The sequence below is a fragment of the Undibacterium sp. RTI2.2 genome (assembly GCF_035018705.1).
Lineage (GTDB): Bacteria > Pseudomonadota > Gammaproteobacteria > Burkholderiales > Burkholderiaceae_D > Undibacterium.
Genome location: NZ_JASJXN010000001.1, coordinates 57,672 through 252,242, shown reverse-complemented (window position 1 = coordinate 252,242; position 194,571 = coordinate 57,672). Strand labels below are relative to the sequence as shown.

Annotated in this window: 174 protein-coding genes, 4 tRNA genes and 1 pseudogene (1 of these 179 cut by a window edge); 86 read left to right on the top strand and 93 right to left on the bottom strand. The window is 46.2% G+C overall.

Features of this window, described 5'->3' with window-relative positions:
• Positions 1–334: pseudogene (locus QN395_RS01125) on the bottom strand (hypothetical protein); the annotation flags it as partial.
• Positions 335–578: 244 nt separating this feature from the next.
• On the opposite strand from QN395_RS01125, the gene QN395_RS01120 reads away from it, so the two are divergent.
• Positions 579–1,418 (top strand): universal stress protein, encoded by an 840-nt coding sequence (locus QN395_RS01120; RefSeq protein ID WP_322119319.1) that lies wholly within the window; start codon positions 579–581, stop codon positions 1,416–1,418.
• A 696-nt stretch (positions 1,419–2,114) separates the two neighbouring features.
• Here QN395_RS01120 and QN395_RS01115 read toward each other — a convergent pair.
• Entirely contained in the window at positions 2,115–3,086 is a 972-nt protein-coding gene (locus QN395_RS01115) for a hypothetical protein (RefSeq protein ID WP_322119320.1), read from the bottom strand.
• 86 nt (positions 3,087–3,172) lie between these two features.
• Between QN395_RS01115 and QN395_RS01110 the strand changes: the two genes are divergently transcribed.
• From QN395_RS01110 to QN395_RS01055, 12 genes are all read left to right on the top strand, one after another.
• Positions 3,173–3,793: a TetR/AcrR family transcriptional regulator gene (locus QN395_RS01110; protein WP_322119321.1), complete on the top strand. Its 621-nt coding sequence runs from the start codon at positions 3,173–3,175 to the stop codon at positions 3,791–3,793.
• A 343-nt stretch (positions 3,794–4,136) separates the two neighbouring features.
• Positions 4,137–5,567 (top strand): oxygen-independent coproporphyrinogen III oxidase, encoded by a 1,431-nt coding sequence (hemN, locus tag QN395_RS01105; protein ID WP_322119322.1) that lies wholly within the window; start codon positions 4,137–4,139, stop codon positions 5,565–5,567.
• Complete coding sequence (locus QN395_RS01100) at positions 5,564–6,496, top strand: sulfite exporter TauE/SafE family protein (RefSeq protein ID WP_322119323.1); 933 nt, start codon at positions 5,564–5,566, stop codon at positions 6,494–6,496. Before hemN ends, QN395_RS01100 begins: the two co-directional genes overlap by 4 nt.
• Complete coding sequence (locus QN395_RS01095) at positions 6,496–9,141, top strand: heavy metal translocating P-type ATPase (protein WP_322119324.1); 2,646 nt, start codon at positions 6,496–6,498, stop codon at positions 9,139–9,141. Before QN395_RS01100 ends, QN395_RS01095 begins: the two co-directional genes overlap by 1 nt.
• Positions 9,142–9,149: 8 nt before the next feature.
• A complete protein-coding gene (gene ccoS, locus QN395_RS01090; protein WP_322119325.1) occupies positions 9,150–9,365 on the top strand; it encodes a cbb3-type cytochrome oxidase assembly protein CcoS in 216 nt (71 codons plus the stop codon).
• A 650-nt stretch (positions 9,366–10,015) separates the two neighbouring features.
• Complete coding sequence (gene ccoN / locus QN395_RS01085) at positions 10,016–11,443, top strand: cytochrome-c oxidase, cbb3-type subunit I (protein ID WP_322119326.1); 1,428 nt, start codon at positions 10,016–10,018, stop codon at positions 11,441–11,443.
• A gap of 63 nt (positions 11,444–11,506) precedes the next feature.
• The gene (gene ccoO, locus QN395_RS01080) at positions 11,507–12,157 is read left to right on the top strand and encodes a cytochrome-c oxidase, cbb3-type subunit II (protein WP_322119327.1); all 651 of its coding nucleotides are present in this window, start codon (positions 11,507–11,509) and stop codon (positions 12,155–12,157) included.
• A gap of 2 nt (positions 12,158–12,159) precedes the next feature.
• A complete protein-coding gene (locus QN395_RS01075) occupies positions 12,160–12,393 on the top strand; it encodes a cbb3-type cytochrome c oxidase subunit 3 (protein ID WP_322119328.1) in 234 nt (77 codons plus the stop codon).
• Entirely contained in the window at positions 12,386–13,333 is a 948-nt protein-coding gene (ccoP, locus tag QN395_RS01070) for a cytochrome-c oxidase, cbb3-type subunit III (protein WP_322119329.1), read from the top strand. Before QN395_RS01075 ends, ccoP begins: the two co-directional genes overlap by 8 nt.
• A gap of 36 nt (positions 13,334–13,369) precedes the next feature.
• The gene (gene ccoG / locus QN395_RS01065; RefSeq protein ID WP_322119330.1) at positions 13,370–14,797 is read left to right on the top strand and encodes a cytochrome c oxidase accessory protein CcoG; all 1,428 of its coding nucleotides are present in this window, start codon (positions 13,370–13,372) and stop codon (positions 14,795–14,797) included.
• A gap of 9 nt (positions 14,798–14,806) precedes the next feature.
• A complete protein-coding gene (locus QN395_RS01060; protein ID WP_322119331.1) occupies positions 14,807–15,337 on the top strand; it encodes a FixH family protein in 531 nt (176 codons plus the stop codon).
• Positions 15,338–15,399: 62 nt separating this feature from the next.
• Positions 15,400–15,648: a hypothetical protein gene (locus QN395_RS01055; RefSeq protein WP_322119332.1), complete on the top strand. Its 249-nt coding sequence runs from the start codon at positions 15,400–15,402 to the stop codon at positions 15,646–15,648.
• A gap of 125 nt (positions 15,649–15,773) precedes the next feature.
• On the opposite strand, the gene fnr is transcribed toward QN395_RS01055, so the two are convergent.
• From fnr to QN395_RS01020, 7 genes are all read right to left on the bottom strand, one after another.
• Positions 15,774–16,553, bottom strand: coding sequence for a fumarate/nitrate reduction transcriptional regulator Fnr (gene fnr, locus QN395_RS01050; RefSeq protein ID WP_322119333.1), 780 nt, complete (start codon positions 16,551–16,553; stop codon positions 15,774–15,776).
• 260 nt (positions 16,554–16,813) lie between these two features.
• Positions 16,814–17,431 carry an OmpW/AlkL family protein gene (locus QN395_RS01045; RefSeq protein WP_322119334.1) on the bottom strand — a complete coding sequence of 206 codons (618 nt, stop codon included), beginning with the start codon at positions 17,429–17,431 and terminating at the stop codon, positions 16,814–16,816.
• A gap of 335 nt (positions 17,432–17,766) precedes the next feature.
• Positions 17,767–17,840, bottom strand: a tRNA-Arg gene (locus QN395_RS01040).
• A gap of 228 nt (positions 17,841–18,068) precedes the next feature.
• Positions 18,069–19,412 (bottom strand): phosphoglucosamine mutase, encoded by a 1,344-nt coding sequence (gene glmM, locus QN395_RS01035; protein WP_322119335.1) that lies wholly within the window; start codon positions 19,410–19,412, stop codon positions 18,069–18,071.
• Between the two features lie 15 nt (positions 19,413–19,427).
• Positions 19,428–20,270, bottom strand: a complete 843-nt coding sequence (folP, locus tag QN395_RS01030) for a dihydropteroate synthase (RefSeq protein ID WP_322119336.1) — start codon at positions 20,268–20,270, stop codon at positions 19,428–19,430.
• 66 nt (positions 20,271–20,336) lie between these two features.
• The gene (gene ftsH / locus QN395_RS01025) at positions 20,337–22,223 is read right to left on the bottom strand and encodes an ATP-dependent zinc metalloprotease FtsH (protein WP_322119337.1); all 1,887 of its coding nucleotides are present in this window, start codon (positions 22,221–22,223) and stop codon (positions 20,337–20,339) included.
• A 149-nt stretch (positions 22,224–22,372) separates the two neighbouring features.
• The gene (locus QN395_RS01020; RefSeq protein ID WP_322119338.1) at positions 22,373–23,014 is read right to left on the bottom strand and encodes an RlmE family RNA methyltransferase; all 642 of its coding nucleotides are present in this window, start codon (positions 23,012–23,014) and stop codon (positions 22,373–22,375) included.
• A 32-nt stretch (positions 23,015–23,046) separates the two neighbouring features.
• Here QN395_RS01020 and QN395_RS01015 point away from each other — a divergent pair, with 32 nt between their 5' ends.
• Positions 23,047–23,523 (top strand): YhbY family RNA-binding protein, encoded by a 477-nt coding sequence (locus QN395_RS01015; RefSeq protein WP_322119339.1) that lies wholly within the window; start codon positions 23,047–23,049, stop codon positions 23,521–23,523.
• Positions 23,524–23,639: 116 nt separating this feature from the next.
• Here QN395_RS01015 and greA read toward each other — a convergent pair whose 3' ends face one another.
• The 4 genes from greA to QN395_RS00995 all read right to left on the bottom strand — a co-directional run bounded on the left by greA (position 23,640) and on the right by QN395_RS00995 (position 29,348).
• Positions 23,640–24,116 (bottom strand): transcription elongation factor GreA, encoded by a 477-nt coding sequence (gene greA / locus QN395_RS01010; protein WP_322121594.1) that lies wholly within the window; start codon positions 24,114–24,116, stop codon positions 23,640–23,642.
• A 96-nt stretch (positions 24,117–24,212) separates the two neighbouring features.
• A complete protein-coding gene (gene carB, locus QN395_RS01005) occupies positions 24,213–27,431 on the bottom strand; it encodes a carbamoyl-phosphate synthase large subunit (protein ID WP_322119340.1) in 3,219 nt (1,072 codons plus the stop codon).
• Positions 27,432–27,433: 2 nt separating this feature from the next.
• Positions 27,434–28,609, bottom strand: coding sequence for a glutamine-hydrolyzing carbamoyl-phosphate synthase small subunit (gene carA, locus QN395_RS01000; protein ID WP_322119341.1), 1,176 nt, complete (start codon positions 28,607–28,609; stop codon positions 27,434–27,436).
• A gap of 331 nt (positions 28,610–28,940) precedes the next feature.
• On the bottom strand, positions 28,941–29,348 hold the full coding sequence (locus tag QN395_RS00995; protein WP_322119342.1) for a heme-binding protein: 408 nt from the start codon (positions 29,346–29,348) through the stop codon (positions 28,941–28,943).
• 293 nt (positions 29,349–29,641) lie between these two features.
• On the opposite strand from QN395_RS00995, the gene QN395_RS00990 reads away from it, so the two are divergent.
• Entirely contained in the window at positions 29,642–30,190 is a 549-nt protein-coding gene (locus QN395_RS00990; RefSeq protein ID WP_322119343.1) for a C40 family peptidase, read from the top strand.
• A gap of 185 nt (positions 30,191–30,375) precedes the next feature.
• Here QN395_RS00990 and QN395_RS00985 read toward each other — a convergent pair whose 3' ends face one another.
• The 7 genes from QN395_RS00985 to QN395_RS00955 all read right to left on the bottom strand — a co-directional run bounded on the left by QN395_RS00985 (position 30,376) and on the right by QN395_RS00955 (position 37,452).
• Entirely contained in the window at positions 30,376–31,281 is a 906-nt protein-coding gene (locus QN395_RS00985; RefSeq protein ID WP_416200113.1) for a patatin-like phospholipase family protein, read from the bottom strand.
• A 131-nt stretch (positions 31,282–31,412) separates the two neighbouring features.
• Positions 31,413–32,738: a TAXI family TRAP transporter solute-binding subunit gene (locus QN395_RS00980; RefSeq protein ID WP_322119345.1), complete on the bottom strand. Its 1,326-nt coding sequence runs from the start codon at positions 32,736–32,738 to the stop codon at positions 31,413–31,415.
• A 48-nt stretch (positions 32,739–32,786) separates the two neighbouring features.
• Positions 32,787–33,572 (bottom strand): competence/damage-inducible protein A, encoded by a 786-nt coding sequence (locus tag QN395_RS00975; RefSeq protein ID WP_322119346.1) that lies wholly within the window; start codon positions 33,570–33,572, stop codon positions 32,787–32,789.
• A gap of 133 nt (positions 33,573–33,705) precedes the next feature.
• The gene (locus QN395_RS00970; RefSeq protein ID WP_322119347.1) at positions 33,706–34,536 is read right to left on the bottom strand and encodes an EI24 domain-containing protein; all 831 of its coding nucleotides are present in this window, start codon (positions 34,534–34,536) and stop codon (positions 33,706–33,708) included.
• The gene (locus QN395_RS00965) at positions 34,536–35,570 is read right to left on the bottom strand and encodes a sterol desaturase family protein (RefSeq protein ID WP_322119348.1); all 1,035 of its coding nucleotides are present in this window, start codon (positions 35,568–35,570) and stop codon (positions 34,536–34,538) included. Before QN395_RS00965 ends, QN395_RS00970 begins: the two co-directional genes overlap by 1 nt.
• 71 nt (positions 35,571–35,641) lie before the next feature.
• Entirely contained in the window at positions 35,642–36,376 is a 735-nt protein-coding gene (locus QN395_RS00960) for a polysaccharide deacetylase family protein (RefSeq protein ID WP_322121595.1), read from the bottom strand.
• A 101-nt stretch (positions 36,377–36,477) separates the two neighbouring features.
• Positions 36,478–37,452: a YncE family protein gene (locus QN395_RS00955; protein ID WP_322119349.1), complete on the bottom strand. Its 975-nt coding sequence runs from the start codon at positions 37,450–37,452 to the stop codon at positions 36,478–36,480.
• A 362-nt stretch (positions 37,453–37,814) separates the two neighbouring features.
• Here QN395_RS00955 and QN395_RS00950 point away from each other — a divergent pair, with 362 nt between their 5' ends.
• From QN395_RS00950 to QN395_RS00940, 3 genes are all read left to right on the top strand, one after another.
• Positions 37,815–38,171 carry an FKBP-type peptidyl-prolyl cis-trans isomerase gene (locus QN395_RS00950; protein ID WP_322119350.1) on the top strand — a complete coding sequence of 119 codons (357 nt, stop codon included), beginning with the start codon at positions 37,815–37,817 and terminating at the stop codon, positions 38,169–38,171.
• Between the two features lie 653 nt (positions 38,172–38,824).
• The gene (locus QN395_RS00945) at positions 38,825–41,350 is read left to right on the top strand and encodes a M30 family zinc metallopeptidase (protein WP_322119351.1); all 2,526 of its coding nucleotides are present in this window, start codon (positions 38,825–38,827) and stop codon (positions 41,348–41,350) included.
• A 50-nt stretch (positions 41,351–41,400) separates the two neighbouring features.
• Complete coding sequence (locus tag QN395_RS00940; RefSeq protein WP_322119352.1) at positions 41,401–41,790, top strand: hypothetical protein; 390 nt, start codon at positions 41,401–41,403, stop codon at positions 41,788–41,790.
• A 155-nt stretch (positions 41,791–41,945) separates the two neighbouring features.
• Here QN395_RS00940 and orn read toward each other — a convergent pair whose 3' ends face one another.
• Entirely contained in the window at positions 41,946–42,554 is a 609-nt protein-coding gene (gene orn / locus QN395_RS00935; protein ID WP_416200114.1) for an oligoribonuclease, read from the bottom strand.
• A gap of 36 nt (positions 42,555–42,590) precedes the next feature.
• Between orn and QN395_RS00930 the strand changes: the two genes are divergently transcribed.
• Genes QN395_RS00930 through rsgA form a run of 3 tightly spaced genes read left to right on the top strand, consistent with a single transcriptional unit; the run spans position 42,591 to position 45,174 of the window.
• Positions 42,591–43,865, top strand: a complete 1,275-nt coding sequence (locus QN395_RS00930; protein WP_322119353.1) for a M48 family metallopeptidase — start codon at positions 42,591–42,593, stop codon at positions 43,863–43,865.
• A gap of 26 nt (positions 43,866–43,891) precedes the next feature.
• Positions 43,892–44,239 carry a 4a-hydroxytetrahydrobiopterin dehydratase gene (locus QN395_RS00925; RefSeq protein WP_322119354.1) on the top strand — a complete coding sequence of 116 codons (348 nt, stop codon included), beginning with the start codon at positions 43,892–43,894 and terminating at the stop codon, positions 44,237–44,239.
• Complete coding sequence (gene rsgA, locus QN395_RS00920) at positions 44,239–45,174, top strand: ribosome small subunit-dependent GTPase A (RefSeq protein WP_322119355.1); 936 nt, start codon at positions 44,239–44,241, stop codon at positions 45,172–45,174. Before QN395_RS00925 ends, rsgA begins: the two co-directional genes overlap by 1 nt.
• Positions 45,175–45,461: 287 nt before the next feature.
• On the opposite strand, the gene QN395_RS00915 is transcribed toward rsgA, so the two are convergent.
• Both QN395_RS00915 and QN395_RS00910 read right to left on the bottom strand, forming a co-directional pair.
• Positions 45,462–46,871: an MFS transporter gene (locus tag QN395_RS00915; protein ID WP_322119356.1), complete on the bottom strand. Its 1,410-nt coding sequence runs from the start codon at positions 46,869–46,871 to the stop codon at positions 45,462–45,464.
• Positions 46,872–47,136: 265 nt separating this feature from the next.
• On the bottom strand, positions 47,137–47,478 hold the full coding sequence (locus QN395_RS00910; RefSeq protein WP_322119357.1) for a zinc ribbon domain-containing protein YjdM: 342 nt from the start codon (positions 47,476–47,478) through the stop codon (positions 47,137–47,139).
• A gap of 635 nt (positions 47,479–48,113) precedes the next feature.
• Between QN395_RS00910 and QN395_RS00905 the strand changes: the two genes are divergently transcribed.
• The 3 genes from QN395_RS00905 to QN395_RS00895 all read left to right on the top strand — a co-directional run bounded on the left by QN395_RS00905 (position 48,114) and on the right by QN395_RS00895 (position 52,659).
• Positions 48,114–51,497 carry a S41 family peptidase gene (locus QN395_RS00905; RefSeq protein ID WP_322119358.1) on the top strand — a complete coding sequence of 1,128 codons (3,384 nt, stop codon included), beginning with the start codon at positions 48,114–48,116 and terminating at the stop codon, positions 51,495–51,497.
• 395 nt (positions 51,498–51,892) lie between these two features.
• Entirely contained in the window at positions 51,893–52,231 is a 339-nt protein-coding gene (locus QN395_RS00900) for a hypothetical protein (RefSeq protein ID WP_322119359.1), read from the top strand.
• A gap of 122 nt (positions 52,232–52,353) precedes the next feature.
• Positions 52,354–52,659, top strand: coding sequence for a hypothetical protein (locus QN395_RS00895; protein ID WP_322119360.1), 306 nt, complete (start codon positions 52,354–52,356; stop codon positions 52,657–52,659).
• A 520-nt stretch (positions 52,660–53,179) separates the two neighbouring features.
• Here the strand turns inward: QN395_RS00895 and QN395_RS00890 are convergent.
• Entirely contained in the window at positions 53,180–53,626 is a 447-nt protein-coding gene (locus QN395_RS00890) for an Lrp/AsnC family transcriptional regulator (RefSeq protein WP_322119361.1), read from the bottom strand.
• A 164-nt stretch (positions 53,627–53,790) separates the two neighbouring features.
• Here QN395_RS00890 and QN395_RS00885 point away from each other — a divergent pair, with 164 nt between their 5' ends.
• The 16 genes from QN395_RS00885 to QN395_RS00810 all read left to right on the top strand — a co-directional run bounded on the left by QN395_RS00885 (position 53,791) and on the right by QN395_RS00810 (position 68,686).
• Positions 53,791–54,882: a saccharopine dehydrogenase family protein gene (locus QN395_RS00885; protein WP_322119362.1), complete on the top strand. Its 1,092-nt coding sequence runs from the start codon at positions 53,791–53,793 to the stop codon at positions 54,880–54,882.
• A gap of 219 nt (positions 54,883–55,101) precedes the next feature.
• Complete coding sequence (locus QN395_RS00880) at positions 55,102–56,604, top strand: aldehyde dehydrogenase family protein (protein ID WP_323492311.1); 1,503 nt, start codon at positions 55,102–55,104, stop codon at positions 56,602–56,604.
• 345 nt (positions 56,605–56,949) lie between these two features.
• Positions 56,950–57,819, top strand: a complete 870-nt coding sequence (locus QN395_RS00875) for a hypothetical protein (protein WP_323492309.1) — start codon at positions 56,950–56,952, stop codon at positions 57,817–57,819.
• A 41-nt stretch (positions 57,820–57,860) separates the two neighbouring features.
• Entirely contained in the window at positions 57,861–58,163 is a 303-nt protein-coding gene (locus QN395_RS00870) for a helix-hairpin-helix domain-containing protein (protein ID WP_322119364.1), read from the top strand.
• Between the two features lie 14 nt (positions 58,164–58,177).
• Complete coding sequence (locus tag QN395_RS00865) at positions 58,178–59,056, top strand: transporter substrate-binding domain-containing protein (RefSeq protein ID WP_322119365.1); 879 nt, start codon at positions 58,178–58,180, stop codon at positions 59,054–59,056.
• A 126-nt stretch (positions 59,057–59,182) separates the two neighbouring features.
• Complete coding sequence (locus QN395_RS00860; RefSeq protein WP_322119366.1) at positions 59,183–59,404, top strand: VF530 family protein; 222 nt, start codon at positions 59,183–59,185, stop codon at positions 59,402–59,404.
• Positions 59,405–59,663: 259 nt separating this feature from the next.
• A complete protein-coding gene (iscR, locus tag QN395_RS00855; RefSeq protein WP_322119367.1) occupies positions 59,664–60,152 on the top strand; it encodes a Fe-S cluster assembly transcriptional regulator IscR in 489 nt (162 codons plus the stop codon).
• Between the two features lie 88 nt (positions 60,153–60,240).
• On the top strand, positions 60,241–61,494 hold the full coding sequence (locus tag QN395_RS00850; RefSeq protein ID WP_322119368.1) for an IscS subfamily cysteine desulfurase: 1,254 nt from the start codon (positions 60,241–60,243) through the stop codon (positions 61,492–61,494).
• 30 nt (positions 61,495–61,524) lie between these two features.
• A complete protein-coding gene (iscU, locus tag QN395_RS00845) occupies positions 61,525–61,920 on the top strand; it encodes a Fe-S cluster assembly scaffold IscU (RefSeq protein WP_322119369.1) in 396 nt (131 codons plus the stop codon).
• A 39-nt stretch (positions 61,921–61,959) separates the two neighbouring features.
• A complete protein-coding gene (gene iscA, locus QN395_RS00840) occupies positions 61,960–62,283 on the top strand; it encodes an iron-sulfur cluster assembly protein IscA (RefSeq protein WP_322119370.1) in 324 nt (107 codons plus the stop codon).
• 58 nt (positions 62,284–62,341) lie between these two features.
• Positions 62,342–62,845, top strand: a complete 504-nt coding sequence (gene hscB, locus QN395_RS00835; RefSeq protein ID WP_322119371.1) for a Fe-S protein assembly co-chaperone HscB — start codon at positions 62,342–62,344, stop codon at positions 62,843–62,845.
• Between the two features lie 542 nt (positions 62,846–63,387).
• Positions 63,388–65,250 carry a Fe-S protein assembly chaperone HscA gene (gene hscA, locus QN395_RS00830; protein WP_322119372.1) on the top strand — a complete coding sequence of 621 codons (1,863 nt, stop codon included), beginning with the start codon at positions 63,388–63,390 and terminating at the stop codon, positions 65,248–65,250.
• A 109-nt stretch (positions 65,251–65,359) separates the two neighbouring features.
• Positions 65,360–65,698 (top strand): ISC system 2Fe-2S type ferredoxin, encoded by a 339-nt coding sequence (gene fdx, locus QN395_RS00825; RefSeq protein ID WP_322119373.1) that lies wholly within the window; start codon positions 65,360–65,362, stop codon positions 65,696–65,698.
• 28 nt (positions 65,699–65,726) lie between these two features.
• Entirely contained in the window at positions 65,727–65,921 is a 195-nt protein-coding gene (gene iscX, locus QN395_RS00820) for a Fe-S cluster assembly protein IscX (RefSeq protein ID WP_322119374.1), read from the top strand.
• 494 nt (positions 65,922–66,415) lie between these two features.
• Positions 66,416–67,318, top strand: coding sequence for a creatininase family protein (locus QN395_RS00815; RefSeq protein WP_323492671.1), 903 nt, complete (start codon positions 66,416–66,418; stop codon positions 67,316–67,318).
• Between the two features lie 144 nt (positions 67,319–67,462).
• A complete protein-coding gene (locus QN395_RS00810; RefSeq protein ID WP_322121598.1) occupies positions 67,463–68,686 on the top strand; it encodes a YncE family protein in 1,224 nt (407 codons plus the stop codon).
• Positions 68,687–68,866: 180 nt separating this feature from the next.
• Here the strand turns inward: QN395_RS00810 and QN395_RS00805 are convergent, their stop codons facing one another.
• Positions 68,867–68,995, bottom strand: a complete 129-nt coding sequence (locus QN395_RS00805; protein ID WP_322119376.1) for a hypothetical protein — start codon at positions 68,993–68,995, stop codon at positions 68,867–68,869.
• Between the two features lie 51 nt (positions 68,996–69,046).
• Between QN395_RS00805 and QN395_RS00800 the strand changes: the two genes are divergently transcribed.
• The 9 genes from QN395_RS00800 (at position 69,047) to QN395_RS00760 (ending at position 81,013) form a co-directional block, all read left to right on the top strand.
• Positions 69,047–70,657, top strand: a complete 1,611-nt coding sequence (locus tag QN395_RS00800) for a sensor histidine kinase (protein WP_322119377.1) — start codon at positions 69,047–69,049, stop codon at positions 70,655–70,657.
• 236 nt (positions 70,658–70,893) lie between these two features.
• Entirely contained in the window at positions 70,894–71,688 is a 795-nt protein-coding gene (locus tag QN395_RS00795; RefSeq protein WP_322119378.1) for a thymidylate synthase, read from the top strand.
• Between the two features lie 17 nt (positions 71,689–71,705).
• On the top strand, positions 71,706–72,215 hold the full coding sequence (locus QN395_RS00790) for a dihydrofolate reductase (RefSeq protein ID WP_322119379.1): 510 nt from the start codon (positions 71,706–71,708) through the stop codon (positions 72,213–72,215).
• Positions 72,216–72,230: 15 nt separating this feature from the next.
• The gene (locus tag QN395_RS00785) at positions 72,231–72,800 is read left to right on the top strand and encodes a DUF4337 domain-containing protein (protein WP_322119380.1); all 570 of its coding nucleotides are present in this window, start codon (positions 72,231–72,233) and stop codon (positions 72,798–72,800) included.
• Between the two features lie 74 nt (positions 72,801–72,874).
• Entirely contained in the window at positions 72,875–73,669 is a 795-nt protein-coding gene (locus QN395_RS00780) for a MipA/OmpV family protein (RefSeq protein ID WP_322119381.1), read from the top strand.
• Positions 73,670–73,937: 268 nt separating this feature from the next.
• Positions 73,938–76,208 (top strand): arginine/lysine/ornithine decarboxylase, encoded by a 2,271-nt coding sequence (locus QN395_RS00775; RefSeq protein WP_322119382.1) that lies wholly within the window; start codon positions 73,938–73,940, stop codon positions 76,206–76,208.
• A 214-nt stretch (positions 76,209–76,422) separates the two neighbouring features.
• Positions 76,423–77,343, top strand: coding sequence for a flagellar brake protein (locus QN395_RS00770; protein ID WP_322119383.1), 921 nt, complete (start codon positions 76,423–76,425; stop codon positions 77,341–77,343).
• 481 nt (positions 77,344–77,824) lie between these two features.
• Positions 77,825–79,555, top strand: coding sequence for a DUF1800 domain-containing protein (locus QN395_RS00765; protein WP_322119384.1), 1,731 nt, complete (start codon positions 77,825–77,827; stop codon positions 79,553–79,555).
• A gap of 12 nt (positions 79,556–79,567) precedes the next feature.
• A complete protein-coding gene (locus tag QN395_RS00760; protein ID WP_322119385.1) occupies positions 79,568–81,013 on the top strand; it encodes a DUF1501 domain-containing protein in 1,446 nt (481 codons plus the stop codon).
• 263 nt (positions 81,014–81,276) lie between these two features.
• On the opposite strand, the gene dcd is transcribed toward QN395_RS00760, so the two are convergent.
• Complete coding sequence (dcd, locus tag QN395_RS00755; RefSeq protein WP_322119386.1) at positions 81,277–81,843, bottom strand: dCTP deaminase; 567 nt, start codon at positions 81,841–81,843, stop codon at positions 81,277–81,279.
• A gap of 334 nt (positions 81,844–82,177) precedes the next feature.
• Here dcd and QN395_RS00750 point away from each other — a divergent pair, with 334 nt between their 5' ends.
• Both QN395_RS00750 and QN395_RS00745 read left to right on the top strand, forming a co-directional pair.
• Positions 82,178–84,205, top strand: a complete 2,028-nt coding sequence (locus tag QN395_RS00750) for a C13 family peptidase (protein ID WP_322119387.1) — start codon at positions 82,178–82,180, stop codon at positions 84,203–84,205.
• Between the two features lie 103 nt (positions 84,206–84,308).
• Complete coding sequence (locus QN395_RS00745) at positions 84,309–84,962, top strand: DUF4166 domain-containing protein (RefSeq protein WP_322119388.1); 654 nt, start codon at positions 84,309–84,311, stop codon at positions 84,960–84,962.
• Positions 84,963–85,001: 39 nt separating this feature from the next.
• Here QN395_RS00745 and QN395_RS00740 read toward each other — a convergent pair whose 3' ends face one another.
• From QN395_RS00740 to QN395_RS00725, 4 genes are all read right to left on the bottom strand, one after another.
• Positions 85,002–85,592: a DUF2569 domain-containing protein gene (locus tag QN395_RS00740; protein ID WP_322119389.1), complete on the bottom strand. Its 591-nt coding sequence runs from the start codon at positions 85,590–85,592 to the stop codon at positions 85,002–85,004.
• A gap of 148 nt (positions 85,593–85,740) precedes the next feature.
• Positions 85,741–86,769, bottom strand: coding sequence for an XdhC family protein (locus tag QN395_RS00735; protein ID WP_322119390.1), 1,029 nt, complete (start codon positions 86,767–86,769; stop codon positions 85,741–85,743).
• Positions 86,770–86,944: 175 nt separating this feature from the next.
• A complete protein-coding gene (locus QN395_RS00730; protein ID WP_322119391.1) occupies positions 86,945–89,083 on the bottom strand; it encodes a xanthine dehydrogenase family protein molybdopterin-binding subunit in 2,139 nt (712 codons plus the stop codon).
• 10 nt (positions 89,084–89,093) lie between these two features.
• On the bottom strand, positions 89,094–89,561 hold the full coding sequence (locus tag QN395_RS00725; RefSeq protein WP_322119392.1) for a (2Fe-2S)-binding protein: 468 nt from the start codon (positions 89,559–89,561) through the stop codon (positions 89,094–89,096).
• A 550-nt stretch (positions 89,562–90,111) separates the two neighbouring features.
• Here QN395_RS00725 and QN395_RS00720 point away from each other — a divergent pair.
• Positions 90,112–92,193 carry a sigma-54-dependent Fis family transcriptional regulator gene (locus QN395_RS00720; RefSeq protein WP_322119393.1) on the top strand — a complete coding sequence of 694 codons (2,082 nt, stop codon included), beginning with the start codon at positions 90,112–90,114 and terminating at the stop codon, positions 92,191–92,193.
• Between the two features lie 39 nt (positions 92,194–92,232).
• Here the strand turns inward: QN395_RS00720 and QN395_RS00710 are convergent, their stop codons facing one another.
• Complete coding sequence (locus QN395_RS00710; RefSeq protein ID WP_416200115.1) at positions 92,233–93,096, bottom strand: DUF1653 domain-containing protein; 864 nt, start codon at positions 93,094–93,096, stop codon at positions 92,233–92,235.
• A gap of 304 nt (positions 93,097–93,400) precedes the next feature.
• On the opposite strand from QN395_RS00710, the gene QN395_RS00705 reads away from it, so the two are divergent.
• From QN395_RS00705 to QN395_RS00655, 11 genes are all read left to right on the top strand, one after another.
• Positions 93,401–94,678 (top strand): MFS transporter, encoded by a 1,278-nt coding sequence (locus tag QN395_RS00705; RefSeq protein WP_322119394.1) that lies wholly within the window; start codon positions 93,401–93,403, stop codon positions 94,676–94,678.
• A 235-nt stretch (positions 94,679–94,913) separates the two neighbouring features.
• Complete coding sequence (locus QN395_RS00700) at positions 94,914–97,169, top strand: OPT family oligopeptide transporter (protein WP_322119395.1); 2,256 nt, start codon at positions 94,914–94,916, stop codon at positions 97,167–97,169.
• Positions 97,170–97,305: 136 nt separating this feature from the next.
• On the top strand, positions 97,306–97,587 hold the full coding sequence (locus QN395_RS00695) for a hypothetical protein (RefSeq protein ID WP_322119396.1): 282 nt from the start codon (positions 97,306–97,308) through the stop codon (positions 97,585–97,587).
• Positions 97,588–97,694: 107 nt separating this feature from the next.
• On the top strand, positions 97,695–98,423 hold the full coding sequence (gene pcp, locus QN395_RS00690) for a pyroglutamyl-peptidase I (protein WP_322121600.1): 729 nt from the start codon (positions 97,695–97,697) through the stop codon (positions 98,421–98,423).
• Positions 98,424–98,703: 280 nt separating this feature from the next.
• A complete protein-coding gene (locus QN395_RS00685; protein ID WP_322119397.1) occupies positions 98,704–98,982 on the top strand; it encodes a DnaJ domain-containing protein in 279 nt (92 codons plus the stop codon).
• Positions 98,979–99,560: a hypothetical protein gene (locus QN395_RS00680; protein WP_322119398.1), complete on the top strand. Its 582-nt coding sequence runs from the start codon at positions 98,979–98,981 to the stop codon at positions 99,558–99,560. Before QN395_RS00685 ends, QN395_RS00680 begins: the two co-directional genes overlap by 4 nt.
• Positions 99,561–99,565: 5 nt before the next feature.
• Complete coding sequence (locus QN395_RS00675) at positions 99,566–100,333, top strand: hypothetical protein (RefSeq protein ID WP_322119399.1); 768 nt, start codon at positions 99,566–99,568, stop codon at positions 100,331–100,333.
• Between the two features lie 134 nt (positions 100,334–100,467).
• Positions 100,468–101,679 carry a hypothetical protein gene (locus QN395_RS00670; RefSeq protein ID WP_322119400.1) on the top strand — a complete coding sequence of 404 codons (1,212 nt, stop codon included), beginning with the start codon at positions 100,468–100,470 and terminating at the stop codon, positions 101,677–101,679.
• Positions 101,680–102,075: 396 nt separating this feature from the next.
• The gene (locus QN395_RS00665) at positions 102,076–102,441 is read left to right on the top strand and encodes a VOC family protein (protein WP_322119401.1); all 366 of its coding nucleotides are present in this window, start codon (positions 102,076–102,078) and stop codon (positions 102,439–102,441) included.
• 73 nt (positions 102,442–102,514) lie between these two features.
• Positions 102,515–102,898 carry a VOC family protein gene (locus tag QN395_RS00660; RefSeq protein WP_322119402.1) on the top strand — a complete coding sequence of 128 codons (384 nt, stop codon included), beginning with the start codon at positions 102,515–102,517 and terminating at the stop codon, positions 102,896–102,898.
• Between the two features lie 116 nt (positions 102,899–103,014).
• Positions 103,015–103,809, top strand: coding sequence for a hypothetical protein (locus tag QN395_RS00655; protein ID WP_322119403.1), 795 nt, complete (start codon positions 103,015–103,017; stop codon positions 103,807–103,809).
• A gap of 210 nt (positions 103,810–104,019) precedes the next feature.
• Here the strand turns inward: QN395_RS00655 and QN395_RS00650 are convergent, their stop codons facing one another.
• Entirely contained in the window at positions 104,020–104,421 is a 402-nt protein-coding gene (locus QN395_RS00650) for a FlxA-like family protein (RefSeq protein WP_322119404.1), read from the bottom strand.
• Positions 104,422–104,543: 122 nt separating this feature from the next.
• A complete protein-coding gene (gene uvrB, locus QN395_RS00645; RefSeq protein WP_323491888.1) occupies positions 104,544–106,658 on the bottom strand; it encodes an excinuclease ABC subunit UvrB in 2,115 nt (704 codons plus the stop codon).
• A gap of 122 nt (positions 106,659–106,780) precedes the next feature.
• On the opposite strand from uvrB, the gene QN395_RS00640 reads away from it, so the two are divergent.
• Positions 106,781–107,995 (top strand): amino acid aminotransferase, encoded by a 1,215-nt coding sequence (locus tag QN395_RS00640; protein ID WP_322119406.1) that lies wholly within the window; start codon positions 106,781–106,783, stop codon positions 107,993–107,995.
• Between the two features lie 62 nt (positions 107,996–108,057).
• Positions 108,058–108,133 (top strand) — tRNA-Asn (locus QN395_RS00635).
• A 251-nt stretch (positions 108,134–108,384) separates the two neighbouring features.
• Here QN395_RS00635 and QN395_RS00630 read toward each other — a convergent pair.
• The 10 genes from QN395_RS00630 to QN395_RS00585 form a co-directional block, all read right to left on the bottom strand.
• Positions 108,385–109,245, bottom strand: a complete 861-nt coding sequence (locus QN395_RS00630) for a methyltransferase (protein ID WP_322119407.1) — start codon at positions 109,243–109,245, stop codon at positions 108,385–108,387.
• A gap of 445 nt (positions 109,246–109,690) precedes the next feature.
• Positions 109,691–110,065, bottom strand: a complete 375-nt coding sequence (locus tag QN395_RS00625; RefSeq protein WP_322119408.1) for a MerR family transcriptional regulator — start codon at positions 110,063–110,065, stop codon at positions 109,691–109,693.
• 8 nt (positions 110,066–110,073) lie between these two features.
• Complete coding sequence (locus tag QN395_RS00620) at positions 110,074–110,487, bottom strand: integration host factor subunit alpha (RefSeq protein ID WP_322119409.1); 414 nt, start codon at positions 110,485–110,487, stop codon at positions 110,074–110,076.
• A 120-nt stretch (positions 110,488–110,607) separates the two neighbouring features.
• A complete protein-coding gene (gene pheT / locus QN395_RS00615; protein ID WP_322119410.1) occupies positions 110,608–113,034 on the bottom strand; it encodes a phenylalanine--tRNA ligase subunit beta in 2,427 nt (808 codons plus the stop codon).
• 111 nt (positions 113,035–113,145) lie between these two features.
• Complete coding sequence (gene pheS / locus QN395_RS00610) at positions 113,146–114,162, bottom strand: phenylalanine--tRNA ligase subunit alpha (RefSeq protein ID WP_323491887.1); 1,017 nt, start codon at positions 114,160–114,162, stop codon at positions 113,146–113,148.
• 130 nt (positions 114,163–114,292) lie between these two features.
• Complete coding sequence (gene rplT / locus QN395_RS00605; RefSeq protein ID WP_322119412.1) at positions 114,293–114,652, bottom strand: 50S ribosomal protein L20; 360 nt, start codon at positions 114,650–114,652, stop codon at positions 114,293–114,295.
• Between the two features lie 27 nt (positions 114,653–114,679).
• Complete coding sequence (gene rpmI, locus QN395_RS00600) at positions 114,680–114,877, bottom strand: 50S ribosomal protein L35 (RefSeq protein ID WP_322119413.1); 198 nt, start codon at positions 114,875–114,877, stop codon at positions 114,680–114,682.
• Positions 114,878–115,034: 157 nt separating this feature from the next.
• Positions 115,035–115,571 (bottom strand): translation initiation factor IF-3, encoded by a 537-nt coding sequence (gene infC, locus QN395_RS00595; RefSeq protein WP_322119414.1) that lies wholly within the window; start codon positions 115,569–115,571, stop codon positions 115,035–115,037.
• Between the two features lie 43 nt (positions 115,572–115,614).
• A complete protein-coding gene (gene thrS / locus QN395_RS00590; RefSeq protein WP_322119415.1) occupies positions 115,615–117,522 on the bottom strand; it encodes a threonine--tRNA ligase in 1,908 nt (635 codons plus the stop codon).
• A gap of 237 nt (positions 117,523–117,759) precedes the next feature.
• Positions 117,760–117,836, bottom strand: a tRNA-Val gene (locus QN395_RS00585).
• Between the two features lie 195 nt (positions 117,837–118,031).
• On the opposite strand from QN395_RS00585, the gene QN395_RS00580 reads away from it, so the two are divergent.
• The gene (locus QN395_RS00580) at positions 118,032–119,009 is read left to right on the top strand and encodes a cation diffusion facilitator family transporter (RefSeq protein WP_322119416.1); all 978 of its coding nucleotides are present in this window, start codon (positions 118,032–118,034) and stop codon (positions 119,007–119,009) included.
• Positions 119,010–119,135: 126 nt separating this feature from the next.
• On the opposite strand, the gene QN395_RS00575 is transcribed toward QN395_RS00580, so the two are convergent.
• The 3 genes from QN395_RS00575 to QN395_RS00565 all read right to left on the bottom strand — a co-directional run bounded on the left by QN395_RS00575 (position 119,136) and on the right by QN395_RS00565 (position 122,688).
• Positions 119,136–121,391: a bifunctional (p)ppGpp synthetase/guanosine-3',5'-bis(diphosphate) 3'-pyrophosphohydrolase gene (locus tag QN395_RS00575; protein ID WP_322119417.1), complete on the bottom strand. Its 2,256-nt coding sequence runs from the start codon at positions 121,389–121,391 to the stop codon at positions 119,136–119,138.
• A gap of 19 nt (positions 121,392–121,410) precedes the next feature.
• Positions 121,411–121,761: a RidA family protein gene (locus QN395_RS00570; protein WP_322119418.1), complete on the bottom strand. Its 351-nt coding sequence runs from the start codon at positions 121,759–121,761 to the stop codon at positions 121,411–121,413.
• A 63-nt stretch (positions 121,762–121,824) separates the two neighbouring features.
• Positions 121,825–122,688: an alpha/beta hydrolase gene (locus tag QN395_RS00565; RefSeq protein WP_322119419.1), complete on the bottom strand. Its 864-nt coding sequence runs from the start codon at positions 122,686–122,688 to the stop codon at positions 121,825–121,827.
• A 418-nt stretch (positions 122,689–123,106) separates the two neighbouring features.
• Between QN395_RS00565 and QN395_RS00560 the strand changes: the two genes are divergently transcribed.
• Entirely contained in the window at positions 123,107–123,640 is a 534-nt protein-coding gene (locus QN395_RS00560; protein ID WP_323491885.1) for a DUF3617 domain-containing protein, read from the top strand.
• 226 nt (positions 123,641–123,866) lie between these two features.
• Here QN395_RS00560 and QN395_RS00555 read toward each other — a convergent pair whose 3' ends face one another.
• Both QN395_RS00555 and QN395_RS00550 read right to left on the bottom strand, forming a co-directional pair.
• Complete coding sequence (locus QN395_RS00555) at positions 123,867–124,508, bottom strand: CoA transferase subunit B (RefSeq protein ID WP_322119421.1); 642 nt, start codon at positions 124,506–124,508, stop codon at positions 123,867–123,869.
• A gap of 10 nt (positions 124,509–124,518) precedes the next feature.
• On the bottom strand, positions 124,519–125,220 hold the full coding sequence (locus tag QN395_RS00550; RefSeq protein WP_322119422.1) for a CoA transferase subunit A: 702 nt from the start codon (positions 125,218–125,220) through the stop codon (positions 124,519–124,521).
• A 233-nt stretch (positions 125,221–125,453) separates the two neighbouring features.
• On the opposite strand from QN395_RS00550, the gene QN395_RS00545 reads away from it, so the two are divergent.
• Positions 125,454–126,014, top strand: coding sequence for a LuxR C-terminal-related transcriptional regulator (locus QN395_RS00545; protein ID WP_322119423.1), 561 nt, complete (start codon positions 125,454–125,456; stop codon positions 126,012–126,014).
• Between the two features lie 91 nt (positions 126,015–126,105).
• On the opposite strand, the gene QN395_RS00540 is transcribed toward QN395_RS00545, so the two are convergent.
• Positions 126,106–126,582: a thioesterase family protein gene (locus QN395_RS00540; protein ID WP_323491884.1), complete on the bottom strand. Its 477-nt coding sequence runs from the start codon at positions 126,580–126,582 to the stop codon at positions 126,106–126,108.
• Positions 126,579–127,355: an SDR family oxidoreductase gene (locus tag QN395_RS00535; protein ID WP_322119425.1), complete on the bottom strand. Its 777-nt coding sequence runs from the start codon at positions 127,353–127,355 to the stop codon at positions 126,579–126,581. The genes QN395_RS00540 and QN395_RS00535 overlap by 4 nt, the downstream gene beginning before the upstream one ends.
• A gap of 766 nt (positions 127,356–128,121) precedes the next feature.
• Between QN395_RS00535 and QN395_RS00530 the strand changes: the two genes are divergently transcribed.
• Positions 128,122–129,744, top strand: coding sequence for an electron transfer flavoprotein-ubiquinone oxidoreductase (locus tag QN395_RS00530; RefSeq protein WP_416200158.1), 1,623 nt, complete (start codon positions 128,122–128,124; stop codon positions 129,742–129,744).
• A gap of 66 nt (positions 129,745–129,810) precedes the next feature.
• On the opposite strand, the gene QN395_RS00525 is transcribed toward QN395_RS00530, so the two are convergent.
• The 34 genes from QN395_RS00525 to QN395_RS00360 all read right to left on the bottom strand — a co-directional run bounded on the left by QN395_RS00525 (position 129,811) and on the right by QN395_RS00360 (position 164,522).
• Entirely contained in the window at positions 129,811–131,220 is a 1,410-nt protein-coding gene (locus tag QN395_RS00525) for a sensor histidine kinase (protein WP_416200159.1), read from the bottom strand.
• Positions 131,221–131,297: 77 nt separating this feature from the next.
• Positions 131,298–131,978 (bottom strand): response regulator transcription factor, encoded by a 681-nt coding sequence (locus QN395_RS00520; protein ID WP_323491883.1) that lies wholly within the window; start codon positions 131,976–131,978, stop codon positions 131,298–131,300.
• A gap of 575 nt (positions 131,979–132,553) precedes the next feature.
• Positions 132,554–133,126: a hypothetical protein gene (locus QN395_RS00515; protein WP_322119429.1), complete on the bottom strand. Its 573-nt coding sequence runs from the start codon at positions 133,124–133,126 to the stop codon at positions 132,554–132,556.
• 7 nt (positions 133,127–133,133) lie between these two features.
• Positions 133,134–133,844: a hypothetical protein gene (locus QN395_RS00510; RefSeq protein WP_323493088.1), complete on the bottom strand. Its 711-nt coding sequence runs from the start codon at positions 133,842–133,844 to the stop codon at positions 133,134–133,136.
• A gap of 19 nt (positions 133,845–133,863) precedes the next feature.
• Positions 133,864–134,532 (bottom strand): hypothetical protein, encoded by a 669-nt coding sequence (locus QN395_RS00505; RefSeq protein ID WP_322119431.1) that lies wholly within the window; start codon positions 134,530–134,532, stop codon positions 133,864–133,866.
• Between the two features lie 156 nt (positions 134,533–134,688).
• On the bottom strand, positions 134,689–135,696 hold the full coding sequence (dapA, locus tag QN395_RS00500; protein ID WP_323491881.1) for a 4-hydroxy-tetrahydrodipicolinate synthase: 1,008 nt from the start codon (positions 135,694–135,696) through the stop codon (positions 134,689–134,691).
• Positions 135,697–135,794: 98 nt separating this feature from the next.
• Entirely contained in the window at positions 135,795–136,232 is a 438-nt protein-coding gene (locus tag QN395_RS00495) for a hypothetical protein (protein ID WP_322119433.1), read from the bottom strand.
• A 215-nt stretch (positions 136,233–136,447) separates the two neighbouring features.
• Positions 136,448–137,023, bottom strand: coding sequence for an NUDIX hydrolase (locus QN395_RS00490; protein ID WP_322119434.1), 576 nt, complete (start codon positions 137,021–137,023; stop codon positions 136,448–136,450).
• Entirely contained in the window at positions 137,016–137,324 is a 309-nt protein-coding gene (locus QN395_RS00485; RefSeq protein WP_322119435.1) for a DUF2818 family protein, read from the bottom strand. Before QN395_RS00485 ends, QN395_RS00490 begins: the two co-directional genes overlap by 8 nt.
• Positions 137,325–137,345: 21 nt before the next feature.
• Entirely contained in the window at positions 137,346–138,821 is a 1,476-nt protein-coding gene (gene nuoN / locus QN395_RS00480) for an NADH-quinone oxidoreductase subunit NuoN (RefSeq protein ID WP_322119436.1), read from the bottom strand.
• 100 nt (positions 138,822–138,921) lie between these two features.
• On the bottom strand, positions 138,922–140,415 hold the full coding sequence (locus QN395_RS00475; RefSeq protein WP_322119437.1) for an NADH-quinone oxidoreductase subunit M: 1,494 nt from the start codon (positions 140,413–140,415) through the stop codon (positions 138,922–138,924).
• Positions 140,416–140,437: 22 nt separating this feature from the next.
• Positions 140,438–142,504 carry an NADH-quinone oxidoreductase subunit L gene (nuoL, locus tag QN395_RS00470; protein WP_323491880.1) on the bottom strand — a complete coding sequence of 689 codons (2,067 nt, stop codon included), beginning with the start codon at positions 142,502–142,504 and terminating at the stop codon, positions 140,438–140,440.
• Positions 142,505–142,596: 92 nt separating this feature from the next.
• Entirely contained in the window at positions 142,597–142,905 is a 309-nt protein-coding gene (gene nuoK, locus QN395_RS00465; RefSeq protein ID WP_322119439.1) for an NADH-quinone oxidoreductase subunit NuoK, read from the bottom strand.
• The gene (locus tag QN395_RS00460; RefSeq protein WP_322119440.1) at positions 142,902–143,564 is read right to left on the bottom strand and encodes an NADH-quinone oxidoreductase subunit J; all 663 of its coding nucleotides are present in this window, start codon (positions 143,562–143,564) and stop codon (positions 142,902–142,904) included. The genes nuoK and QN395_RS00460 overlap by 4 nt, the downstream gene beginning before the upstream one ends.
• Before the next feature lie 27 nt (positions 143,565–143,591).
• Entirely contained in the window at positions 143,592–144,080 is a 489-nt protein-coding gene (gene nuoI / locus QN395_RS00455) for an NADH-quinone oxidoreductase subunit NuoI (protein WP_322119441.1), read from the bottom strand.
• 13 nt (positions 144,081–144,093) lie between these two features.
• Entirely contained in the window at positions 144,094–145,164 is a 1,071-nt protein-coding gene (nuoH, locus tag QN395_RS00450; protein WP_322119442.1) for an NADH-quinone oxidoreductase subunit NuoH, read from the bottom strand.
• Positions 145,164–147,485: an NADH-quinone oxidoreductase subunit NuoG gene (gene nuoG, locus QN395_RS00445; protein WP_322119443.1), complete on the bottom strand. Its 2,322-nt coding sequence runs from the start codon at positions 147,483–147,485 to the stop codon at positions 145,164–145,166. Before nuoG ends, nuoH begins: the two co-directional genes overlap by 1 nt.
• Positions 147,486–147,517: 32 nt before the next feature.
• The gene (nuoF, locus tag QN395_RS00440; protein WP_322119444.1) at positions 147,518–148,813 is read right to left on the bottom strand and encodes an NADH-quinone oxidoreductase subunit NuoF; all 1,296 of its coding nucleotides are present in this window, start codon (positions 148,811–148,813) and stop codon (positions 147,518–147,520) included.
• Complete coding sequence (gene nuoE / locus QN395_RS00435) at positions 148,813–149,301, bottom strand: NADH-quinone oxidoreductase subunit NuoE (RefSeq protein WP_322121601.1); 489 nt, start codon at positions 149,299–149,301, stop codon at positions 148,813–148,815. The genes nuoF and nuoE overlap by 1 nt, the downstream gene beginning before the upstream one ends.
• Before the next feature lie 40 nt (positions 149,302–149,341).
• The gene (locus tag QN395_RS00430) at positions 149,342–150,595 is read right to left on the bottom strand and encodes an NADH-quinone oxidoreductase subunit D (protein ID WP_322119445.1); all 1,254 of its coding nucleotides are present in this window, start codon (positions 150,593–150,595) and stop codon (positions 149,342–149,344) included.
• Positions 150,595–151,191: an NADH-quinone oxidoreductase subunit C gene (locus tag QN395_RS00425; protein ID WP_322119446.1), complete on the bottom strand. Its 597-nt coding sequence runs from the start codon at positions 151,189–151,191 to the stop codon at positions 150,595–150,597. Before QN395_RS00425 ends, QN395_RS00430 begins: the two co-directional genes overlap by 1 nt.
• A gap of 45 nt (positions 151,192–151,236) precedes the next feature.
• Complete coding sequence (locus QN395_RS00420; protein WP_262835880.1) at positions 151,237–151,713, bottom strand: NuoB/complex I 20 kDa subunit family protein; 477 nt, start codon at positions 151,711–151,713, stop codon at positions 151,237–151,239.
• Between the two features lie 6 nt (positions 151,714–151,719).
• Complete coding sequence (locus tag QN395_RS00415) at positions 151,720–152,079, bottom strand: NADH-quinone oxidoreductase subunit A (RefSeq protein WP_322119447.1); 360 nt, start codon at positions 152,077–152,079, stop codon at positions 151,720–151,722.
• Positions 152,080–152,193: 114 nt separating this feature from the next.
• A tRNA-Leu gene (locus tag QN395_RS00410) sits at positions 152,194–152,278 on the bottom strand.
• An 85-nt stretch (positions 152,279–152,363) separates the two neighbouring features.
• Positions 152,364–152,741, bottom strand: a complete 378-nt coding sequence (secG, locus tag QN395_RS00405) for a preprotein translocase subunit SecG (RefSeq protein ID WP_322119448.1) — start codon at positions 152,739–152,741, stop codon at positions 152,364–152,366.
• A 60-nt stretch (positions 152,742–152,801) separates the two neighbouring features.
• A complete protein-coding gene (gene tpiA, locus QN395_RS00400) occupies positions 152,802–153,551 on the bottom strand; it encodes a triose-phosphate isomerase (RefSeq protein WP_323491879.1) in 750 nt (249 codons plus the stop codon).
• Between the two features lie 381 nt (positions 153,552–153,932).
• On the bottom strand, positions 153,933–154,916 hold the full coding sequence (locus QN395_RS00395) for an NAD(P)H-quinone oxidoreductase (RefSeq protein ID WP_322119450.1): 984 nt from the start codon (positions 154,914–154,916) through the stop codon (positions 153,933–153,935).
• A 124-nt stretch (positions 154,917–155,040) separates the two neighbouring features.
• Positions 155,041–157,161 carry a polyribonucleotide nucleotidyltransferase gene (gene pnp, locus QN395_RS00390; RefSeq protein WP_322119451.1) on the bottom strand — a complete coding sequence of 707 codons (2,121 nt, stop codon included), beginning with the start codon at positions 157,159–157,161 and terminating at the stop codon, positions 155,041–155,043.
• Between the two features lie 228 nt (positions 157,162–157,389).
• Positions 157,390–157,659, bottom strand: a complete 270-nt coding sequence (gene rpsO, locus QN395_RS00385) for a 30S ribosomal protein S15 (RefSeq protein ID WP_322119452.1) — start codon at positions 157,657–157,659, stop codon at positions 157,390–157,392.
• 161 nt (positions 157,660–157,820) lie between these two features.
• Complete coding sequence (locus QN395_RS00380) at positions 157,821–159,359, bottom strand: 2-isopropylmalate synthase (RefSeq protein ID WP_323491878.1); 1,539 nt, start codon at positions 159,357–159,359, stop codon at positions 157,821–157,823.
• A gap of 435 nt (positions 159,360–159,794) precedes the next feature.
• Positions 159,795–160,655, bottom strand: coding sequence for a CDP-diacylglycerol--serine O-phosphatidyltransferase (gene pssA, locus QN395_RS00375; protein ID WP_322119454.1), 861 nt, complete (start codon positions 160,653–160,655; stop codon positions 159,795–159,797).
• Between the two features lie 503 nt (positions 160,656–161,158).
• Positions 161,159–162,175 (bottom strand): ketol-acid reductoisomerase, encoded by a 1,017-nt coding sequence (gene ilvC, locus QN395_RS00370; protein WP_322119455.1) that lies wholly within the window; start codon positions 162,173–162,175, stop codon positions 161,159–161,161.
• 126 nt (positions 162,176–162,301) lie between these two features.
• Positions 162,302–162,793 carry an acetolactate synthase small subunit gene (ilvN, locus tag QN395_RS00365; RefSeq protein ID WP_188565843.1) on the bottom strand — a complete coding sequence of 164 codons (492 nt, stop codon included), beginning with the start codon at positions 162,791–162,793 and terminating at the stop codon, positions 162,302–162,304.
• A gap of 1 nt (position 162,794) precedes the next feature.
• Positions 162,795–164,522, bottom strand: coding sequence for an acetolactate synthase 3 catalytic subunit (locus QN395_RS00360; RefSeq protein ID WP_322119456.1), 1,728 nt, complete (start codon positions 164,520–164,522; stop codon positions 162,795–162,797).
• 559 nt (positions 164,523–165,081) lie between these two features.
• Between QN395_RS00360 and QN395_RS00355 the strand changes: the two genes are divergently transcribed.
• The 6 genes from QN395_RS00355 to QN395_RS00330 all read left to right on the top strand — a co-directional run bounded on the left by QN395_RS00355 (position 165,082) and on the right by QN395_RS00330 (position 168,756).
• Positions 165,082–165,654: an RNA polymerase sigma factor gene (locus QN395_RS00355; protein ID WP_322119457.1), complete on the top strand. Its 573-nt coding sequence runs from the start codon at positions 165,082–165,084 to the stop codon at positions 165,652–165,654.
• A complete protein-coding gene (locus tag QN395_RS00350) occupies positions 165,651–166,067 on the top strand; it encodes a DUF3619 family protein (protein WP_322119458.1) in 417 nt (138 codons plus the stop codon). Before QN395_RS00355 ends, QN395_RS00350 begins: the two co-directional genes overlap by 4 nt.
• Positions 166,068–166,069: 2 nt before the next feature.
• Positions 166,070–166,750, top strand: coding sequence for a DUF3106 domain-containing protein (locus QN395_RS00345; RefSeq protein ID WP_323491877.1), 681 nt, complete (start codon positions 166,070–166,072; stop codon positions 166,748–166,750).
• A 3-nt stretch (positions 166,751–166,753) separates the two neighbouring features.
• Positions 166,754–167,290: an RDD family protein gene (locus QN395_RS00340; RefSeq protein WP_322119460.1), complete on the top strand. Its 537-nt coding sequence runs from the start codon at positions 166,754–166,756 to the stop codon at positions 167,288–167,290.
• Positions 167,291–167,456: 166 nt separating this feature from the next.
• Positions 167,457–168,125 carry a TetR/AcrR family transcriptional regulator gene (locus QN395_RS00335; protein WP_322119461.1) on the top strand — a complete coding sequence of 223 codons (669 nt, stop codon included), beginning with the start codon at positions 167,457–167,459 and terminating at the stop codon, positions 168,123–168,125.
• Positions 168,126–168,174: 49 nt separating this feature from the next.
• Entirely contained in the window at positions 168,175–168,756 is a 582-nt protein-coding gene (locus tag QN395_RS00330) for a TIGR00730 family Rossman fold protein (RefSeq protein ID WP_322121602.1), read from the top strand.
• A 42-nt stretch (positions 168,757–168,798) separates the two neighbouring features.
• Here QN395_RS00330 and QN395_RS00325 read toward each other — a convergent pair whose 3' ends face one another.
• Positions 168,799–171,141, bottom strand: a complete 2,343-nt coding sequence (locus QN395_RS00325) for a heavy metal translocating P-type ATPase (protein WP_323491876.1) — start codon at positions 171,139–171,141, stop codon at positions 168,799–168,801.
• Positions 171,142–171,242: 101 nt separating this feature from the next.
• Between QN395_RS00325 and cadR the strand changes: the two genes are divergently transcribed.
• On the top strand, positions 171,243–171,719 hold the full coding sequence (cadR, locus tag QN395_RS00320) for a Cd(II)/Pb(II)-responsive transcriptional regulator (RefSeq protein WP_322119463.1): 477 nt from the start codon (positions 171,243–171,245) through the stop codon (positions 171,717–171,719).
• A 28-nt stretch (positions 171,720–171,747) separates the two neighbouring features.
• On the opposite strand, the gene QN395_RS00315 is transcribed toward cadR, so the two are convergent.
• From QN395_RS00315 to ilvD, 3 genes are all read right to left on the bottom strand, one after another.
• Positions 171,748–172,551 carry an abortive infection system antitoxin AbiGi family protein gene (locus tag QN395_RS00315; protein WP_322119464.1) on the bottom strand — a complete coding sequence of 268 codons (804 nt, stop codon included), beginning with the start codon at positions 172,549–172,551 and terminating at the stop codon, positions 171,748–171,750.
• Positions 172,552–172,642: 91 nt separating this feature from the next.
• Positions 172,643–173,407 carry a hypothetical protein gene (locus QN395_RS00310; protein ID WP_322119465.1) on the bottom strand — a complete coding sequence of 255 codons (765 nt, stop codon included), beginning with the start codon at positions 173,405–173,407 and terminating at the stop codon, positions 172,643–172,645.
• Positions 173,408–173,620: 213 nt separating this feature from the next.
• Positions 173,621–175,483, bottom strand: coding sequence for a dihydroxy-acid dehydratase (ilvD, locus tag QN395_RS00305; RefSeq protein WP_322119466.1), 1,863 nt, complete (start codon positions 175,481–175,483; stop codon positions 173,621–173,623).
• Positions 175,484–175,752: 269 nt separating this feature from the next.
• Between ilvD and QN395_RS00300 the strand changes: the two genes are divergently transcribed.
• The 4 genes from QN395_RS00300 to QN395_RS00285 all read left to right on the top strand — a co-directional run bounded on the left by QN395_RS00300 (position 175,753) and on the right by QN395_RS00285 (position 179,860).
• Positions 175,753–176,169, top strand: coding sequence for a DUF393 domain-containing protein (locus QN395_RS00300; RefSeq protein WP_322119467.1), 417 nt, complete (start codon positions 175,753–175,755; stop codon positions 176,167–176,169).
• Position 176,170: 1 nt separating this feature from the next.
• Positions 176,171–176,569 (top strand): DUF2237 domain-containing protein, encoded by a 399-nt coding sequence (locus QN395_RS00295; protein ID WP_322119468.1) that lies wholly within the window; start codon positions 176,171–176,173, stop codon positions 176,567–176,569.
• Positions 176,570–176,710: 141 nt separating this feature from the next.
• Positions 176,711–177,613 (top strand): 5'-nucleotidase, encoded by a 903-nt coding sequence (locus QN395_RS00290; protein WP_322119469.1) that lies wholly within the window; start codon positions 176,711–176,713, stop codon positions 177,611–177,613.
• A gap of 672 nt (positions 177,614–178,285) precedes the next feature.
• The gene (locus QN395_RS00285; RefSeq protein ID WP_322119470.1) at positions 178,286–179,860 is read left to right on the top strand and encodes a methyl-accepting chemotaxis protein; all 1,575 of its coding nucleotides are present in this window, start codon (positions 178,286–178,288) and stop codon (positions 179,858–179,860) included.
• Positions 179,861–180,079: 219 nt separating this feature from the next.
• Here the strand turns inward: QN395_RS00285 and QN395_RS00280 are convergent, their stop codons facing one another.
• Positions 180,080–182,392 carry an NADP-dependent malic enzyme gene (locus QN395_RS00280; RefSeq protein WP_322119471.1) on the bottom strand — a complete coding sequence of 771 codons (2,313 nt, stop codon included), beginning with the start codon at positions 182,390–182,392 and terminating at the stop codon, positions 180,080–180,082.
• Between the two features lie 467 nt (positions 182,393–182,859).
• On the opposite strand from QN395_RS00280, the gene QN395_RS00275 reads away from it, so the two are divergent.
• From QN395_RS00275 to QN395_RS00250, 6 genes are all read left to right on the top strand, one after another.
• Complete coding sequence (locus tag QN395_RS00275) at positions 182,860–183,339, top strand: rubrerythrin family protein (protein WP_322119472.1); 480 nt, start codon at positions 182,860–182,862, stop codon at positions 183,337–183,339.
• A 75-nt stretch (positions 183,340–183,414) separates the two neighbouring features.
• The gene (locus tag QN395_RS00270; RefSeq protein ID WP_322119473.1) at positions 183,415–183,579 is read left to right on the top strand and encodes a rubredoxin; all 165 of its coding nucleotides are present in this window, start codon (positions 183,415–183,417) and stop codon (positions 183,577–183,579) included.
• 1 nt (position 183,580) lies between these two features.
• Complete coding sequence (locus tag QN395_RS00265; RefSeq protein WP_322119474.1) at positions 183,581–184,783, top strand: FAD-dependent oxidoreductase; 1,203 nt, start codon at positions 183,581–183,583, stop codon at positions 184,781–184,783.
• 760 nt (positions 184,784–185,543) lie between these two features.
• Complete coding sequence (locus QN395_RS00260) at positions 185,544–185,951, top strand: VOC family protein (RefSeq protein ID WP_322119475.1); 408 nt, start codon at positions 185,544–185,546, stop codon at positions 185,949–185,951.
• A 119-nt stretch (positions 185,952–186,070) separates the two neighbouring features.
• The gene (locus QN395_RS00255) at positions 186,071–187,942 is read left to right on the top strand and encodes a DUF885 domain-containing protein (protein ID WP_322119476.1); all 1,872 of its coding nucleotides are present in this window, start codon (positions 186,071–186,073) and stop codon (positions 187,940–187,942) included.
• A 215-nt stretch (positions 187,943–188,157) separates the two neighbouring features.
• Positions 188,158–189,036 carry an HDOD domain-containing protein gene (locus QN395_RS00250; RefSeq protein WP_322121603.1) on the top strand — a complete coding sequence of 293 codons (879 nt, stop codon included), beginning with the start codon at positions 188,158–188,160 and terminating at the stop codon, positions 189,034–189,036.
• A 209-nt stretch (positions 189,037–189,245) separates the two neighbouring features.
• Here QN395_RS00250 and QN395_RS00245 read toward each other — a convergent pair whose 3' ends face one another.
• The 4 genes from QN395_RS00245 to acnD all read right to left on the bottom strand — a co-directional run.
• Positions 189,246–189,734: a cache domain-containing protein gene (locus QN395_RS00245; RefSeq protein ID WP_322119477.1), complete on the bottom strand. Its 489-nt coding sequence runs from the start codon at positions 189,732–189,734 to the stop codon at positions 189,246–189,248.
• A gap of 138 nt (positions 189,735–189,872) precedes the next feature.
• Positions 189,873–191,825 (bottom strand): propionate--CoA ligase, encoded by a 1,953-nt coding sequence (locus QN395_RS00240; protein ID WP_322121604.1) that lies wholly within the window; start codon positions 191,823–191,825, stop codon positions 189,873–189,875.
• A 48-nt stretch (positions 191,826–191,873) separates the two neighbouring features.
• Positions 191,874–193,064: a 2-methylaconitate cis-trans isomerase PrpF gene (gene prpF / locus QN395_RS00235; RefSeq protein ID WP_322119478.1), complete on the bottom strand. Its 1,191-nt coding sequence runs from the start codon at positions 193,062–193,064 to the stop codon at positions 191,874–191,876.
• Between the two features lie 65 nt (positions 193,065–193,129).
• Positions 193,130–194,571, bottom strand: the 3' portion of a protein-coding gene (gene acnD, locus QN395_RS00230; RefSeq protein WP_322121605.1) for a Fe/S-dependent 2-methylisocitrate dehydratase AcnD. Its footprint extends 1,150 nt past the window's final position; only the last 1,442 of its 2,592 coding nucleotides appear in the window; the start codon falls outside the window, past its right edge; it ends in the stop codon at positions 193,130–193,132.

Below are 194,571 nucleotides of genomic sequence, written 5' to 3'. Positions count from 1 at the left end.
ATGGTGACACACTAGGGTGGAAACTTTTGGACGCTGTTTCCACCCCTAATCTGGTAAGTATTGCACGCTGTTTGACAGCCAGCGTAATTTCCCGGTCCAGTGCAATCAGATTCACAGCATCAATCGCTGCTTTATCACGACATTTACCAGTGTGCTGCATCAGATCAGGATGATGCCTGCGCAAGTCCACACTAGAAATCGTACCCACGCCACCGAGGCTGGCAACAGTCCCTGCCAGCCGGTGCGCCGAGACGCCAATCCCCATGCCACCCTGCACGATTGGCAGCAAGCTTTTCGCTTTGATCTGCAAGCGAGGAAATGCGCTTTGCAACATGAGAATACCCACCAATCTAAAATCAAGATTCCCGCACTGTAGCAAAAGCAATTGCGATTAGATTTGATCTGCATCAAGAATATCGCATCAAAATTTCAGCATTTGATCTGCATCAATATTTCTGTATTTATGACGCCTATCAACCGAGTATCACTGGACTATGCAGTGATTCACTTCTAGGCTGAATAGAAGCTAGCAATCATGCTGGCATTGATGTAAATAGTCGTCATTACGTGAGGAAAATATGAGCTATAAAACTATTCTGGTCCATGTAGATCAATCCAGAAACGCAGCAGAACGTATTCGCATCGCCACCAACATTGCCATACAAGAGAATGCTCACTTAGTCGGTGTCGCGATGACAGGTATCTCACGCTGGATCTACGCCAACAGCTCGCCACTATTCGTCGATCCGGGTATGGTGATTAATCTGGATTTATTACGCGACAACGCCCGCGTAGCGCTGCATGAATTTGAAAGTATCGTAAAGAGTTTAGGATATACATCTTACGAAACACTGGTCGTAGACGACGAAGCCGCCACCGGCATCAATATGCAAGCCCGCTACTGCGACCTGGTAATTATCGGACAAACCGATTTGTCAGCGCCCTCACCCACCGTGATGCCAGACTTCCCTGAATCGGTCTTATTAAATTGCGGCCGCCCCGTGTTAATCGTGCCCTATACCGGTCACTTTAAAACAGTCGGCCAGCGGGCAATCATCGCCTGGGATGCAAGCACACAAGCAGCACGCGCAGTCACCGCCGCAATACCATTATTAAGCCGGGCAAAAATCGCAGAAATCGTCGTCTTTAATCCTGAGCGCGACGGCGCCAGACACGGTGAACAACCAGGTGCCGACATTGCACTCTATGTCGCCAGACACGGCATCAAGGTCAATGTATCCAAGTATGAGGTCCCGACTGACATAGGCAATGCACTGCTGTCACAAGCCGCAGACGCAGGATCAGATTTACTAGTAATGGGAGGCTACGGACATTCACGCTTCCGCGAAATTTTATTGGGCGGCGCGACTAAGACAGTTTTGGCAACGATGACTTTGCCTGTGTTGATGTCGCATTGAGTGGGGTGTTGGGTAACTGGAGTTGGGTAGTTGAATTTTATCTGTATTTGCGCGAACTGCTCAACGTTAAAACGCAGCTAAAGACTTGAAAAGCTCAGCCGACGTTCGATTTTTTACAAAGGATGTGCGGCTGTTGTCTATCCAACTAAATAGCAAAACTAGGCTTCGCTCCGCACCTTCTTGCTGTCTTCCCGGTCAGATGTGATGGAATTTTCCTAAAGTGCAATAAATGTCGCTGGATTCCGGCTTAAACCACGCCGGAATGACGACCTATCTCTTTCGAGCATCAATGTATAAGCATCAACATTTACTCTGAGAATCGCCCATAAATATCATATACTCCCCATCATTTCCAATAAAAACTCCTCATTGCCCAATGATTACATAGACAATAAAAAATACTCGTTACTAGTATAAAAAAGTCAAATATCAATCTCAGACTAAATGAAACATTAACTCCACAAAAATAGCGTCAACGTTCTGCTCCAATATCAGTACCGACATAACTAAATATCGGCCTGATTTTGCATAACTACACACTCAACTATTTTCCGGCAATTTGTTACCTATCCAAAAAAACTGGGATTGCCATTCACTATGTACGATCATCATTTTTTAAACTCTTATCGTGTGTAGTGTTTGCTTGATTTTTTCTAAGCTTTAGCAAACCCAGTAAGTCTATGCTTACGACATCCACTAATTCTTATGGCAAGCCATACAAGCATGGCTGCTGCTGATCATCATTTTTTGATCGCTTTGAACCGCCGTGTCCAGGCGTCTAAATTTCTCGCCATTTTCTTCTGCGTTCTTAATCCGGCTTTCTAGTTCGTCTTTATAAGTCCAGCTTGAATAGGTCTTTGATAAGCGGGCATTGGCATAGACTTGCTGTGCGGTTTGCCAGTTTCCTGCTTTGACTAGCATGTCCCCCATATTCATAAAAAATCCCTCAAAGTTATGGGGCGCAATCCATGAGTTCCAGCAGACGCGTTTATTACCGGTTGTTGTTTCCAGCGCCATATATTTTTTGAATGAGGGGTTATTTCTGTCCACCGTTTCACCAGCGCATAGGTCGGCATTTTTCCATTGCCAATCTAATCCCTCTTTAAATTGAGGCGAGTCAGCAGGCGTCCGGCTCAGTACGTAACCGGCTGTAAATAAATTGAACTCAGGCCATGCATCAATACTGTGGCGTAAGGTGTAATAGCCCTCGCGTATCTCTTTTTCATTTTTATGGATAGATCCTTCTGCCAGCGTCGCGCTTCCTAAAAATCCGAGGAAGCGTGCGTCTTCTGGTTTGAGTGCTACCGCTTCCTCGAAAAATCGGCGGGCAAGTGTAGCGTCATTAATAATGCTTGGGGGAACCTTGTCTAAACGTGAGCGTTCCGATAGCCGCCAGATGTGGAGCCAGCCAATATGGGCGGCCGTGGTTGCATCGGAAGGGTTGTCGATGTACGCAGCGGTCAGCGTGTTTAAGGCACCCTCAATCTCTGCGTAATCTCCGTTATGCAGAATTTTCCAGAATAGCGCGTCGGCGTTTTCAGCAGATGGTAGGCGCTTTATCGAAGCCTGCTTATCCGCAGCGGCACGAATGGCAAGATATTCGCAGCTACACAAGGTCATAGCGCTCACTGCCAATAGACATAGGCTAATCCAAATTTTATTTTTCATCACAATCCCCTCAATGTAGGCAACGACAACATTATTGACATGGAATGTAGGTGGTGTCAACATGCAGCCTTAAAATTAAAAATCCTATGTCTACCGAAAACGCTAAAAGCTATCACCACAAAGATCTGCGCCGCTCCTTAATTGATCAGGCACTTACTACACTGACAGCAGGAGGATCGCAGGCAATCAGCCTGCGGAATCTGGCGCGCGAAATTGGCGTGTCTCATTCAGCACCATTGCGCCATTTTCCGACGAGAGAAGCACTGCTTGCCGAGCTTGCGGTATTTGGATTTGAGCAGCTGACTGAGGCGATGGAGGTAGCTAAAAAAAAGCCCAATAGTAAAAACATGGGCGACGCGTTAAAAAATGTGGGGATTGCCTACGTCCGGTTTGCGATACAACAGCCGCATCTTTTTCGGCTGATGTTTACCGCAGACCGAGTCGATTCAACCCGCTATGAGCAGCTTCGGCAAGCTGGGGATCAATGCAAAGCTGTCATGGTGGATTTGGTTGTGCTCGCGGTTGGCAGCGGCGATCTGGTCGCCTCGTCCACAGAGATGTTAGCGTTATCGTGCTGGGCAATGGTCCATGGTCTAGCGTCGCTGGCGATTGACCAGCAAGTTGATATCAGCAATGAGCAAGCGATTGTGATGGTCACTAGTCAGTTATTACATCATCTGGAAAATGGCATAGCAGCAAAGCTTTAGACGAGCCTTTGCTACGTCCAAAAACCATATACTCCCCATCAATTTTAATAAATATCTCTTATTGTCCAATGATTACCTAGACAATAAAATATACTCATTACCAGTATAAAATTTACACGCCTGTGAATGACAGGTAAAACTGAGCAGCTCAGCCTCACCCACTATTGGTCTGATTTTATCTAACCACACGTCCAAGCATTCCCTGCCAGTCAGATTAACTTACTCCGTTTTGATTTACATCAAAGTGATTCGTAAGCAAGCTGACTAAACTCCATCCATCTTATGCATGCCCGCACGCGTGCACCTACGTACTCACCCGTTTGGAACATGGCAGGAAATCACTATGGCAGCCGGCAACTTAACCATCAGCACAGCACATGGCATCGACTTTGATGCTGACCTTATCCGTAAGATGAAACAATCCGGACCGCGTTATACGTCCTACCCGACTGCCGATCAGTTATCAACCCAGTTCACATCTTGGGACTATCTGCATGCAGTTGCCAGTGTGCGGGTTCAGGGTGCGCGTCCTTTGTCGTTGTATATCCATATTCCTTTCTGTGACACGATTTGCTACTACTGTGCCTGCAATAAAATTGTGACGAAGGACAGGAGCAAGGCTGCCACATATCTGGGTTACTTAAAACAAGAAATTGAAATGCAAGGCAAGCTGTTTAGCGGCATCAATCAGGTGGAACAATTACATTTCGGTGGAGGTACCCCCACCTACCTCAACGATGAGCAGATGGATGATTTGCTGGCGCATATCCGCCGCTGGTTTAAGCTGGCATCAGATGAGGTGGGTGAATACTCAATCGAAGTTGATCCCCGTACGGTGACGCCGCAACGTGTCAGAACTTTACGTAATCAAGGGTTTAATCGCATCAGTCTTGGGGTACAAGATTTTGAGCCTGAAGTGCAAGAAGCCGTCAATCGTATCCAGCCAGAGGAAGAGACAGTCGCCATCATTGATGCGGCGCGGGGTGCGGGTTTCCGCTCGGTCAGCATCGATCTGATTTACGGCTTACCGAAACAAAATGTAGCCAGCATGGAGCGCACTTTGATAAAAGTGATTGCTGCCTCACCAGACCGGATTGCGATTTATAACTACGCTCATTTGCCGCACCTGTTTAAACCGCAACGACGGATCAACGAATCGGATTTACCTAGCGCGGACAGCAAGCTGGACATGCTGCATTTGTGCATTAATCGTTTGACTGCGGCGGGCTATGTGTATATCGGGATGGATCATTTTGCCAAGCCAACCGATGATCTGGCCATCGCGCAGCAACAGGGACGCTTGCATAGAAATTTTCAGGGTTACTCAACCCATGCAGATGCAGACATGATCGCTTGCGGCGTGTCGGCCATCAGTACCATCGGCACGACTTACAGCCAAAATGAAAAGACCTTGGATGCGTATTACGCCAGATTAGATCAGGGTGAATTGCCAATGGCAAAAGGCTTGCGTCTGAATATGGATGACTTAATACGACGGGCTGTGATTCAAAGTCTGATGTGTCATTTTGAAGTCTCATTTAGCTTGATTGAACTGTCTTACCCTATCGTCTTTAGCGATTATTTTGCGGACGAGTTGGCGGAGCTGCAGCAATTTCAGCTAGATGGCCTGATTCAATTTGAGAATGATTGTTTGTGTGTCACCGACAAAGGGCGACTGTTGATCAGAAATATTTGTATGGTCTTTGATCATTATCTGCGCGATAAAAAAAATCATCCTCCGGCAGAAACGATACGTTTTTCTACGACGATATGACAAGCATCAACCTGCTCCCTGTTTTCCTGACCGGACTGATTGGTAGCGTCCATTGTGTTGGCATGTGCGGCGGGATTGTCGGTGCTTTTTCTATGGCATCGAGCAAGTTATCCAAGACGGGTATAAAAAAGCAACGGGTCTTCCCTCTCCGGCTTGTTTCTGCCAACCAGTCTGGCGATCTGAATCGCATGAGCTTAGAGACTAGCGAGGCTACCACAGCAACAGCGGCACACGCCTCGGCATTTGACTACGCCACCCGTGCAATCAGCTACAACAGTGGCAGAATTTCTAGCTATATGCTGGCTGGTGTGATTGCAGGTAGCGTTGGCAGCGGACTGCTGAGTCTGTTTACATTGTCCACCCTGACATCGCTGCAAAATGGTTTTTACTGGATGGCGAACTTCGTCCTGCTGGCAATCGGTTTGTACATGATGGACATCTGGCGCGGGATTAGCAAACTGGAGTTACTAGGCCAATCGGTATGGCGGCGCATCAGCCCTTTGACGCGACGCTTATTACCTTTGGATAGCAACCCTAAAGCTTTTGCAATGGGTGCATTATGGGGTTGGCTGCCGTGTGGCATGGTGTATTCCATCCTATTCACCGCTATGTTGTCCGGATCGGCGTACTCGGGTGCAATGGTGATGCTGGCTTTTGGTCTAGGTACTTTGCCGACGCTGCTATTGATGGCAGCGGTTGGATCAACGTTGGGAGCAAAGCTCGGTATAAAGCTCAAGTCACATTTACAAAATAAAAAATGGCGCTTGTTTGCAGGATCGCTGCTATGTTTATTTGGACTACTAGGATTGTTCCGCGCATTTTCTGTTCACTCCGGTCAGCATGCCTTGTGGCTTGATGCTTTCTGTATTAATCCTCCTGCACCCAACACTACATTCATCCCAATAACTCCACGCAAAGCAGGTCTGTGATGAACACTGTACATGCCAGTCACGATTGTTTTCATTGTGGTGAACCAGTACCTGCGGCAACATATTGGACAGCCACAATTAACGGTCTTAGCCAAGCAATGTGCTGTCCGGGTTGCCAGGCTGTGGCAGAAGCCATCGTTGCCAGCGGCTGCGAGGATTATTATCTGACGCGCAGTGCGTATTCGCTGGCGGCGGACAAGATAGATACTATTGTTCCGGCACAACTGCGTGCTTACGATGTCGGTCAAAATCAGTCTGCTCAAATCACTAGTGACAACTCACTGGCAGATAGAAAAACTACGGCAGAAAATACCAGCATCACGAGCGCTATTTTTTCGATTGAAGGCATACGTTGCGCTGCTTGCGTCTGGCTAATTGAACGGCGCTTGAGTAAGCTGCCGGGTATCCTGAGCGCCGACCTGAATGTCTCCAGCGAAAAATTATCGCTGCGCTGGGATACGTCACTCTGCCAACCGAGCCAGATCATTTCGACCTTACGCGAAATTGGCTATACCGCGCATCCGTTTGAGGCACTCAAACATGGTGAGTTAATTCGTCGCCATAGCAAGCAATTATTCCGTCAGCTATTTATCGCTGGCTTGTCAATGATGCAGGTGATGATGTACACCTTCCCTTTATATTTTTCTCATCCGGGTGAGATAGAAGCAGATCACATCGCTCTGCTACGTTGGGCAAGCCTGCTGTTGACCTTGCCTGCTATCGGCTATTCGGCACAGCCTTTTTTTAAGGGTGCCTGGTTCAATATTAAAACCCGTCAAATGGGTATGGATGTGCCGGTCAGTATAGGATTGCTAGCAGCGTTCTTTGCCAGCGCCGTGGCGACTTATCGTCAGCAAGGAGATGTATATTTTGATTCGGTCACTATGTTCATCTTTCTGCTGTTGTGCAGTCGCTATCTGGAGTTACGTGCTAGACGTAAAGCCTTTGACGGATTAGAAAAACTACAGCATGCATTACCTGTAACAGCGACGCGGCTGCAAGATTATCCGCATCATCACAGTAGCGAACTGGTAGCGGCAAGCGAGCTACATGCTGGCGATATTGTTCTGATACGGCAAGGCGATGTGATCGCGACCGATAGCATAATTATTGAAGGCAGCACGACGATAGACGCCTCGCTATTAAGTGGAGAAAGTAAGCCACTCAGCAAAAATACCAATGACGAACTGCCCGGCGGCGCCATCAATATGGAGCAAACCATCATCGCCAAAGTCAGCCGCTGTGCTGCCGACAGCCATCTTGCCGTCATCATCCGGCTAACGGAAAATGCTAGCGCAACTAAGCCACACATGCTGCTATGGGTAGATAAAATCGCCTCCAGGTTTGTGACCTCTCTGCTGGTTTTTGCCCTATTCGTTTTTTGTATCTGGTACTTGGTTGATCCGGCGCAAGCCTGGCCGGTTACGATTGCAGTATTAATTGCCTCCTGCCCTTGTGCCCTGTCGCTGGCGACACCCACCGCCCTGGCGTCGGCTACTGATCGCCTGTTAAAACAAGGCGTCCTGATTATGCGATCAGCCACATTAGAAACCATGACCCATGTCAGCCATGTTGTATTTGATAAAACAGGTACGCTGACCCAAGGCAAGCCAACAGTGCAATCCACACACACATTTGGCGCAATGACCGGAGATCAATGCCTGCAACTGGCTGCTAGCTTAGAGCAAGCCAGCTCGCACGCGATCGCCCATGCAATCACCCGCGCGCTGCAGGCTGCTGCAATAAAAAATCTGGTCAAGCCTGATGCTAATGCGGCGCTGGACTATGCAATCCATATCGCCGATATCAACTCCAAACCAGGTCAAGGTTTGCAGGCAAGCAAAGACGGTATTACCTACAGAATTGGGAATCAACATTTTATTGAAGACCTGCTCGGCAAAAAATTGATCGATCCCACGCTACCGGAGGTGACATCAGTTTATCTGGCAAATCAGTTTGAATTACTAGCTCGCTTTGATTTGCAAGATACTTTGCGTAATGACGCTTTGGAGACGATCAGACAATTGCAAACGATGGGCAAAAAAATCATCTTGCTGAGCGGCGATGATCAAAATATAGTGGAGTCCATCGCCCGCCAGTCGGGGATTACTGAGGCATATGGCAATCGCCTGCCAGAACAAAAATTGCAATTTATCCAGACACTACAACACGCAGGTGCAGTGGTGGCGATGGTAGGTGATGGCATCAACGATGCTGCCGTGCTCAGTGCAGCAGATATCTCGTTTGCGATGGGTGGCGGAAGCTCGCTGGCGCAAGTCAGCGCAGATGCTGTATTACTATCGGATAAGCTGAGTGCCTTAATTGATACCATCAATCACGCCAAAAAAACTACGGCGATTATCCGGCAAAATTTGGTCTGGGCGAGTATCTATAATTTGATTGTCATACCTGCGGCTGCGTTCGGTTATTTGCCGCCGCTCATCTCTGGCGTGGGCATGACGATTAGTTCGATGGTGGTTGTACTCAATGCCCTGCGTTTGCATCGCTTGCCCAAATCGCGTGAGGCAACGCTAGCATCGAACTTAGAAAAGCTTAACTCAGAAAAACTTAACTTAGAAAAAATGAGTGTAGAAAAAAATCGCCTGATAACGCTGACGACATCAACACCATCGCCTGAAATCTGAAAACTAAAATGGAATCACTTTATTTGCTCATTCCGGTCAGCGTACTCATCGTATTTTTTTCAATTTGGGTATTTGTTAAGATGTCGGACAGTGGTCAGTTTGACGACATGGTTGGTCCTGCTCTGAGAATTTTGCAAGATGATGATAATCCTGAAGTACCAGCGCAGACATTGGCAGAAATACCGACAGAAGCGGTAATCAAGCCATCAGAAAATCCACCTTAAACAGTTGTAAGCTCACCTTCAAATCCTTCTTCAAAGCTATCTTCGGAGCTAAATTCAAAGGCCTCTTCAAACTATTTTTTTAACAGATACGCTCACAAAACTATTCGTCGCATTGACTGTGCCGATGTGGATTCAGATTCAAAACATCCATTACATAAATTTATACTCCTACCATGTATATTCTAGATGTCCATATATTTAATGGACAATTTAGCTATTTTTATATTTTTTAATGGGAGTATATATATTTGCGGGCTACTTTCAGATTAAATGCTAATACTGTTCGAAATCAGTAGAACGTCACTCCGGTATCGTTTTAGCCGGACTCCGGCGACGTTTTTTGCGCGACCTATATGGACAGAAAAACATGGCTAGAAATTAGCGACCTCATTCTGAAATTAACGACACGGGATTCCAGCTAAACCCATGTTGGAATGACATACAAAAGAATTGAGCTTCTAACAAAATACATACCACATCAATCCAGGCAGATTGCTTTTAATGCGATCTTGTTTGCGCCATCAGACTAAATACGCATTAATCTCTACATCAATAGCGACAAGTTGAACCTTACTTGATACACATCAAGGAATCTTTATCAATCGCCACTTATGCTACTTCCATGATCGAAATATCCTGGGAGAATCTGAGTGGACAAAGCACTAAACTATAACTACAAAGTCGTGCAGCAGTTTTCTGTCGCGACTATTGTTTGGGGTGTGGTCGGTATGCTGGTTGGTGCGCTGATTGCCGCTCAGCTGGCATGGCCAGAACTGAATTTTGACATCCCTTGGCTTACCTACGGTCGCTTGCGTCCGCTACATACTAATGCGGTGATTTTTGCCTTTGGCGGTAGCGCATTAATGGCGACCTCGTTTTATGTCGTGCAGCGCACTTGTCAGGTCAGATTATTCTCCGATGGCTTGGCTGCTTTTACTTTCTGGGGCTGGCAGCTGGTGATTGTGCTGGCAGCGATTACGTTACCTTTGGGGATGACTCAAGGTAAAGAATACGCTGAGCTAGAGTGGCCTATCGATCTGTTGCTGGCGGTGGTCTGGGTGTCATATGCAGTGGTATTTTTTGGTACTCTGCTTAAGCGTAAAGTGCCGCATATCTACGTTGCTAACTGGTTCTTCGGTGCGTTTATTCTGACAGTCGCGTTATTACATATTGTGAATAGCGCTGCGATGCCTGTCTCGCTGACCAAATCCTATTCTGCTTATTCCGGCGTACAAGATGCGATGATTGAATGGTGGTACGGCCACAATGCGGTCGGCTTCTTTTTGACGGCGGGCTTCCTGGGAATGATGTACTACTTCATTCCTAAACAGGCGGAGCGTCCTGTGTATTCATATCGTCTTTCTATCGTCCATTTCTGGGCGCTGATCTTCACGTATATGTGGGCGGGTCCGCATCATTTGCATTACACCGCTTTGCCCGATTGGACACAATCGATAGGCATGGTGTTCTCTCTGATACTGCTGGCACCTTCGTGGGGCGGCATGATCAACGGCATCATGACCTTGTCTGGCGCATGGCACAAATTGCGTACCGATCCAATTCTTAAATTTCTGGTGGTATCGCTATCCTTTTACGGTATGTCTACCTTTGAAGGTCCGATGATGTCGATCAAAACGGTCAATGCTTTATCGCATTACACCGACTGGACGATAGGTCATGTGCATTCAGGCGCTTTGGGTTGGGTTGGCTTTATCACGATGGGTTCGATGTATTACATGATCCCTCGCCTCTCTGGAAAAGTAGAAATGTGGAGTAAGTCCTTGATAGAACTCCACTTCTGGGTCGCCACCGTCGGTATCGTTTTATATATCGCTGCTATGTGGATTGCCGGTGTGATGCAAGGCTTGATGTGGCGTGCAGTCAATCCTGACGGCACCTTGACCTACACCTTTGTAGAGAGCGTGAAAGCGACTTATCCATATTACGTAGTGAGATTTAGTGGCGGTTTGTTGTACCTGAGCGGCATGTTGATGATGGCATTTAACGTGTTTATGACGATGCGTGATAGTCAGCCGGTAAATACCCGCATCCCTGTCTTTGCTGGTGCGCATGCTTAGCTTGATTCGCCTTGCTGAATGAACTCAGTCCCAACAGCAAATAACAGTATTGAGGAGTAATCAATGAAGTCCCCTTCTAAGTTGTCATCGAAGTTCTCACCGAAGTTCTCACATGAGTGGATAGAAAAAAATCCATGGTTATTAATCGTACTGATTGTGTTGGTTGTCAGCTTTGGTGGTCTGGTAGAAATCGTACCGCTATTTTTCCAAAAATCGACGACCGAACCAGTCACGGGGCTGAAACCTTATTCGGCACTGCGACTGACCGGCAGGGATATTTATATACGTGAGGGTTGCTACAACTGTCACTCGCAAATGATCCGCCCTTTCCGTGCCGAGACCGAGCGTTACGGACATTATTCGGTCGCTGGCGAGTCTGTCTATGACAGGCCTTTTCAATGGGGATCAAAACGTACTGGTCCTGATCTGGCGCGGGTCGGTGGCAGATATAGCGATGAATGGCATCAAACGCATTTAAACAACCCGCGTGACCTGGTACCAGAATCGAATATGCCTGGCTATCCATGGCTTGCTAAGACCAAACTCGACCCCGCTGATATCGCACCCAAAATGCGTGCTTTAAAACGCTTGGGCGATCCCTACACCGACGACGAGATTCTGCACGCACCGGAGGCCTTAGAAGGAAAAACAGAGCAAGACGCACTGATTGCCTATCTTCAAGAATTGGGCATCTTAATTAAGAGCAGGAGATAAAAATGGAATTCGTCACTTTCTTAACTGACATGCGCAGCATTACGACGGTTGCTTGTTTGCTTGTATTTCTCGGCATTGTGTACTGGTCATATAACGGCAAACAACAAACTGCATTTGATGAGGCCGCAAATCTGCCCTTTGCAGATGAGTTTGCGGATGGGCTTCCAGACACACCTCAAGCACAGTCTGCTAATAGTAACGACAGTACTCACTCAGCGGAGTCTCATCATGGCTGATTTTACAAGTGATTTTTGGGGTGCTTATATTGCTCTGTTGACGGTGCTAAGCATTATTGGTTGCGGAGTATTGCTGTGGACGCAGGCAACAGCAAAAGTCAAAATATCGACCGATGCAAATGGGGAACCAGGCCCTGTTGAAACGACAGGTCATCTATGGGATGAGGATTTGGGCGAGTTAAATAATCCTCTTCCCCGCTGGTGGATGTGGTTGTTTGTATTGACGATTATCTTCGGCGGAATTTATCTCTATCTGTATCCCGGCTTAGGAACTTATGCCGGCAAATTGGGTTGGCAATCAAGCGGGCAATACCAAAAAGAATTGAAAATCGCCGATGCTGAATATGGCCCACTATTTGAAAAATATTTACATCAAGATTTGAAAGCAGTAGCAGCAGATCCACAAGCACATCTGATTGGGGAGCGGCTATTTCTGACCTATTGTGCGCAGTGCCATGGATCGGATGCGCATGGCAATAAAGGCTTTCCTAACCTGACGGATAAAGACTGGCTGTATGGTGGCGCTCCAGACGTCATCAAAACGACCATCATGTATGGACGTAACGGCCAAATGCCGCCGATGGGCGCGGTCGTCGGTACGGATGATGAGGTCAGAAACGTGGCTCACTATGTGTTGAGCTTGTCTGGGTCTACTCATGACCCGATTAAAGCCGCGTTTGGCAAATCTAAATTTACCGCTTGCATTGGTTGCCATAGCGCTGGCGGCATCGGTAATCAAGCCTTAGGTGCACCGGCACTGAACGACAAAATCTGGCTATATGGCGGCAGCCTGGACACGATTATGGAGACGATTAATAAAGGTCGTAAAAATACGATGCCACCGTTTAAAGATTTTTTGGGTGAGGCAAAAGTACAAGTGCTTGCGGCTTATGTCTGGAGTTTATCGAATGAAGCAGAGATAAAAGCTGCACAAAAATGAACTCGCTAATCATCATTCAATGGGACCTTGTGCGCTATGTCTGATATACAGCCGCCCGAAATACGAGATCACGCAGATCCTGTAGAACCTCAATACGCGACCATTAAAATGTACGCGTCAAGAGAGGACATTTATCCGCGCGAAGTAACAGGGTTTTTTGCCAACTGGCGCTGGGCTTGCGTCTGGCTTACCCAACTGGTGTTTTATGGTGTGCCTTGGCTGGCATGGAATGATCGTCAGGCGGTGTTGTTTGATTTGGCCGCAAGGAAGTTCTATTTGTTTGGCATCGTGCTATGGCCACAGGATTTTATTTATCTGACCGCTCTGTTAATTATTTGCGCTTACTCATTATTTTTATTTACGACGGTTGCTGGCCGTCTTTGGTGTGGCTTTGCTTGCCCACAAACGGTTTATACCGAAATTTTTATGTGGGTAGAACGGAAGATTGAAGGTAGCCGCAGCGCCCGTATCAAATTAAGTAAGCAAAATTGGACGCTGGCAAAAGTCAGTAAAAAATGTGCCAAGCATGCGATCTGGCTAGGAATCGCTTTGTGGACAGGTATCAGCTTTGTAGGCTACTTCACGCCAATCAAAACATTGATGCAAGAAATATTATTAGTCACACTGGGACCATGGGAATTATTCTGGGTTTTATTTTATGCGCTGGCAACTTATGGTAATGCGGGGTGGATGCGTGAGCAAGTGTGTAAATACATGTGCCCGTATGCACGCTTCCAAAGTGTGATGTTTGACCAGGACACGTTGATCGTGACCTACGATCAGCAGCGCGGGGAACCGCGTAGCACAAAGACAGCTAAAAATCCTGTGCTTGGATCGTGTATCGATTGCTCAATTTGCGTTCAGGTATGCCCGACCGGTATCGATATCCGGGACGGCCTGCAATACGAATGTATAGGCTGTGCCGCCTGCGTAGACGCCTGCGATACGGTGATGGATAAGATCGGAGCACCAAAGGGCTTGATTCGTTTTTCTACCGCAAATGCGATCAAAAATAATCTGTCAGAACAACAGGTTTTGAAGTCAATCTTCCGCTCAAGAGTCTTGATCTATAGCGCTATCTTGGTCGTCATCGTATCGGTATTAGCGATCAATTTACTAACACGTGTCCCCTTAAAACTAGACGTTATCCGTGACCGCGGCTCTATGGGTAGAGAATTAAATGAAGGCGTGATTGAAAATGTTTATAAGCTACAAATTATGAACACGGCGGAAGCAAATCATATTTATCGCATCAAAGTATCGGGGCTGGACTCAATCCGTTTAGACAGCCCCGACCAAATCGAGCTGCCAGGAGCTACTACAAAAGCGATACCAGTCCGGGTGCATGTAGACCACGATCATGGCAAACAAGGTAGTAACAAAATTTGGTTTCAGCTTGAAGCGATCGATAATCCGGCCTTGCAGGTCAAAGAAAAAGCTGTATTTATTATTCCCCACAATTAGGAGCGTGTGATGTCGACCTCACCTATTTCAGCACCCATCTCTATCAACACTAAGCAAGCACCTTGGTTTAAACAAATCTGGCTTTGGTTCCTGTTAGCGCCACCGATTGTTGCAGTGGTTGCCGGCTCGTATATGGTGTCGATCGCCTTCCGAGAACAAGATGCGATGGTGGTGGATGATTATTATAGAGAAGGCCAGGCAATCAATCAGGACCTGCGGCGTGACAAGGTGGCTGCGGCATTAAAGTTAAACGCATCCATACAATACGATGCTGCGAGCGGGATCATTAAAGGAAAACTCAGTAGCGATCAAAAAATATCAACCGGTATCTTAACGATGAAATTGGTTCACCCTACTCAACCATCTAAAGATCTGGCGATCAAAACACCAGTAGATGAATCCGGTAATTTTTCTTTAGCACTACCGTTATTAGATAAAGCAGCCTGGCAAGTCACGCTAGAAGATCAGCCTAAGCAATGGCGTCTTAGTGGAGTCTGGAACTGGCCCTTACAGCAAGCAATCGTCCTAGATCCGCTTTGATTGAATACGCAAGTAAGCCAACAAACTGGTCGGCAGTTTTTACAATAACAAAGGAGACAAACATGCGACGCGCTATAGCAATATTATGGTCATCTTTTTTGGTTGCGGTTGCTGCCGAAGGTTTGTTCTTTTCTATTTTTGATCCGCATGACCTGGTGTTTTCTGGCGTGCCGATTGAGTTATCCAGACCCGCCATCTATACATTAGGATTTTTTAGCTTCTGGATATGTTGTGCATTATCCAGCGCGCTTACCTGCTATTTGCTAGTGGCTAATTCTGATAGCAGTATTAAGAGCCAACCCTCTTTTTAGTACAAGCCTGCGTTGAGTTGAATAGGAAGACTGACATTTTCTGAAGAAAAATAAAATGAAGCAGATAAAAAAATGCTGGCATCAAGCTCGACTCAAACAATACTTAAACAATACGTAGGTAAGGTCTAAGCACAATGATCAGTACCTGCCGCAATTGATTTTAAGGTAAGTAATTGCAGGAGTTCGATATCGCGCTGATCGACTGAAAGCAGCTCTAACTTTTTAAATTTGCTTAGCAGGCGACTGACGCTTTCTATCGTCAAGCCAAGATAGCCGCCGATTTCTTCGCGTGACATGCGAAGTTGAAAACGTGTTGCCGAATATCCTCGCGCAGCATAGCGCGAGGATAGATTCACCAAAAAAGCAGCAAATTTCTGGTCGGCACGCATGCTACCCAACAGCAACATCACGTTTTGCTCTCGATTAATTTCACGACTCATGATGCGGTGAAAATGGCTCAGTAAGGTTGGTACTTCACCAAATAGATGCTCCAGGCTATTAAACGGTATCTCACACACCTCGCTGTCTTCCAGTGCAATTGCCTCACAATGATGAGCGTTACTACCAATCGCGTCCATCCCTAGCAATTCGCCAGCCATTTGAAAGCCGGTTATATGTTGCTGACCGATAGAGTTTGTTTGAGAGGTTTTAAAATGCCCAACCCGGATCGCGTATAAATTGGTGAACGGTTCACCCATGCGATACAAGGCATCATCCCGCTTGATCCGTCTTCTACGGCCAATGATGCTGTCCAACTTATCCATATCCGCTTCGGCCAATCCCATGGGAAGGCATAATTGATGCAGACTACAGGCGGCACAGTGAATCCGAATATCTTGCAATTTAAGTGGTGGGATCGTTGAGGTGCTTGCTGGCGTAGCCAGATGAGGAAGATGTACGTTCATAAGTTGCAACCCTGAGACTGTAATCAATGAATTGAGTTTAGCGCAAATGCATCGCTAAATTTTATTTAAATTATTGCAATATGAAAGCGGTCTCTGAACTCAAATTACCCTAAGAAGGTGGATGTATATCCTTATTTTTCCAACAGCATGGCATTAATCGATTGTCCTTAATCAGAAATAGGCAATCGAGACTATGCCTCGATTGCCTATCAACCCGGAATTTCTTTTAGAACAGCGCTCCATGTGCCTCTGGAGATTATTTAGAAGCGATAACCTAGCCCAACAGCGATCATCAAAGGGTCGACCTTTACTGCGCTGATTTTGGCACCAGAAATAAATACATCGCTACGTATCTGCACCTTTTTGATATCAGCATTAATTGACCATCGTTTGTCTATCTTGTAATCCACGCCTGCCTGTAACGCTAGACCGACGCTGCTGTTTTCCAAAGAACCTGTGCCGTTAAGCAGATTCACGTCAGAAATTCGAGTGTAATTTATACCAGCACCAAGATAAGGACTAAACTGCGCATCAGGTAAAAAATGATATTGAATCAGCAAAGTCGGAGGTAAATGTTTAAAGCTACCGATATTTGTACCATCGAGATAAACATCATGTTTTTGCGGATAAGTCAGTACTAATTCTGCTGCAATATTTGGACTAAAAAAGTAAGAAATATCCAACTCAGGAATCGTTTTGTCAGAAACCTCTAACCGGTCGGCTGGACCAACTCCACCAATAGGATCTGACTTATTTGCGGTCGACAAATGCTCTGCCCTGACTCGTACCAACCAAGGACTTTCTTGTGCACATGCAGTTGCAGAAAACATGCTTAACAGCGCAGCTGTTACTACCGATAACGCTATAGTCTTTTTCATTTTTACTTCCCCATCAATCGTCGTTTGTCTGGCAAGAAGTTTAATACTGCGACGAGTTATCAGCTTTGATGTAGATCAACCCAGGTGAAACCTACAACTCAAATCTTGAAGTCTGCATGAGTGCAAGCTAACGGGAATGCAATATTTATCTGACGATGGATCTCTGATGGCCACAAAGTAATTTTGCGGTTATTTATTAGATGAATGCAAACACAAAGAAACTTGTATTTATCAAGACTGAGGCAGATGATCAAAAGCTGTTTCTGATCACAGACAAGCCTCAAATTTTTCTTGAGGCTGATGACTTTAGAAAATCTGGGGATGTAGAAAAGAAGTGCGTCGGGAGGGGCTCGAACCCCCGACCCATGCCTTAGAAGGGCATTGCTCTATCCAGCTGAGCTACCGACGCGCGGGAGAAGTATGTGAATTGTTATACAATAACACTTACCATAACAACCAAATATTCTGGTACAGAATACTTGGATTCAATTCAATCAAATTCTTAAGTGCTATTGAATTATTTAGTACTTATATTATTCGCGGTACTGGCCAAATAATATAAAAAACCGAAGGCTGAATAGTACATGGTATCGCTTCTATATTCAATAATGCGACCGATACAATTTCAAATATAAAATTAGGCTGGTGTTATACAGTCAACTAGCCTGCGAGCAAATTTATTGGCCATTTCCAAATCAACCGCTTCTACCATAACGCGGACTAACGGCTCCGTACCTGATGCACGAATCAGCACTCGCCCTTTGTTACCTAACTCTGCTTCTACGCGCTGTTTTTCTAAAACGGCAGCTTCATTTTTCTGCCAGTTAAATCCGGCAGGCACTTTAACATTGAGTAAAACTTGTGGGAATAAGATCAAATGTTCAAAACATTGATCCAGGGTCTTGCCATTGCGACGGAGCGCAGATAAAACTTGCAACGCAGAGACAATACCATCGCCCGTAGTGTGCTTATCCAGGCAGAGTAAATGTCCGGAACCTTCACCACCTAGCATCCAGCCACGCTCTTGCATTTGTTCCAGCACGTATCTGTCGCCCACTTTAGCCCGGACAAAACCAACGCCCAAATCCTGCAATGCCAACTCGACCGCCATATTGGTCATCAAAGTACCAACCACACCCTGAACTGGACCAATTGCAAGACGATCCATCACCATCAAATAAAGTAGTTGGTCGCCATTATAAATTTTACCGTTTCTATCCACCATAACGAGGCGATCAGCATCACCATCCAAAGCGATACCGATATCTGCATGATTCGCTCTGACGGCAATAGCTAACGCATCTGGCGCGGTAGCACCGACCTGGTCATTAATATTAAAACCGTTCGGCTGATTACCGATAGAGATAACTTCAGCACCTAATTCATGAAATACATGCGGAGCGATATCGTAAGCTGCACCATGTGCGCAATCGACTACGATCTTCAAACCGCGTAAATCTAATTCGTTGGGATAAGTACTTTTACAAAATTCGATATAGCGACCATTTGCGTCACGCAGACGATGCGCCTTGCCGAGTAAATCTGAACTAACACAGTCCATCCCATTTTCTAGCTCGGCCTCAATTGCGAGCTCGACTTCATCAGGTAATTTATTGCCCTGCGCAGAAAAAAACTTAATCCCGTTGTCATAATAAGGATTATGTGAGGCAGAAATCACGACACCAGCCGACAAGCGTAAGGCTCTGGTCAAATAAGCTACAGCAGGAGTAGGCATCGGCCCTGAGAGCATCACATCAACTCCAGCTGCAGCAAATCCTGCCTCTAAAGAAGCCTCTAGCATATAGCCAGACACCCGAGTATCTTTACCGATCAAGACAGTAGGCTTACCCTCTCCTTTATGTCCACGTTGCGCTAACACTTTGCCGGCAGCATAACCTAAGCGCATTACAAAATCAGGGGTAATTGGTGCGACGCCAACTTTGCCGCGGATACCGTCGGTACCAAAATATTTTCTCGTCATTTTGATTTTCTTTCTTTAATTTGATAACGCGCGCCACACGGCTAACGCATCGACGGTCTCTGCTACGTCATGCACTCGTAAAATTTTTGCGCCGTTTGCGACGGCTGCGATTGATGCAGCAATACTTGCGGCCAGGCGCTGCTCTACGCTTTTCCCTGTGATTGCTCCCAGCATCGATTTCCGAGATAAACCAGCAAGTATTGGCATACCAAATCTAGCTTGAAACTGATCTATATTTTTCAGCATTGCCACATTATGCTGCAAGGTTTTTCCAAAGCCAAATCCGGGATCAAGGCAAATACGTTGGGGCTCAATTCCAGCATTTAATAAATCGGCCACCATCTTATCTAAGAAATCAGTTACCTGAGTATTTACATCGTCATACTCAGGTTGAAGTTGCATATCTGACGGCGTATTTTGCATATGCATCACACATAAGCCAACATCAGCCTTGGCAACAACGTCGATAGCGCCTGGCGCTCTAAAGCCGTTGATATCGTTGATCATATCAACATCTGCAAGAATGGCTTCTCGCATTACTTGTGTCTTGTAGGTATCGACGGATAAAGGCTTACCACAATCACGCAAAGCATAAATCACTGGCATGACCCGGCTCAACTCCTCATCAAGCGACAAAGGCGTTGCACCTGGCCGAGTGGATTCGCCGCCAATATCAATAATATCTACACCATCTCGTATCATCTGCTCCGCATGTGAGAGCGCCGCATCTAATCCCTGGAATTGCCCTCCATCTGAAAATGAGTCAGGCGTAATGTTGAGTATTCCCATTACTAAAGGACGAAACTGTGACCCCTGTAACGGAAATCGATATCGACCACATTCGAAATAATTATTCATGAATATAAAAAATTAGGGCGAGAATCGCTTCTCACCCTAAATTAAAGTCAAACTATTAATTGATATTTAAGCTGGTGCCGCCGCGTTTGGAGATACGCCACCAGACGTTGTATCTGTCGGCGTCTTACGTGTTGACTGACCTAACTTTGGCGGGCGTGGATCTATGCCGCTCATAATGTCGTTAATCTGATCAGCATCTATCGTTTCCCAATCTAACAAAGCTTTAGTCATTGCTTCAACTTTGTCACGATTCTCTTCGAGCAATTTACGGGACAGGGCATACTGTGTATCCAGAATATTACGAATTTCCGCATCCACTTTTTGCTGTGTCACTTCAGAAATCGTTTTTGACGGACCACCAAAGTAACCTTCGCTCTGACTATCTTCATACACCATCACTCCCATGCTGTCAGACATACCAAAGCGTGTCACCATTGCACGAGCCAACTTCGTTGCACGTGAAAAATCGTTCGATGCACCAGTGGACATTTGACCGACAAAAATTTCTTCAGCAATTCGACCGCCAAACAAAATGGAAATTTCCTCCAGCATTTTATCTTTGTAGCCGCTAATCGGATCATGCTCTGGCAACTGCCATGTCAGACCCAATGCAAACCCACGCGGCATGATTGTTACTTTGTGGACTGGATCTGCCTTCGGCAAAAGTTTAGCGACAACGGCATGGCCAGACTCATGATAAGCAGTGTTACGACGTTCATCTTCACGCATGACCATAGACTTACGCTCAGGTCCCATGAAAATTTTGTCTTTAGCGTCTTCAAAATCCAGCATTTCAACGATGCGTTTATTGCGACGTGCAGCAAATAACGCAGCTTCATTAACAAGATTCGCAAGATCTGCACCTGACATACCTGGAGTACCACGTGCCAAGATATCGGCTTTAACGTCAGTACTGATAGGCACTTTGCGCATGTGCACATTCAAAATTTGCTCACGACCGCGAATATCTGGCAAACCAACAGAGACTTGGCGATCAAAACGACCAGGGCGCAATAAGGCCTTATCAAGGACATCGGCACGATTAGTCGCCGCAATCACAATCACACCAGAATTAGCCTCAAAGCCATCCATCTCAACCAGCATTTGGTTCAATGTCTGCTCACGCTCATCATTACCACCACCCATACCGGCGCCACGATGACGCCCGACAGCATCAATTTCATCAATGAAAATGATACATGGCGCATGTTTCTTGGCGTTTTCAAACATATCGCGGACGCGAGATGCACCAACACCAACAAACATTTCAACAAAATCAGAGCCGGAAATAGTGAAGAATGGTACCTTCGCCTCACCCGCAATCGCACGTGCCAACAAAGTTTTACCTGTACCCGGTGGGCCAACCATTAAGACACCACGTGGAATACGACCACCGAGCTTTTGGAATTTACTTGGATCTCGCAAGAAATCAACAATCTCGCCAACCTCTTCTTTCGCCTCATCACACCCTGCGACATCAGCAAAAGAAACGTTGTTGTTGGTATCGTCCAGCATACGTGCTTTAGATTTACCGAATGAGAATGCACCACCTTTGCCGCCGCCTTGCATCTGACGCATGAAAAACACCCAAACGCCAATTAACAACAGCATCGGGAACCATGAAATAAAGACTTGGGAAAGGAAAGACTGCTCTTCAGGCGGCTTGTTATCAAATTTAATGCCGTTGTTGACCAAATCACCCACAAAACCACGATCAAATATAGTAAGTTGTGATTTGACTTTTTTACCATCCAGCGTAGTCGCTGTAACAGTACGATTGCCATCATCAATCGTTGCATCTTTAATGTGCTTAGCCCTAACCTCATCCAGAAACTCGGAATACGGCATAGAGGCAGTGTTAGCAGACATGCCTTTGTCAAACTGTTTAAATACCATAAACAGCACTAAGGCAATGACTACCCATATCGCCGCTTTTGAAAACATATTATTCACGAGAACTCCTTGGACGTAGAACTACGCCTGTACACAAACAGTAATTTTGCATCATACCCGTATTGGATAGAGCTTGCTAGAGCGCATATGTTGCCATTCTTGGTAATTATCAAGAGCGAATTAACATATAAATCATTACTTTTTACTTTTTAACTATTCTTTAAACCTCTACCGAGTAAGAAAATCTCAGAAGACTTGTCTTTGCTCGCTTTGGGTTTTTTGCTGATGACAGTTTTAAATTGTGTTTTAAACATGATTACAATCGTATTGTAAGCAGGTCCATGAAAACATTTTACTAGCAAAGCACCAGAGGGTTTTAAGTGTGCATTAGAGAATTCAACCGCCAATTCAATAATGTATTCAATGCGCGCCGCATCCACTGTGGAGTTGCCTGATAAATTGGGTGCCATATCTGATAATACAAGATCAAGCTTGCGCCCCAGCAATTTAGCCTCGAGCTGATTCAGCACGTCGGCTTCGCGAAAATCTCCCTGAATGAACTGAACATCTGCAATTGGTTCCATTAGCAGCAAATCTAACGCAAAAATCTCGCCCAATATCCCGCCACCGTCTTTACCGGCTAGTTTATTGCGTACATATTGCGACCAACTACCAGGGGTTGCGCCAAGATCGACGATAATTTGACCTGGCTTGATTAATTTTTCAGCCTCATCGATTTCCTTGAGCTTGTAAACAGCACGCGCACGATAACCTTCCTTTTGTGCCAATTTGACATAAGGATCGTTAATATGATCGTGCACCCAATTTTGATTGAATTTATTTTTTGCCATTCGCGTAAAATACTGCTTTTAAAGGAATTTATATGTTGAAACTCACGCCCGCTGAACGCAGCGAACTGCGCTCTGAAGCCCATGCATTGAAACCCATCGTATTGATCGGTGAAGCCGGTTTATCGCCTGCCGTGATGAAGGAAATCGATGCTGGCCTTAATATCCATGGATTAATTAAGGTACGTGTGTTTGGCGATGATCGTGAAGCACGCATTGCTATGTACGATACCATTTGTAGCTCTTTAGAAGCTGCGCCGGTACAGCATATTGGCAAATTACTGGTTATTTACCGTCCTAAGTTAGACGGCATTAAGGAAACCAAACTAGTCAAAAAAGGCAAAGGTATGCGCGAGGTAACTATCGTCAAACCTAGCGCCAGTGGCACCAAAAAACCTAGTGTCTCAAAAGTCATGGTAAAGGGTAATGAGCGGGTAACTCAGGGCGGCTCAATCAAACGTGCTAAACCACGTCAAACCAGCGTCAAAAAATCAGCCCTCGGTAATACCTGATCACATTAAAGCGATAACGCTATAAAGCTAAGTAGCTCTGCGCTCAATATACTAAACAATATTTTTATTTAACAATGGTCGGCTCTATGTAGCGCTGACCATTTTTATTATTCGGCTTAAATGTACAGAACTTCTAATACTTCATATTCACGAATACCTGCAGGAGCTTGCACACCAACTATATCGCCAACATATTTACCGATTAATGCGCGAGCAATTGGCGAGCTGATTGATACTTTACTGAGTTTAATATCAGCTTCGTCGTCTCCTACAATTTGATAGCTGACTTTCTGTTCATTATCTAAATCCTCCAAATGCACGGTCGCTCCAAATACCACGCGCCCCTCTGCATCTAAAGTTGTCGGATCAATGATTTGCGCCGCACTGAGCTTGCCTTCCAGCTCGGCGATACGACCTTCAATAAAACTTTGGCGCTCTTTAGCCGCATCATATTCTGCATTTTCAGACAAGTCGCCTTGAGCGCGAGCTTCTGCAATCGCATTAATTACATCTGGACGCTCTTTGGTCTTCAAATTATGTAATTCTTGCTTAAGCAGTTCTGCGCCGAATTTGGTAAGAGGTACTGTACTCATTTCATTCACACTCATAAAGTAAAAATACAGAGGCCACATATGGCATCCGGATTGGACACCGTCTGTGACCTCTGTATCGAAGTTTAAGCTATTTGCTTAGTGTAAGGTTTTATGCAGACCTTGTAAATCATAGACATGCAATTCATCTAGATGACGCATACCTTGCACTGCCGCCTCCGCACCAGCAATCGTAGTATAAGTTGGCACCCGCGCTGCAAGTGAAGATACACGAATAGCACGTGAATCCGTAATCGCACTACGTTTTTCTTCTACGGTATTAATCACCAAAGCAATCTCATGATTTTTGATGATATCAACGACATGCGGACGGCCTTCAGCCACTTTATTGATCGTACTGACCGGGATACCCGCTGCTGCAATCGCTGCAGCCGTGCCCTTAGTCGCTACGACAGCAAATCCCATCTCAACTAGATCACTAGCCACTTTTACTGCGCGTGGCTTGTCACTACCTTTAACGCTCAGAAAAACTTTGCCGGAGGTTGGTAGTTTGATACTAGCACCTAGTTGTGACTTGACGAAGGCTTCACCAAAAGTTTTACCGACGCCCATCACTTCACCAGTGGATTTCATTTCTGGACCAAGAATCGTATCTACACCAGGAAATTTCACAAATGGGAACACCGCTTCTTTTACACTGAAGTAAGATGGCACAACTTCTTTATGAATACCTTGAGAAGCCAGTGACTGACCCACCATACAACGTGCAGCAATTTTAGCCAATTGCAAACCAGTGACTTTAGATACGTAAGGTACTGTACGAGATGCTCGTGGATTTACTTCCAGAACAAACACAACATCCTTACCATCTTGCTGCTGAATCGCAAACTGTACGTTCATCAAGCCGACAACGTTCAAGCCTTTCGCCATCAATGATGTCTGACGCTTTAATTCCTCAATCGTCTCTGCGGCAAGTGAATACGGCGGCAAGGAGCATGCAGAGTCGCCAGAATGCACGCCTGCTTGTTCAATATGCTCCATCACGCCACCAATGAAGGTGTGTTCGCCATCAGAAATACAATCGACATCGACCTCGATCGCATCATTCAGAAAGCGATCAAGCAATACTGGTGAGTCATGCGATACCTTGACTGCCTCACGCATATAACGCTCAAGATCACGTTGCTCGTGTACGATTTCCATTGCACGTCCACCCAACACATAGGATGGGCGAACTACTAAGGGATAACCAATTTCCTGCGCTAACTCCAACGCTTGGGCTTCGGTGCGCGCTGTACGATTAGGTGGTTGACGCAGACCAAGCTTATGCAACATTTGTTGGAAACGCTCGCGATCTTCAGCTGCGTCAATCATGTCTGGCGATGTACCAATAATCGGCACGCCATTCGCCTCCAGATCCAAAGCTAATTTCAATGGCGTCTGTCCGCCGTACTGCACAATCACGCCGACTGGTTTTTCTTTAGCGACGATTTCTAATACATCTTCTAAAGTCAAAGGCTCAAAGTACAGACGATCGGATGTATCGTAGTCGGTCGAAACCGTTTCTGGATTACAGTTGACCATGATGGTTTCATAGCCATCTTCGCGCATCGCAAAAGCCGCATGGACGCAGCAATAATCAAACTCAATACCCTGACCGATACGATTTGGACCGCCACCCAACACCATGATTTTTTTCTTATCGGTCGGTGCAGACTCACACTCTTCTTCATAAGTCGAATACATGTAAGCAGTTTTAGTTGCAAACTCCGCAGCACAAGTATCTACACGTTTATAGACTGGCCGAATATTTAAGGCATGGCGACGCTCACGTACCGCAGTGTCCGTAGTCTTGAGTAGCTTTGCCAATCGACGATCAGAGAACCCTTTTTGCTTAATCTTTAGCAACACTTCTTTATCTAGCTCATCCAGATTCTGGTGATCTAACCACAGCTCGATATCGACAATATCCTTAATCTGCGCTAGGAACCACGGGTCAATATGCGTCAGCTGATGCACTTCCTCCAAGCTAAAGCCAAGACCAAACGCATCACCGACATACCAGATACGATCAGGACCAGGCTCGCCCAATTCTTCTGCGATCACTTCACGATCCAGCGTTTTTTGGTTCATACCATCAACGCCAACCTCTAAGCCACGCAGTGCTTTTTGAAAAGATTCCTGGAAAGTTCTACCGATTGCCATGACTTCACCAACCGACTTCATCTGCGTTGTCAGATGATTGTCTGCTTGCGGGAATTTTTCAAAAGCAAATCGAGGAATTTTGGTAACGACATAATCAATCGAAGGCTCGAATGACGCTGGGGTAGCGCCACCGGTGATTTCATTACGCAGTTCATCCAGGGTAAAACCAACCGCCAATTTAGCAGCGATTTTAGCGATTGGAAAACCTGTTGCTTTAGACGCCAGCGCGGATGAACGGGATACACGCGGATTCATCTCAATCACAATCATGCGACCATCAGCAGGATTGATAGAGAATTGAACATTAGAGCCGCCAGTATCGACACCGATTTCGCGCAAAACTGCCAGCGAGGCGTTACGCATGATTTGGTATTCTTTGTCAGTCAGTGTCTGCGCAGGCGCTACCGTGATTGAGTCACCGGTATGGACTCCCATAGGATCCAGATTCTCAATAGAGCAAACAATGATGCAGTTATCCGCTTTATCGCGTACAACTTCCATCTCAAATTCTTTCCAGCCGATCAGTGATTCTTCAATCAGCAACTCACTAGTAGGTGACGCCTCTAACCCGCGTTTGCAAATAGTCTCAAACTCTTCTTCGTTATATGCAATACCACCGCCGGTGCCGCCCATAGTAAAAGACGGGCGAATAATCACTGGAAAACCGAGTGTCTTCTGCACTTCCCATGATTCATCCATGTTATGCGCGACGCCGGAACGGGCAGAACCCAAACCAATTTTAGTCATCGCATCTTTAAACTTAGAGCGATCTTCTGCTTTGTCGATTGCTTCTGGTGAAGCGCCGATCAGTTCGCAATTGTATTTGGTCAGGATGCCGTGTTTGTGCAAATCCAGAGCGCAATTCAAGGCAGTCTGACCGCCCATCGTCGGCAAAATGGCATCCGGCTTTTCTTTGGCGATAATACGTTCTACCACTTGCCATGTAATTGGCTCAATGTAAGTCACATCGGCCATTTCAGGATCAGTCATGATGGTCGCTGGATTGCTGTTGACCAAAATGACTTTATAACCCTCTTCACGCAAAGCCTTACATGCTTGGGCACCGGAATAATCGAACTCACAAGCCTGACCAATAATGATAGGGCCGGCACCAATAATCAGGATGCTTTTTATATCGAGACGTTTAGGCATTTTTATTGTTCTCCGTTTGCCTGCGCTTTTGCTGCGCTCATTAAATTAGTAAAGCGATCAAACAGGTAGGCGATATCCATCGGACCTGGTGATGCTTCTGGATGTCCCTGGAAGCAAAATGCTGGCTTATCAGTACGTTCAAAGCCTTGCAAAGAACCATCAAACAAAGAGACATGCGTAATGCGGCAGTTAGCAGGCAGTGAATTTACATCAACTGCAAAACCATGATTCTGCGACGTGATCAACACTTGTTTAGTGTCCAAATCTTGCACCGGATGGTTAGCACCATGATGACCAAATTTCATCTTGAGCGTTTTGGCACCGGAAGCAAGCGCCATAATCTGATGACCGAGGCAAATACCAAACGTAGGTATGCCTTTTTCAATCAATTCTTTAGCTGCAGCAATCGCGTAATCGCAAGGCTCTGGATCGCCAGGACCATTGGATAAAAATACACCGTCAGGATTCAAGGCCAATACATCAGCAGCAGTTGATTGGGCTGGCAACACGGTCACTTTGCAGCCACGGGCTGTCAGCATGCGCAAAATATTCCGTTTAACACCGAAATCAAATGCGACCACATGAAATTTTGGATCGGTCAGTTGACCGTAACCTTGCCCCAAAGTCCATTCAGTTTCTGTCCATGAATAGGACTTGCTGGTAGAAACAACCTTTGCCAAATCCATGCCAGACAAACCCGGAAAAGATTTTGCCAGAGCGAGCGCCTTAGTCGCATCATTACCAACTAAAATTGCGCCACCTTGGGCGCCAGTTTCACGCAGAATACGAGTCAGCTTACGTGTATCAATGCCTGCAATCGCAACAATATTTTGCGATTTAAGATAGTCAGATAAAGATTGTTCAGAGCGGAAGTTAGACACCATCAAAGGTAAATCTTTAATGATCAGGCCAGCCGCATGAATTTTGTCGGACTCAACATCTTCTGAATTGATACCGGTATTACCGATATGCGGATAAGTCAGAGTCACGATTTGAGAGCTGTAACTTGGATCAGTCAGAATTTCCTGATACCCGGTCATGGATGTATTGAAAACAACTTCGCCTGATGTATGGCCTGCAGCGCCAATGGAAACACCAGTGAATATAGTTCCGTCCGCGAGAGCAAGAATGGCAGTAGCATCTTGGTTGGGACGTAAAGACTGCGGAAATGGCAGCAAGGGTAACTCCTGTATTGTTACCGTCGCTACGCCGCGCCAAAACAACCGTGTTCAGGAACCACGCGAATGTAGCACGTAGTGTGAAACGATTTTAGGAGATATGTGGATTTGGTATGCGCTACGACGGGATTTGGATTAGCTAAACCCTCGAATTATAGCGCAAAAGCACCCCTCAAGCAAACCAAGAACGCCAGAAAATTGGGTAAAGACGCAAGCATTTTTGGCTAAACCTGCCAGACAAACAACTCTTAGCGTAGATAACCATGCTGAAATAAATAGCGGCAGCGCAATTGGCTGCCGCGAGCAAGTATTTGATTAAATTACACTCAGACTACAGTGCCAAGGCAGCGATACCTGCCTTTGCAATCTGCGCATCTTCAGACGACTTAACGCCAGATACGCCCACTGCACCGACACAATGACCATCAACGACGATAGGCACGCCGCCTTCTAACATTCCTTCAATATAAGGAGCACTTAAAAAAGAGAAACGTCCATTATTGATCACGTCTTCATAAATTTTAGACTCGCGGCGACCAAGTGCTGCCGTCGTCGCCTTCGCTGGTGCAATGTGTGCGGAAATAGGTGCGACGCCGTCCAAACGTTGCAACCACATCAAATGGCCACCATCATCAACAATCGCAATCACTACCGCCCAACCATTGGTTTTTGCTTCTGTCTCTGCAGCTGCTGCGATTTTTTTGACGTCATCTAAAGTTAATACAGGTTTAGTTTGCATAGGTGCCTCGTGGTTAAAATGTGCTCGAATTGTACGTCAAGCTGCACTCATTAAGGATAAAAACAGTTTTGATCTTTTGATAGTAGACCCACTTAAACTAGGCCCGCTTACAAGCTTATTCTGAGCAAAAAAATTAGTATAAAAATGAATAATAAAGCAGAAATATGATAAAAAATTCGATACTTTTTAACTGATAGCTTCAACAATATCATTTAGCTAATTTTACAAAAGCAAGGTTTACATTACGACAAAGATCATTTACAGTTGGCCGGTTTTTCCAACCAGGTGCAACAATGCTAATACAAATTTCCCGCTCTCCCAGGAAAGTCAAATTAGTCTTATCCCTACTTCTAGCAAGCACTCTGCAATTTTCTTTTTGCAGTCCAAGCTTCAGCGCCGACAACCCCTTCCCCGAATCCTCTACGGCTTACACCAAATTGCAAGAACTGCGTGAACGCGCATCTAGCCTGACGATTAAGGCAATGGACATGCTTGGCATCCGCTACAAACGCGGCGGCAATACGCCAGAAAATGGTTTAGATTGCAGCGGTTTTGTGCGTTTGGTATTTAAAGACGCGCTGGGGACAGACTTACCAAGAACCTCGAACGAGATCAGCAAAGTTGGCGAAAAAATTGACCAAAAAGATTTACAGCCCGGCGACCTAGTTTTTTACAATACGTTGCGGCGCGGCTTCTCCCATGTGGGAATTTATTTGGGCGACAACAAGTTTATTCACTCCCCCTCAGCTGGTGGTCAGGTAAGAGTAGAAAGCATGGATATAGCTTATTGGAAAAAACGCTTTAACGGCGCTAGAAGGATTAACGATGACGAAAAGAATTGAGCGAAATTGAGTTAATAGAACCGGCATCGCCCAGCATCTGGATGTTCCCGCTTAGCATCTGGATGTTCCCGCTTAGCATCTTAAAATACCTCAAAAAACACATACTCCCCATCAATATCAAGAATATTGGCTCAACGTCCACGTTATATATGGACGAGTAAATATACCAATAGGGAGTATATAAATCATCTATCTTGCATCATACGGATTTTTTGCTTGATATCCGTCATCATCGACATAGTTACCTTCTCACCTGCCAATATCGCCAAATTTCTACCGGCAAAATCATTACCCTTCATACTCGCCAAGTCAGGTCGGATCACTACATCTGCATTCTTTAATTCAAACTGATTCAAACTTTGCCCCATGATGGTAAAAGTTTGTAGCAGCACATCCAGCGAACTAGAGGCAGATTGTGCATCCGGTTGCGAAGAAATATTCACAGCAATCACAAAATCGGCTCCCATCTCGCGGGCGAACCGCACTGGGACAGGAGAAACTAAGCCACCGTCCACATATAACCTATCATTAATTCTAACTGGCTGAAATACGCCCGGCACCGCAGAAGATGCGCGCACTGCCAAACCGGTATTCCCTCGTTGGAACAGAATAGGCAAGCCCGTATGTAAATCAGTTGCGACGGCACCAAATGGCTTTTTCAAACGTTCAATCGGCACCTGCACTACCATCTTATTCACATAGTTTTGCAAGGCATCGCCTTTGAGAACTCCGCTAGATTTGGCGAACAAAGGTAAAGACCAATCAGAAATCGTTGCCTCATCCATATCCAAAGCCATTTTCTGCAACGCAAAACCATTGTTTCCCGCTGCATACATCGCCCCAACCACACTACCCGCGCTGGTACCCACAATAATATCCGGGACAATCCCTTGTGATTCCAGAGCCTTGATGACGCCAATATGTGCAAAACCACGAGCCGCGCCACCACCTAAAGCTAAACCAATGCGTATTGTTTTAGGCACTTTCAAAATTGGCGCAACTGGAATGACTGGTGCCACAGTCACAGGCGGCGAAGTCGTCACGCATGCAGATAAGCCAATCAACAACAAACTGCTACCGAAACTTCTCACGAAACTTCTCGTATTACACAATAATTTTTTTGCAAAAAATTTAATCATAAACTAATTTATCTTCTCGGCTTTAATTTAGATAGCACATCCGCAAAATAGCGAAATTGATCAAAGCAATTTGGTTTATAAAACTACACTGTCATCAAACCTTCTACCCGCTTGCGAACAAAGTTGATATGGCTGCGCAAGCCGTAAAGCTCTACAGCATAAGACAGCGGGATAGAAATGCGATTGACCTTCTCTTCTATCTCATCAAGCATTTTTAATTGATCCGAGAAAACTTGCTGACGCTGATCAGGACTGACGTTATCAATCGCCTGCTCTACCATCATCAGCTGACCGTACCAGCGATATACGCGCGAACGAATACGCCAGACATACAGCGGTGGGATAATTTTTGACAACGGCAAAATCAAGGCTCCCAGCGCGACAATCACGACCCACATACGTTCTACAAAATTGGCTAACCAAAAACTCAGATAACGCTGCAAAAATGGCGGTCCATTTTTATAGAATTTTTCCGCCTGCTCTGCCACGGGGATTTCTATGTATTTATCAGAAGGAAATTCACCTTGCTTTTGGAACCAGCCAGCGCCACCATGAATTTTATGCGCTGCCTGTAGCAGCAAACTGATCAACGCAGGGTGCAGACTTTCATGGGCGACTAAGGTTGCCGTTGGCGAAATTAAATGGTAATCCTTAGCTGGAATATTTTTACCCAGATCAACGATGCCACGCGGCAGTACCACATGAGATAAAAATGGAAAACGCCGGGTATAAGCTTCCGCCTGTGCAAAATCAAAAAGCTGGATACCCGGTGTTTGCAACAACATTTGCAGCAGCGGTGAATCTGATGCCGAGCTAAATACCAGCACGTCTATAGTGCCGTCCAACAGTGCTACCGTCGCGGGTGTATCTTCCAGGCTGGACAAATGGACGTCTGTAGCTTCCATGCCATTGACTGACAATATCTGCTTAAACAAACGCGCTACGCCAGTGCCATCTGGTCCTACATTAATGTGCTTACCTTTAAACTGATTGAGGGTGCTGATTTCTTTGGTGCCGCGATAAAAAATCCAGATCGGCTCATAAAATAAACTGCCTAAAGATACCAATCCCTTATCCAAAGCATCGGCCTCGTTAGTAGAGCCGCTTTGGACAAAACCGAGTTCTATCTCAGAGTCGGGATCGCTGATCAGTTTTAAGTTTTCCTGAGAACCTTGAGTCGCCTGGAAGCGGATTGTAATATCATTTTTCGCCAACTCGTCGGCGTACTGTTTGGCAAAGCGTTGATAAGGACTATTCTCCTGCCCTGTCGCAAAATCAATTGTGCGCGGCGGCGCTGGATCGACCAGCCAATATCCAACGCCACAAACTAGCAATACCGCCAGGATCATAGGACCAAAAGCGATCAGCAGAGCTCGGACAGAAAACAATGTGAATTTGATTTTTTGCATTGAGCGAATTGTGAAGAGAAGTCAGTACCAAATGCGGAATAATAAAAATCAGGCTGGGACGTATTCCGCCTGAAAGCCATCTAAGCCTTTTAACATCGCATCAAAAGCAGCCTCGACTTGTTGTGGCTCACCTTTGACACCCAGCTCTATATGCCTGCGTATCTGATGATTACCAACGCTGGGCAAACTAAATACTTTGATTAAAGGGTATTGTGATTCCAACGCTTCCATCATTGGCGTTAGCGTCGATTCCATCGCATCAAATACCAAAACCGATTTTTCCGCCCTGGCGTGCTGATGGAACAAATGTGAGTAATGCGAATCAAGTACCCACTCCAGCATTGGCCATGCCATTACAGGGAAGCCTGGTACAAAGTAATGATTTTGAATCGCAAACCCGGGAATCTTGTTATACGGATTGGGGATAATTTGTGCGCCTTGTGGAAACTCCCCCATCTTCAGACGATGCAAATTCTCTGGCAAATTCAAGTCAACCGGCTTACCAGCTTCGATCAGCATATCGGTAATTCTTTGTTCAATTAAGGTTTTTGCTTCCGGGTGTAAAACAATCGGCAAATGCAATGCTGCTGCCGCACATTGGCGGGTATGGTCATCCGGTGTAGCGCCGATACCACCTGTAACAAATACAATATCGTTACCGGCAAAAGAGCGCTCTAGCGTGGATGTGATGCGAGTGCGATCATCGCCAATATATTCTGCCCAATCCAGTTGCAGACCACGCGCAGTTAATAGCTCAATTACTTTGGGCAAATGTTTATCCGCACGTTTGCCAGATAAAATTTCGTCGCCAATAATGATAAGACCGATCGCCATAATTAACTCCCAGGTTTTTGAATCTAATTCAATCAATGCGTAATTTAAATTCGCAAAATTGAATACGCAAAATCACATTTGCAATGCGAAGCAGAATGCTGCTAAGCCGCTGGTACAGTTTTGAGTATTCTGCTTATTTATCTACTATTTCATCTGCTTGTGCTTTGCTACGCAACAACGCAAGTGAGTTCAAACAATAGTACTGAAACCATAGTCCACAAAACACAAAAATCAAGATATACAGGCCTATCGCCAATGCGGCCAGCATCGGCAAAAATACAATTGCCAATACGCCGCCTAACCACATCATGCTAGGTGCAGCGCCCAAAGCGCCAGCCATCGTGCCGATCATTAATAAAGGCCAGCGATGTGTACGTAACAAAGCAATACGCTCGGCTGCATCGGCGTGCTCTGATAACGCATCATAAGCCATTACGCGGTAGGTCAACCAACCCCATAAAACGGCATGTACTACCACATTGACGACCGGCACAAACAACAAAGGCAGGCAAACAAACCAGAGCAATACAAAAATTAAAAACGAGGACAAAGCGTGCCATAAGCTGCCAAATAAAGAGCCGCCGTGTCTGGCCTCCAGATGAGGATAATCACGTTTTTGTACATGGCGAGAAATCATCGGCATCGCAAATACGCCAATACAAATGAGCGTCGTCACGATCATCAGCGGCAGCAGTAGCCACATTGCCAGTAAGGGTGCTAGTACCGTCTTTAATGCTAAAGCACCGAGCACTGCGAGGAAATCACCCGCCAGCCGAAATCCATCGTGCTGCAACAAAGATTCTTGAATAAAATCGATCAGACTTTGTAAGCCCCACCACATTAATCCGCTCCATAACAATAAGGAGACGATCAAGGGCAACAAGGTCAGCATCAACATACGAGGATGAAATTGGCCAACAAAAGCGCGCCCCATAGAGCTGCCTACATGCAGTAAGCGGCGCATTAACTTGCCTCCTTATTGAAACCAGTTTGTCGATCTGTTTGCGCGTTCATCGGTTTAGCGGTCTGATGGTCTAATCCAAATAGTCGTTTCAAACCCAGACTTTGTTGCGACCAGAAGCCACGACCATATTCTCTGCCACTTCTGCCATCTGGTGATGGCAATTGATCGCGGATGCCTGTCATAGAAAATTCCTTACTAAATAAAGTGGTACCAAACAGCATATCCCAGATCGGGAACAGCACAGCAAAGTTGTGTCCGCCTAAGGTGCCACTCCCCTGCGACTCGTGTCCAATACCTATCGCATGGTGAGTGCGATGGTAGCGTGGCGATACCAGCAAGCGTTCGCCTATGGCGCCAAAATGCAAACGAATATTCGCGTGTTGCAAGCTCTCGACCATACGCGAGATCACAATTAGCAAAGCATATTGTCCCGGCTGCACGCCAATCGCAATCGCGATTAAACCCATATACACGTCACGAATAAAATCATCCAGCAAGTGATTACGGTTATCGCTCCATAAGTTCATATCTCGCTGACTATGGTGCAAACTATGCAAAGCCCACCACCAATTAAACTGATGCGAGGCGCGGTGATACCAGTAGTCAAAAAAATCCAGCACCACCAGATACACTATAAAAACCAATACAGGGTAATCGACCAAACCTGGCCAGAGATTGTCAAGATTAAAAGGATTGACACCTTCTAAATGTAAGACACCAGTCAACGCATCTAGCGCTGGATCAAGCAAGACAAAGATCAGTAAAGAGAAAATACCGAGGCGATGCAAAGCGGTATAAATAAAATCATTCCAGCGAGCATTACGATCACTAAATCGATGCACAGGAATCAAAGCCTCCAGCGGACGCAAGAGCACAAATAAAATCAGTAGTTCACACACGCCAATCAAAAACCATTCAACGCCTTCAAACGCATCTTCAGTAAATTCGCCCAGCCCCATAAAAAAAATTATAGGCTGTACCAGTGTTTCAAAAATCCAGGCTTGCAGCGATGCGAATAGATCGAGGAAGTTCATGAGGTGTTTTTAAAAAGGGCGAGGTTACTGTTTAACGGAATTATTGTTTTGCACTGTTAGGACTTACTTTTTTATTGAGCCGCTTTATACATAAGATGTTCACGTAAAGTTGCAAAGCAATAGCCTTTGGCCTCAAGTCCTGTTAGCAGAGGCTGCAAATTTTCTGGCATCCAGGCTTGCTTACGTGACCAGATGCCCATATGCGCCATAAAAATATCACCGTCTTTGATCTGACTTAATACGCGTTGCAATAAGACCGGATTGCTCCAGGCCTCACTAGATAATTCATCGCCAGAAAATCCGGCAGGCGCCCAGCCAACATGGGCGTAACCGCAGGCTTGACCGGCGCTGAGTAAGTTCTTAGTGAGCTTGCCACCAGGCGCACGCCAATAATGATCTAGCGGGCGTCCTGTTAATTGCTGAAAACGCTGATCGACCCGTTTTAATTCATCGCAATATTGCCGCGGGGTCCAGACTAATTTTTTTCCCGCAGAATTACCAAACTGCGGTTTGACTTCTATCCGTCCATCACTCAGATCACGGACTACATAAACGTGATCAAAGGTATGCGTACCGAAGGAATGACCGTCCTCAACCAGTTTCTTCCAAAAAGGCGCCCAACTTAGGTCAAGAGAATAATCGCCCTTAATGGTCTTTTCATTCGCTAGAAAAAACGTCGCCTTGATGTGATGCTGGCGCAGGGTATTGGCGATCAATTCTGCTTGCGACTGACTACCGGTATCAAACGTGAGATAAATCTTTGCCTTGCATGCAGCGCCATTATTAATTTCAGCAGCGCTGACCATCACTGGCAGCACACTCAATGACGAGATTAATAAAGTAATAATCTGACGGCGATAATGGATCATGTATTTTGTCTCTGAGCCTGCGGTTCGTCTAAATGCAGCTAAACACGCGGCGCATGATCCATAAAATAAACCCCATGCGGCGACCGGCCAACTGGGATTAGCTTGAGAACTTTTTTGGATGGCACATCAATCACAGCCACTTTCTTAATCCAGCGCAGCGTTACCCATAAGGTCTTACCGTCGGCACTCAGCTCCATACAATCCGGGCCACCCGGCACATCAATCGTCGCTACATTTTCTAGCGATATCTGATCGATGATATTAATCGTATTGGACACGCGGTTAGATACAAACGTATTACGTTTATCACCCAAAGCGCGGAAGTTGTGCGCCCCTGCTCCGGTCTTAATGCGTTTAATCGTTTTTTGAGCACGCCAATCAATCACCTCGACATAATCACTCCCCATAATGCCGACTAATAAATATTTATCATCCGGCGTCATCGCAATACCTGCGGGAAGTTTGCCTACCGGCAGCGTCCATTTAACTTTTTGTGTTATTAAATCAATAGCAGACACCTGATCGCTGCCCTGGTGAGTAATAAACACAGTCGTACTGGCAGCATCAAACGCCATGTGGCTAGGTAATTTAGCCAAGGGGACACGCTTAACCAGACTAAGATCTTTACCGTCGTATTGATAAAAGTCGACCCGGTCAAGCCGCAAAGAATTAGAGACAAACCATTTTTGGTCAGGCGAAAATCCAATTTGATAAGGATCGGCAATATCCTTCATGCGGCGCTGCACCTGGCCTGTTTTCGGGTCCAGAAAAACCAATTCATTACCAACAGCATTAGCGACGATTACCGATTTATTGTCGGGTGTTGCCATCAAATGATGTGGCTCTTTACCGATGGCATAGGTGCTGATTTCTTTTTGGGACTCTTGATCCAGCAGGCTGACTGTGGCATCGCGGGAATTAAGCACTACAACAATGCCAGCCTCTGCTTGTGGTGCAATAACGGAGAACGAAGACAACACGAACAACAGCAAACACAAAATACGACTAAGCATGAATTTTTACCGCTTTGCAATGTGAGGACAGATTAAAAATAATGGACACTATTTTAACCCGCCAGACCTGATGCAAGCGTTACAAGCTGTGAACTTCAAGATATTATTTCCAAAATATTAATTACAATATCCCCGTGATGTATTCAGAATGTACTCAAAATGAAATCAAAATGTAGCCATCAAGACTTGCGTCATACTTCACCTGTTAATTATCCCGTTAATTCACCCGTTATCGTAGCGATCTATTTTGAGTAAATCCCAAGCAAATCAAAAGAAATCGACTAAAATTTCTGTTAGGGCATTGCACTGAAGAATCATTCGCTCTATTACAATTGTATCAATTTTTTTAATTAAGGAAAATCATGACCACAATCACTACCGTATCCGGCCTGCAATATGAAGACACTATCGTCGGCGAAGGCGCAGAAGCGCAAGCTGGCAATCATGTCGTCGTGCATTACACCGGCTGGCTGCAAAATCCAGATGGCAGTGCTGGCAAAAAATTTGATTCAAGCAAAGACCGCAATGATCCGTTCTCATTCCCATTAGGTGCTGGTCATGTGATCAAAGGCTGGGACGAAGGCGTACAAGGCATGAAAATCGGCGGCACCCGTAAATTGACGATTCCAGCTGCATTGGGATACGGTCCACGCGGCGCAGGCGGCGTCATTCCAGGCAATGCAACCTTGATTTTTGAAGTGGAATTGTTGGGCGTTTAAGTCGGGCGTTTTAGTCTGAGGTCTAAGCCAAGAGCTGTAGTTGGTCGTTTTAGTTAAGCGACCAGCATTCACACTTGGATTCAACAAGGAATATCCAAAGACTCTTTAGTCGAGATACAACGCTAAGGGTAAAATTCAGCAATGCGTAGTCGTTGCGGGAATTTGCAACAACACAATGGACCTGAGTATTAGCTTTTTGAGGTTTTTTTCACGCCAAAAATTTTAAAAATAGGGAGTATGGCCATTAATTAGCCTGATATCGCCATTTTAATTGGGCGATTAAAATTACTCCCTAGCAGTATATGAATACATGAGGCTGAATATGCGCCTCCATTTCTAAAAAATCTCCCACCTATTGATTTTTATTGCTATATTGTCCATTAAATTACCGTCCTTTGCTAGCTTAGCCTTTAAAGGCTTACATAACTCGCATGCAGACGCTTTGATTTTATGACATAAATATGGTGTCATGAGCCAACTAATTTATTTATTTACGTTGCCAGACTATATTGAGTAAAAATCACGCAGCAGTTCAGTCACGACGCGGTTCTCATCCGGAAGTAATGCGGACGTAACTTACACAAAGTACTCTTGGTAAAGATTAGCAACTTTGATCACCGAAGTAATCCCCAATTTCAAACAAACTCCCCTCAATGAAAACTCATTTATCAAAAATAGCTTTGGCATTTATTGTCATCGTCGGTCTATCTGCTTGCGGCGGTGGCGGTGGAGATTCCACACCATCGACAGCCGTCACGCCTGCGGCCCCGGTCAATACGATTACGGTGCAAATTGCGCCACCTAGCCAAGCAGTTTTATATACCGGCAGAAGCTTTACGCTGAGCGCAACGGCGACTTCTACGTTAAACCTGCCGCTTACCTATAGCTGGACAGTTGGTAACGGATCTGCCGCTGTCACTGGTAGTAGCATCAACGTAAAAACAACCGCGTCAGGCACTTATGCCGTCAAAGTTGTGGCAACTGACAGTTCGGGCCAAAGTGGGCAAGCAAGCGCATCTGTACAAGTTGTTGATGCCGTTTTAAGTACGCCAGCAATCTCTGTCACCGGACTGAAGGGATTCAGAGTCAATCAAATCCTTAACTATGTTGGCAGCTCCAGCGATCCAAGCGGAGGTACAATAACTTACGCATGGGATTTTGGCGACAACGTCAAAGATAGCGGTGCAAACACGACTCACGCTTACGGAAGTAGTGGTTCTTATGTCGTAACTTTAACGGCGACGAATGATCTAGGTACGACGGCAAAGAGCACTTATGTAGTGAATATTGATCTGCCATCTGCACCCGTATTAACGCCAACTGCATTGACCACCACTGTTAATAAGGTCGAAAATTTTAGTGCATCGTCAGTTGATCCAAATGGCTTAGCCCTTACTTATTTATGGAACTTTGGCGATGGCATTACAGCAAACACAGCAGCAACTACCCATGCCTATACTGCTGCTGGCAATTACACAGCAACTGTGACCGTTACTAATTCCAATAATAAGTCGGTCACTGTAAAAATCATCGTTGGTGTTTTACCCTTAAGCTCATCTAACGTTTTAGCCCCTGCATGTGCGGGCGCCAATTGCGGTGCAACTAGTGCAACAACTTATAGCGGCGGTGCTGGTGTGGTTGGTGTCTGGAGTTACAACAACACGACAAACAGCCCGCAAAATGTAAATATTGCGATTTTTGGTGTCACATCGGCCAACAGTGCAACCTTAGTATTTTCTAATGCGAGTGCTAGCGATGCATTCACTGCGCCTATATTAAGCTCTGCAGCCGCCAGCGTACAAAGCAAAGTGGTAAGCAACTTAAATGTTTTGTCCTTAGATCAGCATTTAGGCGAACATAACGCACACACAGAACAGCTTACGAAAAATCAAGCTGTTGTCAAAGCATTGTTAAGCCGTAACTCAGCAACTAAAGCTTCAGCCAACGCCGCATCCAGCTCAAGCGGTATAGCTGTACCAACGATGCCAAATGCGACACCGGTAGTCAACGATACACGTACATGGAACGATAACTTCCCAACACAACCCGTCGCCTACAACAATGTGACAGTCAAGCAAATATGTTCCCTCGCATCGGGACGTAAAGCCGTATTCTGGGTTGATCCGCTAGCCATTAGTAGCGGGAATGTCAGTGACAGCGATGTCTTAGCCCTCAGCGCAACCTACTGCGCCAAAGATGGTGCAGGTGGCGTGGGCACTGCAGGCTTTGATAAATTAGTCTCCTTGTTAGGCGATGCTTATGGCCCCTCTGCTGCAAAATACAGTACCCAGTTAATTAATGACAATTCGGGCTTACAAGATATCAATGTCGTGATCTTGAACGTACCAAGTGACACTAAATGGGGCGGCTATTTCTACGCATTAAATAATGAGCTAAAAAAATATGAACCAAAATCGAATGAAGCTTTAGCATTTTTTGTTAATGCAATCTCGATTAAAAATGATTTGAACTACATAAAATCAACGCTCCTGCATGAATCAACCCACATGATTAATTTTTATCAAAGAGCCATCGTGCGTGGTGTTGATCATGACACTTGGTTAGAAGAAACCTCAGCCATGATGAGTGAAGATATTTTTGCTAATATCAGTTTGGGCGGTACAGACAAAATGACTGCAGTGCGTATTCCTGGGTATTTAAAATCTGGTGGTGGCGTCAATTACATAAAGTGGACAGATCTGGCTACCAGTAGCTACGCAATGGGCGGCTCTTTTGGCGCATTCATCAACCGTCGTTATGGTGTTGTGCTTGCCAAACAATTAGTCACTAATTGCAACGACAACATTAACGGGACAAGCAGTCCGACTAGCTATACCTGCCTTGATACTCTGATTAAATCGCTAGGCGGTAACGGCATCGCAGACGAGTTTGTCAAGTTTGGTGCATCCATCTTCGGCGGTATGCCAGGTGCAGGCTTGCCGACAGGTTTTGGATTCCCAAGCGCATCATATGTTGATAATGGCACGACCTATAGTTTTGGTGCTATTGACATCGGTAGTTTGGCTAAAACCTTCCAGCCCGCAGTAGCGACAAGCTTAAGTGCTGGTTTTACCGCAACCACACAAACCTATCTTAAAGACAGCATTACCTCTGGCACTTACACCAAAAACTCGGTCGTGGTTCCATCGGGTACATCTGTGACCTTGGTGATTCATTAATGTCAAGGAGGCGTGACTTCATCCTCACGCCTCCCCCATTAAGACAATCTATGAAAAAAACTCTCTCCTTGCACCGTCTGTTTTGTTTATTGCCAGCACTGACAGTCGCAATACTATTGGTAGCTTGCGCTGAACATCCGGCACAAGCTACGACAGCAACAACGCCGTCGTCAGCATTTGTACAAAGCTCTACAAAAACTAATACGGTCGCTGAGCAATTGACGATTTCTGGCATGCTGACTTTAAAAGGATCAGACGTAAACTTGTGGCTGGCGGTGAGCGATGCCAACGGCAAAGTCTGGCGTTTAGAAAGTGTTGATAAAAATCGTCTGGTGCAATTGCGCGAGTGGCAAAATCGTAATGTAAAAGTACAGGGTACAAAATTACCCGCCTTCTTAAATATCAACAGGCTGGAAATTAGCAATATCAATTTGGAGTAGTGTTTATGTGTAGTACTGCTGAATAAGTATCGTCCAATAAAAAACGCGCCATTGGCGCGTTTTTTTATTTTAAGCAAATGACACTCTACATCAGGCATCTAAGCAAACATCTCGCTAAACACCAAATCAAGGCCACACTAAATCCAAACTTCAGATCACTCCTTGATGAAATGCTCACGGTAGTATTTCAGCTCTTCAATCGACTCAATAATATCGGCCATTGCCGTGTGCTTCTGATGTTTTTTAAAGCCACTGGCAATCGCTGGCTTCCAACGTTTGCACAATTCTTTGAGCGTCGACACGTCCAGATTGCGATAATGGAAAAATGCCTCCAGCTTCGGCATCCCGCGTGCCATAAAGCGACGATCCTGGCAAATCGAATTGCCGCACATCGGCGATTTACCTGCCGGAACATACTGCTTTAAGAAAGCGATCAATTCTTTCTCTGCATCCTCTTCCGACACGGTCGACGCCTTGACACGCTCAATCAAGCCAGAGCGACCATGCGTGCCTTTATTCCAGGCGTCCATCTTATCCATCGTTTCGTCGGACTGATGAATCGCAAATACAGGACCTTCTGCCAGCACGTTTAATTGCATATCTGTGACGACAACGGCCACTTCAATGATGCGGTCACTGTCAGGATCGAGGCCCGTCATCTCCATATCCAACCAGATCAGGTTGAACTCATTTGGCTTAGCCGGTGGGGTCGGCGCTGGCTTATCAGATGCACTGTTTGCTTGAATGTCGGTAGCTTGTGACATAATTCTTCCTTCTCTTAATCAATGTGGCATTTTCCCATGATTTCTGCAGCATTTTCTGTTTTATTCGCGGCATTTTTATTAGTGACCCTTGTCGTACGGTTTTGGCTGGGTTCCCGGCAACTACGCCATGTTTTACAGCACCGCTCGGCGGTTCCGGCAGAATTTGCCGAAAAAATCCCGCTGTCTGCCCATCAAAAAGCGGCGGACTATACCTTGGCCAAGACCAAGCTAGACTTATTGCTACTAATTTTGAATGCGGCTGTGTTGATTGGATTTACCTTGTTGGGCGGCCTGCAATTTCTATCGGTGACGATCGTCAAGCTCACCGGCCCGGGCATGGTGTATCAGCTATGCTTACTCGCTGCTTTTGCGGCTATCGGTAGCATCATTGAATTGCCATTTGATTATTACCGGCAATTTGTATTGGAGCAAAAATTTGGCTTTAATAAGATGACACCAGCCCTCTTCTTTGGAGACATGATCAAAAGCACTCTGCTCGGCGCAGCGATTGGCTTGCCGCTCATCTGGGTGGTATTGAGCTTAATGGAAAAATCCGGTGCATTGTGGTGGCTGTACGCATGGCTAGTATGGAGCGGATTTCAACTGCTGATGATGCTGATTTATCCTAGCGTGATCGCACCTATTTTCAACAAATTTACCCCACTGGAAGACGATAGCCTGCGCACGCGCATCGAAGGCTTGATGCAGCGCGTTGGCTTCGCATCCAGCGGCTTGTTCGTGATGGACGGTTCCAAACGCAGCGCGCATGGCAATGCGTATTTCTCAGGTTTTGGCGCGGCTAAACGCATCGTATTTTTTGATACCTTATTGTCGCGTCTAGCACCGGAAGAAATTGAAGCCGTGCTGGCGCACGAACTGGGACATTTCAAGCTCAAACACATTGTTAAGCGCATAGTCGTGATGTTTGTGGTTTCGCTAGGATTTTTGGCTTTGCTGGGCTACCTCAAACAACAACTATGGTTTTATAACGGCTTGGGTGTTGACCCGATGTTACTGGCGTCGAACGATGCAATGGCGCTGATTTTGTTTGTACTGGCACTGCCCGTCTTCACCTTTTTGTTGTCACCGCTGACGTCGATCAGCTCGCGCAAACATGAGTTTGAGGCAGATGCGTTTGCCGCCAAACATACCAATGCCAACGATCTGGTTGCTGCGCTAGTCAAACTATATGAAGATAATGCCAATACTTTGACGCCCGATCCTCTGCATTCTAAATTCTATGATTCGCATCCGCCTGCGTCCTTGCGAATTAAGCAGTTGCTGTTAGCATCAAGCTCAGCAGCGACCTAACCAGAACTCTACAAGGTAAATGCATCATGAAAACTTCCGACCTGCTAGCAAAAAAATCCCTGCCGACCGACATCGGCCTTGACCCAGCCAGCTTGCCTGCATATCTGGCTGCCGTACCTGGCTGGACACAAGATGGACCGCGGATTGTTAAAGCCTATAACTTCAAAAATTATTATGAAACGCTGGCGTTTATCAATGCCATCGCCTACGTAATCCATGCAGAAGATCATCATCCTGAAATGGTCGTCACCTACAACCGTTGCCTGATCAAATTTGATACGCATACCGTCAACGGTGGTAAGGGCGGAATTTCTGAAAATGATTTTATTTGCGCCGCCAAAGTAGATGCGATTTTTCAGCAAAGTTTTTCTTAATGAGCCAGATCAAAAGTAAGCCCAAGTCAAAATCGTCCACCAGCGAAAAGCTGTTAGCGACCGTCATTGCTGCGCACGGTCGTCATTATCTGGTACAGGCAGAAGGCATCAAACTGCACTGTGTCACACGTGGCAAAAAAAGTGATGTGGCGGTCGGCGATATTGTGGAATATCAACTCACGTCCAAGAACCAGGGCGTGATCGAGGCGATCACACCGCGCACGACTTTGCTCTACCGCTCGGATCAATACAAATCCAAAATGCTGTCGGCCAATCTGACACAACTGATCATTGTGGTCGCCACCGAGCCTAGCTTTGCCGATGATCTGATATCACGGGCGCTGGTCGCCTCTGAATCGTCCGGCATCAAAGCCAGTATCGTTTTAAATAAAATTGACGTCACCGCCAGCTTACCTAAAGCGCGTGAACGCCTCGCGCTGTATTCTGGCTTGGGCTATCCGGTATTAGAAGTGTCGGTCACCACCGCGCCGGAACAAACCCGCGTCGCAATGATGGAACTGATCCAGGATAATCACACGATCCTGATCGGTCAGTCCGGGATGGGAAAATCGTCGCTGATTAATTTGCTGATCCCAGATGCTGAGATCGCCACCCGCGAAATCTCTGCCGCATTGGACACGGGCAAACATACAACAACGTTTACCCGTCTGTACCAGATGGATGACAAAACTGGCGTTATTGATTCGCCGGGCTTTCAAGAGTTTGGATTACATCATCTGAGCGAAGGGATGCTGGAACGCGCCTTCCCAGAGTTTTTACCGCATCTGGGCGAGTGCAAATTCTATAACTGCCATCACCATACCGAGCCTGGCTGTGCAATTTTAGCCGCGGTCAAATCGGGAGAAATTGCACAGATGCGCCATGATTTATTTGAGCAACTGGTGCATGAGGCAGCACAAACGATAGGATATTAAGTAGTGACTAAGTAAATCATTAAGTCACATCAAAAAACGAGAAAGAGGTATTTCTCGTTTTTTTATACCCAGGTAGGAAAACTATTAAAGAAAATTAATAAAGAATTTATCTGCTGGCAGCACGCTGAGCCATCACTAAAAAAATCTAGTCAAAATCAGGTGACATCAGTCGGCACATCGACATACTCCCCACCTGTTTTATAAAATATGCCCTGCCGACCAATGATTACTTGGACGATTAAATATACACACTACTAGTATAGTTAATCTAGCAGCAGCGATGGTAATCAATTTGCCGCCGGCAAACCCTTGCTGACGCTCTCACCATCTTCTGAACGCAAAGTCCAAAATGTCAGCGACGAGAGCATCGTCATTACACCCAAAGTCAAAAATGCGTGATGCAAGGCGCTGGTCACGGCAACTTTGTCCGACTGCGGCAAGTCCCCTAAATACCAAGCCGTCACTAAAGACCCGCAGGCCAGACCAAAGCTCATCGACATCTGCTGTAACGAACTGGCAATCGTACTGGCCATACTGGAATCGGCAGTGCCAATATCGGCAAACGCCATCGAATTCATGCTGGAGAATTGCAGCGAATTAAAAAAGCCCTGCGTTAATCCTAAAAAAACAATCCAGATAATCGGCGTGCCTGACGATACCGTGGCAAAGGTACAAATCGTCACACCGATCATGACGGTATTCATCATCAATACTTTGCGATAACCAAAGCGGCGCAATACGCGCGCTGAGATCAGCTTCATCCCCATCGCAGCGGCAGCAGCGGGCATCATCAGCAAACCTGATTGCCAGGCCGGCAAACCAAGCCCTAGCTGATACAGTAAGGGGAGTAAGAATGGCAAGCCACCCAAGCCTAACCGTGTGATAAAGCCACCCACCACAGAGACTCTGAAAGTACGGATGCGGAACAAGGTCAAACGCAATAAGGGGTGCGGTGTATTGCGTGCATGCCAGCCATAGGCGGCCAGCAGACAAAGCGACAGCAAAAATAAAATGCCCTCTGATGTCCCGTCTATCCGGTGTTCGCCAAATATCTCTAACAGCCAAGATAGCAAGGCCGTGCCAACGCCAAACAACACCAGACCAATCACATCAATCGGCCGATTGCCATCACCACGATAATCAGGCATATGTTTGTGGATCAGCCATTGCGCGACCAAACCGACCGGCACATTGATAAAGAAGATCACCCTCCACGGTAACCAATGCACAATCAGACCGCCAATCGTCGGGCCCAGCAAAGGGCCGATCAAGGCCGGGATGATTACAAAGTTCATCGCCATCAGTAGCTCAGATTTTGGAAAAGTGCGAATAATCGCCAGGCGCCCGACTGGCATCATCATCGCCGCGCCTATCCCCTGCAAAATCCGGGCGGCAACCAGCATCGGCACATTAACTGACAAACCACTCAGCACAGAAGCCAAGGTAAAAATACCGACCGCCGTGCTGAACACACGCCGTGTACCAAAGCGATCCGCCATCCAGCCGCTAATGGGAATACACACCGCCAGACTCAGGATATAACTGGTGACAACCGCTTTCAGACTCAGCGGTGTGACCTGCAAACTGAGGGCCATTGAGGGGACTGCGGTATTGAGGATGGTGGAGTCGAGCTGCTCCATGAATAAGGCGGTTGCTACTACCCAGGGCAGGTAGCGTTTGACGTCGGTTTCATTCATAGAGAAAAGAGAGTAAGTGAGTGCAGGAATTTGCTTAAATTTTTCTTAAAAGCTAGTAAGAAATTTAGCTTGAATCACTAATTAGTGCTGCTGACCAATAAGGCGATGATAGCACCGCCCCCTTTAATTCTTTGTAACAGCATGCAGCATGTGTAAGTTAGAGCCCCGCCTTGCTGCATATGTATACCGCCTGCCGCTATCCAATTAACAAAAACCAGAGCAATCACATTATTGATACCTCATGCTGATGCGCTAAAACTCAGTATCAGGCTTTTTTAACAAACTCCGATTTCAATTGCATCGCGCCTATGCCATCAATTTTGCAATCAATATCATGATCGCCATCCACCAGACGAATCGATTTGACCTTGGTGCCGACCTTGACGACTAAAGAAGAACCTTTGACTTTTAAATCTTTGATGACCGTGACCGAATCACCGTCATTGAGCACCGTGCCATTGGCGTCGCGCACCACCGCTTTTTGATCAGCACTCTCCTCCACTGCGTCCTTGCTCCACTCATGAGCACATTCTGGACAGACAAAATTACTGCCGTCCTCGTAGGTGTAGACGGATTGGCATTGAGGACATTGCGGCAAACTGCTCATGGTGTACTTTCTTGTATTGGAACTGGGAGACGATTTTCAGACGGTAGCAGGCAATAAATCAGATCGAGTGCAGTATTGCCAGCGAATAAATATGAAATATTGAGGTACGCTATTTTATGCGCTCTTCAACATCTAACGGATAAGAATTGAGTTGTGACCGAAAGCGACCAAGGCTTCATTACCGCAATCAACGACAGGCAGACAATACGCCAACAAACATACGATTACATTACCAGTTAAATTAAAAAAAATAATCTTTCATAAAACATACTCCTTGTTAGTATATTTTATTGTCCATATGATTAATGGTATTGAAGGCGTATTTATCAATATACTCCCCTATTAATTAAAATACCAAGTGATTCACTTCGTGCCATACCAGGCATCTTGAGCACAAACAAGATCGACAAATAACGCAATACTGCCTATAACGCTTAGACCTCGCCGAGGTATTTTTTTAAAACTTCGAACTATTTCTATGGTGAAATAGTCTATGTAATTCATTAATATAATAAGACTGAAACAATTTGCGTCGACAAGACGCAGCAATAGCAACTGTGTGTGCTAAATTTTGCGTCAGTCTAAACCTACTCAGGCGCCTGCCTGAATCAGAAAATTTATAAAGGAGGAGTCGAATGCGGATTCATCAACTTGGTCGTCTATCTGTTCTGAGCATCTTGCTGGCAAGCTGTTTTACTACCCAGGCAGCAAACGCTGCCGATACGCTGCTGCTGCGCCAACCAACGGTGTCCCGCGACCATCTGGCGTTTGTGTATGCAGGCGACATCTGGCTGGCAGACCGCGACGGGCAACATCCTGTGCGATTGACGACGCATCCGGCATCTGAATTTGCCCCCAAATTTTCTCCTGACGGCAAATGGCTAGCGTTCTCTGCTAGCTATGACAACAATACCGACGTGTATGTAATCCCGGTCCAAGGCGGAGAAGCGCGGCGCTTGACCTGGCATCCTGGTCAAGACGTGGTAGTGGGATGGAGTGCCGATGGCAAACGCGTGCTGTTTTCATCCAACCGGGAAATCGCGAATAGTCGCAGTAACCAGTTGTATGAAGTACCACTGGAAGGTGGTTACGAGAAAAAAGTCATGGAAGCCATTGCCTTTGAAGGTAACTGGTCTGGCGACGGAAAACTCTTGGCCTATCGCCCTTTCCGTCAGGCATATAGCGGTACCAGCGGCTGGCGTCAGCACCGCGGCGGTACCACGCCACCGGTCTGGATTATGGATGTGGCAAATAACAAATTAGAAAAAATTCCTCACGAGAACGCCAACGACAGCAATCCTGTCTGGGTTGGCGACGAGGTATTTTTTATCTCTGATCGCAAAGATGGTGCGGCCAATCTGTTTGCTTACAACCGCCAAAATAAAACAGTACGGCAAGTCACCAAAGAAACCGTTTGGGATGTCCGTAACCTCGGTGCTTATGGCACGACGGTCGTGTATGAAGTCGGTGGCGCGCTTAAGGAACTGGATACAGTCAGCGGCAAAACACAAAACATCCACGTCGATCTGGAGTCACAAACAGCGCAAGCAATACAAGCGCGACCACAATGGAAAGACGCCAGCAGCAATATCACTTCAGCGAGTCTGTCCCCCAGCGGCAAACGTGTCGTCGTCAGCGCCCGCGGCGATGTATTTACCGTACCGGTGAAAGATGGTTCAGTCCGCAATTTGACAGAGACCTCAGGTATCCGTGAAAAGGATGGTATCTGGAGCGCTGATGGCAAGCAGATCGCCTACATCTCAGATGCAGGTCGCCAACATAGCCTGGTCGTACGCGATCAGACTGGCTTAGACAAAGCCAAAACCTATGCACTGGGCAAGCAAGGCTATTTCAACTTATTAGACTGGTCACCGGATGCCAAGACGATCGTGCTACAGGATAATCACTTGCAACTGTATGCAATCAGTCTGGTGACGGGCAATATCAGCAAGATCGATGTGAGCGCCCGACGCTCTAAATTTGCTGTCTCGTTTTCATCCGACAGCCGCTGGCTGGCTTATACCGTGGTGGGCGCGAACCAGTTTTCACAAATCAAACTGCATGATTTCCAAACGGGTAAAAACGTCAATCTGACCGATGGCATGAGCCACGCCGATAATCCTGTTTTTGCCGCGGCAGACTATTTGTACTTTACTGCGTCAACTAATTCTGGCCCTACCCATGTAGGACTGGATATGTCCACCCAAGAACGTCCCTTGCGCAATGGCATCTACGTCGCCGTATTGGCGGCGGACGGCAAATCGCCTCTGCTACCGAAGAGCGGTGATGAGAACGATAAAAAAGATGATGCAAAAAAAGACGAGGATAAAAAAGATAGCGACAAAAAAGAAGGTGCTAAAGACGATACTAAAGAAAGCTCTAAGGATAATAAAGAGAGTAAAGATAAAGCCAAGGACGATAGCTCTGGCAAGCCAACTAAACCAACTAAGCCTGTCAAAATTGATCTGGATGGCTTGCAACAACGTATCGTTGCGCTGCCAGTGGCAGAACGTAATTACGATACGCTGGCGGTCGCTTCCGACGGCTCACTATTTTATTTAGAGCATCGTCAGCCCGGCGTCAGCAATGAACCGCCCTCTGCAAAAAATGACGACGATGCAGAATTGTTCCGTTTTAGTTTTGATGACAAAAAAGCGAAATCCCTCAGACAAAATATCGCGTTTTTCAGCCTCAGCGGTGATGGCAAAAAAATCTTGATCCAGTCCGGTAAAGTCAAACTAGAAATTGGCGATGCAGCTGAAAAATTAGAAACCAAATCAATCGATTTGTCTCAGCTACGCATGAAGGTCAATCCGCGCGAGGAATGGGAACAGATTTTTAACGAAGCCTGGTGGATGGAAAAAGAATTCTTCTATGATGCCAATTTGCACGGACTGGATTGGGATAGTATTTATAAACGCTACCAGCCATTGCTTAAACATGTGCAACGACGTGAGGATCTGAACGACTTGCTGGTAGAAATGATAGGTGAATTGCAAGTTGGCCACAACCGCGTTGGTGGAGGCGATGTACAAGAAGAAAAACCAGTCGCTGTAGGTTTACTCGGTGCCGACTTTAGCATCGACCAAGGACATTATCGTGTTAAAAATATTCTGCCCGGCGACCGTTGGAATCCGTTTTTAAAAGCACCATTAGCAATCCCCGGCCTGCAAATCAAACCTGGTGATTACTTGCTTGCGATTAATGGCAAACCTCTGGATGCCAGCAAAAATATCTATTCACTGTTAGAAAACACGGTAGGTAAGCAAGTGACATTAACGCTTGCCAGCGACCTGGCCAGCAAGCAAACCCATCAGATTATCGTGCAGCCTATCGGAAATGAATCTGCATTACGCCAATGGCAATGGATAGAAAAAAACCGTGAGTATGTGCAGAAAAAAACCAATGGCAAAGTCGCTTACGTTTATCTGCCAGATACTGGTGAAACTGGCTATCGATACTTCAACCGCATGTTTTATGCGCAAGCAGATAAACCTGCCTTGATCGTAGACGAGCGCCGCAATAGCGGTGGACAAGCGGCGAACTACATCACAGACATCCTGAGCAGAAAATATCTGGCAAGTTGGAAGGACCGTGATGGCCTGCTGTTTGATACGCCAGGAGCAGCTATCTATGGCCCTAAAGCCATGCTGATTGATCAGGATGCAGGGTCAGGCGGCGACTTTTTGCCATATGCCTTTAAACGTCTGGGTTTGGGTGCGTTAATCGGCAAACGCACCTGGGGCGGATTGATCGGCATCTCTACCAATCCCGATCTAATCGATGGCGGCAATCTGCTAGTACCGTTCTTCCGGTTCTTTACCCCAGACGGCGAATGGCGTGTTGAGAATGAAGGCGTCGCACCAGACATTGATGTCGAGTTAGATCCGACAGAAGTCAACCTCGGACACGACACACAACTCGACGCAGCGATCCAGAATGTCGTGCAAAAAATGCAGACCTATCAGGCAGTACAGCGCCAGCGGGCTCCTGCAATGCCGACGCAATTGGGTAAGTAAGTTATAAGTCTCAAATAGCAAAAAACTACCAAAGTTGGGGGAACCGGGTCTTGACACCGAACTCCCCCGGACTTTTAAAACAATCTCAATGCAGGCCTGTTACTCCCAATAAAATTAGCTCAGCCTAATTTTCGTTTCCTCAAAATCGCTAACAGCGCGAATTTAGTTCTCAACCGCTGTAGTTGTCCTGCCAAGCATAATTGGGCCTGAGTTTTTAGAAACTCCGAAAAGTCCCCCTACGCTCCAGCTGCACTTTAACCTGCTTTATCCCAGGCTTTATGCGTTTCGTCGCATTGGCGTGGTAACTCATGATGCCTTGACCTACAGTGATTACATCGCAGCAAAGAAACACAAATTCACTGAAATCCTTTTAATTCAATCACAGGAGCATCATCATGAAAACAATCAACGCATTCAATACTACTGGCATCTTCTCCATCGCATTGATCGCTGGAGTTTTAGCAGTCTCTTCAGCCTATCAAGCTCCAGTTAAGGGTAATAACAGCGGTAATGAGAGCAGCGATAACTCAATCCAAACGGTAACTATCGTCGCCAAACGTCTAAGCGCAGATGAAAAAGTGGCTTACGATCAACAAACCTCACCAGCAATCCAAACCGTGCTGATCTCTGCCAAGCGTTTGACTACAGAAGAAAAAATAGCCATGGACAAAGATACTTTAGCAATCCGTCAGGCAACAGCGCAATCCAACAAAATCATTCGCCAATCGGTATAAGCCTTTGATTATTTACCATACAGCAAAAAGTAATGTGTCAGTCATGTAGAAAAACACACACAAACAATTTACACAATTAAAGCCTTCAGCCGGGTGCAATTCATTTAAAATACGGAGCTATTATGTTAAAAAAATCTACTCTCTTCGGTTTATCTGTTTTGACACTATTGGCTAGCACGGCTTTCAGTGAGTATTTTGTCGCCATGGCAATTGCGACACCTGTTGCAACGCAAAGTAGTTTAGATGCCACGCCAGCCAGCACATCTGCGCGCAATGTAATCATGCTTGAAAGAGGCGGGATGGACAGAGCTTCAGTACACTTGCAAATTCTCCAGCAAACTAATACGCATTTCGCGGATAGTAACTTACCTAAAAAGTCCGCTACCGGCGATAAAAAAATGCAAAGTAAGCCTGCCAATAACTCCTGAATTTCTGCATTAGCCAAGATATTGATTTCGCATCTTAATAATGTTTGCTGAAGATCAAGGTCTCCTACATGGCTTGTTTGAATACCCTCATGAGCACAATTGCTCAATTACTCCTCAATTTTGTTCAATTTAACTTTTTAAAATTAGATCAATACCAATATACTCCCGATTATTTTTAATAAAACTAAGCTACAGACTAAAAAATACTTGGATGCCTAAAATATACCCCATTGGAGTATATAAAAAGACTACGTTTTTATTATGATCAAATTCAGTAATTTGTGAAAAAATTATGATAAATGTATTGCAAGCTCACTCCAGCTATTTTTAACAAACATCGTATTTCATTGCTACTTTTTTACTGCTACCTCAAAGCAGGCGAATCTGTATAGCAATCTATCTCGCACTTTCTCCATTAGGGCTTTCGCAAAATTGTCCCGGCAAGGCGCAGCAACGACGACATTACTTTAGTACGGCGACGAGCTGCAACGCAGCTGGGGCAGTTTTGCGTAAGTCCGATCTATAAAGCACTACGGTCAATCCGTTTGCTCAGAATAATCGACGTCGAAGTCTGCCGCACGCCATCTAATGCACCGATCTGATCCAACAAGCGATCTAACACTTCGGTGGTGCCGCAACGCAAAGTCAGCATGTAATCAATCGCGCCGCTCACCGCGCACAAAGTCTCCACCTCGGGCAATTGCTGTAAATATTTCATCAAATTGGGAGCAAAACGCGCCTCTACCGATAAGCCTACATATGCCCGCACAGCTGGTTGAAACATAGTCTGATTCAGCTTAAGTCCATAACCAGCTATCACCCCCTGCTTTTCTAACGCGCTGATACGGGCAATCACCGTGGTTCTGGCGATACCAACTTGTTTTGCGATGGTGGTGACTGGCAGCCGGGCGTTATCCATTAGCAAGGCGAGAATTTTGTTATCGATATCGTCTAGGTTGGGCTTCATTGGTACTCCATATAGTCATATTGTAGTAATTATCAGTCATATTGTATTTTAATCCTGCATATTGACGATAATTTACACTCTATTATCTGACAAACATTGCTTTTACACTGACACCATTGCCAAAACATTTACAGCTTTTTTACACCAAACCTCTGGAGACTCCCATGACCACTAAACTCATTCTGCTTGGCGCCGGCAAAATCGGCGACGCTATCCTCAATTTGCTTTCACACACCGGCGATTACCTAATTACCGTTGCTGATCGTGATGTAGAACGTCTGAAATATGTGGCTCAAGCGGGCTTCCCTAACGTAACCACAGTGCAACTGGATCTGGGTGACAAAGCGGCAGTAACTGAGCTGATCCGCGGTCATAAAGTGACGTTGTCTGCTTGTCCTTACTTTTTGACACCTATCATTGCTGGCGCAGCCAAAGCGGCCAATTCTCATTATTTCGATCTGACCGAAGATGTGGAAAGCACACGCATCGTCAAACAACTGGCAGAAGGCGCGGATTGCGCATTTGTCCCGCAATGTGGACTGGCACCAGGATTTATCTCTATCGTCGCTAATGATGTCGCAAAACGTTTTGATAGTCTGCGTGATGTCAGCATGCGCGTCGGTGCTTTGCCGACCTTCCCGAATAACGCGTTGAAATACAATCTGACCTGGAGCACTGACGGTCTGATCAACGAATATTGCAATCCTTGCGAAGCCATCGTTGACGGTCAGTTGCGCGAGACAGCAGCATTGGAAGAAATCGAACATTTCTCCTTGGATGGTATCGATTACGAAGCATTTAACACCTCCGGCGGCTTAGGTACTTTATGCGAGAGTCTGCAAGGTAAAGTCCAAAATCTGAACTACAAAACCGTGCGTTACCCCGGTCATCGCGATATCGTCAAAATGTTGATCCGCGATTTGGAATTGGGCAAACTGGAACGTCGTCCAATCTTGAAAGACGTATTAGAAACCTCCATTCCAATGACCAAGCAAGACGTGGTATTGGTATTTGTCAGCGTAGTCGGTATGCGTGAAGGTCGTCTGGAACAAGAGTCCTACGCTAAGAAAATTTACGCTCAAGTCGTCAACGGACAATTGCTGTCAGCTATCCAGTTGACTACGGCATCCGGCATTTGCGCCATGGTGGATTTGGTTGTGACTGGCAAATTACCTAAGCATGGTCTGGTGCGTCAAGAGCAGGCAAATTTGGCTGATTTCCTGGCGAATCGTTTCGGTCAGTATTACGCGGCATAAGCTAAGTAACTAAATTCGGTAATTAACCAGATGAAGGTTCGTTAGCGATTACAATCTCTTCGCTCAGGGTGCGCATTGTTTTTCACTGCCCACCCTATTTATTTTTAAATTTTGTAGCAATATTTTTAAACCTCATTCGTCAAGGCGCATCCGCAACATATCTAACCCAGATACGCTGCCATAGCCAGACAAACCATTTTGGAGACCAATATGGACAACATGAATATCGCAACAGTGTTAAGTCAACTCGGTGTTAATCTCGCCGACTACCAAGGTCAGGATCTGTCTAGTGTTTCGCCAATCGATGGCGCTACTCTCGCCACTTTGCGAGCAGATAATTCAGACCAGGTGCATGCCAAAATCACTCGTGCGCAAGCAGCCTTTTTGCACTGGCGTAATGTGCCAGCGCCACGTCGTGGAGAGTTAGTCCGCTTGTTCGGTGAAGAACTACGCCAGCATAAAGAACAACTCGGTCTGGTAGTGACTTTAGAAGCCGGCAAAATTCTTCAAGAAGGTTTAGGCGAAGTACAAGAAATGATCGACATCTGCGACTTCGCAGTTGGTTTGTCGCGCCAGTTATATGGCCTAACTATTGCATCAGAACGTCCAGGCCATCGCATGATGGAAGTCTGGCATCCGCTTGGTGTCGTTGGTGTCATTTCTGCCTTCAACTTCCCGGTTGCAGTATGGGCATGGAACGCGGCATTAGCCTTCGTTTGCGGTAACAGCGTGACCTGGAAACCCTCAGAAAAAACACCTCTGACTGCAATCGCAACCCACGCTTTATTTATGAAAGCCGTCGCAAAATTTGGTAGCGACGCTCCGGAAGGCTTGGCAGAACTAATTATCGGTGACCGTAGCACTGGCGCACAAATGGTGAACGACAAACGTGTTGCATTGGTGAGCGCAACTGGCAGCACACGTATGGGTCGTCAGGTAGCTGAAGCCTGCGCCAAACGTCTGACCCGTACCATCCTAGAGCTGGGTGGCAACAACGCCATGATCATCGCTGAAAGCGCTGATCTGGAAATGGCAGTTCGCGGCATTACTTTCTCCGCCGTTGGCACTGCGGGACAGCGCTGCACTACCCTGCGTCGCCTGTTCGTACACAACAGCGTGTATGACGCCTTGATACCACGCTTGAAGAGAATTTACGCAGATCTGCCAATCGGCAATCCGGGTAGCAAATCCACATTGATCGGACCACTGGTTGACAGCGCAGCATTTGATGCAATGCAAACGGCACTCGCAACGGCCAGTGCAGAACAAGGCAAAGTGTTTGGTGGCGAACGGGTGACAATTGAAGGATGCGAAAACGGTTTTTATGTGCGGCCTGCATTAGTAGAAATGCCAACGCAAACTCTCAGCATGCATCATGAAACCTTCGCGCCAATTATGTACATCGTGCGCTATACCGATCTGCAACAAGCGATTGACTGGAACAACGAAGTACCGCAAGGTTTGTCGTCTTCTATATTCACCACTGACATGCGGGAAGCAGAACGCTTTATGTCTGACAGTGGCAGCGATTGCGGTATTGCCAACGTCAACATCGGTCCGTCAGGCGCAGAAATCGGCGGTGCATTTGGTGGTGAAAAAGAAACCGGCGGCGGTCGCGAATCTGGCTCCGACTCCTGGAAAGCGTATATGCGCAGATCAACCAACACCATCAATTACAGTAATTCACTGCCATTGGCACAAGGTATTAGTTTCGATATCTGATCAATATTTACTTCTTTTTAAAACCGCCGCTTTGTTGGTGGTTTTTTTTAACCGAGATTTTTCATCAGGATTTGCGCTGATGACGAATCTACTTTTCGAGGCAGTTTTGAAGCGAATTTAGTCTGATTTAGGTACGCATAGCTAGCCATTAGCAACGAAGAGCATCAAAAAAAATGACGGGAAATGCGCCGTCAGTACTCAAATAGCAGCTTTGGTGCGCCTAATGAAAATCTCGGTTTAACATAAAAGATACATTCACCTACTCATCAATGAGTAAGCAGATTAAACTAATCTCTTAATGTATTACAACATTCAGCAGCAGAACAACTTCATAGGTGATCTCCGATGTCTATCAAGCAGTTGCTCTCTATTTTTACTCTGTTTTTATATTTGGCGGAACCTGCTTGCGTATCCGCACAGACGACTCAGATTATTCGCTACCCTCGTCTCTCTGCACTATATGATCCCCAGGGTGAATATATTCTGGAGCTATTACGGCAAGCGATAAAACATAGCGGCCAGTCATATCAGCTGATAGCCAATGAAGATCCTATGCAGCAGGCGCGAGCAATTTATGAGATGACGACTGGCACTGGCGGGATAGATATCCTGTGGACAATGACAACCAATGAGCGCGAGACGCAATTAATTCCCATCCGAATCCCCATCGATAAAGGCTTGATTGGTTGGCGTATTCCGCTGGTGACAATGCAAAATAGTGATTTACTTCGTAACGTAAAATCGATAAAAGATTTAAATGCATTTATCGCAGGACAAGAGCTTGACTGGCCAGACGTTGCAATTTTAAAAAATAACGGTTTGTTAGTGAATACGTCTACTTCTTACGAGCCTTTATTTAATATGCTTAAAGCTGGGCGATTCGATTATTTTCCACGGTCAGTATTTGAAATTCAAAAAGAAGTCGAATCCCATCCCAAGCATGGCCTTGCGATAGACAAAAATATCATCTTGCACTATCCGGCAGCGATGTATTTTTTTGTCACGCCACGTGAGCGTAAGATGGCAGAAGATCTTCAGAATGGTCTTGAAGAAATGATCAAAAATGGTAGCTTTGAAAAAATATTTCAAAAACATCTGCAAGTAACAATTAAGCAAGCCAACATTAAACAAAGAATCGTCATAGAGCTAACTAATCCTTTGCTCTCGACAGAAAAATTGCCGTTGAATAAACCTGAGCTTTGGTATCGTCCTTAAATTTTTAAACAGCCATTTGTCCCTTAATCTCTTTTTTTGATATGCCTAAGCCACCAAGAGAAAAAATCCGTAAGCTAGAAGATTTGCCCAATGTAGGTAAAGCCTGCGCGGGTGATTTACGCTTGCTCGGTATAGAGCGACCAGAACAACTCAAGGGGCGAGATCCGTATGCCATGTATGATGAATTGTGCATTCTCACAAATGCGAGGCACGATCCCTGTGTGATCGACACCTTCATATCAGTAGTACGTTTTATGGAAGGCGCACCCGCTCTGCCTTGGTGGGATTACACAGAAGAACGAAAAGCGTATTTGGCCTACAACGTGGCTTTAGCTCGTTTTTAACAAGTACCTAGTTCATGTTAATCAAACGCTTACCCTACTCAATTTCTCTCGCCATCTGCCTGATCTGTCTGGCCAGCCAAGTGATCGCCATTGCTAAACCGACTGTACAAATTCGCTATCCAGCTTCGGTCGCAACCAACGATCCACACAATAAATATGTGCTTGAATTGCTCAGAACTGCATTAAAAAATTCTGATAATAATTATCGCCTAATACCCAGCATTGCAAAAATGCAGCAAGGTAGATCAATCTATGAAATGACGGCAGCGTCTGGCCTGATTGATATTTTATGGACCATGACGACGGACGAGCGTGAGGCGCAATTAATACCGGTAAGAATCCCCATCGACAAAGGTCTGATCGGGTGGAGAATTCCGATCGTAACGAGAGAAAATAGCGATATTTTTAAAGAGATTAAATCGATCAAAGCATTGGCCGCTTTGTCCGCAGGTCAGGAGCAAGATTGGCCAGATGTCGGCATCCTGAAAAGTAATGGCTTGCCGGTAGAAGTTTCTACGACCTACGAACCACTTTTTTCTATGTTGGAGGCGGGAAGATTCATGTATTTTCCTCGCTCGATTGTTGAAGTAGAGAATGAATATAAAGCGCATCCCGAGCAGAACCTGCATATTGATACGCATATCGCATTACATTATCAATCAGCCTATTACTTTTTTGTCAGTCCCCGTAATCCCAAGCTGGCTGAAGATATACAACAAGGTTTAGAGGAAATGATAAAAACCGGTGAGTTTGAAAAAATTTTTTTGAAGTACCACCAAGCCACAATTAAAAATATCAATCTTAAAAACAGAACCATCATCAAACTAAAAAATCCTCTTATCAGCCCAAATAAACTACCGCTGAATCGGCCAGAACTCTGGTACATACCGTAAAGATGTTGATTTATTGCCTTTGATTTGCCGTATTTGACAGCCGTAGATGACATCCATATGCAACGAGGATCGCGCTGATATTGTCTTAAATTAATTCCGGTTTAAATAATTTTTTAATAAAACACGATGAACAACACAGTACAAAAAATCAGCTTAGATGGCATTACCCTGGAATCAATTCTGACCAAACTGGTAGAACAATATGGCTGGGAAGGCTTGGCACAACAGCTCAGCATTCGCTGCTTTGAGCTTGATCCCAGCATTAAATCCAGCCTCAAATTTTTGCGTAAAACACCTTGGGCAAGAGAAAAACTAGAACAGATTTACTTGCAATCGGGAAACAACTAACAAGCAAAAAAATTTATAAAGTAGAGCCGGTAAGAAATAATCAAATCGGCTGCCGGCAAAGGCATACCCAGTCTCAGTTTTAGATAAAATCCCAGAACCCGCATGTGCGTCAATTCCTAATTTAAGCCTATACCTGACAAATTCACTCAAGTTTGCTATACTTGAGTCAATCGCTCAAGCTTTACCTCATCACTGTTTGAGCTAATTAGTGATTTTTCACTAAAACAGCAATCGAATTTTCGCCTGGAGCAAACCACTCATGCGCCTGACCACCAAAGGCCGTTTCGCTGTGACAGCAATGATCGATCTGGCTTTGCGCCAAGATAAAGGTCCTGTCACCTTAGCTGGCATTAGCCAGAGGCAAGATATTTCTCTTTCCTATCTGGAACAGTTATTCGGTAAATTGCGTCGCCATGAAATCGTCGAATCCGTACGCGGTCCAGGTGGCGGCTATACGCTGGCGCGCAAAGCACAAAAAATCACCGTCGCCGACATTATTATCGCTGTCGATGAAGCCTTGGATGCGACCCAATGCGGCGGCAAAGGTAATTGCCATGGCAGTGAACAGAGTAATGGCATCCATTGCATGACCCACGAATTGTGGGCAACACTGAATGTAAAAATGGTGGATTATCTTGATTCTGTCTCACTACAAGATCTGGTTAATCAACAGCAACAAAGAAACGCAGAAAAACCGGTGGTTGTCGTTCAGCATAAAACTGTTCACGTCCAACCGGCCAATGTATAGAGCCGTGATCCATTATATAGAGCCCTGATCCATTATTGATCTACGAACATATCGTCTATTGAACCCGCAGTAATTTTGGAGTATCACAATGAACGCCCCGCTGGAAAAAAGCTTGATCGACACCATACTGGCACCGCACTTCCCTATTTACATGGACTACTCGGCGACAACGCCAGTCGACCCGCGTGTTGCAGATAAAATGATTCCTTACTTGCGTGCGCAGTTCGGCAATCCGGCATCACGCAGCCATATGTACGGCTGGGATGCAGAGAAAGCCGTTGAAGAGGCGCGTGGCCATGTGGCAGCCTTGGTCAACGCAGACCCACGTGAAATCGTCTGGACTTCGGGTGCGACGGAAAGTATCAACCTCGCATTAAAAGGTGCAGCACAGTTTTATAAAACCAAAGGCAAGCACATTATCACGATCAAAACCGAGCACAAGGCAACCTTGGATACCGTGCGTGAATTAGAGCGCCAGGGCTTTGAAGCGACCTATTTGCAACCACAAGAAAATGGTTTGATCACGATTGAGCAACTGCAAGAAGCGCTTCGTCCGGACACGATTTTGGTCTCTGTTATGTATGTCAACAATGAGATCGGCGTGATTCAACCGATTGATGCTATCGGCGAACTATGCCGCTCTAAAGGTATCATTTTCCACTGCGACGCGGCACAAGCCACAGGCAAAATCGAAATTGACCTGGAAAAAACTAAAGTCGATCTGATGAGTTTCAGTGCGCACAAAACCTACGGTCCAAAAGGGATTGGTGCTTTGTATGTACGTCGCAAACCACGCGTCCGCATTGAAGCGCAAATCCATGGCGGCGGTCACGAACGTGGCATGCGCTCTGGCACCTTGGCAACACACCAGATCGCTGGTATGGGCGAAGCCTTCCGTATCGCGAAAGAAGAAATGGAAAGCGAACTGACACGCATCCGTTTCCTGCGCGATCGTCTGGCAAATGGCTTGAAAGATATTGAAGAAACTTACGTCAACGGCGATATGGATCATCGTGTTCCGCACAACCTGAACGTCAGCTTCAATTATGTCGAAGGCGAATCGCTGATCATGGCAATTAAAGAGATCGCGGTGTCATCCGGCTCGGCTTGTACCTCCGCCAGTCTGGAGCCGTCATACGTATTACGCGCCCTAGGTCGTAGCGACGAACTCGCACACAGTTCAATCCGCTTTACGATTGGTCGCTTTACGACAGAAGAAGATATTGATTTTACGATCAACCTGATCAAAACCAAAGTGGCCAAACTGCGCGAGCTGTCACCATTGTGGGATATGTACAAGGACGGAATAGACATCAGCTCTATTCAGTGGGCTGCCCACTAATTCCGCAGCGAACCTACTAGGAGTATCAAAATGGCATATTCAGAAAAAGTATTGGATCACTACGAGAATCCACGTAACGTCGGTGCGTTTGACAAAGGTGACGATACTATCGGCACCGGCATGGTCGGTGCGCCAGCATGCGGCGACGTGATGAAGTTGCAAATCAAGGTTGGTGCAGATGGCATCATTCAAGACGCCAAGTTCAAAACTTATGGCTGCGGCTCAGCGATTGCATCATCCTCGCTGGTAACTGAATGGGTCAAAGGCAAAACTTTGGATCAGGCTCTGGATATCAAAAATACCCATATCGCCGAAGAGTTGGCGCTGCCTCCAGTCAAAATCCACTGCTCGATTCTGGCAGAAGATGCGATCAAGGCCGCTGTATTAGATTACAAAACTAAGCACGCAACTGAACAAAGCGCCTAGTTTTCAGGCGTCGGTACATTTGATTCAACAGGAACCAAGATGGCAATCACATTGACAGAAAAAGCGGCTAAGCATGTCAGCCGTTACATGGAACGCCGTGGTAAAGGCATAGGCCTACGCTTTGGGGTGCGCACGACTGGCTGCTCGGGCATGGCCTACAAGCTGGAGTATGTGGACGAGATCGGCAGTGATGATCAGGTATTCGAGTCACATGGTGTCAGAGTGTTTGTCGATCCAAAAAGCTTGCCTTATATCGACGGCACCGAGCTGGATTTTGCCCGTGAAGGTCTGAACGAAGGCTTTAAATTCCGCAATCCCAACATGAAAGACGAATGTGGTTGCGGCGAAAGCTTCCGTATTTAAATATTTAAATATTTAAAGCAGACCTCTAAGATTTAACATCAGAAAGTAATTACAGCGGATGCAAAATCATTTCGATCTGTTCCAGTTGCCACAGCAATTTACACTGGATCAGTCCCAGCTTGACGCGGCTTACCGTGAAGTACAATCCAAAGTGCATCCTGATAAATTTGTGCAAGCCAGCGATGCAGAAAAACGTGTCGCTATGCAGTGGGCGACCCGTGCCAATGAGGCTTACCAGACGCTAAAAAAACCGCTGAAACGGGCAACTTATTTGTGCGAGTTACATGGTGTGGATTTGCAGACAGAGTCCAATACAGCTATGCCGGCAACATTTTTAATGCAACAAATGGAATGGCGTGAAGCATTTGATGATGCAAGACAATCTGATGATCAACCGGCATTGAGCGCATTAGAAAGTGAACTCAGTGCAGCACTGAAAGCGCAACTAGCAGAGGTCGGGCAAGTGCTAGATCAACAGAACTTCGCCCAGGCAGCACAATTGATACGTGCTTGCATGTTTTTGGAAAAATTTCGAGCCGATATTGCCGCTGCTGAAGATTAAAAAATTGGATTGAGGATCGATTGAATTTTGGCATAGCAGATTCAGTGTCACAAAAATCAGGTGAGTATGGATCACCTTTTTTTTCGATTACAGTCAATTTTTTCCTTGGGACAAAAAATATACTGGCAGTAAGTATGTTTTAATAGCCCAATGAATGATTGGACAATCTGGCGTTTTTGATAAAATTATTAGGGAGTGTATTGATCTAGAGACGATCGTCGTCGCCATCAAGTACAACCGCAATTCACCGAATGAATGCAGCACAATCGGCAATCATGACCTAACAATGCGGTATCGTTGACGTCATTGTTTACCTCGTTAGCCCTAAGAGTTAGCTCCAAAAACGAGCCTTCTGCAAAACAAAGTAGCGGCAAGGCAAAACAGGCAAAGTTGAGTCAAAGCGAATAAAACAGCAAAATACATGCTCGAAACCGGTTTATATCATCACCTCGACCACACAATAAATCGCTGACGCAGAATATCGCGTCAGAAAAAGTCAAAATATTAGTCAACTAATTGTAAACATCAAGCGATCAACACAAATGGCACTACTTCAGATTTCAGAACCAGGCATGTCCACCGCGCCGCATCAGCATCGTCTGGCTGTGGGGATTGATCTTGGCACCACCAACTCGCTGGTAGCGACCGTACGTAACAGCATTCCCGAAGTGTTGAATGATGAGCAGGGTCGCGCTCTACTGCCATCGGTGGTGCGCTATTTGCCCAACGGTCATGCGCATATTGGCTATAAGGCACAAGAGGCGCAAACGATAGATCCTAAGAATACGATCATTTCAGCCAAGCGCTTTATGGGACGCGGGCTGAAAGATATTGCCCACGCAGAAAATTTGCCGTACGACTTCCACGACGTGCCAGGTATGGTGCAAGTGAAAACCGTAGCGGGAATTAAAAGTCCGGTAGAAATTTCGGCTCAGATTTTGGCAACTTTGCGGCAGCAGGCAGAAGACGCGCTGGGTGACGACCTGGTCGGTGCGGTCATTACCGTCCCCGCTTATTTTGATGATGCGCAAAGACAAGCAACCAAAGATGCGGCAAAACTCGCTGGGTTAAATGTATTGCGTCTGCTGAATGAACCTACCGCCGCTGCAATTGCCTATGGTCTGGACAATGCGTCAGAAGGCATTTTTGCTGTGTATGACCTCGGTGGTGGCACTTTTGACATCTCCATCTTACGCATGAGCAAAGGTGTGTTTGAGGTTCAGGCGACCGGCGGTGACTCTGCATTAGGCGGTGATGATTTTGATCACCGCTTATTTTGCTGGATCGCCCAGCAAGCGCAACTAGCGCCCTTGTCCGATAGCGATACCCGTTTGCTGATGGTGAAATCGCGCGAAGCCAAAGAAATTCTATCGACCAAAAATTCGACCATGATCGATGCGGTACTAGAATCAGGCGAACAAGTCCATGTCACCGTCAGTGCGGCTCAGTTTGTTGAGATCACGCAAACGCTGGTGGCTAAAACGATCGCACCATGTAAAAAAGCGCTGCGTGACGCCGGGCTGACGATCGATGATATCGATGGCGTCGTCATGGTAGGCGGCGCTACCCGCATGCCGCATGTGCGCAAAGCGGTTGGTGATTTTTTTCAGACGACACCGCTGGCCAATATCGATCCGGACAAAGTGGTCGCGCTCGGCGCCGCGATTCAAGCCAATCTGCTGGCGGGCAACCGCGCACCCGGCGATGACTGGTTACTACTCGACGTTATCCCACTCTCTTTGGGGGTGGAAACCATGGGTGGACTGGCAGAAAAAGTCATCCCACGTAATTCGACTATCCCGTGCGCACGGGCACAAGAATTTACGACGTTTAAAGATGGTCAGACTGCGTTAGCGATCCATATCGTACAAGGCGAACGCGAGCTAGTCAGCGATTGTCGCTCCCTTGCACGCTTTGAGCTGCGCGGCATTCCACCGATGGCAGCCGGTGCAGCGCGCATCCGCATTACGTACCAGGTCGATGCTGATGGCTTGTTATCGGTCGCCGCACGCGAGCTACGTTCTGGTGTTGAAGCCTCAATCACGGTCAAGCCATCTTACGGCTTGGGTGACGATGAGGTTGCCCGCATGTTGCAAGACTCTTTTGCCTCGGCAGAAGGTGACATGCAACTACGCGCACTGAAAGAAGAGCAAGTCGAAGCCGAACGTATTTTACTGGCGACTGAATCAGCACTGCAAGGTGACGCTCAGCTTTTATCCGAAACCGAAAAAACCGCGATTGCAGGCCTGATGGATGCAGTACGCCAGCAAGCGCAAGGTAGCGACCACAATGTTTTAAAAGCAGCGATTACGGCGTTGGCGGATGGTACTGAAGAATTTGCTGCGAGACGCATGGATCAAAGCGTACGTACTGCCTTATCTGGAAAAAAATTAGACGACATTTAAGCTCTTGTGAGCTCTGTTGCAAACTGCATTTCACACTGCATTGCACACAACTTACAAGCGATCTGTCATCTGCACTAATGTCATTATTGAGAAAAGAATAGAGAACACCATGCCACAAATTATCGTTTTACCTCATCCTGTACTCTGCCCAGATGGCGCAGTGATCGAAGCCGAAGAAGGAAAATCTCTGTGTGAAGCGCTAGTAGAAAGCGATGTAGAAATAGAACATGCCTGCGAGATGTCTTGCGCCTGTACCACTTGCCATGTGGTCATACGCGAAGGATTTAAATCCTTAAACGGTTCAACTGAGGACGAAGAAGACTTGCTCGATGCGGCCTGGGGACTAGAAGCAAATTCCCGCTTGTCATGCCAGGTCAAACTCGGCAAGCAAGACATCACGATAGAAATCCCGAAATATACGATCAATCACGCACGCGAGAATCATTAAACTCGTTGCCAGAAATGAGGAGCGCATCATGAAATGGATAGACTCTCAGCAAATAGCAGAAGTGCTGTACGATAAGTTTCCGGATATTGATCCGCTGACAATACGCTTCACTGACCTGCATCGTTGGGTCTGTGAGCTGGCAGAATTTAACGACGATCCGCAACATTCTGGCGAAAAAATTCTGGAAGGAATCCAGATGGCATGGATAGACGAAGCCCGTTAATTGCTTCCATAAGCATAAACTCCCCATTATTTTCAGCAACAATACTAGATTGCCCAAGGTTTCCTTGGACGATTAAACAATACACAGGGGTAGTATTGTTCTGAAAGTACGGTAAAGCTATTAAAATAGCCGAAAAAAATCGGGACTAATTTCAGGCTTTCAACGACTATTTAGAAATCACCAGTCGAGCTATGTCCATCAAAAAATTTCTCGCTACAGCATGGATTTTTTCTAATTTAATTAAGCAGAATCAATAAATTCTTAAACGAGCCTCGCGATCTGCCAGTTCATCAAACCCAAACGCCTATAATAGAGGCCTTTCGGCAACCGCCGGTTCAGATGACTTTAGATCGATCTGTACTAGTTACTGCACTTCATAAGCGCTACATGAAACGAGTATTCATCAAAATTAGCATCCCTATTGAAATGGCATCTCCGGTGGAGAAACAGCTCACACATACAGCGATAATCGTATCGCCTACTACCGAGTCATTATGCTGATGCATCCATTGAAACGCGGGCAACTCCTTTGCACAATTTTGGCCTTCTCACTTTTAAGCTGTTTGCTGACAAGCACATTGCCAGCCCACGCAGCCAATGTGGCCAATGTAGCAGCAAGCAGCTCCGACAATATGATTGTCAATATCGATGAGATGTCATCATCTGAACTACGCGACAAAATTGCTGCTGGCGCGACCACGATTCTGGTGCCGATCGGTGGTACTGAACAAAGCGGCCCGTATATTGCGCTCGGCAAACACAATACCCGCGCCTATGTGCTATCCAGACAAATCGCGCAAAAACTCGGCAATACTGTGGTAGCACCCGTGATCAGTTATGTGCCTGAAGGATCGATTCATCCGCCAGTCGCGCACATGCGATTTACCGGAACGATTTCGATTCCCGATGCGACTTTTGAATCGATTCTGGAGGCAACTGCCCGTAGTTTTAAACAACATGGTTTTCGTCATGTCATCTTTTTGGGTGATCATGGCGGTTACCAAAAAAATGAGGACAAAGTCGCCACCAAACTCAATCGCGAATGGGCCAATGATCCTGGCTGCCGGGTGATTGCCTTGCTGGATTATTACCGAATTACCCAGACCGCTTATGTCGCAGATTTAAAGAGTCGCGGTTTTAGCGAAGCAGAAATCGGTACTCATGCCGGTCTGGCGGATACCGCATTGATGCTGGCAGTTGATAAATCCATGGTGCGCACTGAAGCTCTTGCTCGTGCCGCGAAGCCGGGACCGCAAGACGGCGTGTACGGCGACCCGCGACGCGCCACCGTAGAATTGGGACAATTAGGTGTACAGCGTATTGTAGAAACTTCCGTCAATGCCATCCGCGCAGCCTTGCGCGAGCATGAGGACGCTACGATTAACAAACGTAAATAAGCACAAATAAGCGTAAATAAGTAAGCGCAAGCAAAGGAAATAATGTTGAATCTGAATAAAACGTCTGCAAAATTATCTGCCAGCAAACTCAAAGTCAGTCTCGTATCTACAGCAATCGTTGTTGTCGCTGGAGTGGGTATCACGATGGCGACCCAAGTCATCGGCGCACCTGCCACCTCGGCCGCTCCCGCAACGGTCAACGCGTTACCAGCAGCCATAGCGACGGTACCAGGCATGCCAGCGGTAATCGACCCACGCAATCTGTACAGCGAGAGCGGCAGCACGCGTTTAAGCCCCGTTGTCAGTGATCATCTGGAGCGTGTTTACGTCCCTAACCTGCGTTCAAACGACGTGTACGTGATCGATCCGGCCAGCATGAAAGTCGTCAGCAAATTCAAAGTTGGCATCGCCCCGCAACACGTAGTTCCAGCATGGGATTTGCGTACACTCTGGGTCGCCAATAACGCCGAACGCAGCAATAACGGCAGCCTGACACCGATTGATCCCCGCACCAGCAAACCCGGCAAATCCGTGCCGGTGGACGATCCCTACAATATGTATTTCACGCCGGATGGAAAATCAGCGATTGTGGTTGCAGAGGCTTTGCACCGGCTGGATTTCCGCGATCCGCAAACAATGGCATTGCAATACACGATTGATGCACCTAAATGCGGCGGCATTAACCATGCAGATTTTTCAATTGACGGGCGCTATGCATTGTTTACCTGCGAGTTCGAAGGCAGCGTGGCAAAAATTGATCTGGTCAACCGCAAGGTACAAGGCTATTTAAAATTAAACGTGCCTCGGACCCGCTTTAAAGAAGGCGCGGATGCAGCTGCACTGAACGGCCCTGCCGGCAGCGAAATTTGCACCTCAGCGAAAGGTATGCCACAGGATATTCGCAGTTCTCCCGACGGTAAGCGTTTTTATATCGCCGATATGGATGCGGACGGTGTGCATATCGTTGATGGCGAAGCATTTAAAGAAGTCGGCTTTATCCCGACCGGTTTGGGCGCGCACGGTATATATCCGAGCCGTGACGGCAAACAACTGTATGTCGCCAACCGCGGCACCCACAAAATCCACGGCAAACGTCGTGGCAAAGGTGGTGTCACAGTCATCGATTTCGCTAGCGAAAAAGTCGTAGCACAATGGCCGATTCCAGGCGGTGGTAGCCCCGACATGGGTAACGTCAGCGTTGATGGCAAATTCTTATGGCTGTCTGGCCGCTTCGATGACGTGGTCTACCGGATTGACACAACATCTGGTGCGGTCATCCAGATCGCTGTCGGACAAGAGCCACACGGTCTCACCGTCTGGCCTCAGCCGGGTAGATATTCTTTAGGACACACTGGCAATCTGCGTTAATGCAAATTAATGCACGTCAATGTGCATTAATGCGGTAAATAGAGTTAGCTTAAATTCACTGCGCTTGATTTCTCTCGGTCAATTGTATTTTTTGCGGCTATTAGCAAAGTGAGTTTCTTGCTTAAGCGTAAAAAGTATTTTAGTATCAATAAAATGCTTGATTAGATTCTCTTGCGTCATTTAAATCTGCTTCCCCTTCCATGCAAGTGCGTTTTTTTGCTTGATGGTGTACGTGTTGACGGTAGCAGAAGCTAGTACAGAGATCACATGCGCTAAGGCTCTGGTTGTCGTCGATATTGAGACATCCATGAGTATTCCAGTAGCACTCGCTAACAAGAAGTGATGCACAAGGATCTTGCAATGCAGTTTCAACATCTTCTTTCTGCGGTTCGCGGTCGGCTCACCTTAAGGCTGGCTATTATCCTTGCCGTAGTTTTTGGCTTGCTTGCACCGTTTGTTATTCTCATCCCTTATTACCAAATCAGCATCGAGTCGGTAGCGCGCGAACGTACCACTGCTGATCACCAGCGCCTGGCTGATATCCTCGCCGTTATATTGAGCGAACCTCTCTGGCAAATTACGCCTGAAATCGCCAAAGTATCCAGCGAAGTGGTGTATTCCGACCCACGGGTGGCAGAAATCCGTGTAGTTACCCTGCCCGATCATAAAGAATTTATTAGAAATGACACTCGCAGAAAATCACAAGAAGGACCGTTTAAAGTCGAGAAACGGAATATCAAACACGGTGAGCAAGTCATCGGTGAAGTAGAACTGACGTTGGCCGAGGATATCTTGCGAGAAAATCTGGCCTCAGAATTCAAACGCTATGCCAGCTCAGCCTTGGTCTCGTTGATTGTTGCGGTGGTATTTATTTTGCTGGTATTGCAATGGCGCTTGGTTCAGCCGATTAAACTCCTGATGACTGAGTCAGACCGGCTGGCCAATGGCCAGCTCAATGAGCCTATCTCGTTTAAGCGAGAAGATGAACTCGGTCATCTGGCGCTCAGCTTGGAAGCGACCCGGCAAGCACTACAAAGATCTTTCTCAGAACTTGAAGTGAAGAATCAGCAATTACTTGAATATTCAGGCACGCTGGAATCCAAGGTTAAGCAGCGTACACAAGAATTAGAAACCCTCAATCTCACGCTCGAGACTGCGCTCAATAATGTCAACAACGCGCAAAATGAACTGGCTCGCGTTGAGCGCATGGCGGCACTCGGCTCCATGGTTGCAGGTGTCGCCCATGAACTGAATACGCCTCTTGGCAATTGCCTGTTGGTTGCCAGCACCTTAGAAGAAGAAACCAAACAACTGACGGGCCTGATGAACGCTGGCGCTATGCGCAAATCCGATTTGACTCGTTATACCAATACCGCAAATGAGTCGACTAAATTATTGCTACGTGGCTTACAACATGCAGCTCGTTTAGTCGGCGATTTTAAACAAGTCGCGGTAGACCAATCGAGTGCCCAGCGACGTCAGTTTGGCTTACTGATTACCTTGCAAGAATTAGCTGCATTACTCAACTCCAGTTTGCGCAAAACGCCGTTCACACTAGAACTGGATATTCCTGGAAATATTCAGCTAGACAGCTATCCCGGCCCTCTGGGTCAAGTCTTCACTAATCTGGTCAACAACGCAGTCAATCATGGCCTGGATGGCTTACCTGAGGGGCGCATGTATTGCAAGGCGCACCGTCAGGGCGACCACGTATTGATCGTGTTTGAAGATAACGGCAAAGGTATCGCACCGGAGGTCATTAAGCGCGTATTCGAGCCATTCTTTACCACCAAATTTGGTCAAGGTGGCAGCGGTCTTGGGCTGTCCATCACTTTTAATATCGTCAGTAACGTGCTCGGTGGTGAAATCCGTGTTTCTAGCGAGCCAGGTAAAGGTGCCAGATTTGAAATCAGCATCCCGCTGGTTGCACCAGGACAAGCTAACTCAGCCAATCCTCTGTTAAACAACTGATCTATCGGTAATGCGCAATAAGTTTGTGTATTATCAGCTGTGCTCATGTGGTGCTTTACAACCATGAGCTTTCGCCACACATATACTCCCTATCTGTATATTTAAGCTACCCAGTCATTCCCTAGTTATTTCGACGTTTTATAGAAATAATATGGGGAGTATCTAGATATTTATGTATTTGTTCATATGTTAGTCGGTAAACCGTTACAATCTCACAAAAATTTCCAAAGCTCATTATGCGCCAATACCTCGACTTCATGCGCCATGTGCAACAACATGGCACTACCAAAACTGACCGCACCGGCACCGGCACCGTGTCAGTTTTTGGCTACCAAATGCGATTTGACCTGCAACAAGGCTTTCCATTGGTAACAACCAAAAAACTACATCTGAAATCTATCATCCATGAACTGATCTGGTTCTTGGCCGGCTCGACTAATACCAAATATCTGAGGGACAACGGCGTCTCGATCTGGGATGAATGGGCGGACGAGAATGGTAATCTGGGTCCGGTCTATGGCTCGCAATGGCGTAACTGGCCAGCGCCGGACGGTACTCATATCGATCAGATCAGCCAGCTCATCGCACAAATCAAAAGCAACCCGGACTCGCGCCGCTTGATTGTATCTGCCTGGAATGTAGCTGATATTCCGCAGATGAAGCTGCCGCCCTGCCATGCCTTATTCCAGTTTTATGTGGCGGATGGAAAGCTCTCTTGCCAGTTATACCAGCGCAGTGCCGATATTTTTTTAGGTGTGCCGTTTAATATTGCCTCATACGCTTTGCTGACCCATATGGTGGCGCAACAAACAGGTTTAGATGTCGGGGAATTTATCTGGACCGGCGGCGATTGCCATTTGTATTCAAACCACATGGATCAGGTCGCAGAGCAGTTATCACGCGACACCTTTGCGCCGCCAAAACTGATCATCAAGCGTCATCCGGAATCGATTTTTGATTATAAATTTGAGGATTTTGAGATCGCAGATTACCAATTTCACCCGCATATTAAAGCGCCTGTCGCAGTCTAATCAGAGATTTCATCAGCATGTCATCCTTCACAATTATTGTTGCGACTGATCTCCAGCGCGGCATTGGCGTCAACAACACGCTGCCCTGGCATTTGCCAGAGGATTTGGCACATTTTAAAAATACCACCAGCGGTCACGCGATCGTGATGGGGCGAAAAACCTTTGATTCAATCGGCAGAGCCTTGCCAAACCGCCGCAATATTGTGATCTCTCGCAACCCAGCTTGGTCGCATGAGGGCGTTGAATGCGTTTCCTCATTAGAGGCAGCGCTGGCTTTGCTAAAAGATAAGACCCAAGATAACGCCAAAAATGAACAGGCGTTTATCATCGGCGGCGCAGAAATTTATCAACAAGCCTTACCGTTTGCAAATAAACTGATCATTACAGAAATACAACAAACTTTTAATTGTGACGCTTTTTTCCCCCTGATCGAAGCGCAGGAATGGACAAAGATCAGCAGCGAACAACATCATTCTGAGAAAAGCCAGCTGGATTATGCTTTTGTCACTTATCAAAGAAATAATTAAATCAGAAAAATACTCATGTCAGATTCAGAATTTCACGTCCACGGACCACACGACCACGAGTTAGAACATGCAGCCCATAGCAACGATAGTTTTGCGGGCAAAATTGCCGTCATGACTGCCATCATGGCGACCGTTGGCGCATTGTTTGGCTTTGAAGGCGGCGCTACGCAAAATGACGCAGCAATGTTTAAGAACGAAGCCGCGATCAAAAAAACCGAAGCCTCCAATCAATGGAACTTTTACCAGGCAAAATCGAGTAAACAGAACTTATCTGAACTAGCGATGGTCTTACCCGGCATTGATGTAGAGAAATATAAAGCCAAGGTCGCACGCTATGAAGTTGAAAAAGAAGAAATCAAGAAAAATGCAGAGAAATTAGAAGCAGAATCCTCAGAATGGGATAAGAAATCGGAAGAAGCTCTGCATCAGCATCATCGTTGGGCGCAAGCCATGACCGCTGTGCAAATTGCGATTTCTTTAGCGGCCATCACTCTGTTGACCAAGAAAAAGTGGTTACAATATGGTTCATATGGCGTTGCCGGAGTGGGCGTAATATTGGCAGGACTGGCCTGGTTGCATATCTGAGTAGTGAAGTAAAGCGTGGCGATAAAGAGTTACGATGAATAGTTACTGTCGCTGAGATACTTACAGGATACACAATGAAAAAAATACTACCCACTGCCCTACTTTTTCTGGCGACAGCATTGTCAGCACAGGCACAAACCTCCGAGTTTGCACAGTTAGTTCCCAGCACTTACCTACCGAAAGATGTAAATTTTTCACTCGGTGCTGCTGCCATATCTGCCCCCCGTTACACCGGATCCGATGAGCGTCGCGTATTTGCAGCACCGCTATTTGATGCACAATGGAGAAATGGCATATTCCTTAGCTCGATTTCTGGTCTTGGCTACAACTTCTCTAAAGATCCCAGCCTGCAATATGGTTTGAGAATGACCGTAGAAGCCGCTCGTGATGAATCCAAATCCAGCAAGCTCCGCGGCTTGGGCGATGTCGATTCAGCGATTGAGCCTGGTGCTTTCGTCAACTATGTGGTCAACCAAAATTATTCTTTAAGCTCATCCCTACGCTACGGCTCAGGCATAGATCACAACGGGGTACAACTTAGCTTGGGTGGGCGTGCAACAACCTCCCTCAACACGCATCACCGTTTATCCGCAAGTTTTGGTGCCAATTGGGCAAATACATCCTATATGCAATCTTATTTTGGGGTGACACCGACGCAATCTGCCAACAGCGGTTACACACCGTATGCGCCATCTGCTGGTTTTACCGATGTTAAAGTAGGTGCCAGCTGGAACTGGAATATTGATTCCAACTGGTCATTGACGACCGGTGCATCCGTTAAATATTTGACGGGCGATGCCAGCAAGAGTCCATTTGTATTTGAAAAAGCACCAATTACGATATTTTCTGCTGCCAGCTACCGCTTCTAAAACAGTTTGACTGCCTGCTTAGCAGAATACTGATTAAGTACAGAGCATACGGTCAAGCGTTGGTAATATTCCCTCAATATGACGACAGGATGAAATTTTTTCCTAATCGTCCTTATTGGGGATTTTTTTTCACATTTCCACCCTCATATCTGAGAAAATTCGGTCTTTGAATTTTTCGGCGCGCAAGCGGTTGATCCAACCCGGACATCAATCTGTTTCCGGACTCACTTGCCCAGGCGTCTCCCCGTAACAGCTCTCTGGAGACCTCATGAAATTCCGCTTCCCCATCGTCATCATTGACGAAGATTTCCGTTCCGAAAATACCTCTGGCCTTGGCATACGCGCTCTTGCAGACGCGATGGAAAAAGAAGGCATGGAAGTGCTGGGCGTAACCAGCTATGGCGATTTGTCGCAATTTGCGCAGCAACAATCGCGCGCCTCGGCTTTTATTCTGTCCATTGACGATGAAGAATTTGGCGATGGTACCGATGAAGAAACAGACCATGCACTTAAATCCCTGCGTGCCTTTGTCGAAGAAATCCGATACAAAAATGCCGATATCCCGATTTATTTGTATGGCGAAACCCGTACTTCACGCCATATCCCTAACGATATTCTGCGTGAGCTACATGGCTTTATTCACATGTTTGAAGATACGCCAGAGTTCGTCGCACGTCATATTATCCGTGAAGCCAAATCTTACTTAGATGGTTTGTCACCGCCGTTTTTCCGCGCGCTGGTGCATTACGCGAATGATGGTTCGTATTCATGGCATTGCCCTGGTCACTCCGGTGGCGTCGCATTTTTAAAATCACCTATCGGCCAGATGTTTCATCAATTTTTTGGTGAAAACATGCTGCGTGCCGACGTTTGTAATGCAGTCGAAGAACTGGGGCAATTGCTGGATCATACCGGTCCGGTTGCCGCATCTGAGCGCAATGCAGCACGTATTTTTAATGCCGATCACTGCTATTTTGTCACCAACGGCACCAGCACCAGCAATAAGATGGTGTGGCATTCCACCGTAGCTCCCGGCGACATCGTCGTGGTGGATCGTAACTGCCATAAGTCGATTTTGCACTCCATTATTATGTGCGGCGCGATTCCGGTTTTTCTGATGCCAACCCGTAATCACCTTGGCATTATCGGCCCTATTCCGCTGGAAGAATTCAGCATGGAAAGCATCCGTAAAAAGATTGAAGCTAATCCCTTTGCACGCAATGCGAAGAACAAAAAACCACGTATCCTGACAATCACCCAATCCACCTATGATGGCGTGTTGTACAACGTAGAGACACTCAAAGATTTGCTGGATGGCGAAATCGACACGCTTCATTTTGATGAAGCCTGGTTGCCACATGCGACTTTCCATCCGTTTTATCAAGACATGCATGCGATTGGCAAAGACCGTCCGCGTGCTAAAAAATCGATGATTTTTTCTACCCAATCAACGCACAAACTGCTGGCCGGTATTTCGCAGGCATCGCAAATTTTGGTGCGTGAGTCAGAAACAGTCAAACTCGATAAAGACAGTTTTAACGAAGCCTATCTGATGCACACATCAACCTCACCGCAATACTCTATCATTGCCTCGTGCGACGTCGCAGCAGCGATGATGGAAGCTCCAGGCGGTACCGCCTTGGTTGAGGAATCTATCTTAGAAGCGCTAGATTTCCGCCGCGCCATGCGCAAGGTAGATCAAGAATGGGGCAAAGATTGGTGGTTCCAGGTCTGGGGTCCAGATACCTTGTCAGAAAATGGCATGGCATCGCGCGACGACTGGATGATTAATGCCGAAGATGACTGGCATGGCTTTGGTAAACTTGCACCAGGCTTCAACATGCTGGACCCGATCAAGGCAACGATTGTTACGCCAGGTCTATCGTTGGAAGGGAACTTTAGCGCAACAGGTATTCCTGCGTCGATCGTCACCAAGTATCTTGCAGAACACGGCGTTATTGTCGAAAAAGCGGGTTTGTATTCCTTCTTTATTATGTTCACCATTGGTATCACCAAAGGTCGTTGGAATACTTTGCTGACAGCTTTACAGCAGTTTAAAGACGATTACGACAAGAATCAGCCGATGTGGCGCATCTTGCCAGAATTCGCTACGGCCAATCCACGTTATGAACAAATTGGTCTGAAGGATTTATCACAAAGCATTCATGAAGTATATAAAGCCAGTGACGTCGCCCGCCTGACAACCGAGATGTATTTGTCCGACATGCAACCAGCGATGAAACCGTCTGATGCCTTTGCCAAAATGGCACATCGTGAGATAGAAAGGGTTGCCATCAATGATCTGGAAGGTCGCGTCACAGCGATTTTATTGACGCCTTACCCACCAGGTATTCCTTTGTTGATTCCAGGTGAACGCTTCAATAAAACCATTGTTGATTACCTCAAATTTGTTCGTGACTTTAACGAGAAATTTCCTGGCTTTGAAACCGACTGCCATGGTTTAGTAAAAGCAGAAGTGGATGGAAAACGCGGCTATTTTGTCGATTGCGTCAGATTAGGTGCCGAACTTAGTGAATAAGTTGAGACTCAACTAAGAATCATTTGAGACGAAGTTGGGGTTCAATGTTCACTGCGATTACGCATTGAGAAAAAAAGCACTTGTAAGCGCAAGTGCTTTTTTATATCTCAGGCGATGTAACGCGGCTGGGACGGTTTTGCGTAAGTCCTGTCTTTATATTTTGTTTTTCAGGATACAATAAAGCTCAACTCTTTATGAGCGGCAAAGGTATTGCATGAATGAATTGTCCACATTAGTACCGATTAAAAAAACAGAAATCAAAGTTGGTGAAGCATCACCTTGGCCGATTTACGACGCATGGGGTAATTTATTGCTCGATTCTGGTTGCATCGTGAATAGCGAAAGGCAATTAGCAGATTTGATTGAAAACGGCTATTGCTCAGATACGACCTGGGCAGATGTCGGAAAAAAATCCTCACCTCCTATTTCCACTTTAAGCAAACCACCGTCGACCGTCGCAAAACCGCCCGTATCCGAGTTGAATAAAGATGAGTTAATGGAATTGGACAGCGTGCGCTGGCATGTTGGAGAAATTTTCTATCTGCAAGTGCATGATAATGCCGCTCTCAGGTATACCGTGCGCCTGATCGGTTTTGTTAAAAACAAATCGATCATTGTGAGCCCACCGATGATTGATGGCAAAGGTGCGTTAATAAGAGATGGACAAACCTTTATCGTGCGGGCTTTCCCTGGCAAAAAAGCGTATGCCTTTACTGCCTCCGCGATCAAATCGGTGTTTACGCCCTATGCCTATCTCCATCTGTCTTATCCTAAACAAGTACGTTGTACGACGATACGACAAAACTCCCGCGCTAACGTAAAGATTATTGCAGCCGTCAGCATAGGAGATCCGGAGCAAACTGCCGCTGCAACACTAGGTGATTTAAGTATGGGAGGTAGCTCTGGCGTGCTCAAAAAATTAATCGGTAAAAAGAATGATCTTGGTACCATCAAATTTAAAGTCAACGCTGCTGGCAATGATGAGTATCTGGTACTCAACGTTATATTAAGATCAATTTCTCCAACAGAGACTGGGGATGAATATCGCTATGGTTTTGAATTTGTCGATGTCCCAACGCAATCTAAATTAATTTTGTCCGCTTTTGTACATCAAACTCTGGCTGAAATAGAATAAAAATCTGATAGCAGTTTAGCTCACATCCCTCTTTCTCTCTGTTGTATTTTGTCCTTAAATCTGCATTGCTTTACTCAGGATTTTATTGGTTACCACTAGAATTTATTTCCACATGAAAATTTATGCTAATGTATCAGAAAGTATCAAACTAACTGATTTTTGTTGTAAGCTACCTTAACCCTAGTAATAAGCATTAAACAATACGACAGTAGAATGCAGAAAAACACATCTGCATCGCTGTTTTTTCTGCGGCAAAATCACATTATATTTTATACTCCGTACAGTATTATTAATTCCCCACGTATATGTTGGTCGGTAGATTAACTATTTCTAAATTATGGGGGAGTATAGTGAAATTACTGCAAACTGTACTAAAGGAGAATGAAAGGAGAGGGCTTTTATTCTCTTTTCACCATGAATTGATTTTGTATAAATTCAGACATCTTAAGCCTCTCAAAACTACCTACAACGGAGATGTATCATGCCGTATCGCTTGATAAAACTGGCCGCAACTAGCGCCCTCGTAGCATTACTGACCTCTTGCGGAGGTGGTGGCGGTAGTGACACCAGTAATAGCAATAGTGGAACTGGTACTGGAGGGGGAACATCGCCGCCGCCAGTGGCAATCGTGCCGCCGACTCAGGCGCAAGCAGCGCGGATGTTAGGACAAGCAAGCTTCGGTGCAACTACAACGGATATCAACAGCGTCGTCACTAGCGGCTACAGCAGTTGGATTGATACGCAGTTTGCTATTCCACAAACCTTGCACCGTAACTATATGGATAGCATCAGCGCGACTCTGCCAACAGGTACCACGATTAGTCAAAATCAATTCTTTGAGTCATTCTGGCAGCAAGCCATTACGGGTAAAGATCAATTACGCCAGCGTGTCACCTTTGCACTATCACAAATTTTTGTAGTCTCGTTCCAGGACAGCACGGTTGCAAACTTCCCGCGCGGTGTAGCTTCTTATTACGACACTTTGGGCACAAATGCCTTTGGCAATTTTCGCAGCTTGCTAGAAAACGTCAGCTTGCATCCAATGATGGGGATTTACCTGACTTCATTACGCAACCAAAAAGAATCAGGTACACAAACCCCAGATGAAAATTACGCCCGTGAAGTAATGCAGTTGCTGACTATCGGTTTATATGAATTAAATCCGGATGGTTCATTAAAACTGAACAATGGCAAACCGATAGAAACCTATACCAACACCGATATTACTGGCATGGCTAAAGTATTTACCGGCTGGAGCTGGGCTGGACCAGACAAGTCGGACAGCCGTTTTTTTGGCGGCACACCGGACGCCAATCGCGATTGGCAACCAATGCAGAGTTATCCCAAATATCATTCCACCTCTGAAAAAGCTTTTTTAGGTGTCACCGTTCCCGCCCAATCAACGCCTAATCCAGAGGCAAGTTTAAAAACTGCGTTAGATCGTCTGTTTAACCATAACAATGCCGCGCCATTTTTCAGTAAACAGCTCATACAACGTCTGGTCACCAGCAACCCTAGTCCGCAATATGTTGGCAGAGTCGCTGCTGTATTTGCGGACAACGGCCAAGGTGTGCGCGGTGATATGAAGGCGATTATTAAAGCTGTTTTGTTAGATACAGAAGCACGTACTGATGTCAGTAGCAGCACAACGACTGCCGGAAAATTGCGTGAACCGGTCATCCGTCTGGCAAATTGGATGCGCGCATTTAATGCAAGCTCTGCATCCAAACGCTTCTTGTTAGGTAGTTTGGATGATCCGCTCAGCGCATTAGGCCAGACACCAATGCGCTCCTCATCGGTATTCAATTTTTATCGTCCTGGTTATGTTCCACCCAATACCAGCCTGGCTAGTGCAACACCTGAGCTGGTCGCACCCGAATTCCAAATCACCGGCGAAACCTCAGTCGTCGGATATTTAAATTTTATGCGCGATGTCATCCAGAATGGCACAGGATCTTCACGCGATGTCACCGCCGATTATTCCAGTTTGATTGCACTGGCCGATACACCGGACAAACTACTAGATCAGGTAAGTCTGCTGCTGACATCTAACCAGATGAGCGCCACTTTGCGTAACCAGATACTGGCTGCGGTCAACTCGGTTGCGATCTCGACGACCAGCACCACTGCGGCCGACACCGCCAGAAAAAATCGTGTCTATCTCAGTATTTTTCTGACGATGGCGTCCCCCGAATACATCGTACAAAAATAAGCGGAGCCCAACATGAGCCATAAAATGAATGCTTCTCGTCGTGAATTTTTGCGTATGTCATCGATGTTATCGGTCGTCGGCGCAACCACTGCCCCTTTCGCGATCAACCTCGCTACCATGGCATCTGCCGCAGCGCAATCTGCACCCACAGATTACAAGGCCTTGATCTGCCTGTTTATGAATGGCGGTAACGACCACGGCAACACGGTGCTGGCGACAGACAGCACCTCGTGGACCCAATATCTTTCAGTAAGAACGACCACGGACACTGGCTCCATCGCATTGCCGGCAGTTGGTACGCCAGGCGGCGTAATACCAATCACGCCGACGACGACGCAAGCCGGGCGTAGCTTTGCGCTGCACCCTAATTTGGTTGAACTAAAAGGCTTGTTTGACAGCGGCCGGGCGGCAATCATCAGCAATGTTGCGCCGCTGATCGTACCAACGACCTTAGCGCAATATAGAGCGGCCAGCGTGCCATTGCCTCCCAAACTGTTCTCGCACAATGATCAGCAATCCCTATGGCAAGCCTACGCGCCAGAAGGTGCGGCGTATGGTTGGGGCGGGCGCATGGGTGACTTGATGGTGGCGAATAATAGCAACCCGATTTTTACCTCCATCTCGGCCTCTGGCAATGCCGTTTTTTTAGCGGGTAAAACAGTCAATCAATATCAAATCAGCTCCTCAGGTGCGGTACCGATCGGTGGCCTTAGTGGTGCCCTGTTTGGATCAACGGCAGGTGCCAATCCGCTGAAAGCAATTATCACTGCCGACAATCCGCACTTGTTTCAAAAGGAACACGCAGCAGTCACCAATCGCTCCATCAATGCGCAAAGCATACTTAGCCCGGCAATGGCAGTTGCGGGTCCAACTGGTGTGCCCAATCCAACCCAATATACCAATCCTAATACCGGTGTATTGGCGACTAATTCATTAGCCGTGCAATTGCAAACTGTGGCTCGCATCATCGCCGGTCGCAATGCTTTGGGTGCAAAACGGCAAGTGTTCTTTGTCAGTATGGGCGGCTTCGATACGCATGATTTTCAGCGCGCTAATCAAGCTGATCTGATGGCAAGGCTTTCGCACGCTATTGCTTATTTCGATGGCGTCATGGGCAATCTGCAAGGCAGCGACATGCGTAGCGCAGCCACGCTATTTACCGCATCCGATTTTGGTCGTACCTTTACCAGCAATGGCGACGGCACCGACCACGGCTGGGGTTCTCACCACTTTATCGTCGGTGGCGCAGTCAAAGGAAAAAATATTTATGGAACCTTTCCCGTCACTGGACTAAAACATACGCAAGACGTAGGCTCAGGTAGTTTGTTGCCGCAGTTCTCGGTTGATCAGTACGGTGCAACACTAGCTAGCTGGTTTGGCCTTAGCGCTACGCAAATCAGCGACGTCTTCCCGAACATCAAAAATTTTACTAACCAGAACTTAGGCTTTATGAGCTAAGGACGATACACCTAGGCATCAATCGTTTCAAGAATATATTGCTAGGCAGGTAAGTAAGGTATCAACATAATGCGCTCAAACGTAAATTGGCCAACAGCTTAGCGGGCGGCAGCCTGAACCGACAAAGTCGGCTCGAATTTGGAGTAAGTTGAGGACTGAACGGCGAACCAAAACAGAGGCATATTAGGCACGACATTAGCGCGCCGGTTCTGGCGCACTAATGTGTTTGATGAAGTGTGTTTTGAATGCGACTACCGCAGAAATTATGCCCTCGGCAAAGTAACGCCCTGCTGACCTTGGTATTTTCCGCCACGATCTTTGTACGATGTTTCGCAAATTTCATCGCTCTCAAAAAACAAGACCTGAGCACAACCCTCACCCGCATAAATCTTGGCTGGCAATGGCGTCGTATTAGAGAATTCCAAAGTCACATAACCTTCCCACTCTGGCTCAAATGGCGTCACATTCACGATGATGCCGCAACGTGCATAGGTTGACTTACCAAGGCAGATCGTCAACACACTACGCGGAATGCGAAAGTATTCCATCGTTCTGGCAAGTGCGAATGAATTTGGCGGAATGATGCAGACATCGCCTTTAAAGTCGACAAACGACTTCTCATCAAAATTCTTAGGATCGACGATTGTGCTGTTGATATTAGTAAAAATCTTAAACTCGTCGGCGCAACGAATATCATAACCATAAGAAGAAGTACCGTAACTAACAATCTTTTCCTCACCACGCAAACGCACCTGCCCTGGCTCAAACGGCTCAATCATGGCGTGCTCTTGCGCCATACGGCGTATCCATTTATCGGCTTTAATACTCATGTGTTTTCTACCCAGGTTGGTTTGATTTTGGATAGGATTTTACGCGAAATCGGGTTCAAATTTCATCTTGTTACCGGATGTTTTTATTTTAAGATCGATTCAAGACGATATCGACAGGCTAATTGTCCGCACTAATCCCGGAAAAAAAAGCCGAACATCCGCCAGATACAAAAATTACCTATTTCCATTTTAGAGTTCATTAATATTTCGTCTATTAGCATGCCAAATGATAAAGTTAACATTAGCAAGAAATAAGCAATTCTAAACGCCGCACTTACCTATTATTTTGCAAAGGCTAAGAGCAAAAAACTTGATCTAAGGATGTTTTTATCTAATGAACAATATTCCGACCGCAGATAACAGTTCTCGCGATAACGCATTTATATCCAATCTCAAAATTGGCTTGCGTGCAGTATTATTTTTGCGTTTTTCAAAGGAAGAACTCTATGTGAGCTGGTCGCAAGTCGTACTTTTGACAGCCATTCACTTAACACTATTATTTTCCTTGGATTTTGTTCATATCGGTTTTACTGGCGAATTCAATTGGTTTGGCTTACCTGGAGCAATATTTACCTTACCAATGATGATCATTGTCGCTTGGGCAATGACCTTGTCTGCGAATCAATCTGACAAGACATTATCGCTTTTAGTCGTGTTTTGCTTACTCACAATTCCATACGAGATGAGTTTTCAATTATTAAATTGGATACTTAGTCGGCAGTTTGTTAAAGGCCTGATTGGCCAATGGGCCAGTAGCGCTACAGATATGTGGTTCGCATTGGCATGCGGACTTGCCGCAATAAGATTGCTTGAAATTAAAGGAATACGAAGGATTATCTTATTGCTGCCGGTCTTACTTATATGTGGTACTTCTTCACAAGTCATGCAATACAAAACACTTTGGAGAAAACCGTATGACCCAGAAATATCGAGAAATTTTTACGAACAACGCCATATTTTAGAAAGTGAGAACGTATTTTATTTACAACCAAATTTGCTTGAGCAGGAACTGGCAGCGGTTATGCCCAGTAACCAAAAGACTCCTGTGCTGTTTTTCGTGGGCGTGGCTGGGTATTCTGATCAAGACGTTTTCATGAAAGAAGTCCATTACGTTGAAGAGCTATTTAAAAAACGCTTTGGTACATCTGGACACTCTATAACGTTGATCAATAATTCAAAGACAGCAACTACATCGCCAATTGCCAGCACAACTAGCTTATCGCGATCACTAAAAAAAATAAGTGAGTCGATGGATAAGAATAAAGACATTCTGTTTTTATATATGACATCGCATGGATCAAAAGATCATAAATTCTCTCTAGATTTTGGGTCGATGCAGTTCAACGATCTGAATCCCGAGCGTTTGCGAGACATGCTAAATGAATCAGGTATCAAGCGAAGAGTAATCGTCATATCGGCGTGCTATTCAGGAGGATTTATTGACAAGCTAAAGGACTCTAATACTTTAATCATTACCTCGGCGGCGGCAGACAAGACCTCATTCGGCTGTAGTAACGAAGCAGATTTCACCTATTTTGGTCAGGCCTATTTTGATGAGGCGCTACAAAAAACTGATTCTTTTGTTGATGCATTTAACCTTGCAAAACCGCTCATAGCAGCACGAGAAAAGGAAGATGATTACACACCATCAGATCCAGGTATTTTTGTCGGAGAGAACATCAAAATAGCACTTGCAGAATTCAGCCATCAGTTGTCGACAAAGCGTGTCAATCAATCTGTGCTGTCTTATCAGCAAGCTAAAACCACAACTCTCAATAAAGAAATTAATCAAGATAATCCAATCAAGATTCCATCTGCATTAATAAAATCGCCGACTGAAGAAAAGGAGAACACTCGCATTCGACAAGCAAATCAACTCATCGTTTTAATGAAATATCGTAATTTAATTGAAGATAGTATCGTCCTATGTAAAGAGGGGGCAAAATCGCGTACTCCAAATAGTATTGTAAAAGAACAGCCGAATTATTTTAGGGGAATCACGCCCCAATCCAAGCTCTGGCCAGAGGTAGTAAGCGCATATGAGGATTATTTCAACGAATCCTGTGAATATACTAGCAACGATTATTTACTTACTATGAACCGCGTGTATTCTTCAAGTTTAACGACAGCAGAACTATCGAATATCATTAAATTTTATTCATCACCTGTGGGCGAAAAGTTTGTCATTGCCAATTTAACCGCCAGCACTGCGCTACAGAAAGAGTTATCCCGCCAAATGTCGGCAAAAAGTGAAGCTGCTGATACCAAGTTTAAACAAAAGATTGCTGTTCTCGGGGAAACTGAAGCTCGTCCAAAAACAAAAGATCAGATGAGACCGAAATCCTGGTGGAAATTTTGGTGAGTATATGAATTAAACTCAACATAGCTCGCTTTTAAGGATAAAAATTAGCCCCCTATAGCCGCCTAAAATACTGGCGCTTAACTTCGATAACAATATTCTCTACATGACCAATATCGCGACGACTCCATCAGAGGGCGAATTATTTAAAAAAATATTAGGTGCAGAATGGTTAGAACTTCATCCAGATATTCAGGCCCGTTTTGCAAAAAATCCAACGCCAAATCAGCCATTACACTATGTCGGTCATCTAAGCGAACTGAAATGCTCTAAGTTCGGAAAATTACTGGGTTTTCTGACCATGCCAATGATTAAAGGCGCGCTCATTCCATACAATGATGCAAATTTTCCAGTAGATATTCAAGTCTATTCAAAACCAGATTGCCCCTCCATTTTCAAGCAGCGGATTTATCGGCTACACGGACGCAAACCCATACAATTTACGTCGTATATGAAAGAAAGCGAAAAAGGCGAAGTCTTAGAATATGTCGGTATGGGGCTGGGTATGAAATTACTGCTACGCGTGCAAGAGGGTGATTTACATTTCACTAGCGATGGCTATTTTTGGGAAGTCTTTGGCTACCGCATTTCTATACCCAGCATACTAACGCCGGGAAAGACCTACCTTTGCCACCGAAATGACAATCCAAATCAGTTTAATATACGGATAGAAATTAAACACGATTTGTTTGGAACTAGCTTTACTCAAGTCGGCGTATTCCATGATCTCAATACTGATCATGGAATACCTAAATTTTAACGACTTGATTAAGTCCTGACATGTAGCCTTTTCTGGTTTTTATAAAGTACCAGTCGAACGGGATGCAGTGCTATCGGCTTGAGCTATGGCTGACTCGTCTGGCGCTGTTTTGCTATCTTGAGAAATTATCGATAAGGTTTGATGCGCAGATGTAGAGTTTGCTTGCTTGTACAACTGAGTAAAAGTGTTTCTGACCCGATCTGATTTCAGGAAATACATACTCCATAACAAACCAGCAATCGTGTCCTTTGCTAAGGCCATCCAATCTTTGCTCATCGTTACCGCGGCCGCTTGATGTATTTTTGCTGATAACAGCATGTCAAGCAGCCGGATAATAATCATTGATAGCGAGAACGCAATGAAGACTGCAGGCGCACTCCGACGTTGCTTAAAGAACAGCACAACCAGCAAGGTTGAAAAAGTAAATCCACCGATATTAACGATCAGTTCAAATAGTAGTAACGGAATGCGGTAAGGATGGTAAAGGGTATTGCCAACGGTTGAAAAAGAGATCCATTGATCCATTCCATAGATATTCAGAGACTGCACTAAATCCGATAGCATTGAAAATGGTGCGATAACAATCGAAATCGCGGGGATAATTAACCAACCGCCAAACCCCTTCAACAAGCCACCGTCTTGAAATTAAGTCACTACCCAAGTAGTAGTTTAGGAAAAAAATTGTGGCGAAATAGATAATTAGGACAGTGCTACAGTATCAATATCTGACACATCCACCTCCAACTAACATCAACAAATCATCTGTGTCTATGACATATCACGGCGTCCCAATGACGCAGACTGGCTCACTAGAGACTTGATTGGACGCATGCTTGGCATACTCAACCTGCACTTCTACCGGCAAATGAATATTGTTCTTCACCGCGGTCATTTCAGCCAAAATGGAGATCGCAATTTCTGCCGGAGTTTTGCTGCCGATGTATAGACCAATCGGGCCATGCAGTTTTGCGAGTTGCGCATCGCTGACGTCGAATTCTTTGAGTCTTTCTCGCCGCTTGCTGTTGTTGGCGCGGGAGCCGATGGCACCGACATAGAAAGCATCGGATTTTAAAGCTTCCATCAGCGCTAAATCGTCCAGCTTGGGATCATGAGTTAAGGCGACCACTGCGCTGCGGCTGTCTAATTGCATCTCCTGCACCAGATCATCTGGCATGGCGTGCACGACTTGTACGCCTTCTACTTGCCATCCTGCTCGGTATTCTTCTCTGGGGTCGCAAACGGTGACATGGTAATCCATGCCGACCGCAATGCTGGCGAGGAAGCGGGACAGTTGCCCGGCACCGATAATCAGCAAACGCCAGCGTGGGCCATGTATCGTCGTAAGTGCTGTTTCTGAAATCTGTAAGCTCATCGCCGACTTCGCAAGATCGAGTCTGACCTCACCAGTATGCAAATCTAATCTGCGCGCCACCAACTCATGTTGCGCTAATCTTTGTAGTAATTCTGTAATCCGGCTGTGCGCGGATAAAGGTTCTAATGCTAGTTGTATCGTGCCGCCACAAGGCAAGCCGAAGCGATGCGCTTCATCGGCGGTGATGCCGTAAGTGACTATCTCTGGCAAGGTTCGTTGTATGCCTTCTTGCCGGACACGCTCAATCAAATCGTCTTCGATACAACCGCCAGAAACGGAGCCGACTACTTGTCCGTCATCACAAATCGCCAACATGGCACCTTCTGGTCTGGGACTAGAACCCCAGGTTTTGATGACGGTAACCAACTCGCATTTGCGTCCGGCCTGTAGCCATAAGGCGCAGGCTTTTAGCACTTCCAGATCAATACTGTCCATGACAATCCAAAATGAGGGTGCAGTGCTTATGCGGCTTACAGGCCATTTTTGCCTTGGAAACCGCATAAGGTATGCAGGATGAAATCGCTAAATAGTGGATGAGATAGTGGATGAAATACGACTAAGTGAATTATTCTACGCTGAATCCACTTAGTCGCTCTTCATTGCGCAATTGCTATGCGGCAGCGATTTTCTCTGGTGTCAAAGGCAAGCTACGCAAGCGTTTGCCAGTAGCAGCGAATAAGGCATTCGCTACGGCCGGCCCGATCAATGCAGTTGCCGGTTCACCTATACCGCCTGGTTTTTCGGTGCTTTGTACTAAGGTCACATTGATCTTAGGCATTTCAACCATGCGTAAGACGGGATAGTTATGGAAGTTGGTTTGCTGCACGCGTCCATTTTCCAAGGTAATGTCACCATACAAGGCGGCAGTCAGTCCGAAGGCAATGCTGGACTGGATTTGTGCCTCGACCGTATCGGGATTGACCATGTGCCCGAGATCAGCCACTACCGTAACTTTATGCACTTTGATTTCATGCGCTTTATTGACGGATATCTCGGCAATTTGCGCCATATAAGTATCGTAGCCCTCCATCAACGCAATACCCAGCTTATGGCCGGCTGGCAAGGGCTTGCCCCAGCCTGCTTTAGTTGCTGCCTGTTTTAAGATGTTGGCGAAACGCGGTTGCTTGTCCAGCAGCGACATACGGAAAGCATAAGGGTCTTTACCTGCAGCTTTCGCCATTTCATCGACAAAACTCTCATTCGGAAATGCATTCAGTGCATGGCTGACTGAGCGCCAGTAACCGACACGCAAACCCGCATCATGGATGTACAAGTCTTGCGTCATGTTTGGAATGTCATACGGCACGACTGAGGCTTCTGCCATAAACGGATCGAGCGTATCTTTTGGCAAGCCAAATGCACGCTGGGTCACGGACTGTGAGGTCAATTCAAACGTCAGTGCAACCGGTTTACCTTTCGCATCCAGCCCTGCTGCCATCCGGTTGAGCGCCATAGGACGATAGAAATCATGCGTCGTATCATCCTCACGCGTCCATAACAGTTTGACAGGCTTGCCAACCGCTTTAGAAATCTGCGCCGCCTGCACGATGAAGTCTAATTCCAGGCGACGACCAAAACCACCGCCAAGGAAGGTCGTTTTAAGCGTGATGTCTTCTGGCTTGATCGCCAATGCGGCAGCGACGGCACCTTGCGCGCCTTGCTGGAACTGAGTAGGTCCGATCAACAAACATTTACCGTCTTTGAAGTCGGCCGTAAAGTTCATCGGCTCCAAGGTTGCATGCGCTAACAAAGGCGAGCTGTATTCTGCCTTCAGTGTTTTGGCTGCGCCCTTCATGGCGACATCAACATCACCACCGGTTTTTTTAATGCTAATTTTTTTACCGGTCGCGGCAGCGGCGCGGATACCCGCCATCATGTTGGCATTGTTCAATTTTGCAACACTACCTTCATCCCACTGAACAACTAAAGTCTCACGTGCTTTTTTCGCACGCCAGTAGCTGTTCGCTACCACGGCGACGCCATCGGGTATCTGCACCACATCAATCACGCCGGGCATGCTACGCGCTTTGGTCGCGTCATAGCTCTTGACCGTGCCACCAATCACCGGGCACTGCTCTAAGGATGCGTACACCATATCAGGCAAGACAACATCAATCCCATATTGGATTTTGCCGTTCACTTTATTCGGTGTATCTAAGCGTTTAGTCGCTTTGCCGATGATCTTAAAATCTTTAGGATCACGCAACACGACATCTTTAGGAACCGGTAATTTGGATGCCGCTTCAGCCAGTTCGCCATAGCTGGCTTGCTTACCGTCAGGACCTTTGACCATACCATTGCTGGTGCTTAACTTGGCGGCATCAACGCCCCATTTATTCGCTGCGGCAGATACCAGCATCATACGGACCTGGGCACCGCCTATGCGCAATTTTTCCCATGCGTCACGTACTGAGGTAGAGCCGCCGGTGATTTGTGCACCGAGCAAACTATTGGTGTAAGCAGCGTTGGGAGGAGCAATTTCTACCTTGATATTTTTCAGCTCAACATCCAGCTCTTCTGCAATCAACATCGGCATCGAGGTGTACACGCCCTGCCCCATTTCAGAACGGGCGGAGATCAAGGTAATCGTATTGTCGTCAGCGATGTGTACCCATGCATTCGGGGTATATAAAGTACCCGCTGCCTGAGCGTCACTTACACCGACGATACTTGGTAAGCTGATGCCAAGCATCAAGCCACCACCAGCTAAAGCGGAAGTTTTAAGGAAACTGCGTCTAGTAGTTGTCATGGCGCGCCCCTTAAGCTGTTTTACGCATTTCGGCAGCGGCAGACTTAATCGCAGCACGAATACGGTTATAGGTTCCACAGCGGCAGATGTTACCGCTCATGGCGTTGTCGATATCGGTATCGCTGGGGTTTTTATTCGAGGCCAGCAAAGCAGCGGCGCTCATCAGTTGGCCCGATTGGCAGTAGCCACATTGCGGCACGTCGTGCGCGATCCAGGCTTTTTGTAATACGTGGGAATTGTCCGCAGAGAGTGATTCGATGGTAGCAATTTTTTTACCTTTGACCGACGATACCGGCGTCTGGCAAGAGCGGACGGGCACGCCATCCAGATGCACAGTGCAAGCGCCGCAAAGCGCCATGCCACAGCCAAATTTCGTCCCGGTCAAACCAAGTTCATCACGGATTACCCACAACAACGGGGTATCCACTTCCGAACTGGACGATACTGCTTTGCCATTTATATTGAAACCGATAGCCATCTTTATCTCCTGATTTTATTGTGACAATTTGGAACACCGAGGTACACACTACGTGCTGCTGGGGCATGTTACGCAAAAGTTATGCCATTCCAGTAATGTTTTGGTGGTGCTCTAAAAATACGGGCGACTCTGCACCAGTGAATGACAGCACCATTTTGCTAGTAAATCACTCAGTAATTACGCGTAAAAATGAAGATACTCCCCCTATTTTTTATAAAAAACGGCCTATAGACCATATAATACTTGGACAATTAAATATACTTACCCTCAGTATAAATAAATATTAAATATTTTAAAAGTTTGCCAAAGTGTACTGATGTAGGGACCAGCAAGCGGATGCGAAAATAAATCAGTAGTGTTACATTAGGAATCTTGTAAAAACCCTTAATCGAGATGCAGCGCTAGGCAGAGTTGCCACCTCGACGTAGCAATACGTCGGTATTGCGAGGCTTTACAACAACGCGATGCGCTCGATTAAGGGGTTTTTAGAAGTTTCCATTACAACGATTAAAAAAAGCATACAGACCCATCCTCTATACGGAGTCCAGAAATGCGCCAGATCATGGAGCGAGGCAACGACGGTGCGCAAGCGACACCGCTATCACCCAGCCAATCCGACAGATTTATCTCTGCCGGAACCCATCCCGAATTATTAGCCGCGTCGCACTTGCGCTCCGCCGCTTATGGTGTAGAGCGTAAAGCCGCACCTGACTTCAGCAGTTTAAGCAATAAAGAACTGGCGCTGCTGATGGAACAAAATCATGCTTTGCACACCTATGCGCTACCAGTGATGGAAACGCTCTACGAGCAGATTATTGATACCCACAGCATGGTCTTGCTGACAGATGCTAACGGCCACATCTTGCATGCGTTTGGCGACCAAGATTTTTTACAAAAAGCAGATCAGGTAGCGATACGCCCGGGAGTGATGTGGGCAGAGCATAGCAAAGGTACCAACGCAATCGGCACCGCATTGGTTGAGGCCGCGCCTACTTTAATCCACGGCAGCGATCATTATCTGCAAGCCAATCATTTTCTGACATGTTCTGCCGCGCCGATTTTTGACTATCAGGGCAAAGTGTTAGGAGTACTTGACGTCACTGGCGACTACCGCAGCTTTCACAAACATACGATGGCCTTAGTCCGTATGTCGGCCCAGATGATAGAGAACCAGTTGTTCTCCGCCACATTTGAAGACGCTATCACCCTGCACTTCCATGCACGACCTGAGTTTATCGGCACCTTAATGGAAGGCATCGCCTGCTTTACACCAGACGGACGTTTCTTATCGGCAAATCGTAGTGCTTTATTCCAGCTTGGATTGCCATTAGCGTCCTTGACTGCACATAGCTTTAGCTCGCTGTTTGGGGTCGCCTTGTCATCGCTGCTTGATCATTACCGCAACGCGACGGCACAATTTTTATCGCTCTCATTACCGGGCGGAGTGCGGGTATCAGCACGCGCGGAACTTAAGCTGAAAAATAGCTTCTCACAATACGCGCAAGGACAAGAACAAGAACGACAAGACTACCAAAAGGCTTCAGAAAACCATCATCCAGCAGCGAATTACAGTTCACAAAATAGCCCCTCAAATAGCTCAAAACTAAAAGCCCTAAACACGGGCGATCCGCTGATCGCTAATTTAATCAATAAAATCAGCAAAGTCGCCGAGCACGATATCAGCTTGCTGATCACGGGCGAAACAGGTACGGGCAAAGAGCTGTTGGCTCAGGCAATACATCAAGATTCATCCCGACGACAAGCTGCATTCATCGCAGTTAATTGCGCCTCGATTCCAGAGACCTTAATTGAATCAGAATTATTTGGTTACGAAGATGGCGCATTCACCGGCGCACGAAAAAAAGGTAACATCGGCAAGATCCAGCAAGCGCATGGCGGCACTTTATTTTTAGATGAAATCGGTGATATGCCCCTAAGTATGCAAGCTCGATTACTCCGGGTATTGCAAGAGCGCAGCGTGATGCCGCTGGGTGGAAATAAATCTATTCATGTCGATGTAAAACTGATCTGTGCAACCCACCGTAATCTGCGCGAGCTGATTGCCAAAGGTGAATTCCGCGAGGATTTGTACTACCGGCTGAATGGTCTGGTTTTAAAACTGCCCGCTTTGCGCGAACGTTCTGATATGACGGTGCTAGCTCAAAGAATGCTGGCCGAAGAAAATCGGTCGCGCCATAAAAACGGCAAACCCCACCAAATTTCTAGCGATGTCATGCAGTTATTTAAGCACCACCGCTGGCCCGGCAATTTACGCCAACTCAACAACCTCTTACGCACGGCGATGTTGATGGCTGGCGAAAACAATGAAATTTGTCGTGAACATTTACCAGAGGATTTTTTAGAGGAAATCACGACGCTGACCGAGTACCAACCGACACTAGATCAGTCCGTCACCCATGTAAGCCATGTCACACCTGACATCAATCAAGCAGTCTTTAACGATTTATCCTCTGCTAACGCCATCCAATCAGTGCAGCCCATCAGTAAGAGTAAGTTACAGGATTTAGAAATTCAGGCCATACAAACTGCATTGCAAATTCATGGCGGTAATGTCTCTGCTGCTGCCCGTGCTTTGGGCGTGTCGCGCAATACGATTTACCGAAAGCGCTAAAGCAGGGGATAGTCTGATTTGTGCTTCGCTAGGATCTGACTAATCTTCAATCAAAGCGAAGCGCGGCGTCTTAATACCATCCACTTCTATGGTTTCAAAAAACACGTCTTTAGCACGAGTCCAAATGCTACCATTATGCGAACGGTACACAATCACTGGTGTCAAATCCGACTCTTGCGTTGCCTCATACAATAATTCGTACACGCCACCTTTGTAATGGCGGTAGCGCTGTACTGGTTTGTCTTGTATTTTATCCGGCACAAGCATGCTGGATTTTGGCTCTGGTGCTGCGGTCTGTTTTTTTAAGAAGGCACCGACTTTAGCCGCACTGAGTTTATTGATTTCTTGTAGCAAGCGGGGATCAACGCTGCGCATGTCGTACTGTTTACCCAAATGGGCAGCAATGCGCAACAGCAAAGCCGAGGCGACTTCGGCATCGGCCTCTGCCCTGTGCGCCGCACCAGCAAAGCGGATACCCAAAGATGATGCCAGACGACCGAGTGAATAACTATCCAATCCAGGGAAAACCCGGCGCGCTAATTTGACCGAACACACGACCCCATCGTAACTAGGCCATAGACCTAAACGATCACTTTCTGCCTGCAAAAATTTCTCATCAAAACTAGCGTTATGGGCGGCTAAAGTATCGTTACCAATAAACTCGACCAGCTCAGGAATCACCTCCGATGCTGGTGGTGCTTTGTTGACCATTGCTTGGGTAATGCCAGTCAGTTCAGTAATAAAAGAGGAGATGCGGACATTACAATTGATCAGCGATACATAACGATCCACCACCTGATCGCCAACGATCCGCAGCGCCGCAACTTCGGTCACGCGACCGCCTTGTTCCGGGCTCATGCCTGAGGTTTCAAAGTCAATCATGACGATAGGTTTTTCAAACATGTTTGTGTTCTCTAATCTTTGTAATCTGTGTAATATAAGTGAACCGAGCGTGAACTAAGTGTTAACTTAAGCGTGAACATCTTAGTGAACGAATACACTCACTAAGGCAGCTATTGTAAACGCTAGCAGAGGCGAAATACCAGTCAGCACATATCCGCTCTACAGCTTGGAATTAACTAATAACAATCTGAAATTGTCGAAAATATTTTTAAGCGTCATCCCTCTTTTTTGTCCGGCTTTTTTTAACCGAGAATGTCTATTGGAACAGCGACAATAGAAATTCTCGGTTTAATACTATAAAAATATGAAAAAGCGTCTGCTACAAAGATTCACCTTAGCTCCTACTGACTTACTACGCGATCTGGTGTATCGCCGTTTGTGGACGTCGATACTGATCAGCTCGCTTGGTGCACAAGTGACGATGCTGGCGCTGCCTTTGACGGCTGCGATTTTATTGCATGCCACGCCGACTCAAATGGGTATTTTGACTTTTATGGAAACCTTGCCATTTGTGTTTTTATCGCTGCCATCAGGGGTGTGGCTAGACAGAGTGCGCAAATTACCCGTGTACGTCGTCGGTGAAATCTTGGTAGCGATTGCGGTCGCCAGTGTCCCGCTGGTCTGGTGGTTAGGTTCCATCAATATGATGTGGTTGTATGTAGTCGGCTTTATTATTGGCGCAGTCAATACAACATCAGGTACCGCCGCACAAATCGTTTTGACCCAGATTGTCCCCAGAGAGCGGCTGGTAGAAGCATTTGCAAAAAATGCGCTGGCAAACTCCGGTGCAGAGATCGCGGGGCCAGCCGCTGCCGGTAGCTTGATTAATCTGATGGGGGCACCACTGGCACTGATGACGGATGCCTTATTACTGCTCAGCTCCGCCACCATTTTACGTGGGATTAAAGTCAATGAAGTCAGACCTAGTATTGAGGGCGCGCATTTTTGGAATGACCTTAAAGCAGGTATTCAGTTTGTCTGGAATAAACCTCTATTAGTCTCACTCGCAGCGACCGTCGGTGGCTGGCAACTTTGCTACAACGCGGCACTGGTCGTACAAATTTTATTTGCTACCCGCACTTTAGGCTTATCGGAACAAGCTGTTGGTCTCAGTTATATGGGCATGGGGATCGGTACTGTTATCGCCAGTATTTATGGTCATCGTATTAGCCGTAGCATAGGCCCCGGCCCTTGCATGGTGCTCGGTATCAGTATCTGTGGGTTTGGCTGGTCTTTGCTGGCAATAGCACCAATTGATCACTGGGGCGTGATTGCTTTCACGATCATGCTGGTGTGCTTCTCTATTGGTGGCGTGCTGATTTTTATTAATTTTTTGGCGTTGCGGCAAGCAGTTACTCCAGAACCGCTACTCGGCAGAATGACGTCCACGATGCGCTGGCTGATTTTGCTACCTGCTGGCCCCGGTGCATTAATCGGCGGCTGGATGGGCGAGCACCTTGGCTTGCGCTACTCACTCGGCTTTGCGGGTGTCGCCGCCCTGCTGCTGGCCTTGGTGGCATGGCGCAATCCAGTCATCCGTGGCATCACAGTGTTGCCAAATTTAAACAAGCATGAAATTTGAGCGAAATTACCGGGATGTCGCCATATAATGCCCGATTAGCACTTCTGCCCCAATCGGGCTGGAATAGGTAAGTTCTAAAAATTCTCTGACAGAGACAGCGCAAGCCAAAAAACTCGCTGCACATCTATCGGATTTTTGAATTTCCCAATAAACGAGCTAGGACACACAATGTCTTCCAGTTCATGTTGCGTAATTTTTTGCGTAGTTTTTATTAGATTGACACCAAGGTAAAACAATGCCAAACGACACCTCTGCTCAACCCGCCTTTAAGCCCTACATTCCCGCATCAGCCCAACTTCCAGAAATGACCATCCGCGCCCTAATCATGGGTGTGGTACTGGGCATTATCTTTGGTGCGTCATCTTTGTATCTGGTGTTAAAAGTTGGCCTTACGGTCAGCGCTTCGATTCCAGTGTCGGTGATCGCGATTACCTTGTTCCGCGTATTCCAAAAAATGGGTGGCAAAGATTCCACTATTCTGGAAAACAATATCACCCAAACTGCTGGCTCTGCAGGTGAATCCATCGCCTTTGGTCTTGGCGTGACGATGCCAGCGATTTTGATTCTGGGCTTTGATCTGGAAATCTGGCGTGTGATGTTAGTTGGTGTATTGGGTGGTTTGCTCGGTATTTTATTGATGATACCGATGCGTCGCACCTTGATTGTCGACCAACATTTAGAACTCAAATATCCCGAAGGTACTGCTTGCGCAGAAGTATTAAAAGCCGCAGCTAATCAAAGCTCGCGTGATGCAGCAGGTGAAGGCGACAATCCCAATGCTTTTGCAGAAGCCAGCAAACGCGCCAAGATTATTTTTGCGGGTTTTGGTGTTGGCCTGATTTATAAGATCGTCAACGTCGCTTTGCGCGGTTGGAAAGATACGCCAGAAGTCGCGTTCGGTGCACCGTTAAAAGCAGGATCAATCGGCGCAGAAATTTCGCCGGAATTACTCGGCGTTGGTTATGTTATTGGCCCACGTATCGCATCAACCATGGCTGCTGGCGGCGTCATGTCCTATCTCTTGCTGATCCCGATGATCAAGTTCTTCGGTGATGCATTGACTGTGCCGGTCAGCCCGGGTACGACCCTAATTAGCGCAATGAGTCCTGGCGCTATCCGCAGTTCTTACATCTTGTATATTGGTGCTGGTGCAGTTGCCGCGGGTGGCTTAATCAGTTTGATGCGAGCCATGCCAACAATCTGGCGCAGCCTGTCCAAAGGTATTGCGGGAATGCGCAACACCACTAATGCAGTCAAATCCACTTTGCGCACTGAGCAAGATATTCCGATGAAATGGGTCGTCATTGGCTCGCTGGCGATTATTGCCATCATCACCGCGGCAACGCCTTTGCACATGAATATCCTCGGTGCGATTTTGATTTTGGTGTTTGGCTTTTTATTCGCGACGGTATCATCCCGTTTAACGGGTGAAATTGGTTCATCCTCCAACCCGATCTCCGGCATGACCGTGGCGACCTTGCTATTTACCTGCCTGATCTTTTTATTGATGGGCTGGACTGGCGGACAATATTATGTGACGGCGTTATCGGTCGGCGCGATTGTCTGTATCGCATCGAGTAACGCTGGCTCAACTTCACAAGATTTAAAAACCGGATATCTGGTCGGTGCAACACCACGCTTGCAGCAGTTTGCGATTTTGGCTGGAGCACTGACTTCTGCTTTGGTTTTGGGTCCGATCTTACTTAAACTCAATGAGAGCGCAACTACCTATGTACCCGCAGCGCAGGTCGCGCCAAATCTGGTCACCGATGTCAGCAAACTGACGGATACAGCGCAACTCACCGGCACGCAAGCTGAGGCAGATAAAGCAACTTATAAAGTCTGGCAAAAAAGCGACACTGTCGGCGGCCCAGCTGGCAAGTATCTGGTAGACAATGCTGGCAAGGTTGTCTATATGGTTGATCCAGGTATTAACGGCACTTACAAAGAATTACCGGATGGCACCAAGGTCGCCAAGTTTGATGCGCCAAAAGCGGTATTAATGTCCTACATCATCAAAGGTATTTTGGATCAAAAATTACCTTGGACTCTGGTGATCTTCGGCGTGATGATTGCCGTGATTTTAGAAATGGCTGGCATCCCTTCCCTAGCGTTTGCGGTTGGTGTGTATTTGCCTTTATCCTCCTCGGCGCCCTTATTTATCGGCGGAATGATTCGCTGGCTAGTAGATCGTCGCAATAGCAAACTAGATCGCTACAAAACAATGACGGATGAGGAGAAGCAAGCAGCGGGCGATAGCAGTTCTGGTGTCTTATTGTCCTCAGGCTACATTGCTGGCGGTGCATTGGCCGGTATCTTCATCGCTTTCAGCGCTGGTATTCTGACCAATTTTGATAAGTCCATCGGTGACTGGGCAACGGCACATAATCCTTTCTACGAGGGTATCAACTCAAACGCCTTGTCGATGATTCCTTATGTGTTAATCGTATTGCTGCTGTATTTTGTCGCCAGGGAAAAGAAAACTAGCTAACTTTTTTTAATGCGCTAGACGCTTAGGCGTAGATATCTAACTAAACAGCCTAACTAAGCAGCAATATAAAAATTAAAAAGAGCTTAAGCGCGAAAAGCGTTTAAGCTCTTTTTACTTCTACAGCCCCGGAGGCGACATGAATGAGGACAATCTCAGCAGAAATCTATTTACCGTCGCGACTTACTATATCCCGACCGACGCTTGCATAGTCCAGGGTTGTCTGGTGGCTGCGGGCATCCCCGCCGTGATCGCTGACGACAATCTGGTGCAGACCGATACGCTCCTAACCGCGGCATTGGGTGGCGTACGGATTCTGGTGCCAGAATCTTATTTGCAGCAATCACAAGAAGTCATCGCCGCCTTCAACCGCGGTGACTATCAGCTTGATGATAATGTCGATGTCGGTGAGCTTGAGTAAACGACTCTTAATATACTCGTATCTAGTATATTAAGAGTGTCCATATAATCATTGGACAATGAGGCATTTTTAAAAAATAAAATGGGGAGTATATTCAATTGAGCCAATTGAGCCGATCTCATATTGATCACAATGATGACAATAGTGCGACCGTCGTCCTGATTACCGGCTTTGACGCCTTCGATCAGCAAAGCATCAATCCCTCATGGGAGGTAGTCAAAGCACTGGCCGATTGGTGCTGCCAAGGAGCTAACATCAAGACGCAATTGCTACCCTGCGTATTCGGTAAGGCGATTACGATGTTAGAACAAGCCATTACCGCGGTCAACCCAGCGATCGTCCTCTGCGTCGGTCAGGCCGGCGGGAGAAGCGGTATCTCGATTGAGCGCGTCGCCATCAACATCGACGATGCGCGGATTGCCGACAATGCAGGCGAGCAGCCGATCGATCATCCGGTCGTCAACGGCGCCCCAGCGGCCTATTTTTCTAACTTACCGATCAAAGCCATCGTGCATCAGCTTCGCGCTGCGGGTATTCCCGCCGCTGTCTCAAATACTGCGGGGACCTTTGTTTGCAACCATCTATTTTATGGCTTGATGCATCATCTGGCGACGCGGGCGCTTGTCATCGAAGCGCAAACCACTGAGCCCAAAACGATGCGAGGTGGCTTTATCCATATCCCTTACCTGCCCGAGCAGGTGGCACAAGCTGGTACACAACCAGCAGGTGCACCCAGCATGGCGCTGGCGACGGTGGTGAGAGGATTACAGATCGCGATACAAACTAGCCTTAGCCTGGAAAAAGACATCATAGAAACTGGCGGACATCTAAACTAAATGACAACAAAATCGCTATACAATCAATCCATAAATAAACCAAGCTGCCATAGCTGAAAACAATGAGCCAGCACAAGAATGGTATGATGCGGGGCAATGTCAAAACAAATCGGAACAAATCAAACTGGTTCAAAACCAGTCAGCGCAGACGACAACAGCAAGCTATCCATCAATCTATTTGAATTTTTCGCTTAGTGCCACAAGCTTAGTAGCAAAATCGCACTCACTTGTTTCAACCGAATATTCAACAATAGCAACATCTAACCCAACACGAGATTGCATGACAGACTACTATTTTGTTCTGGGGATCACGCCAAATGCGACTTTAGCGGAGGTAAAAAAAGCCTTCCGGCTGAAGGCGGCAGAGTTTCATCCAGATCGCAACAGCTCTGCCCTTGCGCCGCAAAAATTTCATGAATGCAAAGAGGCCTATGATGTCTTATCGGACGACGCAGCGCGTGCCGCTTACGACGAAAACCGGCGCCGCAATTTGCTAGACGATCCGCTGCAAACCGCCAGCGAGATTTGGAAGAATTATTTATCAGGAGTACTGCAGTGAAATTATCCCAATATTTTCAAGATATCCAGTCTGTGTATGTGGCAGAACTGGAAGATTTAACCAGCGATTCTGAAGGCAAAGATGTTCTGCGCCATCGTCTCAAAGAGAAGCGTGATCAGGTGCCGTTTTTGTTGCCGATGATGAAGAGCAATCCAGAAATGGTCGCAGTCGCTTTCCATAATGCATTTAAATATCTGAATCCCTTAAAAGTTGAGTCACTGATTTCTAAACCGATCAGTCAATTACCGCACTGGAAAGATCTGTCCAAAGACGTACGTTTAGAGCCCTGGGCGGAATCCCTCAGCAAAACCGTGCTCGGACATGCAGACGGTGACCAATTCATGGTGATTGCTGCCGCACTGGAATATCTGAATAAGAGCAAAGACTCTCGCGCAGTCAGCCCGTCTAACGCTTCTGACGAAGAGCAAGATGAAGATGCTGAACATCAAGACGGCGGCGTCCATGATGTCCATGGCGTACGCAATGATATGGATGACGGCGACAGCGAAGATGGCTACGATTTAGAAGAAGCTGGCGCAGACTTTTTGGCCGAACAAGGTTTTGATCGCAAGGATTAATCAAGATGGATGATAAAAAAACGTACTACCCCGCGCTGATACAAGCGCAAAGCCTAATCAAAGTCGGCGACATCGTCGGTGCTGAATCTGCTTTGGCAACACTGGCAGAAACTGAGGGCGACAAAGCGCTGGTAGCTGCGCTGGATGATTTTCCTGCTAAAGATTTGCTGGCGATTATCCGCGAATATGATGCGTCGAAAGAGTCGCTGGTCAACTTGCTGGTCACACCAGAACAGTTCGCACAAGCAGTAGTGCTGGAGCGTCGTTATGGCGATCAAACCCATGAGCAATTGCGCAGCATGGTCAACTCCGTCATCTTCCGCGAAGGTGGCGATCCGGCAGAGTTCTTGTATGAAATTGCTGAAGTCGACGGCGGCTACGACGCGCTAGTAGATTATCTGTACGACAGAGCAGAAATGGTCGAGCATTTTTACCGCTATGCCACCTTTGATTTATTCCACTACGGCGACGATTCTAAAGTTCAGGCACTCGATGATGACCTGATGCATATCAGCCGCGACGACGAGCCACGCGGCTCTTCATCTGACATGGCTAATCTGGTCGATCATGACTGGATGGAAGTCACGTATTTATTACGTTATCAGTTACCAGAAATTTTCCGCGAAGTAATGATGAAATTACGTGCCCGCTACAAAGCCAGTCTGCAATTAGCCGCAGATGAATTGGCCGAGAGCGAGGAAGAAGATGAGCTCGATAAGCCGAACAATGATGACGGCGATGATAAAGATGATGGCGAAGAGTCCGCGCTGTAAAGCGACTTAAACCTCGGGTCTGTTATCCATTAATCGGGAATGCGATTTAAGGGTTAACAGTTGAAACAGTTAAAAGTTAACAGTTAACAGATCCTAGCTCTTACCTATCTCAATTAAAGAATTTGACTCGCCCTATGTCCGACAACAGCTTTCAGCTTGCCACGCTAGATAACCGTCCTTACTTTGAAAGTGCCTTACGCTTTGGCGTAAAAAACGGCCTCATCACCGCCGCTAAAATTAGCGCCATTGAGGCTGAGGCACCGAAAGGCATGGTACAGATGGCAGAGGTCTTTGGCAGCAAATATCTGCGTCCAGAAATCGATATGGCGCAAAAACGTATCGTCAATCTGGTCAGTTTATATCTGAAGCAAAGCACACAAGGTGACCTGACTTTAGCCGCCAAGATGATTAGCGATAATACGTTTCTAACGCTATCACGCGGTGGCTCCGGTTTGCTTAAAGCGCTATTCGTCATGCCCGAATATGCGTTGTTAGGTCGTGAAGAAAAAGGACGGGTAGAAGATTTTTTAGAAGTCTGGTCACGTAAAGACAATGACGTCGATTATCTCAATATCTTGGAACAGCGCAAAACCAATGCGACAGAAATCGCTGCGGCATTCTGGTTTGGAGAACAACTAGGGTTGTCGCGCGCTACCCTGCAAGAACAAGATGCGGATGCAGCGTCCGTGGTACGTACCGCCATGCTGTTACGTATGCTCGGCAAAACCGAAGAAAGCTTAGTCAACCAAGTTGAGTTCGCCAAACTGATCGATGCTGTGCGTAAAAAAGGTAAAATCAGCAAACGCACTAAAGACATATTTGAACCCATTCCTACCGAATACCAGGCCATTGCGGATCGTATTCAGCAAGAAATCAGCAACCACGATTTACCTCAAATTCTGAACGCTAGTCTGGCGCTTGATGTCGTCGTATTCGAGCTAAAAGATCGCTATTTCATCCGCGACTATGAGCTAGAAGACACCTCAGAATACGATGCGCTGGTATCTAAAGAATGGACCAAACTGACCAAAGGCAAAACAGATGTGTACGCCCTGCTCACGGTATTTTTCTGTCTTTCTGCAGGCGCTGCACCTAAGACTGTACTGACCGAAGCTAATGCAAAAACACTGGTCAAAAAAATCCGCAAGGATGGTTTTCATCCAGAGCTGGCAATCGAGTTCATCAAAACCGCCGCCCCCCATGAAAAGCAAGACAGTCTGCTAGAAGAATGGAATGATTTTGTGCAAGAAGCCGATGCGTATTTGCTGGACGATTGGGATAGTAGTTTTAGTGGAGCTTTACGGTTTTTAGATACGCATTGCGATATCGAGAAATCGAAGAAGTGAGTGAGCTAAATCTATTTAGGTATGGACTGTCGAGTTGAATACATTTTCAATATAAAATGGGTTTCGATATTGAATAAAGCAAGGAATCGAACGTGATGAAACGAAAATCCACTGATGACAAAATTGGTTTTATATTAGTTTTTTTATTCTTATTAGTTATCGGCTGGACTGTCGGAATTTCAAGTATTTTTTATCTTATTTACTTATTAATTTATGGGGCAATCGTCCTGTTCCTTTGGAATCTAGAATCACGTTTGGGGCGAACAATTGCAATCGTATTAATGCCAGCAATATTGTTCGCATCTCGACGGAAAAATCTAAATAGTTTATTGAACCTTAATCTCTAAAAAATTTTCTAAGCATTAAAAATTCATCACCGGTTTATTCAGGATATCCATGAATCCTCAACTTAACGCCATCATGATTTACGCAAGACAACCTCAAAAAACTGCTGATTTCTATCAACAGTTTTTTGGTTTTAGTTCAAAACCTGAGTCAGAGGGATTGGTAGAATTAGTTAGTGCAGACGGATCAACAATAATCTTCATACATCAGGTTGCAAAAAGTTTGAAATTGGGGCAAGCTGGTGTGAAACTCGTTTTTTCTGTAACAGATGTTGAGACCTTCAAAGCGCAAAGCTTAGAACGCGGACTTGCCTTTAGCAGCACGCATCAAGCCAATGGCTATCAGTTCGCTAATGCAAAAGATCCAGACAATAACTCGGTATCGATATCGAGTCGGGCATATCGTTCTATTGCATAGATATGCTGTGTGATTTTGACGACGTTCAACATCTGACTTCTGCATGCACATCCCAAAAAACGAGTTCTTGCCAATGCTAAACCGCATTCATCACGCTGCAATCATTTGTTCTGACTACGAAGTCTCTAAGCGCTTCTATAGTGAGTATCTGGGGCTGAAGATTATTGCCGAACATTTTCGTGTTGAACGTAACTCGTACAAACTGGATTTACAATTGCCTGATGGCTCCCAGATTGAGTTGTTCTCGTTCCCTAGTGTACCGCCTCGTCCGTCGTATCCTGAAGCACAGGGGCTGCGCCATCTGGCATTTGAAGTAAGAGATATTGATCACTGCAAGCGCCACCTGAAATCACTAGGCATCGCAGTCGAAGCAATTCGTACTGATGAATATACGGGCAAGCGTTTTGTTTTCTTTGCTGATCCAGATGGATTGCCTTTGGAGTTATATGAGGTCTAAATTCTTCACTCAGCTTACCAAGAGTCTGACTTTTCTAATGGCTTGTGGCTATAAACGCCAAGAGTGCCGATAATTATCTCAGTGCATCTTAGAAGATAAATCTAAGGATCATCAACATGAATAAATTTGGAAATCTCGTTGCGTCAACATTCATGTTTATCTTTGGACTCGCCAGTCTCTGGGTGGCAATCAAAGCATTACTCAAGGGATCAATTAGCATGGCGAGTGGAAGCAAGGATGTCTTGTTTTCGACTAATCCTATCGGATTTTTATTCGTCGTCGCATTTTGGATTACCTTCGGTTTATTTCTGATCTGGGTATCAAGCCGTAAAGAGGTCGATCCTTTTCAGCCAGATGACAGCAGCGATGCAAACGGTAAGCGAGCGGACTATCTACCCGAGCCTCTGCTGCTATATAAGTCACACGCTTGGGCGATCGGCATTATTGTTCTGATGACGCTATTCATGTTACCCCTAGGATATTTCTCTCTGGCGTTGTCCCAAAGCTTGGGTGCAGGCTTTGGCTTGCTCTTGATGTTGCCTTGGTTAGCCTGGTATTTATCAACGATCTGGCGCTGCATAAGAGACATTCGATGGCAAGGTCCGGCCTTAAAAATAGACCATGTGGGAATCAAAATCTATACAGAGAACGGGCACCTAATTCCGTGGCACGATCTTGTTGGCATCCGTTTAACCGCCTCTAGCAGCAATACTTATTTGGTCGTTCAATATAGGAATCTGGACACAGCCCGTCATCGTATCGCGCCATATAGCTTGTTCAGGTCGATCATGAGTCGCATTTTTTATCGTGGCTTTGAGGCTGGGATAAAATTAACGTCCCTCAAATTCAAACGCGCTAAAGTCATGCTGACAGCGCAAGCGTTTCTTCAATATTCGAAGCGGAGTTTTTAATCGGGAACTTCTAAAAACTCTTTAATTATGATTAGTCTAATTATTCTGGGTTCTTGAGCCATTTTCGTCTTGGAAGCCGCAGAATAACTGGAATATTAAAATTGAAAAAGTCAACAATGGCGCTATACAGGATTGTGGATTGCTTACACTCTCGCTCAGGATTAAGTGGAGTTTTATTCTGCTCAAAACAGGGCAGTTGGGCGTTGGCAGCTAGGCAAGTGTGTTGACGTTGCCGCCGATAGCGGGATTCGCAATGCTTAAGCTTGGCGGAGTGATGGTGCGATTCTCTGCTCCTAGAGCGATGGTCAAATCCTTGGTGATGCTATTATTTTCTTTAGAACGACTGGTTGTAGGGAGAGGCGTTTGCTGACTTGCATTGACGCTGTTTACCTGATCAATACGCGCCCTAACCTGACTAATTTTGCTAGACAGCGATTGAATTTGCACTTTGCCTTCTATCGTTTTGGACGACGCGCAATTTACACAATCAGATAGCTGTTGCTGATACCTGGCAAGCTGCGCCTGAAGACTGGCAAGCGCCGAAGCGGCATTGCCAGGATTAGCTGCACTGTTCCCGCCAATGATTGCAGAGGATGTTATCGCCTGTACCATGCTTCACTTTCGTCCTTGCTAATATCAATTGCACCTCGTATTTAGCTAAGTCGAACGAATAGCGGAAACCTTACATGAAATACAGATTTTGACGGTCCAATAAAAATGGAAATTTCCAACTACTACTTATTCGCTAACGACAACACATTATCACTACCGCCCGCGCCGAATACTTGCGCTTTCAGATGAGCTAATTGATCACGTACCTGGGCCGCTTTTTCAAACTCCAGATTTTTGGCGTGATCGAGCATGAGTTTTTCCAAGCGCTTTATTTCTCTGCTAATTTGCTTCTCACTCATGACTTCATAGCGCGCATGCTCTTGTGCAGCTTCTAGCTCTTGCTTGGCTTCTTGTTGGCTGTAGACGCCATCAATTAAATCTTTAATCTGTTTTTTAATGCCGATAGGCGTGATGTTATTCGCCAAATTAAACGCAACTTGTTTAGTGCGCCGACGTTCAGTCTCATCAATGGCGCGACGCATAGAGTCGGTAATTTTATCGCCGTATAAAATTGCCATCCCGTTTAAGTTACGTGCAGCACGGCCTATGGTTTGAATCAGGCTACGCTCCGACCGCAGGAAGCCTTCTTTATCAGCATCCAAGATCGCCACCAAAGACACTTCTGGGATATCCAGACCTTCTCGTAAAAGGTTAATGCCGACCAACACATCGAAGGTACCCAAACGTAGATCACGGATAATTTCTACCCGCTCTACCGTATCAATATCGCTGTGTAAATAACGTACTTTGATGCCGTTGTCCGCCAAAAAATCGGTCAATTGCTCGGACATTCGCTTCGTCAATGTCGTGACCAAGACACGCTCATTTTTCTGTACACGAATCGTAATCTCGTTCATCAGATCATCGACTTGCGTTAATGCCGGACGCACTTCAATTAGCGGATCGACCAAGCCTGTCGGTCGTACTACTTGTTCAACAACTTGATCGGCATGCTGTTTTTCATATTCTGCCGGGGTAGCTGACACAAAAATCGTCTGCCGCATTTTGCTCTCAAATTCTACAAACTTGAGCGGACGATTATCTAGCGCGGACGGCAGCCGGAAACCATAATCAACCAGATTTGTTTTTCGTGCTCTGTCGCCGTTATACATGCCGTTTAACTGTCCGGTCAGTACATGTGACTCATCTAAAAACATGAGCGCGTCTGCGGGCAAATAATCCACCAGTGTCGGCGGTGGATCACCGGCTTTAGCGCCACTTAAATGGCGTGAATAGTTTTCAATGCCTTTAGTAAAACCGATCTCGGACATCATCTCTAAATCAAAACGTGTACGTTGTTCTATCCGCTGCTCTTCAATCAGCTTATTCTCTTTGCGGAAAAATTCTAAGCGTTCACGCAGCTCGATTTTGATTGTTTCTACTGCGCGTAATACGGTTTCGCGCGGGGTCACGTAATGCGAACTTGGATAGACAGTAAAGCGTGGAATTTTTTGTTTTACGCGGCCGGTCAGCGGATCAAATAATTGGAGATTTTCGATCTCATCATCAAACATTTCTACCCGTACTGCTAGTTCAGCATGTTCTGCCGGGAAGATATCAATCGTATCGCCACGCACCCGGAATGTGCCGCGGCCGAAATCAATTTCGTTCCTGGTGTATTGCATCTGAATCAGGCGTGCGATCAAATCCCGCTGGCTGACTTTGTCCTTTGTGCGTAAGGTCAAAATCATCTTGTGGTATTCGCTAGGATTACCGATACCGTAAATCGCAGAGACGGTCGCGACAATAATCACATCACGCCGCTCCATCAGTGACTTGGTGCAAGACAAGCGCATTTGCTCAATATGCTCGTTGATCGCAGAATCTTTTTCGATAAATAAATCACGCTGTGGGACATACGCTTCTGGCTGATAATAATCGTAGTAGCTGACGAAATATTCCACGGCATTACGCGGAAAAAATTCGCGGAACTCGCTGTACAACTGCGCTGCCAAAGTTTTATTAGGTGCAAAAATAATCGCAGGCCGGCCGCTTTGCGCGATTACGTTTGCCATCGTATAAGTTTTGCCAGAACCGGTTACCCCAAGCAAAGTCTGGAAAAACAAACCGTCGTTAATCCCCTCCAGCAACTTGGCAATCGCAGCCGGTTGATCGCCCGCCGGAGGAAAAGGCTGAAATAGCTCAAACTGAGAATCCGGAAAAGTGACGAACTTGCCTTCCGGCGGATTATTAGTATTGCTATTATTTTCAGCAGAAATTATCGATGCTACAGGCATGACGCACTTACCTTTGTTAGAATGGGGTGATTGAAATTTCAAGCATGTCCAGATTGTCACCAATTGGCATTATTCCAACCTCTCTGTCAGAAATTTGACAGCTAATTTTTCATATTATCACGATGAACGCACCTGCCTCCGCCTCCCTGTTCTCTGCCATAGAAATGGCACCACGCGATCCTATCCTCGGCATCACAGAGGGCTTTAACGCGGATAAAAATCCCGCTAAAGTCAATCTTGGTGTCGGCGTTTATTACGATGATAATGGCAAAGTGCCATTGTTGGAATGCGTCAAAAAAGCCGAAGCTATTTTGATGGAAAAATTCGCGCCACGCACTTACTTGCCGATTGAAGGTTTAGCTGCTTATGATAAAGCAGTACAAGAATTAGTGTTCGGTGCAGACAGTGCCGTTGTTGTAGAAAAGCGTGTCATCACGGCGCAAGCAATTGGTGGCACTGGTGCATTGAAATTGGGTGCCGACTTTTTAAAACGCTTCGCGCCGGATTCGCAAGTATGGATCAGCGATCCAAGCTGGGAAAACCATCGCGCTTTATTTGAATCTGCTGGCTTTGTGGTCAATTCCTACCCCTACTACGACGCAGTGACTAAAGGCGTGAACTTTGCAGGCATGCTAGAGGCACTCAAGGCCATGCCAGCAGGCGCGATCGTGTTGCTGCACGCGTGCTGCCACAATCCGACTGGCGCCGATCTGAGCGATGCACAATGGACGGAAGTCATCGCAGTCGTCACCGAACGCAAGCTGGTACCCTTCCTGGATATGGCTTACCAAGGTTTTGGCGATGGCATAGAAGCCGATGGCAAAGTAGTACGCCGCTTTGCGGAAACTGGATGCGCTCTGTTCGTCTCCAATTCATTCTCTAAATCCTTCTCCTTGTACGGCGAGCGCGTTGGCGCACTGAGTATTGCCGCCTCCAGTGCAGAAGAAGCTGCGCGCATCATGTCTCAATTAAAGCGTGTAATCCGTACTAACTATTCCAATCCACCAACTCATGGCGGCCAAGTAGTTGCGACCGTATTGTCAACACCAGAACTGCGCCAATTGTGGGAAGAAGAACTGGCAGGCATGCGGGTACGCATCCGCGAAATGCGCTCTGCCTTTGTTGCAGAGTTAAAAGCAAAAGCTCCAGCGTATAACTTTGACTTTGTGACCCAGCAACGCGGCATGTTTTCTTACTCTGGCTTAACGAAAGAGCAAGTAGAAAAGCTGCGTGATAACAATTCTATCTACGCTGTCGATACCGGTCGTATTTGTGTTGCAGCTTTAAACAAGCGCAATATCGATGTCGTCATTGACGCAATTGCTCAGGTTTTATAGACGTTTCAGGGTAGAAAAATTTTGACAGAACAGGCAAAGACGCATATAATCTTTGTCTCTGTTCCCTGATAGCTCAGTTGGTAGAGCGACGGACTGTTAATCCGCAGGTCCCTGGTTCGAGTCCAGGTCGGGGAGCCAAATAATTAAGGGGTCGCATGCAAATGCGACCCCTTTTGTTTTTCGCTCAAATGTTATTCCGATGCATTTGTTGGGAAATAATCGGTCAGTCTCTTTTTAAATCTGGCGCATAAATTGTCCTGTCCAAGCTAATCCAAGTTTCTAAAGAACAAAAGCCCGACATCAATCGGGCTTTCATTTTCAAGCATCCAATACATCAGCAAATACATCAGCAAATCAATCCGCGATCACACCATCATTAAGTAAGCTTTCTACGGCTTAACGAAACGCAAAGTAAAGCGGTCGCTCTCACCGATCTCTTTGTATTTCTGACGATTATTTTCTTTATCAGCGTAGGTCGGCGGCAGTGTCCAAACACCTTTCGCATAATCCTTTGTATCTTTAGGATTAGCATTCACTTCACTCTTCCCCACCAATTTAAATCCTGCTTGCTGGGCTAATGCGATGACATACTCTTCTGGCAAATAGCCGGTATCAATTAATTTTGCGTCTAAAGTTTTACCAGCAGCCGCGCGATGATCAACCACACCTAACACACCGCCCGGTTTAAGCACGTCGAACATCGCCTTGAAGGTAGGGACTTCTGTATGATCTCCGACCCAGTTATGCACGTTTCTAAAGGTCAGCACGTAGTCAGCTGAGTTTGCCGGTCCAAATTGCGGTGCGGCTGGATCAAAATTAATTGTCCTTGCTTTGCTGTAGCGCTCAGGATCTGCAAGAAATTTTTTATTTTGTGCGTCTGCTGTTCTGTTCTGATATGCAGCGCTGCTAGCAGACACTTTATTGCCGTCAATATTGGCGGCAATGTAATGGCCCTTCTCTTTTAAAAAAGGTGCCAGTATCTCGCCATACCAAGCTGATCCGCCCGGAGTAATTTCGATCACCGTCGCATTAGCTTGAACACCAAAAAATTCCAAGGTCTGTTTTGGGTGGCGATATTGATCTCGCGCGCGATTTTCGTCAGAACGCCAAACACCTTTGATAACGGTGTCTAAGCCGGAATCAACTACGTTAGTTTGTGCTACAACGGGGTTGAGCACGCCGCAAAGCAGAGCACTAACGGTCAGAAATAAACGTGATTTATTGATTAAATGAGATTGGGGGAAGTTCATGAATTATTCCTAGCATTTTTAAATGAGCATTAGCACTGCCTGGCTCCACTTAGGTTCAACAAGGAGATGGGTCAGAGCTATCTATTTGAAACAGTAGATCAAGCATTGTCACAACAATTCTGCATACATTGAATATATTTTTATGGTACGTCATTCTCTACAGAAGAATATACTCATCATAGTATATTTTAACTGTCCATATATTAACTGGACAGTAAGCCAATTTAAGAAAATATAATGGGGAGTATATTCAAGCAATGTTTGCAGTATCAAGCTAAAACAAAAATTCCTCTTGCATTACCTGCCCCAATTATCTGCCCCATTAAGTCAGAATAAGCATGCCACATAAAATTAAAGCCAGACATGATTGAAATCTTGAAATTTCAATCATGTCTGGCTTAAAAGGTGACGCTAAGGTGCTTCGTTCACCAGCACCAGCATCAAATCAGCGCTTTAACAAATTGAGCACTGCATGCAGTTCTTCGCGAATCTGTAATAAATTAACCGGGATTGTTACTTCCATTTCATTCAGCTCATCTTTGATCGTTGCATGCAAATTCAATTTATTTCTTGCACCATTAATCGTAAAACCCTGCTCATATAAAAGTTCGCGGATACGGCGTATCAACAAGACTTCGTGATGCTGGTAATAACGGCGATTGCCACGTCGTTTTACCGGTTTTAATTGAGTAAACTCCTGCTCCCAATAACGTAATACATGTGGTTTGACACCACACAATTCACTGACTTCACCGATAGTAAAATAGCGTTTCGCTGGTATCGGCGGCAACACAAAAGCATCGATCTTGATTTCGCTCATAAAGGAATTCAGGCAGCATGTGCAAGGGGTTGACTACCTGCAGCGTCGACCATTCCTTTAAGTTTTTGGCTAGCATGGAATGTCACAACACGACGCGCGGTAATAGGAATTTCTTCACCAGTTTTCGGGTTACGGCCAGGACGCTGGGGTTTATCTCGCAATTGAAAATTACCAAAGCCAGATAATTTTACCGCCTCGCCTCTTTCTAACGCATCACGAATCTCGTCAAAAAAAGTTTCCACCATATCTTTGGCTTCACGTTTATTCAAACCAACTTGTTCAAACAAGAGTTCTGCTAACTCTGCTTTGGTCAAGGTAGGTAAGTCTCGTTCCGCTTGTGAACGTGCTTTTGCTTCACGCATCGCCCGGTTCAAATCTGCATCAAGAACTGATTGCAGTTCGGCGGAAGTCACTTCATTCATTCTTTTTTAATCCTACTTGCTGAAAGTCAAAGCGATCATCTTAAGCAGCTATGCAAAATGAGATCGCGATAATTTTTATTTATTTAGACGCACTGTCAGGTACATTGCGGCGGAGTTATCTCAACGTAATCTTGCTGAGAATTTACTTGCAGCTGCAGCCAGTAAAGATGCCATTGCAGCTTCTACCTTATCATCTTGCAGCGTACTTTGAGTATCTTGCAAGCTAAAGCGGAATGCAAGACTTTTCTCGTCAGACTCCAGTCCCTTACCACGATATTCATCAAATAAAACAACGGCTTGCAAGATTTTACATGTTTCGTTTGACTTCGCCTCAGCAAAGAAAACATCGAGTAAATCTTGAGCAGAAATTGTTTGTTTTACTAATAAAGCAAGATCACGAGTGACCGCTTGAAATTTTGAAATTTCTTGATAAATCGGTAGCGTAATGGATTGCAGACTTTGCGTATCTACTTCAAAAACGACTGGCGCTAAAGGTAAATCATATTTTTGCTGCAAACGTGGATGTAACTCGCCAACGATGCCCACTACTTTGCCATCACACTCAATACTAGCAGAGCGCCCTGGGTGCAAAGCTGGATGTTCAACTTTACTAAAGCGCAAAGTTTTAGGTGCAAACAAGGCTTCCAAGTCCGCTTTAATATCAAAGAAATCGACATTGCGTGTTGCCTGACCCCACTGTTCTTCAACTACGGGACCATATGCAAGTGCGGACAGACGCTTCGGCTGATCATAACCAGCAATCGTCAGAGGACCGTCTGGAATGGCCGCATTGCGCAGATAGATCGCACCAATTTCAAAAATGCGCACACGGTTCATCTTGCGATTTAAATTGTAGCGCGCATTAGCAACCAAACTAGCGATCAAACTGCTGCGCATCGCGCTCATATGACTGGCAATTGGATTCAGTAATTTAATCGGGGCGTCATTACCTACAAAATCTTTTTCCCAAGCCTCTTCTACAAAACTATAGTTGACGACTTCTTGGTAATCCATGTCTGCAATTTGACGACGGACTGTAAATAAAGAACGCTGATTTTCTGGCACAATGCGCATCGCGTTTGCTGCGATGGGAGGTAACGCAGGAATATTTTCAAAACCATAAACCCGGACGACTTCTTCAATCAAGTCCTCTTCGATTTCAATATCAAAACGATAGGATGGTGGCGTTACCAGGAATTCTCCCGGAGTTTGCTTAAACGCCAATCCCAAACGGGTAAATATATCGGCGATCTGCGCATCGTTCAATGCAACACCAATCACTTTAACCGCACGCGCCGTACGCAAAAGCACCGCAGGGCGCTTTGGTAAATTAACGATCAGGTCAGTGACTGGGCCGACTTTGACTTGCGTGCTACCACCACAAATTTCTACGATCAAGGCAGTAATACGTTCAATATGCTCGACTGTCGTCGCGTAGTCCACGCCGCGCTCAAAGCGATGTGCCGCATCTGTAGAAAAATTATAACGGCGCGCCCTACCCTGTATCGCTTGCGGCCACCAGAATGCTGCTTCCAGATAAATATTCTGCGTTTCGAGCGTTACGGCAGTAGAGTCACCACCCATGATGCCGGCCAAAGATTCGATCTCTTTGTCATCTGCAATGACGCCTATCCATTCATCTACTGCAACGGTATTGCCATTCAATAGTTTTAATGACTCCCCCGTTTTGCCCCAACGCACATCCAGACCACCGTGGATTTTATCCAAATCAAATACATGGGTTGGACGTCCAAGTTCTAACATCACATAATTAGAAATATCGACTAAGGCAGAGATTGGCCGCTGACCGCTGCGCTCAAGACGCTGCTTCATCCAGTCTGGTGTCGGAGCTTTGGCGTTAACACCGCGAATAACCCGACCACTGAAACGTCCACACAAATCAGGCGCAGATATTTTAACGGGTAAAGTTTCTTGCAGAGTGACTGCTACCGAATGAATTTCAGGCAGCGTTAACACGGTACCGGTTAATGCCGACACTTCACGCGCAACACCCAATACGGACAGGCAGTCTGCCTTATTCGGGGTCAACTTGATCGTGAATTTAAGATCATTTAATTGATAGTAATCCCGGAAATTTTGTCCGACCGGCGCGTCTACAGGCAAATCCAATAAACCGCCCTGATCGTCTGATAATTTTAATTCACGGGCAGAGCACAACATGCCTTGCGATTCAACACCACGCAATTTACCAACTTTGATCTCGAACGGTTTGCCATCGGCACCCGGCGGCAATACCGCACCCGCCATAGCACACGGCACTTTCATACCAACACGCACATTCGGTGCACCACACACAATATTGAGCAGAGTACCGGTGCCAACATCTACCTGACAAACGTTGAGGCGATCAGCATCAGGATGCTTGGAAATCTCACGAATTTCTGCAACGACTACATTACTAAAAGGCGGTGCGACAGCTTCTACTTCTTCTACTTCTAATCCAGACATCGTGAGTAAGTGTGACAACTCATCCGAAGTCATCTTCGGATCAACCATAGTGCGTAGCCAGTTTTCAGAAAATTGCATAATTCAGCCGTGTAAATATTCAATCATTAATACGATTTTTTACCAAAACCGCATAGGAAATTTGATGAGGAGATATAAGTTAAAAATCAAACGATCGTCATCGATTTCAACTTAATTAAACTGCTTCAGGAAGCGCAAATCTCCCTCATAAAATAAGCGCAAATCATTGATGCCATAGCGCAGCATTGCCAAGCGTTCCAGGCCGGAACCAAAGGCAAAACCGATGTATTTTTCTGGATCCATTCCCATATTTTTGATCACAGTTGGATGCACCTGACCGGATCCGGACACCTCCAGCCAGCGACCTTTTAATGGACCACTACCGAAGGCAATATCGATCTCCGCGGATGGCTCCGTAAATGGGAAGTAAGAAGGACGAAAGCGTACTTGCAAATCATCGGTCTCAAAAAAAGCTTTGACGAAATTTAAATAAACGCCTTTTAAGTCAGCAAAGCTGATGTTTTCATCAATCCATAAACCTTCAACTTGATGAAACATCGGCGAGTGCGTTGCATCACTATCTACGCGGTAAGTTCGGCCAGGAGCAATCACTTTGATCGGCGCTTGATTCATACGTGCATAGCGCACCTGCATAGGACTGGTATGTGTACGCAGTAGCAAGGGCTTTCCGGTACTGTCGTTACCGTCAATATAAAAAGTATCTTGCATCGACCGTGCAGGATGATTCTCTGGGCTGTTCAATGCGGTGAAATTAGTCCAGTCATTTTCGATCTCAGGACCGTCCGCCACATCAAAACCGATAGAGTGGAAAATTTCCTCAACTCGGTGCCAGGTACGCATTACCGGATGAATACCGCCCATACCACGGCCACGGCCGGGCAAACTAACGTCAATCGCCTCGGCATTCAAACGACTCTGCATTTGTACATTAGATAAGGCATCACGCCTTTCTGCGAGCAGCGCTTCAATTTGTTCTTTTACCGCGTTGATAATCGCGCCTTGCACTTTGCGCTCGTCTGGTCCTAGCTTGCCGAGGCTCTTCATTTGCTCAGTAATCTGTCCGGTCTTTCCAAGATAAAGTGCCTTGGCATTTTCCAGTGCAGCAGCGTCTTGGGCGGCAGTAAAATCTGCGCGCGCTTGAGTTACGAGAGGATCTAAGGGATTCATGCGATTATTCCCGAAAGGGAAGTTGAAAATTGAACACTAAAAATAAAACGGGGCACAGGATTCAACCTCTGCCCCGCTCATATTGCGGCATTGCTCAACCAGAAACTAGCGAGCAAACCGCACCTAACAATTACGCTGCCAGGTTGGCCTTAACTTGATTAACAATCGCAGCAAATGCTGGCTTGTCAGTCACTGCCATATCGGCCAAAACCTTACGGTCCAGTTCGATAGAGGCTTTTTTCAGACCATTCATGAACACGCTGTATGTCAGACCGTGTTGACGACTAGCTGCATTGATACGCGTAATCCACAAAGCGCGGAATACACGCTTCTTATTACGACGGTCACGGTATGCATATTGACCAGCACGCATAACTGCTTGCTTGGCAACACGATATACCTTGCTACGACGACCGCGATAGCCCTTGGCTAAATCGAGAACTTTCTTATGACGGGCACGAGCTGTAACCCCACGTTTTACTCTAGGCATAGTAACTCCTTAAATAGTGAGTAGAGGTTAAGCTGTTGGCATCATGCGCATGACTGATGTTACGTCTGCTGCATTAACGTTCGTGATACCGCGCAATTGGCGTTTATTCTTGGTAGTTTTCTTAGTCAAAATATGACGTTTGAAAGCGTGACCACATTTAATAGTTCCACCCGGACGCACGCGAAAGCGCTTCTTGGCAGAGCTTTTTGTTTTCATTTTAGGCATAAAACACCTGTCTGTTTAGGACAGTTCCTTTTTAACATGATTGTAGGTGGCAACGATTACGATGCACTTGGATGCCTACTCTCACTTGTTGGAGCATGAAATCGAGTCCATACTCATCGCAAAAAACGCCGATTTGCATCAACGATTTTCACAAATCTTATTTCTTCTTCTTTGGCGCAAGAATCATGATCATCTGACGACCTTCCATCTTTGGAAACTGCTCAACTTGGCCATACGGTTCCAAATCCACCTTTAGGCGTTCCAGCATACGCATGCCAATCTCTTGGTGAGCCATCTCACGACCACGGAACCGTAAGGTGATTTTGGTCTTATCGCCATCATCCAAAAACTTCGTCAAATTACGCAATTTGATGTTGTAATCACCATCATCAGTGCCAGGACGGAATTTGACTTCCTTCACCAGAATGACTTTTTGCTTTAACTTGGCTTCATGCGCCTTCTTTTGCTCTTGATACTTAAATTTGCCGTAGTCCATCAATCGGCAAACTGGAGGTTGTGCAGTAGGCGCAATCTCCACTAAATCAACATTAGCCTCTTCGGCAAAACGAAAGGCTTCACTTAGTTTAACGATGCCCAGTGGCTCGTTCTCAACGCCAGATAAGCGCACTTCTGGCGCCGTAATTTCACCGTTGATGCGATGTGACTTGTCAGTAGCTATTGCAGTTTCCTTCAAAAATTCAATAATTTGGCTGTGCTCTTTCGCACAACAATCCTGATTAAGACTTCATTAAGATGTCATTTTTAAGACGATCTAAAAACGCTTCTTGGGACATGACTCCCAAATCCAGATTGCCACGCGTACGCACAGCCACTGTGTTTGCATCCCGCTCTTTATCACCGATCACGATGATATAGGGTAATTTCTGCATTGAATGCTCACGTATTTTATAGGTTATTTTCTCATTACGCAAATCCGTGTGCACTCTAAACCCTTGTTTCTTCAGGTTTTCTGCGACGGATTTAGTATATTCAGCCTGGGATTCCGAGATATTTAACACTGCAATTTGTACCGGAGCCAGCCATAAAGGCATAGCGCCAGCGTGATTTTCAATCAAAATACCGATAAAACGCTCCATCGAGCCAACAATCGCCCGATGCAACATCACAGGAATTTTGCGCGAATTATCATCCGATACATATTCAGCATCCAAGCGACCAGGCATAGAAAAATCGACCTGCATAGTGCCAACCTGCCATGCGCGCCCTAAACTATCTTTTAAGTGGTACTCAATCTTAGGACCATAAAATGCGCCCTCGCCTGGCAACTCTTCCCAAGCAACGTCGCATTGACGCAAAGCTGCGCGTAAAGCTTCTTCGGCTGTGTCCCAAACCTGATCAGAACCAATACGATTGTCAGGACGCAAAGCGATCTTGATGAAAATATGCTCAAAGCCGAAGTCTGCGTATACCTTCATTGCCTGAGCATGGAAAGCTGCAACTTCAGGCAAAATTTGCTCTTCAGTACAAAAAATATGTCCGTCATCTTGAGTAAAGCCGCGTACTCGCATGATGCCATGCAGAGCACCTGAAGGCTCGTTGCGGTGGCACTGACCAAACTCGCCGTAACGTAAAGGCAGCTCACGATAACTGCGCATATTTGCGTTAAAGATCTGAACATGTCCAGGACAGTTCATTGGCTTTAATGCGTAGTTCCGGTTTTCAGATTCAGTGGAGAACATATTTTCACGGTAATTCTCCCAATGCCCTGTGCGCTCCCACAGAGTGCGATCCAGAATTTGCGGCGCCTTTACTTCTTGGTAGCCACAATCTTGATATACCTTGCGCATGTATTGCTCGACCTGCTGCCAAATACTCCATCCTTTTGGATGCCAGAAAACTAGGCCAGGCGCTTCATCTTGAAAGTGGAATAAATCTAATGATTTACCCAACTTACGATGATCGCGCTTTTCAGCTTCTTCCAGCATATGCAAGTAGGCCTCTTGCTCCTCTTTTTTTGCAAATGCAGTTCCATATACGCGTTGCAACATTTCGTTCTTAGAATCGCCACGCCAGTAGGCGCCAGCCAGCTTCATCAGTTTAAAAACTTTCAGCTTGCCGGTTGAAGGCACGTGCGGACCACGACACAAGTCGGTGAAGTTGCCTTCTGTGTAAAGTGATACATCTTGGTCAGCGGGAATCGATTCTATGATTTCTGCTTTGTACGCCTCACCGATTGATTTAAAGTAAGCCACTGCCTCGTCGCGTGGCAATACCTTGCGAGTTACTGGCTCATCTTTTTTCGCCAACTCCTGCATTTTCTTTTCGATTGCGGCCATATCATCTGGTGTAAATGGGCGCTTATAAGAGAAGTCATAATAAAAGCCATTTTCGATCACAGGGCCAATAGTGACTTGCGCATCAGGAAACAACTCTTTCACTGCGTATGCCAGCAAATGTGCTGTCGAATGACGGATCACATCAAGACCATCAGCATCTTTGTCGGTCACGATCGCCAGATCAGCATCAGAGGAAATCAGGTAAGACGTATCTACCAATTTACCATCTACTTTGCCAGCCAAAGCAGCTTTAGCTAAGCCTGCGCCAATACTAGCGGCAACTTGAGCCACAGTAACAGGTGAGTCGAAATGACGCTGCGAACCATCGGGAAGTCGAACTGAAACCATTTTAAGTCTCCATGTCAGCAATATTTGCCGAGTACTTACAACGTTCAAAAGAAATTACAGAAAATACAGACGAAAAAAAACGCGAGCTAGCCGCGTTTTTTTCAATAATTACAAACGAAAAAGACCCTCGACTAACGTCGCTCACAAATTGCTGTGATCGTAGTTCGCGGTGTCATAACCATGATGCCTTTCTCGCTCTTACCTATATTGCAACACAATGTGCCACATAATTAAATCTGGTGGGCGGTGCAGAATTCGAATCTGCGACCCCTTGGATGTCGACCAAGTATTCTAACCAGCTGAACTAACCGCCCGAAGAGCCGAGACTATAGCAAACCGCGCCGAAAACGTAAACATCTTTTACTTATTTTTATGGTGCTGTCAGCGCTTGCGAAACACGGCGCGCAATGTTATTCAGTCATTTACGCTGATTTTAAGCAAATAAGCCCGCATCCCGCTAAACTGACGAAAGACTTTAATAACCCATATTTTCACAATTCCTACCACTCATGCCAGAAAAAATAGCCGTCTCTAACAGCGAACATCTACACGCTCACCGTCATGGTGATGCCGAACATCGACATTTTTTTGAAAACCGTAGTCAAAAAATTCTGGCATGGGCACTGGTGCTGACACTAGGCTTTGCCGGCGTTGAAGTTGGTTTTGGATTTTGGTCTAACTCGCTGGCGTTGATATCTGACGCTGGCCACATGGTGACCGATGCTGCCGCGTTAGGACTTGCTTTACTGGCACAGATGATTGCAAAACGACCACCAACCGCTAAAAATTCGTTCGGCTTTGGCCGCGCAGAAGCGCTCGCCGCGTTTGTCAATGGCTTAATCATGTTGGCAGTAGTTTTATGGATTGCTTTTGAAGCTACTCAACGGCTTTCACATCCGGAAGCAGTGCAAGGCGGCACCGTCATCTTGGTTGCAAGCATTGGCCTGGCGATTAATCTCATCGTCGCATGGGTGTTATCGCATGACAAAGAAAACCTGAACACCAAGGCAGCACTGATCCACGTGATGGGAGACTTGCTGGGATCAATTGCAGCAATCGTATCTGGTGCAGTGATTTACTACACAGGATGGATGCAAATTGATCCACTGCTATCGATTTTTGTGTCGCTATTAATTTTAAAATCAACGTTTAGTGTGCTGCGTGAGTCTTATCATTTTTTAATGGAAGGCGTCCCGCGCCATATCGACTATATTCAAATCGGTGAAGACTTAGAAACAATTGCCGGCGTTTTGTCCGTGCATGACTTACATGTATGGGAAATGTCGCCCGGTTACCCTGCATTAATAGGGCATTTAGAAATTGATGATCTGACGGCATGGCCGCGCATCTTACAAAGCGTAAAAAATATGCTTTTAGAGAAACATAAAATCGATCACATCACCTTACAAGCAGAAGTGCCTGGCATGGCCGAGGATGAAATAGCTGGTAATTATGCGCAAGACCTAAAAGCAATCAGGAAATTCTAAAGATTCTTTAATCAAGACGACCCCTGATACAGAGTTTCTAAAAGATCACAGAAGCAACGTCCAATAAGAATAAGGCTCCTCGCATGATTTCATGCCAGGAGCCGCACTTTGATTGGACGTCCTAGTTTAATTCCGTCGTACCTCTAACACTCCGCTCACCTCTCGTATCACCATCAAGGCTTTTTGCAGTTGCGCTGTGCCGGTGATTTCTGCGGTAAACGACATCCGCGCCTGCGACTTCGCGCTTTGCGTGTTGACACCGATCACATTGATTTTTTCTCGGGAAAATACTTCTGAGATATCGCGTAACAATCCTTGTCTGTCTTGTGCCAGCACAAAAATATCCACCGGATAAACCGTCTCTTTACCATGTTCGCCCCAAGTGGTTTGCAATACACGTTCAGGCGCTTTAGTCCGCATTTCTGCAAAATTTTTGCAGTTAAGACGGTGAATAGAAACCCCTTTGCCACGTGTGACGAAACCGATAATGCCATCTGGTGGCGCAGGTTTGCAGCAACGTGCTAGCTGCGTCATCAGACCTTCGGTACCGACAACCAATACGCCGGACTTAGCACCTTGGGTCACGCTGGACGCGCGGCTTTTATTGGTGATATCAATTTCGTCCGGGTCGACGACCTCGACGGTTTCGCGCAAACTATTTTCTATCTGGCGCAGACTGAACTCATCTTTACCGACCGACAAAAATAATTCTTCTACATTGGCAAACCCCAACTTGCGCGCCAATTCATCCAGATTGACGGCGGTTTTTCCTTCGCGCTGCAAGGTTTTTTCAACAAGCGCTCGACCATTAGAAAGCGTTTCTTGCTGATCAATCACATTGAACCAAGCGCGAATTTTGCTGCGGGTACGGGTGCTCGCTGAATATTCTATGTTGAGCCAATCGCGCGACGGTCCGGTCTGGGACGAGCCTACTTTGAGCGTAATGATCTCTACCGTCTGACCATTTTTTAGCGGCGTATTTAGTGGCACCATGACGTTATCGACGCGCGCACCACGGCAACGATGTCCGACATCGGTATGCAAATGGTAAGCAAAATCGACCGGGGTAGAGCCACTCGGCAATTCAATCACGCGCGCTTGCGGTGTCAGAACATAGATACGATCATCCAATGTCGCAGCCTTAATTTTTTCTACCCACTCACGCTGCAATTCTTCCTGCCCCACCACCACATCGGCGACCTCGGATTTCCATGCTAATAGTTGTCTGAGCCAGGCAATTTTTTCATCGTATTCTTGTGCAGAAAAATTGGACCCACCAGATTCTTTATAGCGCCAGTGCGCTGCTACGCCATACTCAGCAAACTGATGCATGGCGCGAGTGCGTATTTGCACTTCCAGCGGGCGGCCATCTTCCACCACCACCACGGTATGCAATGATTGATAGCCATTTTGTTTTGGCCGAGAAATATAATCGTCAAACTCATTAGGCAGCGGAGTCCACGCGTTATGGACCAAGCCCAAAACGGTGTAGCAATCTTTAACATCATCAACCACCACACGGAAAGCACGCACGTCGTATAGCTCATCAAAATTGACGTCCTTGCCCTTCATCTTTTTAAAAATACTGTAGATGTGTTTAGGTCGTCCAGAGACCTCTGCTTTGATGTCGGCTGCTTTTAATTCTGCATTCAGACGACTAATCGCAGAGACCACAAAACTCTCGCGCTCCAGCCGTTTTTCTTCCAGCATTTTGGCGATACGTTTGTATTGCGCAGGCTCCATAAAACGGAAGGATAAATCTTCTAACTCCCATTTCAATTGCCAAACACCCAGCCGGTTTGCCAGCGGCGCATACAAATCCATGGTCTCGCTAGCGTATTGCTGCGATACGGCATCGTCACGTTTGCAATCAGCGAAATAACGCAAGGTCGTCACGCGTGAAGCCAGACGAACCAGCACAACACGCATATCGGTCGCCATCGCTAGCACCATCTTGCGCAAGGTTTCCATTTGCGTGGCGGTTTTTTCCGCAGAGTCCTTGCCGCGACCAACATCATGTTGGGTCAAGGCCGCCTCGCGCAGGCGCATCAGACGGCGAATACCAGAGACCAGATCGCCGATCTCTTTACCAAAACGAGTTTCAATTTGTGCGGCGGCAGCAGGACTTAGTTCCGGCAATTCAAACAATAAACCGGCAATCCGGGTATCTACATCGGTACGCAACATCACCAATGTAGAAACGACGCCCTGCACAAATTGCAGCGCATTTTGACCTGTGACCACATTACGATTTACGTATAAAGGAGTGACGAATTCAAGCGCTGCCATGACGCGGGCAGATTCGCTCTCCGACAATCCTTCTAACAATTGCGACTGCAATTGAGATTCTGACGGCGCTGCTAATGCTGATGTCGATACCATAATGTCTATTTGTTTTTACTTATTTTTGTGCCGCAGTAACGACTACTTCAATCAACCAATCTGGATTTGCCAGTGCTGCTTGTACCGTCGCCCTTGGCGGTGCATTGCCCTCGGCAACCCATGCGTCCCATGCCTGATTCATACCGCCAATTTGAGTAATATCGGATAAAAAAATCTGACACATCAGAATGTGCGATTTGTCGCTTCCGGCCTCCGCTAGCAGACGGTCAACATGCCCTAATACTTCCATAGTTTGGCCGATAATATCTTGGCTGGTATCTTCAGGAATCTGACCGGCTAAATAAACCGTTTTATTAAAAATAGCGGTTTCGGACAAGCGTTGCCCGACATGGAAACGTTGTAAGCTCATTGCAATCCTGCTGATTGATCACTCATTATAGAAACCTCTATGACTAACCGATGAGGCATAGTTTTATGCCAGAAAAAACTCTCTGGCAATCGCAATTTGTTCCGGCTGCACAAATGTCGGAGCATGACCAACGCCAGGGATTTCTACCACGGCGGCACGCGGGCCACGCTGCGTCATTTCTTGTGCGGTCTGCTCGCTGAGCAAATCTGACTCAGAGCCTCTGACGACCAGAGTCTGGCACTTTATCGCATCATAGGCCGCCCACAACATGCCCTGCCCTGCCAAAGCGATTTCCGGTGTCGTGGCTTTAATCGGCGCTGCCAAACCCAAATCATAATGACGTATCCATTGACCGTCTTGATTTTGCTTCAAGACATCAGTCGCCAGCTTATGCCATTGCGCATCAGTATGTGGGCCGAAGGAAATGGAAACCTGCTTGATGTACGCAGCAGCCTCTTCAAATGTATTGAAACGTACATCCTGGCCTATGTAGTCTCCAATGCGCACCAGTGCCGCGGGATTGAGTACTGGACCAACGTCGTTCAAGATCAGTTTTCTGATAGGACTCTCCGGCATTGCTGCTAAACCCATGCCAATCAATCCACCCATCGAGGTGCCAAACCAATCTACCGTTTCAACATCCAGCCTTGCAACCAGGGTCACCATATCGCTGACATATTGAGGTACTTGATAAAACTGGGGGTTGCGCAACCAATCCGACTGACCCCGCCCGACAACGTCAGGGCAAACGACGCGATAAGTATCCGACATCACTTCCGCCAAGGCGTCGAAATCGTCCGCTACCCGGCTGAGGCCATGCACACAAACCAGCACGCGGGGATTGAGAGGATCGCCCCATTGTTTATAGGACATGCGATGTAATCCGGCAGGGGAAACACATTGAACGGATTTGCGTAGTGCAATCATGGGCGAGCCTTATCTGATTGATCGTTGGGATGAAGCAATTTGACATTTTACGATGCTTGAACTGCGGCTACTGTTCGTTTTCGTACTTATTTTAAACAAATGTCTAATATGGCTTAGGACGAAAACGATTACTCGCAGTGACATTACAATTAATTTATATACTGGATATAAGTATATTTAAGTGTCCATATATTTATTGGTTTACAACCGATATTTTAAAAAAATAGTGGGGAGTATATTCATTAAGCGTAATATGCTGATAAAAAATAGTGCTACGATCAAACCACTTCTGTACGACTAAGCACGTTTGGGCGATGCTGGCGAAATGTCTGGCACCTCCCAAAAAGCGATTTTGCTTTCATTTTGCATGACTAGCAACTACATTGACTTATTGTCATCCATATTCAAAGGAAATGTTATGCGTAGCACCATCCAATTAATCAGTTTATCGCTCTGCGCCTTATCCTTAGTCAGCAATGCGCATGCCGCCGGAAAATCCAAAGCTGGGTTGTGGGAAGTGACCATACAATCCGACGCGATGAAAAATATGCCGGCCATTCCACCAGAACAACTAGAAAAACTGAAACAGATGGGAATCAAAATCCCCAATATACAAAACGGTGGAATGACGACGCAGATGTGTATAACAAAGGAAATGGCAGACCGCGATCAACCGCCAGTCAACTTCAAAGATCAATCCGGTTGTCAGTCAAAAAATATTCAAAAAAATGGCAATACCTGGTCTATGGATTTGGTCTGCGATAAACCAGAGATGAAAGGTAGCGGCAAAGTTACAGGCACTTATCTTGGCGACGATAGCGTCCAGTCAGTTTTTGATTTTAAAGGAATCGCTAACGATAAACCCATCAATATGCATAGCGAAACCAAGAGCAAATGGTTATCCGCAGACTGCGGCGATGTTAAGCCATTAGACCTGCCAAAAAACAAGTAACAAAGGGAGTATCTTAAACAGGTCTTCTATTGTCCAATTAAAATATGGACAACATCGTTGAATATTAATATACATACCACCAGTATATAATTTCCAATAATCAATGGTGCAATAAAAATGCCAGCAGAAGTGCTGGCATTTTTATCATGTACAGAGTTTGTATGGCAACGTTGACTAGCGACTTTACCGAACCGAAAAATCACTAAATCATGCAAACCAGTTCTGATTAAGCAAGCGCACTGACATCCAACGACGCTTCGGTTTTTGCAATCACTTCTTCCTTAGTCACGCCGCTGGCTAATTCGATCAACTTCAAACCGCTTGGTGTGACATCAATCACGCCCAGATCAGTGATGATGCGGTTGACGACGCCTACACCGGTCAGTGGCAAATTGCATTTTTTCAGGATTTTATGCGCATCGCCTTTGGCGACATGCTCCATCAACACCACCACATGACCAACACCGGCTACCAGATCCATCGCGCCGCCCATGCCTTTGACCATTTTGCCGGGGATCATCCAATTGGCCAGATCGCCGGTTTCACTGACTTGCATTGCGCCTAAAATCGCCAGATTGATTTTGCCGCCGCGTATCATCGCAAACGAGTCGGCAGAACTAAAAATCGACGAACCTGGCAAGGTCGTTACGGTTTGTTTACCTGCGTTAATCATGTCGGGATCAACTTCGTCCTCCGTCGGAAAAGGGCCAATACCCAGCAAACCATTTTCTGACTGCAGCCATACTTCCATGCCTTGCGGCACATGATTGGCAACCAGTGTCGGCAAGCCTATGCCCAGATTGACGTAATAACCATCTTGTAATTCTTTTGCTGCACGAGCAGCCATCTCATCACGAGTCCATGCCATGTTGCTCTCCTTATTCTGCTGGGCGAACAGTGCGCTGTTCTATACGTTTTTCCGGGGTCGCATTGACAACGATGCGTTGGACAAATATGCCTGGCGTATGGACATCATCGGGATCAATCTCACCGATTTCGACCAGGACTTCCACTTCAACCACGGTGATTTTTCCTGCCATCGCCACATTGGGATTGAAGTTGCGTGCCGTTTTGCGATAGACCAAATTGCCTGATTTATCTGCCTTGTAGGCCTTGACCAGTGATACGTCGGCAACTAAAGAACGCTCCATGACATATTGTGCGCCATCAAACTCACGGATTTCTTTGCCGTCAGCGACGATGGTGCCGACGCCCGTCTTGGTGAAAAATGCAGGAATGCCAGCGCCGCCCGCCCGCAGTTTTTCGGCCAGAGTACCTTGTGGTGTAAATTCTAATTCCAACTCACCGGCCAGATATTGGCGTTCAAATTCTTTGTTCTCACCGACATAAGAGGCGATCATTTTTTTGATCTGGCGCGTGGTCAATAACTGTCCTAAACCAAAGCCATCCACACCGGCGTTGTTGGAGATTGCCGTCAAATTCTGTACGCCGGAATCGCGCAAGGCAGCAATCAGCGCCTCGGGGATACCGCACAGACCAAAACCGCCTACTGCCACGGTTTGTCCGTCTTTGACGATATCTGCCAAGGCACTGGCAGCGTCAGGATAAACTTTGTTCATGTTGTCCCTTTCTTATATTAAAACTCTTGTTGAAACTCTTATTGAAATACAGCGTCCGACACGATACTGGCGTGAGTTTTTTGCTACCCGCGCTTTATACTGAAGTTTTGTTTTATCGCCAAGCATATGATGCTACTCTATACAGCGCAATACCGTAAAAATACCTGACAAATACCGAATAATTAGTCAGCTTAAGTTATCGCAAATTACCCCAAATAAGCAGCTCAAACTCCATGACCGAAGCGCAGCTCATTAATTTTGAAACGATTTTTCAGTACGCGCCGGTCGGACTATGCGTCTCACAAAATCGCATTATCCGCGCTTGCAATGATGATCTGGCGCAGATGTTTGGCTACCAAAAAGAACAATTACTGGGACAATCATTTTTAATCTTATACCCGTCGCCAGATGAGTTTGAACGTACCGGTGCGCGTATCACGCCAATCATGAATGCCAAAGGCTATTACTCAGACGAGCGCATCATGAAACGAGCCAATCAAGAATTATTCTGGTGCCATGTCTCAGGCAGGGGGTTGCATAAAGAAGATGCTCACGCAGAGGGAATCTGGACATTTGAAGATCTGAGTTCTAAACGCTCAGTCACAGCAGAATTAACGCCGCGCGAGAGAGAAATCGCCGCCCTGCTGGTGGAAGGCAAAACTAGCAAGCTGATTGCGCGGCAAATTGGGCTTAGTCCAAGAACGGTGGAGATGCACAGAGCAAAGCTGATGCGTAAATTTACGGCGGCGACATCCAGCGAACTAGTACATAAATTATTACGAATCGTCAGCTGAGTTGCTTATCCCTGGAGACAGATTACAACTCAGCTTCATATGTGTTGAAGTAGTCAGCTGACTATTAGATTCGGGTTTATTCAACTTTCATTTATACCGCCTTCACACGTCGTGCTGGCTTATTTGCCGACTTCACTGCGGTTTTCAGCTCAGTCAGTTTTTCCTTAATCGATTCTGGCAGTACGGTGGACTTTTGCGTTTGCGCATCGACCCACACTACCTTGGCTCCACCTTCTGCATATAGCGTATAACCATCGCTGACACTGCGCATTTCTTGGATGGTTTCAAAACTGCTACGGCCTGCACCGCCGATGTAGGTACAGACTTCAACCTGGTCAGGATATTTTAAGGGTTTTTTAAATGTGCAGTGAGCATTGATGATGACCGGGCCGTTGCCGTTTTCATCGGACAAACAACCCAGCATCGTCAGCCACTCCAGCCTGGCCTGCTCCATATAGCGAAAGTACACAGTATTATTGACATGTCCCAATGCATCCATATCGCCCCAGCGAATTGGAATTGTCACGGTGTACACCAACTTTTTATCAAGTACTTTCTCGCCTATCATTGCGCGCTCATTCCATCGTCTGCCGTTACTATCGCTCCATTCAAAAAGCGTGATTCTTCTGCGGCCAGCAACAGCAACAAACCGTCCAAATCTTCTGGCATACCGACCCGTTTTCTTGGCAGCATATCAATCAGCTTTTGACCCTGTTCACTTTTAAAATGATCCTGGTTAATTTCGGTCTCAATATAGCCTGGGCAAATCGCATTCACGTTAATGCCAAACTTGCCCCACTCGACCGCCATGGACTTAGTCATGTGTACCACTGCGGCTTTACTGACGCAATAAATACCGATTTGTGGCAATACACGCAGACCTGCGACAGAGGCAATATTAATAATCCGGTGCTGCTTTTTAGGATCGCCCTTGTAGCGGGCAATCATGCGCTTGGCCGTCTCTTGTGCAACGAAAAAAGCACCGCGCTGATTGGTGTCCATTACGTAGGCATAATCTTCCGGCGTGACGTCGATCAAACGCTGTGTGGTTGAAACACCCGAATTATTGATCAAGATATCGATAGGACCGGCCTCGGTTTCCGCATGAGCAATCGCTGATTTGATACTGGCATAGTCGGTGACGTCCAATGTCACGACATGGGCAGCGCCGCCTTCGGCTTCGATTTCTGCGCGTAACTCTTTCAGGCGATCAATCCGGCGCGAAGCCAGCACGACTTGTGCCCCGGCTTGTGCCAGAATTTTTGCAAAACGAGCGCCAAGACCACTGGAGGCGCCTGTCACCAGAGCGATTTTTCCTTCGAAATTTACTTCAATACCCATCAGATTCTCCGACTAAAATTTTGCTGAAAGTGCTACGTGGTTTGTGCATTTTTTAGATACGCCAAGACTTATGCAAAACTATTCAACTAGTACCGCGGCAAACACAAGCTTGCCGGAACAGTTTTGCGTAAATCCTGGAAGCATATCATTTTGAATGTGCCGCTATGATGACATAGACAATATGCTTGTGTTTTAAAACTTCCATTTTATCGATCAAAATCATGAAAGTGCTGCATCTTATTTGACCCTCTGCGATAATCCTAGAAACGGCAGTTAGACGAGTCTGAGTGTACATTTTTTCGGTTTCCCAGCAAGGCGAGACGAGGCACAACCTTCACGTTGCAACGAGGAGCAACGCGGTTAGGGAGCCGAAAAAGTGTGCGATCAGATTCGTAGCGCTGTCATCACAACGGTGACAGTGGATAGAATTGAATAATTCAATTGAATCAAATACTTATTTACACTGACAAGCGGTCGACTGCCGTTTCTAGGATAATCTATGCACAACAAAAATAAGCAATTGATGGTTTTAGGAGAATTGCCGGAGCAAGACTGAATTTATTTACCAATCCGTTGGTAAGCGCACTGGTAAGCGTATTTACAACCGCATTGACAACGATTAATTAGAAGAATTGCTCAGCTTGCGCATTACATCCCTAAGCTATACCATACCGACAACAAATAAGCACGTTCGTTCGTAAATTTTCTGAAAGCGATTATAGCCATGACACAAAGTCTAATAGAGCAGTTCGGTCCGCGCGATGCGATGGAATATGACGTCGTTATTGTCGGCGGCGGCCCTGCCGGATTGTCCGCTGCGATCAAGCTCAAACAACTCGCAGCAGAAAAAGGCAACGAAGTCTCGGTCTGTGTTCTGGAAAAAGGTGGCGAGCCCGGCGCGCATATCTTGTCTGGCGCAGTGATGGACCCAAAAGCTTTAACGGAACTCTTCCCCAACTGGAAAGAAATAGGCGCGCCGCTGAATACCGAAGTGACTGAAGATCGCGTCCTGGTATTGACGGAGAAAAAGGCGTTTAAAACGCCAAACTGGATGTTGCCTGCCTGTTTCGAGAATCATGGTAATTACATCGTCTCTTTAGCCAATGTCACCCGTTGGCTGGCTCAGCAAGCTGAGGCCTTGGGTGTGGAAGTATTCCCAGGTTTTGCCGCTGCCGAAGTTTTGTACAACGACGATGGTTCGGTCAAAGGCGTAGCTACCGGCAATATGGGTGTTGATCGCCACGGTGAAGCGTCTCCAGCATTCCAGTTAGGCATGGAACTGCATGCTAAATACACGCTGTTTGCAGAAGGTGCGCGCGGTCATTTGGGCAAACAAGTCATGGCTAAATATGACTTAAATAAAGGTAAAGATCCGCAATCCTACGGCATCGGGATTAAAGAGTTATGGGAAATCGATCCTAAGCAACATAAACCTGGTCTGGTCGTCCACACTACGGGTTGGCCGCTGATGGATCAATATAGTGGCTCGTTCTTGTACCACCTCGAAAATAACCAAGTTGCGGTAGGCTATGTTGTCGGTTTGGCCTATGAAAATCCATACCTGTCGCCTTACGAAGAATTTCAGCGCTTTAAAACGCATCCGGCAATTTGTGGTTTCTTTGAAGGCGGTAAGCGCATATCTTATGGTGCACGAGCAATCACCGCGGGCGGTTTACAATCCCTGCCTAAGCTGGTGTTCCCAGGCGGCGCCTTGATCGGTTGCGATGCCGGCTTTTTGAATATGAGTCGCATTAAAGGTAGTCACGCAGCGATCAAAACCGGCATGCTGGCAGCGATTGCCGCATTTGATGCATTGGGAGCGCAACGTCAGCATGATGAATTAACGGCTTACTCCACCGCCTTTGAACAGTCCTGGCTACATGAAGAACTGCACACAGCACGTAACGTCAAACCTTTGCTGAAAAAAGGCACTTACGGTTCACCGCTGGTCTGGCTGGATCAAATGGTACTGCGAGGTAAAGCACCATGGACTTTGCATCACTCCAAAGCCGATCATGAATGTCTGCGCCCTGCGTCTGAGTTCGAGCCGATTGTGTATCCAAAGCCAGATGGCAAACTCACCTTTGATCGCTTATCGTCGGTGTTTATCTCCAACACCAACCATGCAGAAGATCAGCCGATTCATCTGACGTTGAAAGATGCGAGCGTGCCAGTTGGCATCAACTTAGCCAAATATGCAGGACCAGAAGCCCGCTACTGCCCGGCTGGCGTATATGAGTTTGTCAAAACTGATCAGGGTGCAGATCGCTTGCAAATCAATGCGCAAAACTGCGTACATTGCAAAACTTGCGATATCAAAGATCCGACGCAAAATATCGTCTGGGTTACGCCTGAAGGTGGCGGCGGGCCAAACTATCCAAGCATGTAATACTGGACTTACGCAAAGAAAGCAAAAAGCCACGAATCATCGTGGCTTTTTTATTCGCTATCGATATCAAAGTAAATCAGCAGGCTTGGGCAACTTAAACGTAAATTGCGTACCTGATTGTGAGGACTGAGAAGAACTGGCAACCTCGATACGTCCGCCATATACATGGGCAATAGATTGCGATAATGCGAGACCAAGGCCAACCCCTGGTGTTTCTTCCGCGCGGGTGCTGGTACCGCGATAAAACCGCTCAAACAAGTGCGGTAATTCTTCGCGGTTAATCCCTGGCCCTGTGTCGGATACACTGATACTGACCATTCCTCCCTCGTCTGCAAGCGTCACCACCACATTCCCGCCATGGCGAGAAAACTTCACCGCGTTGTCTAGTAAATTGGCGATCACCAAGCTGGCAGAACCACGCGCTACTCGTGCCATGACTTCTGGCGAAGGCGCAATCACAATCCGTATTGCACGCTCCGATGCAATCGCCTCCATACGGCTTACCGCCTCATCCACTAATTGATTGAGGCAAACGACTTCCGAGGTATTATGCTCTTGACCGGCGTCGATCCGCGCCAGGGTTAATAATTCTTCTACCAGCAAACTCAAACGCTCTACTTCTTCCATACAAGAATGCAGCGCCTGAATATAATCGGCAGGTTCGCGCGGTCGTCGCAAGGTGACTTCCAGCTCCATTCTTAAGCGGGATAAAGGCGAACGTAATTCATGTGAAGCATCAGCAGTAAATCGTCGCTGCACCTCAAAACTTTGTTGTAATCGATCCAGCATTTCGTTCAAGGTATCGACCAGGCGCCCGATCTCATCAGAGGTACCGGGATGTGGCAGTCTTTCGGCGAAATTTGCTTCGCCGATGTGGTGCGCCTCTCGCACAATATTATCAATCGCGTTAAATACACGGCGGGTCAGCAACACACCTGCAACGCCAACGGCGACGATCAGGGTCAGCGCCATGATGATAAATAAGATGCTGGCGGAGTCGACTACATGACTGGTGTCATCGAGCGAGCCAGCGACCTGTATCGCCATTAAACGGTTATCGACCCGGATCGGCATAGAGACCATGCGCACTGGCTCCTCACCAAATTTGGGTAAGGTTTCAAACACCGTGTCGCCTTCGGCTAAACGCGATAACAACTCGGAGGGCGCCGGCAATTTTGCCGCCCCAAGGTTGACGCTGCGTGCCAATACCTGTCCGTTAGCATCAATGATTTGTACTAAGCGATCTAAGCGCATTAAGGACGGCGGCGCGGGGCCGGCGGTCGTGTCGTGTACTTTGACCGGGCCTTTTTCAGCCAGCATAGAAATCTCAGTTTCTGCCAGCGCCAGCAATGCTGCGTCTAACTGACCGTGGACCGCGCGGGACAAACTCAGATGTGCAGCAAAGGCGGCGACCGTTAATACGGTGATGATGACAGCCAAATGTACCAGCACCAATCGGGTTCTGAAGTTGAGCAGACTGGTGGTAGTTTTTGGTGACATCTTGTGTGGATCAGCGTTAAAAAATGAATGACGATGGGGCGAAGTTCGCTAAGCTAGGTTGGCGCGCCGGCCTTGATACAAAAGCCCCGACCACGTATGGTTTGTATCAAAGGCGTGTCGCTATTGCTATCTACTTTTTTGCGCAAATTACTGAAGTGTGCATCAATCAGATTATCCAGCGAAATGGTGTCAGCTTTCCATACTTGTTCCGCCAAACGCGCGCGACTGATTACCTCGCCCGGATGCCGCAACAAGATTTCTAAGATGGCATATTCCTTGGGCGTTAAGTCTAATAAAACATTTGCCCGCATGACGCGGTGGCTGACTGGATCCAGTGTCAAATCATACGCAGCCAAAATCAAGGGACGACTGATTTCAGAACGTCGTAACAGGGCTCGAACACGCGCCAGTAATTCTTCAAATGCAAAGGGCTTGGTCAGGTAATCATCAGCACCGGTGTTGAGGCCAGTAATCCTGTCAGCTAAAGCGTCGCGCGCTGTCAGCATCATGATAGGTGTCTGGCTGCCGCGCGCCCGCAGATCGCGGCATAGATCTATGCCGTCTTTACCTGGCAGCATCCAGTCTAAAATAATCAGGTCATAGTCGGTGATGAAGGCTTCTTCCTCGCCCTCTTCCGCCGTATGAGCGATGTCGATAATAAAGCCCTCTTCCTGAAAGCCTCGGGCCAACAGGCGCGCTGCTTTGCGGTCGTCTTCAACTAATAATATTCGCATTGGGTGCAGCCATTTTCTGTTGTGGTCTTATTGCTTGTATTAAATTTTGAGCATTCAGCATTCAGCATTCAGCATTCAGCGTCATTTTACTCGTGACTGATAATCGTGACTGATAATCGTGACTGATAATCGTGACTGATAATCGTGACTGATAATCGTCACTAATGCTCGTGCCTAATACTGGCGCTGCATCTAAATAGAAATTCAGCGTATGTCTGGAAGGCGGCCTAACCGAAGTCAATACATCTATCAATACGTATGCTGGAAATACTTGGGAGACGAGCACCACGCTTTAAGTCCTACTAGCAGGTACTTGATAATGATTGATCGTTGTTAGATGATAGAGCCAAAATATATACTCCCATTCTGTATATACGGAGTGTCCATAGAATGATTGGACAATAGGGCATTTTTTGAAAAATAAATGGGGAGTATATTTTAATCAGGCTACGACAGAAACCCTGAGATGTGACTTTACAGTGAACCGAAATCCAGCTTTTCCCCAATTAATCTGCCGCGCGATAATCCGCTAATCTCAACAAGTATTAAAGCGATATGGATTAAAGCGATGTGTTTTAAAGGAACAGCGCCCTGTACAGACTCTTGCATCTGTCGGGGCTGTCCGTCCCCGCTGGTAGCAAAACGATTTTGACCTGCAGATTTTTCTCCAGCGCGCTGAGGCTGGCAATTTGCTCAAGGCTGGCTGCGGCAGTTTCAATCGCTAATAGTATCGGACGCTCCCAATGATGGCAGCGTACCGCGGCGATCTGCGTTAGCAAGCGCTGCTGCGCCTGGACATCAAAATGTGCTGCGTGCAAATGGAATACCGCCATATCGCAAGACGCCATCAATGCATGGTGTTCAAGATGCTGCTGCCGGTCTTGGTCCTGATATAGATGAATCAAGGTGGTGTGATAAGCGCAGTAAGTCGTTTCCAGCTTAGCCGCCAGACTGCCGGCGCAAATTGAATGCAATGCCGCGCCAGCTTTGAGCTCGATCGCATTCCAGCCAAGCTCGGCATCGGACTGCTGAGAAACCAGCAGTACATTTCTGCCTGCATCTGCCCGCTGTTGTGCAATCGCCTTCGCCAGCGCAGCGCTTGCGCGCATTGAATGCAGTGAGGGGTCAGCCACCATAGTCAAAATCATCTAAGTCCTATCCATGCTGAAAATACAGATGGAGGCCAGTCAACATTCTATCGATCGCAATCACCGCCAGAATCAAACCTAACAATGTCTGAAAGCCATTAGCGACTAATGCAAATCTACGATAGTTTTGTACATTTTTTAGCGCGATAAGAAGAATGGTCAGCACCAGCATGGCGGCGGCCAAAGCAGCCACAATTTGCCGCGTATGTTCTGGCTGTATCGCGCTTAATAACAAGACTGTCATCATGGCGGTCGGGCTAAAAAGCCGTAGCAAAGACCAGCGCTTCTCATCGAACGGATGGGGGGTTTGATTAATTTGGTGATTAATTTGGTGATTAGCTTGGTGATCAGCTACGTGATTAATTTGCTGATTGGTACGCGGAGACACTTTCATCGTCTTAGAAAAAAATACCATACCCAGCGCAGCCAGTAACAAAATCAATCCAGCACTCACTTGCAGGCTCGCCGTATTGGCTACCGATATTGGAATCCAATATCGAAACGATTGCCCGAATAAGGAGAGTAAAAGCAATATCAACAACAAGCCAGTACACGCGACGAGAATCTGGCGATTGCTGGGTGAAGGCGCTAGTTCTGAGCTCACTCCTGTCGTCATTAGCAAATCGGACTGAGACTTTACGATCAACTTAGGCGACATGCTTAACATGGGATTCAGTACCAAAAGTAGCACAATAAAAAATGAGAAGGTAAATGACATAGCGGCGCTAAAAGATTACTTAATCACCAAAAACTTCGCTGTATAAATCTTGTATTTCTTGTGCTGTTTGCTGATCCGCACATTCGCTGATTGCTAGTCCTTCTTGGTAGGCTTGATGCAACACTGCATCAGCGTGTATCGGCCGGGCAAAGAATTCTGCACAGGGAATGCCGGCGACAAATTGCCTGACAGCGTCTAAGCAGGCGAATGTGGGATAGGTGGAACGGTAAGTGATGACAACGAGAATACGAAGACTGGGATTGAGTTCACGTGCGGTGGCAATTCTTGCGGTGAGTTTGTCTTCGCTAAAGCAATTTGAATCTACAGCATCAAGCATACCTACATTAAATTGATCGGAGTCCAAGGCAATGATCACCAAACCTGCAGCGATCAGTGCCGATCTGCTGCCAAGAGAATCACGAGCCTCAGTATCAATTACGATGTCTTGAAAGCGACAACCTAAATTTTCCAACTCTGGCTGCATGCCTTTGCCACTGATAGCACGCGCCATTACGGCAGGACTGATACCACTGGCATTGCGTTCAGCGCACCAACCTATAGAAGATTGTTTGGGGTCGTTATCAAGCAACAAAACTCTGCGCCCGGTCTGGGTACGTAAGGCCGCAAGACTATCTGCCAGCATTGATTTTTCGGTGCCGCCAGTCTGGTTTGCAATCGTAATTATCATAGTTTATTTTCTTGTACTGACTCTGTTTTAATCGGTTAGGACTTACGCAAAATTGTTCCAGCAAGGCGCAGCGACGACGACATTACTTTAGTACGGCTAGGAGCTGTAACGTAGCTGTAAGGCAGCTGGGGCGGTTTTGCGTAAGTCCTATGGTGTTCAATGAACCAGTTCTGCACTTTGTTCTGAAGCCAGCTCAGCAGAACATTTAGGACAAAATGTCGTCTCGGTGATTAACTGTAATTGCAATTCACTCTGTGATATTTTCGGTGAGTTAAAATTTAATACGCTGGGACTAGGTATCGCCATTACTTGCTCCAAGACTTTTGCTAACTGGAGTTTTCCCTTATTAGACATGGGTGTCATCGGTAAGCGCACGCTGTCTTCCATGCCCCACAACATGGATAAAGCAGCTTTGACCGGCGCTGGATTTGGTTCCGAAAATAGGACTTTAATTAATGGTAATAATTGACTAAATAAGGCTAAGGCTTCTCGCGTTTTTGAGTGCCGTATTAAGTGCAATAAATGGACAAATAAATCTGGGCGTATGTGTGCGGATGCAGAAATAGCGCCCTGCGCGCCCATGGCAAATACATCAAACATCAATGCGTCGTCACCGCATAAAACATTGAGTCCGCTCTGGCTAAGTAGTGCGCTGGTTTGATCTAATTGACCGCCGCAATCTTTAATTGCGACAAACTTAGGATTAACGGCAAGCGCGGCGACCGTTTCTACATCAATATTTACGCCAGTTCTGGAGGGAATGTTATATAAAATAATGGGACGCCCACCCGCTGCGGCCAAGGCTTCAAAATGCAAGCGAATACCTTCTTGCGATGGACGAACATAAGCAGGTGCAGAAATCAGGTAAGCGGCTGGCGCAGTACCAAAACGTTTCAAGCGCTCTACCATCGCATGCGTACCGCTGCCACTTAAACCTAATGCGACAGGACAATTGGCAGGAACCGCTTCTTGAATCGCAGCGAGCAATCGCGCTTGTTCTGTATCATCAAGGGTCGCGGCCTCACCGGTAGTGCCACAAACAACCAGACCTTTGACGCCTGCATCAGTCATTTGCAGAGCAAGTTGTTGAGCGGCTCTCAAATCAATTTTTTGTTGTCGGAATGGCGTGACCAAAGGCACCCAAATACCATCAAAAGTAGTCATGATCAGCTTCTTATATAAGGACAAATGGTTTGACTTCTCAAAATTTGTAACGCTCTTCGCGCTGATGAAACTTAAGCAAACTTGAGCGAACGTAAAATTTAGCGGGCAGGCGCTGGAGAAATTGGGGTGATTTTGCCGAACTCTGCACTAGGCAAGGCAGTCATCACGGCATGGATAATAGTTTCAACCGCTGGCTTAGCCAGGCACAACCAAACGATCATACGACTCGCATGATCGACAGGCTGCATGCGGATATAAGTCACCATCTTGCCGCAACGATTCAAAATCAAATGTCTTAACTCAGTGGCACAATCGCTTTCTACCGTAATGCGCATCATAAAATCTGGCGTAACAGCTTGACGTTGAATGCGATAAGAAACTTTGGGAAGCAAAGTGACTGTCGGCGACGCGTATTTTTGTCTTGCCAGAGAAGAGTTACTATTGTTATTGACGTCAGATACTGTTGTGCTCATCGAGGTCAATGCAGAGACCAGAGAAAAACGCGGAGAACTGCTAATAGAAGTAATGCGATTCATGGAGATTTGCACGGGTTGTTGTGGTGATTCCAAGATAGCACCGGCGCAGTAAAGATTCTCTAAAAAGGTCCGCTGAAGATATAAACATTACATAAAAATGACTTATCGGCTTTTTACTCCGCCAACAAAAAAGCCACTTTTTTCAAAGTGGCTGACTTGGTCTTCAGTTATGCGTTTAATCTATCTGATCAATTTCTTTTATGATTTTTAGATACTCACCAATTTTCAGAGAGTACTTTTTGTAGCCAGAAACTACCGATCACTGTTTTTACATCCGTAATTTTTCCTGTTTTTACCCAATCGAGTAACTCGGGCAAAGTGGCATGGAAAGTTTCTAAAAACTCCTCTTCATCCAACTGCGATTCGCCTGCAATCAGGCCACGTGCAAGAAAAATATCCAGGTGTTCGTCCGAATAGGCAATTGCGTTATGAATGGTGCATAGGTAGCGCCATTCGGTCGCTGTATAGCCTGTCTCTTCGCGTAATTCACGCTGGGCGCACACTAAAGCATCCTCATTTGGATCGATCTTACCAGCAGGGAATTCAATAAAGACTTGATTCAACGGATAACGAAACTGGCGTTCCATTAGTACAGTACCGTCGTCAAATACAGGCAAGATAACGACTGCGCCGGGATGTTTGATGTACTCGCGTGTCACATGCTTACCGTCGGGTAAGCTCACCGTATCTTTTTCTACTTTAAGAAAACTACCGGAGTAGGCCAACTCACCGCTGACTTTAGTTTCTGCCAAATGTGGATTTGTCGCTGCATCCAAAGTCAATTTATCCATGTTGTTTTCTCAAATACCGATAAACAAATCCAGGGAAAGCGAGAACCAAGAATAAACATGCCGTGATTGAGTAGAACTCCCACGTTTGTGTAAATCGATTACCCGCTTGAGCTTCTAATAAACTAGCTAAGCTACCGATCACAAAGTAGAGAACAATCAGTTCTAGCAAACGACACCAGAGAGGTTTAACAAGCCAGGTTTTCACAGAGATAAAAGAAAACAAACGCTCATTAAAAAAAGGCAAATTGGCGGCGATTATGGATAAAATAATCACTAGCCAACTTGAGGCGGATACATCCACTTTAGATTCCTACCAAGTACATCAGGAGGCCAGTGTCTTGATGATCGCATTACTGCATGCTGCCATCAATGCCCCAGGCATCAAACCCATGGCTAATACCGCGATACCATTAATACTTAAGACAATACGCATATCGGTGCTTGCGATGATAGGACTATTATCTGCAGGCTGATCAAAGTACATCAATTTGACAATGCGTATGTAGTAGAAGGCACCAATCAGGGAGAACAAGACAGCTGCCACAGCCAACCATACGTGCCCTGTAGCCAGAACAGCTTTAAGTACGGACAACTTAGCGTAGAAACCCATCATTGGAGGAATACCTGCCAAAGAGAACATCAACAGTAACATCACTAATGCAAACCAAGGACTACGTTTATTCAAACCCTTTAAATCATCGAGATTTTCCGCCTCAAAACCTGAGCGCGACAACAACATGATGACGCCGAATGTACCTAAAGTAGTTAATACATAGGTAATGCTATAAAACATCGAAGCACTGTAGGCTTCAGCCGCAAAACTCGTATTGCCATCGACTACACCTGACAACAGACCAAGCAACATAAAACCCATTTGTGAAATAGTCGAGTAAGCAAGCATACGTTTCAGATTAGTCTGTGCAATCGCAGTGATATTACCGACAGCCATCGACATCACTGCCAATACGATCAACATTTGCTGCCAATCCACCGCCATTGGGAACAGGCCTTCAACCAACAAACGGAAACATATTGCAAACGCAGCCAACTTAGGTGCACCACCCAGTAATAAAGTTACAACCGTTGGGGAGCCTTGATATACATCGGGCACCCACATATGGAAAGGAACCGCACCCAATTTGAAGGCCAAACCAGCAACCAGAAAGACAATACCAAATACCAAAATCAACTTATTTGCCGCTGGTGAAGCAGCAGCTTTAGCAACTTCGGACAAATCCAAAGAACCTGTAGCCCCATACAACATAGAAATACCATACAAAAGGAAGCCAGAAGCTAATGCGCCGAGAATGAAGTATTTCATCGCGGCTTCAGTAGAAATTGTATGATCGCGACGCAAAGCAACTAGGGCATACAAAGACAAAGACATGAGTTCTAGACCGAGGTAAATCACCAGAAAATTATTCCCAGAGATCATTACCATTTGTCCCAATAGAGAGAACAAGGCCAGTACATAAAACTCACCTCCCAATTTTCCGTTTGTCATGCCACGATCAGAAGCATATTGACGTCCGTAAATTAAAGTCAAACCAACTGCAATGTATGAAAATATTTTAAGAAGATTCGACATCGGGTCCGATACGAACATCTTATTACTAAAATAAATTGAGCCGTCACCACTAGGGTTGATCAAAGTCAAAACGCCGCATATGACCAAACTCAATATGCTCAACACATATGTCACATTGCGCTTATCGTCTGCAAGAAACATGTCAATCAGCAAAATAACGCAGATTGCTGAGAGCAAGAAAATTTCAGGATAAAGTGGTATCAGGTTCATATAGTTTCGTTTGTACTAGGTACTAGCATTGATCTGGATCTAAGCAGGCTGCAAAAACGTCAGCCTGCTTTCAGTCTTTTAATTTATATTGAATGCTCAATCAAGGCGCTATTTTTGATGTTGCGACATGCTTCAATAAATCAGCCACAGAAACCTGCATTGCATCTGTAAAAGGTGCTGGATACAAACCCATCCAGATCACAGCAATCGCTAAAATACCGAGCATAAAAAATTCACGTTTATTGATGTCAGCTAATTTGGCAACGTGCTCGTGAACTATCGCTCCAAATACAACTCGTTTCACCATCCAAAGCGAATAGGCTGCGCCAAAAATCAATGCTGTCGCTGCTAACATTCCAATCCAGAAATTAAATTGAACAGCTCCCAAAATCACCATAAATTCGCCAACAAAACCTGAGGTTGCTGGCAAGCCGCAGTTCGCCATCGAAAACAAAACGAATAGTGCAGCAAACTTTGGCATAGTATTAACTACACCGCCGTAATCAACAATTTGACGTGAATGCACTCGGTCATACAAGACACCGATACACAAGAACATCGCAGCAGAAATAAATCCGTGAGAGATCATTTGAACAATGCCACCTTGTACTGACATGTTATTAAACATGAAGAAACCAAGAGTGACGAAACCCATGTGAGCGATCGATGAATAAGCTACCAATTTTTTCATGTCTGCTTGCACTAATGCCACCAGACCAATGTAGATCACAGCAATCAGAGACAAGGTAATCATAAAGCCAGACAAGTAATGACTAGCATCTGGCGCGATAGGTAAGGAAAAACGCAAGAATCCATAAGCGCCAAGCTTCAACATAATCGCAGCCAACACAACAGAACCACCAGTGGGTGCTTCTACGTGAGCATCTGGCAACCAGGTGTGTACCGGCCACATTGGCACTTTGACCGCAAATGCCATCAAGAAAGCCAGAAAAATCATGATTTGAGTTGACAATGGCAAAGGCAATTGATGCCAAGCCATGATATCGAATGTATTACCTGCTTTGAAGTACAGATAGATAATCGCAACAAGGGTTAGCAAAGAACCCATCAAGGTGTACAGAAAAAATTTGAAGGCTGCATATACACGATTCGGCCCACCCCAAACACCAACAATAATAAACATTGGTATCAAAGTCGCTTCAAAAAACACATAGAACAACAAACCATCAATAGCGCAGAACACACCTATCATCAAGCCTGAGAGAATCAAAAATGCCCCCATATATTGGGCAACTTGCTTTTCTACTACTTCCCACGCGGCTATCACAACAATCACCGTAACAAACGCTGTTAAGGGTACTAACCAGAGTGAAATACCGTCGATACCCAGGGCATAAAATACGTTAAACCGCTCTATCCAAGCGCTTTTTTCAATAAATTGCATTCCATGCGCAGTATTATCAAAGTGCTGGATCAAAGGAAGTGTCACCAACAAACTGGCAACTGAACCTACCAGCGAGATACTACGGGTCAAACCAGGATTTGTATCCCGACCAAATGCTAGGACAAAGAATCCAAAAGCGATTGGACACCAGATTGCCAGGCTTAATAAGTAAGAAGTTGACTGCATCATGAGTTCTTTTTATATGAATTGCTTATTTAGCGAGAGGAAACATAAATGGAAACATGAAGTAGGTCAAGAAACCTAACACCCCAAGTATCATTACAAACGCATAGTGGTACAAATAGCCAGTTTGGAACAAGCGTACGCCTCTAGACAACCAGCCAACAACTTTGGCGCTACCGTTTACGATCAGACCATCAATCAGGCCTTTATCACCAACGTTCCACAGGCCGTTTCCAAGCATACGTGCGCCGCCAGCAAAAACGATTTCGTTGAATCTGTCCATATAGTATTTATTGTCGAGCAAGTTATAGATAGCGTGCGCATGTTTCTTGATCGCCGTTGGAATTTCAGGCTTAAGCATATAAAAAACATAGGACGTAACAACACCTGCTAAGGCCAACCAAAATGGCAATGATGTGAGAGCATGAATAGCCATTGCTAGAGGACCATGAAATTCCTGGGTAAGCTCTTCCATTGCATGGTGAGCTTCATCTACGAAAATAACGCCCTTGAAAAAATTACCGAACAACATTGGCTCTATCGCAAAGAAACCTATCACTACCGAAGGAATTGCGAGCAAGACTAGTGGCAGCCAAACTACCATCGGCGATTCGTGTGGCTTTTGCCCGGGAGCCAAGCCATGATGATGTTCGTCGTGATCATCGTGTGCGTCGGCATGATGGTCATCGTGCGCATCCTGATGACCATGCGCATGTCCAAAATTCTCTTTCCCGTGGAATACCAAGAAGTACATACGGAAGGAATAAAATGCAGTAACAAATACGCCAGCCAGAACAGCAAATTGTGCGAAACCAGAACCAACGATATGACTCGCTTGCACCGCTTCGATAATGCTATCTTTTGAATAAAAACCTGAAAATAATGGAGTACCAATTAAAGCTAAAGAACCTAACAAAGATGTAATCCATGTAATCGGCATGTATTTACGCAAACCGCCCATGTTCCGAATATCTTGGTCATGATGCATACCGATAATCACGGAACCAGCAGCAAGGAATAATAAGGCTTTAAAGAACGCATGTGTCATTAAATGGAATACAGCAACCGAATACGCAGACGCACCCAAGGCCACGGTCATATAACCTAATTGCGACAAGGTTGAGTAAGCAACTACACGTTTAATATCATTTTGTATGATGCCTAAGAATCCCATGAACAGGGCAGTAATGGAACCTATCACCAGAATGAAAGACAATGCAGTGTCTGACAGTTCAAACAGAGGCGACATGCGCGCTACCATGAAGATACCTGCAGTAACCATCGTCGCCGCATGAATCAACGCAGAAATCGGTGTCGGGCCTTCCATTGAATCCGGCAGCCATACATGTAAAGGAAATTGTGCCGACTTGCCCATTGCACCAATGAACAAACAAATACAAGCAACCGTTATCAACATCCAGTTAGTGCCCGGTAATAAGAATCTAGCCAACTCTTCTTTTTTAGCGAAAACTTCTGCGTAGTTCATAGAACCAGCGTAAGCCAGCAGCAAACCAATGCCTAAAATGAAGCCAAAGTCACCTACACGATTGACTAAGAAAGCTTTCATATTTGCGTAGATAGCAGTTGGTTTTGTATACCAAAAGCCAATCAAAAGATAAGATACCAAGCCTACTGCTTCCCAACCGAAAAAGAGTTGTAGGAAGTTATTACTCATTACGAGCATTAACATCGAAAACGTGAATAATGATATGTAGGAAAAGAATCGGTTATAACCTTCATCGTCCTTCATATATCCAATGGTATAAATGTGCACCATCAACGACACAAAAGTCACAACACATATCATCATAGCGGTCAGACTATCCACTAGAAAACCGACTTCGAGTTTAAGTCCTGCTACTTGCATCCATTGATAGAGAGTTCCATTGTAAGAAGCGCCATCAATCACCGATGACAGCGTCATACAAGAGATAATGAAAGCTATCAATACTCCTAAAATAGTAACCGTGTGAGAAACCTTACGACCAACTAAGTTACCAAAAAATTTAGTGCCTAACAAACCTGCAATAGCAGAACCCGCCAAAGGCGCTAGAGGTACTGCTAGTAGTAAATGTGGGTTAAGTTGCCCCGCCATAATGACCCTTTGTGAGCTTATTGCTTTTTTAAACTGCCAGTGAATTTCATAATTTGCACTTATCTTAGAACATACAAATTAATAGAATTTACTTACCCCTTAAGTGCATCTAAATCTTCTACGTTGATAGTATCCAAATTACGGAACATTACTACCAGAATCGCCAGGCCAATTGCAGATTCAGCCGCAGCCACAGTCAAGATAAAGAATACAAAAATCTGTCCAGCCGCATCACCCAAATAATGTGAGAAAGCGATGAAATTCATGTTCACAGCTAAGAGCATTAGCTCAATTGCCATCAGCAAAACTATAATATTTTTGCGATTAAGAAAAATACCTACAATAGATATTGCAAACAGAATTGCTCCCAATATCAGGTAGTGCGTCAATGTCAAAGTCATTTCGCCTCCGTTTTCTCTGTAGCAATGGCGGCATTAAAACCATTACCTGCTCTATTCCTCGCACGCTCAGAATCAGCAACCATATTGACGATACGGATTCGGTCTTTACTTTTAACCTTGACGGCTTTGGATGGATCAAAATATTTACTGTCTTTACGACGACGCAAAGTTAATGCTACGGCTGCGACAATGGCTACTAATAATATTGCCGCTGCTACTTCAAAAGCAAAAGCGTACTCTGTAAAGATCGCTATGCCTAGCGCTTTGGTATTTCCTATATTCTCAGCAGATGCTGGAATGCGATTATCCGGACGCAAAAATCCACGCCATAACACCGCTGACATTTCTAATACAATCAATACACCAACACTAGCGGCTAAAGGAAAATGACTCCAAAATCCCTGGCGCAGCTTATCCATATTAATGTCAAGCATCATGACAACGAATAAAAACAGTACCATGACAGCACCAACATAAACCAATACTAAAACAATAGCTAAAAACTCTGCTTTCAGAAGTAACCAAATACCAGCAGCAGTAAAAAAGGCAAGTACTAAAAACAATGCTGCATGCACAGGACTACGTGCGGTAATCACTTGAACTGCGGCAAAAACCAATATCGCCGCAAATACATAAAATAAAATGGTTGTAAATTCCATATTGAGCTAAATCCTGGTTATCCCTGATTAACGATAAGCTGCATCAACACTACGTGCTGCTGCAATTTCAGTTTCGTAGCGATCACCTACGGCCAATAGCATTTCTTTAGTGAAGTACAGATCACCGCGTTTTTCGCCGTGATATTCAAGTACATGCGTTTCAACAATCGAATCAACTGGACAAGACTCTTCACAAAAACCACAAAAGATACATTTAGTCAGATCAATATCGTAACGAGTTGTCCTACGCGTACCATCTTCACGTAAATCTGACTCAATCGTAATTGCCATTGCAGGACAAACCGCCTCACATAATTTACAAGCAATACAACGTTCCTCACCATTTGGATACCGACGCAATGCATGTAAACCGCGAAAGCGTGGAGACTGAGGTGTTTTTTCTTCAGGAAACTGTACGGTAATCTTGCGGGCAAACATATAGCGTCCCGTGAGAGCTAAACCCTTAATCAATTCACGCAACATCAAGCTGCCGAAAAAGTCTTTAATTGCTTCCATTTTTTTGAGCCTCTTACTTCCAAATATTCCAGGATGTTTGCATCCATGCAGCCACGATAACTAGGTAGACTAAAGTCAATGGAATAAACACTTTCCAACCTAAACGCATGATTTGATCATAGCGGTAGCGTGGGAAAGAAGCGCGCGCCCATATAAACATCGATACAACAACAAACGTTTTCAAACCTAGCCATATCCAGCCTGGTAACCAGGTTAAAGGTGCGATTTCAACTGGGGAAGACCATCCCCCCAGAAACATAAGGGATGCCATTGCAGAAATTAAAATCATATTGGCGTATTCTGCCAAGAAGAACATCGCAAAAGACATACCTGAATATTCAACCATGTGACCAGCAACGATTTCAGACTCCCCTTCAACCACGTCGAAAGGATGTCGATTAGTTTCTGCAATACCCGAGATGACATACACGACGAATACTGGCAACAAAGGTAACCAATTCCATGAAAAGATATTCAATCCGTAACTTGCAGCAAAACCATGTGTTTGACTATTTACAATGTCGGTTAAATTCAGACTGCCAGATACCATCAGTACGATAACTAACACAAAACCCATTGCAATTTCATAAGAAACCATCTGCGCAGAGGCACGCATAGCGCCCAAGAAAGCATATTTGGAATTAGATGCCCAGCCTGCAATGATAATTCCGTAAACTTCCATTGATGTAATCGCCATAACCAAAAGCAAACCGGCGTTTACATTCGCCAACACAGTTTCTGGTCCGAATGGAATGACAGACCATGCAGCGAGTGCCGGCATAATTGTCATAATTGGCGCCAAAATGAACAGTACTTTATTCGCTTTAGCGGGAACAATAATTTCTTTTAAAAGCAATTTGAGGGCATCTGCAATTGGCTGTAATAAACCAGCGGGGCCAACTCGGTTAGGGCCAAGGCGAATGTGCATCCAGCCGATCATCTTACGTTCCCATAGGGTCAAGTAAGCAACGCACCCCATTACTGGCAAAGTAATGCACACAATTTTAACTAAGGTCCAAACCAGTGGCCAAAGAGCACCTAAATATTGTTGGCCATAGGCTTCTATGGTGAGCAGCAAACTCATTACGCACGCTCCACTGTAATAGCACCAAACATCGGCCCTAAAGACTTAGTAGCTATATGACCGGCAGCAATTCGCACGACGTTATCAGGCAAATTTTTACCCAACATAGCTGGCAAGGTAGCCGAACCTTGGCCTTGTGACACTTTGACGTAATCGCCTTCTTTTAAACTTAACTGAGCAAATTGTACTGAACTCAAAAATACTTCTGGTGCTTTTGCATCCACAGTTTTTTGCAAAGATTCTGATCTTCTTACTATCGCATCAGTACTATAAATTGCCACATCCGAGACTCGCTCCAAACCTGCGGATACTGATGACGAAAATACCGGAACTTGCGCACTGATGTTGTTCAACAGCGTAGATAATGCAGTTAAATTTTCACCCAACACAGAATCACGAACAGATTCTGAAGTTTCAAATTCGAAATTTGGCAAGTCTAATAAATTACCTAACACGCGCAAGACTTTCCAAGCTGGACGGGTATCACTTAGCGGCTTGACAACGCCATGAAAACTTTGAGGACGTCCCTCACAATTAACGAATGTACCAGCGGTTTCTGTAAATGGGGAAACAGGTAATAAGACGTCAGCATAATCAAGTCCATGCTTATAAGCCGATAAAGAAACAACCATTTCTGCTTGATCTAGAGCGAACTTTGCCTGTTGAGGATTAGCGCAATCAAGCTCAGGCTCAGCATGTAATAAAATATAAGCTTTTTTAGGTTGCGCAAATAGAGATTGAGCGTTGGTAGCAATGTTTGGTATTGCTCCAGCCAAATATCCACCAACCGTATTTGCTGCCTCCGTTAAATAACCAAAACCAGCATTAACATTTTGCGCTATCCATTGTGCCAAAACATGTAATTGACAAGCCTCAGGATGCTGGGCGGCCGCATTACCCAAAAACACTCCAGAGTTATTTTTCAACAGACTCTCTGCAATTGCTACTGCTACTGCAGATGCTTGTACATGCTCAAAACCGGAAGGTTTAGGAATCTCTTTTTTAGTCGCAATTACAACCGCTACTTCTGCTAAAAAACTCAACCAAGCTGATGGCGCAATAACAGCATTATTTGCCAAACTGATTAGTAACTCATCATCCGTTGCATGTAATACATTTAACTTTGCACCCATTTTTACCGCTTGGCGCAAACGTGCAGCTAACAATGGATGATCCTTACGCAGAAAAGAACCGATTACAAAAATATTTTTCAATTGAGAGAAGTCAACAATGGACATACCCAACCATGGTTTAACCTTGTCATCAATAGAAAAATCTGACTGACGTAAGCGGAAGTCGACATTATCTGAACCAAGGCCGCGAACTAAACGCTGTAACAACGTCAATTCTTCTAAAGTTGAATTAGCAGTAGCTGCTGCTGCAATCGCTACAGCACCATGCTCATGCTTGATATTCCGTAATCCATGTGCGACATACTCTAACGCAGTCTGCCAATCGGTTTCTTGCCACTGACCACCTTGTTTAATCATAGGTTTAGTCAAGCGCTCCGTGCTATTTAAACCTTCATAGGCAAAGCGATCTTTATCAGAAATCCAGCATTCGTTGACTGCTTCATTTTCCAGCGGAACAACCCGCATCACTTTGTTATTCTTTACCTGAATAATCAAGTTGGAGCCTAAACCATCATGTGCGCTAATCGATTTACGGCGAGACAGCTCCCAAGTTCGGGCAGAGAAGCGAAACGGTTTAGATGTTAACGCTCCTACCGGGCACAGATCAATCATGTTTCCGGACAATTCGGAGTCCACCGTCTTACCAACAAACGAAGTAATCTCTGCATGCTCACCACGACCAAGCATTCCTAGTTCCATTACGCCAGCGATTTCCTGGCCAAAACGAACACAACGGGTACAGTGAATACAGCGGCTCATTTCTTCCATAGAAATAAGCGGACCGACATTTTTATGAAAAACCACACGTTTTTCTTCGTCGTAGCGTGAACTACCTGCGCCATAACCTACAGCTAAATCTTGAAGTTGACACTCGCCGCCTTGGTCACAAATTGGACAATCAAGTGGATGGTTAATCAGGAGAAATTCCATTACTCCCTTTTGTGCCTTAATCGCTTTATCGCTATTGGAACGCACAATCATGCCAGCGGTCACCGGCGTAGCACAAGCTGGTAAAGGCTTAGGGGCTTTTTCTACTTCAACCAGACACATGCGGCAATTAGCCGCAATAGACAATTTTTTGTGATAGCAAAAGTGAGGAATGTAGGTGCCAAGTTTATTTGCAGCATCCATTACCATGCTGCCTTCTTGCACTTCGACTTTTTTGCCGTCTATTTCGATTTCAACCATGGTTTACTCTGAAGTACTCTATCTGAGCTGGCTTAAATGTAAGCAGGAACCAAGCAATGTTTATGCTCGATGTGATATTCAAATTCTTCGCGGAAATTCTTAATGAATGCGCGGACTGGCATCGCTGCAGCATCACCCAACGCGCAAATTGTTCGGCCTTGAATGTTGTCAGCGATCGAGTTCAGCATATCCAGATCATCTGGCCTGCCCTGCCCGTTCTCGATACGATGAACCATACGATACATCCAGCCTGTACCCTCGCGACAAGGAGTACATTGACCACAGGATTCTTCAAAATAGAAATAGGACAAACGTAATAAAGATTTAACCATGCAACGGGTTTCGTCCATCACGATCACGGCACCAGAACCCAACATTGAACCCGCCTTAGCAATGGAATCATAATCCAAGTCGGTAGACATCATTACGTCACCTGTAATTACTGGAGCCGATGATCCGCCAGGGATCACAGCCTTAATTTTCTTACCCCCACGCATACCGCCAGCGAGTTCTAACAAGGTAGCGAATGGCGTACCCAATGGAATTTCGTAATTACCGGGCCTTTCCACGTCGCCAGAAATTGAAAAAATCTTAGTGCCACCATTATTTGGCTTACCTAAAGCTGCATATTTCTCACCGCCCATTGCGAAAACAAACGGGACCGCGGCAAAAGTCTCCGTGTTGTTAATCGTAGTTGGCTTGCCATACAAACCAAAGCTAGCGGGGAATGGTGGCTTAAAGCGTGGTTGCCCCTTTTTGCCCTCCAAAGACTCTAGCAAGGCCGTTTCTTCACCACATATATATGCGCCATAACCATGGAAAGCATGTAACTGGAAAGAGAACTCAGATCCATGAATTTTATCGCCCAGCATTCCTGCCGCACGAGCCTCTTCGAGAGCCTCTTCAAAGCGATCATAATCAGCAAAAATTTCCCCATGGATATAGTTATAGCCGACAGTGATACCCATAGCATAAGCACCAATCGCCATACCCTCAATTAAAGAGTGCGGGTTATAACGAATTATGTCCCGATCTTTAAATGTACCCGGCTCACCCTCATCTGTATTACAAACCAAATACTTTTGCCCAGGATATTGACGTGGCATAAAGCTCCACTTCAAGCCAGTAGGGAAACCCGCACCGCCGCGACCACGCAACGATGATGCTTTTAGCTCAGCAATTACTTGCTCTGGTGGGATTTTCTCATCAAGAATACGCTTTAAAGATTGGTAGCCACCACGTGCCACATAATCTTGTAGATGCCAATTTTTGCCGTCTAAACCCGCAAGAATCAAAGGATTGATATGGCGATTATGCAGACTCGTCATTATTTACCCGTCTCTGTGAGTTCGGAAACCAGCGAGTCAATTTTTTCATTCGTCATAAAGCTGCACATGCGTTTATTATTTACCAGCATGACTGGCGCATCACCACAAGCTCCCATGCACTCACCCTCAACTAAAGTAAATAAGCCATCTGCACTAGACTCTTTATAGCCCAATCCAAGCTTAGCTTTTAAATGATTCGCAGCTCGTTCGCCACCAGACAGAGCGCAGGGCAAATTAGTACAAACTGAAATCTTGAATTTACCAACTGGCTTCGTGTTGTACATGTTATAAAACGTAGCAACCTCCTGAACAGCAACAGCAGGCATACCGATGTAGTCGGCTAAAGTCTGCATCACTGCAGGGGAAACCCAGCCAGTCTCGTCCTGCGCAATAGCCAATGCAGCCATAACAGCTGATTGACGCTGATCGGCAGGGAACTTTGCAAGTTCACGATCAATTTTTTTAAATGCCTGCTCTGATAACACCATAGCTTTTGCCTCTATTGTTGACACGCCGTGATTAAATAATCTAGCGGTCAATCTCACCAAACACAATATCTTGCGTACCGATAATCGTCACCGCATCAGCAATCATGTGACCTTTTGCCATCTCATCCAAACCCTGCAAATGCGCAAATCCAGGTGCTCGAATTTTTAGACGATAAGGCTTATTCGCACCATCAGACATCAAATAAATACCAAACTCACCCTTTGGATGCTCAACTGCGGCATAAGCCTCACCAGCAGGAACATGAAAACCTTCAGTAAATAATTTGAAGTGATGGATCAATTCTTCCATGTTGGACTTCATATTCACACGTGAAGGAGGCGCAACTTTATGATTTGCACTAATCACGGGGCCAGAATTATTACGCAGCCATTCAACGCATTGCTTGATAATGCGGTTTGATTGGCGCATTTCCTCAACGCGAACGAGGTAGCGATCATAACTATCCCCGTTAACACCGACAGGAATATCAAAATCTAACAAGTCGTAAACTTCATAGGGCTGTTTTTTACGGAGATCCCACTCAATACCAGAGCCACGCAACATTGGGCCAGTAAAACCCATCGCCTTAGCACGCTCAGGAGAGACAACTCCAATCCCTACCAACCGCTGCTTCCAAATTCGATTATCAGTCAACAAGGTTTCGTATTCATCAACATAGGTTGGGAAGCGATTAGTAAAATCTTCAATAAAATCGAGCAAAGATCCTTGGCGATTTTCATTCAACGCACGCATCGCCTTATCATTCTTCAGCTGTGAAGTAGTGAACTTTGGCATCTGCTCAGGTAAATCGCGATACACGCCACCAGGACGATAGTACGCAGCATGCAAACGAGCGCCGGAGACAGCCTCGTAGCAGTCCATCAAATCTTCGCGCTCACGGAAAGCATACAGAAATACGGCCATCGCACCAACGTCAAGCGCATGCGCACCTATCCACAATAAGTGATTTAGAAGACGAGTAATTTCGTCAAACATTACGCGAATATATTGGGCTCGTAATGGCACTTCCAAACCAAGCATTTTTTCTATCGCCATCACATAGGCATGCTCGTTGGCCATCATCGACACATAATCGAGTCGATCCATATATGGCACAGATTGCAAATAGGTTTTTTGCTCTGCCAACTTCTCAGTACCGCGATGCAACAATCCAATATGAGGGTCAGCTCGCTGAATTACCTCACCATCCAACTCAAGCACAAGACGTAACACACCATGCGCAGCAGGATGTTGCGGACCAAAATTTAATGTGTAATTTTTAATTTCAGCCATTATTTGATCCCATAGTGTTCTTCACGAATAATGCGCGGTATGTTCTCACGCGGATCTATCGTTACTGGCTGATAAACAACTCGCTTTTGCTCAGGGTCATAGCGCATTTCCACATAACCCGAGACTGGGAAATCTTTACGGAAAGGATGACCGATGAAACCATAGTCAGTAAGAATCCGACGCAAATCATTGTGGCCATCAAACAAAATACCAAAAAAGTCGAATGCTTCTCGCTCGTACCAATTAGCCGCATTCCACACATCTATCAGGGAAGGCACGACTGGCATCTCGTCATCTGCAGCAAATACTCTGACTCGCAAACGCCAGTTATGATGAACTGACAGCAAGTGCGAAACAATCGCAAAACGAGCACCGTCCCAAGCACCATCGCCGTATGTAGAGTAATCGACACCGCACAAATCAATCAACTCTTCGAACTGAGTAGACGCGTGATCGCGCAAATCTCTCATAACCTGCAAATACGCTGTCGGCGCTACGACTATCGTCAACTCCCCCAAAGCAAGAGTAGATCGCAACAGTCTGTCGCCCAACACATCTTTTACAGCAGTATCGAGGATTTCTAATTTTGTAGTCATAGTAAGTGCCGCCCTAAATCGCTTGATTCACTTGAATTGGCTGGATTAGCGCGCAATCGTATTGGTACGTTTAATCTTATTTTGCAACTGAATAATGCCGTACAAAAGAGCTTCAGCGGTCGGAGGGCAGCCGGGCACGTAAATATCCACAGGAACAATCCGGTCACAACCGCGAACTACTGAGTATGAATAATGATAATAACCACCGCCATTAGCACAAGAACCCATAGAGATAACCCAGCGCGGCTCTGCCATCTGATCATAAACCTTACGCAAAGCGGGAGCCATTTTATTACACAAAGTACCTGCCACAATCATGACATCGGATTGACGTGGAGATGGTCGGAAGACGACGCCAAAACGGTCAAGATCATAACGCGAAGCACCGGCATGCATCATCTCAACCGCGCAACACGCCAAACCAAATGTCATCGGCCACATTGAACCTGTGCGCGTCCAATTGATGAGCTTATCCGCCGTGGTCGTGACGAAACCTTCGCTTAATACACCTTCAATAGCCATAATCCATTACTCCCAATCGAGGGCGCCCTTTTTCCAGATGTACCAAAAGCCCACGGCAAACTCCAAAATAAATCCAAGCATAATCAGAAAACCCGACCAACCCAAATCGCGCATTGCTACGGCCCAAGGGAAGAAAAAAGCAGTTTCCAAATCAAACAAAATAAACAAAATAGCAACGAGGTAGTAGCGCACATCAAACTTCATGCGCGCATCTTCGAAGGCCTCAAAGCCACATTCATAGGGAGATGTTTTTTGACTATCTGGCTTGAAGGGGGCAAGTATGCGCCCTAAAATTTGCGGAACGATACCAACCGCAATACCAACCAGAATAAAGAGAAGAACAGGGAAATAATTTTCGAGGTTCACGTTAGGCTACCTGTATTTAAACGTCACATTAAAGCAAATCATACCAAAGCATAACAAACTAAAAATGACTAACTTCCTCGACCAAGTCAGCATGTAGATCTGACCGTATTTTATTGGTGCCGACGACGAGACTCGAACTCGTACAGCTTTCGCCACTACCCCCTCAAGATAGCGTGTCTACCAATTTCACCACGTCGGCTTAAGCCCAGCATTCTACTATACCAACTGCAATTGTTCAACGCACAATTGCAGTTATTCAATCTTTTTACGGTACAAAAACTGGCTTACTTAGGAATCTGATTTACCTGACCCGCAGTACTTGCAGGAGCAGCAACGACGGGAGCAGAAGCAGAGGCAGCAGCACTAGAAGCCGGAGCAGACTTGGATGCAGGCAAATTATCCATGACGCCACCTGACACTGAACGATTAGTGCCGATGTAAGCTAACGCCAAAGTCGCGCCAAAGAAAATCGCGGCAGCAAGACCTGTGGACTTAGATAAAAAATTAGAGGATCCAGTGGCGCCAAACAAGCTACCAGAGGCGCCGGAGCCAAATGATGCGCCCATATCTGCGCCCTTGCCGTGCTGCAAAAGAACCAGACCGATAATTGCCAGCGCAGACAAAACCTGGACAACCACTACCACTGTAAACAAAGTATGCATTCAAAACACCTAATTAAATTAATCGTAAAACAAAGAACAATCTCTCAACGCCCTAAAAAATTAGATGGCGTCGACAATTGCGAGAAAATCAGCCGCTTTCAAGGCAGCACCACCGATAAGACCGCCATCGATATCAGCCATCGCCAATAGCTCTTTTGCGTTATCGGGCTTCATACTTCCGCCATACAATATTTGCATGCCAGCAGCCAGGTCAACATCCTTAGCAATCAATTGCTGACGAAGCACTGCATGAACAACTTGCGCCATTTGCGGAGTCGCAGTTTTACCCGTCCCTATCGCCCAAACTGGCTCATAAGCAATCACAATATTTGCCAGTGCATCAACACCAATCAAATCCAATACCGCCTGCAATTGACTTGAAACAACCTCATTAGTTTGTCCCGACTCGCGCTGCTCCAAAGTCTCACCGACACAAACAATTGGATGCAAACCTGCGCTTAATGCCTGCAAAGCTTTTTGCGCTACCAGATCATTAGACTCATGATGATAGGCGCGACGCTCAGAATGCCCAACAATCACATAAGAACATCCGCAATCCACCAGCATTCCAGCAGATACTTCACCCGTATAAGCGCCCGAGCCGTGCACAGAAACATCTTGAGCGCCCAAGAAAATACCACTACCAGTCAAATCATCCGCGCATTGCGCCAAATATGGTGCGGGAGCACAGACCAGAACATCACAAGCCGCATTTGGGTTTAAACCCGCACGCAACTCTGATAAAAGTGCTTTATTGGCAGCAAAACTGCCGTTCATTTTCCAGTTACCAGCTATCAGTTTGCGTCGCATAGCAGCCCAAAATTTAATTAACCGTCTATTGTAGCCGCCTGAGCAAGAGGGGTCAAATTCGCGATGCCAAAAAAAGTGAATGCACTGCAATTCAAATAAATATTTGCGTCAATCAATTAACCAAAAGCATCGGCGATATCGCTTTGGAAGTCAAAAGACATAAATATACTCCCAGTTAGTATATTAAAGATGTCCAATGATTTACTGGGCAATAAGACTATTTACACAAAAAATAAGGGGAGTATATTTATGATCTATTCTTAATTCGTTTTTAGGGCATACGCAAAATATCCCAACAAGGCATAGCGACGCAGATAGTACTGTAAGTACAGCTAGGAGCCACAATATGGTTGGGGCGGTTTTGCGTAAGCCCAAATTTTGTTATTCACTAACCTGCAACATAATCTTACCCACATGCAAGCTGGACTCCATCAAACTGTGTGCCTGAGCAGCCTGTGCTAATGGAAAAATTTGATGTATCACGGGCTTTATTTTTCCAGATACGAGCAAAGGCCAGACATGCTCTTTCAGTTGCTGCGCAACCGCCCCTTTAAACGCAACTGAACGCGGCCTCAAAGTTGAACCGGTAATTGTCAATCTTCTGCGTAATACCTGCCCCAGATCCAGCTCTGCACGAGCACCACCCAGCAAAGCGATGATCGCAAGACGTCCATCATCCTCAAGGCAATTGATTTCACGCGGGATATAGTCTCCGGCAACCATATCCAAAATCACATTGACCCCTTTATTATCGGTAAGCGATTTGACGATTTCTACAAAATCCTCATTCCGATAATTGATACCACGCTCAGCCCCCAGGCTTTCGGTCGCACGACACTTATCATCCGAGCCAGCTGTAGCAAACACACGATGTCCAAGAGCCGCAGCGATTTGGATGGCGGTTACGCCGATACCCGAGGTACCGCCCTGCACTAGAAAAGTTTCTCCTTGAGTTAATCTGGCACGATCAAAAACATTACTCCAAACCGTAAAATAGGTTTCCGGCAACGAGGCCGCCTCCATTAAAGAGAGTCCTTCCGGCAAAAGCAGGCATTGCGGCGCCGGAGCTACACAATATTCTGCATAGCCACCACCCTGCACAAGGGCGCAGACCAAATCACCTTTTTTAAATCCAGAGTCGCCCAAATCACCGCCAACAATCTCGCCTGCGACTTCTAAGCCCGGCAAATCAGACGCCCCTGGAGGAACCGGATACTGACCAAGACGCTGAAAAACGTCCGGACGGTTAATACCTGCCGCATGCACCTTAATCAATACTTCGCCCGCTTTAGCCTCGGGAATTGGACGCTCACACAATTGCAAAACTTCTGGCTTACCGTACTGTGTAATTTCAATTGCACGCATGATTTTGTCCTGTTTAAAAAATACTATTGTACGGCGATAAAAAAACGCCTGCGCGTAAGCACAGGCGTTTTTGAGAGAAGCTAATTGCTATAGCAATGCATAGCAAATATTTAGGTAGTCAAGATTACTGAGGCTGAGCTTCAACTTCTGGAGCTGCTGCCTTCATTGACAATTTAAAGCGACCACGATCGTCAGTTTCTAATACTTTGACGCGTACTTGCTGGCCTTCTTTAAGGTAATCGGCAACTGCATTGACGCGCTCATTAGCGATCTGACTAATGTGCAACAAGCCATCCTTACCTGGCATGATCTGGACGATCGCACCAAAGTCCAACAACTTCAGTACTGTGCCATCATAAACTTTACCGACTTCAACTTCTGCAGTCAGCTCCTGAATACGACGTTTGGCTTCTTGACCGGCTGCTGCATCCACTGAAGCAATTGTCACTACGCCTTCATCGCTAATATCGATTTGGGTACCAGTTTCTTCAGTTAAAGCGCGGATCACAGCGCCGCCCTTACCGATGACATCACGGATTTTTTCTGGGTTAATTTTGACGGTAATCAGACGTGGTGCAAAGTCGGATAATTCTGCCTTGCCATGCGGTACAGCCTCTTGCATTTTGGCGAGAATATGTACGCGACCTTCCTTAGCTTGCGCCAAAGCGACTTGCATGATTTCTTTTGTAATGCCTTGGATTTTGATATCCATTTGCAAGGCAGTAATACCTTCAGCAGTACCGGCGACCTTAAAGTCCATATCGCCCAAATGATCTTCATCACCCAAAATGTCAGTCAAAACGGCAAACTTGTTACCATCTTTAATCAAGCCCATGGCGATACCGGCTACGTGAGCCTTCATCGGCACACCAGCATCCAGCAATGCTAAACAGCCACCGCAAACCGACGCCATTGAGGAAGATCCGTTGGATTCAGTAATTTCTGAAACCAAACGTACTGAGTAGCTAAAATCTTCAGGCGACGGTAACGCCGCTAACAAAGCACGTTTAGCCAAACGACCGTGACCGATTTCGCGGCGCTTAGGCGTACCAACGCGACCAGTTTCACCAGTAGCAAACGGGGGCATGTTGTAATGCAGCATGAAACGATCTGTGTATTCGCCCATCAACGCATCAATTTTTTGCTCATCACGTGCTGTACCCAAAGTCGCAATCACCAAAGCCTGCGTCTCACCACGAGTAAACAAAGCCGTACCATGCGTACGTGGCAACACGCCAGTACGAATCGTAATCGGGCGCACTGTGCGGGTATCACGACCGTCAATACGTGGCTCACCATCCAGAATTTGGGAGCGAACAATTTTCGATTCCAAATCAAACATGATATTGCCTACATCGGAAGAATCCGGTACCGATGTGCCTGACGCTGCGGCTTGCTCAGCCAATGCAGCACTGACTTTTGCACTTGCATCTTTAAGCAATTGCGTACGAGCTTGCTTTTCACGCGTTTGATAAGCAGCGCGCAATAAAGGCTCTGCTACTGCAGAAACAGCCGCGATTAGCGGCTCATTCTTTGGTGCTGGCGCCCATTCAACTTCTGGCTTGCCGCCATCGCGAACTAAATCATGAATTGCATCAATCACTGCCTTCATTTGCTCGTGACCGTACACTACGGCACCCAGCATAACTTCTTCAGATAATTGTTGCGCTTCAGACTCAACCATCAAAACTGCTTGCTCAGTACCGGCAACAACCAGATCCATAGCGGATGTTTTTAACTGAGTCGCGGTTGGATTCAATACATATTGACCATCGATATAACCCACGCGTGCGGCGCCGACTGGGCCACTGAATGGAATACCAGAAACGCAGATCGCGGCAGAAGCGCCGATCATCGCGGCGATATCGGGATCGATTTCAGGGTTGACGGATAAGACATGAATGATCACCTGCACTTCATTCAAATAGCCTTCTGGGAACAGAGGGCGAATTGGACGATCGATCAGACGGGATGTCAGTGTTTCTTTTTCAGATGGACGACCTTCACGCTTGAAAAAACCGCCTGGAATACGACCAGCAGCATAAGTTTTCTCAAGGTAATCAACCGTCAGAGGGAAAAAATCTTGACCTGGCTTAGCGTCTTTTTTTGCAACAACGGTTGCTAATACAACGGTATCTTCAATTGATACCAAGACTGCGCCAGAGGCTTGACGAGCGATCTCGCCTGTTTCCAACGTCACTTGATGTTGACCGTACTGGAAAGTTTTCGTAACTTTATTAAACACAATGTGTCCTTTCTATTTTGCCGACAGATTTTCAGGCGCTGTCGTCCACCTCACCGCGAGCGAATCTTGGATTCGCTTTCCTGCATTAAACAATTACAGACTCAATTACAAGATACTAATTACCAACCACCAACTACAAACCATAAACAGCAAAAAGCCTGCGACAGCGAACTGAGGCAGGCTTTCTGCTACAACATTTTTGCTATGTAATAAATATATAGCAATGAATTACTTACGCAAGCCGAGTTTTTCGATCAGTGAACGATAACGGTTCAAATCTTTACCTTTGAGGTAAGACAGCAGACTTTTACGACGGTTAACCATCATAATCAGACCACGACGTGAGTGGTGATCTTTAGCATGTGCTTTGAAGTGACCGTTTAAGTCATTGATGCGTGCAGTCAATAAAGCAACTTGCACTTCTGGGGAGCCGGTGTCATTTACACCGCGGGCATTGTCCGCAACGATGGCGGCTTTAGTACTTTTTTCAAAAGTCATGATTTTCCTTAACATGCGATGGCAAGAGAATGAACCCTTATCATCGTGATAACAATAATCTCACCAAAACGGTAAGACGCATGACTATAGCATGAATTCTTTACCCGATCAAAGTAGGTTTATGCCATCCGAACCTAAGCAATGACTGTATTAAAGCTAGATCACAGCTGAGGATTAAGCTTCTCTACTTTTGAATGCAATTTATTCAAAGCCGACAAATACGCTTTAGCTGAGGCAACCACAATATCAGGATCAGCCCCGACACCATTTACGATACGACCCGCTTTAGATAAACGCATCGTAACTTCTCCCTGAGATTGCGTACCAGTGGTGATCGCGTTCACCGAAAATAGTAATAACTCAGCGCCACTTTGCGTCGTCGATTCAATCGCATTCACAATCGCATCGACAGGACCGTTGCCGTGGCCGTTGCAAGTAACTTCTTTCGTATCAATTGAAAACAAAATTTTTGCTGCTGGCCTTTCACCTGTCTCGGAATGCTGTGCCAAAGAAACAAACCGATAGTATTCGTTACCGTGTGCATGTTCTTCATCGGAGACCAAGGACATAATATCTTCGTCAAAGATTTCTGATTTACGATCTGCCAGCTCTTTAAATCGCGTAAATGCCGCATTCACATCCGCCTCTGACTCCAAGGCGATGCCGAGCTCCTCAAGACGTTGTTTGAATGCGTTTCTACCTGATAATTTACCCAGAACGATTTTATTTGCACTCCAGCCGACATCTTCAGCTCGCATAATTTCATAGGTATCACGCGCTTTCAACACACCATCTTGATGAATCCCAGAGGCATGCGCAAACGCATTCGCACCAACCACTGCCTTGTTTGGCTGCACTGCAAAGCCAGTAATTTGAGAGACCAATTTTGAAGTCGCAACGATCTGAGTCGTATCAATATTGCAGTCTAAATTGAAGTGATCACGGCGAGTCCGTACTGCCATCACGATTTCTTCTAGCGCAGTATTACCAGCACGCTCACCCAAACCATTGATCGTACATTCCACCTGCCGCGCCCCGCCGATCATCACACCAGCTAACGAATTTGCCACTGCCATACCCAGATCGTTGTGGCAATGAACTGACCATATCGCTTTATCCGAGTTAGGAATACGCTCGCGTAAATTTTTTAGCACCGTGCCGTACAGCTCTGGTACGCCATAACCTACCGTATCGGCAAAATTGATTGTGGTTGCGCCCTCAGCAATGACGGCCTCGATCACCCGGCATAAAAAGTCCATATCTGAACGACTACCATCTTCAGGACTAAATTCAACATCATCGGTAAACTGACGCGCAAATCGCACTGCTTGCTTCGCTTGCTCAAATACTTGGTCTGGTGTCATCCGCAGCTTCTTTTCCATATGCAATGGTGAGGTCGCAATGAAGGTGTGAATACGTTTTCTTTGGGCGGATTTTAGTGCTTCAGCTGCACGAGAAATATCCCGGTCATTGGCGCGCGATAATGAGCAGATAATCGGTTCTCTTACTGATGTGGCAATCGCCTGGATTGCCTCAAAATCTCCTTGCGATGCGGCAGCAAAACCGGCTTCGATCACGTCCACTTTTAAGCGTTCTAACTGACGTGCAATACGGATTTTTTCATCCTTGGTCATAGACGCACCGGGCGACTGCTCGCCGTCACGTAAGGTGGTATCAAATATGATTAATTTATCACTCATAATCTAATCCTGATTTTATAAAAATTGAAATATTGGCGTAGGTAATCGGTGTAAGTAACCAGCATGAGCAACATACTTTTGAAGTGTGCTTAATTGTGTACTCTATTGCGTGCTTTTAATTCTCTTCGTCGAAGATAACAAAGAGAAGTAGCCGGTTATAGCTAACGTAAATTGATAGCGCGATATCTGGTCGATATCTTAGGAGCCGCTAAAGTCACTAGAAAACCTGATGGGTTTTCATAAGACAATTCACTGGCAAATTGCTAAAAATTTAGGCATAAAATTCTTGAAAACGACTATAAGCGTGATTATCTCTAAGTGCAAGAATTTATAGCAGAATTAATCTAGAATTTTCTATGTTTTTGGATTATCGAAAAACAAAAAGCCGCGTCACATTTCTGCGACGCGGCTATATCCTTATTATCACACAGATTGCTATTTTTCTTCGTGTGGCTCCACCGTTGTTTGAACAATACTGATGGGGCGACCTTTGCGCCAGCGCCACAGTAAAACAACGTAACCAGACAAGCCATACAAGACAAATAATCCAAACAATACTTTAGGTGGGTCTTTAACCACAGCGACGTATCCAAGCACGATCAAAAGTGGTGCAACAAACGGAACCGAGCGACGAAAATTTACATCTTTAAAACTGTAAAAAGGAACATTCGTCACCATCGTCAATCCAGCAAATAACGTAATGCACCAAGTACTCCAACTAAGTTCACTACCTTTAAAATTCAGATCGGTCATAAGCAGCACAAATCCTGCGACCAACGCCGCCGCGGCCGGACTTGGCAAACCTTGAAAATAACGCTTATCAACTACAGCGATATTGGTATTAAAACGTGCTAATCGCAATGCGGCTCCAGCACAGTAGATAAAGGCAGCTAACCAGCCGAGTTTATCCATCCCGCGAAGCGACCATTCATACGCGACCAAAGCTGGTGCCGCGCCGAAAGAGATCATGTCAGACAAACTATCGTATTGAGCACCAAATTCACTTTGCGTATTTGTCATCCGCGCCACACGACCATCCAGACTATCCAGCACCATCGCTGCAAAAATAGCGAATGCCGATTGATCAAAGCGTTGGTTCATCGCCATCACGATCGCATAGAAGCCGCAAAACAAAGCTGCAGTAGTAAATGCATTCGGCAACAAATAAATTCCACGCCGACGTTTGGCAGGGAGCATCGGCACATTCTCGCTGAATGTGTTCGCTTGATTTTTACGTGCACCACGAGGAAAAAGCTTAAAACTACCTTTGGGCTTGCGTCGTTTGAAAGATGGCATGCGTGTAATGAATGAATTGAAAGTAAGGTGAAAGTATAACGTCTATTACACGGCAGTAAAAATCAATTCCATCACCTTTGTCTAACGCGGTATTGATAGAAAGACGTTATTGCTTTATCGGCAAACAGCCTGGCTTTGCTATTCGACCCTACCAAACTGTATGATTTACGTCGTGTATTCAATATGGAAATCTAAATAATCGCTATATATGATAAGCATAAATTAGCAAGATAGCGGTGTGCATGATTAACACATCATAAGCCCGTATAAATGACAGATTTTACGTAAACTTTACACTCACATAAATATATACTCCTGGTATGTATATATTTAGTGTCCATATATTAATTGGACGATATGTTATTTTTTATAAAAAATTCGGGGAGTATATTAAAATCAATAAGGGAATTTCAATAAAAAAGTCGCCCTGGCAGGCGACTTTTTTGTTTTCAACTTGCGCAGACTAAAAGTCAGCGCCAGAAGATAATCTGCAATTGTCCAGATTAATTTTTCGATTGATCGACTAATTTATTCTTAGCAATCCAAGGCATCATTGCGCGCAACTTAGCACCGACCTCTTCTATCTGATGCTCAGATGTCAAACGGCGACGGGAAATCAAAGTAGGTGCACCTGCTTTATTTTCCAGGATAAAACTCTTCGCATATTCGCCAGTTTGAATATCTTTGAGGCATTGACGCATTGCATCTTTGGTCGCGGACGTGACGACTTTAGGGCCGGTCACATATTCGCCATATTCTGCATTGTTCGAGATCGAGTAATTCATGTTGGCGATACCGCCTTCATAGATCAGATCGACGATCAATTTTAATTCGTGCAGACATTCAAAATACGCCATTTCTGGTGCATAACCAGCTTCGACCAAGGTCTCGAAACCAGCTTTGATCAGTTCAACTGCGCCACCGCACAATACTGCTTGTTCGCCGAACAAATCGGTCTCAGTTTCTTCACGGAAGTTAGTTTCGATGATACCGGCACGACCACCACCGTTGGCCATCGCATAGGACAAAGCGATATCACGTGCAGAGCCTGACTTGTCTTGATATACAGCGATCAAGTGAGGCACGCCACCACCTTGAGAATAAGTGCCGCGAACTGTGTGGCCCGGCGCTTTTGGGGCGATCATGATTACGTCCAGATCGGCGCGTGGTACGACTTGGCCGTAATGAACATTAAAGCCATGTGCGAACGCTAATACAGCACCTTGCTTGGCATGTGGCGCTACGTTTTCAGCATACACTTGGGCGATGTTTTCATCTGGCAACAAGATCATGATGACGTCAGCTGCTTTCACTGCATCATTCACTTCCGCTACATTCAGACCGGCATTTTTTGCCTTGTCCCATGACGCGCCACCTTTGCGCAGAGCAACGGTAACTTTGCAGCCAGAATCATTCAAATTTTGTGCGTGGGCATGACCTTGGGAACCGTAACCAATGATAGTAACGTTTTTGCCTTTGATGAGGGACAAATCGCAATCTTTATCGTAGAAAACTTTCATTTTTATTCCTTCGTAATTTAATTAGTTTAATAATTTTGTAAATAGAATTTTAGAACTTGATATTGTCTTTAATTGGCGTGTGTAATGACTACCAATAATTCCGACTAAAAATCTTTAATTGTTTGTTTAGACTTTGAGAATACGCTCGCCGCGACCGATGCCAGAACCACCAGTACGCACAGTTTCTAAAATCGCTGTGCGGTCAATGGAATCGATAAAGGCATCCAGCTTGCCTTTATTACCGGTCAGTTCGATGGTGTAAGTTTTTTCGGTGACATCAATGATACGTCCACGGAAAATATCCGCTGTACGCTTCATCTCCTCACGCTCTTTACCAACGGCCCTGACTTTGATCAACATCAGCTCACGCTCGATATGCGCACCCTCGGTCAGATCCACCACCTTCACGACTTCAATCAGACGATTTAAGTGCTTGGTGATTTGCTCGATGATGTCATCCGAACCCGAGGTCACAATGGTCATGCGTGATAGCGTGGCATCTTCGGTCGGCGCTACCGTTAAGGTTTCGATGTTATAACCACGAGCAGAAAATAAACCAACCACACGTGACAAAGCACCCGCTTCGTTTTCCAGCAAAACAGAAATGATATGTCTCATGTTATAAATCCTCCGAGCCGAGCAGCATTTCAGTCAAACCAGCGCCCGCCTTGACCATAGGCCAGACGTTTTCGGTTTGATCTGTGATGAAGTTCATAAACACCAGACGATCTTTCATTGCGAAGGCATCTTTTAAAGCGCCATCAATATCAGCTGGGTTTTCGATCTTCATGCCAACATGGCCGTAGGCCTCTACTAACTTGGTAAAGTCCGGCAAAGAGTCCATGTACGACTCGGAATAACGTGAACCATAATCAATTTGCTGCCACTGCCTGACCATGCCAAGGAAACGGTTATTCAGCAAAATAATTTTTGGCGTCAAATGATATTGCTTGCAAGTAGCGAGCTCTTGAATACACATTTGTATAGACGCTTCGCCTGTAATACAGGCGACAGTCGCACCGGGATTGGCCATCTGAACACCCATCGCATAAGGCAAGCCCACGCCCATCGTGCCCAAGCCGCCAGAATTAATCCAGCGACGTGGTTTGTCAAAGCCGTAATACTGCGCCGCCCACATTTGATGCTGACCAACGTCAGAGGTGACGAAGGCGTCGCCCTTGGTGATTTCCCAAACTTTCTGAACAACTGACTGAGGTTTGATCACTTCGGTCGATGTCGGGAACTTCAGACAATCGCGTTTGCGCCATTCATTGACTTGCTTCCACCAGTCTGCCAGAGCTTTGGGATTAGATTTGGTTTCAGCGACACTCAATTGCGACAAAAATTCTTGCAATACGTCTTTAACATTACCAACGATAGGAATATCAACTTTTACCCGCTTAGAAATCGACGATGGATCAATATCGATATGAATAATTTTGCGCGGACTAGACGCAAAATGTTTGGGGTTACCGATAACGCGGTCATCAAAACGTGCGCCAATCGCAATCAACACGTCGCAGTGCTGCATTGCCATGTTAGCTTCGTAAGTACCGTGCATGCCGAGCATACCGACAAATTTATCGCTAGAGGCTGGATATGCGCCTAATCCCATCAAGGTGTTAGTGCATGGAAAGCCTAATTGATCGACCAGTTTATTCAACTCTGGCGACGCATTCGCCAGAATCACACCGCCACCGGTATAAATCATCGGGCGCTCTGCTTGCAGCAATAGTTGCACCGCCTTACGGATCTGACCAGAATGACCTTTATCCACAGGCTTGTAAGAGCGCATTTCAATTTCTTTTGGGTAAAAATAGGTAGTCTTGTGCATGCTGATATCTTTAGGGATGTCAACTAACACAGGACCGGGACGACCCGTTGTAGCGATAAAAAAAGCCTTTTTAATGGTCGTCGCTAAATCTCTGACGTCTTTCACCAAAAAGTTATGCTTGACGCAAGGACGTGTAATACCGACGGTATCGCATTCCTGGAAAGCATCCTGACCAATGGCGTGGCTTGGGACTTGGCCGGAAATGATCACCATCGGGATCGAATCCATGTAAGCGGTTGCCAGGCCAGTTACCGCATTGGTAACGCCAGGGCCAGATGTCACTAGCGCAACACCCACTTTTTGTGAGGATCGGGAATAAGCATCGGCTGCGTGTATCGCGGCCTGCTCATGACGAACAAGAATATGTTGAAACTTGTCCTGATTAAAAATTGCATCGTAGATATAGAGTACAGCACCGCCCGGATATCCGAACACATGCTCAACACCCTCTTCGGCCAGACATTTAACTAAGATCTCTGCGCCGGTTATTTCTGTATTTGTATCTGAACTCATTTACGTTTCCTTTCAAGGTCCATAGGAGATTGATCGGATGTTCTTTCCTGACGAAATTACGAAGCGAGGCGGTCTGCTGATATTCCTTTTTGTGCGGTCACATTACCCTTGGTACATCCGTTGGATATATTTCCAGATAAGGCTTAGAACACTCGTCCAATCAGTATTTTGGGCTTTGCTAAGACAACTTCTCACGCTTGTGGCATGGGTTAGAACAAACTGCTTCATTAGAGCGAACCTGCAGAGGACAGCATTGTGAGCCGATTCCAGCAAGTATTTATTGCCTCGAGATTTCAAGGCGGATTCATACGGTACTGTGTTGCACCATTTTGGTCAAGACAAATTCCACCTTTTAAAGCACAAAATCCCTTCCAAATCAGGTACTTTGTACAAAAAACGGGACATAGAAAAGGAATTTTGCTAGCATGGGCGCACTTTTAAAGGGAAAGACAATCACGTAACTCGTGCGCCAACCCAATAGCTGCAAAAAAATATGCAAGAATAGCTTTTTGCGACAGATAAACAAAATTACTAAGTTATTGATTAGCTACGCCAACAGATGGCCACAGACAAAGAATTATCCAATTTCCTTGAAGGCGTAGAACGTCGCGCTTTCAAACATGCCGTCTATACCGTACGCAACCAAGAGTCTGCGTTGGATATTGTGCAAGAATCCATGATCAAGCTTTCTGAAAAATATGGCGATAAGCCTGCGGCAGAATTGCCGATGCTATTTCAGAGAATTTTGCAAAACACGATTCTAGATTTTTTTCGTAGAGAAAAAGTGCGCAATACTTGGGTTAGCTTATTTTCAAGTATCACTCCAAACAATAATCAAGGCGATGATAATTTTGATTTATTGGAAAGTTATGCCGCAGAAGATGGCACAGAAGCATCGGAATCAAGCGCGGACAAGATAGAACGTGAACAAGTTCTGAATATTATCGATGAGGAAGTACAAAAACTTCCAGCGCGTCAACGGGAAGCCTTCCTCATGCGTTATTGGGAAGACATGGACGTAGCAGAGACTGCCGCCGCAATGGGCTGCTCAGAAGGCAGCGTAAAAACGCATTGTTCCCGCGCGACACATGCGCTCGCAGTATCGCTTAAGGCAAAAGGAATAACATTATGAATTACTCACGAGAAGCGCAAGACCTCGACTTTGCCTACAAAGTACGGCATGCATTAAACGAATCCGCTGAAAACATTCCCGCACCGGCGCTGGACAGGCTCGCTAATGCGCGCAAAATTGCAATGTCACGCAAAAAGCAAGCTTCGCCAAGTGCGGTTTTTGCATTTGGTGGCGTTTTAGCTGGCAATGCGGGGTTTTCTTTCCAAGGACCACAATCTTGGCTAGGTAAGCTGGGCGTTATCTTGCCTTTGCTGGTACTGGTTATGGGCTTGACAGGCATTTACGAATACGAGCAACAAAGAAGAATTAGCGATTTAGCAGAAATTGATGCGGCAGTTTTAGTCGATGAATTGCCACCTGATGCTTACCTTGATACTGGCTTTAGCGCTTATTTGAATAAAGCGGAGGAATAGGCGTGCGCTTATCCACTTTGTTCGTGGTCAACAGAACTGAAGTCCTTGCCTTAATCATGGCAGTGGTAGCGTCGGTAACTTACGTCATGTCAGCTACCGCTGCTGACGTGAAGCCAACTGTCGCGCAAAAAGCTACCTCGTTACCAGCAACGCCATTGACTAGACCAAGCTGGCAGGAATTAAGTGCGACACAAAAAATCGCACTTGCCCCACTCGCGCCTGAATGGCAACGGATGAGTGAGCAAAATAAAAAGAAATGGCTAGAAATTGCAAATAAATATGCAGTAATGAAGCCAGACGAGCAAGTTCGGGTGCAAGAACGTATGCGCGCCTGGGTTAAATTAACGCCTGAACAACGCATGCAAGCACGAGAAAATTTTGCTCGTACAACTCAAATAAACTCAGAAAAAAAATCTGAGCAGTGGCAGCAGTATCAAAAATTAAGTGAAGAAGAAAAGAAAAAACTCGCAAGTGAAGCGGTGAAGAAAAAAAGCGTAACAAATCTTCCCTCAGAAGCTCAACGCAAAGCAGTACCTCTGGCTCCTATCAAAGGTGCACCTAAGGCAGCGTTGGCAGCACAAGCAAACAAGCCGGTGGCTGTGATTGCACTCCAATCAGCAAGTTTGCCAGCAAGCGTGTTGCCTGCACCAAACACGTCGGTATATCAAACTCCGGCAAAGTAACAAGTGGCTACAACAAATACTGTTATCCCTCCTCCGGTAACACCAGCCTTAAAACGTCGGCTTATTTGCATGGTTTATGAAGCGATGCTTTTGTTCGGTGTCATTTTTACGGCAGGCATGATATTCGACGTCTGGACCCAGAGCAGGCATGCACTGACCCTTCGCCACGCTCGTGAGGCCTGGCTCTTCGCCATACTCGGAATATATTTTGTGTTTTTTTGGTGCCGGAGTGGTCAAACTTTGGCAATGAAAACGTGGAATATCAAACTAATTGATGGCGAGAGACAAAAATTACCCATCATTAAAGCAGTAGTTCGCTACTGCCTGGCATGGATGTGGTTTATTCCAGGCCTGGCGATTGCCTACCAATTCGAATTAAAAGGCTGGCTCGCTATTGTGGCCGTCACCGCAAACATTATCCTTTGGGCGCTAACATACAAGCTTGATAAAGATGGTCAATTTTTGCATGATAAATTAGCGAAAACTCGCTTGGTCCACGCGGAAGTTAAATTAAGCAATGACACCAGATTCGTAGATTAAGACTGATTCCAACGCCAACTACAATCCAGTCAAATATTCATTTATAGCGAATAATTTTATGTTTCACTATAAACACAACGAATTCTCTTGGGAAAATCCCTATCCAATTTTTGTGCTTTGCCAGTTCAATGTTATTCTATTGAAAAAATAATTCTAGAGAGTCGGCATGCAACACAAAACGCCTCGTCGTACCAGGGAACGTATACTGGACTTATCACTTCGCCTATTTAACGAATTTGGCGAACCCAATATCACAACCACTGTTATTGCTGAAGAGATGCATATCTCTCCTGGCAATCTTTACTATCACTTCCGTAATAAAGACGATATTGTTAATTCTATCTTCACTCAATTTGAAGAAGAAATTAATAAAAAACTCGCGTTCCCGGAAGGTCGTAAAGCGAACATTCAAGATATCTGGACTTATCTGCATCTGACCTTTGAATTGGTCTGGCGCTATCGCTTTTTTTATCGTGATTTAAACGATCTGCTGTCCAGAAATCGCAATCTGGAACTGCATTTTAAACAAATTCTGTCGCACAAAATCAAAGTCGCCACCGAGCTTTGCTATGGCCTGCGTACCGATGGTGAGTTTGAAGGCAACGACATCGAGATTGACGCCCTTGCGACCAACATGGTGGTGGTCGCCACGTATTGGTTGTCCTACGAATACGTCCGCAATCCTCGCAAATACACCGAGCTACAAACCATGTCCGAATCCCTGGCGCGTGGCTGCTATCAGGTGATCGTGCTAATCAGCCCTTACTTGCGCGGCGAAACTAAAAACGTCTTCGAAAAACTATCGCAAGAATATCTGAAAAAAATTAACCCATAAAATTAACCAGTAAGCTCAACACCCGCGCTTCAGGAATCCCATGTCCACCATAAAATCGCTTTGCGTTTACTGCGGCTCATCCATCGGTGACGACGACGCCTACGCGCAAGGCGCCCGCCAGCTCGCTGCTGAAATGGTATCGAACAGCATCTCCCTCGTCTATGGCGGTGGCAATGTTGGTTTGATGGGCGTGATCGCGGATGAAGTCTTGCGGCTCGGTGGTCAAGTAACTGGAGTTATCCCGCAAGCCCTGATGGATAAAGAAGTTGGCCATACAGGTTTAAGCCAGTTACACATCGTAAAAAATATGCATGAACGCAAAGCAATGATGGCGGAATTGTCAGACGGGTTTATCGCCATGCCGGGCGGTGTCGGCACTTTGGAAGAACTATTTGAAATGTTCACCTGGTCGCAACTAGGTTTCCATCAAAAACCTTTGGGCTTATTGAATATCGCTGGTTTTTACAATAGCCTGCTCGATTTTCTGCAGCACACCGTCAATGCCAAGTTTTTAAAAGCGGAACATCTGGCGCTGCTACATCAGCAAGAAAATCCCGCCAAACTGATTTTAGACCTGCAGCAAGCCAAGCCTTTGACATTGCATAAATGGGTCCGGCAAGCGGATATTTAAACTAAATTAAGCAAAATCCGCACTGATACAGCTAATAAAATTTCATTCACGCAAACTATTTTTCTGTACTGCTTTTAACAAGCGCAGTCCATTAAATACCACAATCAAACTCGCCCCCATATCGGCAAATACAGCCATCCATAGCGTTGCCATTCCCATCATCGCCATTATAAAAAATACGATTTTAATGCCCAGCGCAATCGCGATATTTTGTTTGAGAATGGCAGAAGTCCGGCGACTCAGACGGATAAATTGAGGAATTTTTCTGAGGTCATCATCCATCAAAGCGACATCGGCAGTTTCCAGAGCAGTGTCACTTCCGGCAGCGCCCATAGCGAAGCCAATAGTGGCTTGCGCCAGCGCCGGAGCATCGTTAATACCGTCACCCACCATACCCACAGTACGATAATCGGCGATCTCTTGTTTGATCGCTGCTAGTTTGTCTTCTGGCAGCAAATTGCCGCGTGCATCATCGATGCCGGTCTGGCGTGCGATTGACTTAGCGGTCAATGTGTTATCGCCAGTTAGCATCACGGTGCGGATGCCGAGTTGATGTAATTCCGCAATCGCAGCGCGACTGGTATCACGCACTGCATCAGCAACGGCAAACAGTGCGATGACGTGCGTATCATTACTTAACATGACGACGCTCTTACCTTCCGCTTCCAGGCGATTCAGCGCGGTCTCGATTTCTGGATTGCAGGTACCCAATTCTTCGATCAGACGATGATTCCCAAGATAGTGATATTGCGCAGCAATGCGACCTTTGGTACCGCGACCGGTCAGCGCTTCAAAATCGGTGACCTCACCCGTCAACACATCGCCACTTTTTTCTCGCCAATATGCATGAATTGCAAGCGACATCGGATGATCAGAGCGTGCCGCTAACTGGGCGGCAAGGCGCAAGCCATCTTGCTGTGTGCCGGACAACATCACCACATCGGTGACTTGCGGTTTGCCCTGTGTGATCGTGCCCGTTTTATCTAGCGCAATTGACTTGAGATAACGCCCCTCCTCCAGATAGCGCCCTCCTTTGATCAAGATACCGGCCTTGGCAGCAGCCGACAATCCGCTGACCACAGTGACGGGGGTAGAAACTACCAAGGCACAAGGGCAGGCAATCACCAGCAGCACCAGTGCTTTATAAAACCAGATCATCCAAGGCAAACCCATCGCCAATGGCGGCACGATGGCGATCGCTAATGCAATCAAAAATACGCAAGGCGTATAGATCTTCGCAAAACGATCCACAAAACCTTGAGTTGGCGCTTTACTAGCTTGCGCCTCTTCCACTGCATGAATAATGCGCGACATGGTGGAATCATTTTGTAATGCCGTCACCGTGTAGTCAAAAGAACCCGTCTGATTAATCGTCCCGGCAAATACTTTATCGCCTGGCACTTTTTCTACTGGCATGCTCTCGCCTGTGATCGGAGCCTGATTGACGGTTGATTGTCCTTTGCTAATCAAACCATCCAACGGTATCCGCTCACCAGGCGCAACCCGGATGCTAGCGCCAAGCTGTGCATTCGCCGCCGCGATGACTTCCCATTTGCCATCTGCTTGTAATACTGTCGCCTGTTCAGGCGTCATCGCCATCAAGCCGCGGATCGCATTACGCGCGCGGTCCAGTGATAGAGCCTCGATCATTTCCGCCAGGGTAAATAAGACCATCACCATCGCCGCCTCCGGCCATTGCTGCAGAATGACAGCACCAGTCACCGCGATGGACATCAAGGCATTGATATTGAGATTCGCATTTTTTAAAGCAATCCAACCTTTTTTGTATGTCCCTAAACCGCTTAAACTAATCGCAAATAAGGACAACACAATCACTGGCCAACTATTCTCAGACCCACTGATAAAAGCAATCACTTCTGCGATGACCGCAGCTAGTCCAGCGACGCCAATCAGCATCCATTTTTTACGAACAGAGCCAGATTGATTATTAGATGTTTGCTGCGTATCGCGGTTGACAGATGCGTCTTCGCTCATCAACACCGCATCCATCCCAATTGCCTTCAATGCAGATTGCACCTGAGTCAGTTGATCTGCCAGATGAATCACCGTCAACTTACGTTGCATCAAATTGAAGTGCAGTTTGCTGATACCTTCCATGTTCGCAAACTTATTGCGTATCAATGCCTCCTCAGTCGGGCAATCCATATTTTCAATAGAGAATAAAGACTTTACGCTGCCAGCAGCCGTGATCATTTCAGCCTTATCAGCGAGTAAATCCATCCCCGATTTGTGATTGCCCGTTGAATGATCGTGACCGCAACTATGACCATGTTGATGCTTATCGTGAGAATGAGCTTGATGAGTCTGCTCGTGATCGCTCTTTTGGCTATGAGCGTGGCGATGCGGATGATGGTCGTGCGGCATGTTGTTTCCTAAAAAAGCGTATATTGCACATTAGAGACCCTGTAGCAGGTATAGAGTCAAGCGTAATATGGAAATAAAGGCATTTTATGGCGAAGGATCTAATGAATAGAGATCAGAACCCTGCATCCAGCGGTGGTTTAAAAATCGGTGAACTGGCGAAACGCACAGGCTGTCTGGTAGAGACCGTGCGCTACTACGAAAAAGAAAAATTGTTACCACCGCCAGCACGCTCGGATGGCAATTTCAGGCTGTATGACGATGGACATGTAGAACGACTGCAATTTATCCGCAACTGCCGCTCGCTAGATATGACGCTAGAAGAGATACGTCGCTTGCTAAAGTTCCGCGACGCGCCGCAAGAAAATTGCGCCGAAGTGAATACGCTGCTGGATGAACATATCCATCATGTAGCACACAGAATCGCTGAACTCAGCAATTTGCAAACGCAGCTAAGTGAGCTACGCAGCCTATGTCAGCACGTACAAGCGAGCAGTGATTGCGGGATATTGCAGAGTCTGGCAAGTGCAGATGGCGGGGCACCAGCGAATCTGGGTACGCATCATGGTGGCTGCCATTAATTGAATTGAGGTGATCGTGTTACCGCAATTAAGCTGCTACGTTAATCGTTTCTGGTTGCACTAAAATCGTTGGAATAGAAGTGGCTTTTTGTTGAAGCGCGAGATTTTCAATGAGTTTCTTCATACTGGGCATCTCTTTGTCATATTGGACACAAATATACTCTATGTCTTGGAGAAGAATAGGTAACCGCTTTGCAACATCACGAATGCCGCCTATAAATCCGTGTGAGCCAGCGATTCGCCATTCAAGCTCATCCAAATGATGTCGTACTTGGACATAGGAGAGTAAGCTCCAGACGTTTTTCAATTCATCAGGTGTTTGCCCCCACAAAACCCCTTTTCCAGTCACTATGTGCAAGGTTCGTATTTTTGCGTCCATAAGTATGCAATATAGCGCCTTTGAGGTTGGTGAATTTTCACCAACGTATATAACCCTATCCGCATTGTTTTGCTCGAGCCAATAGCGCTTAATAACCACACCATAACCACCAAAGCCAAAATGCTGGGTTGACAACACCCTCCCCTCTGGAATTTCAGTAAAACATAGCATAGGAATTTTCCCCGAAATAGCACCTACACCACACATAAGCACGTTTTTTTCATTATCGGAAAGGTCATTAAATGATATTCCAAGACTGTTAAGCTTCCGCTCAATCCTTGGATAAATTTCATTAATGAAAAAATTAGTTAGATCACTATTGTCTATAATTGGTCGTAAAATTACATCGTGGTCAGTCAGTAGCAGACCTTGGGTTAGTGCCTGTTCTAAGAAGACAAGTTCACGTGTGCTATGGAGAAATTGCAATACGCTAGAATATGGATCTGTTGTCATTTTCTATTCACGCTGGGGAAGATGTGTAGAGTCTAAACTTGCACTTTCCTGTTAGCAAATAACAGGTATATTTTTAGCCAATAGCAGTAGCCTACTCATCATATGGTGGCGCACTTTCAGTAGCGTTTAAGAAAGTGTCGTTTAGTATGCAAGACAACAAATCTGGAGATAGCTGCTGCATCTTTTTTTTCCCAAATAATCCATTAAAAGGGCTTAATCGACGTAAAGTGACAAGACCACGCGCGGTGATTTGGATGTAATCTGTTATCCAAAATCTTGGGCAAGCAATTTCGCTTTTACTTATAAATATACCAAGCGAAGAGTCCAGATTTTCTAGGAATTTTTTTACTTCCGGCATCAGTTCGCAATGTCGAATACGTACCTTTGAAAATACCGCGTTTTCTCCTTGCTGCGCTGCTCGATAAACATATCCACCGGCCACCCGATGCATGCCGTTAGTAACCACCACCGCACCTCCAATTGCAGTAAACCTCGCGCCACCCATACAATTTTCAGCATATTGCGAGAAAAGATTATCTCTCCATTCTCCATCGAAATAATTAAACACTCCAGATGACCAACCTTGACACGTCAATCCTGATTTTTCGCGCGTTGGGTATAAAATCTCTCGCCACGTTTGACCGGTTTCAAAAAAATTATGATGGCTTAAAGCACAAATATTCTTTAGCGGCAAATCTAAAAAATATGATTTCGAAGGCAAGCAAAAGAAACATTCGAAAATAGTTAAAATCGGCCTATCGAGCTGCGGTTGTCTGTCTAAAAGCCTACATTTCGAGCTCAGAGCTTGATCGCGAAGAGATTTGAGAATACCAGACACTGAGCTTTCTTTTGACATCGTTGTTGTACCTCTATTATTTCATCAATAACAATCTGTGATTTATTAGCCAACATACGTGGAAAACATCAACTACGCGCAACCGCTACTGGCTGCTTTTTACAACAAGAAAACTCGATTCAATAAGACAGTCGTTCTCAGTTCAAACCAGAACCAACACTGATTATTTACAAACAACGACTGTTCCGTTCCTCAAAACCGCCCCTCAAAAATCTATTTCTTCAATTGCGACAAATCACGCACAGCGCCACGATCTGCTGAGGTCGTGAGTGCTGCATAAGCTTGCAATGCTTGCGATACATAACGATCACGATTGACTGGCAACCATGCTGCATCGCCTTTGGCTTCCATCGCAGCGCGACGCGAGGCCAGTGCGGCATCGCTGATACGCAGATTGATGCGACGCTCAGGAATGTCGATATCAATCATGTCGCCCTCTTCCACCAGACCAATCGCACCACCTTCTGCTGCTTCTGGCGAGGCATGACCAATTACCAGACCTGAGGAGCCGCCGGAAAACCGGCCATCGGTGAATAAGGCGCAGACCTTGCCCAGACCTTTTGATTTGATGTATGACGTGGGGTACAGCATCTCTTGCATGCCTGGGCCGCCTTTTGGACCTTCGTAACGGATGATGACAACATCGCCTTCATGTACCGTATCGCCCATGATGGCGTCCACCGCCGCGTCCTGGCTTTCAAACACCCGCGCTTTGCCGCTGAACTTGAGGATACTTTCATCCACGCCTGCGGTCTTTACGATACAACCTTTTTCAGCCAGATTGCCGTACAAAACAGCGAGGCCGCCATCTTGCGAATACGCGTGGGCTTTATCGCGAATACAACCTGTGCTACGGTCGGTGTCCAATGACGCGAAGCGTTCAGATTGCGAGAACGCTGTTTGTGTCGGCACACCACCGGGAGCCGCGCGGAATAACTGATGCACCGCCGGATCTTGGGTGCAGATGATGTCGTTATTGGCAATCGCATCGCCCATGGTTTTGCTGTGGATGGTTGGTAAGCTGGTATCGAGCAAACCGCCACGCGCCAGCTCACCGAGGATACCGATAATGCCACCGGCACGATGCACATCTTCGATATGGTACTTATCCGTCATCGGTGCAACTTTGCACAGACACGGAACTTTGCGCGAGATACGGTCGATGTCTGCCATGCTAAATTCAACACCGGCCTCATGTGCAGCAGCCAGCAAATGCAATACCGTGTTAGTCGAACCTCCCATCGAAACATCGAGTGCCATCGCGTTTTCAAACGCAGCTTTGGTCGCGATATTGCGTGGCAGTACAGAGGCATCGTCTTGCTCGTAATAGCGTTTGGCGATATCGACAATCAGACGACCTGCACGCAAGAATAATTCTTTGCGATCAGAGTGGGTGGCGAGGATCGTGCCGTTGCCCGGCAGTGCCAAGCCCAAAGCTTCTGTCAGACAGTTCATGGAATTGGCGGTGAACATGCCAGAGCAAGAACCGCAGGTCGGGCAAGCAGAGCGCTCAATCTCGGCTACATCGGCATCACTCACGCTACTGTCGCCCGCTTTGATCATGGCATCGACCAGATCAAGCTTGATGATTTTTTGTGTCCCATTAACGACTTTGATCACCTTGCCGGCTTCCATCGGGCCACCGGAGACAAACACCACCGGAATATTGACCCGCATCGCCGCCATCAACATACCCGGTGTGATTTTGTCGCAGTTCGAAATACACACCATCGCGTCGGCGCAATGTGCATTCACCATGTACTCGACAGAATCCGCGATCAGATCACGCGATGGCAGCGAGTACAGCATTCCTCCGTGCCCCATTGCGATACCGTCGTCCACTGCAATCGTGTTGAACTCTTTTGCTACGCCACCCGCAGCCTCGATCTCACGCGCGACCAGTTGCCCCAGGTCTTTTAAATGCACATGACCCGGCACAAACTGGGTAAAAGAATTCACCACGGCGATGATAGGTTTATCGAAATCGCCGTCCTTCATGCCAGTAGCGCGCCACAGTGCGCGGGCGCCAGCCATGTTGCGGCCGTGAGTTGTAGTGCGTGAACGATATTGCGGCATGATGTATCTCCCAAAAATAATATGCCTAGCGTGCGCTTTGCCTATCTTTATGTCAAATAGGGGTTTTAGGCGATATTAGGTCGAATCAGATATCAATTAGATTGGAAAATCTCATTTCAAAACACTAGATCCCCAAAAAATGGTTCCGTAATGTCAGCCAAAATAATATCTGATGAGCACTAACTCTACGAACTAAATCCACAAATAACCTCAATACCAGTCTTGCGCTATGCTGTTTGCTTCCAAAGTAATCGCAACAGGAATTCGACGTGCAAACACTGACTATTTTTTATGACGGCGCATGCCCTTTATGCCTTGCAGAGATTGTGCTGCTACGGTCTAAAAATCAACGCGACTTGCTCCGGTTTGTCGATATCGCTGATCAGCATTATCAGTCTGATCGCTACCAGATTAGTTGTGAGCAAGCGATGGCGCAGATACATGGGCGGCTGGAAGGCGATGGCAAAGATACTGTGACACTTATCGGTGTGGACGTATTTGCGGCAGCCTACCAACGCACGGACTTAAAACTACTGGCGTGGATTTACACACGCCCTTGGTTGCGCCCTATACTCGTTCTCTCTTATCGTTTTTTTGCAAAATACCGTCATACCATCTCTCGTTTATTCGGGCCGGCAATGTTATCGTGGGCAAAAAAACGTACCCAAACGAAAGTAACTGACTGATATGGCAAACTCCAACTCCTCGTCAACACCTGCTCTGAATGTCTTCGGACAGCCCCTCGTTCCATGCTCATTTGATCCGCTGACAGGTTTTTTCCGTGACGGCTGCTGCAAGACCAATGAGGAAGATGTCGGTACACACATTGTTTGCGCGATCATGACGGCAACGTTTTTAGCGTTCAGTAAAAGCCGTGGAAATGATTTAAGTACGCCACGACTGGAATGGAATTTCCCTGGTCTGCAACCTGGCGATCAATGGTGCCTATGTGCCAATCGCTGGCTGGAAGCATTGGCTGAAGGCGTTGCGCCACTGGTTGTTTTAGAAAGCACTAACGCCAATATGCTCAAGCTAGTCGAGTTAGAAGTCCTGCAACAATTTGATAGCCGGATCGGGCTGGAATAATGACCGTCTGGACGCAGATTCTGAGCCGTTCGTAGCGACAACCTTCGTTGTCTTCATGCATCAGAATTTTGTACGCTGTCCTCACTCGCTTTATTCATTCGTTTTCAACTTCAATCCACTATCGCTCAGATCAACCACAACATGGCTTTTTCTCTCGACAATCTGTTAGTCATCGGCATCTCTTCCCGCGCACTGTTTGATCTGGAAGTAGAAGAAGCCATCTTCCAAAACGAGGGGTTGGCGGTTTATCGCCAGCACCAACTCGCGCATGAAAATACGATACTTAAGCCCGGAGCCGGTTTTGCGCTGGTCAAAGCGCTGCTACATCTGAATACTCTGACGCCGAGTCATAGACTGGTCGAGGTTGTCATCATGTCGCGTAATTCTTCAGAGACCTCATTGCGGATTTTTAATTCCATTAAACACTATGGGTTAGATATCTCGCGTGCCGCCTTGGTCGGCGGAGCGTCCTTATCGCCGTATTTGCAGGCATTCAATCTCAGCTTGTTTTTGTCCTTGCATGAGGATGATGTGCAGGCAGCGATTAATTCGGGAGTCGCAGCAGCCTTGCTGTATCGCATGCCAGATAACCCGCAACAAGAACTGGATCAGATCCGTATAGCCTTCGATGGCGACGCCGTGATTTTCTCGGATGAGTCTGAACGAATTTTTCAGGAACAAGGCATCGAGGCATTTGAGCAACACGAACGCGACAATGCCAGCAAACCCTTACCGGAAGGCCCGTTTGCCCGCCTGCTGGTCGCCCTATCCTACTTGCAAAATAATTTTAAAACGCCCGATGGTAGAGCCTTTCCTCTACGCACTGCGCTAGTAACAGCGCGCTCATCACCAGCCCATGAACGCGTCATCCGTACCCTACGCGCCTGGAACATCGCCATCGACGAAACCTTCTTTATGGGTGGCGTGCATAAATCAGCCGTACTCGCTGCGTTTAAGCCACATATGTTTTTTGATGATCAACCGGGACATTGCGAGCGCGCCTCCAGCGTCGTTGCGACCGGGCGCGTGCCGATCAAACAATAGGTCAGCGTTTGGGGAGCTGCGTCATCGCTGAATAAGTCTTCCGCAAAATTGCGACTGCAGCATTGCAACGCCTTGCCGGAATAATTTTGCATCCGTGCCACGAAAAGGAATTACATATACTCCCCAACTATTTTTAAAAAAATAGGCTTATTGTCCAATTAATATATGGACACTTATTTATACATAGTGGGAGTATCAAAAATATCAGAGATAAATTCGCGTGCATTGAGTCAAGTCAGATCTCTAATTCAATCCCAATAATTCGAACAGCGGAGCAACTATCGCGTCCGGTTTTGCAAGCTGATACTCAGGCCAACATAGCGATGAGCCGTATTTTTCAAGAGTTGGGCACCTTGCCCATCCTAGTGTTTGTTCAGAACCCCACAAATATGACGTGCACATTTCAAACGTTGCGCTGACGCTACAAATATTAGCAAAACAAAAATTGCCTTCAATGACTTGTTAGGCATAAGATCAAACTGCAATCACAACAACATCTAATCTCAATGTCCGTGGTCTTGATCATGATGCTGATTAAGGATAATTCTGCATTCACTGTTAGCGTCAAAAACGACGCGATAGCACCGTATTCCTGCTCCATTCGGCATTCGTTCTCCGTTACTTCAATTCGCTATCCTGCGTCGTTACTCCACCATCTTGATGGGAAAAAATATGAATTTTTTCGCTAATATGAAAATCGGTAAGCGTCTTGGTTTAGGATTTGCGCTGATCTTGCTATTTATGATGGTCTTATTAGTCATCAGTATCTGGCAGATATCTAAGGTCGCCACCACCACAGAAAATATTTTAAAAACGCCACTCACCAAAGAGCGTGTCGTCTCTGACTGGTATAGGACAATCCGCACCAGCGTGATTCGCACAACCGCAATTGCAAAAAGCACGGACAGCAATCTAAGCGCGTTTTTTGCCAATGATGCAACCGCAGCCAGCAAAGTATCTACCGAGTTACAAAAAACCTTGGAAGGTTTATTAAGCTCGGATGAAGAGAAAAAATTATTTAACGAACTGAGTATCACGCGCAAAAAATACATCATCGCGCGCGATGCCATTGCCAAAGCAAAAGTAGATGGGCAAGTGGATGAAGCTAATCAAATGTTAGAAAAAGACTTCACTCCTGCCGCAAAAAGTTATCTGGATTTATTACAGCAACTACTCGATATGCAACGCACAACGATCAATCAGATGGCAGACAGTGTTCAGCAAATTGAGGATCAAAGTCGTAATATTTTAATCAGCTTGGGTAGCGTTTTATTTGTCCTTGGATGGTTGCTTGCCTGGCGTCTTGCGGTCGGCATTACTAGACCACTCAGTCAGGCGGTGGATATTGCCGAGACCATAGCCTCGGGTGATCTGACCTCACACATTGAGTCCGGCGCACGTGATGAGACGGGTCAGTTACTCAGATCACTTCAGGCGATGAACGATAACTTACTCAAAATTGTAAGTCAGGTCAGAGCAGGTACTGACACCATTGCCAATGCCTCGGCAGAAATCGCCACTGGCAACCTCGACTTATCCAACCGCACTGAACAACAGGCAGGATCATTAGAAGAAACGGCCTCAACAATAGAAGAACTCACAGCAACCGTCAGACACAACGCGGAGAGTGCGCGTCAGGCAAATCAGTTAGCCGTATCTGCATCTGATATTGCAGTACAGGGCGGCATGGTGGTTGATCAAGTCGTTGAGCGCATGGGCTCGATTAACGAATCTTCCAAAAAAATTGTGGACATCATCAGCGTGATTGATAGCATCGCTTTCCAGACCAATATTCTGGCGCTGAACGCTGCGGTAGAAGCGGCTCGTGCAGGTGAGCAAGGACGCGGCTTTGCGGTGGTTGCCTCCGAGGTGCGTAATCTGGCACAAAGAAGCGCAAGTGCCGCCAAAGAGATTAAAACCTTGATTGATGATTCGGTAGAAAAAGTCGATAACGGTAGCAAGCTGGTAGAAAAAGCTGGTGCTACCATGGTAGAAATTGTCGCCAGCGTCAAACGCGTAGTGACGATCGTGGGCGAGATTACCTTAGCAGGACAAGAGCAAAGTTCTGGCATCCAGCAAGTGAATGATGCGATAGTCCAGATGGATGAAGCTACTCAGCAAAATGCGGCCTTAGTAGAACAGGCAGCAGCAGCGGCGCAATCACTGCAAGATCAGGCGGCTAATCTGGCCAACGTCGTACATCAATTCAAACTCAATGATAATCAACAATTGAGGCTAATCAATTGAATCTTTCTGTCGCTGAATTAGTCACTGCATACGTGTACGGGAATGACAAAAATTCGACGAAAATTCGACGAAAAGGCGACAAAAAAGCGACAAAAAATGCAAACGAATAGATCAATAAAAAAAGCCGGGCATCTACAAAAGATGTCCGGCTTTTTTATTTTGGGAGCGACCTGATTTAAATAACTCGCCTCAAGTTTTTACACCATCCAGCATACTAAATTAACGCTGCGCTACCGCATCCACCACGCACAAGGCTGTCATATTCACGATACGGCGTACCGTCGCTGATGGCGTCAGAATATGGACTGGCCTAGCGCAACCCAACAAAATCGGACCGATCGCAATGTTGTTACCAGCGGTAGTTTTGAGCAAGTTATAAGAAATATTGGCTGCATCAATATTTGGCATCACCAGCAAATTAGCATCACCACTGAGCGTCGTATTTGGCATCATTTTTTTACGATAGGCTGAGTCCAACGCGGTATCGCCATGCATCTCGCCATCGATTTCCAGATCTGGCGCATCACGCTGAATGATCGCTAATGCCGCCCGCATTTTTTGTGCGGATTCGCTATTGCTAGAACCAAAATTAGAATGCGATAACAGAGCAGCTTTTGGTAATAATCCAAAACGACGCATTTCTTCTGCCGCCAGAATAGTAATCTCTGCGATTTGCTCTGCAGTTGGATTTTCATTCACATGCGTATCCACCAAAACCACCTGACGGTCTGGCAAAATTAGGCAGTTCATCGCCGCATTTACTTTGACGCCTTCCCGTTTGCCTAATACCTCGTTGATATATTTCAGGTGCAAATTAGTGGTGCCAAATGTGCCGCAAATCATGCCATCGGCATCGCCCTTGTGGATCATCATTGCGCCGATCAAGCTGTGGCGGCGACGCATTTCTAACTTAGCATATTGCTCGGTCACGCCTTTGCGGCAAGTGATCTCATGATACGACTGCCAGTAGTCGCGGTAACGTGGATCAAACTCAGGATTGATGACTTCAAAATCGACGCCGGCTTTTAAACGCAGACCAAATTTTTCGATACGCTGATCCAGAATATTCGGGCGTCCAACCAAAATCGGCTTAGCCAATTTTTCATCCACAATCACTTGCACCGCGCGCAGTACACGCTCTTCTTCGCCTTCGGCATAGACAATACGTTTGCGCTCGTCCGGTGCTTTTTTCGCCACCTGGAATAGCGGCTTCATAAAGGTACCGCTGTGGTACACAAACTGCTGCAACTTGTCGGCATAAGCCTGCATGTCTTTGATCGGACGCGCTGCCACGCCAGACTCTTCTGCCGCCTTGGCAACCGCAGGTGCGATCTTGATCATCAAGCGCGGATCAAACGGTTTAGGGATCAGATACTCTGGACCAAACGATAAATTGCTGATGCCGTAAGCAGAAGCGACGACGTCAGATTGCTCTGCCTGCGCCAGCTCTGCAATGGCATGGACGACCGCGATTTCCATCTCACGCGTAATCGTCGTTGCGCCGCAATCTAAGGCACCGCGGAAGATGTATGGGAAGCACAACACGTTGTTAACTTGATTGGGGAAATCAGAACGCCCAGTTGCCATAATGGCGTCATCACGGACGGCTTTCACTTCCTCAGGCAAAATCTCTGGCGTTGGATTTGCCAGAGCAAAAATCAACGGTCTGTCCGCCATCGCTTTAACCATGTCTTGCTTGAGCACTCCAGCGGCAGACAAACCGAGGAAAATATCGGCACCAGGAATCACTTCTTTCAAACTACGGGCGCTGGTTTCTTGCGCGAAGCGTTCTTTGTCCGGGTCCATCAATTCGGCACGGCCTTTGTAGACGACACCAGCCAGATCCGTGACAAAAATATTTTCTAACGGGAAGCCAAGATCAACGATCAGATCCAGACAAGCCAGCGCCGCAGCCCCTGCGCCAGAAACTACCAGTTTACAGTTTTTGATATCTTTACCGACGACTTTCAGACCATTTAAAATCGCCGCGCCAACAATGATCGCGGTACCGTGCTGATCATCATGGAAGACCGGAATCTTCATGCGGTCACGCAATTTACGCTCGATATAAAAACATTCCGGCGCTTTGATATCTTCTAGATTAATCCCGCCAAAGGTCGGCTCCAGCGAGGCGATGATATCGACTAATTTGTCAGGATCAAGCTCATTGATTTCGATATCGAAGACATCAATACCGGCAAATTTTTTGAACAGAACGCCCTTCCCTTCCATCACTGGCTTGGATGCCAGCGGTCCAATATTGCCTAAACCCAAGACGGCAGTACCGTTTGTGATCACGCCAACCAGATTACCGCGGGCCGTGTATTTAAAGGCATTGGCTGGGTCAGCGACGATTTCTTCACAGGGCGAGGCAACACCTGGAGAGTAGGCCAACGCCAGATCGCGCTGATTTGTCAATTGTTTAGTGGGAGTAACGCTGATTTTGCCCGGGGTTGGAAACTCATGGTATTCCAGCGCAGCCTGGCGCAATTGTTGACGCATTAGTTCTTTTTGATCTACTGACGAATCCATGCTTTGTTGCCTCTCTTATTGTTTATTTACTGCAATCTGTCGGTTGGTCTGTGATTTTAGCAGAGGGAATACTCTAACTTTATACGTATTTGTACGACTCTCATGACTTTTACGCATAACTTAATGCGTTTTTTTATGCTGAGCTAGTAAAAATCTAGGGAGGCCAGTTGAATTTCAAGCGGGATTTAAAGCTAGGCTCAATCCTGGATTTCATTCAAATCTTAGCTAAAATAAAAGTAAACCCAAAACACTATAGCAATTAACTATCAAATAGAAAGAAACAATCAATTTCCCAAATTGATTAATATTTTCTATCATTCGTTTCAGATTGATAGCAATCAAAAGCAAACCAGCCTTGATCGCGGAAATATCCGAACAGACATCGGAAGAAACAGCCGAAGAAACAGCCGAAGCAACATCCATTGCAATTTACATTCGTAGTATCGATTTTCATCCAGGAGAGCCAAATGAGTAATGTAGCCAACCCATCCGTCACCATCCAAAACCTCGAAGCCGCATTTGCAGGCGAGTCGATGGCCCATATTAAATATCGCTATTTCGCTAAACTGGCACGCGCTGCTGGTGCAGAAGATATCGCACTTGCATTTGAAACCACTGCAGAGCAAGAGATCATGCACGCATTTGGTCACCTTGATTTGCTGTACCCTAAAGATCAATTGACGCCAGAAAAATCCTTAGAAATCGCCATCGAAGGCGAAACCTATGAATATACTGAGATGTATCCAAAATTCCGCCACTTAGCGATAGAAGAAGGCAATCACGCTGCCGTTGCGGAATACGACGAACAAATCGCAGAATCCAAAGTCCACGCAGAACAATTCAAGCGGACTTTAGAAATTGCGGCAAAACGTTTCGCCGCATTGGCTAAGGTAGAGGAACGCCATGCCAATCACTATCGCGCCGTATTAGCAGCAGCCCAAGCTTAATTTTATCGTCGCCATATTGATCTATATAGTGATCTATAACGTCATCTATTTACCTTTTTAAGAATTGAGAATTGTATGAAAACATATCAATGTGTTGTTTGCGGTTTTATCTATGATGAGTCAGTAGGTATGCCAGAAGATGGCATCGCTGCCGGCACCCTTTGGGACGACATCCCAGCCGACTGGGAATGCCCGGATTGTGGCGTCGCCAAGGCTGACTTCGACATGGTAGCGATCTAAGATGAATCCTATCGTCATCATCGGTACCGGCTTAGCTGGCTACAGCGTGGCTCGTGAATTCCGCAAGCTGGACAAAACAACGCCTCTGCTAATCATCACAGCCGATGATGGCGGTTTTTATTCCAAACCTATGCTGTCCAACGCGTTTGCGCAAAACAAGCAAGCCAGGGATTTGATCAGCCAGAGTGCGGAACAAATGGCGGCGCAAGTCAGCGCCACTTTGCTGACTAAAATGACGGTCGATCATATCGATACAGCAGCAAAAACAGTCGTCACTAAAGCCGGTAAATTTGAGTACAGTCAGCTCGTCATCGCATTAGGTGCTCAGGCAATCCGCTTGCCAATTGCGGGCAATGCCGCCCACCAAGTACTGTCGGTCAACAACATTACTGACTACACCGCATTGCGGGACAAAATGACCAGTAAAGGCGAGAAAGCCAGCGTCGTGATTTTGGGTGCAGGTTTAATCGGCTGTGAATTTGCCGATGATTTGGCCAGTGCGGGGCATGCCGTCACTCTGGTTGACCCCAATGTGTTGCCGTTAGCAGCACTAGCACCGCAAGCAATTTCAGAAGGTTTACAAACGGCATTACTGCAACGCGGTATCCGTTTAGAACTAGGGACTACCGCCAGTAGCGTGGATGCCTTAGTAACTAATATGGCGGAGAGCGATGCCTTGCAAGTTAGCCTGGCAAATGGCAAGCAAATTCAGGCAGATATTGTCTTATCCGCAGTCGGACTACGCCCGGACTTGCGTCTGGCAAGCGCCTCTAATATCAACACCGATCGCGGGATTTTGATTGATGTGTATGGATTGACCAGCGCTGACAACGTATTTGCACTAGGCGATTGTGCTCAGTACAGCATGGGCAACGGGGTACAGCAAGTATTGCCCTATATTGCGCCCATCATGACAGCCGCCCGCGCGATTGCCCGCAGCCTGACCGGTGAGTCGACCAGCATCGACCTGAAACCAGCGCCAGTGATCGTCAAAACTCCGAGCTACCCCGTTGCACTAATTCCACCTGCACCGCATGCAGTTGCAAATGGACGCTGGGAAACGGAGAAAGAAGAAGCTACGACGATTAGCCGTTTCTACGATTCCGGCAACCGACTCTCTGGCTTCGGCGTTGCGCCGCAAGACAATAAGCTGAGAACGCGTTTGCTGGCAGAACTGGCTGCTGTGAATGCGCCTGCGGTATAAAGTGTTTGATTGAGTATTTAATTGTCTGTTTAGCTTAAAGCGAAGGACTGAGGCGACAAAGGATCATCCCTTTAAGAGTCACCTCGTAAAAAATCCCCGATACGTCGGGGATTTTTTTGGTCGATACACTTGTTTTATGCAAGTCTCAAAGTATCTTCATTCAACCTAGAAAGGGCAGTTGGACGAGTCTGAGTGTGCATTTTTTCGGTTTCCCAGCAAGGCGAGACGAGGCGCAAGCTTCACCTTGCAACGAGGAGCAACGCCGCTGGGGAGCCGAAAATGTGGGCAATCAGATTCGTAGCGTTCTCGCCAAAACGGTGATGGTGAAAACACTGACATGATTCAATTGAATCAAATACTTAATTACACTGATGAGCGGTCAACTGCCGTTTCTAGGTTCAATATACTCCCCTTTATTTTTATCAAAAATATCTTAAAGACCAGCATTCCTATGGACGATTAAAATATACCTACCCCCAGTATTATTTAAAGACTGAGTATTCTTCAAACTTATTGTCCGCAGTTATTACCAAAAATTTCAGAAGCTACACTGTTAATGTCGAAGATTATTGCCAAACATCTACGTCGCATATCGATTTATTAGCCTCCACTTTTGCCACCGTTTTTGCAACAGCGTTGGCTAACAAGGAACTTACTTTCAAATAGCTACTCCTAGCTGCGCCTGATGTATGATTCAAAGTCGCTGCATTTGCGTCGTAGCCATCCGAAAAAAACCACAATCCATCGCAAGGAGACCATCATGCAAATCAATACCTACCTCAGCTTTAATGGCAATTGTGAAACCGCTTTCCAATTTTATGAACAGCATTTAGGCGGCAAAATAGGGATGATCCACCGGTATGGCGAATCACCGATGGCAGATCAGTGTCCGCCATCCGCTGCCCAGCTAATCATGCATATGCGGATGGAATTAAATGGTCAAACCTTGATGGGCTCGGATTCGATGTCAGACCACGCTTATGAGGGTATTAAGGGCGTTAATTTATCGATCGGTGTTGATGATGTGGCTGAGGCTGAGCGACTGTTTGCTGCGCTATCGATCAATGCACAAAAAATCATCATGCCTTTGGATAAAACATTTTGGGCGGCGCGCTTTGGCATGCTGATAGATCAGTTTGGCGTGCCTTGGATGGTCAACTGCGAATAAGTATTTTGTGGCGACGGACACCATAGCGCCACTGCATAGTCTATTTTCCTTAGCTATTTTTTAGCTGTTTTTATTTAAGCTTTCTTCTTATTTTTATTTCCTTTGTTAGGACGAATTACATGCGTAAGTTTGCTTCTCTGCCTGGTTTTTCTAATGTTGCTGGTCTTTATCTTTCTCTAGGCGTCCTTAGTATTTCCTTGAGTACAGCGTTGCTGGTAAGTCCTAATGCCTTTGCTAATCAAGCAGAGAAGGAAGCAAATTTAACGACAGCGACCAGTCCAACATCCAATAAAGTAGGGAAGCAACTTAATACTCTTGCAGAAAATTACTATAACCAGGCAGCAGGTTTTGAGCCCTTGTCAGCAACCTTCAATGGCGATAACCGTTTTGATGATCAATTGCCGATGACGCTAGTGCCAGCGGTCAGAGCACGTCAATTAGCGATGGTGAAAAAAGTAGCGCAAGAGTTGGTACGCATACCTCGCGCTGCGCTCAGCGCGGCAGATCAGGTGACTTATGATTGTCTCGATTATGAAGTGCAATCATTGTTAGCGATGGCAGGTTTTAATGATCGCTTAATGCCGATCAATCAGATGGACAGCATCCCTGTGACACTGGCTAATTTTGCGGGTGGACAAAGCTCGCAACCGCTACAAACGCCAGCCCAATATGAGCTCTTTTTGAAGCGTGTTTCTCATTTACCAGCGTGGATAGATCAGGCGATCTTGAATATGCGTGAAGGGATCAAAAAAGGCATTGTCTTACCGCGTGCGCTGGTCGTTTCTACCCTGCCCCAGTTAAAAGTCCTGGTCACAGAATCGGCCGAAAATCATCCTTATTACGCACCGGTTAAAAACTTCCCCGCCAGTTTTAGTGATGTCGATAAAACGCGGCTGACGGCGGCGTATCGCGCCATGATTACGCAGAAAATTTTGCCGTCGCTGAGCAAGCTCAATACTTTCATGCAAACGGATTACCTCGCTGCCAGCCGCAGCAGTTCTGGACTGGGCGTTTTGCCGAACGGCGCCAAATGGTATCAGGCCTTGGTGCGCGATCAGACCACCACGAATCTCGATCCAGAAACGATTCATGCGATCGGTTTGAAAGAAGTCGCCAGAATTCAAAATGAATTTGTTTTACTGGGACCAAAACTCGGTTATAGCGGCGATCCAAAAGGTTTGCCAGGATGGATTGCGACGCAAAACGAATATCGCCCGTTTAAGACCGAGGCAGATGTATTAGCGGGATATCGCCGTATTGATGCCGTGATCAGAACCAAGCTGCCGCAGCTGTTTGGCCGAATCCCAAAATCGCCGCTGGATATTCGCCCTGAACCAGAGATCAGCCGTTTGACCGCATCCGATCATTACTCAGCGCCTGCAATTGATGGTTCGCGCCCAGGTGTTTTTTGGGCTGTGATTAACGATCCTAAAGAATATCCGACCACAGAAATGACCACCTTGTTTTTACATGAAGGCCAGCCTGGACACCATTTCCACTTGGCGTTGATGCAAGAATTGGATATTCCTAAATTCCGCAAATTTGGCGGCAATAACGCCTACACTGAGGGTTGGGCGCTGTATGCCGAAACCTTGGGTAAAGAGATGGGCTTATATGAAGACCCAAATGCCTATCTGGGACATTTGACCGATGAGTTGTTACGGGCATCACGTCTAGTCGTCGATACAGGCTTGCATGCAAAAGGTTGGACAAGGGAAGAAACAATTAAATACCTTCAGGCAACATTGGGGTATGATGAGGCATCAGCCTTAAATGCTACGGAACGATATATGGCATGGCCGGGTCAGGCGCTTGGCTATAAAATTGGTTCACTTAAAATAATGGAACTCAGGCAGCGCGCTATGAGTAAGCTGGGGACAAAATTTAATTTACGCAGTTTTCATGATGCCATTTTGAGTGACGGCACCTTGCCATTAGCTTTATTAGAAGCCAAGATGGATAGATGGATCGCGGAGCAACAAAAGATATAGAATAATTTACAATATTCGTGATAACTTATAGCCGATGACGACAATGTGTATGTTGCACAGCAGCTTGTTGGCTATGAGTTTGCATATTTGCTGATATTAAAATTAAAGCTCTTATGCTAAGGCTCTTGTAACACTACTGTCGTATAGAATCAGAATTGGAATCAGGTCCGGCACTGCCGGTGTGTATTTATACCAATGCCAATATGAAATCTGCCATGGATAAAACGGAAGCCCTCAACAGTATCGTCGCCGAGGCCAATCGCGGAGAATTAATTTTCTCTACTAACGTGACTGCCTCTCTCAAAATTCAGCAAGTGCTGGATACGCCTGATTGTAGTGTCGATACTGCGGCCAAGTTGGTCATGAACGAGCCTCTGCTAGCGGCACGCGTAGTGGCAATCGCCAATTCAGCCGCGTATAGCCGGGGCACAGAAATTACTAATGTACGTTCTGCAATTGCCCGGCTAGGCTTTAGAACATTACGTTCTATCGTTGCCAGTTTAGTGGTACGCCAACTTGCTGGCACCAGCAAAGACCCTATGTTACGGGCGATGGCAAACCAGTTGTGGGAACACACTGCGCAAGTCGCTGCTCTGTCGCAAGTCATCGCACGACGCATTACCAAACTTGACCCTGACACCGCGATGTTTGCCGGGATAGTGCATGAGGTTGGTGGTTTTTATATGTTGTCACGCGCCGAAGAATTCCCCTGCCTGCTCGACAACCAACTACAACCGCCATTAACAGATCTACCTGCTTTCGCGGACACCATTATCGAAAGCACGGAAGAGACGCCAGAAACAATTATTGGACGCGTCGTCTTAAAGAATCTGCTGCTGCCGCAACCTGTACTCGATGCAGTAGAGGCATTATGGTATGGATTACGCGCCATGCCGCCAGAGACCCTGGGAGATACGCTGCTGCTGGCGAACGAACTGGCATCCGTCCATTCGCCATTAGAAATACGTTTCGACAGTGCTGCCATCCAATATGCATCAGAGATTGACTTCGTCGTCGGTGACGGCACTCTCAATAGCATTCTGGAAGAATCTGATGAAGAAGTACGGTCACTGACTGCGGCGCTGTTAGTTTAATAATCTACGCAATTACTGTACACGGAAGCACACGAGATTTTTATAGCGCGAAAATAAAGCAAAGTCAGACAAGTAAGGTAAAGCACAAAAAAAAGACCTCCGGCATAGTGAAATGTCGGAGGTCTTTTTTTATCAACCTAAATCAACCTAAATCAAGCTAAATCAAACTTGATCAGGCTTTGTCAGCGGACATCAACTTCAGTCAATTTTTATTTCACGACATAGGTACCGACACAGACCATCGTCTCGCCCTCACCTTTTTCGCAATACGATTTTTTCAATTCATAATCTTTTGTATTAGGATTAGTGAACTTGTAAGGACCATACCAGCCCTTTTGTTTTTCTTTAACGACATTAATCATGCCTTGGATGAAAGCGTTACCGTCAACGTCTTTTAAGCCAACCAGATTTTTGCCGACCATTTTAGGGTTTGCACCTTGCGCCAGACAGTTACCTTTAAAGTCGTAGACAAAAATATACAAGTCACGGTCTTTAAATGCGCCATTCGGATGATCAGTAAAAGTGGCATAGGCTTTTTCAGTTCCGCCAGATTTAATCAGTGCAACAGCTTGCTTGACCATAGCCTCTGCTTCCGGCTCCGATCCTCGTTCAGCTGCTGCAAAGGCGCTGGTAACTAACAAAGCGCTCAATGTCACACTGCATGAGATTCCGGCCATGTATTTTGATATTGTTGCCATTTGTACTCCCCCGTTATTGTTTAAGAAGTTTCAGTATGGATACATATTTGCCGCGTCTCAAGTAATTGATTGTTAAATACGGTCAATTTAAAAACGCCGACAGTAACAACATTACCACCAATATAGGCGCGTTTGTCATCAACTCATAATTGCCAATTTGATCTGGTCTAACGAAGTAGGGTCTTCTATGGTCGTTAAATCACCCGCATCGCGCCCCTCACAAATTGCCTGAATCGAGCGACGTAATAATTTGCCCGATCGTGTTTTTGGTAAAACCGTCACAAAATGGACACGCGCTGGCCTGGCGATGCCGCCCAAATGTTTGTCAACTACTGCAATCACCTCAGCTTCCAGTACCCGTCTGGATTCTTGTGAGCTCGCAATCTCAGGATTTTTTAAAATCGCAAATGCAATAGCGACCTGTCCCTTTAATTTATCTTCCACGCCAACTACAGCCACTTCGGATATTTGTGGATGACTAGAAATACTTTCTTCAATTTCACGAGTTCCCAAACGGTGACCAGCAACATTAATTACATCATCAGTACGTCCCAAAATAAAGTAATAACCGTCAGCGTCTTTAATGCCCCAATCGAATGTGGAATATAACTGCGCTTGTGGAAAATTACTCCAATAAGTCTGCACAAATCGCTGATCATCACCGTAGATCGTCTGCATGCAACCTGGCGGCAAGGGGCCTTTGATCGCAACAACCCCTTTTTCACCAGCGCCGCACTCTTCTCCTGTTGATTCATTGATGATTTTTACGTCATAACCATACATAGCGACACCGGGGCTGCCGAGCCGGGTCTCTTTGTATTCGATACCACGCGCAACGGACAAAATTGGCCAGCCAGTTTCTGTCTGCCAGTAATTATCAATAATGGGCACCCCAAGCTCTGTCGCAATCCAGCTTGAGGTTGTCTCATCTAAAGGTTCGCCCGCCAGATATAAAGCTTTGAGCGAAGACAAGTCATATTTTTTCATCAGCTCTGACGGATATTTTTTCAAAACCCGCACAGCCGTGGGTGCCGAGAACATCCGCGACACTTTATATTTTTCGACGATGCTCCACCATACGCCAGCATCAGGACGTATTGGCGTACCCTCATACATAATCGTAGCCATACCAGCGATCAGAGGGCCGTACACGATGTAGGAGTGTCCGACGACCCAGCCGATATCTGACGTGGCGAAGTAAGTTTCACCTGGATGACTGCAAAAAATATGCTTCATCGACGATGCTAATGCAACGGCATAACCGCCCACATCGCGCTGCACGCCTTTGGGTTTTCCGGTAGTACCTGAGGTGTACAGCACGTATGAAATGTCGTTTGATTCCAGCCAGGTAATTGGCACATTTGCCGAAGCATGCGGCTCCAGATACTGCCGTCGTAAAGAGGCGTAATCAGCATCGCGTCCAGTAACGAGTTGCATTTTTTCCAGACCGCGATCAACTAGCAAAACCTGGCTTGGCTTGTGAGTCGCCATCACAATGGCATCATCCAGTAGCGGCTTATATGGCACAGACTTACCGCCACGCATCCCTGCATCTGCTGAGACGATCAGCACGGGCTTGCAGTCATCAATCCGCGTTGCCAGACTTTTAGATGCAAAGCCACCAAATACGACAGAATGAATCGCGCCGATACGCGCACAAGCCAGCATCGCAAAGGCAGCCTCAGCGATCATCGGCATATAGATCAATACTTGCTGACCTTTGCGCACGCCCAACGACAACATGATGGCTGCCATGCGCTGCACTTCTGTATGCAGCTCCGCAAAGGTATAGGTTTTTTCTGTATTAGTTTCTGTCGAAATCGCAATCAGTGCGGGCTTGTCCCCCTGCGTTTCTAGCCAGCGATCTACGGCGTTGTAACAGAGATTAGTCTTGCCACCGACGAACCATTTTGTGAACGGTGGACGGGAATCATCCAACGCTTGTGAATACGGCTCTTCCCAATGGATCAGCTCTGCCTCCTTATGCCAAAACGCCTGCGTATCGTTGATCGATTTTTGGTAAAAGTCTGCAAAGTTCATATTGTCTCCATTGGGATTATTGCTGTGCCTCGCGCATTTTTGATTTTTTATTATTGGCGTTAATTTTTATTTCTTTAGCAGTTGGAACGGCTTCAAAGCTCAGAACGAGTCGCCTGGTACACGTACCCAACCTTCCATCAAAATACGTGCACTGCGGCTCATGATGGCCTTTTTCACAGCCCATTCTCCATTGACCTGCGTAGCTTCCGCACCGACGCGTAAAGTGCCTGAAGGATGGCCGAAGCGAACCGCTGTCCGATCGCCACCGCCAGCGGCAAGATTGACTAGCGTGCCGGGAATAGCGGCGGCAGTACCAATTGCCACTGCTGCGGTACCCATCATCGCGTGATGTAATTTGCCCATCGACATCGCACGTACTAACAAATCGATCTCGGCCGCCGCGACTTGTTTGCCGCTAGATGACACATAATCAGCAGGTTGAGCAACGAAGGCGACCTTCGGCGTATGCTGCCGGTTCGCCGCTTCATCAACCTGCTTGATGAGTCCCATGCGGACTGCGCCGTAGGCACGTATAGTTTCGAATTTCGCCAGTGCGACAGGATCGTTATTGATCGCATCTTGCAACTCAGTTCCTGTATATCCGATGGATTCTGCGTTCACAAAGATAGTCGGAATACCGGCATTGATCATCGTCACTTTGAGTATGCCAACGCCAGGCACATCCAGGTCATCAACCAAATTCCCGGTCGGGAACATAGAGCCACCAGCACCGTCTTCATCCGCTGCCGGGTCCATAAATTCTAGCTGTACTTCTGCTGCAGGAAAGGTCACACCGTCAAGTTCAAAATCGCCGGTCTCTTGCACTTCGCCATTGGTAATCGGTACATGTGCGATGATGGTTTTGGCGATATTCGCTTGCCAAATTCGGATCACAGCAACACCGTTTTGTGGAATGCGACTTGCGTCCACCAATCCTGCACTAATCGCAAAGGAACCAACCGCCGCAGACAGATTGCCACAGTTGCCGCTCCAGTCAACAAAGGCTTTATCGATCGCGACCTGACCGAACAGGTAATCCACATCATGATCCGCCTTGGTACTTTTGGACAGGATGACTGTCTTGCTGGTACTCGATGTCGCACCTCCCATACCGTCAATCTGCTTGCCATAAGGATCAGGGCTACCGATGACGCGTAAGAGCAAAGCATCACGCGCTGCACCAGAGACTTGCGCTACTACTGGCAAATCCTGCAAGCGAAAAAAGACACCCTTGCTGGTTCCACCGCGAATGTAGGTCGCGGGGATTTTGATTTGTGGAACGTGGGTCATGCTAATTCCTATTGATCTTTGCGACATTTAATACGGAAGGGTGCGCATGGCATACCCTAAGCTTCTTAGATCGCCTTTGTTGATTCTAGAAAGTCCTGAGCAAAACGCTGCAATACACCGCCCGCTTCGTAAATCGATACTTCTTCCGCTGTATCCAGACGACAAGTCATCGGCACTTCAATACGTTCGCCATTTTTACGGTTGATCACCAATGTCAAGGTGGCACGAGGTGTACGCTGACCAATGACATCGAAGGTTTCAGTGCCATCAATTTGCAAAGTCAGGCGATTGACACCCGGTTTAAATTCCAGTGGCAATACACCCATCCCAACCAGATTAGTACGATGAATACGTTCGAAACCCTCTGCCGCAATTGCCTCTACACCCGCCAGACGCACGCCTTTTGCCGCCCAGTCACGTGAGGAACCTTGTCCATAATCCGCCCCTGCGACGATGATCAGTGGCTGCTTACGCTCCATGTAGGTTTCTATCGCTTCCCACATGCGGGTGACTTTGCCTTCTGGTTCAATGCGTGCCAATGAGCCGGCTTTGACTTTGCCGTCTTCCAATACCATTTCGTTCTTCAATGTCGGGTTCGCAAATGTGGCGCGCTGTGCTGTCAAATGATCGCCGCGATGCGTTGCGTAGGAATTGAAATCCTCTTCCGGCAAACCCATTTTTGCGAGATAAGCGCCAGCAGCGCTGTCCAGCATAATGGCATTCGATGGTGATAAATGATCGGTCGTAATGTTGTCCCCCAATACGGCCAATGCACGCATCGCCTTCATCGTGCGAGGTGCTGCGAGCGCGCCTTCCCAATACGGCGGACGGCGGATATAGGTGGTTTGTGGACGCCAGTCATACAGCGGAGTAAGCTTTTCACCATTGTCGGCCTGAATCGCAAACATGGGCTCATAGACTTTACGGAATTGTTCAGGCTTGACGCTGGATTTGACGATGGAATCAATTTCTTCATCGGTGGGCCAAATATCTTTCAGGCGAATTTCTTTGCCATCGACCACAGTCAACACATCTTTTTCAATATCAAAACGTACGGTACCGGCAATTGCATATGCCACCACTAAAGGAGGTGAAGCAAGGAAGGCTTGCTTTGCATATGGATGGATACGTCCATCAAAATTACGGTTACCCGACAACACCGCAGTCGCATATAAATCACGGTCAATAATCTCTTGCTGAATGACAGGATCCAGAGCACCGGACATACCATTACAAGAAGTACAGGCATAGGCCACAACGCCAAATCCAAGTTTCTCCAAATCACCCATCAAGCCCGCTTCTTCCAGATACAAAGTCACTGCTTTAGAACCCGGTGCGAGTGAGGATTTGACCCAAGGCTTACGCGTCAAACCAAGCCTGTTAGCGTTGCGCGCCAGCAAAGCAGCTGCGATCACATTACGTGGGTTACTGGTATTGGTGCAACTGGTAATTGCAGCGATGATGACTGCGCCATCCGGCATCTGTCCTGGTACATCATCCCATTTAC

Coding starts and splice junctions, on each gene's coding strand:
- QN395_RS00850 (WP_322119368.1), top strand. CDS start 60,241: ATGAACGCCCCGCTGGAAAAAAGCTTGATCGACACCATACTGGCACCG.
- QN395_RS00860 (WP_322119366.1), top strand. CDS start 59,183: ATGAACAACACAGTACAAAAAATCAGCTTAGATGGCATTACCCTGGAA.
- QN395_RS00900 (WP_322119359.1), top strand. CDS start 51,893: ATGAAAACAATCAACGCATTCAATACTACTGGCATCTTCTCCATCGCA.
- rsgA (WP_322119355.1), top strand. CDS start 44,239: ATGAGCCAGATCAAAAGTAAGCCCAAGTCAAAATCGTCCACCAGCGAA.
- QN395_RS01060 (WP_322119331.1), top strand. CDS start 14,807: ATGTCGACCTCACCTATTTCAGCACCCATCTCTATCAACACTAAGCAA.
- QN395_RS00895 (WP_322119360.1), top strand. CDS start 52,354: ATGTTAAAAAAATCTACTCTCTTCGGTTTATCTGTTTTGACACTATTG.
- QN395_RS00475 (WP_322119437.1), bottom strand. CDS start 140,415: ATGATGCAGTCAACTTCTTACTTATTAAGCCTGGCAATCTGGTGTCCA.
- QN395_RS00505 (WP_322119431.1), bottom strand. CDS start 134,532: ATGATAATTACGATTGCAAACCAGACTGGCGGCACCGAAAAATCAATG.
- QN395_RS01075 (WP_322119328.1), top strand. CDS start 12,160: ATGGAATTCGTCACTTTCTTAACTGACATGCGCAGCATTACGACGGTT.
- QN395_RS00870 (WP_322119364.1), top strand. CDS start 57,861: ATGCCTAAGCCACCAAGAGAAAAAATCCGTAAGCTAGAAGATTTGCCC.
- ccoG (WP_322119330.1), top strand. CDS start 13,370: ATGTCTGATATACAGCCGCCCGAAATACGAGATCACGCAGATCCTGTA.
- QN395_RS00660 (WP_322119402.1), top strand. CDS start 102,515: ATGCTAAACCGCATTCATCACGCTGCAATCATTTGTTCTGACTACGAA.
- QN395_RS01055 (WP_322119332.1), top strand. CDS start 15,400: ATGCGACGCGCTATAGCAATATTATGGTCATCTTTTTTGGTTGCGGTT.
- QN395_RS00430 (WP_322119445.1), bottom strand. CDS start 150,595: ATGGCTGAAATTAAAAATTACACATTAAATTTTGGTCCGCAACATCCT.
- ilvN (WP_188565843.1), bottom strand. CDS start 162,793: ATGAGACATATCATTTCTGTTTTGCTGGAAAACGAAGCGGGTGCTTTG.
- QN395_RS00940 (WP_322119352.1), top strand. CDS start 41,401: ATGAAAAAAACTCTCTCCTTGCACCGTCTGTTTTGTTTATTGCCAGCA.
- rplT (WP_322119412.1), bottom strand. CDS start 114,652: ATGCCTAGAGTAAAACGTGGGGTTACAGCTCGTGCCCGTCATAAGAAA.
- QN395_RS00265 (WP_322119474.1), top strand. CDS start 183,581: ATGAATCCTATCGTCATCATCGGTACCGGCTTAGCTGGCTACAGCGTG.
- QN395_RS00575 (WP_322119417.1), bottom strand. CDS start 121,391: ATGGTATCGACATCAGCATTAGCAGCGCCGTCAGAATCTCAATTGCAG.
- QN395_RS00380 (WP_323491878.1), bottom strand. CDS start 159,359: ATGAGTGATAAATTAATCATATTTGATACCACCTTACGTGACGGCGAG.
- QN395_RS00520 (WP_323491883.1), bottom strand. CDS start 131,978: ATGCGAATATTATTAGTTGAAGACGACCGCAAAGCAGCGCGCCTGTTG.
- QN395_RS00570 (WP_322119418.1), bottom strand. CDS start 121,761: ATGAGCTTACAACGTTTCCATGTCGGGCAACGCTTGTCCGAAACCGCT.
- dcd (WP_322119386.1), bottom strand. CDS start 81,843: ATGAGTATTAAAGCCGATAAATGGATACGCCGTATGGCGCAAGAGCAC.
- QN395_RS00460 (WP_322119440.1), bottom strand. CDS start 143,564: ATGGAATTTACAACCATTTTATTTTATGTATTTGCGGCGATATTGGTT.
- orn (WP_416200114.1), bottom strand. CDS start 42,554: ATGTCACAAGCTACCGACATTCAAGCAAACAGTGCATCTGATAAGCCA.
- QN395_RS00770 (WP_322119383.1), top strand. CDS start 76,423: ATGAATGAATTGTCCACATTAGTACCGATTAAAAAAACAGAAATCAAA.
- nuoK (WP_322119439.1), bottom strand. CDS start 142,905: ATGACTTTGACATTGACGCACTACCTGATATTGGGAGCAATTCTGTTT.
- QN395_RS00885 (WP_322119362.1), top strand. CDS start 53,791: ATGACCACTAAACTCATTCTGCTTGGCGCCGGCAAAATCGGCGACGCT.
- QN395_RS00275 (WP_322119472.1), top strand. CDS start 182,860: ATGAGTAATGTAGCCAACCCATCCGTCACCATCCAAAACCTCGAAGCC.
- hscA (WP_322119372.1), top strand. CDS start 63,388: ATGGCACTACTTCAGATTTCAGAACCAGGCATGTCCACCGCGCCGCAT.
- QN395_RS00350 (WP_322119458.1), top strand. CDS start 165,651: ATGAATTACTCACGAGAAGCGCAAGACCTCGACTTTGCCTACAAAGTA.
- iscA (WP_322119370.1), top strand. CDS start 61,960: ATGGCAATCACATTGACAGAAAAAGCGGCTAAGCATGTCAGCCGTTAC.
- glmM (WP_322119335.1), bottom strand. CDS start 19,412: ATGACGAGAAAATATTTTGGTACCGACGGTATCCGCGGCAAAGTTGGC.
- iscU (WP_322119369.1), top strand. CDS start 61,525: ATGGCATATTCAGAAAAAGTATTGGATCACTACGAGAATCCACGTAAC.
- QN395_RS00270 (WP_322119473.1), top strand. CDS start 183,415: ATGAAAACATATCAATGTGTTGTTTGCGGTTTTATCTATGATGAGTCA.
- QN395_RS00490 (WP_322119434.1), bottom strand. CDS start 137,023: ATGGATAAATTGACTTTGGATGCAGCGACAAATCCACATTTGGCAGAA.
- QN395_RS00285 (WP_322119470.1), top strand. CDS start 178,286: ATGAATTTTTTCGCTAATATGAAAATCGGTAAGCGTCTTGGTTTAGGA.
- QN395_RS00815 (WP_323492671.1), top strand. CDS start 66,416: ATGCTGATGCATCCATTGAAACGCGGGCAACTCCTTTGCACAATTTTG.
- thrS (WP_322119415.1), bottom strand. CDS start 117,522: ATGGTTTCAGTTCGACTTCCCGATGGTTCGCAGCGTCATTTCGACTCA.
- QN395_RS00795 (WP_322119378.1), top strand. CDS start 70,894: ATGCGCCAATACCTCGACTTCATGCGCCATGTGCAACAACATGGCACT.
- QN395_RS00550 (WP_322119422.1), bottom strand. CDS start 125,220: ATGAACAAAGTTTATCCTGACGCTGCCAGTGCCTTGGCAGATATCGTC.
- pheS (WP_323491887.1), bottom strand. CDS start 114,162: ATGAATCCCTTAGATCCTCTCGTAACTCAAGCGCGCGCAGATTTTACT.
- rpmI (WP_322119413.1), bottom strand. CDS start 114,877: ATGCCTAAAATGAAAACAAAAAGCTCTGCCAAGAAGCGCTTTCGCGTG.
- cadR (WP_322119463.1), top strand. CDS start 171,243: ATGAATAGAGATCAGAACCCTGCATCCAGCGGTGGTTTAAAAATCGGT.
- QN395_RS00545 (WP_322119423.1), top strand. CDS start 125,454: ATGACCGAAGCGCAGCTCATTAATTTTGAAACGATTTTTCAGTACGCG.
- tpiA (WP_323491879.1), bottom strand. CDS start 153,551: ATGCGACGCAAACTGATAGCTGGTAACTGGAAAATGAACGGCAGTTTT.
- QN395_RS00640 (WP_322119406.1), top strand. CDS start 106,781: ATGAACGCACCTGCCTCCGCCTCCCTGTTCTCTGCCATAGAAATGGCA.
- QN395_RS00925 (WP_322119354.1), top strand. CDS start 43,892: ATGAAAACTTCCGACCTGCTAGCAAAAAAATCCCTGCCGACCGACATC.
- QN395_RS00355 (WP_322119457.1), top strand. CDS start 165,082: ATGGCCACAGACAAAGAATTATCCAATTTCCTTGAAGGCGTAGAACGT.
- fdx (WP_322119373.1), top strand. CDS start 65,360: ATGCCACAAATTATCGTTTTACCTCATCCTGTACTCTGCCCAGATGGC.
- carB (WP_322119340.1), bottom strand. CDS start 27,431: ATGCCTAAACGTCTCGATATAAAAAGCATCCTGATTATTGGTGCCGGC.
- QN395_RS00745 (WP_322119388.1), top strand. CDS start 84,309: ATGACCAATATCGCGACGACTCCATCAGAGGGCGAATTATTTAAAAAA.
- QN395_RS01110 (WP_322119321.1), top strand. CDS start 3,173: ATGTCTACCGAAAACGCTAAAAGCTATCACCACAAAGATCTGCGCCGC.
- prpF (WP_322119478.1), bottom strand. CDS start 193,064: ATGACCCACGTTCCACAAATCAAAATCCCCGCGACCTACATTCGCGGT.
- QN395_RS00280 (WP_322119471.1), bottom strand. CDS start 182,392: ATGGATTCGTCAGTAGATCAAAAAGAACTAATGCGTCAACAATTGCGC.
- dapA (WP_323491881.1), bottom strand. CDS start 135,696: ATGACTACTTTTGATGGTATTTGGGTGCCTTTGGTCACGCCATTCCGA.
- QN395_RS00800 (WP_322119377.1), top strand. CDS start 69,047: ATGCAGTTTCAACATCTTCTTTCTGCGGTTCGCGGTCGGCTCACCTTA.
- QN395_RS00700 (WP_322119395.1), top strand. CDS start 94,914: ATGCCAAACGACACCTCTGCTCAACCCGCCTTTAAGCCCTACATTCCC.
- QN395_RS00515 (WP_322119429.1), bottom strand. CDS start 133,126: ATGATTTTGACTATGGTGGCTGACCCCTCACTGCATTCAATGCGCGCA.
- QN395_RS00875 (WP_323492309.1), top strand. CDS start 56,950: ATGTCTATCAAGCAGTTGCTCTCTATTTTTACTCTGTTTTTATATTTG.
- QN395_RS00335 (WP_322119461.1), top strand. CDS start 167,457: ATGCAACACAAAACGCCTCGTCGTACCAGGGAACGTATACTGGACTTA.
- QN395_RS00625 (WP_322119408.1), bottom strand. CDS start 110,065: ATGAGCGAAATCAAGATCGATGCTTTTGTGTTGCCGCCGATACCAGCG.
- QN395_RS00955 (WP_322119349.1), bottom strand. CDS start 37,452: ATGCTTAGTCGTATTTTGTGTTTGCTGTTGTTCGTGTTGTCTTCGTTC.
- QN395_RS00670 (WP_322119400.1), top strand. CDS start 100,468: ATGTCCGACAACAGCTTTCAGCTTGCCACGCTAGATAACCGTCCTTAC.
- QN395_RS00950 (WP_322119350.1), top strand. CDS start 37,815: ATGACCACAATCACTACCGTATCCGGCCTGCAATATGAAGACACTATC.
- QN395_RS00775 (WP_322119382.1), top strand. CDS start 73,938: ATGAAATTCCGCTTCCCCATCGTCATCATTGACGAAGATTTCCGTTCC.
- QN395_RS00325 (WP_323491876.1), bottom strand. CDS start 171,141: ATGCCGCACGACCATCATCCGCATCGCCACGCTCATAGCCAAAAGAGC.
- QN395_RS00915 (WP_322119356.1), bottom strand. CDS start 46,871: ATGAATGAAACCGACGTCAAACGCTACCTGCCCTGGGTAGTAGCAACC.
- QN395_RS00665 (WP_322119401.1), top strand. CDS start 102,076: ATGAATCCTCAACTTAACGCCATCATGATTTACGCAAGACAACCTCAA.
- nuoI (WP_322119441.1), bottom strand. CDS start 144,080: ATGGAAGCAATTAAAGACTTTTTCGGCAGCTTGATGTTGCGTGAATTG.
- QN395_RS00695 (WP_322119396.1), top strand. CDS start 97,306: ATGAATGAGGACAATCTCAGCAGAAATCTATTTACCGTCGCGACTTAC.
- QN395_RS01095 (WP_322119324.1), top strand. CDS start 6,496: ATGAACACTGTACATGCCAGTCACGATTGTTTTCATTGTGGTGAACCA.
- QN395_RS00930 (WP_322119353.1), top strand. CDS start 42,591: ATGATTTCTGCAGCATTTTCTGTTTTATTCGCGGCATTTTTATTAGTG.
- QN395_RS00675 (WP_322119399.1), top strand. CDS start 99,566: ATGGATGATAAAAAAACGTACTACCCCGCGCTGATACAAGCGCAAAGC.
- ilvD (WP_322119466.1), bottom strand. CDS start 175,483: ATGCCGCAATATCGTTCACGCACTACAACTCACGGCCGCAACATGGCT.
- QN395_RS00555 (WP_322119421.1), bottom strand. CDS start 124,508: ATGGCATGGACTCGTGATGAGATGGCTGCTCGTGCAGCAAAAGAATTA.
- iscR (WP_322119367.1), top strand. CDS start 59,664: ATGCGCCTGACCACCAAAGGCCGTTTCGCTGTGACAGCAATGATCGAT.
- pheT (WP_322119410.1), bottom strand. CDS start 113,034: ATGCAATTTTCTGAAAACTGGCTACGCACTATGGTTGATCCGAAGATG.
- uvrB (WP_323491888.1), bottom strand. CDS start 106,658: ATGCCTGTAGCATCGATAATTTCTGCTGAAAATAATAGCAATACTAAT.
- QN395_RS00255 (WP_322119476.1), top strand. CDS start 186,071: ATGCGTAAGTTTGCTTCTCTGCCTGGTTTTTCTAATGTTGCTGGTCTT.
- QN395_RS00880 (WP_323492311.1), top strand. CDS start 55,102: ATGAATATCGCAACAGTGTTAAGTCAACTCGGTGTTAATCTCGCCGAC.
- QN395_RS00990 (WP_322119343.1), top strand. CDS start 29,642: ATGCTAATACAAATTTCCCGCTCTCCCAGGAAAGTCAAATTAGTCTTA.
- QN395_RS00780 (WP_322119381.1), top strand. CDS start 72,875: ATGAAAAAAATACTACCCACTGCCCTACTTTTTCTGGCGACAGCATTG.
- QN395_RS00910 (WP_322119357.1), bottom strand. CDS start 47,478: ATGAGCAGTTTGCCGCAATGTCCTCAATGCCAATCCGTCTACACCTAC.
- nuoG (WP_322119443.1), bottom strand. CDS start 147,485: ATGGTTGAAATCGAAATAGACGGCAAAAAAGTCGAAGTGCAAGAAGGC.
- ccoP (WP_322119329.1), top strand. CDS start 12,386: ATGGCTGATTTTACAAGTGATTTTTGGGGTGCTTATATTGCTCTGTTG.
- QN395_RS00960 (WP_322121595.1), bottom strand. CDS start 36,376: ATGGTCAGCGCTGCTGAAATTAATAATGGCGCTGCATGCAAGGCAAAG.
- nuoF (WP_322119444.1), bottom strand. CDS start 148,813: ATGACGAGTCTGCATAATCGCCATATCAATCCTTTGATTCTTGCGGGT.
- QN395_RS00720 (WP_322119393.1), top strand. CDS start 90,112: ATGCGCCAGATCATGGAGCGAGGCAACGACGGTGCGCAAGCGACACCG.
- QN395_RS00765 (WP_322119384.1), top strand. CDS start 77,825: ATGCCGTATCGCTTGATAAAACTGGCCGCAACTAGCGCCCTCGTAGCA.
- QN395_RS00805 (WP_322119376.1), bottom strand. CDS start 68,995: ATGGATGTCTCAATATCGACGACAACCAGAGCCTTAGCGCATGTGATC.
- rpsO (WP_322119452.1), bottom strand. CDS start 157,659: ATGACTTTTGAAAAAAGTACTAAAGCCGCCATCGTTGCGGACAATGCC.
- QN395_RS00290 (WP_322119469.1), top strand. CDS start 176,711: ATGGCTTTTTCTCTCGACAATCTGTTAGTCATCGGCATCTCTTCCCGC.
- QN395_RS00980 (WP_322119345.1), bottom strand. CDS start 32,738: ATGCAAAAAATCAAATTCACATTGTTTTCTGTCCGAGCTCTGCTGATC.
- QN395_RS00495 (WP_322119433.1), bottom strand. CDS start 136,232: ATGAATCGCATTACTTCTATTAGCAGTTCTCCGCGTTTTTCTCTGGTC.
- folP (WP_322119336.1), bottom strand. CDS start 20,270: ATGAATAATTATTTCGAATGTGGTCGATATCGATTTCCGTTACAGGGG.
- nuoE (WP_322121601.1), bottom strand. CDS start 149,301: ATGGTGTTATCAGAGCAGGCATTTAAAAAAATTGATCGTGAACTTGCA.
- QN395_RS00560 (WP_323491885.1), top strand. CDS start 123,107: ATGCGTAGCACCATCCAATTAATCAGTTTATCGCTCTGCGCCTTATCC.
- QN395_RS00295 (WP_322119468.1), top strand. CDS start 176,171: ATGGCAAACTCCAACTCCTCGTCAACACCTGCTCTGAATGTCTTCGGA.
- QN395_RS00995 (WP_322119342.1), bottom strand. CDS start 29,348: ATGCAAACTAAACCTGTATTAACTTTAGATGACGTCAAAAAAATCGCA.
- QN395_RS01115 (WP_322119320.1), bottom strand. CDS start 3,086: ATGAAAAATAAAATTTGGATTAGCCTATGTCTATTGGCAGTGAGCGCT.
- QN395_RS00705 (WP_322119394.1), top strand. CDS start 93,401: ATGAAAAAGCGTCTGCTACAAAGATTCACCTTAGCTCCTACTGACTTA.
- nuoH (WP_322119442.1), bottom strand. CDS start 145,164: ATGAGTTTGCTGCTCACCATAGAAGCCTATGGCCAACAATATTTAGGT.
- QN395_RS00420 (WP_262835880.1), bottom strand. CDS start 151,713: ATGGCTATTGAAGGTGTATTAAGCGAAGGTTTCGTCACGACCACGGCG.
- QN395_RS00360 (WP_322119456.1), bottom strand. CDS start 164,522: ATGAGTTCAGATACAAATACAGAAATAACCGGCGCAGAGATCTTAGTT.
- ccoO (WP_322119327.1), top strand. CDS start 11,507: ATGAAGTCCCCTTCTAAGTTGTCATCGAAGTTCTCACCGAAGTTCTCA.
- secG (WP_322119448.1), bottom strand. CDS start 152,741: ATGCATACTTTGTTTACAGTGGTAGTGGTTGTCCAGGTTTTGTCTGCG.
- QN395_RS00965 (WP_322119348.1), bottom strand. CDS start 35,570: ATGAACTTCCTCGATCTATTCGCATCGCTGCAAGCCTGGATTTTTGAA.
- greA (WP_322121594.1), bottom strand. CDS start 24,116: ATGAGTACAGTACCTCTTACCAAATTCGGCGCAGAACTGCTTAAGCAA.
- QN395_RS00865 (WP_322119365.1), top strand. CDS start 58,178: ATGTTAATCAAACGCTTACCCTACTCAATTTCTCTCGCCATCTGCCTG.
- QN395_RS00975 (WP_322119346.1), bottom strand. CDS start 33,572: ATGGCGATCGGTCTTATCATTATTGGCGACGAAATTTTATCTGGCAAA.
- hscB (WP_322119371.1), top strand. CDS start 62,342: ATGCAAAATCATTTCGATCTGTTCCAGTTGCCACAGCAATTTACACTG.
- QN395_RS00395 (WP_322119450.1), bottom strand. CDS start 154,916: ATGCGTGCAATTGAAATTACACAGTACGGTAAGCCAGAAGTTTTGCAA.
- QN395_RS00790 (WP_322119379.1), top strand. CDS start 71,706: ATGTCATCCTTCACAATTATTGTTGCGACTGATCTCCAGCGCGGCATT.
- QN395_RS00710 (WP_416200115.1), bottom strand. CDS start 93,096: ATGTTTGAAAAACCTATCGTCATGATTGACTTTGAAACCTCAGGCATG.
- QN395_RS00260 (WP_322119475.1), top strand. CDS start 185,544: ATGCAAATCAATACCTACCTCAGCTTTAATGGCAATTGTGAAACCGCT.
- QN395_RS00565 (WP_322119419.1), bottom strand. CDS start 122,688: ATGATTGCACTACGCAAATCCGTTCAATGTGTTTCCCCTGCCGGATTA.
- hemN (WP_322119322.1), top strand. CDS start 4,137: ATGGCAGCCGGCAACTTAACCATCAGCACAGCACATGGCATCGACTTT.
- QN395_RS00620 (WP_322119409.1), bottom strand. CDS start 110,487: ATGAATGAAGTGACTTCCGCCGAACTGCAATCAGTTCTTGATGCAGAT.
- pssA (WP_322119454.1), bottom strand. CDS start 160,655: ATGCCATCTTTCAAACGACGCAAGCCCAAAGGTAGTTTTAAGCTTTTT.
- QN395_RS00970 (WP_322119347.1), bottom strand. CDS start 34,536: ATGCGCCGCTTACTGCATGTAGGCAGCTCTATGGGGCGCGCTTTTGTT.
- QN395_RS00730 (WP_322119391.1), bottom strand. CDS start 89,083: ATGACAACTACTAGACGCAGTTTCCTTAAAACTTCCGCTTTAGCTGGT.
- iscX (WP_322119374.1), top strand. CDS start 65,727: ATGAAATGGATAGACTCTCAGCAAATAGCAGAAGTGCTGTACGATAAG.
- QN395_RS01100 (WP_322119323.1), top strand. CDS start 5,564: ATGACAAGCATCAACCTGCTCCCTGTTTTCCTGACCGGACTGATTGGT.
- QN395_RS00750 (WP_322119387.1), top strand. CDS start 82,178: ATGAACAATATTCCGACCGCAGATAACAGTTCTCGCGATAACGCATTT.
- ilvC (WP_322119455.1), bottom strand. CDS start 162,175: ATGAAAGTTTTCTACGATAAAGATTGCGATTTGTCCCTCATCAAAGGC.
- QN395_RS01020 (WP_322119338.1), bottom strand. CDS start 23,014: ATGGCAAAAAATAAATTCAATCAAAATTGGGTGCACGATCATATTAAC.
- QN395_RS00905 (WP_322119358.1), top strand. CDS start 48,114: ATGCGGATTCATCAACTTGGTCGTCTATCTGTTCTGAGCATCTTGCTG.
- QN395_RS00540 (WP_323491884.1), bottom strand. CDS start 126,582: ATGATAGGCGAGAAAGTACTTGATAAAAAGTTGGTGTACACCGTGACA.
- ccoS (WP_322119325.1), top strand. CDS start 9,150: ATGGAATCACTTTATTTGCTCATTCCGGTCAGCGTACTCATCGTATTT.
- fnr (WP_322119333.1), bottom strand. CDS start 16,553: ATGAACGTACATCTTCCTCATCTGGCTACGCCAGCAAGCACCTCAACG.
- nuoL (WP_323491880.1), bottom strand. CDS start 142,504: ATGGCGGGGCAACTTAACCCACATTTACTACTAGCAGTACCTCTAGCG.
- nuoN (WP_322119436.1), bottom strand. CDS start 138,821: ATGAACCTGATACCACTTTATCCTGAAATTTTCTTGCTCTCAGCAATC.
- QN395_RS00725 (WP_322119392.1), bottom strand. CDS start 89,561: ATGGCTATCGGTTTCAATATAAATGGCAAAGCAGTATCGTCCAGTTCG.
- QN395_RS00685 (WP_322119397.1), top strand. CDS start 98,704: ATGACAGACTACTATTTTGTTCTGGGGATCACGCCAAATGCGACTTTA.
- QN395_RS00250 (WP_322121603.1), top strand. CDS start 188,158: ATGGATAAAACGGAAGCCCTCAACAGTATCGTCGCCGAGGCCAATCGC.
- QN395_RS00630 (WP_322119407.1), bottom strand. CDS start 109,245: ATGAACTTCCCCCAATCTCATTTAATCAATAAATCACGTTTATTTCTG.
- QN395_RS00890 (WP_322119361.1), bottom strand. CDS start 53,626: ATGAAGCCCAACCTAGACGATATCGATAACAAAATTCTCGCCTTGCTA.
- QN395_RS00530 (WP_416200158.1), top strand. CDS start 128,122: ATGGAATATGACGTCGTTATTGTCGGCGGCGGCCCTGCCGGATTGTCC.
- QN395_RS00650 (WP_322119404.1), bottom strand. CDS start 104,421: ATGGTACAGGCGATAACATCCTCTGCAATCATTGGCGGGAACAGTGCA.
- QN395_RS00315 (WP_322119464.1), bottom strand. CDS start 172,551: ATGACAACAGATCCATATTCTAGCGTATTGCAATTTCTCCATAGCACA.
- QN395_RS00510 (WP_323493088.1), bottom strand. CDS start 133,844: ATGTCATTTACCTTCTCATTTTTTATTGTGCTACTTTTGGTACTGAAT.
- QN395_RS01015 (WP_322119339.1), top strand. CDS start 23,047: ATGTTGAAACTCACGCCCGCTGAACGCAGCGAACTGCGCTCTGAAGCC.
- QN395_RS00735 (WP_322119390.1), bottom strand. CDS start 86,769: ATGGACAGTATTGATCTGGAAGTGCTAAAAGCCTGCGCCTTATGGCTA.
- QN395_RS00810 (WP_322121598.1), top strand. CDS start 67,463: ATGGCGACCCAAGTCATCGGCGCACCTGCCACCTCGGCCGCTCCCGCA.
- QN395_RS00945 (WP_322119351.1), top strand. CDS start 38,825: ATGAAAACTCATTTATCAAAAATAGCTTTGGCATTTATTGTCATCGTC.
- QN395_RS00425 (WP_322119446.1), bottom strand. CDS start 151,191: ATGACTACAAAATTAGAAATCCTCGATACTGCTGTAAAAGATGTGTTG.
- QN395_RS00760 (WP_322119385.1), top strand. CDS start 79,568: ATGAGCCATAAAATGAATGCTTCTCGTCGTGAATTTTTGCGTATGTCA.
- QN395_RS00535 (WP_322119425.1), bottom strand. CDS start 127,355: ATGGGTATTGAAGTAAATTTCGAAGGAAAAATCGCTCTGGTGACAGGC.
- QN395_RS00785 (WP_322119380.1), top strand. CDS start 72,231: ATGTCAGATTCAGAATTTCACGTCCACGGACCACACGACCACGAGTTA.
- QN395_RS00310 (WP_322119465.1), bottom strand. CDS start 173,407: ATGTCAAAAGAAAGCTCAGTGTCTGGTATTCTCAAATCTCTTCGCGAT.
- QN395_RS00245 (WP_322119477.1), bottom strand. CDS start 189,734: ATGGCAACAATATCAAAATACATGGCCGGAATCTCATGCAGTGTGACA.
- QN395_RS01120 (WP_322119319.1), top strand. CDS start 579: ATGAGCTATAAAACTATTCTGGTCCATGTAGATCAATCCAGAAACGCA.
- QN395_RS00580 (WP_322119416.1), top strand. CDS start 118,032: ATGCCAGAAAAAATAGCCGTCTCTAACAGCGAACATCTACACGCTCAC.
- QN395_RS01045 (WP_322119334.1), bottom strand. CDS start 17,431: ATGAAAAAGACTATAGCGTTATCGGTAGTAACAGCTGCGCTGTTAAGC.
- QN395_RS00655 (WP_322119403.1), top strand. CDS start 103,015: ATGAATAAATTTGGAAATCTCGTTGCGTCAACATTCATGTTTATCTTT.